Source organism: Campylobacter jejuni, assembly GCF_049221745.1.
Lineage (GTDB): Bacteria > Campylobacterota > Campylobacteria > Campylobacterales > Campylobacteraceae > Campylobacter_D > Campylobacter_D jejuni_E.
On record NZ_JBMJAO010000001.1, the window covers coordinates 173,014 to 403,699 of the forward strand.

Sequence of the window (230,686 nt, forward strand, 5' to 3'; positions counted from 1 at the left end):
AGACTTCAAAATTATCAAGATTTAGAATTTGAAAATTATTTTGATAAAGTTGTTTCGGTAGGTATGTTTGAACATGTGGGAAAAGAGAATTTAGGACTTTATTTCATGAAAGTAAAACAAGTGTTAAAACCTGGAGGTTCTATGCTTTTGCATTCTATTTTAGCCATGTTTGAAGGAAAAACAAATGCTTGGATAGATAAATATATTTTTCCAGGAGGATATTTACCTTCTTTAAGAGAGGTTGTAAGTGCTATGAGTGAATGGGATTTTCATCTTCTTTTAGCAGAAAGTTTAAGAATACACTATGCAAAAACTTTAGATTTATGGGATGAAAATTTTAACAAAGTATTGGACAAGGTAAGGGAAAAATATGATGAAGAATTTATAAGAATGTGGGATTTATACCTTCGTTCTTGTGCCTCTGCTTTTCGTGTTGGGAGCGTGGATTTATTTCAATTTTTAATCACAAAAGAAATCAATAATAATCTAAGCCTTACCAAGGACTACATATATAAGTAAAAACTAAACTTAAATTTGATAGAATCTTAGCTTCATTTCACACACATCAATCCTTTTTAGCTTGTGTAAATTAAGGGATGTGGAGGAATAAAGCTAAATTTATAAAGGAGAAACTCATGGTTAGTATGAGAGATTTATTAGAATGCGGTGTGCATTTTGGACACCAAACAAGACGCTGGAATCCAAAGATGAAAAAATTCATTTTTGGCGAGAGAAAAGGTATTTATGTAATTGATTTACAAAAAACTTTGAGATATTTTAGGTATACCTATAATATCGTTCGTGACGCTGCTGCCGAAGGAAAAACTATACTTTTTGTTGGAACAAAAAAACAAGCAGGTGGAGCGATTAAAGAATACGCTGAAAAATGTGGTATGCCTTATGTAAATCATAGATGGCTTGGTGGTATGATGACAAATTTTGGAACTATTCGCCAGTCAATTAGAAAATTAGAAGTAATTGAAAAAATGGAAGAAGATGGAAGTATTAAACTTTTAACTAAAAAAGAAGCTTTAATGCTTACAAGAAAAAAAGAAAAATTATTAGCTTATCTTGGTGGAATTCGTTACATGAAAACTCAACCTGATATGATTTTTGTTATTGACATAGTAAAAGAAAAAATTGCTGTTCAGGAGGCAAATAGATTAAAAATTCCTGTTGTAGCTCCATTAGATACAAATTGTGATCCTGATTTGGTAACTTATCCTATACCAGGAAATGATGATGCAATTCGTTCAGTGCAACTTTTCTGCCAAGAAATGGCTGAAGCGATTAATGAAGGAAAAGCTTTAAGAGAACAAGACAGCGAAGCTTTAGTAAATGAAGAAAAAGAGATTACCGATGAAGAGAAAAAAGAAGTTTTAGATGAAGCGATGAGCGAAGAAGACTTCGGTGAGGAGCAAGAATAATGGCTGAAATTACTGCTGCAATGGTAAAAGAACTCCGCGAAAGTACAGGTGCGGGGATGATGGATTGTAAAAATGCTTTGAGTGAAACTAATGGAGATTTTGATAAAGCAGTACAACTTTTAAGAGAAAAAGGTTTAGGTAAGGCTGCTAAAAAAGCAGATAGACTTGCTGCAGAAGGTTTAGTAAGCGTAAAAGTAAGTGATGATTTTACAAGTGCAACTGTAAGTGAGATTAATTCTGAAACAGATTTTGTGGCAAAAAATGATCAGTTTATCGCTTTAACGAAAGATACTACAGCTCATATTCAAAGCAATAGCTTGCAAAGTGTAGAAGAACTTCATTCAAGCACAATTAATGGTGTAAAATTTGAAGAATATTTAAAAAGTCAAATTGCAACTATAGGAGAAAACTTAGTTGTAAGAAGATTTGCAACTTTAAAAGCAGGTACTAACGGCGTTGTAAATGGTTATATCCATACAAATGGCCGTGTTGGTGTTGTGATTGCCGCAGCTTGTGATAGCGCCGAAGTGGCTTCAAAATCAAGAGATTTGTTAAGACAAATTTGTATGCATATTGCAGCAATGAGACCAAGTTATTTAAGTTATGAAGATTTGGATATGACTTTTGTTGAAAATGAATACAAAGCTTTGGTTGCTGAACTTGAAAAAGAAAATGAAGAAAGACGCAGACTTAAAGATCCAAATAAACCTGAACATAAAATTCCTCAATTTGCAAGTCGCAAACAATTAAGCGATACAATTTTAAAAGAAGCTGAAGAAAAAATCAAAGAAGAGCTTAAAGCTCAAGGTAAACCTGAAAAAATTTGGGACAATATTATCCCAGGTAAAATGAATAGCTTTATAGCAGATAATTCTCAACTCGATAGTAAACTTACTTTAATGGGTCAGTTTTATGTAATGGATGATAAAAAAACTGTAGAACAAGTAATTGCCGAAAAAGAAAAGGAATTTGGCGGAAAAATTAAAATTGTTGAATTTATTTGCTTTGAAGTTGGCGAAGGTTTAGAAAAGAAAACTGAAGATTTTGCGGCTGAAGTTGCTGCACAACTTTAAAAACGGTTAAAAATGGAACTCTTAAGAGCGGAAAATTTAAGCCATAGTTTTGATTATCCGCTTTTTGAGGGTTTAAATCTTATTTTAAATACCAAAGATTGCATTGCTATTCAAGGGAGTAGCGGTTGTGGTAAATCTACTCTTTTGCATATACTTTCTTCTTTGTTAATTCCAAAAAAAGGTGAAGTTTTTTTTAAAGGCTCTAGTCTTTATCAGATAAACGAAAATAAAAGATTAAAAATTCGCCGTTATGATTTTGGTATTATTTTTCAGACACATTATCTTTTTAAAGGTTTTTCAGCTTTAGAAAATATCGAACTTGCTAGTGTTTTATCGGGTCAAGATTTAGATGAGAAAATTTTAAAAAGATTAGGTATTGATACGCTTTTACATCAAAAAATAGGAAAACTTAGCGGCGGACAACAACAGCGTGTGAGTATTGCACGTGTGCTTTGTAAAAAACCAAAGATTATTTTTGCTGATGAAGCAACTGGAAATTTGGATTTTGATAATGCTAAAAATGTTATCGAACTTTTAATTTCCTATGTTAAAGAAAATGATGCAGCTTTATTTTTTGTAACTCACGATAGCAAGCTTGCAAGTTTTTGTGATAAAACTTATACTATAAACGCCAATGGAATTTGTTAATTATTTAGGCGATAAAAATGTTGTAACTTTTATGTTGCTTCTTGCTAGAATGAGTGGTCTTATAGTTTTTTTTCCTTTTTTTTCACATAATTCTATTCCTATGGTGATAAAAAGTACTATAGTTTTATTTTTGACTATGCATTTGTATCCTTTGGCTAGATTAGAATCTTTGCATTTAGATAGTTTTTTTGTTTTACAGCTTATTAGTGAAGTAATTTTTGGAATGATAGCAGGATTAATGCTTCAAATTATTTTTGCTATTATTATGATGGCAGGTGAGCAGATTGCTTTTACTATGGGATTTACTATGGCAAGTATATTAGATCCAAGTTCTGGAACGAGTATGCCTATTACGGCACAAATTTTAAATTTGCTTGCTTTGATGTTTTTTCTTGCTTTTGATGGACATCATTTAATGCTTTTATTTTTGAGCCATTCTTTAGGGTATATTAGTTTGGGAGGATTTTACCCACATGAGAATTTAATGCATTATTTAAATATGGGTATGTTTAATATTTTCGTCATAGGTTTTACTATGAGCTTTCCTATACTTGGAATTTCTCTTTTAGCTGATGTTATTTTTGGGCTTTTGATGAAAACGATGCCACAATTTAATCTTTTGGTTATTGGTTATCCTATAAAAATAGCCTTAAGTTTTGTAGTTTTAATTGCGATTTTACTTGTAATGATGCAATATTTTAAAAATTTAATTTTAGAAGTTTTTACTCATATGCAAACTCTTTTTTTTTCCTAAGGAAAGGATAAATGAAATTATCGTAAAATAGTGATTATTTTTTAAGGATTAAAGTGATGAAGATTTTACTTTTAAATGAGAACCCTGTAGTTTCAAGACTTATAAGTCTTAGTGCTAAAAAAATATCTTATGATTTTGAAGAACTCAATGCTTATAATGAAAATTTGGGTTATTATGATGTAATTATTGTAGATAGTGATACTCCAGCACCTTTGAAAATTCTTAAAGAAAAATGTGATAGATTGATTTTTTTAGCTCCACGTAATCAAAGTATAGATATAGATGCACAAATTTTACAAAAACCTTTTTTACCTACAGATTTTTTAAATTTACTCAATAATAAAGATGCCAATAAGCATGCAGCTATTGAACCATCAATTTCAAATGATGATAATCCTTATGCCAATATCGATTTAGATTTAGATAATTTAAATTTAGATGATTTACCTGATGAAAATTCTTTAGATATAAATTCAGAGGGAATGGAAGATTTGAGTTTTGATGATGATGCTCAAGATGATAATGCAAACAAAGCTTTAGAAACTCAAAATTTAGAAGATGAAAATTTAGAACAAGAAATAACTAAAGAACAGACTCAAGAAGATATTCAAACTGATTTAGATTTAACTTTAGAAGATAGCGAAAACGAAAAAGAAGACTCAAACCAAGAACATACAACTTTGGATATTGAGCCTAGTTTAGATGAGCTAGATGATAAAAATGATGAAGATTTGGAAATCAAAGAAGATAACAAAAATAAAGAAATAGAAAAGCAAGAATTATTAGATGATTCTAAAATAAATACATTAGAAATGCAAGAAGAGCTTAACGAACCTCAAGATGATAATGCAAACAAAGCTTTAGAAACTCAAAATTTAGAAGATGAAAATTTAGAACAAGAAATAACTAAAGAACAGACTCAAGAAGATATTCAAACTGATTTAGATTTAACTTTAGAAGATAGTGAAAACGAAAAAGAAGACTTAAACCAAGAACATACAACTTTGAATATTGAGCCTAGTTTAGATGAGCTAGATGATAAAAATGATGAAGATTTAGAAGATAATAAAGGATTACAAACTAATATAAGCGACTTTGATAATCCTCCTGTGGTCGAAGAGCAAGAAAGAAAAATGGATTTTGATGATCTTCCTGAGGATGCTGAATTTTTAGGCCAAACAAAAGATAATGAAGAATCAGAGGAAATTTTAGAGGAGTTTACTCCTGTTGTGGAAGAAGATGTTCAAGATGAAATGGATGATTTTACTTCAAATTTGAGCACTCAAGAACAAATCAAAGAAGAACTAGCTCAACTTGATGAGCTTGATTGTGGTATTGATAGTGACAATAGTAGCAAGGTTTTAGAAGATTTTAAAGATGGGCCAATTTTAGACGATAAAGAATTAGGAACAAATGAAGAGGAAGTGGCTGTGCCAAATTTAAATATAAGTGATTTTGATGCATTGAAAGAAAGTGATATACAAGAAGCTCTTGGAGAGGGAATCTTAGAAAAAAATAAAGAGCCTATAGTAAGTGATGCAACTAAAGATGATAATAGTGAAGAGATAGTTAATGAGCTTAGCCAAAGCATAGCAGGAGCTATTACTTCAAGTATTAAAGATAATACCTTAAAAGCTGCTCTTAAGGGTATGAATATGAATATAAATATAAACATTAGTTTTAAAGAGGATTAAAAATTGCAAGGTTTTATTTTGTTGATTTCAGGTCCTAGTGGAGCTGGAAAATCAACTCTTTTAAAAAAACTTTTTGATGAATTTGAAGATGAACTTTATTTTTCCATTTCTTCAACAACTCGCAAACCAAGAGAGGGTGAAAAAAATGGAATACATTATCATTTTATATCCCATGAAGAATTTCAAAAAGATATAGATAGTGATCATTTTTTGGAATGGGCCAAGGTTCATGAGAATTTTTATGGCACTTCTTTAAAACATACCCAAGATGCTTTAGATATTGGAAAAATAGTTATTTTTGATATTGATGTGCAAGGATTTAAAATAGCTAAAAAGAAGATGGCTGATAAAATTGTTTCTGTTTTTATTACTACAAAAAATAAAGATGAGTTAAAAAAAAGACTTATTAAGCGAAATACTGATACAATAATACAACTAGAAAAAAGATTACAAAACGCTAGTGATGAAATGAAAGAGCTTAGCGAGTATGATTATCTTATCATTAATGATGAGTTAAAGCAAAGTTATGAAGCATTGCGAGCGATTTTAATTGCTCATAAATTTAGAACTAAAGAGCAAAATCTAGGGCAAATTCAAAATATTTGGAATGAAGGAGAATAAAATGGGCGGTTGGTCAAGTCCAAGTCATTGGTTGATTATTTTATTGATTGTTGTATTGCTTTTTGGGGCAAAAAAAATTCCAGAACTTGCAAAGGGTTTAGGTAAAGGTATTAAAACTTTTAAAGATGAAATGAGTAATGATGATGAAGTGGTAAAAAATACTCAAAAAATTGAAGAAAAACAAAACACAGCCAATAATGCAAGTGTTGATGCAAATGTAGAAGAAACAAAAAAAGCTTAAGGTTTAATTTTGAAAAGTATTATTTTTAATGAGATTAAAAAGGTTTTAGAGTGTGATTTTATACTTGAAAACCCAAAAGATAAAAATTTAGCACATTTTGCTACTCCTTTAGCTTTTTCATTAGCCAAGGAGTTAAAAAAATCTCCTATACTGATCGCAAGTGATTTAGCGAGTAAATTTGAAAATCATGATTGTTTTGAAGCGGTTGAAGCTGTAAATGGATATTTAAATTTTAGAATTTCAAAAACTTTTTTAAATAATCTTGCCAGTAAAGCTTTAAAAAATCCAAATGATTTTGCTAAAGGAGAAAAAAAACAAGAAAGTTTTTTGCTTGAATATGTGAGTGCAAATCCTACAGGACCTTTGCATATAGGACATGCAAGAGGTGCTGTTTTTGGTGATACTTTAACAAGACTTGCAAGACATTTGGGTTATAAATTTGATACAGAATATTATGTTAATGATGCAGGTAATCAAATTTATTTATTGGGGCTTTCTATTTTGCTAAGTGTGAAAGAAAATATGCTTAATGAAGATGTTAAATATCCAGAGCAATATTACAAAGGTGAATATATAGCAGATCTTGCTAAAGAAGCTTTTGAAAAATTTGGTAAAGAATTTTTTAATGAAGATAATATCTCTAATTTAGCTGATTGGGCAAAAGATAAAATGCTTGTTTTGATTAAGCAAAATTTAGAGCAAGCAAAGATTAAAATTGATACTTATGTAAGCGAGAAATCATATTATGATTCTTTAAGTGCAACTTTAGAATCATTAAAAAAGCATAAAGGAATTTATGAACAAGAGGGTAAAATTTGGCTTGCCTCTTCGCAAAAAGGTGATGAAAAAGATCGTGTGATTATCCGTGAAGATGGGCGTGGAACTTACTTGGCAGCAGATATTGTTTATCATAAAGATAAAATGAGCCGTGGTTATGGAAAATGTATCAATATTTGGGGAGCAGATCATCATGGTTATATTTCTAGAATGAAAGCTGCAATGGAGTTTTTAGGCTTTAATTCTGATAAGCTTGAAATTATTTTAGCTCAAATGGTTTCCTTGCTTAAAGATGGAGAGCCTTATAAAATGAGTAAAAGAGCAGGAAATTTTATCTTGATGAGCGATGTGGTTGATGAGATAGGAAGTGATGCTTTGCGTTATATCTTTTTGAGTAAAAAATGCGATACTCATTTGGAATTTGATATTAGTGATTTGCAAAAAGAAGATAGTTCTAATCCTGTGTATTATATCAACTACGCACACGCTAGAATTTATCAAGTATTTGCTAAAGCTGGTAAAAAGATTGATGATGTGATAGAGGCTGATTTGCAAAGTTTAGGTCAAGACGGGATAAATTTACTTTTTGAAGCTTTAAATTTAAAAGCTATTTTAAATGACGCTTTTGAGGCTAGAGCTTTGCAAAAAATTCCCGACTATCTTAAAAATTTAGCTGCAAATTTTCATAAATTTTATAATGAAAACAAAGTTGTCGGTTCTGTAAATGAAAATGATTTACTTAAATTATTTTCTTTAGTTGCTCTTAGTATCAAAACTGCATTTTCTTTAATGGGCATTGAAGCAAAAGATAAAATGGAACATTAAAACAGTAAGATATTTTTGCTGTTTTAATAATTTAGCAAAAATACTGCTATTATTACGATAATGATGCCTAAAATTCCTATTTTGTTTAATTTTTCTTTATATAAAATCCATCCACCAAGACAAGTTCCTATGATGCCTATAGCACCCCAGGTTGAGTAAGCTATACTTAAAGGAACATATTTTAAAGAAAAAGAAAGTAGAAAAAAAGCAAGTATAGCATTGATAATCGCAGCCAAGCCCCAAATTTTATGCTTAAAACCATCTGATTTTTTTAGCAATAAATTTGCTACGATATCTAACAATGCCGATAAAACAATGATAAAAATATACATTATTCTTTAACCTCGCCTATATTAATCATGATAATTCCAACGATAGAAAGAACAATGCCTAGAATTTGAGTTAAGGTTAAACTCTCTTTAAAAACTATAAAAGAAACTAAAAGTATAAGAATAATCCCTAAAAGTTCCCATACAGCATAGGCTATGCCTACTTGAATTTTTTTAATCGCCTTACCCATAAAAAAATAAGAAAAAGCTATAAATAAAGCCATAAATATATAGCCTAAAATTTGATTTTCTATTTTTAAAAAACTAGTACCTAAAACTTCAAATACAATAGCAGCAATCAAGAAAAACCAAGCAACAAAAAGTTCTTTTTTTGCGATATTCAAAAACTTCTCCTAAAATAAATGGTAAAATCATACCATTTAAAGCTTTAATTAGCCTTTTTAGTTTATACTTTTAAGTTTAAAAATCTTTAAAGAAAGTGAGAATTTATGGGACGAGCATTTGAATACCGAAGAGCTTCTAAAGAGGCTAGATGGGATAAAATGAGTAAGCTTTTTCCTAAGCTTGCTAAAGCCATACAAGTAGCTGCTAAAGAAGGTGGCACTGATCCTGATATGAATCCAAAATTAAGAAGTGCTATAGCTACAGCAAAAGCAAATAATATGCCAAAAGATAATATAGATGCAGCTATTAAGCGTGCAAGTGGAAAAGATAGCGTAGATATTAAAAACATTCATTATGAAGGAAAAGCTGCGCATGGAGCTTTAGTTATAGTTGAATGTATGAGCGATAACCCTACACGCACCGTGGCCAATGTAAAAGCTATTTTTAGTAAAAATGGTGGAGAAGTTTTGCAAAATGGATCTTTAGGCTTTATGTTTACTAGAAAAGCGGTTTTTCATCTTGAAAAATTTTCAGGAGATTTGGAAGAATTGGAACTCGATTTAATCGATGCTGGTCTTGAGGAATTAGAGCAAAATGAAGAAGAATTAGTTATCAGTGGGGATTATACAGCATTTGGAGAATTAAGTTCAGCTATAGAGGCTAAGGGTTTAGTGCTTAAAAAAGCTGGGCTTGAATATATTGCTAATAATCCTTTGAATTTTAGCGAAGAACAACTCAATGATATAGAAAAACTTCTAGATAAGCTTGAAGAAGATGATGATGTTCAAGCTGTTTATACTAACATAGAATAAAGGAGGAAAAATGCTTAAACAAATCGATACCACTAATGCAGACAAATATAAATTTGCTTTAATTAAAACAGAAAAAGGCACAATGAAAGTTGAGCTTTTTGCCGATGAAGCTCCTCAAACGGTTTGTAATTTTGCTAATTTAGCTAATGAAGGATTTTACAAAGATTTAACTTTTCATAGAGTGATTCCAAATTTTGTTGTGCAAGGGGGCTGTCCTTATGGCAATGGTATAGGTGGGCCTGGATATGAAATTCCTTGCGAATGCGATAATCAACAGTATGAACATTTGCGTGGGACTTTATCAATGGCACATGCAGGAAGAGATACAGGTGGATCGCAATTTTTTATTTGTTTAAGTGCGCAACCTCATTTAAATGGAGTGCATACCATCTTTGGGCAAATTGATTTAAAAGATGAGCAAAGTTTGGAAGTACTTGACTCAATTCGCCAAGGTGATAAAATTTTAGATATTGAAATTCCTAGCGAAAAATGATTAATATAATCTAAATTAAAGCTTTTTATTCCTATAATAACTTCTTTACTTTAATGAAATATTTACAAGGAGTTATTATTATGAAAACTAAGTTTTCAATTATTTTGAGTGCTTGTATTTTTTCATCATCACTTTTTGCACAAACTGCAGATGATGAGATCACTAAGCTTCAAAAACAGCTTGCAAAAATTCAAGCTGAGTTAAAAGAAATCAGAAAAGAAAGAGAAGCTCAAGCTAAGCAAAACAAAGAAGTTAAAGAAGAGCTTGCTGATCTTAGCGATAGAGCAGATGATAACGAATTTCAAGCTGCTTTAAGTAAAGTGAAATTCGGACTTGAATTCTCAAATGCACTTTCAAATACAAACTATAAGCTTCCTAGCACAACTTATCATGCTAACAATAAGTGGATGATGGAACTTCACTTAAATATGAATGCAGATATTAACGATAAAACTAAATTCTATGGTCGTTTATCTATGGCTAAAAACTGGTCTCAAATGGGATGGAGTGGAATGCCTTATGACTTAGATGCAGGAAGAAACACTAGAACAAGTGGTCCTATCCTTTATGTAGATAGAGCTTATCTTGATTATTACATTACTCCTGAGTGGATTGCAACTATAGGAAGACAACCTGGAACAGATGGTCCTGGAACAAATCTTAGAAACAATGCCCTAAGACAATCAACCTATCCAGCTTTAGCAATCAACGCTTTAGGTGATGCTGCGGTTATTACTTATAAACCTGAAAGTTTGCAAGATTATAAAGTAGCTATCCGTGCTGCTTATGGTAAAACTTACCAATGGGATGAAGAAAGTGGTAAAGTAAGAGACTGGATGAGTGATCAACAAGATGCAGATGCAAATCTTTACTATGCAGCTGTAGAGGGAGAGCTTCCTTTAGGTAGCTTTGGAAATAACTTGATCATCTTTAATATAGCTCGTATGACTGATTTCTCTTTACCAGTTGATCTTGGCAATAGTATAATGAATGGATTAATCGGTGGAGCAGGTGTTAAAAATTTAGGTGATGCAACTATTGCAAATATCCATTTTGAAAACTACAATACTTTTGGAACAGACTTTAACTGGTTTACATCTTTAGGTTATTACAACGGAAGCAATGCAAATACTTGGTGGTCAGATAAAGCTAATAGTATGGCTAGTTCTTTAGCATTTAACGAAAAAGATGGTTATGCAGTGCATGTAGGTGGACGCTATGACTTTACAAGAGCTTTAAAAGTAGGTTATGAATTCTTCTGGGGTAGCAGATACTGGTATACTATGTCTCGTCCAAGCATCAATGATCCACTTAATATAAGAATGACTAGAGGTATAGCAAATGATGTTTATGTGATTTATCAACTTGATAGATATCAATTCTTACGCTTAAGTTACACTAATATCCAAAATAAATGGGGAAATCGTGGTTTACCTCTTGGTGGAGCTAAGAAAGAAAAATCAAGAGCTGATAATATCATGTTAATGTATAATGTAAAATTCTAAGGAGCAAAAGATGAGAAAAATACTTTTTGCAAGTTTATTACCTATCATTGCTTTGGCTGATTGTGCAAGTTTGATGGCAAAATACGAAGCTCCAGAGCCAGAGTCAAAAACAATGAAACAAGTTGAACGCTGGATTAGTAAAAAAGTTAGTGATCCAGCTGATGCTGCTGTTTTAAAAGAGTGCATGATCGCTCGTGCAGCGGACAATCCAAATCAAGTTTCAGTTGCAGGTAAATAAAAAAAGCGGTGTAAAACCGCTTTTTACTTTTAATCTTTTAAGCTACAACTTTAAAATTTCTTTCAAATAAGGCCAATATGCAAGAAATCATTTCTTTTATCGTTGAGATGGCTAGTGCTTGGGGATATTTAGGCATTATTATCTTAATGACTTTAGAAAGTTGTTTTATACCTTTTCCAAGTGAAGTTGTTATGATACCTGCTGGATATTTAGCACATAAAGGTGAACTTGATATCACTCTTTGTATACTTAGTGGGACTTTAGGTTCTGTTTTAGGGGCTTTGATTAATTATTATATTTGCTTTTTTTGGGGTAAAAATTTTGTATTAAAATGGGGCAAATATTTTGGCATAAACGAAGCCAAATTTGTCAAATTTGAAGAATTTTTTAACAAACACGGGGAATTTTCAACCTTTACTTGTCGTCTTTTACCAGGAATTCGTCAATACATTTCTATGCCCGCGGGTTTAGTAAAAATGAAGCTTGTAAATTTTATACTTTTTACCGCGTTTGGTAGTGTTATTTGGGTAGCTATACTTGTATTTTTAGGTTATTATATAGGACAAAATGAAGAATTGATTAAAACTTATTTAACTCAAATTTTAATTATTATAATTGTTTTTGTGATTTTAGCAAGTTTAATTTATATTAAAATCAAAAAGTCTTTTAAAAAATGATTACATATTGATAAGTATTTTTCTTCTTTTTATTTTCAAATTTGCTATAATTATAATAAATTCAATCAAAGATTATTAAAATATGGAAAAACCTGATATACAAAAATTAACTAATTTTTTAATTGTATATGCTAAAACTTTATTAGGTGCTGGAACTTATACAGCTAGAGTAGCAAAATGTGTGGGAAGGATAGCTGAGGTTTATGGTTATGAGATAAATATCAATTTCTTTTTTCATCATATTACTTTAAGTGTTGTAGATATGGATGATAATTCTATTCAAAGAACTTATGTTATACCTAATCACCATGCACATGTTAATTTTAAACTTATTTTTGATTTAAGTGCTTTAAGTTGGGCTATATATGATCATAAATATGACCTTGAAAAAGCAAAAGTTGTTTTTGAGCAAATTTCTCAGCAAAAAAAGCGTTCTTATTTGCCTAATCTTTTGTTTGTATCTATGGCAAATTCAGCTTTTTGTAGGCTTTTTGGCGGTGATTTTGGAGCTGGAAATTTAGTGTTTTTTGCAACTTTTATAGGGTTATTGTTAAGATATGTTTTAACTAAAGCAAAGATTGATTTAAGAATTCAATATATTCTTTGTTCTTTTATTTCTTCTTGGTTTGTGTTTTTTGGACTTGATTCGGGATATACAAATACTTCTGATGTGGCTTTGGGTTCAAGTATTTTATATCTTATACCTGGAGTATTTTTTATCAATTCTGTGATTGATATATTAAAAGATCATATTTTAATGGGAATTAGTCGTATTATTAGCGTAGCTATTTTGATTTGTTGTATAGCACTTGGAATTTATATGACGCTTAGTATTTCCAATTTTGGGATTTTAAGATGATAGAATTTATTTTAAAAGATATGTTTTTTGCTGCTGTGGCTGGATTTGGATTTGCTTATGCTTGTAATCCGCCTTTAAAAACTCTCATTTTATCCGCATTTTTAGCAGCTATTGCACATGGGCTTCGTTTTACTTTGGTTGAGTATTTTCATTTCCAAACTTTAGCAATTGCAACTTTTGTTGCTTCATTTTGCATAGGATGTTTAGGAATTATTTTAGCAAAAATCATCAAAACCCCTGCTGAAATTATCGCTTTTCCTGCTCTTATTCCTATGATACCTGGAATTTATGCTTATAAAGCGATTTTGTATCTTATTTCTTTTATACGCAGTGATGATTTAAAAGCTAAATCTGAATTCCTAGTTCAATTTTTTGATTATTTTTTTACAACTGTTTCTGTGACTTTGGCTCTAGCTATAGGAGTGAGTGTTACTTTACTTATATTTTTTGAGCAAAGTTTCATGATGACTAGACATATAAAAAAACATTAAGACTTTGCTATAAAAATTTCTTGGTGTTTTTTAATGATTTAAATTTAAATCAATAATTTAATTTTTACTAATAAAAATTTTATTAAAAACAAAATTGATTTTATAAAAAACAAAAATGTAACATTTAGATAAGTTTTTAGCTTTTAATTTTATAAAAATAACAAATATTTATATCCTTTTTAGCTTAATGTCTTAAAATATCTAAGTAGAAAGGATATAAAATGTATAAATTTTTATCACACGAGCCTTTAGCTAACAAATCTTGTCATCATAATCACGAAGAACATTCTCATGAACATTATCATTCCCATGCCGATGCAAGGAGTATGGATAAAAAGATTTTAAAAATTTCTCTTTTAATGACTTTTTCTATGATGCTTGTGCAATTTATTTATTCAATCCTTTCAAATTCTTTAGCACTTTTAAGTGATACTTTACATATGTTTTCTGATGTTTTTGCCTTAGCTCTTAGTTTTTTAGCCATCATAGCTGTAGAAAAATGGCAAGATCATCAAAAGACCTTTGGGTATTTTCGTCTTGAAGTTTTAGTGGCTTTTATCAATGCTTTAACTATTGTTTTATCAGCTTTATTTATTATCTATGAGGCTATAGAAAAATTTATCAATCCACAAGAAATTGATGCTAAAACTATGATAATTGTAGCTATTTTAGGTTTTTTAGTAAATGGGATTAACGCCTTGATGATGTTTAAAGGTGCGAATTTAGAAAATGTCAATATGAAATCCGCTTTTTTACATATGATGAGCGATTTATTGGGTTCTTTAGCAGTGATTATAGGTGGGATCGTGGTGTATTTTAGCGGTATTGTTTATATAGATACGATTTTAGCTATTGTATTATCAATCTTGCTTTTAAGATGGGCGATTATCTTGCTTAAACAAAGTGCTAATGTCTTGCTTGAAAGTTCTCCTGTGGATATAGAAAAAGTAAGACAAGTTTTGCTTTTAAATCCTAGTGTGGATGAGGTGGTGGATTTGCATATTACTCAAATTACTAATAAAATGCTAGTAGCTTCTATGCATTTAAAAGTGAGAGTTTGTGATCTAAAGGAATTTGAAAAATTATCTCAGGATTTATCCCATAAATTACTACATGAATTTGAAATCGGGCACATTACTATACAACCTATAAGGAGTGAAAATGAAATTTAAAGTAAAAAATGTTAATTGCATGAGTTGTGTAAATTTGATCAAAAATTCCCTTGAAGATGAATTTGGAGATATAGAAGTGGATTTGGAGCAAAAAATTTTAAGTTTAAATTTAGAAGAAAGTCAAGTATCAAATTTTACAAAAGAATTTCAAGATTTAGGTTTTGAGATCGTGAAGCGTTTATAATGGAAGAATTACGTATAAAAATAGGAAAAATGACTTGCGTTAATTGTTCTAATGCCATAGAAAGAGCTTGTAAAAAAATTGATGGTGTTAAAGATGCTAGCGTTTCTTATGTGAATTCTAGCGGGGTTTTTTTACTTGAAAATCAAGAAAAACGCAAAGATATTATCGCAAAAATTCAAAATTTAGGCTTTGAAATTTTAGAAGATGAGCAAAGCTTGATTGCATACAAGATAAAAAAACATTTAGAATTAAGAAAAAAATTGCTCTTAAGTATAGTTTTGAGTGTAATTATTATGTATTTTGAAATGTTTGTTAAAAGTTCTTTTTCGCAAAATATTCAAATGGCTTTGAGTTTTTTTGGGATATTTTATTGCGGGAGAGACTTTTTTTCTCATGCTTTTTTAGGACTTAAAAGCAAAAATTTAGATATGAATACCCTTGTAGCTTTGGGGACTTTGAGTGCTTTTGTGTATTCTTTTTTGGTGTATTTGCAAATTTTTAAAGAAGAAGATTTGTATTTTAGCGGCGCAATGATGATTATTTCTTTTGTGCTTTTAGGAAAATATCTTGAAAGTAAGGCTAAATTTAAGGCACAAGATTATCAAAGAATTTTGGAAAATATAGACACAAAAAAGACAAAAATTTTGCTTGAAGATGAAAGTATTAACGAAATTCCAAGTTCTTTTGTCAAGAGTGGCGATGTGCTTTTGGTAAAAGAAGGAGAAAGCATTGTTGCAGATGGAGTGGTGCTTTTAGGAAGTGCAGAGCTTGATATGAGTTTTTTAAATGGAGAGTTTTTGCCTGTTTTAAAAAAAGAAGGAGATGAAGTTCAAGCAGGAGCAGTAGTTTTAAATGGTGTTTTAAGGATCAAGGCAAATAAAAAGGCTATGGATAGTACTTTAGAACAAATCAAAAACCTAGTTTTTGAAGCAGGAAATATCAAAAGTCCTTTGGCAAATTTAGCAGATCAAATTTCTAAATACTTTGTAGGGGGTATTGTATTTTTTGCTTTTTTAGTTTTTATTTTTTGGACGGTAAAAGCGGATTTAGATACAGCTTTTTTACACGCTTGTGCTGTGCTTTTGATCTCTTGTCCTTGTGCTTTAGGGCTTGCAACACCTATAGCTTTGGTTGTGGCAAGTGCAAATGCGGCAAAAAATTTCATTCTTATTAAAAATCCTACTGCTTTGGAAAAATTAGCCTTAGTTAAGTATGCTTTTTTTGATAAAACAGGTACATTAACAAAGGAAAATTTGAGTATTTTTAAGCACAATCTTTCTAAAGATGATTTTGATAAATTATGTCAAATTGAAAGTTTAAGCTCTCATCCTATAGCTAAGGCTTTGCATAAAGATCAAATTTTTGATTTAAAGGGAGAGGGAAGAGTGATTGTGGGTTCTGGCATAAAATACAAAGAAGATAGTGATATTTATCTTGTAGGTAGTGCACAGTTTTTACACGAAAATGAAGTTGACACAAAAGAAAGTGATATTTTTTTTGATGCTTTTAAAGAATATGTTAGGGTGTATTTTGCTAAGAATAAAAAGTGTTTAGGCGGTGTTTTATTAAGTAATGCTTTAAAAGATGGAGCTAAAGAACTTGTGTCAAATTTAAAAGGGCAAAATCTTAAAACTTTTATTTTAAGCGGCGATCATGTAAAAAATGTAGAAAAAATAGCTAAAGAATTACACATAGATGAATTTCATGCTCAACTTAAGAGTGAAGAAAAACTACAAATCATTCAAAAATTTAAAAAAACTCTTTTTATAGGAGATGGGATCAATGATGCGGCGGCTTTATCTGCTGCAAGTGTGAGTATGAGTTTTTCAAAAGCAAATGAGCTTGCAAAAAAAACAGGGGATTTTATCTTGATAAAAGATGATTTATCAGCTATTTTTAAATGTTTTAAGCTTGCTAAAAAAACACGCAGTATTATTAAGCTAAATCTTTTTTGGGCTTTTATTTACAATGTGTTTTGCATTCCTATTGCGGCAGGATTTATACCTTTTATCACTTTAAGTCCTCATATAGCAGCCCTTGCAATGTGCTTTAGTTCTGTTACCGTGGTGCTTAATTCTTTAAGACTTAAAAGAATTTAAAATTTTAATTTTTTATTAAAAATATATTATTAGAATAGTATAAATGTAACAAAAATGTTTTTGCGTAAGCAAAATGATTAGATTTTCAAAAATTATTATTTTTGCTTACTATTGCATCGTTAGTAGGTATAGTGGTTTTTGGAAATGTGATAGATTGCAATTCTAATTTCTAATTTATTTTGCATGTGATGAGTATGGATACAAAGTTTGATTATTTAGGTATTGCTATAGTTTATAGGGCTATTACTTCTCCTGTGATTCATCATATAGGTTATATAGCAATTATTCTTTTTGAAACTTTTATTATCTTAACAGCTCTAAAAAGGTGCTTATGATATGCTTAAAGCTAGAAATTTAGATGCTCAAAGCTTTCATAATCTAAGATTTTGGGATTATTTCTTTAACTTGTTGTTGTATTTTATAGTTTTTTGCCTTCCAAGTAGTTACTGTAGAATGGTTTGGAATGTGGATAAGCAAGGTTTGGAATGGTTTGCCTGATGCTACAAGATTGGTAACTTATATGTTTTAGCTTTGATTTTCATCCCTTTTAAAAATGATGATTAATTTTCTATACTAGGTTCTCCAAAACAATCTTTAAGAGCTTCTTTAAGATCTTCTTGTGGGTCAAATTTTTTGGCCCCTTCTTTAAGCATATTAATAGAACTTTGAATATCTATGTTTTTGTTTTCATTGTTCGGTAATTCTTGAGTTAAGGATTGAAGCTTATTTTCATCAATTGTTAGTGCTTTTTGTACATTAATTTTTGCATTTTCTCCAAATTTAGCTTTAAAAAGTTCTTGTATGAGTTTAAAACCTTTATTGAGTGTATCGCGATTTTGTCCTTGTGCGTTTGAGCTTATATTTAAAGTATTATTTTCAAAACTAATAAATTTTGTACTTTGTTTAAAGCATTCTGCAAGATCAAAATCCCTATCATAAATACTATCAAGCAAGATTTCATAAGCATTTTTTTCTATTTTTTTCTCAAGATTAGGTATGATAGGAGAAGGTGTGATCTTAGGTGTAATATTTGTTGTATTTTCTTGTTTGATTTCTTGGATTTGTGTGTCAATTTCTTTTAAATAGCTTGCTTCCATCATCATAAAAGCCATAACACAAAGCGTAAAGCCATCATCATCGCAAAGCATATTTTTAGCTTTTGATAAAATACGGAAAAATCTTTCATAAATTAAAGTAGAAAATTCTGTACTTTTTGCAAAAAAACTTTCTTTTAAATAAAAAAGCATTTCATCAATCACGCTTGAGGCTTCATAGTCTTGCAATTCTTCTAGATACGCAAAAACTTTTTCTTTGTCTTTTGTTAAGATAGCCCGATAAAAGGCTTTGATTTTTTCAGGATCTAAAAATCCTAGCATATCTGTAATTTTACTAATACTGATTTCATTTTGACAAAAAATAATGGCTTGATCAAGTAAGGTTAAGGTATCTCTTAAAGATCCATTACCACTTCTTGCTATGAATTTTAAAGCTTCTTCTTCAAATTTAACATTTTCTTTAAGTAAAATTTCTTTAAGATGATTTAAAATTTCACTCTGTGGAATTTGTTTAAAGCGAAAATGTTGTGTTCTTGAAAGTACCGTTGCAGGAAGTTTTAAAGGATCTGTGGTTGCAAGTATAAATTTAACATAACTTGGGGGTTCTTCTAAGGTTTTTAAAAGCGCATTTGCAGCCTGTGGGGTAAGCATGTGTACTTCATCGATGATGAAAATTTTAAATCTTGCCATAGAAGGGGTGTATTTAGTTTGTTCGATTAAAGCTTGTATGTCTTCAAGTCCACGGTTGCTTGCAGCGTCCATTTCTATAATGTCTATATGTTTGCCTTCAAGTGCCGCAAGACAGTGTTTGCAAGTGCCACATGGAGTATCACTTGGCCCTTGTTCACAAACTAAAGCACGAGAAAAAATTCTAGCACTTGAAGTTTTTCCACTTCCTCTAAGTCCTGAAAAAAGATAAGCATGAGCTAAGCGATTATGATTTAGAGCGTATTTTAAACTTACGCTAACTGTTTTTTGTCCTATGAGTTCATCAAAGGTTTTAGGTCTATACTTAATCGCTAAAGCTTGAAGCATTTTTTACTCGTTCATTATAGATAAAAGTTCTACATTGTCTTTGGTTTTAAGCATTTTAGAATATAAAAATTTCAATGCCTCAACATCATCCATTTGAGAAATCGCTGAACGGATCGCCCAAATTTTTTGAAGATTCGCCACGCCTTGGAGTAATTCTTCTTTTCTTGTTCCTGATTTGATGATATTAATCGCAGGATAAATTCTTCTATCAGCGATATTTCTATCAAGAACTATTTCGCTATTTCCTGTGCCTTTAAATTCTTCAAAAATCACATCATCCATTCTTGAGCCTGTGTCAATTAAAGCTGTAGCAACTATGGTTAAAGAGCCTCCATTTTCTATATTTCTAGCTGCGCCAAAGAAGCGTTTTGGTTTGTGTAGGGCATTAGCATCCACCCCACCGCTTAGGACTTTTCCACTGCTTGGAGTTGCAGTATTGTAAGCACGTGCAAGTCTTGTGATACTATCAAGTAAGATGATAACATCTTTGCCTGTTTCTACCATTCTTTTGGCTTTTTCTATCACGAGCTCAGCTACACGCACATGATTATAGGCAGGCAAATCAAAAGTAGAACTAAAAACTTCGCCTTTTACACATCTTTGCATATCGGTAACTTCTTCAGGTCTTTCATCGACTAAAAGCACGATTAAATGCATTTCTGGATGATTTTTAGCAATAGCAGTAGCAAGTTCTTTCATAAGTTCTGTTTTACCTGTGCGTGGTGGAGCAACGATGAGCCCACGTTGTCCTTTTCCTATAGGAGTGAAAAGATCCAAAACACGACCCGTAAGCTTCATAGCATCGTATTCGAGTTTGATTTTTTCTGTTGGAAAAATAGGAGTTAGGTTGTCAAACAAAGGCCTTTCTTTAGCTTCTTGTAAAGGTAAATAGTTAATTGCTTCGATTTTTAAAAGAGCGTAATATTTTTCTTGATCTTTAGGTTCTCTAACTTGTCCTGTAACGATATCGCCTACACGCAAAGCAAATTTTCTAATTTGTGAATTTGAAACATAAGCGTCATTAACACTATCACTAAGATTGGAATCCATACCTCTTAGAAAGCCATAACCTTCAGAAGAAATTTCTAAAATTCCTGTAAAAAGTATAAAACCACCTTTTTTTGTTTGTGCTTTTAAAATTTCAAAAATAAGTTCTTGGCGGCGAAATTCTCTTGGGTTTTCGATTTCACATTCATTGGCGATTTTAACTAGATTTTCTAAATCTAATAATTTTAATTCTTCGATTTTATAACCTTCCACTGGAACGTGGGTTCTTTGATGTTGTTTTTTTTCTTTTTCCATAAGTCCTCGTAAGATTTAGCAGAATATTTTTTGCAAAATGTGATTTTAGTAAAAAAATGCACTTTTTGTCAAATTTGTTTATAATTATAAAAAATATTTTTTTAAAGAATGATTATGAAATGTGAACATTGTAAACTTGATTATAAACAAGCCCAAATGATAGAGTATAAGGGTAAATTTTTTTGTTGTAAGGGTTGTGAAAGTGTTTGGGAAATTTTGCATGAAAGTGGATTAGATGAGTTTTATGAAAAGCTTGGAAATCAAACTTTAAACCCTGTAAATTTTCAAAATGAAATGAAAAATTATGATGAGTTTGTCACTAAAACCAAAGAAGGATTTAGTGAAATTTATCTCATGATACACGGTATAGAATGTGCAGCTTGTGTGTGGCTTAATGAGAAAATTTTAACCAAGCAAGAAGGAATTTTAGAGCTTGATATCAATCACTTAAGCCATAAAGCACGCATTGTTTTTGACGAACAAAGTATTTCTTTGGTGCAAATTTTAAGACTTATTGAAAGTATAGGTTATAAAGCGAGTGCTTATGATGCAAGCAAGGCTTCAAAAAAAGCGGATTTATTAAAAAGGGAATTTTATTCTAAGCTTGTTGTGGCTATAGCTTGTGTGATGAATATCATGTGGATAGCGGTAGCAAAATACGCAGGATTTTTTAGCGGTATGGATAAGGATACTAAGGATATTTTAAATTTTGCTGAATTTATCCTTTGTTCTCCTGTGCTTTTTTATACGGGATCTCATTTTTATAAGAGTGCTTTAAAAGCTTTAAAAATACATAGTTTAAATATGGATATATTGGTTATTAGTGGAGCAAGTTTGGCTTATATTTATTCTTTATGGGCTATGTTTTTTAGAGTGGGAGAGGTGTATTTTGACTCTGTGGCCATGATAATTTGTTTTGTTTTTATAGGTAGATATCTTGAGATGTTTAGTAAAAAACGTGCTTTAGATACTATAGATGGACTTAATGATTTTTTGCAAAATGAAGTTTTGGTTTTTAATGGCAAGGAATTTGTTCCTAAAGAAGTGCAAAAGGTTTGTTTGGGTGATAGAATTTTACTTAAAACTGGAGATAAAATCTTAATCGATGGAATTTGTAAAAGTGGTGAAATGAGTGTAGATACCTCTTCTTTAAATGGAGAAAATACTCCAAAACTCATACAAAAAGAAGATGAAATTTTTTCGGCTTGTATAGTGCTTGATGGAAGTGTAGAGTATGAAGCAACAAAGCTTTATAAAGATTCAAAACTCAGTCAAATTATCCAGCTTTTAGAACTTGCAAGTTCTAAAAAGGCAAGGCTTGAAAGTTTAGTCAATAGTCTTTCGATTTATTTTTCCAGAACAGTTTTATTTATAGCTTTTGTTTGTTTTAATTTTTGGTTTCTTTGTAAAGAAGCAAGTTTTGAACTTTCTTTAGTCAATGCGATTTCTGTTTTGATTATTGCTTGTCCTTGTGCCTTGGCTTTAGCAACGCCCGTGAGTAATCTTGTAGCTTTAGGTAGAGCTTTGAAAAAACATATTTTATTTAAAAGTTCTAGCGTGATAGAAGATTTAAGTAAATGCGATTATATAGTATTTGATAAAACAGGTATTTTAACTAAAATCGAACTTGAGATTAAAGAAGTTTTTTTAGACAAGTCGCTTAATTTAGATGAAATTTATAATTTTGTTAAGCTTTCTAAGCATCCTATTTCTCAAAATATTGCGTCGTATTTAAAGCAAAAAGGAGCTAAGGATTTAAATTTGGATTTTAAAAAGCATTCAAGCATTCAAGCTAAAGGTTTAAGCGCTGAGTTAAATAAAGGGTTGCTTTTAGGCGGAAGTTCTAAATTTTTACAAGAAAAGGGTATTGCAACTAAAGAATTTGATAATACGCATTTTATTTTTGCCAAAGAGGGTAAAATTTTAGCTTTTTTTGAGTTTGATAGTGTTTTAAGAGAGGGTGCAAAAGAGCTTATCGCTTATCTTAAAAAAGAAAAAAAAGAATTAATGATACTAAGTGGCGATCATCAAAAAGCAGTGGAAAAAATCGCTAAAAAATTAGAAATTCAAAATTATCAAGCTTCTTGCTTACCTGAAGATAAGATGAAAGTTATAGAAAATTTGAGTAAAAATTACAAAGTTTTATTTGTAGGTGATGGGGTAAATGATGTATTAGCTTTAAAATACGCAAGTGTTTCGATGACTTTAAGAGAAGGAAGTGATTTAGCTATTGAAAGCAGTGATGTTTTGCTTTTAAAAAATGATTTATTTTCTTTAAAAAAAGCTATAAAATTATCTAAAAATACTTTTAAAATTATTAAGCAAAACCTTACTTTTTCTTTGTTCTATAATGCTTGTACTATACCTTTAGCTTTTTTAGGTATTATAAATCCTTTGTTTGCTGCTATTTCTATGTCTTTTAGTAGTATAGTAGTAATCTTAAATGCTTTAAGGATTAAAGAATGAATAGTATAATCATGATGATGATAGGAGTTTCTATCTTAGTGTTTTTTATCATTTTGACAACTTTGCTTTGGGGGATAAAAAATAAACAATTTGATGATGATTATAAATTTACTACTTTAAATGATGATGAGGATTCGTTACGTGATGCTATAGAATTAGAAAGGCGTAAAAAAGAAGCTTTGGATAAAAAAAGGCTTTCTTAAATAAGGAAAGCCTTTTTTAGAAATTATTTTAAAGTTTCAATATGAGCTTCGATAGCTTTAAAATCTTCTTCAGTTAAACCTTTAAGGTTAAGTTTCATGATCGCACCTTGACCATAAGCATTTCTTTTGCCTTCTGAGTATTCTTTCATGTATTGAAGTCTTTCAGCAGAAGAAAGAGTTTTTAAAGCTGGAACTTTGTTTAAGTAAACTTTGTCAGCATTTGCACCATGACATACTGCACACTTTTTAAAAAGTGTAGCACCATCTGCAGCAAAAGCAGAAACGCCAAGACATGCCAAAGCAGAAACTACTAATAATTTTTTCATTTGTTTTCTCCTTAGTAAAAATTAGATTACTAGGTATTATATATCTTTATTTTTATAAAAATCTTAAGAAATTAAAGATAATGTTTATTTTCTTTTTAAAAAAGCTATATTATAATGTTTTTATGAAAACAAAAGCATTATTTTTAGATAGAGACGGTGTGATTAATATAGATAAAAAATATGTCTATAAAATAGAAGATTTCGAATTTTGTGATGGAATTTTTGAGCTTTGTAGATATTTTTTAGCTAAAAATTATTTGCTTTTTATAGCGACAAATCAATCAGGCATAGCAAGAGGATATTATAAAGAAAGTGATTTTTTCAAACTTTGTGATTATATGCTTAAAGAATTTGCCAAACAAGATATAAAAATTAATAAAATTTACCATTGTCCGCATTTAGAAGGTTGTGGGTGTCGTAAACCTAAAGCAGGAATGCTTTTAAAAGCAAAAGATGAGTTTAAGCTAGATATGAAAAATTCTATCTTTATAGGTGATAATCTAAGCGATATGCAAGCGGGGTTAAATGCTAATATTGGTACTTTAATCTTAGTTAACGAGGAAAAAAAAGAGGGTAATTTTTTTAGACAATTTACAAATTTAAAAGAAATTTTGAGCTTTTTTAGAAAAAAGGAAAATTCATGAAAATAGTGATTACAGGTGGTGCAGGGTTTATAGGCTCGCAATTGGCTTTAAATTTACAAAAAAAACATGAAATTCTAATCATTGATAAAATGCGTAGCAGCTTGATTTTTGAAAATGGAAATTTGCAAAGTTTTGGTCATTTTAAAAATTTGCTTGAATTTGATGGAGAACTTTTTGTGGGCGATATAAATGATGAAAAAGTTTTGAAAAAAATTGAAGATTTTAAACCAGAGATTATTTTTCATCAAGCAGCGATTTCAGATACAACAGTTTTTGATCAAACTAAGATTTTACAAACTAATTTAAATACTTTTAAAGACTTGATAGAGTTAAGCATCAAACTTCATGCAAAACTTATTTATGCAAGTTCAGCTTCGGTTTATGGTGATGCAAAAAGTCCACAAACCGTCGGCAAAGATGAAGAACCTAAAAATCCTTATGCTTTTTCAAAATTGATGATGGATAAGTTAGCAAAAAAATACTACGATAAAGCCCATTTAGTAGGACTTAGATATTTTAATATTTATGGAAAAGGTGAATTTTATAAAAATAAAACCGCTTCTATGGTTTTGCAATTTGGTCATCAAATTTTAGCTGGGAAAAATCCACGCTTGTTTCAAGGAAGTGATCGAATTTATAGAGATTTTACCTATATTAAAGATGTTATTAGTGCCAATTTAATCGCCCTTGATTCAAAATGCGGGGTTTATAATGTAGGCAGTGGTAAGGCAAGGACTTTTCAAGATATAGTCGATATTTTACAAAAAGAACTAGATACTAATCTACCTTGTGAATATATCCCAAATCCTTATGTAAAATCTTATCAATTTCACACTGAAGCAAAGCTAGATCAAACTTGGGATTATAAGCCAAAATTCAGTCTTGAAGAGGGAATAAAAGATTATCTAGTAGAAATTAAAAGACTTTTTGAAAAGGAAGTAAATGCTTGAGTTTTTAAGCCAGCAAAAACCTAAAATTTTAATTATAGGTGATTTTATGGTGGATAATTACACTTGGTGTGATTGTTCGCGTGTGAGCCCTGAAGCTCCTGTTTTAGTAGCTAAAAATTTAAAAGAAGATAAAAGATTAGGCGGGGCTGCGAATGTTTATGCAAATTTAAAAAGCTTAGGAGCTGATGTTTTTGCGCTTGGTGTTATAGGCGATGATGAGAATGGAAAATTTTTAAAAGAAAATTTAAAAGGAGAATTCTTAATCCAAAAAGGACGTAAAACTCCTTTTAAAAACCGCATTATGGTACATAATCAACAAGTGTTAAGACTAGATAAAGAAGATACAAGTGTAATTTTGCTCGAAGATGAACTTATAAGTTTATTTGATGAAAAGATTAAAGAATTTAAAGCTGTGATTTTAAGTGATTATGCTAAAGGTATTTTAACACCTAAGGTTTGCAAGGCTTTGATAGAAAAAGCTAATGCTTTAAATATTCCTGTTTTAGTTGATCCTAAAGGCAGTGATTTTAGTAAATACAGCGGTGCAACTTTACTCACGCCTAATAAAAAAGAAGCTTTAGAAGCTTTGAAATTTGAAAATTTAGAGGGAGAAAATTTAAAAAAGGGTATTAAAAAATTAAAAGAAGACTTTTCTTTGCGTTATTCTATCATCACTCTTTCAGAAGCTGGAATTGCACTTTTTGATGAGAGTTTAAAAATAGCACCTGCTAAGGCTTTAGAGGTTTATGATGTAACAGGAGCAGGCGATAGTGTGATTGCGGTTTTAGCTTTTTGCTTGGCAAATAAGATTGAAATTTTTAAAGCTTGCGAGCTTGCTAATGAGGCTGCAGCCGTTGTGGTGAGTAAAATAGGTAGCGTGAGTGTAAGTTTTGATGAGATTAAGAGTTTTAAGCGTGTGGATTTTGAGAAAAAAATCAAAAGCAAAGAAGAACTTTTAACGCTTTTAAGACAAAATGATAAAAAGATCGTTTTTACAAATGGTTGTTTTGATATAGTGCATTTTGGGCATATAAAATATCTTGAAAAAGCTAAAAGATTGGGTGATATTTTAGTTGTAGGTTTAAATTCGGATGTGAGCGTGAAAAGACTCAAAGGCGAGAGTCGTCCTATAAATTCAGAGTTTCAAAGAGCTTGTATGTTGGCAGCTTTTTATTTTGTGGATTTTGTAGTGATTTTTGATGAAGATACGCCTTTGGAACTTATAAGTTTTTTAAAGCCTGATATTTTGGTTAAAGGGGCGGATTATAAAGATAAGCTTGTGGTGGGTGCGGATATTGTTTCAAAGGTCGAATTAATCGACTTTGAAGAGGGTTTTAGTACGAGTAAGATCATAGAAAAAATAAAGGATAAAAAATGATAAATTTAGTAGAAAAAGAATGGCAAGAACATCAAAAAATCGTTCAAGAAAGTGAAATTTTAAAAGGGCAAATTGCTAAAGTAGGCGAGCTTTTGTGCGAGTGTCTTAAAAAAGGTGGCAAGATTTTTATTTGTGGAAATGGTGGAAGTGCAGCTGATGCCCAGCATTTTGCAGCTGAGCTTAGTGGGCGTTATAAAAAAGAACGCAAAGCTTTGGCAGGTATAGCGCTTACAACAGATACTTCAGCACTTAGTGCTATAGGAAATGACTATGGCTTTGAGTTTGTTTTTTCAAGACAAGTGGAAGCTTTAGGAAATGAAAATGATGTTTTAATTGGTATTTCAACCAGTGGAAAAAGCCCTAATGTTTTAGAAGCTTTTAAAAAAGCAAAAGAGCTTAATATACTTTGTTTAGGACTTAGCGGAAAAGGCGGTGGAATGATGAATAAACTTTGCGATTATAATCTTGTTGTACCAAGCGATGATACGGCTAGAATTCAAGAAGTGCACATTTTGATTATACATACACTTTGTCAGATTATAGATGAGGGTTTTTAAGTAAATTTATTGCTTTTTCTATTACTTTTTCAGGTTTTAAATCTTTCATACATTTATGGTGTTTTAATGGGCAGGTTTTTTGCATACAAGGCATACAAGTTAGATCTAAATGTACTAATTTTGCGTTTTGATTTTGCCAAGGTGAAGTTTGGGTAAATTTTGTAGGGCCAAAAATAGCCACGGTTTTTATCTTATAAACTGCACTTATATGCATAGGACCACTGTCGTTTGTGATGAAAAGATCACAAAAAGCAATATTTTGACAAAGGGTTTTGACGGTGGTTTTATTGCAAAGATTTTTTACTTTTATGTTTTGTTCTTTTAAAATTTGATAAATTTCATTACAAAGTTCTTGTTCGGCTTTTCCGGCACCAAAGATTAAAATTTCATGACTTTGGCTGAAATTTAAAGCTACTTTAGCAAAATAACTCGCATCCCATCTTTTTGCACTTCCAAAGCTTGCTCCAGGATTTAATCCTAAAATTTTTTTACCATTTTTTAAAATAAGAGGGCCTTGAAATTTTAGCCTAAAAGGAAGTTTTAAGTCTTTAGAATGAGCTTTTATGTCAAGTGAGTTTTCTATAAAATAAAGGTATTTTAAAACTTGATGTTCTTCTTTGTACTTGTTTTTGTCAAAAAAATATCTTTGTTTTGTTTTAAGAATGCGTAAGATAATCTTAGAAGAAAGAGCAGATCTAAAAGCGATGCTAAGATCGATTTTGCCAAGTTCTTTGCGTAAGGATAGGGCTTGTTTGTAGCGTGATTGTTTATTTTCTATGATGATTTTAGAATTAGGAAATTCTTTAAAAAGTGCTGTAGAAACAAAAGAACCATAAAGGATAAACTTAGCATCTTTAAAATGTTCTTTTATAGTGTATAAGGCAGGTGAAGCCATTACTGCATCGCCTAGCCAAGTGGGAAGGTGTATAAAAATTTTCATAAATTTCCTAAATTTTGATAGAATTGTTTTTAATATTTTAACAAAATTTTAGGAAAAATATGCCACAACTTTCGATCATAATCCCGCTTTTTAATTCTTGCGATTTTATTTTAAGGGCTTTACAAAGTTGTATAAATCAGACTTTAAAAGATATTGAAATTTTGGTTGTTGATGATAGAAGTGAAGATGAAAGTTTAAATATAGTTTTAGAATTTGCTAAAAAAGATCCAAGGATAAAAATCTTTCAAAATGAAGAAAATTTAGGCACTTTTGCAAGTAGAAATTTAGGCATTTTGCATTCTAGCTCTGATTTTGTAATGTTTTTAGATAGTGATGATTTTTTAAGTTTAAATGCTTGTGAAATAGCTTTTAAAGAGATGAGAAAAGGTTTTGATTTACTTTGTTTTGATGCTTTTGTGCATAGGGTTAAAACTAAGCGATTTTATCGTTTTAAGCAAGATGAGGTTTTTAATCAAGGTCAGTTTTTAGAATTTTTAAGCAGGCAAAGGCATTTTTGCTGGTCGGTTTGGGCGAAGTGTTTTAAAAAAGATATAATCTTAAAAAGTTTTGAAAAAATTAAAATAGATGAGTGTTTAAGTTATGCTGAAGATGTGCTTTTTTGTTATTTTTATTTTATGTTTTGTGAGAAAATAGCTGTTTTTAAGACTTGTATTTATCACTATGAATTTAATCAAAATGGAAGATATGAAAACAAAAATAAAGAAATTCTATGGCAAAATTATAAAGATAAAAAGAAAAGCAATGAGCTTATAAAAAAGTTTTCTATGGATTTTAAAAATGATGATTTCCACCGAAAATTATTTGAGGTTTTGGAAAAAGAGGAAATAGATTTAAAAAAGAGAGTTTATGAAACAGAAAGTTAGTAGTTTTTGGTATACACCTAAAGGTTATAAGGGAATTGGTTTAATGGAGCTTTTATCTATAAAATCTTTTATAGATAATGGATATAAATTTATCTTATATACTTATAATCTTAATGATAAAATTTTTAGAAAATTAGATGAATTATTTGATGATTTTGAATTAAAAGATGCAAATGAAATTGTTTCTTTTAAAAATTATTTTAGAGATGATAGAGGAGCTGGAGTAGCTGCTTTTTCAGATTTTTTTAGATTTAATCTACTCTATCTCAGGGGGGGGGTATGGGTAGATCTTGATATGATATGTTTAAATCACATAGACTTAAATCAAGAATATATCTTTACGCAAGAAGTAGATGAGGATGATAAAAAACCAAGAATTACAACCTCTTTTTTAAAATTTCCTAAATATTCAGATTTTGGAAAGATTCTTATACGAGAATCAGAAAAAATTATTAATAAAAGAAAACAAATTTCATGGGGTGTTATAGGACCTTGGTTTTTGGCAGATCAAGTAAGAAAATGTGGATTAGAAAATTTTGCTTGGGATTATAAAAGAACTTGTCAGATTTCATGGTGTAATGTGAAATTTTTCTTAGATGATAATGTCTTTATGGATACTAATCAACCTTTTTTGCATTTGTTTTCAGAAATGTGGAGATTAAACAGTATGGAAAAAAATATTTTTCATCAAACAGGAATTTACGGACAACTTTTAAATAAACATCAATTAGAAAATTTATATAACCATATAAATACTTGTTTGGAAACATTACCTGATAATATATTTTCCTTTTTAACTAAATTCTTTATAAAAAAATCATAAAATGCTTATATTGTTAGCTTTTTTTAAATCTTCTATTGTATCTATATCCAAACTAGCTTTTTCATCCATTATATAGTAACTTGTTTTATCTTGCATAAAAGTTGGATTTTTTAAAAATAAATTCGTTTTTATTATATAAATAGCTCCATTACTCATATAAGTTTTTGGTAATTTTTGTCTAGGTATGAATGGATATTTATCGTTGCAAATTCCTTTTAAGCTGCCATTATTATCTATAAAAGCTTTTAAAATTTTATTATTACATTCATTTACGCTTATTAATGCATTCGAGTTTTCTTTTTTAAATTTTATAAAAGATTCGTCTATATGCACACTTGTCCTTAAAGGTGAAGTAGGTTGCAGCAAGATGATGTTTTCACAATCTTTATAAAAATTTAAAGTATGTAATACAACTTTATCACTAGTTGTATCATCTAGCGCGAGTTCTTTAGGTCTTTTTAGTACATCTATGTTTTGAGTTTTTCCATATTCTAGTATTTCATCACCATCGCTACTTAAAACAATTTTATCTATACATTTTGAGTCTTTTGCCGCATTAATAGTATAATATAACAAAGGCTTATTGTGTAAAAGAGCCAAATTTTTATTTTTTATACTTTTTGATCCAGATCTAGCTGGTATTATGGCTAAAGTCATTATTTATTACCCCTAATTAAATTTGCTTAATATTTCATAAATTGCTTTTTTATCAAGCATTGCATAATCTATTTTTTTTTTTTTTCTATGCTTGTAATGAATTTTTTTAAAATTTTCCAATGTTAAAATATCTAAATATTTTTGATAATCATTTCTACGATATTTTAAAGCAGGAAAATGCCATTGAAGTAATTCAGCTTGTAATATTTTTATATTTTTAGGTATAACTTGTTCTTCAGAATATAATTCTTTTGCAACTTGATTGGAATCAATCCACTGACTTTGTTTTGAAACCATTCTTTCTATAAATACACTATTGCATTTTTGAATTAGCAATTGGTCTCCTCCATCGATAAAACCATTTTTTCCTATATTTTGAACAAAAATTTCATTATTGAATATTAGAAAATTAATTCTTGGGAATCTTACTGCAGTATTTTTTGATGCCATATAAAAACTTTTGTATAATTTTTTAGCATCGTAGTAATGATCTACATCAATTTTTATAAACCACTCATCATCTGGTATAAAACTTGCAATATAATTATAATAGCTATGCAATTTATTTTCTTCACTTTGTGGATTTTCAATTTGTACTTCATAGGGATATTTTATCGGTATAAATGAAGGGTATTGTTTGCAAAAATTTAAAATAATCTCTTCACTTCCATCGGTGCAATCATTATATCCTATAACACCTCTTTGTATAGCAGCTAGCATGCTTTCAAGTGATGTTCTTAAGGTGATTGCTTCATTTTTTACTCTTATAAAAGCCCATGGATTTAATGGGGATTTTAAATCTTTTGCATTTGGATCAAAATCAAAAAATCCTTTATGCTTTTGATTGTAAATATTTTTATTTAAATTTAAAAAATATTCGTTATCAAATTTTAATTTTTTAGCAATTTTAAGTGTTCTTAAAGATGCTATAGTATTATGAAAGAAATTCATTGTTTATCCATAAATATCTTTTGCTTATTTATACTAAATAAGCTCTTATTTTTTAAAAGTTGATAAAATTCTTCAGAACTATTTAAAATTTCTAATTGTTTGTTTATAGGATTGTTGTGTATATTTAGATTTAAAATAGCTTCTAGTATATCTTCTTGATTTGCTTTTACTTTCGTTATTTTATCAATATCAGTTCTACCATCTTGTCTTGAACCAACTAAAATTCCATTTACACCAAGGTATAAAGCTTCTTTTATTATACAACTTGAATTTCCTATGATAAAATCAGCATTTTTTAGTAAGCTTATAAAATACTCAAATCTTAAAGAAGGGAAAATTCTAAACTTATCATTATTTTTAATTTTTTCATAATTTTGCAAAATCAATTCAAAACCTAAATCATTATTTGGGTAGATAACTATATAATTTTTTCCACTTTTAATAAGAGCGTTTACAAATTCTTCGCTTTGTTTATACAAAGAATTTATTTCAGTAGTAACTGGATGAAATATAGCTATAGCATAATTTTTAAATTTTATATCATAATATTTTTTTGCTTCATCTAAAGATATAGTATTGTTTAGTAATTCTAAATCTGGGGAACCTATGATAAAAATAGATTTCTTATCTTCTCCAAGCTGCGTTAAACGCCTTTTTGCAAACTTATCATTTACTAAATGAATATGAGCTAGTTTTGATATAGCATGACGCAAACTATCATCAATAGTGCCTGAAATTTCTCCGCCTTCAATATGTGCTACTAAAATATTATTCAAACTTCCAACTATCGCAGCAGCTAAAGGTTCTACTCTATCTCCATGTACTATTATTAAATCAGGTTCTACTTCATGTATAAATTTAGAAAATCCATCAATAGTAGATGATAATGCTTTATCCATTTGATAATATTTATCATGATTTATATATTTGTATATATTTTTAAAACCACATTTTTCTATTTCTATATAAGTAGAACCAAATTTTTTACTCATATGCATGCCAGTTACGAATATAAATAGCTCAAATTCATTTGAATTTTCTACTTTCATCATTAATGATTTTATCTTAGAAAAATCAGCCCTAGTTCCACTTACAAAAACTATTTTTTTCATTCAAAATCTTCCCAAGTAAGTTGTGTGTTATTTTTTATATCTTTTTTTGTTTTTTTGCCAAGTATATTTTCAAATTCTTTTGCACTTATTCCACCTTTTGAGGGTCTTTTTACCCAAATATTATCCATAGATAAAATTTCACCTTTTTTTATATCCTTTATACTTACTACACTTGCAAATGCAAAATCAATGGTTACTTGCTCTTCTTGTAAAGGATTTTTATTATTGTTGCCTCTTAAAAGAACCATTTCTTGAGTTTGATTTATGAGATCTTTTAGAGCATTTTCATCCATAGAGCAAATTATATCAGGACCTTCTCTATTCATAGTATCTGTAAAATGTCTTTCTAGTACACTTGCTCCAAGTGCTATAGCGCCTATGCATGCAAGGTTGTTTGTAGTATGATCGCTAAGTCCATAAAGACAACCAAATTCTTTATATAATTCTAACATAGCTTTTAATCTTACTAAGTGCGATGGAGTGGGATATAAATTTGTAGTATGAAGTAAAACAAATGGTATTTCAAAATCTTTAAGTATTTTAACTGTAGGTTTTATGCTTTCTATGCTATTCATTCCAGTGCTTACTATCATAGGCTTTTTAAATTGTGCTATGTGTTTTATTAAAGGGTAATTATTGCATTCGCCTGAACCTATCTTATAAGCATTCACACCCATATCTTCTAAACGATTTGCAGCAGCTCTGCTAAATGGAGTGCTAAGATATACTAAACCTTGTTTTTCTACATACTCTTTTAAGGCTAATTCATCTTTATAATCTAAAGCACATTTTTTCATAATTTCATAAATACTAATATTTGCGTTACCAGGCACGACTTTTTTAGCTTCTTGACACATTTCATCTTCAACTATATGAGTTTGATGTTTTATTATATTAGATCCAGCTCTTTTGGCTGCATCCACCATTAGTTTTGCTATTTCTAAACTACCATTATGATTTATGCCAATTTCAGGAATTATCAAAGGATTTTCTTGAGATATAATCAATTTATCAATTTCTATTTGCATATTTTTCCTTTAAGTAGTGTTTTATATCACTTGGAAGACTAATTAAATCTTTGATTAATTTATAATAAACATTTTCTTTTAATTTATTTTCTTTTTTATAGTACTTTTTCTGTGCATACTTGGCTGGCAATAATATATCGTTTATATATTTTTCTGGTTTATTATTTAGTGTAAAATTGTTTCCAATGTTTGGAGCTAGTTTAAAATATTTGTCTGAATTTAAACTATAAATATTTATATTATAATTTTTTATTAAATAATCTAGAGCTTGCAAGTCACAGGCCATTGAGTGATTGATAAATTTGCAATTTTTATTTTTAAATCCAACGCATATGCTTAATAAATTTTTCTTATTATTATCAAAAGCATATAAGTTGTTTGTATTTTGATAAAAGTCAATACCACATACATATATGTTTTTATATCCCAAAGCTACAGCTACAGCACACATATAAACTCCACTAGTAATTCTTTGGTTCTTATATATCTCATTATATTTAATAAAAGCAAAAAAATCTTTAAGTTTTTTTATAATTTCATGACCCAAAAAAGCATCACTAAAATATAATTTAAAATTTTCGATTAAATTTGGTCCATCTATATATGGTAAATCAAAAGAAGAACAAATAAGATTATCTATAATATATTCATTTTTTTGCACAAGTTGTTTTGCGGTATAATACTGTTCAAAAAATAAAAAGGGATTAAAAAAAGCATATTTTATTTTTTTACCCGTATAATATTTACTTTCAAAATAAAATTGATTACATCTAAACACATCGTAATTTACCGGCAGTCTTTTATAGTCTATATCTTGTAAACTAGGGCCATTGCCACATACTAAAGCGTTTATACTTGTATTCATTTTATTACCTTGTATTTTATAGTATAATTATAGCAAAAACAAAGAGTTAATATGAGTCAAATTTCTATTATATTGCCAACTTATAATGTAGAAAAGTATATTGCTAGAGCGTTAGATAGTTGCATTAATCAAAGTTTTCAAGACATAGAAATCATTGTAGTGGATGATTGTGGTAATGATAAAAGTATAGATATAGCCAAAGAATATGCTAGTAAAGATGATAGGATAAAAATTATACACAATGAAGAAAATTTAAAACTTTTAAGAGCGAGATATGAGGGGGTAAAAGTAGCAAGTTCACCTTATATAATGTTTTTAGATACTGATGATTGTTTAGAGCTTAATGCATGTGAAGAGTGTTTTAAAATTTTAGATATGGGGGGGGGTAAAATTGATTTATTGTTTTTTGATGCTTTTATTAATAATACAAAAAGAATAATAAAAAAATTAAATATAGAACAAAAACAATATAACAATAGAGATTTTATAACGCAAATAATAAAAACAAAAAATCCATTTTGGACTATGTGGGCTAAAATAGTCAAAAGAGATATTTACTTAGAAGCTTTTGCTATTTTAAATCTTAAAAAAGAAATTAAAATTAACATGGCAGAAGATGTGTTATTGTACTATCCTTTGATGATATTATCCAATGAAATATTTTATTTGGCAGAACCTTTATATACTCAATATGTGAATAATAATTCTATAACGAATAATACCAAATCCTTAGAAACTAATATTCAAGAGTATGAAATTGTGTTAAATATTTTAAAATCAATTAAAAATAAAAAAACACCTTTGTATTTTTTAATCACATATTTATTAAAAACTCAACTATTAAAATATAAACAAAAAAAACATCAAAAATTGTTTTTTTACAAGATTATTGTTTTATATCAAAAATATATATTTAAGTGGAAAAAATTTTTGTATATTTTAATTTATAATAAATCAAAAATCTTGTAATTTTATATCTTATTTTTGTAATTTTATAAGGTTTTAATAGTTGTAATTTTTCTTTAGCACATAAAGGATCTTTGTTAAATTTTTTAATTTTAAATGCATTCTTAATATAAAAATATAAAAAAGTATCTTTTAACAATGAAGAAATTTTTCTATCGTGATAATTTTCTATAAATCGAACCAACTCTAAACTAGTTTGTACCCAACTATAACATTTAAAATATTCTTTTGCTAAAGTTGCATTTTCATTAAAAGTAATGAATATATCATAAAAATACGGAAGAATATTGTCTTTAGTAATTTTTTTATTCTGATTTGTTAAAGAGTTTGTGCGAATTCTATAATAGTAAAATACTTTAGGATAAATATAAATATTCTTAGCTTGTGAAAAAAGTAAAATTCCAAACAAATGGTCTTCTGCAAAAATATAATTTTTAAATTTCAATTTTTTATCACTTATATAATTAAAATTTATCATACCACTCCATGCAAATGCAAAATCTTTATTTTTATTTTTTATTAGATATTTAAACCAATCAACCGGACTTATTTTGCATTCTTTTTTGATATATATATATTTCATGCGACTATGATGTTTTAAAAAACTTCTTTCTATATCATAATATTCAATATTATCAAACCAAACTATATCAACCCCATCCATTCTAGGAACACATTCTTCTATGCAGTTTAATTCCCAATAATCATCACTATCTAAAAAGATAATATAATCTATATTAGGATAAGTGAAATTGGTTAAATCTTTTTCATTATTAAAAGCTTTATAGCTTTTATATACTTTATAAATATTATAAGAATTATTGCCATCTAGTTCAAATTCTATCAAAGAATTTTCTTTGATTTGTGTAGTTATATTTTTAAGTTTATATTCTCCATTAAAATATTCTATACCTACATTTCTAGCACTACTCAATCCTCCATTTTCTTTATCAAAAAGAGTGATTCTTTGATCTTTTAAGGCATATTTTTTTGCGATTTCAAAAGAGTTTTTGTCAGTGCTTCCATCATTTACTAGTATGATTTCTAAGTTAGTATAAGTTTGATTGATTACACTATCTAGACATTCTTTTAAGTATTTTTCTACATTATATATGGGGATTACTACGCCTACTTTTTTCATGTATAGCCTTTATATTTTTATGGTATTATATCAAAAACTTTTTAGGAATATATATGCAAATACAACAAGATAATCCTTTATTTTATAATCATTTAACAAAAAAACTAAGCTCTTTTATACCCATAAAACCAATAAGAAGAAAAATAAAAAATCATATCCAATACAAACTAGAACACCCTAAAGTAGCCAATTATCTTTTAAATAACTATGTCAAACCTTTTTTAGAAGGAAAAATTTCCCATTTTTGCTTTGAAAAAAAACATCATTTTAAAGATGATAAAATCATCTGGCAGTTTTGGTACCAAGGTAAAGAACAAGCCCCAGTCATGATACATCAATGTTTTAACTCGGTACAAAAACAAATGAAAGATGAATACACGATTATTATTTTAGATAAAGATGATATAAAAGATTACCTTGATTTTCCACCATATATTTTAGAGAGGCTAGAAAATAATTTTTTTGGAGAAAAAACTATAACTTTTTTTTCAGATCTTTTAAGGGTATGCTTGCTTGCAACTTATGGTGGCATATGGTGTGATGCAAGTATATTTTTAAGTTCTAAGATACCCAATGAACTTTGCAATAAAAACTTTTTTGTCTTTGAAAGATCAAAAATGAAACCTAGTAAAGAAAAACTCAAAGAGTTTATCAAAAGTGGATATTTTTCTTATGGATATTTCAACTGGAATGATGATTTTAAAGTTAAAATGCTAAGTAGTTTTATAATAGCAAAATCAAATAATACTTTTATTCAAACTTTAAAAGATATTCTAATGAGTTATTGGAAAAAAGAACAATCTAAAAAAAATCACTATTATTTTATATTGCATATTATTTTTGAACTTTTAAAAGAACATGGCTTTATAAATGATACTTATAAAAACATGAGTGATATAGAATGCCATTTATTGCAATTTAATGCGAAAGAAAAATTTAATCCAACTCTTTGGGAGGATATTCAAAAACAAAGCTTTTTGCATAAACTCACACATTTTAAGTCTATAAAAAAAGATTCAATGATAGATAAGATTATCTTGCAAAGTTGATTTTATCTAAAAATACTTTTAACCTTTTGCCAAATTTTCCAGATATCATAAGGAATTCTTGTTTCAATATATGGCATTATAATAGGTAATTTTTCTTTTAAATTTAAAGGATCTTTTTTAAATTTTTTGATCATTAAAGCTTTTTTTACATAAAAAGGTAAAAATACTTCTTTAATTGCTTTATTGTTTTCATTTTCTTTAGAATTTTTAAAAAAATTAATAAGTTCTATAGCTGTTATTACTCTACTTATAGCTTTTAAATAATTTTTTGTCTCTTTGGTGTTATTAAAAGCTTTGTAAATATCTTTAAAATACTCTGATATATTTTCTTTTGTCACTTGTTTATCATGGTTTGATATACTGTTTGCTCTTAGGCGGCATAAGTATAATCTTTTTGGTAAAATGTAAATTTTCTTAGCATTGGCAAAAAGGATCATGCCAAAATGTATATCTTCATTGATAATTTTATTAATAAATTTAAGTCTTAAGTGTTTTAAAAATGTAAAATTTATCATACCACCCCAACTAAAGGAGATATCTCTAGATCCTATGTTTAACGCTTGATTAGCATAATCTTTTGGAGTGATAGTGCATTCTTGAGTGAAATTAAAAATATTCATTCTTGTTTTTTGACCTTTATCTTCTATACCATCATCATAAATACAAGTATGATTAAACCACAATACTTCTACATTTTGCATTCTTATAACACACTCTTTTATGCAATTTAGTTTCCAAGAATTATCAGAATCTAAAAAAATTAAGTAATCAATATTAGGGATTTTTAAAATTTTATCTTTACAAGCATTTTTTCTTTTGTAAATTTTATAAACATTTTGTGGATTTTCATTGACAATTATAAAAGTATAAAAATCATCTTTTTCGTCTGAAAACTCTAGTCTATATTCTTTGTAAAAATACTCAAGTCCCGTATTTCTAGCACTACTCAATCCTCCATTTTCTTTATCAAAAAGAGTGATTCTTTGATCTTTTAAGGCATATTTTTTTGCGATTTTAAAAGAGTTTTTGTCAGTGCTTCCATCATTTACTAGTATGATTTCTAAGTTAGTATAAGTTTGATTGATTACACTATCTAGACATTCTTTTAAGTATTTTTCTACATTATATATGGGGATTACTACGCCTACTTTTTTCATGCTTTATCTCCAAGTTGTTTTTTTGTTTTTTATGGTTTTAAGATAAATCTGATGATTGATTTCAAGCATATTTTTGCTATTTTCTTTGTGATAAATATGATAAGCTAAGGCATTAAATTTAAGTCTTTTAAGCACTCCATTGTTAAACAAAAATCTAGCCACAAACTCACTATCTTCCCTACCCCAACCAATAAATTTTTCATTAAAACCCTCAATAGATTCAAAATCACTTTTATAAAAACTCATATTACAAGTTTTGCTACCTTTGACAAGTTGTGATTTTTTAAAAAATTTCTTAGTTAGTTTTGAAAATTTATATACACATTTAGCTAAAAAAATATTTCTTTGATTTTTAAAACATTTTTTGTTAAATGCTAAATTAAAATTATTTTTGCTTAAAAGTTCCTTGCTTTCATTTTCATTTAAAATAATTCTTGAGCCTTGCAAGATAGTTTTAAAACTAGCAAATTTTAAATGATCGGCGATAAAATTTTTGTCTAAAATCATATCTCCATCGATTAAAATAATATATTCGCTATTAGAAGCATTGACAGCTTTATTGCGGCTTGTTGCAGCACGAAATCCCTTATCTTCTTGCCAAATATGTTTTAAAATACAAGGAAAATCTTTTTGATATTCTTTAATAAGTTTTGCCGTATCTTCTTTGCTGCCATCATCTGCAATTAAAACTTCGTTTGGTAAAAAAGATAGATTTTTAACGCTATCGAGTACAAGTTTAAGGCGTTCTTTTTGATTGTAAGTTGTAATAATTAAAGCACAAGTTTTTGGTTTTTGTTTTTGAAGTTCATATAATTTCATGTATTTAAAAAAAACTCCTAAGGCACTACAAATACTAATCATAAAACCTTTATATCCATATAAAAATCCATTTTTTAAAAAATAATTTTTAAAAAAAGTCCAAAAAGCCCTTAAATTTGCTTTTAAAATTCCACTTTTTTTGTGCATATTTTGTTTTGCCCAAAGACTTGAATAATGTTGCATTTTATCAATTAAGTGAGAAATATCTCTAAAAGCATAATGTCTTAATCCATTTTTAAGATGAATTTTTTTAGCATTACTTAGTAAAACAAGACTTTCATGAACTAAATTATCATTAAAATGAGTGAAATTTTTATTAAAAATTCTTAAAACATAATCAGGCCACCAACCACAAGCCTTTATCCATTCACCTTTATAGAGATTTTTACGACTAAGTGCAATGATATCTTCTTTTTTTAATTCTAAGTTTTTAAGTTCGATAATACATTCATTTTCAAGCACTTCATCTGCATCAATGTTTAAAATCCATTCATTTTTTGCATAGCTTAAAGCAAGATTTTTTAAAGCTCCAAAACCTATAAAAGCACTGTGATAAATGTGCAAATTAGCAAAATCTTTTTTAAATTCATTAGCGATTTTTAGGGTATTATCGCTGCTTTCATTATTGAGTAAAATAATTTCTCCAAAATCTTTTAAAGAATTTAAACACTCAAGCAAGGTTTGTTCTGCATTTTTTACTATGATAATAACGCTTATTTGTTTTAAATTCATTTTACATCCTTGTAAATTTCCTCATTATAACTTGCAAAGCGTCTATGGAAAAAAAAGTATTCCCAAGGTCTTTTTTTGATCATTTCTTCACAACTTTGTGCTTGATAAAGTGTTAGTTCCTCTAAACTTGCATTTTGAGAATCTTTTGCTTTAAAAAACTCTATGTAAAATTTACCATCTTCTTTATAGGCGTAAACAGGGATGATTAAAGCATTGCTTCTTTGTGCGATAAGGCTTGCCCCCATTTGATAGTTTACTTCTTTGTTGAAAAATTTCAATCTTAAGCCTTCTTTATCGGTGCAATCTTGATCGGTTAAAATTCCTAAAGTTCGTCCCTTTTTTAGAGCACTTAGCATTTGTCTTATACCGCCTTTTTTGTCGATAAGTTCTATGTTAAATTGGGTGCGACTTTGACTTAAGATTTTATACATAACTTCACTTTTTAACTTTTTTCCTACTATGGAAATCGCACCATATTTAGCTGCATAAGCAAGGCTTAAAATTTCCCAGTTTCCATAGTGTGCAGTTGTGAAGATAATAGGACGTTTTAAAGCTAGAGCATCTATAAGAAAATTTTCATTGATAAATTTTACTTTATCAAGTATTTTTTCTTTGGTGATATTTTGATTTTGCAAACAATCAATTCCAAATTGAGCAAAATTTTCATAAATTTTTAAAGATAATTTATTGCGTTCTTTTTGGGTATATTGAGGGAAGCAAATTTGTAAATTTATATCGATGATTTTGCGGTGTTTTTTGTTAAGATAAAAAGTAATTCTTGCTACAATTAAAGCTAAAACATGCAAAATACAATCAGGCATAAAATGAACAAAAAATTTTAAAATACAATAAAGACTAAGATATAATCTATCACTGTTTTTCATCAAGTAAGCCTTTAGCAAGTTTAAAAATATCTTCTTCTTCTATGCGTGTGATACAAAAATCGCTTTTATCGATATGTTTGGCATTTTGGATTTTTTTACCCGCATCAATGATTTTATTAATATGAGTTTGGAAAGTATTGCGGTAGCTTGGTGTTGCGCCAAAAATTGTGATAGAAGGCTTATTTAAAGCAAAGGCTAAATGTGTTGGACCACTATCGTTTCCTATGATTAAATTCATCATTTTTGTAAAAGCCATCAGTTCTTCAAGACTGAATTTTGGTGCTAATTCTATATGTGTTTCATCAATACCACTAAGATTTAAAACCTCTTTGGCAAATTCGTATTCTTTTACATTACCCCAAGCAAGCCAAATTTTTGCTTTTTGAAATTCATTGATTAAAAGTTTGCAAAGTATAGCAAGTTTGGTTTTAGGATAGATTTTATTTTTCATACTCGAACCTACATGTATAAGTATATTTTTTTCATTTTCATTCAGTTTAAGTTTATTGCTTAAGAGTTGTTTTAAATTTTCATCTACACTAAAAATATCTTGTTTAAAAGCTAAATCTTTAGCATCAAAATCACTATTTAACATAAAAGAGGTAAGATTTAAGTATCTTACAAATACATTTTCATTATAGTCTATGCTAAGTTTTTGATTGTAAAAATTATGAGCAAAACTTTCTTTAAGGCTGTTTTTATCAAAACCAAAATTATTTCTACTTAAAATTCGACTTACAATAGCAGATTTTATAAGCCCTTGTAGATCTATTACTGCATTATAGTTGTTTTTTCTAGTTTTTAAAAGTATTTTAAGACTTTTTAAAATTTTTTTGTCTTTTAAGGGTAGGGCATAGAGTTTGTCTATTAAAGGATGATTTTTGAGTATGCCTTCAAATTTTTCATCTACGAACCAATGAATTTCTATATCTTTTTTAAAATTTTTGATAAATTGCAAAACCACGGCACTTTGGATAATATCACCAAGTGCTGATAAACGAACAATTGCTATTTTCATTAAAAACCTAAACAATATTTTAAAATTTTTGTTATGATTTTAGCAAAATTATTTAAAAAAAGGTTAAAAATGGCAAAAAATGAAGGCTATATTTGTGTTTTTGATTGTGAGAGTGTGCCAGATGTTGAGCTTATTCGTAAAACTTTGGGTTTTGAAGGAAGCGATTTAGAAGTGAGTTTAAAAGCCCTTCAGTGGCAAAAGGAACAAAGCGGAAGTGAGTTTTTGCCTTTGCCTTATCATGGAATCATTAGTATTTGTGCGGTTTTAAGTGATAATTTTGGAAAATTTATCAAGGTAAATAAAATTGATGGTCATGATGAAAAAGAAATGATTGTTAATTTTTTTAATTTCATAGAAAATTACGAGCCAAAATTAGTCAGTTTTAATGGCAAAAATTTTGATATGCCCGTTCTTGTTTTAAGGGCTTTAAAATACAATATTAAAGCAGTAACTTATCTAGATACACAAAGTGACAAATGGAATAATTATAAAACAAGATTTTCAGAATTAAAGCATTGTGATTTATTAGAATCCTTAGGATCTAATGGGCGTGGAATAAAGCTTGATACGCTTTGTTCTATGGTAGGTTTGCCAGGAAAGTACGATGTGTGTGGTGATGAGGTAATGAAACTTTTTTATCAAAATGAACTTGAAAAAATTCATGAGTATTGCGAAAGTGATGTCTTAAACACCTATATGCTTTTTTTGAAATATGAACTGATTAAAGGTAATGTTAATGAAGAAGATTATGCTAATTTTCTTTCTTATATGAGAGATTTTTTACGCACAAAAAAAGCAAATCGTTCTTACACTGAGGTTTTTGCAAAAGCTTGCGAAAATGAAATTTTAAAAGTTCAGTCTTAAGTATTTAAGAAAATATATTAGAATTTACTTTTGACATTATTAAAAAAGGAATGATGATGAAAATTCTTATTAGCGGTGGTGCAGGTTATATAGGTTCTCATACTTTAAGACAATTTTTAAAAACAGATCATGAAATTTGCGTACTGGATAATCTTTCTAAAGGTTCCAAAGTCGCAATAGAAGATTTACAAAAAATAAGAGCTTTTAAATTTTTTGAACAAGATTTGAGTGATTTTCAAGGCGTAAAAGCATTGTTTGAGAGAGAAAAATTTGATGCTATTGTGCATTTTGCAGCGAGCATTGAAGTTTTTGAAAGTATGCAAAACCCTTTAAAATATTATATGAACAACACTGTTAATACGACAAATCTCATCAAAACTTGTTTGCAAACTGGAGTGAATAAATTTATATTTTCTTCAACCGCGGCTACTTATGGCGAACCACAAACTCCTGTTGTGAGCGAAACAAGCCCTTTAGTACCTATTAATCCTTATGGGCGTAGTAAGCTTATGAGTGAAGAGGTTTTGCGTGATGTAAGCATGACAAATCCTGAATTTAAGCATTGTATTTTAAGGTATTTCAACGTTGCAGGTGCTTGTATGGATTATACCTTAGGACAACGCTATCCAAAGGCGACTTTACTCATAAAAGTTGCAGCTGAATGTGCTGCAGGAAAAAGAGATAAACTTTTTATATTTGGCGATGATTATGATACAAAAGATGGTACTTGCATAAGAGATTTTATCCATGTGGATGATATTTCAAGTGCGCATTTAGCGGCTTTGGATTATTTGCAAGATAATCAAAGTAATGTTTTTAATGTAGGTTATGGATATGGTTTTAGCGTAAAAGAAGTGATTGAAGCGATGAAAAAAGTTAGCGGGGTCGATTTTAAAGTAGAACTTGCCCCACGCCGTGCAGGCGATCCTAGTGTGTTGATTTCTGATGCAAGTAAGATAAGAAGTCTTACTTCTTGGCAGCCTAAATATGATGATTTAGAGCTTATTTGTAAATCTGCTTTTGATTGGGAAAAGCAGTGTTAAAAAAACTTTTTTTTATTTTAAGTAAGGAAGATAAAAATTTTTTATTTTTCTTGCTTATTTTTTCGGTATTTGTCTCTTTTATAGAAACTTTTGCAATTTCTTTGGTGATGCCTTTTATTACTTTAGCTAGTGATTTTTCTTATTTTGATCGTAATAAATATTTAATCAGTTTAAAAGAATATTTAAATATTCCTGTTTTTGAAATCATTGTTTATTTTGGAGTAGGGCTTGTTATTTTTTATGTGTTTAGAGCTTTGCTTAATGCGTATTATTTTCATCTTTTAGCAAGATTTTCTAAAGGGCGTTATCATGCGATTGCTTATAAGGTTTTTTCTAAATTTTTAAATATTAATTATGAAAAATTTACTCAAAAAAATCAATCTGAAATTTTAAAATCTATCACAGGAGAAGTTTATAATCTAAGCACTATGATTTCATCGTTTTTACTTTTGATGAGTGAAATTTTTGTAGTGTTTTTGCTTTATGCTTTAATGCTTTTGATTAATTATAAAATCACTTTATTTTTAAGTATTTTTATGGCATTAAATGCTTTTATTTTGGTGAAAATTTTAAGTCCTATTATCAAAAAAGCAGGGCTTAGGCGCGAAGAAGCGATGAAAAATTTCTTTGAAATTTTAAATACGAATTTAAATAATTTCAAATTTATCAAACTTAAAACTAAAGAAGATGGAGTACTAAATCTTTTTAAGGTGCAAAGCGAAGCTTTTTCTAAGGCAAATATTACCAATGAAAGTGTGGTTGCGGTGCCTAGAATTTATCTTGAAGGTATAGGTTTTTGTGTGCTTATTTTTATCGTGGTATTTTTGGTTTTGAAAAATGAAAGTGATATTTCAGGTATTTTATCTACGATTTCCATTTTTGTTTTAGCGCTTTATCGTTTAATGCCAAGTGCAAATCGTATTATTACAAGTTATCATGATTTGCTTTATTATCATACTTCTTTGGATATTATTTATCAAAATTTAAAGCAAGAAGAAGAAAATTTAGGTGAGGAAAAACTAAGTTTTAAGCAAGAGCTTAAAATTTGTAATCTTAGCTTTGGTTATGAAGGAAAAAAATCTTTATTTGAAAATCTTAATTTAAACATTAAAAAAGGCGAAAAAATCGCTTTTATAGGAGAAAGTGGCTGTGGAAAAAGTACTTTAGTAGATCTTATCATAGGGCTTTTAAAACCAAAAGAAGGACAAATTTTAGTCGATAATGAACAACTAAATACAAACAATGTGAAAAATTATCGTCAAAAGATAGGCTACATTCCACAAAATATCTATCTTTTTAATGACAGCATAGCTAAAAATATCACTTTTGGAGACGCAATTGATGAAGAAAAACTCAGTAAAGTTATAAAACAAGCAAATTTAGAACATTTTATAAAAAATTTACCTTGTGGAGTGCAAACAAAAGTAGGTGATGGAGGAAGCAATTTAAGCGGTGGTCAAAAGCAACGTATAGCTATAGCAAGAGCTTTGTATTTAGAACCTGAAATTTTAGTGCTTGATGAGGCCACTTCAGCACTTGATACTCAAAGTGAAGCAAAAATCATGGATGAAATTTATAAAATTTCTAAAGATAAAACCATGATTATCATCGCACATCGCCTTTCTACTATAACACAATGTGATAAGGTTTATCGTTTAGAACATGGTAAGCTTAAAGAGGAGAAATGATGAAAATAAGCTTTATTATCGCTACTTTAAATTCGGGAGGTGCTGAGCGTGTTTTAGTGACTTTAGCTAATGCACTTTGTAAGGAGCATGAAGTAAGTATTATCAAATTTCATGCAGGAGAATCTTTTTATAAGCTTAAAAATGAAGTTAAAGTTATAACTTTAGAGCAATTTAGATTTGATACATTTTATCATAAAATTGCAAGTCGTTTTAAGAAATTTTTTGCCTTAAGAGGGACTTTAAAAGAAAGTAAGGCTGATGTTTTTATTTCTTTTTTGGATACAACTAATATTGCTTGTATTATTGCTAAAATAGGGCTTAAAACTCCACTCATCATTAGTGAGCATAGCAATGAGGCGTATTTAAAACCTAAAATTTGGCGTTTTTTAAGAAGGATAAGTTATCCTTTTTGTGATGCTTTAAGTGTGCTTGGAAGTAGTGATAAAATATATTATGAAAGATTTGTAAAAAGAGTTAAACTTTTGCTAAATCCTTGTCATTTTAGCGATGAAATTCCTTTTGATTCTAGTTTTGAAAAAGAAAATTTAGTCCTTTTCATAGGGCGTTTAGATCACAACAAAAACCCTGCAATGTTTTTAAAAGCTATAGCGCATTTGGATAGAAATTTGCAAGAAAAATATAAATTTGTTATAGCAGGAGATGGAGAATTAAGACAAGAGCTTGAATATAAAGTAAAATCTTTAGGAATAAAAGTTGATTTTTTAGGGCGAGTTGAAAATGTCAAGGCTCTTTATGAAAAAGCAAAAGTGCTTTGCCTTTGTTCTTTTGTGGAGGGCTTACCAACAGTTTTAATCGAAAGTTTATATTTTGAGGTTTGTAGAATTTCAAGTTCTTATTATAATGGCGCTAAGGATTTAATCAAAGATAATTATGATGGACTTTTAGTGGGTTGTGATGATGAAATAACTCTTGCTAAAAAACTTGAGCTTGTTTTAAAAGATGAAAATTTCAGAAAGAAGCTTACAAATAATGCAAAACAAAGATGCAAAGACTTTGAAATTTCTCATATCAAAGAAGAATGGCTCAAACTTATAGTTGAGGTTAAAAATGCCTAAACTTTCAGTTATAGTACCGACTTTTAATCGTAAATTTTTGCTAGAAAAGGCTATTAAAAGCATACAAAATCAAGATTTTAAAGATTTAGAGATTATTGTAAGTGATGATAATTCTAGTGATGATACTAAAAGTATAGTGCAAAATTTACAAAAAGATGATGAGCGTATTAAGTATTTTTTAAATCAAAATTACAAACAAGGTCCAAATGGCAATAAAAACAATGGTTTAGATCAAGCAAGTGGTGAGTTTGTAACTTTTTTAGACGATGATGATGAGCTTTTACCCGAGGCTTTAAGTATTTTAATGCAAAAAGCAAATGAGGGTTATGCTCATGTTTTTGGAAATTGTTTAATAGAAAAAGAGGGAATTTTAAGCAAGGAATTTAGTGGTAGGGGATTGGATAAAGATATTGAAATTTCTAAAAAAGATTTTTTAATGGCTAAATTTAGTGGAGAGTTTTTTTCTATTTTTAAAAAATCTTTACTTGAAAATAAGCGTTTTAATGAAGAATTTTATGGCAATGAAGCCACACTTTGGATGAATTTATACAAAGAAAAAAGTTTTTATATCCATAAGGCTTTTAGAATTTATAGAATTTTTAGACAAGATAGTGTAACTTTAGGAGCTAGTAAAAATGCTTATAGGGTGTATTTAGGGTATTTAGAACTTGCTAAAATTTTAGAAAATGAACTTAAGGTCAGTGGTGATAGAGATTATAAAAAAACTTGTGCAAATTATTATAAAATGGCAGCTTATTATGCAAAACTTGCAAAAAATTATAAAGCACTTTATAAGTGTTTATTTAAAAGCTTAAGTATAAAAATCAATACTCCTGCTTTGGTATTACTCATTTTAAGTATAATTCCAAGTAATATGGTGGAAAAATTATCAAAAATTCGGGTGGCTTTATGCAGAAATTAGGTATTTTTATTTATTCTTTAGGAAGTGGTGGTGCTGAAAGAGTTGTGGCAACTTTATTGCCTATTTTAAGTTTAAAATTTGAAGTGCATTTAATCTTGATGAATGATAAAATTTCTTATGAAATTCCAGAGTGTCAAATTCATCTTTTAGAATGCTCACAACCTAACGAAAATCCTATTTTGAAATTTTTAAAGTTACCTTTTTTGGCTTTAAAATACAAAAAACTTTGCAGAAATTTAGGCATTGATACAGAATTTGTTTTTTTAAATCGACCTAATTATATAGCTTTAATGGCAAAAGTGTTTGGGAATAAAACCCATCTTGTGATCAATGAATGCACTACACCAAGCGTAATGTATGCGAAAAATAATTTTAATTCTTTAGCAAATAAATTTTTGATTTCTTTACTTTATCCTAAGGCAGACTTAATTTTACCTAATTCTAAGGGAAATTTAGAAGATTTAGTAGAAAATTTTAATATAAATCCGAAAAAATGTGAAATTTTATACAATGCTATCGATTTAGAAAACATAGAGCAAAAAGCTCTTGAAGATATAGCTTTAAAAGATAAATTTATTTTAAGTGTAGGCAGGCTTGATAAAGGTAAAAATCATGCTTTATTAATTCGTGCTTATGCGAGATTAAAAACAGATTTAAAGCTTGTGATTTTGGGTGAAGGCATACTTAAAGATGAGCTTTTAGCTTTGATTAAAGAGTTAAATTTAGAAGAAAAGGTTTTGCTTTTAGGATTTGATAATAATCCTTATAAATACATGGCTAAATGTGAATTTTTTGCTTTTGCTTCTGTGTTTGAAGGTTTTTCAAATGTTTTAATTGAAAGCTTAGCTTGTTCTTGTGCGGTGGTTTGCACTGATCATAAAAGTGGCGCACGTGAGCTTTTTGGTGATGATGAATTTGGACTTTTAGTAGAAGTGGATAATGAAAATTCTATGTTTCAGGGTTTAAAGACTATGCTTGAAGATGATAAATTAAGAAAAGCGTATAAAAACAAAGCTAAAACTAGGGCTAAAGCCTTTGATAAAATAAAAATTGCACGTGATGCTTTAAAATATTTATTAGGATAGAAGATGTTGAAAAAAGAGTATTTAAAAAAACCTTATTTAGTTTTGTTTGCGATGATTATATTGGCTTATGTTTTTAGTGTATTTTGCAGGTTTTATTGGGTCTGGTGGGCAAGCGAGTTTAATGAGTATTTTTTCAATAATCAATTGATGATCATTTCAAATGATGGTTATGCTTTTGCTGAGGGTGCAAGAGATATGATAGCAGGTTTTCATCAGATTAATGATTTAAGTTATTATGGTTCTTCTTTATCTACGCTTACTTACTGGCTTTATAAAATCACACCTTTTTCTTTTGAAAGCATTATTTTATATATGAGTACTTTTTTGTCTTCTTTGGTGGTGATTCCTATTATTTTACTTGCCAATGAATACAAGCGTCCTTTAATGGGCTTTGTAGCTGCTCTTTTAGCAAGTATAGCAAACAGTTATTATAATCGCACTATGAGTGGGTATTATGATACAGATATGTTGGTGATTGTTTTACCTATGTTTATTTTATTTTTTATGGTAAGAATGATTTTAAAAAAAGACTTTTTTTCATTGATTGCTTTACCATTATTTATAGGAATTTATCTTTGGTGGTATCCTTCAAGCTATACTTTAAATGTAGCTTTAATTGGACTTTTTTTAATTTATACACTTATTTTTCATAGAAAAGAAAAGATTTTTTATATAGCTGTGATTTTGTCTTCTCTTACTCTTTCAAATATAACATGGTTTTATCAAAGTGCTATTGTGGTAATACTTTTTGCTTTATTTGCCTTAGAGCAAAAACGCTTAAATTTTATGATTATAGGAATTTTGGGTATTGCAACTTTAGTGTTTTTGATTTTAAGTGGTGGGGTTGATCCTATACTTTATCAGCTTAAATTTTATATTTTTAGAAGTGATGAGAGTGTGAATTTAACACAAGGTTTTATGTATTTTAATGTTAATCAAACCATACAAGAAGTTGAAAATGTAGATCTTAGTGAATTTATGCGAAGAATTAGTGGTAGTGAAATTGTATTCTTGTTTTCTTTGTTTGGTTTTGTGTGGCTTTTGAAAAAACATAAAAGTATGATTATAGCTTTACCTATATTAGTGCTTGGATTTTTAGCTTTAAAAGGAGGACTTAGATTTACTATCTATGCTGTGCCTGTAATGGCTTTAGGATTTGGTTTTTTATTGGGTGAGTTTAAAGCTATAATGATTAAAAAATATAGTCGATTGATTTCAAATGTTTTTATTGTTTTTGCAATCATTTTAACCTTGGCTCCAGTACTTGTTCATATTTATAATTATAAAGCCCCAACTGTTTTTTCTCAAAATGAAGCATCATTATTAAATCAATTAAAAAGCATAGCTAATCGAGAAGATTATGTGGTAACTTGGTGGGATTATGGTTATCCTGTGCGTTACTATAGTGATGTAAAAACCTTAGTAGATGGTGGAAAGCATTTAGGTAAGGATAATTTTTTTCCTTCTTTTGTTTTAAGTAAAGATGAGCAAGCTGCGGCTAATATGGCAAGACTTAGCGTAGAATACACAGAAAAAAGCTTTTATGCTCCGCAAAATGATATTTTAAAAACAGATATTTTACAAGCCATGATGAAAGATTATAATCAAAGCAATGTGGATTTGTTTCTAGCTTCATTATCAAAACCTGATTTTAAAATTGATACACCAAAAACTCGTGATATTTATATTTACATGCCTGCTAGGATGTCTTTGATTTTTTCTACAGTGGCTAGTTTTTCTTTTATCAATTTAGATACAGGAGTTTTGGACAAACCTTTTACTTTTAGTACAGCTTATCCACTTGATATTAAAAATGGAGAAATTTATCTTAGCAATGGAGTGGTTTTAAGCGATGATTTTAGAAGTTTTAAAATAGGTGATAATGTGGTTTCTGTAAATAGTATCGTAGAGATTAACTCTATTAAGCAAGGTGAATACAAAATCACTCCAATCGATGATAAGGCCCAGTTTTATATTTTTTATTTAAAGGATAGTGCTATTCCTTACGCACAATTTATTTTAATGGATAAAACTATGTTTAATAGTGCTTATGTGCAAATGTTTTTTTTAGGAAATTATGATAAAAATTTATTTGATTTAGTAATTAATTCTAGAGATGTTAAAGTTTTTAAGCTTAAAATTTAAAGGTTAAAAATGAGAATAGGATTTTTATCACATTCAGGAGCAAGTATTTATCATTTTAGAATGCCTATTATAAAAGTATTAAAAGATAGGAAAGATGAAGTTTTTGTTATAGTGCCGCAAGATGAATACACGCAAAAACTTAGAGATCTTGGCTTAAAAGTAATTGTTTACGAGCTTTCAAGATCTAGTTTAAATCCTTTTGTAGTTTTAAAGAATTTTTTTTATCTTGCTAGGGTTTTGAAAAATTTAAATCTTGATCTTATTCAAAGTGCGGCACACAAAAGCAATACTTTTGGAATTTTAGCAGCAAAATGGGCAAAAATTCCTTATCGTTTTGCTTTAGTAGAAGGTTTGGGATCTTTTTATATAGATCAAGGTTTTAAGGCAAATTTAGTGCGTTACATAATCAATAATCTTTATAAATTAAGTTTTAAATTTGCACACCAATTTATTTTTGTCAATGAAAGTAATGCTGAGTTTATGAGGAATTTGGGACTTAAGGAAAATAAAATTTGCGTGATAAAATCCGTAGGGATCAATTTAAAAAAATTTTTTCCTATTTATATAGAAACAGAAAAAAAAGCTCTTTTTTGGAAAAATTTAAATATAGATAAAAAACCAATTGTACTTATGATAGCAAGAGCTTTATGGCATAAAGGTGTAAAAGAATTTTATGAAAGTGCTGCTATGCTAAAAGATAAAGCAAATTTTGTTTTAGTTGGTGGAAGAGATGAAAATCCTTCTTGTGCGAGTTTGGAGTTTTTAAATTCGGGTGTGGTGCGTTATTTGGGTGCTAGAAGTGATATTGTAGATCTTTTGCAAAATTGTGATATTTTTGTTTTACCAAGCTATAAAGAAGGTTTTCCCGTAAGTGTTTTGGAGGCAAAAGCTTGTGGCAAGGCTATAGTAGTAAGTGACTGCGAAGGTTGCGTAGAGGCTATTTCTAATGCTTATGATGGGCTTTGGGTGAAAACAAAAGATGTTAAGGATTTAAGCGAAAAAATTTCACTTTTATTAGAAGATGAAAAATTAAGGCTAAATTTAGGTAAAAATGCCGCTCAAGATGCTTTACAATATGATGAAAATAATATCGCACAGCGTTATTTAAAACTTTATGATAGGGTAATTAAGAATGTATGAAAAAGTTTTTAAAAGAATTTTTGATTTTATTTTAGCTTTAGTGCTTTTAGTGCTTTTTTCTCCTGTGATTTTAATCACTGCTTTACTTTTAAAACTCACTCAAGGCAGTGTGATTTTTACCCAAAATCGCCCTGGATTAGATGAAAAAATTTTTAAAATTTATAAATTTAAAACCATGAGCGATGAAAGAGATGAAAAGGGTGATTTATTAAGCGATGAACTTCGCTTAAAAGCTTTTGGAAAAATTGTTAGAAGTTTAAGCTTGGATGAGCTTTTGCAACTCTTTAATGTTTTAAAAGGAGATATGAGTTTTGTAGGTCCAAGACCTCTTTTAGTAGAGTATTTATCCCTTTATAATCAAGAGCAAAAATTACGTCATAAAGTGCGTCCAGGTATAACTGGATGGGCACAGGTAAATGGTAGAAATGCAATTTCTTGGCAGAAAAAATTCGAACTTGATGTGTATTATGTAAAAAATGTTTCTTTTTTACTCGATTTAAAAATCATGTTTTTAACGGCTTTAAAGGTTTTAAAACGAAGCGGGGTAAGTAAAGAAGGGCATGTTACAACGGAGAAATTTAATGGCAAGAACTGACAAAATTTACATTTATGGTGCTAGTGGTCATGGACTTGTTTGTGAAGATGTAGCTAAAAATATGGGTTATAAAGAATGTATTTTTTTAGATGATTTTAAAGGAATGAAGTTTGAAAACACCTTGCCAAAATATGATATTTTTATAGCCATAGGAAATAATGAAATTCGAAAAAAGATTTATCAAAAAATTTCAGAAAATGGCTTTAAAATTGTTAATCTTATCCATAAAAGCGCACTTATAAGTCCTAGTGCAAGCATAGAAGAAAATGCAGGAATTTTAATCATGCCTTATGTAGTAGTTAACGCTAAAGCCAAAATAGAAAAAGGCGTGATTTTAAACACTTCAAGTGTAATTGAGCATGAATGTGTGGTGGGGGAATTTTCTCATGTGAGCGTGGGAGCTAAATGTGCAGGTAATGTAAAAATCGGTAAAAATTGTTTTTTGGGAGTTAATTCTTGTGTTTTACCCAATTTAAGTTTAGCTAATGATAGTATTTTAGGAGGTGGAGCAACTTTGGCTAAAAGTCAAGATGAAAAAGGTATTTTTGTGGGAGTACCTGCAAAAAGAAAAACATGAAAAAATTATAAAAATATTTTTATTTGATTCTTTGTAAATTTTTTTGGATAAAATATAATTTAATTTTTATAAAATTTTGTTTTATACAAAGGCTAAAACATGAGATTTTTTCTTTCTCCTCCGCATATGAGCGGTAATGAATTAAAATACATAGAAGAAGTTTTCAAAAGCAATTATATAGCACCTTTGGGTGAATTTGTAAATCGCTTTGAACAAAGTGTAAAAGATTATAGCAAAAGTGAAAATGCCTTAGCTTTAAATTCGGCCACAGCAGCTTTGCATTTAGCTTTAAGGGTAGCAGGAGTAAAGCAAGGTGATATTGTTTTGGCTTCTTCTTTTACTTTTATCGCTTCAGTAGCACCTATTTGTTATCTTAAAGCAAAACCTGTATTTATAGACTGTGATGAAACTTATAATATCGATGTGGATTTGTTAAAGCTTGCTATTAAAGAATGTGAAAAAAAGCCTAAAGTATTGATTTTAACTCATCTTTATGGCAATGCTGCAAAAATGGATGAGATTGTTAAAATTTGTAAAGAAAATGAAATTGTTTTAATCGAAGATGCTGCTGAAGCTTTAGGAAGTTTTTATAAGGATAAAGCTTTGGGAACTTTTGGAGAATTTGGGGTTTATTCTTATAATGGTAATAAAATCATCACTACTTCAGGTGGAGGTATGCTTATAGGAAAAAATAAAGAAAAAATCGAAAAAGCAAGATTTTATAGTACTCAAGCAAGGGAAAATTGTTTGCATTATGAGCATTTAGATTATGGTTATAATTACCGTTTGAGCAATGTTTTAGGAGCCATTGGCGTAGCACAAATGGAGGTTTTAGAACAAAGAGTGCTTAAAAAAAGAGAAATTTATGAGTGGTATAAAGAATTTTTAGGAGAGTATTTTAGCTTTTTAGATGAGTTAGAAAATTCAAGAAGTAATCGCTGGTTAAGTACGGCTTTGATTGATTTTGATAAAAATGAACTTAATGCTTGTCAAAAAGATATAAATATCAGTCAAAAAAATATTACTTTGCATCCAAAAATTTCAAAACTCATAGAAGATTTGAAAAATGAACAAATAGAAACAAGACCATTATGGAAAGCTATGCACACTCAAGAAGTATTTAAAGGAGCTAAGGCTTATCTTAATGGCAATAGTGAGTTATTTTTCCAAAAAGGAATTTGTTTGCCAAGTGGCACGGCGATGAGTAAAGATGATGTTTATGAAATTTCAAAACTGATCTTAAGGAGCATAAAGGCTTAAAATGATTTTTTATAAAAGCAAAAGATTAGCATTTTTTTTAACTTCGGATATTGTTTTAATTTTACTTAGCGTTTATCTGGCTTTTTCTTTGAGATTTAGTGGAGATATTCCGAGTATTTTTTATCATGGTATGATGGTTTCTGCTATTATTTTGCTTATTTTAAAGCTTTCATTTTTGTTTGTTTTTAGAATTTATAAAGTAGCTTGGAGATTTTTTTCTCTCAATGAAGCAAGAAAAATTTTTATTGCTTTGCTTTTAGCTGAGTTTTGTTTTTTTCTTATTTTTTATTTTTTTAGTGATTTTTTTAATCCTTTTCCAAGAAGTGCTATTGTGATAGATTTTGTTCTTTCTTATATGTTTATAGGTACTTTAAGAATTAGTAAAAGAATGCTTGTGGATTTTAAACCTTCTAAAATGAAAGAAGAAGAAACTCCTTGTATTGTAGTAGGGGCAACTTCTAAGGCTTTACATTTGTTAAAAGGTGCAAAAGAAGGTTCTTTAGGGCTTTTTCCTGTGGGTGTAGTTGATGCGAGAAAAGAGCTTATAGGGACTTATTGTGATAAATTTATTGTAGAAGAAAAAGAAAAAATAAAATCTTATGTAGAACAAGGGGTAAAAACTGCCATTATTGCTTTAAGGCTTGAACAAGAAGAGCTTAAAAAACTTTTTGAAGAACTTGTAACTTATGGTATTTGCGATGTAAAAATATTTTCTTTTACAAGAAATGAGGCAAGAGATATCAGTATAGAAGACTTGCTTGCTAGAAAACCAAAAGATTTAGATGATAGTGCCGTGGTAGCTTTTTTAAAAGACAAGGTAGTTTTGGTAAGTGGGGCAGGTGGAACTATAGGCAGTGAACTTTGTAAGCAATGTATTAAATTTGGTGCTAAGCATCTTATTATGGTTGATCATAGCGAGTATAATCTTTATAAGATTAATGATGATTTACATTTATATAAAGAAAAAATTACTCCTATTTTGCTGAGTATTTTAGATAAGCAAAGTCTAGATGAGGTATTAAAAACTTATAAACCTGAGCTTATTTTACATGCAGCTGCCTATAAACATGTGCCTCTTTGTGAACAAAATCCACATTCAGCGGTAATTAATAATATTTTAGGAACTAAAATTTTGTGCGATAGTGCTAAAGAAAATAAAGTAGCAAAATTTGTTATGATAAGTACAGATAAGGCAGTGCGACCAACAAATATTATGGGTTGTACTAAGAGAGTTTGTGAGCTTTATACTTTAAGCATGAGTGATGAAAATTTTGAAGTTGCTTGTGTGCGTTTTGGTAATGTTTTAGGTTCTAGTGGTAGCGTGATACCAAAATTTAAAGCACAAATTGCAAATAATGAGCCTTTAACTTTAACACACCCTGATATAGTGCGTTATTTTATGCTTGTGGCTGAGGCAGTGCAACTTGTTTTGCAAGCTGGAGCTATCGCAAAAGGGGGAGAACTTTTTGTTTTGGATATGGGTAAGCCTGTCAAAATCATAGATTTAGCTAAAAAAATGCTTTTACTTTCTAATCGCAATGATTTAGAAATTAAAATCACAGGCTTAAGAAAAGGTGAGAAGCTTTATGAAGAGCTTTTGATTGATGAAAATGATGCTAAAACGCAATATGAGAGTATTTTTGTAGCAAAGAATGAGAAGGTTGATCTTGATTGGCTTAATAAAGAGATAGAAAATTTACAAATATGTGAAGATATTTCAGAGGCTTTGTTGAAGATTGTGCCTGAATTTAAACACAATAAAGAAGGTGTATAATGTATATAAAAGATATACAAAGATTTGAAGATAATCGCTATCGTGCTAGAGCTTATATGAGTTATATTTTAACAAGAAATTTGCCTAATAAACTTCCTGACATTCATCTAGAAACTATTAAAACAGCTTTGGATAAAATAGCTCATGAAGTTGTTGTTTTTGATGCTTTGTATATCTTAGATATTTCAGGTATGCAAATAGAAAATGCGATTTCCTTAAATAAGGCTCATGAAATAGGGCAGGGTGAGGATAGAAGTACTCGTTCTTATTTTTATAGAGCTATAAAATTAAGACGATGTGTTTTGAGTGATCCTTATCCTTCGGTTTTAAACAACGAACTTTGCGTGACAGCTTCTATGCCAATTTACGATGATAAAAATAACTTGCTTTTTGTTGTTTGTATTGATATAAAACTTGAAGATATTTTAAAGATTATTCAAGCAGGAAAATTTGAGTTTGTTTTTACTCAGTTTAGTCGTTTAGTATATTTTTGTTTCGCACTGGTTTTATTTGTGATTACTTGTTTTTTATTTCAAAAAGGTTTTTTTAGTCTTTTTGATAATCAAGCTATAGGTATAGAACATATGTTTGAAAGCACTATTGCTATAACTTTAGCTTTAGCTATTTTTGATTTGGCAAAAACTTTAATCGAACAAGAAGTATTAGGAAGGACAAAAAAAGAAGAAGGTGGAATTCAAAAAACCATGGTTAGATTTTTGGGATCTATTATCATTGCTTTAGCTATAGAAGCTTTGATGTTGGTATTTAAACTTGCTATTGGTGATCTTTCTCAGATGATTTATGCGATTTATCTTATCGGTGGAGTGAGCTTACTTCTTTTGGGTTTAAGTGTATATTTATTTACGGTTAAGTATAAAAATAATAATATTTGAGTAAAAATTTAAGTAAAAGATGATATAATGCCATTTTTTAGAATTTTTTGGCTTGATTAATAAGGCTAAAAAGGGTAAAATAAAACTATAAAAACTTTGAAAGGACGAAATTGTGAAATTGTTAGTTGTTGATGACAGTTCTACTATGAGAAGGATTATTAAAAATACCCTAACAAGACTTGGACACGATGATGTTTTAGAAGCCGAGCATGGCATTGAAGCTTGGGATTTATTAACTAAAAATGAAGATGTAAAAGTTTTAATTACAGATTGGAATATGCCAGAAATGAATGGCTTGGAGTTGGTAAAAAAAGTAAGAGCAGAGAAAAAATATGAAGATATGCCTATTATCATGGTTACAACTGAGGGCGGAAAAGCTGAAGTGATTACTGCTTTAAAAGCTGGCGTAAATAACTATATTGTAAAACCTTTTACTCCACAAGTTTTAAAGGAAAAACTTGAAGATGTTTTAGGAACAGGAAGTGGAGAAGGTGGAGCTGAGTAAAGGCTGATTTTTAAAATTCTAAATGCAAAAAAAATATTACGAATTGTTCTTTATCGTAGAAGAACAGTATAAAAATTTATTTCTTGATTTTGCTTTTGATTTAGGTATAGAAGCCATAGAAGAGAAAGATAATGGTGTTTACATTAGATCCCATGAGAGTTTAGAAGAGCTTTCATGGGCACTTGAAATACTTGCTCAAAAACTTACAACTACTTTTAATTTAAATCATAAAATTATTTCTAATTTAAGTCTTGTAGAGAAAGAAAACAAGGACTGGATACAAGAATATAAAAAAGGTATAAAACCTATTTTAGTGGATAATGTTTACATCCATACCACTTGGCAAGAAGAAAAAAAGAATTGTATAAATATAAAGATTAATCCAGCCTTAGCCTTTGGCTCAGGACATCACGAAAGCACATATTCTTGTGTAAAATTTTTACAAAAATTTTCTAAAAGTAAATTAAGAGCCTTAGATCTTGGTTGCGGTAGTGGAATTTTGGGTATTATCATGGCAAAGTTTGGCTGCAATGTTGAAATTTGCGACACTGATGAGTTGGCTATTGATAGTTCTTTGGAAAATGCAAGATTAAATGGTGTCGATTTTCACAAGGCTTGGTGTGGATCTATAGATAAAGCAAATGGTTTATATAATCTAATTGTTGCAAATATCATTGCAGATGTGATTTTAATTTTGGAAAAAGATATTAAAAACCATTTAGAAGATAATGCTATACTTATTTTGTCAGGAATTTTAGATAAATATTCAACAAGAATTAAAGAAAAATTTCAAGATCTAGAACTTATTGATAAAATGCAAATCAATGAGTGGTGTAGTTTTGTATATAAAAATAATAAAAAGGATAAGTAATGAATAATAATACCCCAAATAATAAAGGTAATCCGCAGGGTAATAATTTTTTTAACAAAAATCCCATTTTTATTTTTGCGATTTTTGCAATTGTAATGATAATTATTTTTAAGGGATTTTTTGATGGCAATGGTTCTTTTGGCGGAGCATTGAATGGCAATGAAGTAAATAAAAATGTCCCTTATTCTGAGTTAAAAAAGCTTATTGAAAGTGGGCAAATCAATCAAGTTAGCATAGGACAAACAACAATCAAAGCGATTTCAAGCTCTCACAATACTGTTTATATAGCAAAAAAAGTTAATGATCCTGAGCTTGTGAGTTTACTAGATAGTAAAAATATTGCTTATGGTGCGTATTCTGAAACAAATTGGTTTACGGATATACTTTTTTCATGGGTTTTGCCAGTGTTTATTTTCTTTGGTATTTGGATGTTTTTGGCAAGTCGTATGCAAAAAAATATGGGGAGTTCTATATTGGGCATAGGAAGTTCTAAGAAGCTTGTAAATTCAGAAAAACCTAAAGTAAAATTTAGTGATGTAGCTGGTGTTGAAGAAGCCAAAGAAGAAGTAAAAGAAATTGTGGATTTTTTAAAGTATCCTGAAAGATATATTAAATTGGGGGCGAAAATTCCAAAAGGACTTTTACTTGTCGGTCCTCCAGGTACAGGAAAAACTTTGCTTGCAAAAGCAGTTGCAGGTGAAGCTGATGTACCGTTTTTTAGTGTTTCAGGTTCATCTTTTATAGAAATGTTTGTGGGTGTAGGTGCTTCTCGTGTGAGAGATTTGTTTGAAAATGCAAAAAAAGAAGCTCCTGCTATTGTTTTTATAGATGAAATAGATGCTATTGGTAAAAGTCGTGCAGCAAGTGGCATGATGGGTGGAAACGATGAAAGAGAACAAACTTTAAATCAGCTTTTGGCTGAAATGGATGGTTTTGGGACAGAAAGTTCCCCAGTTATTGTTTTAGCAGCAACAAATCGCCCAGAAGTTTTAGATGCAGCGCTTTTAAGACCAGGAAGGTTTGATAGACAAGTTTTAGTTGATAAACCTGATTTTAAAGGTAGGTGTGATATTTTAAAAGTGCACATGAAAGATGTCAAAATCTCCCCAAAAGTTAAAGTCGAAGATATAGCACGCTTAACCGCAGGGCTTGCAGGAGCTGATCTTGCAAATATTATTAATGAAGCAGCACTTTTAGCAGGTAGGGATTCTAAAAAATATGTAGAACAAAATGATTTAGTTGAAGCTGTTGAAAGAGCTATAGCAGGACTTGAGAAGAAATCACGTCGTATTAATGAAAAAGAAAAGAAAATTGTTACTTATCATGAATGCGGTCATGCCTTGATTGCTGAAACTACCAAAGGCGCAAAACGTGTAAGTAAAGTTTCTGTGATTCCGCGTGGTCTTGCGGCTTTAGGTTATACTTTAAATACTCCTGAGGAAAATAAATTTTTAATGCAAAAACATGAACTTATCGCTGAAGTAGATGTACTTTTGGGTGGTCGTGCGGCTGAAGAAGTGTTTATAGGTGAAATTTCAACGGGTGCAAGTAATGATTTAGAAAGAGCAACCGATATCATAAAAGCTATGATTTCTATGTATGGTATGAGTGAAATTGCAGGACTTATGGTGCTTGAAAAACAAAGAAATGCTTTCTTAAGTGGTGGGCAAACTATAAAAGATTATTCTGAAAAGATGGCAGAGTCTTTGGATGATTATGTAAAGAAAACCTTAGATGAACGCTATAAAGATGTTAAAGATACTTTAAATACTTATAAGGGAGCGATTGAGACTATGGTTACAGCCCTTTATGAAGAAGAAACTATTGAAGGTGCTAAAGTGCGTGAGATTATTAAAGAGTTTGAGGATCAAAATAATCTACCAACTCGTTTGCAAGATCTTGAAGAGTCTAAAATTGAAGTTAAAGTAGAAGAATGAAAGATTTTATTGCAAAAGATGGATATTTAAGTCTTATTATTTTAAGCTTGATTTTTATTTTTGTGTGGATTTTTTATTCTTTTTCCATCTTGTTATTAGCATTAATTGTAATTTGTATTTTTCTTTTTAGAATGCCCAAAAGAGAACTTGTTTGTAGTGATGAAAAAGCTATTTTTGCACCTATAGATGGTAGGGTTGCTAAAATAGAAAATATTCATCATAAAAATTTGGGTGAATGTGTTGAAATTACTATTAAAAATGCTCTTTATGATGCTGGGAATTTTAATGCACCTTTTGCAATGTCTATAATAGATATTCGTTTACGACATGGGCTTTTTTTGTGCAGTGAACTAAAATCTGCAAAAATGATGAATGAAAGAGTCTTTATTTTAGCAAAAGTTAAAGAGAATAAAATGATAGCCTTGCGAATCTATGCAGGTTCTTTTGATAGAAAATTAAAGCTCGATAATATTTCTCATGATTTGAAAGCAGGAGATAGAATGGGTTTTTTAATCAATGGATCTATAAGTTTACTTTTACCAAAAGATACTAGAATTCATATAGGCTTAAATGATGAAATTAAAGCAGGTTCATTGCTAGGCTATTTTGCGTAAGGAAAAATAATGAATAACAGACCGCAATTAATTTATATTTTACCCAATCTTTTTACAGCTGCTTCAGCTTTTTTAGGGGTTATTTCTATTATAGCTTCAATACACGGAAATTATTATACAGCTTTGATTTATATTATTTTATCTTTGATTTGCGATGGGCTTGACGGTCGTGTTGCAAGACTTACAAATTCTACTTCAAAATTTGGAGTTGAATTTGATTCTTTAGCTGATCTAGTAGCTTTTGGAGTTGCTCCAGCGGTTCTTTTTTATATGGCTATAGGTTATGATTTTGGAAAACTTGGATCTTTGATTACGGCTTTTTTTGTGGTTTTTGGAGCTATTCGTTTGGCGAGATTTAATGTTACTACAGGTACTTATGAACCTTCTGTTTTTATAGGTCTTCCTATACCTACTGCAGCAGTTGTGAGTGCTATATGGACTTATGCGTTTATCAGTTATGATTTTTTAAAGCCTTATGGTGTAGTTTTTTTGGTACTTCAAGCAATTTTAGGGCTTTTAATGGTAAGTAATATACGCTATCCTAGCTTTAAAAAGCTTGATTTTAATCGTTCTAGTGTTTTAAAAGTTTTGATTATTTTAATTATAATATTTTCATTTTTATATCTTTACCCTCTTGAAAGTTTAGTAATTTTAGCAAGCTTGTATGTACTTTATGGAATTATTCGGGTTTTATATACCATTATCGTTTCAAAATTTAAGATAAGAAATCAAGAGTAAAATTTTTCAATGACTTTGCATTCTTCTTGAGTGAAGCCAGCTTTGATTCTTGCTTGAATGTTAAGTTTTTTTCCTGCAAGAGAGAATTGTTTAAACGTTTTGCAAAGTTCAATAAAATCATACTTATTTTGATTTGAAAATTTCCACCAAGTATCTCCTTTTTTAACGTGTTTTATTTCATCATTAAGTATAATTTCAAGATATTCCATTAAAAGATTTTTAATGGAATGATTGGAACTTTGAAGTTTTTGAACAACAAAGGGGTTGGCATCAAGCCCTTTAGCTTCTAAACCTCTATGAACTACTCCCATTCTAAAGCTTAAAGAGTCTTTTGTAGCTTCTAGAGCAGATTCTAAATTATCATGCACTGGAAAATCTCCATATTTGTAACCAAGTTCTTCAAGTGCTGAATTTAAAAGTTTGAAATGTTTAATTTCCTCATCTGCCACCTCCAGCCAATCATAATAAAATTGCAAAGGTAGATTTTTAAAGCGATAACTTGCATCTAAAGCTAGGTTAATTGCATTAAATTCTATATGAGCGACTGAATGAATTATTTTAGCAAGCGCATGAGTTGAATTGACAAATTTAGGTCTTCTTATGCGCGTAGGATGAAGTAGGGTAATTTGTTGCGATATATTTTTTTTGAAAATACTTTGATGCTCGTGATTAAAAATAAATTTGTGGCTTTTAAAGTTTTCATAAAAATTTTGAAAAGAGTGAAATTTTATAGTTGTATTTTTTTCATATAAAATATTTTGAAGTTCTTGAAAAAATTCTTTTTGCATTTAAAACTTTCTTGAAAATTATAAAAATTTATCATTTAAAATTGAAATTTTAATTATATAATATAAAAATTATTTTACAAGGGTAGATCATGAAAGAATTAAATGAAGAAGAAAAAAAAGTAATTTTAAATAAAGAAACAGAAGCTCCTTTTAGTGGAAAATATAATGATTTTTATGAAAAAGGAATCTATCAATGCAAGCAATGTGGAGCTTCGCTTTATAAATCCGAAGATAAATTTAAATCAGGTTGTGGATGGCCTAGCTTTGATGATGAAATAAAAGGGGCTATTAAAAGAATTCCTGATAAAGATGGGATTAGAACCGAGATTGTATGTGCAAACTGCAATGGACATTTAGGTCATGTTTTTGAAGGAGAAGGATTTTCTGCTAAAAATGTAAGACATTGTGTAAATTCTATTTCTTTGGAATTTGTAAAAACTAAGGATGATAGTGTTTTCTAGTATGGGTTCTGAGCTTTATTTGATGTTTTTTGCTGCAATTACTTTACTTGCCATATTAAATCCTTTTGGCAATTTAACTCAATTTTTGGCTATGAGTGATGGATTGCCTTTAATGCTTCGAAAAAAACTTTTTAGAACTATTCTCTATACAGCTTTTACTATAGTTTTGGTATTTTTATTATCAGGACCTTTATTTATGAACTATATTTTTAGAGTTTCATTAGATGATTTAAGGGTTTCTGGTGGTTTGGTTCTTATTATAATGGCTATTAAAAATTTACTTTTTTCAACAAAAATTGCAACTAAGGATTTTAGTTCTTATCAGAATATGGATGATAAGGAAATTTTGAGACAGAGTTTAATACCTATGGCATTTCCTATGCTTGTTGGGCCTGGAACTTTAGCTAGTGTTATCGTTATAGCCGAAGATGGTGGGCTTGATGTTGCTCTTGGCGGAGTAATGATAGCTTTTATTTTTATGTTTATACTTTTTCATTTTGCAGCTACCATAGAAAAGATTGTTGGAAAATTAATTTTACATGTTTTTTCTCGTATAGCACAAGTATTCATTGCTGCTATGGGGTTTAAGATGATTATTGTAGGTTTAAAGGATATATTTAACTTATAAATTAATATAATTTATAAATATGATATAATTTTAAAATAATTTATTATTAAAAAGGTGAGTTTTATATTTGGTGCTAAGAAAAATAATACTGAAATAATTGAATAACTTGAAAAAAGTATAATGGTTTAGGAGATATTTTAAGATCTATTGGGAATACTATGGTGGTAATTGAATTTATCACTGATGGCGTTATTTTAGAGGCAAATCAAAATTTTTAACAACTATGAAATACTCCCTTTCAGAGATCAAGGGTAAGCATTATAGTATGTTTTGTTTGCCTGAAGTTGTTAATTCTTCAGCATATAGTGATTTTTGGGAAGATTTAAGAGAAGGTAAATTTCAATCAGGTAAATATATAAGATACGGAAGAAATAATAAAAAAAGTATACCTCGAAGTAAGTTATAATCCGGTTAAAAATGATGATGGAAAAATTTACAAGATTATTAAATTTGCTACAGATATAAGTGAGTAAGTTAAAAAAGATCAAGAAAAACTTCGCCTCATAAGCGAACTTGCAGAGAAAAATGATAATCTTACTCAAGATGGAGATCGTGTAATTGAAAGCACTGTTTCAAATGTTCAGAATATTCACGTGCTGGTGAACATGGTAGAGGTTTTGCTGTTGTTGCTGATGAAGTAAGAAATTTAGCTGAAAGAACAGGATATTCAGTTAATGAAATTACCGCTACGATTAATTTTATTCGCAATGTTACATTGCAAGTGGTTGAGAGTATTAAAAGCAGTTTAGAGGATGTTAATCAAAGTGTTGAACTTGCAAAAGAAGCAAGAGAATGTATGGAGAAAATTCGTGAAAGCTCTGCTGAAGTTGCTAAAGCAATGTCATAAGAGTGATTTTCACGCTTATTTTTTAAGTAATTAAATCTTTAAAATTTTTAAAACCACTTTCTTGATTGCATTTTTCTTTTAAAATATTTAAAAATTCTTTCCTAGAAATATTATGAGCACCCATAAATTCTAAATGTTGATTATAAACTTGACAATCTATGATAAAATCATAAGGTTTTAATAAATCACAAAGTTTAATCATGGCAACTTTAGATGCATTTTTTTTAATGCTTACCATGCTTTCACCAAAGAAAACCTTGCCTAAAATTAAACCATAAATTCCACCTATAAGTTCATTATTTTCATAAAGTTCAAGGCTATGCGCATAGCCTTGGGTAAATAACTTATAATAAGTGGTAATAAATTCATCATCTATCCAACTTTGAGAGCGTGTATCGCGACATAATGTAATTAATTTTAAAAAATCATAATCAAGTTTAATTTGATAGAGATTAATAAATTTTTTCATATTTTTTTGGATGTGAATTTGATTTGGAATTAAAACGCATCTAGGATCTGGACACCACCAAGTTACAGGTTTGCTTGTCCATGGGAATAGACCAAAAGTATAAGCTTTTACAATAAAATCAGCTTCTAAATTTTGACCTAAAAATACAGGAGCATTTTTAGGTGCATTGAGTAATTTAGAATATAAATTCGAGCTTTCCATTTTTACCAAGTTTGATTTTAGCTATACCGCCTTTTTTAAGCTTACCAAATAAAATTTCATCACTGATTTTTTCTCCTATCTCCTCAGAAATTATGCGTTTTAAAAGCCTTACTCCAAATTCTTTATTATAGGCTTTTTTAGCTAAATAAATTTTAGTTTTATCATCCACTGATAATTTTATATTATTTAAATTTTTAGAAATTTCGTCAAGTTCTTTTTCGATAATTTTAACAAGTATAGCATCATTTAAATCATTAAAATGTAAAATTTTATCAATACGATTAATAAATTCTGGAGCAAAAAAGTCTTTGATAGCACGATTACTTTTTTCTTTATTTTTACTTAAAAAACCAAGCTCATTGCTTTCTTTAAGTCCTAGATTAGATGTCATAATAATGATTGTATTTTTAAAATCTACTTTAAGACCGCTATTGTCAGTGAGTTTAGCATTGTCAAAAATCTGTAAAAAGGTATTGCTTAAATCAGGATGAGCCTTTTCTATTTCGTCAAAAAGAACAAGACTGAAAGGATTTTTGCGAATAGCATTGCTTAAAAGTCCACCCTCTTCAAAACCTATATATCCAGCTGGAGATCCTATTAGTTTACTTATGGCATGTTTTTCTGCATATTCACTCATATCAAAGCGTTCTAAATTTAAACCTAAAAATTCAGCTAAAGCTTTGCAAAGTTCTGTTTTTCCAACTCCACTTGATCCAGTAAACAAAAACACTCCGCGTGGTGTATTGGAATTTTTAAATCCTGCGAAACTTTGCTTAAGTGATGAAACAAGGCTATCTATAACTTCATCTTGGCCAAAAATTTTCGCTTTTAAATTTGTTTTTAAATTCATTAAAGCTTTATTTTGATCGAATTCAAACATTTTGTGATGGTGGGTCATTTTTGCTAAAACATTTTCTAAATCTTTTAAATTGGCATTTTTTTTAGCTTTTGGATTTAAAGCAAAAGAAGCGCCAAGTTCATCGATCAGATCTATAGCGCAATCAGGTAAAAATTTATCATTAAAAAATTTTTTACCCCAAATTACAGCATATTGAAGAATTTCATCGTTTAATTTTATATGATGAAATTCTTCATATTTGTTTTTTAATCCTTTAAGAATTTGCAAGCTTTCTTCTTGGCTTGGTTCATCTACATTTATTTTAGCAAAACGGCGACTTAGAGGTTTATTTTTATCAAAAGTATTTTTATATTCCATAAAAGTTGTTGCACCTATGCATTTTAAAGTTCCATTACTTAGAGCCGGTTTTAAAAGATTGGAAAAATCAGTATGGGATTCTCCTGTGCTTCCAGCTCCTACTATAGTGTGAATTTCATCAATAAATAAAATAGCATTTGGTATTTTCTCAAGTTCATTTAAAATTTCTTTAATTCGTTTCTCAAAATCTCCACGGTATTTTGTTCCCGCAAGTATACTAGCCATATCAAGACTAAAAATTTTTGCATTTTGTAAGTTTTTAGGCACCTTTTTTTCCGCAATAGCCAATGCTAATCCTTCTACAATGGCCGTTTTGCCAACTCCCGCTTCTCCCACTAAAATAGGATTATTTTTCTTGCGACGTGAAAGAATTTGCATCATTCTTTCAAGTTCAAATTTTCTTCCTATTAAAGGATCAATCTTGCCATTTTGAGCTAAAAGTGTTAAATCACTTGTGTGGTTGCTTAAATTTTGTATATTTTCATGATTTTGAAGTTCTTGAATTTTGTTAAGATTGATATTGTGTTTTTTTAAAAGATAACTAGAATAGTTTCTTGAATCTTGTATTAGCTTTTCTAAAAAATCTATAATTTTTATTTCATTATTTTTGTTTCTAGACGCAAGTAAGATTTCATCTAAAACAACAGATATTGTAGGTTCTATTTCTTGTTTAATAACTTGATTGTTTTGAGAAATGTAATTTTTTAATTCAGTTTCTAGAAGTTCAAGATCTCCATCTGAAAATTCTTCAAATATATCTTTAAAATCAGTGCTTAGTTTTAGTAATGTAAACAGTACATGCTCACAGGTAACAAATTCATGGTGGTTTATTAAGCTTAGATTTTTGGCATTATCAAGATATTTTTGTAAATTTTCTTGGTATTTCATTCTTCTTCTACCTTTGCTTGTAGCGGAAAATTAGCAAGTTTAGCCGCATCTATAACTTTTTTTTGTTTTGAAAGAGCTATTTCTTGGGTGTAAATGCCACAAATTCCAGAACCATTGTGATGAATTTCTAACATTGTTTGACTTGCTTTTTCAAGGTTTTGATGAAAAATATTCATCAAAATTTCTATAACAAAATCCATGGTTGTTATATCGTCATTTAAGAGTATAACTTTATACATTTTTGGTTCACTAAGTTTTGTTTGCTCTAGAGTTTGGGTTTTTGGCATTATTTTCCTTTGTAGATTTTATTTAAATCTTCTTGCATGAGTTCTGTTGGAATTTTACCAAGATAAAAATTTGTTGAGGCATTATTATTCCAGTAATCGCTTATTTTTTGATAAATTCCATTTTTTAAAACAACCTTAAAAGGAAGTTGCTCCATATTTTGATAGTCTATATCTTTTAAAATTTGAGCAATAATACGATCGTTAGAGCTGCCATTGCTTAGAAAATAGTAAGCACCATAATCATCCGCGAATTTTTTAACTGTTTCATCGCTAACATCTTCAAAATGTGTAAGTCCTATAATGATAAATTTGCTAGAATTATTTTTCCAAAGTTTGCTAAGATCTAAAGCTTCTTCTTTGCATGGGGTGCAAAAAGTGCCAAAAAAATCAAACATTAGAACTTTTCCTTCCTCTCCTTCTACCACAAAACCTTTATCTGTTCTTATTAAAGTTTTGCTTCCACCATTTACACTATTTAAGACTATTTTATCTCCTTTGTGATATTCTTCAAACATAAAATCATTTTGAATTTCTTCTTCTTTGGAGCAAGCATTAAGAAAAAATGCTAAACTTATTAAAAATAGGGCTAAAATTTTTTTCATTTAATTTCCTTTATTTATAATTTTTCATAGCAGCTCTAGCTTCTAAATCGGCTTGCTTTTTCTTTAAAGTTTCACGCTTGTCGTGCAAATTTTTCCCTTTAGCTAAAGCAAGGGTAGCTTTTACTTTATTTTTTGTGTTAAAATAAAGATCTAATGCAACGATAGTATATCCTTCTATACTTACTTTACCTAATAATTTATCAATTTGCTTTCTATGCATTAAAAGCTTTCTAGCGTCTCTTTCTTCGTGTTTATAGAAAGAATGTGTAGTATGAAGCAATGAAATATGAGAATTCAGTAAAAAAATCTCTCCTTTTATAATGCGAACAAAAGAGTCTTTAAGATTTGCTCTTCCTGCTCTTAAGGCTACAACTTCACTTCCTTTAAGGACAATTCCGGCTTCAAAGCGTTCTATGATGCTATAATCAAATAAAGCTTTTTTATTTCTCGCAATAATTTTCATCGATCAACCTTAAAAACGCTACTACCACTACCGCTTAGAAAGAAATCTTCTTGTAAGTAAGACTTCATTTTAGGATATAAAGTTACACAAGGAGTAAATAAATCATTTAATTCTTTGTTTTTAAAGTTTTGTAACAACTCTTTTGTGCTGAGTTTTTTGTAGATTTGCGCTTGATTATTGTTTTTTTGAAAGTCAAACATTTTTTTATCAAATTCATCATAAACAGCTTTAGTTTGGCAAGATATTTGTGGAAAAGTCCATTTTAAATTAGGTACGTCATCTTCAAATTCTTCTATAGTTTCACCACAGCCACTTACATTAGCAGAGTGAAATCCGCTTAAAAAAAAGGCAATATCACTTCCTAGTTGTATGCTTAAATTTATAAGTTCTTGCAAGCTTAATTTTAAATTTAGGGTTTCATTTATTAGTAGTAAAAAACTCGCACAATCGCTACTTCCACCACCAAGCCCAGCACATACTGGGATATTTTTTGTGAGTTTTAGGCTTTTTTTGCTAAATAATTCTTTTAATTCGTTATTATATCTTTTAGAAAGCAGCAAATAAGCCTTTTGAATAATATTATTTTCGCATTTAAAATTACTAATGATTTCAAATTCTTTTTTAGAATCTGATTCTTTATCAACAAGCTCAAGCTCATCAAAAACATCTTTTAAAAGTATGAATCGTGATTCTAAAAGATGATATTTTCTTGAGTCAAAACCGGTAAGTTTTAAAAAAATATTTGCTTTAGCGTAAGCTTTCATTTGATTAGTTTTTTGCTTAAGTCATCAAGTTTAATATCATTCTGAACAACAGAATGCAAATTTTCATCCTTTACTTGTTGAACAAGTTCTTTTCTTAGTATCATAAGAGATTTTGGAGCTTCTATGCCTATTTTGGCATATCCTTTCCCTGTTTGAACGACTTTGATTTCTATACCTTCTCCGATAATTATACTTTCATTTTCTTTTCTTGATAATATTAACATTTTTCAACCTTATTTAGAAGATATTTTACTGTATTTTCTTTAATATTAATTATGCTAAAATATTTTTCTGTTTCAATATAATAATCTCCTTCATCGTGAAATGTTAATTCTTCAATGGAAATTTTAGTACCATTTTCAAGTTTGTCTAAATCTTTAATAAAATTTGGTTTTAAATCGATATATTTTAACACATTTAAGCTTTTTTCATCATTATAAATAAACTTACCTTCTTTAATACGCTCTAAAGAGCTTAAAGTCGCATTAATACCTAGTTTTCTAGCAAAAAGCTCACAATAAGATCTTATATAAGCACCTTCACTGACTGTGATTTCGATATTTAAAAAAGGATGATTATAGCTTAAAATCTTGCAATCAAATACTTCCATTTGACAAGGTTTTAAATTTGCTTCTATACCTTTTTTTGCAAGTTCATAGGCGCGAGTTCCATTGATTCTTTTGGCGCTAAATTGCGGTGGTGTATAGGAGATAATTCCTTGCATTTGATCAATGATTTGTTTTAAGATTGCAAGATTAAATTCTTTTATATTTTGAATTTCTTTTATATTTTGATCATCAAGACTTAAGGAGTAAACTCCAAGCCATAAAGTAGCTTTGTAGGTTTTTGGAGTTTTTTTTAAAAAACGGAAAAGTTTTGTGTATTGTCCAAATGCAACGATTAAAACCCCTTTGGCGAAAGGATCAAGAGTGCCAGAATATCCTGCTTTTTTATTTTTATATTTTTTCTTTAAAGTACTTAAAAAGGCATTAGAACTTAAACCCCTTGGTTTAAAGGCTGCAAAGATCTTGTTCATACTGCTTTTTCCACAAAGCTTGCCATGATTACACGCATTATACCACCAAAATTAATATTAAGCTTTTCTTCTTTTCCACTTTTACTAACTTCAACAACCCTACCAATGCCAAAAATTTTATGTTTAACTAGATCTCCTTTGCAAAAACTAGTTTTTTGTATATTTTGATTTTTTGATTTTTCATTGATTAATTTACTTTCTTCCAAGAAGCGACTAGGAATGATGTTTGCTCTTGAACCATGATAAAAACGAGAATTTGCAACACTTATTGTGAGAAATTTCTTGGCACGAGTGATAGCAACATAAGCAAGACGGCGTTCTTCTTCAAGATTTTCTTCGCTATTTAAAGGAAAAAATCCTTCATCAAAGCCTATTATAAAAACATAATCAAATTCCAAACCTTTGCTAGCATGAATACTCATCAAGCAAACACATTCTTCATCTAAATTATCTTGATCGCTTAATAAAGAAATTTCACCAAGTAGATCTTCTAAAGAAGCTTCGGGATCTTCTTTGAGTTTTTCTCTTAGATTAGCATAAAACTCATCAAGATTTCTGATTCTTTCATCTCCATCATCTTGCTCTGAAAAATAATCTTTGATTTTAAATAATTCTTCTATATTATCAAAAACTTTTTTTGCATTATCGTAGCTTTTTAGAGTGTGAATATTTTGTATAAAAATATTTGCTTCATTTTGTGCTTTTTTTGTTGTTAAAATTCCTATACCACCATCGCTTTCGCATAGGGCATCAAAAAGTGAAATTTGACGTTTTTTTGCGTATTCTTCTAAATTTTTTAGAGCTTTTTCTCCTATGGATCTTTTAGGGCGATTGATAATACGTTTAAACGACAAATCATCATTTGGATTTAAGATAAGTCTAAGATACGAGATTAAATCTTTTATTTCTAATCTCTCATAAAAACGCATACCGCTAAGCAGTCTATAAGAAATTTTTTCCTTCATAAATGCTTCTTCTATTGCTCTTGATAGTGCATTAACTCGAAATAAAACGGCGATCTCTTTAGCTTCTACTCCAGAATTTAGCAATTTTTTTACTTCTTGAGCTATATGTAAACCTTCGTTTTTTTCGTTTTCGTTTTTTAATATTTTAATATTTTCACCAGTATCTTTAGTACAGATTAAAGTTTTTCCAAGCCGTTGCTCATTGTGAGATATGAGATTATTTGCTGCTTGTAAAATAGTCCCTACTGAACGATAGTTTTGTTCAAGTTTTACAAGTTTAACATTTTTAAAATCATTTTGAAAATTTAAAATATTTTCAATTTTTGCTCCACGCCAACTATAAATACTTTGATCATCATCACCAACAACTGTGATATTTTCATGCATACAACATAGATTTTTTAGAATTTTATATTGCAAGGTATTAGTATCTTGATACTCATCAACTGTAATGTAATTATAAAGTAAGCTTTGTTCTTTGGCAAAATTTATATCATTTTCTAAAATGAGATTGCTTAGTAATAAAAGATCATCAAAATCTACAAAATTTTGTTTTAATAAGTATTCTTCATAAGCACGGTAATAGTTGGCAAATTTGTATTCATTTTGATATTTTTCAAAATTATGTTCTTTTAGTAAATTTAAATCTTCAAAGACATTACTTACTCTTTTGCCTTCATTTTTACAATAAGATATGTATTTGATAATATCATAGACATTATCTTTGTTTTTATCATGGATTAAGTCTTTAATTATTTTTTTTGTATCATCTGTATCAATAACAATAAAGCTATTTTTACGCTCCAATCTTTCAAAATGGAGTTTTAAAAATAAAAGTCCAAATTTGTGAAAGGTGCAAAGCAAAGGATTGTGATTGCCTTGTAGAAAATTTAATGCCCTATGACGCATAATACTAGCTGCTTTATTTGTAAAAGTAAGAGTAAGAGTATTATGGGATGGAATACCCACTTCACCAATAAGATAAGCAAGTCGAGTAGTAATAGTTTTGGTTTTTCCACTACCTGCACCTGCTAAAATAAGCATAGCTCCATCAATGTGGCTTACTGCTTCTTTTTGACTATCATTTAAATCTTTAAATAGATTCATTTCTTAAAAATATCTTTATTTTTTGGATTTTTTAAAAATATATTTTTAGATTTTTGCAAATTTTTATTATCTTCACGTTTATAAAGGCTAAAATTAACAAATAAAATGCTATTTTCTATTTGAATTTGCGTGATAGCTCCTAAATCAACCTTTACAAAGCTGTCAAAATCATCATTTCCAAAGCCCGCGTGAAATTGAATGAAATCTTTGTTTAGTTCTATAGATTTAAAGGTATAACCTCCAAGAGCAAAAAGAGCGTAAGGATTTTGTTTAACATCAAGTTCTTTAGGAAGCTCAGGATCAAAATCTATAAAATTTGTATTAGCAATTATAGAAAATTCTACATTTTCTTCTATAAGATGCGAAATAACTTCATAGCAATGTTTTTGCATAGAGTGGATAAAATTTTCATTTTTTAAAATTTTTTCTAACATGATTGTAACTCCATAAATTCATTGATGAGTTTTTGAATTTCTTTTATGCCTATTTCCCAAAAATTTTCATTTTCTATATCAAATCCAAACATTCCTACTAGTTCTTTTGGACTAACACTTCCTCCTAGAGAAAGCATTTTGATATAAAGTTCTTTAAAATTTTCACATTTTTTACTTTTGTAAAGTCCATAAAGAGCTAAAACTAAAAGTTGTGCATAAGCATAAGCATAGCAGTAAAAAGGAGAATGGATAAAATGAGGAATATAACTCCACCAAGAAGCATAATTTTTTGTAAGTTTTACGCTGTCTTGAAACATCTTTTGAGATTCTTCCATCCAAATTTTATTGATTTCTTCAGTGCTAAGTTCATTTTCTTGAGCATGTAAGCGTCTTTCAAAACAAGTAAAATTAATTTGTCTATAAAAAGTTGCAAAAATATCTTCGATTTTATTTGCATATAAGGATAGGAGTTCTTCTTTTTTTAGCTTATCTTTAATAAAATCAAATACTAGCATTTCGGCAAAAACTGAAGCTGTTTCTGCAGTGGTTAAAGGCGTATTTTGATTTAAATAACTTACATTATAAGAAAGTTTTTGATGAATGGTGTGTCCTAATTCATGTGCAAGTGTAAAAAGATCGCGTCTTTTATTGGTGTAGTTTAATAAAACAAAAGGATGTGCATCAGAAGTTGCAGAATGTGAAAAAGCACCCCCTTGTTTATTTTCTTGCGGATAAACATCAATCCAACCTTGATCAAAAGCATTTTTTGCTATACCATAAAATTGAGGAGAAAAAGTTTGAAATGCCTCTAAAACAATATTTTTACTTGTTTTAAAATCAAAGCTTGCTTCTTTTCCTATGGGTGCATATCTGTCATAGTCTTTAAGCTCATCATAGCCTAAAATTTGTTTTTTTCTTTTATAAAATTGCGATACTAAGCTAAAATGTTTTTGCGCACTTGCTATCAAGGAATCAACGCTTTTTTGCGAAATTTGATTGCTGATATGTCTTGAAATTTCAGCATTTTCATAACCTCTTAATAAGCTTACATTTTTTCTTTCAGTTTTTATCATATTGATAATAAAACTTAAAAGTCTGCTATTTTTTTGCAAGACTTTACTGAATTTTTTAGCAGCTTTTTTGCGTATTTTTCTATCTTCATCATACATTTTGCTTAGAATTTCTTCTTCGCTAAGTTTTTTACCTTCAAAAGGGATTTTTAAAGCACTCATACTTTCATCAAAAAGTCTACTAAAGGCATTTGCACCTGTATTTGAAAGATAGAGTATGATGCGTTCTTCATTTTTGCTAAGATTATAGCGTTTGTTTTGCAGTAAATTAGAAAGATAAAAACTATAATCTTTGCAAAAAGTTGTAAATTCTTGACTTTTTTCAGGAGCCAACTCACAAAATTCAAGCTCGAAAAAGAGTAAATTTTCTTCTATTTTTTTGCACTCTTCTTCGTATTGTGCATAAAAAGAACCATTTTGAGTGTTTTTAGCAAAAAGCAAATAAGCATAAGTCATAATTTTGCCAAGAGCTTGATTTAAATTTTCATAATCTTTTAAAGCTTGCAAAAACTCGTTAGCATTTAATGTATAAAGTCGATTTTCATAGTTTTTTTTGAAATTTAAACTTTGTTGGATTTGATCTTGAGTAAAATTTTGCAATGCTTCTTTATCGTGAAATAAAGCACTTAAATCCCATTCTAACATTTTTTATCCTTCATTTTCTAGTATGAGTTTTTTAAGAACAGCCATTCTAATGGCCACTCCATTTTTAACTTGTTTTAAAACTAAAGTTCTTTCATCGCTCATCATTTCATCGCTTATGTCAATATTGCGATTAACAGGACCTGGATGTAGTAGAATAATTTTCTTATCTTTTAATATTTTTTTTTGAATACAAAAATCATTTGCATAGTCTTTAAGTGAAGCATAAACAGTTTTATTATGTCTTTCTGTTTGCGTTCTAAGACTCATGATGATATCTGAATTTGCTATGATATTCTCATCAAGTTTATAATGTTTTTTAAGATGGATATTAGGCATAAAATGTGGTGGAGCTACTAGAGTAATATCAAGATTAAATCTGCTTAAAAGTTCTATATTAGACGCTGCTACACGAGAGTTTTTAATATCACCTACGATGCAAATTTTTTTACCTTCGACATCGCCTTGAAAATGATTATAAATAGTGAATAAATCTAGCAAAGCTTGGGTAGGATGAGCGTGTTTTCCATCTCCTCCATTAACAACTGGACAATGCATATGCTTTGCTAATATCAAAGGAACTCCTGAGTTTGCGTGTCTTACAATGATAGCATTAGGACTCATGGTATCTAAATTAGCGGCAGTATCATAAAGAGTTTCTCCTTTGCTAGAGCTTGATCTTGAAACATCAAGGCGTAAAACTCTAGCGCCTAATCTTCTTGCAGCGCTTTCAAAAGATGAAAGGGTGCGTGTAGAGTTTTCAAAAAAAATTGTCGTGATGCTTTTTCCTTCAAGAAAAGTTCTAGGTTTTTCATCTAAGAAATCACCTGCTTCTTTAAAAAGCTCCATAATTTCGACTTTATTAAAATCCTTTGTAGTGATAAGATGACGCATGTTTTACCTTATTTGATATTGTAATTTAATTCATTTTTAGAACAAATTGCTGTAAAAAGAACATCTATAGAACTATTTAAAGCAGTTTCAACACTATCTTGAATAACCCTTATAATAAAACCTATGACAACTACCTTCATAGCAATATCATAGTCTATATTAAATAAAGAACAAGCCAAAGGTATAAGCAGTAAAGATCCGCCCGCAACTCCGCTAGCTCCGCAAGCTACAAAGGTAGCAATAATGCTTAATAAAAAGGCTTGCAAAAGACTGATTTCTATACCAACGGTATTGGCTGCAGTAAGACTTAAAATAGCTATAGTAACCGCTACTCTTGCCATATTGATAGTAGCTCCTAAAGGTATAGAAATGCCATAAAATTCTTTATCTATGCCAAGTTTGGCGCAAGGTGTCATATTTATAGGAATATTTGCTGCTAAACTTCTTGTGAAAAAAGCAAAAAATGCACTGTGCCTTAAGCAGATAAAAATCAAAGGAAAAGGATTTTTTCTTGTATAAAAAAAGACTATTAAGGCATTAATAACAAAAGTAACAAAAAGCATGGTAGCTACAAGTAAAAATAAAAGTTTTACATAGCTTAGTAAACCTTGCACTCCTGTTTGTGCTATAGAATTAGCTACAAGTCCAAAAATTCCAAAAGGAGCAAGTTTTACTACAAATTTAACAATTTTCAAAATCCCTTTATTAATATCTATAAAAACTTGTTTTGCTTCGTTAGAACAGTGTTTTAATGCTATACCTGCAGCTATTGCCCAAGTAAAAATTCCTAAATAATTTCCACTTGAAAGAGCATTTGTAGGATTATCGACAATTTTAAATAAAAGGTCTTTGAAAATCTCACTTATGTGGGTTAGAGATGAGTTTGTAGTAGTTTGAACTCCATCTAAAACAAGTTTTACAGGGAAGAAAAAATTAGCAAGAACCGTACAGGCTGAAACAAGAAAGGTGACTACTATATATAAAATGATAATATTTTTAATCTTAGCACCACTTTGAGAAAAATCTTTAGTACAAATTGAGGTTAAAATTAAAATAAAAACAAGTATAGGAGCGATAGCTTTTAGGGTACTTGTAAAAAGTATTCCGAGCAAATTTGCAATTTCAGATATTTCTTTAGAACCAATGCCCATAAGCATTCCTAGTACTATACCTACGCAAATTTGAATTATGAGATTGCCTTTAGTATAGCTTTGAATGATCTTAGAAAACATAAAAACCTTTTAAATATTTTTTATATCAGAAGTTGATTTTAACTAACTTTTGCTTAATTTTAGAGAATTTTTAATTTATCAAGCTTTGATAAGTTTATTTGGATACAATATGTAGTTCATTTTAAATGAAAGGACTTTTTATGTATCTATTCACTTCAGAAGTCGTAAGTGCAGGTCATCCAGACAAGTGCGCTGATATAATCGCTGATACGATAGTGGATATACTCTTGAAAAATGACAAAAATTCAAGAGTGGCGAGTGAGGTTTTTGTCGCAGGAAATAAGGTTGTGATAGGAGGCGAAGTTAAGTCAAATCACAAGCTTAGTAAAGCTGATTACGATAATTTGGTTAAAGATGTTTTAAAAAACATTGGTTATGATGGGGCAGGGCATTTTAGCAAAGAGCAGTGTTTACATCCTGATGAGGTTGATGTTATGGTGTTTTTAAATGAACAAAGCCCTGATATCAACCAAGGCGTCGATCAAGAAGACGGCGAAACAGGAGCAGGTGATCAAGGTATTATGTTTGGTTTTGCAAGTTGTGAAGCTGAGGAATATATGCCAGCAGCTATTAGTTATGCAAGAATGCTATGTGATAGAGTTTATGCTTATGCAAAAGCAAATCCACATGAGCTTGGTGTAGATATTAAAACTCAAGTAACTATTGATTATGGCACTAAGGCGAATTTTGAAAATTGTAAACCGCAAAGTATTCATACTATAGTAGTTTCTGCGCCTTGTGTTGAAAGTATGAAAATAGAAGATTTAAGATCTTTAGTGATGAAACTTATCTTAGATAGTAATTTACCAAAAGAACTTTTTGATCCTAATAAAACTAGAATTTTAATCAATCCAACAGGCAAATATGTCAATCATTCTTCTTTACATGATAGTGGTTTAACAGGAAGAAAACTTATAGTAGATAGTTTTGGAGGTTATTCTCCAATAGGTGGTGGTGCGCAATCGAGCAAAGATTATACTAAAGTTGATAGAAGTGGGCTTTATGCAGGTAGATGGCTAGCTAAAAACATAGTTGCAGCGGGACTTGCTAAAAAATGTATAGTTCAACTTAGCTATGCTATAGGCGTTGCAAAACCTACTTCGGTAAGCGTGGATTGTATGGGCACAAATACAAAAGTAAATGATGATGTTTTAAGTGATTTTGTAATGCAAAATTTCTCTTTAACGCCAAACTGGATCCGTGATAAATTTCATCTGGATAAACCAAGTAAAGAAACTTTTCTTTATGCGGATGTAGCAGCTCGTGGGCAAGTAGGACAAAAGGACTATCCTTGGGAAAAACTTGATGCTCTAGAGCAGTTTAAAAAGCTACTTTAAAAAATTAACAACATTATACAAGCTTAAATAAGGCTTGTATAATCATAAAGTATTAATGAAGTTATATTAATTTTTGACTTAGAGGGATATTTTTCAATATCCCCCATAAATATAAAAGTTAGGAAGGAAGCTAAAATAATTTAGCTTTGGGGTAAAAACCCCTCTAAGTCAAAATATTATTTGACAGAATTATAATATGAAATAACTTAAATTACTTTAAAATTAAAATTTTAATATTATTTTTTATCATTAAATATTTCTTTGGATAAATTTTTCCAATCTTTACTTAGAAGCTTTTTAGGGAGTATAACTATATTCTCTTTGCCATTTGTAACATGATAAACACTAACCCCATATTTACTTGCATAAAATTTCATTAAGAGTTGCTGGAGTTTGTATTCACTGCTATTATTAAACCAAGCATTGTTACTTAGGGCTATAATAATTTGTGAATTTTTATAGTTTTGCTCTTTGGTAGCTTCATAACAAATTGCATTTGTGATAATTTGATTATCTAATTTATATTTGCTTTGTGTAGGACCTTTAGAAAATTCTTCAATATTTTTAAGAAAATATTTTTTTATTAAGTCTTTAAAAAATGGAATTTCTTCACCAAAGGGAACTAAAAAATGCTTATTTAAAATATAGACATTGCCTTTTTTAAAGATATAAGTGCTATTGTAAGTGTGTTCTTTTTCAACATGAAATGCTCCCGTAATAATGGTAATTTTATAAGATAATTCTTTAAGTATAAGTCCATATTTGGTATTTTTTAAATCAAAGGCAAAAGCGGTTTCAGGTAAAATTACAAGTTCTTTTTTTTCATTTATAGCTTGAAGTATATCTTGAATTAAGATATCAGAATTTGATTTTAAATTTTCTTGTAAAAATTTTTGATCTTGAGGGATATTAGTATTGATGAGTTTGTAGTTTAAATTAAGAGTTTGAGCTTGTTTTTCATTATATTGAAATCCACTAAAGAATAAAATAAGAACAATCGCTATTTTATAATATCTTGATATATAACCCTCATAGATGAAATATGCTATTAAAAATATGCAAATAATGCCACGATAACTTGGGTCAAAAAAACCATAAACTGTAAAAATTCCCCAATTGAGCCAATCAAATCCTAAAGGATGGATAAAACTTATGCAAAAAATTCCACAAAGCCTTAAAAAATCAAATTTTAATAAATAACATAATCTAAAAAGTAGCCCATAAATAAAACCAATGATAATTGGTATAATTGGTACTAAATAGTTTAGATTAAAATAAATTGAAGATAAACCAATCCACCAAAACCAAAGAATCCCTACAAAAAAACCTATCCAAAAATATTGCTTAGAATTTTTACTTTTTAGGAGTAAAACTAACCCCCAAATAGCTAAAAATGGGCTAATGGTTTGTGTAAAAATATTTTCAAAAAATGATAGATAAATAGAATTTGAAAGTAAAATTGCAATAAAAAAGACTTTTATTATTTTAAAAATGATAGAATTAGTGTTTAATTTTTTTGGAATAAAGGAAAAATATGGCAGAAAATTCAATTTTAACTTCATTGTTACCTCTTGTAGTATTATTTGCAATTTTTTATTTCTTGGTAATCAGACCGCAACAAAAACAAGCAAAAGCACATAAACAAATGCTTGAGTCTTTGCAAAAAGGAGATAAAATCATCACTAATGGCGGACTTATTTGTGAAGTCGTAAAACCAGAGGAGGATTTTATCAAAGTTAAGCTTAATGAAGACAATGTTACTGCAAAAATTTCAAGAGAATTTATAGCAAAGAAAATTGATGCGTAATTCTAAATTCAATTATCGCTTGATTATTTTTATAGTGGTATTTATTTTTGGAGTGGCTTTTTCACTCCCTTCTTTTTTGCAGTCAGAACGTGGTGCGAAGATTAATTTAGGACTTGATTTGCAGGGTGGACTTTATATGCTTTTAGGCGTAGATAATGAAGAAGCTGTAAAGTCAAAAATAAAATCAATTGCATCCTCATTAAACTATTCTTTTAATAAAGAAAATATTTTAAATGATGGCTTAAATACCCATGATGATATTTTAGAATTTACTTTGCTTGATAATGCGGATATTATAAAAGTTGAAAATTTGCTTAAAGAAATAAAAGGAATTAATATACAAAGTGAAAATATGCACTATAAAATTTCTTTTACCTCAGAAGAAGTAAAAAATATAGAAAATTTTGCACTTTTGCAAGCAGTTGAAACCATAAGAAATAGGCTTGATCAGTTTGGTTTAGCAGAGCCAACAGTTGCTAAACAAGGTGATGATAAGATTTTGGTCGAGCTTGCGGGGATTAAAACTAAAGAAGATGAACTAAGAGCAAAAGAGCGTATTACAAAAGCAGCACATTTACAATTAATGGAGGTTGATGATTCTAAAATGAGTCAAGCTTCTGCTATGAGTGATACTGAAGCTGAAAGTTATGGATTGATTTTAGTACCTGATTCTAGAAACCCAAATTTAAAATATCCTTTAAAAAGCATACCTATTTTAGATGGTTCTATGCTTACTGATGCTAGAGTAGGGATTAGTGATAAGAGCAATTATCCCGTGATTAATTTTACTTTAAATGCCGAGGGTTCTAAAAAATTTGCTGATTATACAGGAGCAAATGTTGGAAAGCGTCTTGCTATTGTACTTGATAACAAAGTGTATTCTGCCCCATCTATCAATGAACGCATAGGTGGAGGTAGTGGGCAAATTAGTGGAGCTTTTACCCAAGAAGAAGCGCGTGATGTGGCGGTAGCTTTAAGAAGCGGGGCTTTGCTTGCGCCTGTAAAATTACTTGAACAAAGAAGTATAGGACCATCTTTAGGTGCTGATAGTATTAAAATGAGTATGATAGCCTTAATCGGTGCATCTGTTTTTATAATTATATTTATGATGATGTATTATGGTGTAGCAGGGATTTTTGCAAATATTGCAATGTTAGTTAATGTTTTAGTAGTAGTAGCAATTATGGCAATGTTTGGAGCAACTTTAACTTTACCAGGGATGGCAGGACTTGTTTTAACTGTGGGCATGGCAGTAGATGCAAATGTGATTATCAATGAGCGTATACGCGAACTCTTACGAGATGGAGTAAACATAAGAGCTAGTATAGAACAAGGTTATAAAAATGCTATGAGTGCGATTATAGATTCAAATATTACTTCTTTAGTTACTTCAGTAGCACTTTATGCTTATGGAACAGGAGCGGTTAAAGGTTTTGCTGTGACTTTGGGAATTGGTATTGTTGTTTCTATGATTACAGCTATTTTAGGGACACATGGAATGTTTGATTATTTTATGCAATGCATAGAAAAAAGTAATAATACAAGATTTTGGTTTGGTTATAGGAGAAGATAATGCAGTTTTTTAGCGAAAAGAAAATTTATGATTTTATGAGAATGCGTTTTGCTGCTATTTTTCTTTCTTTTATTTTGTTTTTTGGTTCTATTTATTTACTTTGGGATAGGGGTTTGCAATATGGTATTGATTTTAGCGGAGGAACTTTAGTTCAGCTTAAATATGAAAATGCAGCTCCTATAACACAAATTCGAGAAATTTTGGAAAAACAAGGAACTTTTCAAAATTTATCTGTAACTGAATTTGGAAGCAATGAGGAAGTAACCATACGTTTTTTAGGAAGTAATGATAATGTAAGCAATGATATAGGTGAGTATATAGGCACTCTTTTAAAGGACACAGGAAAATTTGAAGTACGTCGTGCTGATGTGGTAGGTCCAAAAGTAGGTGATGAACTTAGAAATAAAGGACTTATGGCTATAGCTGTATCTTTGATAGCAATTTTAATTTATATAGCGGTACGTTTTGAGTGGCGTTTTGCTCTTGCGGCTATAATTAGTGAAATTCATGATGTTGTGATTACTTTAGGGGCGATTTCTTTATTTAAAATTGATGTTAATTTAGATACTTTAGCTGCTGTTTTAACAGTGCTTGGATATTCTTTAAATGATACAATTATTATTTTTGATAGAATCAGAGAAGGTATTAAAACAAGTAAAAAAACCGAACTTGCACCTATCATCAATGAAAGTGTTTCAGCAACTTTATCAAGAACGGTTTTAACTTCAGGGTTAACTTTAGCAACCGTTGTGATACTTTATTTCTTTGGTGGGGAAATGATACAAGGATTTTCTTTGGCTTTAATTGTAGGTATTATAGCGGGAACTTTAAGCTCTATTTTTGTTGCAAGTCCGACATTATTATGGTTTAAATTTAGTGTGCTTGAGTTTAGAAATAAAGAAATTGAAAAAATAAAAAGAAAGCAAGATAAAGAGCGCAATCGTGCAATGTATGAAAGAGGAACGGTATAAGGAGAAATTATGGCTTATGAAGCAAGTTTAATAGAAAAAAAATGGCAAAAAATTTGGGATGAAAATGAATATTTTGAGCCAAAAGATAACTTAAATTTGCCTAAAAAATATATTTTATCAATGTTTCCTTATCCTAGTGGACGTATTCATATGGGTCATGTAAGAAATTATACTATAGGAGATGCTTTAGCAAGGTATTATCGCAAAATAGGATTTAATGTTTTACATCCCATAGGTTTTGACAGCTTTGGTATGCCCGCTGAAAATGCAGCTATTAAGCATAAAATTCACCCAAAATCATGGACTTATGAAAATATTGCTTATATGAAAAATGAGCTTTTTTCTTTAGGTTTTTCTTTTTCAAAAAGAAGAATGCTTGCAACTTCAGATCCACTTTATACAAGATTCGAGCAAGAATTTTTTATCAAAATGTTTGAAAAAGGTTTGATTTACACTAAAGAAGCCAATGTAAATTGGTGTGAGCAAGATCAAACTGTTTTGGCTAATGAACAAGTTGAAGATGGGAAATGTTGGCGTTGTGGTCATGAAGTAGTGCAAAAAAAAATGCCAGGTTATTATGTAAAAATCACTGCTTATGCTGAAGAACTTTTAAAAGATTTAGAAAGACTAAAAGATAAATGGCCTAATCAAGTTTTAACTATGCAAGAAAATTGGATTGGTAAAAGCGAAGGTTTGGAATTTTCTTTAAATTTAGACGAAGAAAGCAAACAAAAAACCAAAGAAAGTTCTTTAGAAGTTTTTACTACAAGAGCAGATACAATTTATGGAGTTTCGTATATCGCTTTAGCTCCAGAACATAAGATTGTTCAAAATTTGCTTTTGCAAAATTTATTAAATCAAGATGTATTAAATAAAATCAAAGCTATTCAAAATCAAAGCCCAAGAGAAAGACAAAGTTCTGAAAAAGAAGGTTATTTTTTAGGAATTTATGCCATTCATCCTTTAAGCGGAGAAAAAATTCCTTTATGGGTAGCTAATTTTGTTTTAGCTGATTATGGTAGTGGAGCGGTTATGGCTGTTCCAGCTCATGATGAAAGAGATTTTGAATTTGCGACAAAATATAATCTTGCCATCAAACAAGTCATTCAAACTCAAGAAACTTTACCTTATACACAAAAATTAGGAAAGTTAATCTGTAGTCAAGAATTTAATGGACTTGATTGCAATGAAGCAAGATTAAAAATTATTTCTCAGTTTGAAGCTAATAAGATTGGAAAAAGAGTTATAAATTTCAAAATTCGAGATTGGGGTGTTTCGCGTCAAAGATATTGGGGTGCACCTATTCCTATGATCAAATGTCAAAGCTGTGGTATAGTACCTCAAAAATTAGAAAATCTTCCAATTACCTTACCTGAAGATGTGCAAATTACAGGTGAGGGTAATCCACTTGATAAACATCCAACTTGGAAAAATTGTATCTGTCCAAAATGTGGCAAAGAGGCTCAAAAAGAAAGTGATACTTTAGATACTTTTTTTGAAAGTTCTTGGTATTTTGCACGTTTTGCAAGTGATGAGAAAACTTGGCAGGAAAAAGCTTTAGATGAAAAAAGTGTAAATTACTGGATGAGTGTGGATCAATATATAGGTGGTATTGAACATGCAATCTTACATTTACTTTATGCAAGATTTTTCCAAAAAGCTTTAAGAGATTTGGGTTATTTAACACAAAATGAACCTTTTGATAGACTTTTAACTCAGGGTATGGTGTTAAAAGATGGTGCTAAAATGTCAAAATCAAAAGGCAATGTTGTAGATCCTGATGAGATTATAGAAAAATATGGTGCTGATACTGCAAGACTTTTTATACTTTTTGCTGCGCCTCCAGCTAAAGAGCTTGAATGGAATGATGATGCAGTTGAAGGAGCTTATAGGTTTATTTGTAAACTTTATGATAGAGCGCAAAATGTAAAAAAAGGTGAGCTTTTAGAATTAAAACAAGAGAATTTAAATAAAGAAGAAAAATACGCAAGATTAAAAGTATATGAAGCTTTGAAAAAATCTGAAGAAGTTTATCATCAAAGTTTTGCTTTCAATACTTTGATTGCAGCTTGCATGGAAGCTTTAAATGCACTAGCACTTTGCAAAAATGAAGCTTTAAAACAAGAAGCATTTTATATTATTTTAAATATTTTGGAGCCTATTATCCCTCATACTTGTTTTGAACTTAGCAAAGAACTCTTTGATTGTAAAAATTTTAAAAAATTAGAACTTAAAGAAGAGGTTTTTATAAAAGATAGTTTAAATTTAGCTGTAAGTATTAATGGGAAAAAAAGGGCTGAATTTGAAGTTTTAAGTAGCGCAAGCAAAGAAGAAGTTTTAGCACTTGCGAAAAAAAATACTGCAAAATGGCTTGAAGGTAAAAGCATAGTTAAAGAAATTTATGTGGAAGGAAAGCTAGTTAATCTAGTGATTAAATGAAAAAAATTTTAATTTTTTGTATAGGTTTATTTTTAGGTGCTTGTGGGTATATTCCTACATCAAAAATTGCTAATAATATTTTCGATGAGAAAGTTTATGTTAATGTTGAATTAAGTCAACAAGACCCAAAAAATAGTATCTATGTTGCCGATACTTTAAAAGAAATGGTAATTTCAAAATTAGGGCGTAAACTTGCTTTAAAACACGAGGCAGATGATGTAATTAATGTTAAAATGAATAATTTAGAATTTATTCCTTTGGCTTATGATAAAAACGGCTATGTCATTAGTTATAAAGCTAAGTTAAATTTAGATTTTAATGTTGTTTTTAAAGATGGTTCAAGTCAGGTTTTTAGTACAAGCGGAAGTTATAATTTTGAAATTTCTCCAAATAGCATTATTAGTGATTCTGCAAGGTATGAGGCTATTCGAGCAGCTTCAAGCGAGGCATTTGATGAGTTTATTTCTGTAATTGCTATTAAAGGGCAAAAACGTGATTCCAAATACTAATGAAATAGCAAAGCAAACTTTAATTGCATTAAAAGAAAGAAAACTAAAACCAACTCCTGAAAATTATACGGAAATTTTTGAAGAATTATCTTTAAAATATGGTATTACAAGCTCAAATAAAGCTAAACTTGACAAATACAAAGCCTTGCTTTTACCGATTTATCAACAAGAATTAAATTCTAAAACTATAAGAAGTTTAGAAGAACTAATTAGTTTTTTAATTTCTGTTTTAAACAGACAAAGCGGAAAACAATTTAGCGAATTTTTTGATTTTTTATATACTATATCTAAAGCTTTGCAAATAAGTAAGGATAAAAAGATAAGAGATTTGGCTAAGGTGACTTCGATTAGAATTTCTAAAACTATGGATAGTGAAAGTATTTACTTGCTTACTAAAAAATGGAAAGAGCTTGAAAGAAATTACGATGAGAATGACTTAGAAGAACAAGCTCGTAAATATGGCATTAGCAAATATGATGATTATGATAGCGTGATTAAAAAACTCTTAGTTAAACTTGAAGAGCGTAGTTATGAGCACTTTAGTGAATTATTATGCTTGGGTTTAAATCCTTCATTGGTAGAAGATTTAAAAATTCAAGGTTTTATACAAAATTTAACACAAAAGCCTTTTGCAATAGGCGAAGAAAATTTTAAAAACGAACTAATGGAATTTATAAATCATCGTATAATGGTTGATAATATGTATGTCCAAAAAAATTTAAATTTTTTTAATGATAATCTAAAAAAAATCTATGAATTGCTTGTCTTGCTTAATAAATCGAATGAAAAAAATATGGATTTTATCAATACCTTAAAGCCAGATGAAAATGGGGAAGTAAAACTTAGTTTTGAGGATTTAAAACTAAAATTTAAACAACTTGGAGAAAAAATTACATCTTTAAATAATCAAATTGAATTCACGCAAAGCTTAGAGGAGAGAGAGGCTTGGAGTGTTCTTAAAGAACTTGATAAAATGGATGAAAATTTTAATAAGTATAAAGTTAATTATTCTTTAGCTTTATTTTCTATAGTAAATTACCGCTTCATTATGGAAAAATACGGTATGGGAAGTTTGAATGAAATTTTTGTTCGATTTAAAAAAATTTTAAAAGATTCTTGTAGTGAATTTGATGAACTGTGGATGATAGATGAAAAGAGTTATTTGATTGTTTCGCCAGGAAAAAGCAAAGATGAGATTGCACAGCTTGTAAATACAAACCTTAAAACTATAGAAAATTTTAGATTTATTTATAAGCAAGATATTATAACTCCTAAAATTCACGTGGCTTATCTTGATAAGCAAAGTAAGCCAAGTATTAATATTTTAGATGAGTTAATAAAGCAAATTGCAGCGGTTAATGAACAATATAATGAAAGTTGAGAATTTTTTAGCTCAAAAAAGTATAAATTACGATAAAATTGATCGTTTTTTGATGTTTAGAATGTATGAAAAATATAAGAAATATTTTAAAAATATTCCCATAATCCAACTTATAGGCACAAATGGTAAAGGTAGTACAGGTAGATATTTAACCCAACTTTTAGAAAATTTAAATTATAAAATGGGGCATTATACTAGCCCGCATATTTTTAGTTTTAATGAAAGATTTTATCTTGATGGTAAGATTGCAAATGATGAGGAATTAGAACAAGCTCATATAAGACTTGAAGAAATTTTTAAACAGGACTTGCAAAAATTAAGTTATTTTGAATATGCTACTTTTTTAGCCATGATTTTATTTCAAAAATGCGATTTCATTGTTTTAGAAGCAGGAGTGGGTGGAGAATATGATGCTACTTCTGTTTTTGAAAGAAGAATGAATATTTTTACAAGAATAGGATTTGATCATATGCAAATTTTAGGCAATTCTTTAGAAGATATTGCAAGAACCAAGCTTAAAATTATGGCACCTATAGCACTTATAAGCGATGAGCAAGAGCAAAATGTTTTAAATTTAGCAAAAAAAATTGCTTTTTTAAAAAAAGCTGATTTGCAAATTTCTTCCTTAAATCCTTTTTTGAAAGAAAATTTTGAGATTTATTGTAAAAAGTTTGTTTTACCTTGTTTTTTAAAGCATAATTTAAAGCTTGCATTAAAGGCTTGTGAAATTTTAACCTCGCAAGAAAAAACCTTAGAAGCTTTAAAAAAGTTACAAGAGTTAAATTTACAAGGAAGATGCCAAGAAATTTCTCCAAATTTTTTTGTTGATGTGGGTCATAATCCCATGGCTGCTAAGGCTATGCTTGATAAATTCCAAGGAGAAAAAATAAATCTTATTTATAATGCTTATTTGGATAAGGATAATTTTGAAATTTTAAATACATTAAAGCCTATTATTGATACAATACAAATATATAAATACAAAAGTGCGGAACGAAAGCTGGCTGATGATGAAATTTATAGTATTGCATCAAAGCTAGGTATACAATGCAAAGAATTTGTAAGATTAGAAGAAAATAAAAAAAATCTAGTTTTTGGTTCTTTTGTACTGGTAGAAAATTTTTTAAAGGAGTGGTGTGGTAAAAAATAAATTCACTATTACCATTACAGATATTAACGGTTCAAGACATTTTTATTTAAATCAAATCATTAAAAAAATAGTTTTTTATACTATTGCTTTTATTGCTTTATTTTTAGTTTTTAGTGGTTTTTATATCAAATATCTCGATAGCAAACTTAGTGATATCAGTGAAAAGCGTGAGGAGCTTTTGAAAAAAAGCAAAGAATTGGAATTATCTAATTCACAAATGCAAAAAAGCATAGAAGAAAAAACTCAGCAGTATGCAGCTATAGAAGATAAAATAGCTTCTTTTGAAGAGGCTTTGGGCTTAGAAGCAGAAAATAATCTTACAATTAGCGCAAGACTTGATAATCTTCAGCTTACCAATGAGCAGCAACTTGGAATTTTGGGACAAATTCCCAATGGATGGCCTATTGAAAATAAAGGTATTACAGGAAATTTTGGCTGGAGAGAGCATCCGCTTTTAAAAAGAAGGGAATTTCATCCTGGTATTGATTTAAGAGCAGAAATTGGTACTCCTATTTACGCACCAGCAAGTGGAGTAGTGGAATTTTCAGGTTATAGCGATAATGGCTATGGTTATAATGTAATTTTATTGCATAATTTTGGTTTTAAAACAGTATTTGCTCATATGATGCGCAAAGAAGTAGTCAAAGCAGGCCAATTTGTTAATAAAGGGCAGTTGATAGGTTATAGTGGTAACACTGGTCTTTCTACGGGGCCGCATTTGCATTATGAGGTAAGGTTTATTAATAAAACTTTAGAACCTTTGTATTTTTTAAATTTGCAAAGAAAAAATATGAATGATTTTTTTAATCAAGAAAGGAGAGTTCCATGGCAATCTTTAATAAAGGCGGTATCAGCCCAACATCCAGCTCTAGTTCAGAAACAACAGTAATTTCTTCAGGTGCTAGAATTGAGGGTAAATTTTATTTTGCTTCTATGCTTCATGTTGATGGAGAGTTAAGTGGTATTATTCATTCTGAAAGTATTGTAGTTATTGGAAAAAATGGAAATTTAAAAGGTGAATTGCAAGCAGATAAAATTGTAGTAAATGGGTATTTTGAAGGACAGCTTGAGGCTAATAGTTTAGAAATTTTAGCAGGCGGAGTTGTTAATGGCGATATTTCAACGCAAAAAATTTCTATAGAAAATGGCGGTCGCTTTAATGGAACTAGTAAAATTAAAGAAGATACTATCAAACTTATTGAAAATAACAACGAAGAATAATGCAAGCTTCATTTTATGAATACTTACAAAATCCAAAAATTTGTGAACTTTTACTTTGTAAAGATGAAAAACAAGCAGATTTACTTGCTCAAGTTTCACGATTTAAGGGGTTAAAAACCTTTGTTTTACCTGATTTTAGAGCACAGTTTGGAGATGATTTAAGGGCTTTTTCTAAAGAACTTTTTGATCTTTGTAAGATTTTAAATGCTTATCATAAAGAAGAAGAAAAAAAAATCCTTATTTCTCCTTTAAATACTGTTTTAAAAAAACTTCCTTCAAAAAAACATTTACAAAATTATCGTATCGATAAAAAACAAAATTTTGATTTGAAATGCTTTGAAGATGAAATTTCAAGATTGGGGTACGAATTTGTAGATATAGTTCAGGATAAAGGTGAAATTTCAATTCGTGCAGATATTATTGATATTTTTTGTATCAATGAAGAAAATCCTATTAGAGTTTTGCTTTTTGGTGAAGAGATTGAAAGTATAAGATATTTTGATTTGCAAAGTCAAAAATCTATTCCCAATGAATTAAGTCATTTTGAAATTTGTCCTTTTTTAAAATATTTTGATAAAGAAAGTTATAAAATTTTCAAAGAAAAATTAGAGGTTTTTCAAAGTGATGCTTTAATTCATGATATCAATTCTTTAGGATTTTGGTGTATTGATGATTTTTTTGATTATTTAGAACTTGATTTTTTAGCTTGCGAAAAATTTGATATTAACGAGTATGAAAAAGATATAAATTTTATAAATACAAAAATTTTACCTCAAGCTAAAAAATTTAAACAATTGCAAAGTTCTTATAATAAAGATTTTTTTGAATTTCATAAAAATAAAAAAATCACACTTTTAGCTAAAAACGAAGCCTTATTTAAAGCTTTAGATCTTGAAGATACTCAAAATATCCATTTTATAAAAAGTGATTTAAGACTTAATTTTATTAGTCCTGAAGAATTAATCATTTCTTTAAATCAAAAAGAAAAACAAAAGATAAGAAAAAAAGCTAGTTTGATTATAGATGAGCTTAAAAATGGGGATTATATAGTACACGAAGATTACGGAGTGGGCAAATTTTTAGGTCTTGAGATGATAGTGATAAGCGGGGCAAAAAAAGAGTTTGTTGCTATAGAGTATCAAAATTCTGATAAGCTTTTGTTGCCAGTGGAAAATCTTTATTTGATTGATAAATATTTGGGCGTGAGTGGATCTATTCCAAGTTTAGATAAACTAGGTAAAACAACTTTTATTAAGCTTAAAGAAAAATTAAAAAGTAAGCTTTTAGCTATCGCTTCGCAAATTATTATTATAGCTGCTAAAAGATCTTTAGTGAAAGCAAAAAAGATTGAAGTGGATCTAAGCAAGCAGACTAATTTTATGGCAAATGCAGGTTTTGTTTATACAAGCGATCAAGATAAGGCTTGTTATGAAATTTTAAAAGATTTTCAAAGTGGAAAAGTCATGGATAGACTTTTAAGTGGTGATGTGGGCTTTGGTAAAACTGAAGTGGCTATGAATGCCATTTATCCCGTGATTGAAAGCGGATTTTGCGCATTTTTATTTGCGCCCACAACTTTGCTTTCTCACCAGCATTATAAAACCTTAAAAAAGCGTTTTGATCCTTTTGATATAAAAGTTTTTAAACTCGATCGTTTTACAAGTAGCGCTGAAAAAAAACAAGTTTTACAAAATTTAAAAGAAAATAAAGCTTGTGTGGTTGTAGGAACTCATGCACTTTTAAACGTAGAATGTGAAAATTTAGCTCTTGTTATTATTGATGAGGAACATAAATTTGGAGTAAAACAAAAAGAAAAGCTTAAAGAAATCACTCAAAATTCACATATTTTATCTATGTCAGCTACTCCTATACCAAGAAGTTTAAATCAAGCTTTAAGTTCTATAAAATCTTATAGTGTTTTGCAAACTCCACCAGAAGATAGAATGGATGTAAGAACCTTTGTTAAAGAAAACGATGATGCGCTTTTAAAAGAAGCTATAGCAAGAGAGTTAAGACGTGGAGGGCAAATTTTTTATATTCATAATCATATTGCAAGTATAGAGCAGTGTAGAAAGCATTTATTAGAGCTTTTTTCTACTTTACGCATTTTAATTTTACATTCTAAAATTGATGCTAAGGTACAAGAAGAAGAAATGTTAAAATTTGAAAATAAAGAATATGATTTACTTTTAAGCACTTCTATCGTAGAAAGTGGGATTAATTTACCTAATGCAAATACCATTATAGTAGAAAAAAGTGATCGTTTTGGTATGGCAGATTTACACCAATTACGCGGGCGTGTGGGGAGAAGTGATAAGCAAGGTTATTGTTATTTTTTAATTGAAGATAAAAATGCTATTACAAAAGATGCTCTAAAGCGTCTTGTTTCTTTGGAAAGTAATTCTTTTTTAGGCGCAGGTTCTGTTCTAGCTTATCATGATCTTGAAATTCGTGGTGGTGGAAATTTATTAGGCGTGGATCAAAGTGGACATATCGAGCAAATTGGATATAGTTTATATCTTAAAATGTTAGAAGATGAACTTAATGCTTTAAGTAAAAATGAAGTGGATCAAAAAGAAAATAAACTTGATTTAAAACTCAATGTTAATGCCTTTTTAAACAGCGAACTTATCAGCGAAGATCGGCTAAGATTAGAACTTTATAGAAGACTTAGCAAGTGTGAGCAAGTTCATGAGGTTTATGAGATTGAGGGTGAAATTGAAGATCGCTTTGGAAAACTTGACGTTTATACTAAGCAATTTTTATCTTTGATTGTTATTAAAATTTTAGCTTTAAATAAATTTAAAAGTATTAGCAATTATGAGCAAAATATTCAATTTACTGCTTTAAATGATGAAAAAGAACTCATCAAAGCAAAAAGCAAAGACGATGATGATATTTTAGAGGCAATTTTAACGCATTTAAGAAAGGCTTAAAATGGATTGGAATAAAACTTATGCGGCAATTTATAGAGCAAGAAAAGACTATTTAAAGCCTGTTTTTGAAATCGATCCTATTGCTTTAAAAGATTTAGTAGGTATGGAAAGTCAAAAAAAAGCGCTTTATGAAAATACTTTAAATTTCATTCAAGACAAAGAGGCAAATCACGCGCTTTTATGGGGATCTAAGGGCACTGGAAAATCAAGTTTAATCAAGGCTATATTTAATGAATTTAAAGATCAGGGCTTAAGACTTATCGAATTAAATAAAGAAGATTTATTTGTCTTAGCAGATATCATCGATGAAATCAGATTAGAAAATTTTAAATTTATACTTTTTTGCGATGATTTTTCTTTTGAGAAGGGAGATGATAGTTATAAATTTTTAAAACCTTTACTTGAGGGAAGCATAGAAAAAGCCCCAAATAACGTAATTATTTATGCGAGTTCAAATCGTAACATTTATTAAGTGAAAGTATCGCTGATAATCTTGATACGCAAATTGCACATATAGAACTTCATTTAAGCGATGCTGCTGAAGAAAGATTAAGTTTGAGTGATAGATTTGGTTTGTGGTTAAGTTTTTATCAGGGAAATTTAGAAGAGTATTTAAAGATGATAGATTTTTATTTTAAAGATTATTCTTGTGATAAAGAGCTTTTACACGCTAAAGCTAAAGAATTTGCTACTTTAAGAGCAAGCAGAAGTGGTCGTACTGCAAAGCAATTTTATTTAGCTTTTAAGGAGAATTTTAAATGACTGGAGCACAAATTTTTATTAAGCTTTTAAATTTGGATTTAAATTATCATGATTTTGATTGGCTTGAAAATAAAGGATTGAGTGAATTTGAGCTTTTAATTTCTGTGATTTTAACTCAAAATACAAATTGGAAAAATGTCTTAAAAGCTTTAGAAAATTTAAAAAAGGAAAATATTGCAAGTTTAGAACAAATCAATACTTTATCCAATTTAGAACTTGCAAATTTAATTAAGCCTAGCGGATTTTATAATACCAAAGCCAAGCGTTTAAAAGGCTTAGCAGAAAGTATCATAAACACTTATGAAAATTTAAAAAATTTTAAAACAAATGTAAATAGAGAATGGCTTTTAAATATTAAGGGCTTAGGTTTTGAAAGTGTTGATGCGATATTAAATTATCTTTGCAAAAGAGAAATTTTGGTTGTAGATAATTATAGTTTGCGTTTGGCTTTTTACTTAGGTTATGAGTTTGAAAATTATGAAGAATTAAGAGAATTTTTTCAAAGTGGCATAGAGAGTGAGCAAGAAAATTTGTGTAAAATTTTAGGAAAAAAATGTGAACTTTACGAACTTTATCAAAATTTTCACGCTTTGATTGTAGCTTTTGCAAAACAGAGTTTTAAAGGACAAAAATTAAGCCCTAAGGGTGAAGAATGGATCAAAATTTTAAAGGAAGATTTATGAAAGCAAAAGGAAGCGAACTTATACCTGTTTTAACTATAGCAGGGAGTGATTGTAGTGGCGGAGCAGGGATACAAGCCGATCTTAAAACCTTTAGTGCACACAATCTTTTTGGTATGAGTGTGGTTTTAAGTGTGGTAGCTGAAAATACCGCAAGGGTGATTTCTGTATACGATATACCTACTCAAAGCGTTGACGAGCAAATGCTTGCCGTGTTTGAAGATATAGTGCCAAAGGCAACTAAAATCGGAATGATAGGATCTTGTGAATTAATGGACTGTGTAGCTAAAAATTTAAGCGAGTTTAAACCTCAAAATGTAGTAATTGATCCTGTAATGTTTGCTAAAAATGGTTATGCTTTAATGCCACAAGAAAATTGTGATTTTTTCAAACAAACTATAGTAAAATTTGCAGACATTCTTACGCCTAATATTCCTGAAGCAGAGTTTTTATGCGGTTTTAAGATCGCTAATGAAGAGCAGATGATAAAAGCAGCTAAGCATTTATGCAGCTTGGGGGCTAAGGCAGTTTTACTTAAAGGCGGACATAGTGAAAGAAATGCAAATGATATACTTTTTGATGGTGAAGATATTCATATTTTAAAAGGCGAACGTATAGAAACTAAAAATACTCATGGTACAGGTTGTACGCTTTCTTCTGCTATAGCTAGTAATTTAGCTAAAGGCAAGGATTTGTTTCATGCTGTTAGTGAAGCTAAAGAATATGTAAGAAATGCTATTTATTATTCACTCAATCTTGGAAAAGGCTGTGGTCCTACAAATCATTTTTTTAAGTTTTTAGATGAAAAATAAATTAGATCTTAGTCTTTATCTAGTTGCCACTAAGGGAAATAAAAGCGAGGAGTGTTTTTTAAATACTTTAGAAAATGCTATAAAAGGCGGAGTAAGTATCATACAACTTCGTGAAAAAGATCTTAATGCAAGAGAATTTTATAAACTAGGTTTAAAGGTGCAAAAACTTTGCAAGGCTTATAAAATACCTTTTTTGATTAATGATAGAGTGGACATAGCTTTAGCCTTAAATGCTGATGGGGTGCATTTAGGGCAGGAAGATTTAGAAGTAAAGATAGCTAGAAAGCTTTTAGGAGATGAAAAAATTATAGGCTTAAGTCTTAAAAAGCTAGAACAACTTGAGTTTATACAAGGAGCAAATTACTTAGGTTGTGGAGCTATTAAGGCAACACCTACTAAAGAAAGTTCGCTTTTAAGCCTTGATATTTTAGCTCAAATTTGTGATAAAAGTCCTATAGGAGTTGTAGCCATAGGAGGGGTTGATAAAGAAGTGCTTGATGAATTAAGAGGTATAAATTTAAGCGGCGTGGCTGTGGTTAGGGCGATCATGGATGCTAAAGATACTTTTTTGGCAGCTAAAGAGCTAAAGTGTAAAATCTATGAAAATTTACCTCTTAAATGAAATTCCTTTTGAAGGGGTGGAAAATCTTATTTTAAATGAGATTGTTTTTTATGATTTTAGTGTGGATTTGAGTTTATATGATGCTTTAATCTGCACTTCAAAAAATGCTTTAAAAGCTTTACAACATGCAAAAATCATTTTAAATTTTAAACTTAATTTATACACTGTGGGACAAAGTACAGCTCAATATGCTAAAGATTTAGGTTTTAAAAAGGTTAAATTTCCATCAAAGGCTTATGGAAAAGATCTTTTTCTTGAATTTAAAGAGGAGTTAAAAACGCAAAAATGTTTGTATTTAAGAGCTAAGAATATTGTTTCAACTTTAAATTTGGATCTTAAAAATACAGGTGTGGATTTAGATGAAATTATTGTTTATGAAAATATTTTTAAAAAAGGTGACAAAAAACTTACTCATCCTGCTATTTTTATATTTACTTCTCCTTTAAGTGTAGAAAATTTTTTAAAATTTTATAGCTTAAAAGAAGAAGATAAGGTTGTAGTTATAGGGCAAAGCACAGCAAAGAAGTTTTTAAATTTTAAAAATCTTTATATATGTGAAAATCAAAGTCTTTTAGAGTGTGTTAAGCTCGCCAAGACTTTGGTTTAATTTTTTAAATTCCAAAAATTTTCTTTGGGATGAATAATAATGCTTTTTGTGAGTAAAATTTCATCATTGACGTTTTTATCACGATTTAAAGCAATACTAATGTGGGCTATAATAACACCATCTTTGTTTAAATTTGCATCGGGATTGAAGTTAGAAAATTTAAAATTAACATATTGTGCAATAGGATAAAAATATTTTATTTTAATCAAAGCTTTTGTGTAATTAAAATATATATCATCTAAACATTCTTTATTTTCTTGCTTTGCTTGGTATAAAAAATATTTAGAAAATTGTGTTGCATTGTGACTTAAAATTTGAGCTTGAAGGTAGTAATAACTATCTTGGATTATTTTTGGAGTATAGCTGGATATGTTTAAGGTTAAACTCATCCATAGACTTATTAGTAGTATTAAAAAAATTGTCCAAATTAAAACATAAGCTTTTTTCATAGTAAAATTCTTTTTTCAAGACAATATTTTGTTTGTCTTTTTAGACAAATTTTTAATTTATCGTTTTGCAGGTTAAATAAGCTTATGTTTTTAGAAATTAATCCTTGTTGGCTTAATTGTTCATTAAATTTTGGCTTTATTTTATATACAAGTTCTTCATTTTGCAATTTGATAACTAATTGAGCTTGCAAAGGAATAAAACTACCTGTAAAATTTGCAGATATACCATTTTCCAAGATGGATATTTTTTCAATCTTATTAATTTTATAAGCATAGCCAATATGCTCATTGTCATTATATAAATCTTTTCTATTTTGGAGTTGTGTTTTAAAATCAGAATGAGGTGAATAAAGTGTATGATTATTTTCTAAAATAAGAGCAGAATTAATAAGATAAAGTTTATTATCTTTTAGGCTAATTAACTCATCTTTTAAAAGACATTTTAATGTGTTTTGTGAAAATGTAATATTAATACAATTTTGTATTAAGTTTTCTATTTTAAGCAAGTTTAAATGTACTTGAGTGATAAGATTATTTGTATGTAAAGCAGTGAAATTTAAATGATAAAAATCTATTAAAGGTTTTGAAAGTAAGCTAGTTATAAAAGTAAAAAGTATTAGTGATACTATAAGTTCAAAAAGTGTAAAAGCTTTGCTCATTCTTTAAAATAAACGCTATAATTTTGATCTTGAAAGTATAATTTTTGAAATTGAAATATACCATCATTAACAAACTGTTCTTGTAAAACTATAGGTTTTAAGGCTGAAGTTTGAAGTATGATGGTTTTAAAAATAGGCTTTTCATATAATTCTTCTTGAAGTTTATAGAGTCTTTCAAAAATATTTAAATTTTCATAGTTTTTGTAAAGTTGAGTATAGTAATAAAAAATGCCAATGAAAATTAAAGATATGACCATTATAGCACTAATGCTTTCTATAAGTATGAAAGCCTTTTTTCATTTAGCACTGCTAGCATTTATGGCTTCAAAAAAACTTCCACGAATTCCTTTTTGTTCGAGTATTTTTATGCCTTTTATTGTAACTCCGCTAGGAGAGCAAATATTTTCTTTGATAATAGCTGGATGTTCATGTTCTAGTAAAGCACTAGAGCTTTTAAATAAAGAGCGCGTAAGATTAAGACTAAGTTCTTTTGACAAACCTTCATGAACTCCAGCATTAGCAATACTTTCTGCTATAAGTGCTAAAAAAGCAGGAGCGCAGCCGCTAATCGCCATAGCTGCATTCATTTGTATTTCATTATCTAATTTATAAGCCGAGCCAAAAGTTTTTAAAATGTCTAAAATTTCATTTTCAAAACGAGAGTTTTTAAGTATATATGGTGTGGTTGAAGCCTTGTATTTAGCTGCTGTATTGGGCATTATTCTAACATAATTTTGAGCTTTGATGGTTTGTAGTTTTTCAAAATCAACATTGGCTAAAACAGAGATTAAGATACGTGCTTGCCCTTTTAGCATTTGAGCAATATTTTCTAAAGCATAGGGTTTAAATGCTAAAATAACATCTTTACCTTCTATGTTAAAATCTTTGTAAAGTAAGGTTTTAAAGCCTTCTTTGGTGAGGGCTTGAAGTTTTTCTATACTTCTTCCTACTATACAAATTTCATAATCATCTTTTAATCCATAGGCTAAGGCTGTTGCCATAGCTCCATTTGCAAGTATATAGAGCATTATTTTTTAATATAATTAGCAATTTGATCAGCTTGAAAAAAGTCCGGATAATTAACTGTATCTAGTATCACTTGTACCATAGTATTATTATCAAGATTAATGACTACTGGGGCTAAAAAATTCACTGTAGATTCTTCAATACTTTTTGCTATGGCTACTATATTAAAAATTTTCATATTAGATTCAGGTGTTAAAGAAAGAAGCTCTTGATAATAAGTTGGTATATCAAATTCATAATCAGGTCTAATCAAATAAGGATTAATTAAAACAAAAGAAAAGTCTTTACCATCAAGACTTTTAAGTCTTACAAATACTTCATCAATAGTTGAAAATTCCATATTTTTGGTTTCTTCAAAACCTAAGATAGGGCATTTAACAGCTAGGGTCATGTTTTCTCCTCAAGTTATAATGTTTAATATTTTAACATAAAATAAGCAATAATCATTCCAAAATTTTAAATTATTTAATTAATTTTATTATAATTTTAGAAGAACATAATTATAAAATCGTTAGAATATAGATTTTTGAGAATATAAATCAAGGTGAAGTATGAAAAAAGGTATTTTTTTATTGGTTTTTTTAAGTGTTTTTTTTAATGCGTGTAGTACGAAAAATGATGAAGGTTTATACAATCTTAGTGCTAGTGAGTGGTATAAGCAAATTATTAAAGATTTACAGGACAAGGATTTGGAAAAAGCTGATGATCATTATAATGGTATGGCAAGTGAGCACGTTGCCGATCCTTTATTGGAAACTACTTTAATTATTCTAGCACAAGCACATATGGATGAAGAAGAATATAAGTTAGCTGAATTTTATTTAGATGAATATAATAAAAAATTTGGAAATTCACGCAATGCTGATTATATTCGTTATCTTAAAATTAAAGCAAAATTCGATGCATTTGCAGTGCCAAATCGTAATCAGGCTTTAATGCTTGAAAGCCAAAAAGAAATAGATACTTTTTTAAAAGATTATCCTTATACAGAATATGAACCTTTGGTTCAAACAATGCTTACAAAATTTAATTTAGCGGTTTTTTATCTTAATAGTACTATAGAAAATCTATACCAGCGTATAGGACATGATGAAAGTGCGCAAATTTATAAACAAAGGCTTCAAGAAAGTGAATTTTATCAGCAAAGTATTATCAAACCTGAGCTTCCTTGGTATAGAAGTATATTTGAAAGATTTTAATAAACAAGGAAAATAAATGCAGATTGAAGAGATACAAAATTATCCAGCAAATTTACCAGTATTGGTTGAAGATGAATTATTTTTATATCCTTTTATGATAACTCCTATTTTTATTAACGATTTATCCAATATGAAAGCTTTAGATCTTGCGATTAAAAATGATAGTATGCTTTTTGTTGCGCCTTCAAAGTTGGAAAATGGAAGAAATTTTGATGAAATTTATAATTGTGGAGTGATTGGGACTATCATGCGAAAAGTTCCTTTACCTGATGGAAGGGTGAAAATACTTTTTCAAGGATATGCTAAGGGTAAAATTATAGAGCAAATTTCTAATAAACCTTTAGAAGCCAAGATAGAACTTATAAAAGAAGACTTTTTAGAAGGAACTAAAAAAGAAGCGCTTCTTGAAGTTTTAAAAGAGAAGGTAAAAAATTTGGCAAATATTAGTCATTATTTTTCTCCGGATCTTTTAAGAACAATTGAAGAAGGTTTTGATGCGTCTAGGATTTGTGATTTGATTTTAAATACTGTGCGTATTAAAAAACAAGTTGCTTATGAGTTTTTTGTTTTAACAGATCTTGAGCAAAAATTAGTAAAATTAATAGATTTAATTGCCCAAGAAATAGAAGCCAATAAAATTCAAAAAGAAATTAAAAATAAAGTACATTCTCGTATTGATAAGGTAAATAAAGAATATTTTTTAAAAGAACAATTAAGACAAATTCAAAAAGAGCTTGGTTCTGACACACAAAAAGAAGATGAGGTTAGAGAGTATCAAAAGCGTCTGGAGTTAAAGAAGAAATTTATGCACGAAGACGCTTATAAAGAAATCAAAAAACAAATTGAAAAATTCGAACGCATTCATCAAGATAATTCCGAAGCATCAATGATTCAAACTTACATAGAAACAGCATTAGATATTCCTTTTGAAAAAATTTCTAAGAAAAAACTTGATATTAAAGAAGTTTCAAAACAGCTCAACCATGATCATTATGCATTAAATAAACCAAAAGAACGCATAGAAGAATATTTTGCAGTTAGGGAACTTTTAGAAAAAAGAAAAATAGCAGAAAAAGATGGTGCTAAAGTTATACTTTGTCTTTATGGACCTCCTGGCGTGGGTAAAACTTCACTGGCAAATTCTGTTTCAAAAGCTTTAAAAAGAGAGCTTATTCGCATAGCCTTAGGCGGACTTGAAGATGTTAATGAGCTACGTGGTCATCGTAGAACTTATATAGGCGCTATGCCTGGACGTATTACCCAAGGACTCATAGAGGCAAAACAAATTAATCCTGTAATTGTATTGGATGAAATTGATAAATTAAATCGCAGTTTTAGAGGCGATCCAAGTGCGGTGCTTTTAGAAATTTTAGATCCAGAGCAAAATTCTAAATTTAGGGATTATTATTTAAATTTTAATATTGATTTAAGTAAAGTCATTTTTATAGCAACGGCAAATGATATTAGCAATATTCCTGCACCTTTAAGAGATAGAATGGAATTTATAGAACTTAGCTCTTATACTCCAAGTGAAAAATTTCATATAATGAAAAAATATTTAATTCCAGATGAGCTTAAAAAACATGGCTTAAAATCCAATGAATTATCTATTGATGATGAAACTATAGAGTTAATCATTAGTGATTATACTCGTGAATCAGGAGTTAGAAATTTGCGTCGCAAAGTGGCAGAGTTGTGTCGTAAGAGTGCTAAAAAACTACTTTTAGAAAATATTAAAAAAGTCATTATTAATACAAAAAATTTGAATGAATTTTTAGATAAAAAAGTTTTTGAAATAGAAAAAAATAATGGAGAAAATCAAGTAGGTCAGGTTAATGGTTTGGCTTGGACAAGTGTAGGTGGAGATGTTTTAAAAGTAGAGGCTGTAAAAATTAAAGGTAAAGGAGAATTAACGCTCACGGGAAGTTTGGGTGATGTAATGAAAGAATCAGCTAGAATTGCTTTTAGCATGATAAAAGTTTTAATTGATGAAGGAAAAATAAAAATACCTAAAAAAATAATTATTGATCCTAAAGTTAATGTTTATGATAGTTATAATATTCATATACATGTGCCAGATGGAGCTACTCCAAAAGATGGTCCAAGTGCAGGTATTACGATAAGCACAGCTATTGCTTCTATTTTTAGTGATAAAAAGGTTAAAGCAGATGTTGCAATGACAGGTGAAATAGATTTAAAAGGAAAAGTTTTACCAATAGGTGGATTAAAAGAAAAATTAATTGCAGCTTATAAAGCAGATATAAAAACAGCTTTAATCCCAAGAAAAAATTACGAAAGGGATTTAAAAGATATTCCTAGTGAGGTTAGAGATAATATGGAAATCATTGCTGTTGATACTTTTAGTGATGTTTTAGAATATGCTTTGGTTTAATTTTATTTTGAGAATAAATGTATAAGAAAGCAAACTTTTTACAAGTTTGCTTTTAAAAGATTATAGTCCTTCAAAAGGATTATTGATTACTTCTTTTCTATCCACTATATAAGGGATAAGAGCTACATGTCTTGCACGTTTGATTGCAACTTCTACCATTTCTTGGTATTTTTTGCTTGTACCTGTTAAACGGCGTGGCATGATTTTAAATCTTTCAGATAAAGCATGTTTTAACATTGCTGTATCTTTATAATCAATAAATTCAACTTTTGCTTCAGTGTATTTGCAATATTTGCGAGAGTATTTTCTTTTTTCTGCCATAGTTTATCCTTTAAAATGGTAAATTAGTATCATCGCTATCATAAGCATCGATATCAATTTCTTTTAATTTTTCTTCGTGTTGTGGGTTTTGGTTTCTTTGTGGAGCAGGGTTTGCTTTTGCTTTATTAAAATTTTGATTTTCACTCATATAAGGATCATAGCTTTGATTTTCATAGTTTCCACTATAATTGTTGTTTGAAAAGCTATTATTGCCAAAATTTCCGCCTTGTTGTGGAGTATTGGAATTGCCAAGCATTTCCATATTTTCAACTTGAATGCTATGTTTAGATCGATTTTGTCCATTTTGATCACTCCATTGTTCAAATCTCAAACGTCCTTCTATGAGTACTTTTGAACCTTTTGCAAGGTATTGGTTTGCAACTTCTGCGGTGCGACCATAAAAGCTTATATCAATAAAGCAAGTTTCTTCTCTTTTTTCTCCATTTGTGGTAAATCTTCTTGTTACCGCTATAGCAGAAGCTCCAATAGCAGTACCGCTTTGTGCATAACGCATTTCTATATCACGTGTAAGATTTCCAACCAAAACAACTTTGTTAAACATTTTTTTCCTTATTGAATTTCAGGAGCATCTAAAGGTTTGATTTCTTTTTTAGATTGCTTAACCCCGTGGCTTAGTTTTTCCCAAGCTGCAATTTCTTTTTTATTTTCATATTTTACGATTAAAAATCTTATTACTTCCTCAGTGATTCTTAACACCCTTTCAAGCTCAGCGATCAAGTTTGTAGGAGCTTTGAAATAAATCACAAAATAAGTTCCTCTTTCGTATTTTTTAATTTTATATGCTAGTTTTCTAGCGCCCATTGGAACAACAGTTTCAATTTCTGCACCATTTTTGGTTAGGACTTCTTTAACGAATTCCAACTTCGCATTCACTTCCTCTTCGGTAAGTGTTGGTTTTAAGATAAATAAAACCTCATAATGTTTCATCTTTTCTCCTTGTGGATTTAAAGCCCATTTTCATGAGCAAGGATTTTGCATAAAGCAAGACTAAATTATATCAAAATATACTTAATTTATACTTCAATGAGTGTTGTAACTTTTCGTAATTACCTGTTTATAATTTAAAGGTGAAATTTTAACCTTTTATCTTAATCCGTGATATAATTAATTTAAGTTGTAAATTACATTTAGATTAAGGAGAGTGGTATGAATAGTGCAAAACCTATTCGTTGGTTTACTTTTATTGTTTTAGTTATTGGTGGGGGGGGGACTGTTTTTAAACTTTCTTCTTTATAAAGATGCTTTTTATGTACCTATGCAAGAATTTATGAATCTTAGCAATACGCAGATTGGACTTGCTCTTTCGGTTTATGGCATAGTGCAAACTATTGGGAATTTTGCATCAATTTATATAGCGGATAGATTTTCTAAAAAAATACTTATTCCATTTTCTTTAATTTGTGTAGGTTTGGTTGGATTTTATATTTCAACTTTCCCTTCTTTATTATGGCATTTTAATTGCTTGGGGTTTGCTTTCTTTGTTTGGAGAGGTGATTTATTGGCCTGTTTTGCTTAAAGCTATTCGTTTGCTTGGTGATTCTACTCAACAAGGAAGGCTTTTTGGATTTTTAGAAGCAGGCAGAGGTGTTATTGATACTATAGTTGCTTTTAGTGCTTTGGGAATTTTTCTACTTTTAGGTTCTGGTGCAGGTGGGCTTAAAGCTGCTATATTATTTTATAGTGCTTGTGTTATTATTGCAGGTATTTTAGCATATTTTTTACTTGAAGATGATAAAATCAATACCCAAGATGAACAAGGGAATGAAATCAGTAAAAATAAAGTTGCTTGGAATGGAGTGATTAAGGCTGTTAAAACTCCTGAAATTTGGGTAGTATCTTTAACTATCTTTACTATTTATTCTGTATATTGTGGTTTAACTTATTTTATTCCATTTTTAAAAGATATTTATGGAATGCCTGTAGCTTTAGTGGGTGCTTATGGGATTATTAATCAATATACTTTAAAGTTGGTAGGTGGTCCAATTGGAGGATATTTGGCGGATAAAACTTTTAAATCTTCAACAAAATATTTACGCTTTGCTTTGCTTTTAGCAACTTTGGCAATATTAATTTTTATTTTTATGCCTCATGAAAAATTAAATATTTATTTTGGAATGAGTTTAACCTTAGGTTTTGCTGCTCTTGTTTTTACAATGCGTGCGACATTTTTTGCTCCTGTGGATGAAATAGAAATACCAAGAGAAATTAGTGGAGCTGCTATGAGTATAGCTTGTATTTTTGGATATTCCCCACAACTTTTTTGCTTTGCATTTTATGGTTTTATTATTGATCGCTTTAAAGGTTTATTAGGCTATCAGTTTGTTTTTGCTCTAATGGGAATTTTTGCAATTTGTGGTGTAGTTATAACTACTATTTTGCTTAAGATGATAGCTAAGAAAAAAATATTATTGAAGGAGTAATATAATGAAAATAGGTTTAGAAACAGAAAGTATGCATCTTTGGTTTCAAAATGGTAGGATGGATATTTTCTTATATCGATTTTGCTAAGGATTTAGGGTGTGAGGGTGTGATTATAAATATCATTAAAGACTTTGGTTTAGATGAAGAATGGGGATACTTAGGAAGCGATGACGAAAATCATCTTAAAAAAATTAAAGCCAAATTGGATGAATACAATATGTATTGTGAGATTGACTCTAAGGGTTTTAATAGGGATAAATTTGAAAAAATTGCTCAAGTAGCTCATGTTTTAGAGGCCAAGATTATACGCTCTTATGTGCCTTTAACCGATAAAAATAAACAGGCTAAAAATGCTAGTGATGGGGCTTATGATGATTCTAAAATCACTGCTAAATTTAATAAAGAAGATTTTTTAATGGAAGCTAAAGAGATTAAGACTTTAATACCGCTTTTAGAACGCTATGATTTGAAATTAGCTATAGAAAATCATGAATATCAAACTTCTGAGGAATTGCTTGATTTGTTAAAATTGATTGATCATCCTAGGATAGGATTTTTATATGATTTTGGAAATTCTATGATGGCTTATGAAGACCCTATAAAAGCTTGTGAAAATATGGCTAAATATACTTTTAGTACCCATTGTAAGGATCATATTGTTTTTGTTGAAGATGGTACAGAATATGTTTGTGGTGTTCCTTTAGGGGAAGGAAATTTAGATATTAAAACTTGTATTGAAATTCTTAAAAAAGAAGGGCTTGATCGTATTAATATAGAGCAATGTTATCCTTATTGTGCGACTTTTAAAAGAGAAAAAGGTACAGGTGGAGTAAAAGAGCTAGGTAAAGGATCTTTTAAGATAGAAAAACCTTTGTTTAAAGATTTAAAAGCCATGCAGTATTATTATCCTCAAGAAGTATCTCAAGAATGCTTAGAGAGGCTTTTAAAACTTCAAAAAGAAGGCTGTGAAAAAAGTGTAGAATATTTAAAAAGTATTATTTAGATAAAATTTGGAATAAATTTTGTTTAATATTTTCAAGCATAGCAAAACGTTTTTTATACATGGAGCGTTTTTGCGAAGGGATTTCTTCTAGGTTTTTTTGCGAGTGGTGGAGTTTGTAGTATTTGTGTTTATCGATTTTTATTAATTCTCCGCCATTTTCTAGCCAAATTTTTTGATAATCTACAAAATAGCCTTTTTCTTTTCCTTTTTGAGAACGGATTTGATTTTTTTCATGTACGCCTAAAGTAGCTTGAAGTTGTAAAATTTCACAAAGCATCTTAGAGCATTCTACAAGTAAAGCAACAGGACGCAAACCATAGCATTTTTTAGTTAAAATTTTATTAATTTCTAAAATATTAAAATCTTTGTATTTATATCCTTGTATACAAGAAAGTAGAAGATTATTTTCTAAAGTAAAGCAAAAATTACATTGTGAGATAGTGTACTTTTTAAATTTTAAAGAAAAAGCCCAAAAACCTTCTTCGTAAACATTATGGTTATATCCTAAAGAAAGCTCAAAATCTTCATCAAAAGAAAAAATCATTTGTTCTTCGGGAAGAAATTTAAAACAAGTAAGTCCCTTATCAACATCATAAATAAGTGTTTTAACGCGTTCATTTGCTTTAAAACTTTTATCGCAAAATCTCCTTGTAGCATTGTAGCAAGCATAAGGTCTTTGAGAGAAAAAGTCTTTTAAATGTTTATTTTTTTCTTCATTAAGTGTTTTTTCTAGAAATCTTACTTGAGGAAAATATAAAATTTTTCTTGCTTGAAAACGCAAATAGCGCCAAAAGATGATACTTTTTCTTCTATCAGTAAAATTTGGAATAGGGTAGGAAAATTTTTTATTCACCTATAATCCTTGATATATCATTATAAGTTGCAAAGAGCATTAAACTTAAAAGTATTGCCATACCTGTATAACTTAAATATTCAAAAGCACGCTGTGGAACTTTACGTCTAAAAATCATTTCATAAATATTAAAAAGTATATGTCCTCCATCAAGCATAGGAATAGGCAAAAGATTTAGAATGCCTAAATTTATAGAAATTAAAGCAGTGATAAATAAAAGTAAGGTAAAGCTATTTTGTGCAGCCTTTGAAGTGATTTCAGTCATAGTGATAATACCGCCTAAATTTTTTGCTTCAACTTCACCACTTATGAGTTTTACTATACCCTTGATGATGAGTGTAGAAGCTTGAAAACTTTCTTGTGTGGCATATTTAAAACTTTCTAAACCTTGATGTTTTACAAGAGTGCTTGTACCATTTGGACTGACTCCAAGTTGAGGTTTTTCAATGATTTGCCCAAAGTCATTATATCCTTGTCCTATTTTTGGAGTTAGGATAAATTCTAATTTTTTTCCTTCTCTATTGATCAATATTTTCAAAGGCTCTAAACTCAAATGCTTTGAAATTTCATCAAAGCTTTGAATTCTTATACCGTTAATTTCTAAGATAGTATCATTTTTTTGAAGTCCTATGTCTTGTGCAGCGGAGTTTGGAGCTATGTTTCCTATTTGTGGAGCAAGTTTTTCTAAGCCTAAATTTCCTATGATAATATAAAGAAAAAAAGCTAAAATCAGATTAAAAAATGGTCCAGCAAAAAGAATATAAATCTTTTTTAAAGGACTTAAAATACTATAGCTATCTTTGTCTAGATTTTCAAAACCAGGACGCATATCATCTTGTCCTTTAAGTTTAACATATCCTCCAAGTGGCAAAGCACTTAAGCGATAGTTCGTGCCTTTAAATTCACGTTCTATAAGACTTTTTCCAAATCCTATGCTAAAGACTTCAACTTTTACACCTAAAGATCTTGCAGCTAAAAAATGTCCTAATTCGTGAAAGAAAATTAAAAATGAGATGACTAAAACAGTTGCTAAAAATTCAATAGAATAAAATTTAACTCCCAAAATCAAAATAACAATTAAAAATAATAAAGATCTCATTTTTCTCCTTTTTTTTGAGCTTTTATATAAGTATAGATGTATTCAAATCCAGAATAAAGAGTTAAAATCAAAGCTATGTAAAGTAGAATTTCTCCGCCTATCCACTCCATGATTAAAAATCCTATTGCAGTCATTTGAAATGCGGTTTTAAGTTTTCCAGCAAAAGAAGCACTAACATCTAAATTTTCACTTATCATTACAACGCGAAAACCTGTAATGAAAAATTCTCTTACTAAAATAATATAAATTGCCCATTCATTAGCTTTTCCTGTAAGTAAAAGCCCTAAAAAAGCTGCTAAAACAAGCATTTTATCAGCTAATGGATCTAAGATTCCACCCAGTTTTGTAGTTTGTTTCCAAGTTCTTGCGATGTATCCATCAAAAAAATCACTTAAAGCCGCTAATGAAAAAGTTAAGGCAGCGAAATAGTTAATCCAACTTTGATGAATATTTTCAAAATGATGAATTAATAAAAAAAATAGCAAAGGTGCTAAAACCATTCTAAAAATCGCTAAGATATTGGGTAAATTCATAACAAGCCTTGTGAAATTAAATGTAAAATTATAATCAAAATTGTATAAAATTTAAGCAAAGACTTAGTAAAAATACAAAAAAAAGAATCAGTTTATTTTTATTTAAATTTTGCTTTTAAGCAAAATTTAAATAAATTTTACAATCTCATCAAAACTAAAACGATTTTTTTGAGGATTTTTTTCATCGTTGCAATATCCTAAAGCCACCACTAAACTTGATCTTTCTTTTTGAATATCAAGTGATAAATAAGAATCAAGCTTTTCTTTATCAAAACCACCTATAGTACAGCTTGCTATATTTAAAGCATTAGCACTGTAAAGTATGCTAGCTAGAGCTATATGAGCTTGTTCTCTTGCATAAGATATTTTTTGTTCTTGATTTAGAGATTTTAAAAAAGGCATGTAAGTATCTAAGCGTTTTTGAATTTCTGCTTCACTCATATCTCTTTTTCTAAGTTTTTCTTCAAAATAATCCAAAAAATCAAGTCTTGAAATGATGATAATTAATGCAGCACAATCTTTTACATGTTTTTGTTGGTTGCAAATTTTAGAAAGTTCTTCTTTTCTTTTCTCATCTTGCACTACTATAAATTTCCAAGGTTCCAGTCCTAAGGAGCTAGGGCTTAATCTTGCTATTTCTAAAATAGAATTTAAATCCTCTTTTTTGAGTTTTTCATTTTTAAAATTTCTACAAGAATATCTTGTGCTAAAAATTTCAAGTTCTTTTTTCATTATTTTTCCTTGTAAAATTCGACGACTTCATTAAAATTTAAGCGTTGAGTAGAATATTTTGGTTCGTGGGCTTTATATCCTAAGGATAAAATTACAGCAGTTTCAAAAGGATAAGTTAAATTAAGAAAATCATCAACCTTAGCTTTTTCAAAGCCGCCTATCATACAAGAATCAATACCTAAGCTGATTGCAGCTAGTGACATTTGCATCATAGCAAGATAGCATTGAAGTTGTGCATAATGATAGAGTTCATTATTATTCATTGCATTGGTTTTACGGGTGTAAATTTCTAAAATTTTTTGAAAATTTTCTTCGCTAGAACCTGAGAAGCGACGCACTTGTTTTTGTGCAAATTCATCTTTGCTTTGAAGATCTTTTCTTGCTAAAAAAATGATATTATGACTCGCACTTGCTACATTTTGTTGATTGTAACATAGAGTTGAGAGTTTAAGATTGTGTTCTTTTTGTTCTAATACTACAAATTTCCAAGGCTCAAATCCATGCGAGCTTGGGGCTAATACTCCGCTTTCTAGGATAAAATGCAAATCCTTTTCATTGATTTTTTTATCATTGAAAAGTTTACAAGCTCTACGTTTTGAAATTAGTTCTTTAAAATTCATTTTGTTCCTTAAAATCAAAAAATAAATAATATTAATTATAAAATGCAAAGCTTAATCAAAAAATATTGTAGTTTGATATTTTTCTTAAAAACAAAACCGGATTTTTCAAAATCCATTTTTTGGATATAAAATTCATGAGTTAGAATTTGTCTAAAAAATCTTTCAAAGATAAATTTTTTCCAAGTCTCTTAATTTCTTTCATATTTAAATCCCTTAAATTTCAAAAATCTCAGGTTTTAATTTTAAAAGTAGGCAAAAAGTTGCCAAAACAGCTTGTTCTTGCATAAATTCACGATCTCCATCTAAATAAAGCATTTCTTGGATAAAAGTTCCATCTCTAAACATTGCACCTATATAAATAGTGCCTGATTTTATCCCCACTTTATCTTTTTCGCCAACTACTCCGCTAATAGCTAAGGCAAAATCAGGATTAGCCGTTTTAAAGATACCTTTTAGCATAAAATAAACACAACGTTCACTGTATTCGCCATTATTTTCTAAGACGCTTTCGCTAATTCCAAGCCATTCGTGTTTGATGCGGTTGGAATAACTTACAATAGAACCTTCAAAAATTTCACTTACACCTGAAATTTTGGTTAAGGTACTTGCACAAAGTCCGCCTGTGCAACTTTCAGCAAAAGAAATTTTTAATTTTTTTTCTAAAAGTTTAGAAATTATGAAATGTATAGGATCTTTTCCTAAAAATACTTTTTGACCAAAAAGATTTTTTACGCTATTTAAAAAACCATCAAGTTTTCCAAAATTAGCACAAGTGGCCTTAATAAGCACAAGATTATCCAAAAGCTTGGTTGATTTTATACTTATCTCGTAAGATTTTGTTAGGGTTTGTAGTAGTAATATAGCGCTTTCATCATCCATGCCAAAAATGCAAAAATATGCAAAATTTAATTTTATATGCCCAAGAAGATTGGGTAATTTTTCGCTTGGATTTATTTTAACGACATTGATTTTTGAATTTGAAAAATTACACACAAAGCTATTTTTACTAAATTCTGCCTTATCTGGAACCAAGGTATCATCTTTTAAGATAAGATTATCATCATTTAAGGTTGCTAAAATTTTAGCAACAGTTGCATAATGCAAAGGGCTTGTAAAAAGTGTGATAAAATCATACTGATTTAAGAGATTTTCAAGTAAAAAAGGTAAATCTTTATCGGTTTTATTTTGTATGCGAATTTCGTTAATTTCTTTAAATTTTTCTTCATAGGTTCTATAAATATAATTTTTGAATTTTTCGTTTATAGTAAGCTCATCTCCTATAAGATAAAGCAAATGTTTCATAAATTTTCCTTTTTTTCTTATAATTATAGCCAAAAACAAAGTAGAAATTAAAGCTAATTTGAGTAGAATTTAAGATTATTAAAAATTAGGTGGAAAAAATGGATTACAAAGAAACTCTACTTTTGCCCAACACTACTTTTGCCATGCGGGCGAATTTAGCGGAACTTGAACCGCAAAGATTTAAAAAATGGTTTGAGCAAAATTATGCTTATAAGAAAATGAAAGAAAATCGTAAAAATGCAAAAAAAAGTTTTACCTTACACGATGGTCCCCCTTATGCTAACGGACATATCCATATAGGACATGCTTTAAATAAAATTTTAAAAGAAACTATTATTAAAACACATTATTTTAAAGGTGAGAGTGTGCGTTTTACTCCAGGATGGGATTGCCATGGTTTGCCTATAGAGCAACAAGTTGAGGTAAAACTTGGAGAAAAGAAAAAAAACTTAAGTAAGAAAGAAATTCGTGAATTTTGTAGGCAGCATGCGAGTGAATTTGTAGATATCCAAAGAGAAGAATTTAAAAATTTAGGTATTATTGCAGATTGGGATAAGCCTTATTTAACTATGAAATTTGAGTTTGAAGCAGCTATTTATAGGACTTTATGCGAGATTGCTAAAAAAGGCTTACTTTGTGAGCGTTCTAAACCTGTTTTTTGGAGTTGGGCGGCTAAATCAGCCTTAGCAGAAGCTGAAGTAGAGTATCAAGATAAAGAAGATTATTCTATTTTTGTGGCTTTTGATTTAGATGCAAATGCTTGTAAAAAATTAGATGTTTCAAAAGCAAGTGCAGTGATATGGACAACAACTCCTTGGACTTTGCTTGCTAATCAAGCTATAGCTTTAAATCCTAATGAAAATTATGTGATCACTAAAGAAGGTTTTATTTTTGCAAGTGCTTTACTTAAAAGTATGGTAGAAAAAGGGCTTACAAGTGGTGAAATTCAAAAAGAATTAAATGCTAAAGATTTTGAAAAACTTGAAGCAATTAATCCTTTAAATTTAAGAAAATCCATTTTAATCATGGGCGAGCATGTTTTAATGGATGGTGGAAGTGGACTTGTGCATACAGCACCAGGACATGGAGAGGATGATTATTATGCTTGTTTAAAATATGATATTGAAGTTTTAATGCCTGTAGATGATAGTGGATGTTATGATGAGACTTTAAGAACTAAAGGACTTTTACCTTCGCATTTGCTTGAAGAATTTATAGGACTTCATATTTTCAAAGCCAATGAGAGAATTTTGGAACTTTTAGGCTCTCAGCTTTTACATTCTTCTAAATTTATACATTCTTATCCATTTTGCTGGAGAACTCATAAACCTGTAATTTATAGAGCTACTAAACAATGGTTTATTTTAATGGATGAGCCAAAAATTCAAGGAAAAACTTTAAGAGAGTGTGCCAAAGAACAACTTTTAAAAACAACCTTTTACCCACGAAGTGGGATAAAAAGAATAAGTTCTATGGTAGAAAATCGTCCAGATTGGTGTATTTCAAGACAAAGAGATTGGGGAACGCCTATAGCCTTTTTTAGAGATAAAAATACTAAAGAAGTGATTTTTGATGATGAACTTTTTGACTTTGTAGCAGCTATTTTTGAAAAACAGGGTGCTGATGTTTGGTGGGAATATGAAATTAAAGATTTAATCCCTGCAAATTCAAAATACAAAGCTGAAAATTTAGAAAAAGTTTATGATATTTTAGATGTTTGGTTTGATAGCGGAAGTACTTTTAATGCGGTTTTAAATAGCGGACTTTATGATGCGGGAGAGAAAAAAGCTAGTATGTATCTAGAAGGAAGCGACCAGCATCGTGGTTGGTTTCAAAGCTCTTTACTTGTGGGCGTAGCCACTAATGAAAGTGCACCTTATGAAAGCATTTTAACTCATGGTTTTACTACGGATGAAAAAGGACAAAAAATGTCTAAATCTAAAGGCAATGTGATCGCTCCTGAATATGTAGCTAAAACCTATGGAGTTGAAATTTTAAGACTTTGGATACTTTTAAGTGATTATTCAAGTGATTTAAAAATTTCAGATAATATTTTAAAGCAAGTTAGTGAACAATACCGTAAAATAAGAAACACTATAAGATTTTTACTTGCTAATACCAATGATTTAAAAGATTTAGAAGTTAAAGAATTTAGTTTTATTGATAAATGGATATTAAGTCGTGCAACCAAAGTTTTTAAAGCAAGTAAAGAAGCATTTTTTGCTTATGAATTTGCTAAAGGTTTTAGTTTGCTTTTAAATTTTTTAAGTGCAGATTTAAGTGGGATTTATCTTGATATCAGTAAAGATAGGCTTTATTGCGATAGTGAAAATGCTCAAAGAAGAAAATCCGCTCAAGTGGCTATGGCTTTGATAGCAAAAGAGCTTTTAAATTTACTTGCTCCAAATTTAAGCTATAGTGTAGATGAGGCTTTAGAACATGCTAATATTTTAATCAAAGGTGATGCAAAAGATGTATTTGATCTGAGTTTAACTCATGATTTTGATTATGATTTTGGTATAGATGATACATTTTTAATGAGTGCTAGAGAGAAATTTTTTGAACAAATTGATATGCTTAAAAAAGATAAAATCATTAAATCTACTTTGGAATTAAATTTAAATATCAGTTTTGATAAATTCTCAAATGAGGAATTAGCCGATTGGTTTATGGTAAGTCAAATCAGTAATGAAAATGAAGAAATTTTAGCTGAATTCGAAGCGGAGAATGAGAAATTTAAAATCACCAAAGCTTCGCTTTGTAAATGCCCAAGATGTTGGAAACTTCAAAGTAAAAATGAAGAAACACTTTGTTTAAGATGTGAAGAAGTTTTAAAAGGGGTTAAATGCTAGAAAATCCGATTCCAAATAGTATTATCATTGCAACTATAGTGGTGGTTTTAGCTTTTAGTGCTTTAGCAGTATTTTTGATCAAAAAAACAAAGGAAAATAAATGATAACTTTAAAAGAAGCTTTAAAATACTCCAAAGAAGAACTTGAAAATTTGAAAAAAGAACTCAATGAAAAAGCAAAAAAAGAAAAAAAGTTAGGTGCTTATATTGAGCAGTTTTTAGATAAAGATTTAAGCGTTTCAGGTGAAGGTGTACCTGTGGCTATAAAAGATAATATTAGTGTAAAAGGTTGGGAGCTTACAAGTGCGAGTAAAATTTTACAAGGTTATATTGCCCCTTATGATGCAAGTGCGATTGTCAATTTAAGAGCCAATGGTTTTGCGCCTTTTGGACGTTGTAATATGGATGAATTTGCCATGGGAAGTTCAACAGCGAGTTCTTGTTATGGTAGAACTTTAAATCCTTTAAATTTTGAGCGTGTTCCAGGAGGATCTAGTGGAGGGAGTGCGGCTGCAGTAGCTAGTGGTTTAGCTTTGGCAAGTTTAGGATCTGATACAGGTGGATCTGTACGCCAGCCTGCGGCTTTTTGTGGTTGTGTAGGATTTAAACCAAGTTATGGAAGAGTGAGTCGCTATGGTTTGGCTTCTTATTCTTCGAGTTTGGATCAAATTGGAGTTTTAACGCAAAATGTAGAAGATGCAGCTATTTTATATGATGCAATCGCAGGATATGATAAGATGGATAGTACAAGTGCAAATATTGAGTTTATTAAAACAGCTCCAAAATTAAATGCTAATAGGAAATTAAAAATCGCAGTGATTGAAAATTATATCAATGATGCAGATACTGAAGTAAAAAATGCACTTTTAAGAACCATAGATATGTTAAAAGCTAATGGACATGAGATTGTATATAAAAATTTGCTTGACTCTAAGTTTGATATCGCAGCGTATTATATTATCGCAACAGCTGAAGCAAGTGCAAATTTAAGTCGTTATGATGGAGTGCGTTATGGCAAGCGTTCTGAAAATATCCAAAATTTAAAAGATATGTATGTAAATACACGTAGTGAAGGTTTTGGAGAAGAAGTAAAAAAAAGAATTTTGTTAGGAACTTTTGTTTTAAGTAGTGGATATTATGATGCGTATTATATCAAAGCACAAAAAGCTAGAGCTTTTATCAAGGCAAAATATGAAGAAATTTTAAAAGATTGTGATCTTATTTTTATGCCAGTAACTCCTACAACAGCTTTTAAATTTGATACTCAAAAAAGTCCTATGCAAAATTATTTAGAAGATGTTTATACTATCTCTGTAAATTTAGCAGGGCTTGGAGGTATTAGTGTACCTATAGCACAAGATAAAGAAGGGCTTAATATATCAGCACAACTGATTTGCAAAGCTTATGATGAACAAACCTTGTTAGACGGGGCTTTAAGTTTAGAACAAATGATTAAAAATTAAGGATGGAAGATGAAAATTGTAAAAAGAGCTTTAACTTTCGAAGATGTATTGTTGCGACCTGGGTATTCTGAAGTTTTACCTAAAGAAGTAAAAATTCATACCAAGCTGACAAAAAATATTGCTTTAAATATGCCTTTAATTTCTGCTGCTATGGATACAGTAACTGAACACAGAGCTGCTATTATGATGGCAAGACTTGGGGGACTTGGAGTGATTCATAAAAATATGGATATAGCTTCTCAAGTTAGAGAAGTAAAAAGAGTGAAAAAAAGTGAAAGTGGAGTGATTATTGATCCTATTTTTGTAAGTCCTAAAGCAAGTGTTTTAGAAGCTTTAGAAATTATGGCTGAATATAGAATTTCAGGTGTTCCTGTAGTAGATGAGGATAAAAAACTTATAGGAATTCTTACTAATCGTGATTTAAGATTTGAGAACAATTTTTCAAATTTGGTTGAAAATGTTATGACTAAAATGCCTTTAATCACAGCTCCAAAAGGTTGTACTTTAGATGATGCAGAAAAAATTTTTAATACAAATAAAGTAGAAAAACTTCCTATAGTAAATGAACAAGGACATTTAGAAGGACTTATTACCATAAAAGATCTTAAAAAACGCAAAGAATATCCTGATGCAAATAAAGATAGTTTTGGAAGATTACGTGTAGGTGCAGCTATAGGAGTAGGGCAAATGGATCGTGTTGATGCTTTGGTTGAAGCAGGTGTTGATGTTGTTGTGCTTGATTCTGCACATGGACATTCTAAAGGTATTATTGATACAGTAAAGGCAATTAAAACTAAATATCCAAATTTAGACCTTATTGCGGGAAATATTGCTACAGCAGCTGCAGCAAAAGCACTTTGTGAGGCAGGTGTTGATGCGGTTAAAGTAGGTATTGGGCCAGGAAGTATTTGTACTACACGCATTGTTTCAGGTGTAGGCGTACCTCAAATTTCAGCTATTGATGAGTGTGTTGAAGAAGCAAATAAATTTGGTGTTCCTGTGATAGCTGATGGGGGGATTAAATATTCAGGCGATATTGCAAAAGCCTTAGCTGTAGGTGCAAGTTCTGTTATGATAGGATCGCTTTTAGCAGGAACAGATGAAAGTCCAGGAGAGCTTTTTACTTATCAAGGAAGGCAATATAAATCTTATCGCGGTATGGGTTCACTTGGAGCTATGCAAAAGGGGAGTTCGGATAGATATTTTCAACAAGGCACAGCCCAAGATAAACTCGTTCCTGAAGGTATAGAAGGGCGTGTTCCTTATGTGGGAAGTATAAAAAATGTGGTGCATCAACTTTTAGGAGGTTTACGTTCTTCTATGGGTTATGTAGGGGCTAAAGATATAGAGGATTTTCAAAAAATGGCTGAATTTGTTGAGATTACTACTGCAGGGCTTAAAGAAAGTCATGTGCATGATGTTACTATTACCCATGAAGCACCAAATTATAAGGTTAATCATCAATGAGTTTTGAGGAAAATTTAAAAAATGCTAATGAAGCTTTAGAAAAGTTAAACAATCAAGATCTTGCTTTAGATGAAAGTGTAAAAATTTACAAAGAAGGTTTAGAGAGTATCAAAAAAGCAAGACTTGAGCTTGAAAAAGCAAAATTAGAAGTGGAGCAAATCGATGAGTAAAATAGCGGCTTTACAGTTTCCAACTTTAGCTTTAAGTGAATCAAGACTTGATTATTATCTCAAAGCTTCAAAAGACAATGGGGCAAATTTAGTGGTTTTAGGTGAATACGTGATCAATAGTTTTTTTACAGAACTTTTGCATATGCCAAAAAATATGATAAAAGAACAAAGTGAAGCTAAAAAAGAAAGCTTGATTAAACTTGCTAAAAAATACGAATTAGAAATCATCGCTCCTTATGTAAGCGTTGAAGCTAAAAGTTATAAAAAACTTTGCTTAAAAGTTGCTCCAAATAGTATTAAAAGTTATGAACAACAAATTTTAATGCCTTACGAGCATTGGAATGAAGAAAAATTTTTCAGTAATAAAACCCAAGTAGAATTAAAAATTTTTACCTTTAATTATGAAAAATTAAAATGTGCTTTGCTTTTTGGTTTTGAAACACATTTTGATATTTTTTGGCAGCAGATTATGACAAAAAAAATTGATTTGGTTATCGTTCCTAGTGCTTGTACTTTTGAAAGCAAACAAAGATGGGAAGAGCTTTTAAAAACAAGAGCTTTTTTAAATTCTACAAGCATTTTAAGAGTTAATCGTATAGGCAAGACAAAAGATGAGTGGAGCTTTTACGGCGATACTCTGTTTATCAATGCTTTTGGTGAAATAGAAAGTAAGCTAGGTTCTGAAGAAGAAATGCTTATCATAGAGCCTAAAAAAAGTGATGAAGCAAGAAAAATTTGGGCTTTTGATAAAATTCTTAAGAATTTTTAAAGGGGGCAAATGTGAGAAAAATTTTGCTTCAAATTTTAATTTTTAGTTTTTTGTTTATAGCAATTTTTTCCATTAATCGTATTCTGATGCAAAATGATTTTATTTTGAGGGGGGTATCTGCTGAAAAAAATGAAATTATTTTGATGTATCTTTTAGGTATTTTTCATGATATAAGATTTTTAAGTGCAGTATTTTTGCCACTTTTGCTTTGTGGTTTTTTAAGTTTAATTTTTTCTAATATTAAAAACAATAAACTGGTAGCGTATGGTAAAAAAATTTATTTGATTTTTTCAAGTATTTATATAATTATTATTTCTTGTCTTTGCATAGGATTTTCTTATGCGAAATACTATTATTACGAAATTTACAAGACCAAATTTGATATTTTTATGTTTACCTTAAAAGATGATAATGCAAAAATAATTTTAAGTATTATTTATCATGATTATCCGATTTTAAAAATTCTAGTTTTAATGTTAATTTTTGGAATTTTTTGTATTTTTTTAAATTTGAAAATATTAAATTTAAAATTAAAACCTATAAATTTGAGATTTCTTACCTTGGTAGTTTTAAATTTGATATTAATTGTTGTTTATATTGTAGCTTTAAGAGGACCTTTTAAGCATGTAGCTATAAATGTACAAAATTATTCTTTTAGTGAGTATGGTGTTGTAAATGATACAATGTTAAACCCTATTATGGCATTTTCTTGGGCTTTAAAACAATATAAAGAAGCAGCAGCTTTGAAGGTTATCACGCCTTTGAAAGCACAAGAACTTAAAGAAAAACTTTTTGATTATTTGTATCAAAGTCCTATAAATCTAAAAGCTGAAAAGAATCATCCTAGCGTATTTGTTAACTTAATGGAAAGTTTTGGGCTTAATTTGGCTGATTTTACAAATGCAGAACATAATTTTTTAGGTGCATTAGACAAACATTTTAAGCAAGATTTTTTATTTAAACGCTTTTTAAGTTCTAGTAATGGAACTATACCAAGTTTTGCAAACTTATTTTTTATAAGTCCATTTTCTAATATTTCTACAAGTAAATTTCAAAAAACTTATTTGGATTTAACGCCTGTTGCTGTTTATAAAAAAGCAGGATATAAAGTGATTTTTGTGAGTGCAGGTAATGGATCTTGGCAAAATATCAAAAATTATCTTAGTATTTTAGGTGTAGATGAGATTATAGATGAAAATACCTTAATGAAAGAATACAGTGGAGCAAAAGATAGTGAAAATGGTTATGGAGTGGCTGATGAATTTTTATATAAAAAAGTTTATGAATTACTTGAAAAAAATCCATACAATACTTTTATAATTGCTCTTACGATATCCAATCATCCACCTTATAAAATTCCACAAAATGATTTGCCAAAATTAGAAAACATTCCACAAGCTTTACTTGATATGCTTCCTTATGAAAAAAACAAACAAGACAACATTATCAAAGCTTATACTTATGCAAATAATGAATTTGGAAAATTTCTAGATAAAGTAAAACAGAGTTCTTTTAAAGATAGTGTCATTATAGCAGCAACTGGAGATCATAGGGTGCGTGAAATGAATATAAATTTAAATTCGCAAAAAGCTTTTGCTTATAGTGTGCCTTTTTATCTTTATGTTCCCAAGGATTTGCAAGATGGTATTTACTATGATAAAAATCGCATAGGATCACATAAAGATATTTTTCCAACTCTTTATGCTTTAAGCTTAAGCAATGTTAAGTATTTAAGTATGGGCGGAAGAAATATGTTAGCAAAACCAAGCGATGAGAAGTTGGAATTTGGGATTAATGATGCAGTATGGATAGATAAAAAAGGTGTTTATAGTGGTGATAAAGGATATTATTTTAAAAACAATGATACTCTAAAAGATACAAATCAAGCTTTTGAGCTTGATGAATATCATAAGAATTTTGCTAAATTTTACAAAGACTTAAATTTATATCAATTAGCCAAGCGTTTAGGGTCGGTGAATTAGAGTTTATATTTTATTTTTAGTAAAAAAGTGCTAAAATTTAGCCTTTAAAATACAAAGGTTAAAATAATGCAAAATATCCATTTTATCGGTATAGGTGGTATAGGAATTTCTGCTTTAGCAAGATTTTTAAGAGAAAAAGGTTTTAAGATTAGTGGAAGCGATCTTAAGGAAAGCAAAATCACTAAAGAACTTGAAAAAGAAGGAGTAAAAGTAAGTATTCCTCATCATAAGGAAAATGTATCAGGTAAAGATTTAGTAATTTACTCTGCTGCTATCAAAGAAGAAAATCCAGAATTTAAATACGCTAAAGAATTAGGCATTAAATGTCTTTCACGCAAGGAATCTTTACCTCTTATTTTAGAAGATAAACGCGTTTTTGCAGTGGCAGGAGCACATGGGAAAAGTACTACTTCAAGTATTTTAGCTTCTTTGGTTAATGATGCTTCTGTGATTATTGGGGCGATTTTAAAAGAATTTGGTTCTAATATGATTTATAAAGAAAGTCAAAATCTTATATTTGAAGCCGATGAGAGTGATAGTTCTTTTTTAAATTCAAATCCTTATTTAGCCATAGTTACCAATGCAGAAGCAGAACATTTAGATCATTATGGCAATGAAGTTTCAAAACTTCATAATGCTTATATAGAGTTTTTAGATATAGCTAAAATTCGTGTGATTAATGCTGAAGATGAGTTTTTAAAAAATTATCAAAACCAAGCGATTAAACTTTATCCAAGCAAAGATATCAAAAACTGTAGCATGTGTATAGAAAATTTCAAGCCATTTACAAGTTTTGAACTAAAGGATTGGGGAGAATTTAGAGTTTTTGGTATGGGATATCATTTAGCACTTGATGCGTCTTTGGCGATTTTAGCAGCTTTAAATTTTTTAGATATAGAAACGATAAGGACTAGGCTTAAAAACTATCAAGGTATTAAAAAGCGTTTTGATATTTTACATGCAGATCAAAATTTAGTTTTAATCGATGATTATGCCCATCATCCAACCGAAATAAAAGCAACTTTAAGCGCAGCGCAAGAATATGCAAGATTAGGTGGATATAAGAAAATCACTGCTATTTTTGAGCCTCATCGTTATACTCGTTTGGCTACAAATTTATATGAATTTGCAAAGGCTTTTGAAAGTGTTGATGAGCTTGTAATTTTACCTGTTTATGCCGCAGGTGAAGAGCCTATAGAACTTGATTTAAAAGCAGTTTTTCCTAAGGCTTTATTTGTAGAGGATATTAAAAGAGAAGGTAAATTTTTAGTAGCTTCTAAGGGGCAGGTTTTTGAAGAAGGGCTTATTATAGGTTTTGGTGCAGGAGATATCAGCAATAAATTAAGGCAAAAAAATGAGTAGGTTTTTTTTATATCTTTTAATCATCTTAATTTTAGCCTTAATTGCTTTTGCTTTACGTGAAAAATTGGGTAAAAAAACTAAGTCTTTTTTTGGTATTTTATTTATAATCTATATTATTTTGGTGGTATTTTTTGAATTTGAAAATACGAAAAAAAGTCATTTAAGAACAGATATTATCGTTGCTTTTAATCAAAATAAAAATATTTTATGTAAAAATGTTAATGTATCTAAGGCATATTTTAATTATGAATTTGGCACAGGAAGTTTTATTTCAAAGGATAATAATCGAAGTTTTAATTCTTTAATTATAGATATTAAAGATTGCAGGTTAAATGATGAATGATACTAAAGAAGAATTGATCTCAAAGCTTGATTTAAATGGCTATTTGGAGGAGTTTAAAACTCTTTTTGCAAGAGATAAGGAGATTTTTTTGCAAGGAGATTCTAGTCTTCATTTTAAACGCGTACATGAGCTTTGCGAGGTGGAATTTCCTAGTATGCCAAAACTTAGCAACCTTGATAAAGCTTTAGTACATTTAAGCAAACAAGGAATTTTGCATTTAGATGAAATTTTTGAATTTGTGAAAATTTTTCGTTATTTTGAAAAGTTAAAAAAGTTAAAATTAGGGGCAAATTTGGATTCTTGGTTGCAAAAGATAGAATTTGTTAGTGGGGCTTTAGAACTTTGTTTAAATTTTGATGAAAAGGGCGAATTAAAAGAAAGCTTAGATGAAAGACTTATAAATTTAAATACAGCTTTAAGATTTAAAAATGAAACTATAAAGGCTGAGTTTAAAAAACTTATTTATACTAAATTACTTAGTCCTTATTTGATCGATACACAAATTCATCTTATAAATAACTTTGAAGCTTTGCTTGTAAGGGGTGGATTTAATCATGTTATCCAAGCAAAAATCATAGGTAGAAGTAGTGGTGGTGGCTTTTATATCGTGCCTTTAAGTGTTGAAAATTTACAAAATGATATAGAAAAAATCAAAAATCAAAAAGAAGAGATTTATTATGAATATGCTAAAAATTTTTCTATTTTTTTAGCTAAAAATTTACCTTTTTTAAAATTTATTAATAGTGCTTTTGATTTATTTGATCATTATAGTGCTAGGGTTTTGCTTGCTAAAAAGAAGGATTATGAATTTATTTTATGTGAAAACTCAAATGAAATTATACTTAAAGATTTTGCTCATCCTGCCTTAAAAAATCCAAAAAGTGTAAGTTTGGAATTTAAAAAACAAGTTTTAATCATCACAGGGGTTAATGCAGGTGGAAAATCCATGCTTTTAAAATCCATATTAAGTGCGGCATTTTTAGCTAAACATCTTTTGCCTATGCATATAAAAGCAAGCGAAAGTAAAATTGGAACTTTTAAAGAATTTGATGCCATTATAGAAGATCCGCAAAATGTCAAAAATGATATTTCAACTTTTGCAGGAAGAATGCTAAATTTTTCTAAGCTTTTTTCTAAAAAAAAATTGCTTTTAGGTATCGATGAAATAGAACTTGGAACGGATTTTGAAGAAGCGGCTTGTTTGTATAGCATTTTGATTTTAAAACTTATAGCTAATGATCTTAAAATCATCATCACCACGCATCATAAACGCCTTGCTATGCTTTTAGCAAAAAATGAGCAAGTTGAGCTTATCGCTGCTTTGTATGATGAAGAGCTTTCACGCCCAAAATATGAGTTTTTAAAAGGAACTATAGGGAAATCTTATGCCTTTGAAACCGCTTTGCGTTATCAGATTCCGCCGAATTTAGTTAGCGAGGCTAGAAAACTTTATGGCGAGGATAAAGAAAATTTAGAAGAGCTTGTAGGTAAAAATATTAATCTTGAATTAGAACTTAAAGCCAAGCTTGAAAATGTTAAGAAAAAAGAGCAAAAAGTCGATGAAATTTTACTTTCTTTAAAAGATCAAAAAGAAAAAAATGAACAAGAATTTCGTGTGAATTTGAGAAATTTGGAATTTAAATTTCACAAAGCTATAGAAGAAGCCAAGAAAACTATACAACTTAAAGACACAAAAGACAAACAAAGAAGTCTTAATAAAGCCAATGAACTTAAAAAAGAAATCATCTTGCCAAGTATGGAACAAAATGAAGAATTGCGTGTGGGGGATTTTGTAAAATATGAAAAGATTAAGGGTAGAATCATAGGTATTTCTAAAAATGATGCTATGATTGAAAGTGATGGAATTAAACTTCGTGTGCCTTTAAAACTGCTTAAAAAAAGTGGTGCGATGCCAAAAAAAGTAGTAAAAACAAGTATAAGCGTAAGCAAACCAAGCAATCTAAGCGTAACTTTGGATTTACACGGGCTTAGAAGTGATGAGGCTATTTTGAGGCTTGATAAATTTATTTCAGATGCTTTGCTTGCAGGCTTTGATGAAGTTTTAGTATATCATGGTATAGGAACAGGAAAACTTGCCTTTGCGGTAAGAGAGTTTTTAAAAACACATAAAAGCGTAAAAAGTTTTAGCGATGCACCTATTAATCAAGGTGGCTTTGGTGTTAAGGTAGTGAGATTATGAAAAACATTATGATATTAAGCGGAGCGGGTTTGTCCGCTCCAAGTGGGCTTAAAACTTTTAGAGATAATGACGGGCTTTGGGAAGAATACGATGTGATGGAGGTTTGCTCCGCAACAGGCTTTAGAAAAAATCCTAAAAAAGTGCTTGATTTTTACGATGCAAGAAGAGTGCAACTTCAAGACGTAAAGCCAAATTATGCCCATGAAAAAATCGCACAATTAAAAGAAAAATGGGGTAAAAATCTTTTTGTTATCACGCAAAATGTAGATGATTTGCTAGAGCGTGCAGGTTGTAAAGATGTGATTCATTTGCACGGCTTTTTACCCCAACTTCGCTGTTTAAAATGCGAAGAAATTTTTAATATAGGCTATGAAAAAATCATAGATAAACAATGCCCAAAATGTAAAAGTAGGGATTTAAGACATAATATAGTCATGTTTGAAGAGCAAGCTCCTGCTTATGCTACACTTTATTCTTTACTTAATCAAACTTCATTGTTTATTAGCATAGGCACAAGTGGAGCTGTTTTGCCTGTGGGTGAGTATGCATCAATGTGCGAAAAAAGTATTTTAAATATCTATGAAAAAGATAAAAAATTAGAACGATATTTTGATAAAATTTATATAGAAAATATTATAAGCGCTATTGATAAAATTGCACTTGATATAGAAAATTTTATGAAAGATAATAATGTTTGATTCTTTGTTAAATGGGATGATTTTGGGTTTTGGGGTAAGTGTTCCTTTTGGACCTGTAAATATTTTGATCTTAACTTATGCGCTAAAAGCTTTTAAAAATTCTATAGCTGTAGGACTTGGAGCATTTAGTATAGATATGTTTTATCTTTTTTTGCTTCAATTTGGGCTTTTAAATTTCTTAGATAATATTATTTTTATGCGTTCTTTGGCGGTTTTTGGTTTTTGTTTTTTAACTTATATGGCGTATTTAATGCTAAGAAAAAAGAAAGAAAGTTTAAATTTGGAGCATAAAGAATTTAAAGAAAGTCTTTTTAAAAGTTATATTAAAGGAGCTTTTTTAAATGGTTCAAATCCTTTTGTAATAGGTTTTTGGCTTAGTACTGCAAGTATAGTTTTAAGCAGCGATCATGCTTATTTGATGACTTTAGGGCTTATTGTGGCTATACTTTTTTGGGTAAGTGCTTTAGCCTTTGTAGTGGCAAGATATAGTCATGTTTTTAGTGCAAAAGTTGTTTTTGTAATCAATATAATTTCAGCTATAATTATAGAGTATTTTGCTCTTAATTTATTATATAAAACTTTCTTAGGATAAAAAATGAATGCAAAAGAATTTTTAATCGAACTTTTAAAATTTAAATCCGTTACGCCAAAGGATGATGGAGCTTTAAATTTCATCGCTATGGAACTGAGTGATTTTGAAGCTTTTTTTATAGAAAAAGAAGGAATTAAAAACCTTTTGCTCACTAAAAAATTTAAAGACAAAGGTGAACATTTAGCTTTTGGTGGGCATGTAGATGTAGTGCCTGCAGGTGAGGGTTGGAGTAGTGATGCCTTTGCACCTGTGGAAAAAGAAGGCTTTATTTATGCAAGAGGTGCTCAAGACATGAAAAGCGGAGTAGCAGCTTTTGTAGATGCAGTAAAGAATGCGAATTTTAAAGGTGCAAGACTTAGTCTTATTTTAACAAGCGATGAGGAAGGCGAGGCTAAATGTGGAACAAAAGCCGTTTTAGAATGGATGCAAGAAAAAAATATACTACCCGATTATGCTGTGGTTGCAGAGCCAACCTGTGTTAAAAAAATCGGCGATAGTATTAAAATAGGACGTCGCGGTTCTATCAATGGAAAACTTTTAATCCGTGGGAAACAAGGACACGTTGCTTATCCTGAAAAATGTATTAACCCTGTGCATGATTTTGCACCGGTTTTAAAACTTTTAGCAGGTTTTGATCTTGATCCTGGAAGTGCAGAGTTTAGCCCTTCAAAAATCGTTATAACCGATATTCGCGGGGGTATGGGAGTGTGCAATGTTACGCCAAATGATTTAAAACTTATGTTTAATGTACGCAATTCCCCTGATACAAGCTTAGAAGATGTGAAAAGCTATGTAGAAAAAATTTGCCATGGTTTAAACTATGAGTTAGAGCTAAAACAATCAAGCGAAGCTTTTTTGACAAATATCGACAATAAAATCGTTCAAAAAATGAATGAAAGCATTCAAAAGATTACTCATGAGGTGCCAGAGTTTAATACAAGAGGTGGCACAAGCGATGCAAGGTATTTCGCAAAATATGGCGTAAAGGTAGTTGAATTTGGGGTTTGCAATGATAGAATTCATGCTATTGATGAAAGAGTAAATATAGAAGAATTTGAAAAACTTTGCCTTGTTTTTAGGGATTTGGTGGAGAATTTTTGATTGAGAAAATAAGAAAATTTAAAGTAGCTTCTCATTTAGGAGTACCTTGTAGTTATGGGCAAGTCAACTCTTTAAATTGTTAAAATTATAGCATTATTTTATGAACAGTGTTTGATTGTAAATTATTTTTTTAAGCAAAAATATTAGATAATGTAAAAATAAAATTACAAGGAATTACATGATTATTAACGGAGAAAAACTCGATTTTAAAGAGCTTAAATTTATGGATTTTATCAAAGAAAAAGGCTTAAAAATTGAGCTTATCGCTTTAGAATTAAATGGAAGAATAGTGCCAAAAAGTGAATTTGAAAATTTGATTTTAAAAGAAAACGATAAAGCTGAAATCGTAAGCTTTGTAGGAGGCGGATGATGAGAGTAAAATTTAATGGCAAAGAGCTTGATACAGATTTTAAAACGAGCTTGGAATTTTTTGAAAATATCAGCAAAAATGAAAATGATGTATGGATTATCAATGGTTTTGCAACAAAAGAGAATATTGCTTTAAACGAAAATGATGAGCTTTTTTGTATAGAAAGAAATGCCTTACCCCCAAAAGATGCACTTGATGCTATGATGAGAGCAAGACACACTCCAAAGCTCCATGATAAACTTAAAAAAGCAAGTGTGGCGGTGTGTGGTTTGGGCGGACTTGGATCACATATTGCGATAAATTTGGCAAGAAGTGGAGTGGGGTATTTAAAGCTTATTGATTTTGATGTGATTGAACCTAGTAATTTGAATCGTCAAGCTTACCGTGTGAGTGATTTGGGTAAATTTAAAACCGAAGCTTTAAAAGAGCAAATTAGCGAGATTAATCCTTATATCAGCGTTGAAATTTGCACTTTAAAAATCGATGAGAATAATTTAAAGTCTTTGTTTGAAGATATAGATATAGTTTGTGAAGCCTTCGATAGTGCCACAGCAAAAGCGATGATGGCGCAAAATTTTCATAGATTTTACAAAGATAGCGTTTTAATCTGTGCTTCAGGACTTGCGGGCTATGGTGATAGCAACAGCATACAAACAAGAAAAATTGCTAAAAATTTCTATGTGTGTGGGGATTTGGTAAATGGTGCTAAAGTAGGAAATGGACTTATGGCACCACGCGTGAATATTTGCGCAGGACATCAAAGCAATCTTGTTTTAGAGCTTTTAGCAAATAAGGAGTAAAAATGCAAGAAAATTTAAAAAATGATAAATTAAAAATAGGCAAATATGAATTTGATTCAAGATTTATTTTAGGTTCTGGAAAATATTCGCTAGAGCTTATAAAATCAGCTATAGAAGAAGCCAAAGCAGAAATCATCACTTTAGCCTTACGTCGTGCAAATACAGGTGAAATTGCTAATATACTTGATTATATCCCTAAAAATATCACACTTTTACCTAACACTTCAGGTGCAAGAAATGCTGATGAGGCTTTACGCATTGCAAGGCTTTCAAGAGAGCTTGGTTGTGGAGAACTTATCAAGATAGAAGTGATAAGCGATAGTAGGTATTTGTTGCCTGATAATTATGAAACGATTAAAGCTTGTGAGCTTTTAGCTAAAGAGGGTTTTACACCTCTACCTTACATGCATGCCGATCTTTACGCAGCTAGAGCTATGCGTGATGCAGGAGCTGCGGCTATCATGCCTTTGGCAGCACCTATTGGGAGTAATAAGGGCTTATGTGCTAAGGAATTTATACAAATTTTGCTTAATGAAATTGATTTGCCTATTATCGTAGATGCAGGTATTGGAAGTCCTGCACAAGCTTGCGAAGCTATGCAAATGGGAGTAAGTGCGGTGATGGTAAATACAGCCATAGCTGAAGCTGAAGATATAACCTTAATGGCTAGAGCTTTTTCCTTTGCGGTAAATGCAGGAAGAGCGGCTTTTTTAGCAGGTTTAGCAAGTGTGAATGAAGCTAAAGCAAGTTCTCCATTAACAGGCTTTTTAAGGGATTGATTATGCAAGATTATATGCAGCATTTACCTCATATGCAGGAAATAAAAAGTGAAATTTTAAACAAGGTTTTAACTCAAGTTCAAAGCTATGATGAGAGTCAATTTAGCGCTAAAGATGTTAAAAATGCTTTAAATCAAACGCATTTAAGTATAGAGTATTTAAAAGCCTTGCTTTCAAGTGCGGCTGAAGATTTTATAGAAGAATTAGCTTTTAAGTCGGCCAAAACCAAGCAAAAATATTTTGGAAATTCTATCTCGCTTTTTACTCCGCTTTATTTGTCAAATTATTGTAATTCTAAATGTGTTTATTGTGGTTTTCAAAAAGGAAATAAAATCGCAAGAGCTAAGCTAAGTGAAGCTGAAATTCACGAAGAAATGCAAGCTATTGCTAAAAGTGGTTTAGAAGAAATTTTAATGCTAACAGGTGAGGGTAGGGAGTTTGCAAGTGTAGAATATATAGCAAATGCTTGTAAGATAGCTAGAGAGTATTTTAAAGTTGTAGGCGTTGAAATTTATCCTATGAATGAAGATGAATATAAAATCTTGCATGAAAAGGGTTGTGATTATGTAACCGTTTTTCAAGAAACTTATAATCCTTTAAAATATTCTAAAATTCATTTAGCTGGTGAAAAACGCATTTTCCCTTATCGTTTTAATGCTCAAGAAAGAGCTTTAAAAGCAGGTATGCGTGGAGTAGCATTTGGAGCACTTTTAGGTATAGATGATTTTAGAAAAGATGCACTTGCTACGGCACTTCATGCGCATTTTTTACAACAAGCTTATCCTCATGCTGAAATTTCTATTTCGGTACCTCGTTTAAGACCTATTATCAATAATGCTAAAATTCATCCTAAGGATGTGAGTGAAAAACGCCTTTTGCAAGTACTTTGTGTTTATAGACTTTTTTTGCCTTTTGCGGGCATTACTATTTCAAGTCGTGAACGAGTGGGCTTTAGAGACGAGGTTATCAAGCTTGGTGCTACTAAAATGAGTGCAGGAGTTAGCGTAGGCATAGGTGAGCATAAGGGCGAGAAAAAGGGCGATGATCAGTTTGAAATTTCAGATGATAGGAGCGTGGATGAAATTTTAGCTATGCTTAAAAGATCAAATTTACAAGCTGTGATGAGTGATAGTATCTATGTGGGATAAAAAAATCATTGCCATAAGCGATAGAAAATGTGTAGAGATAGATTTTTTGAAGCAGATCGAAAAACTTGCTAAGGCTAAGGTAGATGCTATAGTTTTAAGAGAAAAAGATTTGAGCGAATTTGAGTATTATGGCTTAGCAAAAGAAGTTTTAAGCATTTGCGTAAAGCAAAAAGTGACTTGTTTTTTGCATTCTTTTGATAAGGTTTGTTTAAAGTTAGGACACTGTTATTTTCACGCACCGCTTTCTTTGCTAAGAAAAGAGCCTAAATTAACAAAATATTTTCATGTACTTGGTACTTCAGTCCATAGCAAAGAAGAGCTTTTAGAGGCGATGAGCTATAAGGTAAATTATGCTTTTGTAGGGCATATTTTTGAAAGTTCTTGCAAGGCGGGTTTAGAGCCCAAGGGGCTTGATTTTTTAAAGTCCTTGCTTAAATTTAGTCAAATTCCTCTTTATGCTATAGGTGGAGTAAAACTACAAAATATTGCAAATTTTAAAGATCTAAATGTAGCAGGAGTTTGCATGCGTGAGATTTTAATGCATGAAAAAGATCTTAAAAAGTATCTTTTAGAATGTAGGCAAAATTTACGATGAATAAAATTCTTTCTTTACCAGAAGATTTAAAGCAATTAAAAGGTGTTAATTATAAAAAATTTAAATCTTGCACTTTTGCTAAATATACACAAACAGATACTTCTTATTCTACTTTTGTTAATGTGGGAAGTCATCTCTTAACTTTTGTTCGAAAAGGATATAAAATTTTACATACTGCATCAAAAGATTATAAGATTAATTCTTATGAAACTTTGTTTTTAAAAGCAGGAAGCTATACCCTAAGCAATGTAGGACTTAGCAAAGGAGTTTATGAAGCTTATTTATTTTTCTTTGATAATGCATTTTTAATTGATCTTATTTACAAGTATAAAGATTTTTTTAAGCTGGATCAAAAGTTTCAAAACCATGAAATTTTTTGGGTAAAAAATGATAAGATTTTGCAAGGAATTTTGGAAAGTTTTTCACCGCATTTTGAAGAAAATACACAGATTTTAGATCCTATAGTGAGTTTGAAATTTGAAGAAATTTTTTTGCATTTGCTTTTAAATAAAAATCTTTATTTTATTAGTTTTTTATCAGGAATTTTAAAAGAATTTCGTCTCGATCTTTCTCAACTTTTTGAGTATTGTGGTAGAGAATTTTTAAGTGTAAATGAAATGTCTAGTTTTGCGAAATTAGATTTAGCAACTTTTTCTAAAGAATTTAAGAAATGTTTTGGACAAAGTCCTAAAAAATGGCTAGATGAAAAAAGGTTGCAAAAAGCAAAGATTTTACTTAAATTTTCTAAAAAAAATATCAATGAAATAGCTAATGAGTGTGCTTTTTCTTCAGTGGCTTGGTTTATCGAAAGATTTAAAGAAAAATATGAGCAAACTCCTAAGCAATATCAAAAATCAAAAAACTTGTATTTTTTATCAAAAAACTAGCACATTTTTTTTATTTAAATAAATATAATTCAATGAAAATATTTTTAAATAAAGGAGAAAATATGAAAAAATATGTTTTAAGTTTAGCACTTCTTGGAAGTTTGCTTGGTGCAAGTGAATTAAAATATCAAGAATTTGATAATTTTAAAAATCCTGAAAGTATTTTTGTAGATAAAAACTATGTTTATGTATCTAATGTAGGAGAGAAATTTGAACCTTTGGCGAAAGATAATGATGGATTTATTTCTAAGCTTGATAAAAATGGCAAAGTACTAGAATATAAATTTTTAACCCATCTTAATGCACCAAAAGGTATGATGGAAATTGGCAAAACTCTTTATGTAGTAGATATCGATGTTTTACGCGGTTTTGATCTTAAAACTAAAAAAGAAATTTTTAATTTGCCTATCAAAGGTGCAATCTTTTTAAATGACATAGAAAAATTAGATGACAATACGCTTTTGGTTAGCGATACTGGCACAGGGCTTATTTTAAAAGTTAATTTAAAAACTAAGCAATATGATGAACTTTTAAAACTTGATTTAGAAAAATTTGGTGGTCCAAATGGATTGTATCTTGATAAGAAAGAACATAAACTTTTTATAGCTGGATATCATCCTAATGGTACAAGTGGTGGTGTTGTGTTAAGCTATGACTTAAATAAAAAGGAGCTTAATATAATCAGAAATGAAAAAGAATCTTATGATGGAATAGTTCCTTATAAAGATGGTTTATTGGTAAGCTCTTGGGGTAATAATCTAAATGGACTTGTTTATGACTTAGAAAATGGTAAAGTCACAAAACTTGATCTTCCTTCTATGAAAGGTCCTGCAGATATATTTATTGAAAATAATATTTTATGGATTCCTAAGATGGTAGAAGGTAAAATACTTAAAGTGGAACTCTAAAATTAAGGCTTTTATGACTTTTTTTAAAAAAGTTTTTTGGATTAATGTTGCTATTGTTATTATTATAGCTTTTAATCTTAGAGCCCCAATTACTGCAGTGGGGCCTATAATTGATACTATTAAAAATGAGTATTATTTAAATTCAACCTTAGCAGGAGTGCTTACAAGTCTTCCTTTGATAGCTTTTGGAAGTATTTCTTTTGTTGTAGGTTGTTTTTCTCCTATTCGTGCTATTATTTTTGGAATTTTTTTGATTTTTATAGGTGAAATTGTTCGTTCTTATTTAGGTACATATGGTTTATTTTTAGGAATGTTAGCAATGGGTTGTGGCATAGCAATTGCTAATGTTTTACTTCCTAGTTTTATTAAAGAAAAATTTCCTAAAAAAATAGCAAGTATGATGGGAGTTTATAGTCTTATTTTAAGTCTTTCTTCGATACTAGGTATTGCTTTGGCTATACCTTTGCTTAGTATGTTTAAATTAGCAGGTGCTATGTTTTTCTGGGCTATTTTTTCTTTTGTAGCTTTAGTAGTTTACTATCCTCAAGCTAAAAATGGTAGATTTTTTCGTGCTAAGAAAAAGAACTCTAAAAAAATTAATCTTTTTGCAAATTTAACAACTTGGAAAATTACTCTTTTTATGGGATTTCAAAGTTTTTTGGCTTATTCTTTATTTTTTTGGTATGTTCAAATTGTTATGGAAAAAGGTTTTGATAAAGAATTTGCTACAAATATGGTTTTATTTGCTCAACTTGTTGCAGCTCCAGTGTCTCTTTTTGGCCCTTTACTTTTAGGAAGATTAAAGCAAAATTTACATACTTTTTACATAGCAGGTTTGTGCAGTATGTATGTGATCGCTTTTGGTATGCTCTTTATTTTTGATAGTAAAGCTTCTATTATCATCAGTGCTTTTGTCATGGGTTTTCCATGGGGTGGAGTTTTTGGTATTGCGTTGCTTTTTATTGCACAAAAAAGTTCTAATACTCAAGTAGCAGCAAAACTTTCTGCTTTAGCTCAGGGTTTTGGATATTTAATCGCAGCACAAGGACAATGGATCATAGGTTTTTTGCATGATATATTTAAAAATTTTTCACTTGCTATTTTAATGTTGATTTTTGTTGGAATTTTAGTAAATATCTTTGGATATTTATCTTATAAAAGTCAAATTATCAAATAAAGCTTTTTGGATTAGCATATCTGCACCATTTTTTTGGGTTATATTTTGCAATCTTGTAGAAATATTTTCTAGATTTAGTTTTAATATAGCTTTGAAAAATTCATCAAGTTTGATGGAATCTTGCATAAAAATTTGACATAAAGCTTGATCTTGTAAAAATTTGGCATTAAAGTATTGATGATTTTTAGTTGCATAAGGATAAGGGATGAAAATAGTAGGTAAGGTATTAGCACAAAGCTCAAAAAGAGTGCTTGCACCTGCTCTTGATATAGCTAGATCTGCATTTTTCATTTTTTCTTCCAAATTTGAACTAAAGTCAAAAATATCAGCCTGAATATTTAAATTTTGATAATGTTTTTTACACTTTTCAAAATCACTTTTTCCGCATTGATGAATGATTTTAATACCTTGTTTTTCAAGCTTTGGTGCTAGGTTTAAAGCTAGATCATTGATAAATTGAGCTCCTTGTGATCCTCCTAGAAAAATAATATTTTTTAATTCTTTACGGATTCTTGAGTTATTAAAAAATTTATCTGCTACAGGATAAGGGATAAATTCTTTTTCAAAAGCACTAAAAAATTTTGTAGCAAAAGGTTTTAAAAGCATATTTAAAGAGCCACTTTTTGAATTTTGTTCATGTATAAAAAGGGGTAATCGCGAGAATAAAGCTGCAAAGGATGCTGGAGCTGCACTATATCCACCTACACTAAAAATAGCTTTGATTTGATATTTTTTAAAAATTTCTTTACAATCTTTAGAAAGTTTTAAAATATGAAATAAAGAGTTGATTTTATTAAATTTGCTTTGATTAACTACTCCTTTGGAATTCAGGAAAAATTTTGCCTTAAAGCGTATTTCATTTTCAAACCAAGCTTTATCTTGACCGTTTTGACTACCTATATATATACAATTTATATTTTTTTTAATCGCACTTTCTAGTAAGCAACGCACTATAGCTAAATGTCCACCAGTTCCACCACCTGTTAAAGCTATTGTCATAATTTAACCTTTTTTGAAATCATTAAAACATATCCTATGCCTATGCAAATTGCCCACATTGAACTTCCTCCATAACTTAAAAGTGGGACAGCTACACCTTTTAGTGGGGTAAGAGAAATAATACCAAAAGCATTCATAAAAAAGGAAAAAAGTAAGAGCAAAGCTATACCTGAGCAAAAAATAAAATCTTGTTTAGCTTCGCATCTTCCTGCAATCCTAAAAATTCTTAAAATCATCCAAAGATAAATAAAGCAAATAATTCCAAGACCTAAGAGTCCTATTTCTTCAGTAATTCCTGAAAGAACAAAATCAGTATGCACTTCGCTTAAAAAGCCTAGTTTAAAAGTTCCAAGTCCTAGACCTTCACCAAACATTCCTCCATGAGCTATAGCATTTAAAGAGTGTGAAATTTGATAAGGCTCGTTATTGCTACTTACTCTTAAAGCATTTGCTAGCCAATTAGGAAGCATGGGTAAAAAAGCATCTTGTATATTTCCCCACCAAGAAGCTATTCTTTGAATTCTTCTTTGATTGCTAAAAATTACCATTATACCTATCATCATAATGATTAAAGTTCCAAAAGCAAAAAGCCTTTTACTAGCTCCTGCAAAAAAAGCTAATGCTAGAATCAAAAAGAAAGAAATTACGCTTTGTCCTAAGTCGTTTTGAGTGATATAAATATATCCTATAACTATAGAAGCTAAAATACAATAAGGCAAAAGAATTAAAGCTTCATGTTTAATTGCTTTTTTGCTATCATCAATACGCCTTGTATAGCTCCATGCTAAAAAATAAATCAGTCCTATTTTGAAAAATTCCACAGGAGAGATAGAGAGTGGACCTAAGCGTATCCAGCGTTTAGCTCCCCCGCTAGCTGTTGCTAATGCAGAAGGTAAAAATGGCAAAATGATGATAAAGATAAAAGAAATAATCAAAATAGCTAAAATAATTTTTTTAGAAAGTGCTTTATCGGGATCTAATCGAGAAATAAAAAACATTATAAGTATGCCGCTAATTCCAAAAAAAAGCTGACGAATAAAAAAATGAAACTCGCTATAGTCAAGAAAAAGAACAGTAAAAGCTGTAAGAGAGTATGAAAATACTATTCCTATGGTGATTAAAATACAACTTAAATAAAATAATCTTTTATCAGCAACCATTAAATTATAACTTTTCTTTCTTTAGAATCAAAATTTAAAAAAGTTTTATTATAACTAAAATAAATTAAATTTTTTGCTAAGTTTTTGTAAGGAAAATTTGCTAAAATTAACAATAAAAATACAATAAAAAGGCAAATTATGAATCAAATCCATAAAATTCTTATAGCAAATAGAGCTGAAATAGCTGTTCGTGTGATCCGTGCTTGTAGAGATTTGCATATTAAAAGCGTCGCAGTTTTTACAGAGCCTGATCGTGAATGTTTGCATGTAAAAATCGCAGATGAGGCTTATCGCATAGGAACGGATGCGATAAGGGGTTATTTGGATGTTGCTCGTATTGTTGAGATTGCTAAAGCTTGTGGTGCTGATGCAATTCATCCTGGATATGGATTTTTAAGTGAAAATTATGAATTTGCCAAGGCTTGTGAAGATGCTGGAATTATTTTTATAGGTCCAAAATCTGAAATAATTTACAAAATGGGAAATAAAAATATTGCCCGTAAACTAATGGCTGAAAATGGTATACCTATTGTTCCAGGGACTGAAAAATTAAATTCCTATAGCATGGAAGAAATTAAAATTTTTGCTGAGAAAATAGGTTATCCTGTTATTTTGAAAGCTTCAGGCGGTGGTGGCGGACGCGGAATTCGCGTTGCTCATAAAGAGCAAGATCTTGAAAATGCTTTTGAATCTTGCAAAAGAGAAGCTTTAACATACTTTCATAATGATGAAGTATTTATGGAAAAATATATAGTTAATCCTCGTCATATAGAATTTCAAATTTTAGGAGATAACTACGGAAATATTATCCATCTTTGTGAAAGGGATTGTTCTATCCAAAGAAGACATCAAAAGGTAATTGAGATAGCACCTTGTCCTGGAATTTCGGATAATCTTAGAAAAACCATGGGTGTTACAGCTGTGGCAGCTGCTAAGGCTGTAGGTTATACAAATGCTGGAACTATAGAGTTTTTGCTTGATGATTATAATCGCTTTTATTTTATGGAAATGAATACAAGAATTCAAGTTGAGCATCCAATTACTGAAGAAATTACAGGTATTGATCTTATTGTAAGACAAATTCGAATTGCAGCTGGAGAAATTTTGGACTTAGAACAAAGCGATATTAAACCTAGGGGTTTTGCTATTGAAGCTAGAATTACTGCTGAAAATGTATGGAAAAATTTTATTCCAAGTCCTGGAAAAATAGGAGAATACTACCCAGCTCTTGGACCATCTGTTAGGGTTGATAGTCATATTTATAAAGACTATACTGTGCCACCTTATTATGATTCCATGCTTGCAAAGCTTATTATTAAAGCAACAAGTTATGATTTAGCTGTTAATAAACTTGAGCGTGCTTTGAAGGAATTTGTGATTGATGATATTAGAACAACGATACCATTTTTAATCGCCATTACAAAAACAAGAGAATTTAGAAGAGGGTATTTAGACACCTCTTTCATAGAAACACATATGCAAGAATTATTAGAAAAAACAGAAGATCGTCATCAAGAAAATAAAGAAGAAGTTATAGCTGTAATAGCTGCTACGCTTAAAAAAATACGAGAAAGTAGAGAATAATAGATGGATTTTTTAGATAGTCTTAAAAGTATTAAAAAAGAAATGCAAGCTAACACCAATACTCCAAAATTAGCGAAGAAATCAAGCAAGAGTGGTGCAAGTGTAAAAAATTTAGAAAAACTAGCTAAAGATATTTGCGAAAAAAATCAAGAAACAAACATAGATAAGGAAATGCAAGAAATTTTCTTAAAGCAAGAAAAACTACAGGATGAATTTTCCGAATTTATCAAAAATGCAGATATTAAGAAAATTTAATGCTTGAGATTGGTTTTTGTACTCTTGAAGATCAGTGTCCTTACTTAAAAGATAAACGCTCAAGAATAGAGTATAAATACATTGAAAATTGCCCTAAAGAAATCAATAATGAGCTAATAAAACGAGGTTGGCGTCGTTTTGGTAGGTATTTTTCACGCCCTATTTGTAAAGATTGTGATGAATGTTTAAGTCTTAGAATTTTAGTTAATGAATATAATTTTTCAAGAAGTGAAAGAAGGGTTATAAATAAAAATATTAATACCAAAGTTATACTTAGAACACCCAATTTAAGCAATGAACATTTGTTTTTATATGATAAATACCATCGTTTTATGGAAGAAAAAAAGAACTGGAAGCGTTATGATTTAAGCTTTAAACAGTATTATAATCTTTATGTCGATGGTTTTATGAATTTTGGATATGAGCTTGCATTTTATATAGAAGATAAGCTTGTTTGTGTTGATTTGATTGATATTTTAGAGGATGGAATTTCAAGTATTTATTGTTTTTATGATCCTGATTTTTCATATTTTTCTTTGGGTAAATTTTCTTTGCTCAATGAAATACAAATAGCTAAAAAAATGAACTTAGATTATATTTATCTTGGGTATTTTGTAAAAAAGTGTCAATCTTTATCTTATAAAGCCGATTATACACCCAATGAAATTTTAAAAGGCGCTAAAGAGCTTTTTGAAAATGAGGTTTTATGGGAGAAATAGATGCAAATCGTGCAAACTTTAGAAACTATCAATGTTAATACAGATGATATTAACGTATTTCAGTATTTTAAAGACCTGATTACCAAAAATTTCACAAAAGTCATAGGACGAAAAAATAAAATTTTTTCTTTTTTTGAAGAAAATGAAATTCCACAGCGTCGTTATTTCTTAAAAGTTTTAGATCAAAAATATCGCAAAAGCACAAATGAAAGTATAGAGAATTTACAAGATGCTCATTTTAAAACTTTTAGATTAAATTTTGAGCAAAATAATATGCTTAAACCTATGTTGTTTATCAAGATTGATTTTGCTGCGGGTAGAATTTTGATGAAGTTAAGCTCTAATGAAAAATTATTTGTTACTTATATAAGAAATTATTTTCAAGATCATAATATAGAATATAATGAAATGACAAATATTCTAATTTTAGAATATAAAAATGAGAATACTCTTGAACTTTTCGAAGCTTTTGCAGATGAGAGCGAGCATTTAAAATATTGCGTGAATTTTGAAGTTGATCGTGAAGAGTATAAAAAATTTCGCCAAAATATTCACAATAAAGAAAATATGAAATGGAAATTTAATGCTTTGGCTAAGCTTTTTAGTAATTATTTTAATACTTTAGAATGCACTCCGCAAAATGATTTTAGTGAAGTCAGACAAAAATATTTGATTTTGGTAAAACTTTATCATCCTGATTTTCATCAAGGAAAAAGTGCAATAGAAAAAGCTTACGCAAGAGAGCAGTTTGAAAAAATACAAATCGCTTATGATAATTTAAAAGCACTTTATAAGAATAATACTTAAAAAATTAGATTAATCATTTTGGTTAATTTAATTTTTCTCTCTCATAAATTTTTCTTAATTTACTATCTAGTTTAAAACAAAATTTAAAAAGTGCAGGTACTACGAGTAAGGTAAGCATAGTCGAACTTATAAGTCCAAAGATAATGGCTATTGCCATAGGAGAATTGGCTTCATAGCCCGCACCCCTTGAAACAGCAAGCGGGAGCATAGCAAAAATCATAGCAAAAGTTGTCATTAGTATTGCTCTAAAGCGTAACTTTCCAGCGATTAAAAGAGCTTTATCAGGATCTAAACCTTCATGGCATTTTTTATTAGCTACATCTACGAGTAAAATAGCATTTTTCCCTACCATACCAAAAAGTAAGATGATGGCAATAAGTACAAAAAGCGAAAAATTATGCCCTGTGATAAAAAGCCCTATAGAAGCTCCGCCAAAGGCTAAAGGCATGGTTATCATGATGATTAAAGGCAGAATAAAACTTTCATAAAGTGCAGCTAAAACAAGATAAATTAAAACAAAAGCAAGCACTACTGCCATAGCAAAACCTTGCACGGTTTCACCTAAAAGATTGATAAAGCCTGAAAAAGCATAGCTAAGATTTGTATTGTTATTTAAAATTTTATCCATATTATCTAGTAAAAGTTTTTGCACCGCTCCTAAGGAAAGATCATTCACTCCAGCTGTGATTTTCACAGAGCGGTTTTTATTGTAACGATTGATGGTTTTTAAATTTTTGCTGTATATAAAATCCACCACGCTTGAAAGTTCTAAATTTACACCTTGATTGTTTTTAATACTAATGCGTTTTAAAGCTTCTATGTCTTTTTTAAATTGCGGAGCAAAACTTAGGATAATATCATCTTTTGAATTGCCTCTATCCATACTTCCTACACTAAGTTGCGAAAAAGAATACCCTAAAACCCTAGCGATATATTCAGGATTAACATCTAAAAGTTTGGCTTTTTCTTTGTTAATGTGTAAGGCTACTTCATCTTTTGTAGCATTAGCATTATCACTTATATCTACAATGCGTGCATTAGTGCCTAAAATTTCTTTTGTCCGAGAAGCAGCTTCTTTTAGTGTGTTTAAATCATCTCCTAAGATTAAAAATTGCACTGGATCATCAATACCCGCACCCTCTATCTTTGGAAGTTCTAAAATCTTGATTTTTAAACTTTCATCTTGAAATTTTTGACGATACAGGCTTACTATGGCACTTTGTCTTAAATTTCTTTCGTCTAAATTTTTAAGTTTAACATAAATTTTAGCCTTTGTAGCATCTTTGGCATCATCATAGCCTACAAGTAAAAAAGCATATTTGACATTGCTATCATTTTTGATTTTTTCAAGCAAATTTAAACTTTTTTCTTTCATGGCTTCTAAACTTAAATCCTTTTTGCTTTCAAGCAAAACTTGAATTTCGCTATCATCTTCCATAGGTAAAAAATCAAGTCCTATACGAGTAGCTAAAGCAAAAGAAAGTCCTACAAAAACAAGGGTAGCTAGGATAAATTTTGCTTTATTTTGTAAAATTTTATAAAGTAAATTTTCGTACTTTTGCTCTATTTTTTCAAAAAAAGCTTCTGTTTTTTCATAAAACTTGCTTTCTTTTGGATTTAAAAATCTTGCCCCAACACTAGGTATCAAAAATACAGAAACCAAAAAGCTTATAACTATCCCACTTGCAACGCTTATGCCTAAGGCATTGAAAAAAAGCCCTGGTATAGAGTTCATATAAGAAATAGGGATAAAAACACAAAGTAAAACTATACTGATACTTAAAACACTAAAACCTATTTCATTGATACCTAAAAAAGCAGCTTGTAAAGGCGGGTAAGTTTTTAGTTTTTTAGCAATATTTTCAATCACTACTATAGCATCATCGATAAAAATTCCTATGCTTAAGGTTAAAGCTATGAAAGTTAAGCGGTTTAAATCGTAGCCTAAAAGATCAATAATAAAAAAAGTTGAAATGATGGAAGTAGGTATAGCTATGCAAGCAATGAGAGTTGCACTTAAATTTCTTAAAAATAAAAACACGATAACAAGGGTTAGAAAAATCCCCAAAACCATATCAAAAATCACTTGAGAAAGGTGCTTGTGGATATTTAAGCTTTTATCGTAAAGTACATTAATGCTTATGTCTTTTGGAATTTGTTTTTCTAAAATAGGCAAGGCATTTTTGATATTTTTAATCATTTTAAGGGTATTATAATTTGTGATTTTTCCGAGTTCTAAAAGCACCCCTTCTTTACCTTCGTATAAAGCACTTTGTTTTTCATCTTCATAAAGGCTTGAAATATTAGCAATATCGCTTAAAAATACTCCTGCTTTTATGCGAAGATTACTAAGTTCTTCTAAATTTATGGCTTCAAAATAGCCTTTGATGATATAATTATCTTGATTGTTGTTAAGTTCGCCTAGGGCTTGTTTGAAATTTTGACTTTTGATAATATTTGCTACATCAAGAGCGTTAAGATTGTATTTCCTAAGTTCGTTTGGTTTTAATTCTATGCGAATTTGGGGTTCTAAAAACCCTTTAGCTTCGATTTTACCTACTCCTTCAACTCTTTGCAAAAAAGGTTTTATTTTATCATCGATTTCACGCATGAGTTGTAATTTATCTTTAGAATATAAAAAAAGCGAAATAGCAGAACCAGAATCTGAACTGATTTTTTCAATTTCGGGCTTAGAAGGTAGGCTTAAAGTTCCTATTTTATCACGCACATCATTGGCAGCTACTTCAAGATTTTTGCCCAGTTTAAACTCGACTACACTCACGCTAAAATTATCATATGCAGTTGAGGTTATAGTCTTTACTCCATCGATTTCACTTAGAGCATTTTCTATTTCTTTGGTGACTTTTGATTCTACGAAATTTAAATCCCCATTTACCTTGCTTGTGATTTTTATAAGAGGTATGGAAACATTAGGAAATAAATTTACACTCATACTAAAAGCAGAGATTAGCCCAAAAATCATAAGAGCCAAGAAAAACATTAGCACGGTAATAGGTCGGTTTATAGCTAGTTTAAACATTTTTAATCTTTAGTGATGATCCTACCTTCGCCAAAAAGTCCCGGTGTTAGATTTGTACTTTGCACTTCAGCATAAATTTTTCTTGTTTTTACTTCTATACTTGGATAAATAAGGCTGATTTTTCCTTTAAATTCTGTACCATTTTGATCGATTTTATAAAAGAAATCATCACCTAGTTTAACTTTATCTTTGTATTTTTCATCAAAGCTTAAAATCAGTTTGCTTTGTGGATAGGAAAAAATTTCTATTAAAGGTTGAGCTACTCCTCCTACTCCTTCACCCACTTGTACAAATTTGTTTGCGATAATAGCATCATAAGGTGCGTGCAATTCTTTTTTTGCCATGATATTTTTATAATAAGCTATATTGATTTTTGCTTTGATTAAATTTAAGTTGGCTGCTTCAAATTTAGCTTTCATATCTTCATAGCTTTGTTTGTCTATAACATTTTCTACGGCTTTAATTTTTTGCATTTTGCTTTTGGTATTTTCGTATTCTATAAGAGCAAGTTGATAAGAATTTTGGGCATTTTGAAGAGCTATTTTTTCACTTTCTTGATCAAGAGCAAGTAAAAGTTCTCCTTTGTTGACTTTTTGCCCAATTTCTACAGGAATTTTTTGAACTAAACCTATGCTTTCAAGGGCAAGTTTGCTTTGTTTTGATGCTTCTACATTGAAGCTTGCATAAATTTCTTCGCCAAAGGCGCAATTAAAAGCAAGAAGTAAAAATAGAATTTTTTTCATTCTTTAACCTTTGAATTAAGATCTATACCCGCATTAAAATAATAATTTGCTTTAGTAATTTCAAATTCATTTTTAGCAAGCTCTAAATCACTTTGTGCTTTAAATTTGGCCTCTAAAGCTTGAAGATATTCCACATAAGAAACAAGTCCTGCTTGGTATTTTTTATCTACACTTTCAAAAGCCAAATTTGCAGCATTTAAGCTAAGATTAAGAGCTGAAATTTGTTCTTGTAAAACTTTTAAACTTTTGTCTAAATAATTTAATTCTTCTTTATTTTTTCTCTCACTAAATCTTGTGTTTGCATTGGCTATTTGAACGTTTAAACGCTCTTTTTCAACTTCTTTAGCCCTTGTGTTAAAATCAAAAATTTTCCATTCCATACCTAAAATAAACTGATTACCTTGAGAATATTTTTCTAAGAATTGATCTGCTAAGTTTACAAAAGGAGCTGGAACCTTTGGATTATAATTGTTTTTATAAAAGTTAAAATTATCTTGAATATAAATTTTTGGAAAATATTCAGCTTTTGCTAAATTTACTCTTTCTTTAGCAAGATTGATTTGTTCTTTAGCTATCATTACTTCATAGTTTTTATTTTTTTCTTGTTGCGGATTTTCTAAAAAAGCATTCCCTTGCACTTTAAAATCTGTATCACTTAAAATTTTAATTTCTTTTTGTATATTAGCAAGCTTTAATTCATTTTGACTGAGCTCTAATAAGCTTAAATGGTATTTAGCTTTAATGCTTTCAAGTTCATCTTTAGGACTAAGTCCTGCATCGTAAAATTTTTGCAATCTTTCAAAAGTTGATTTTAAAAAAGCTATTTTTTGTTGATTGGCTAGTAAAATTTTTTCAAGACTTAAGGTGTTAAAATAAAGTGTGATTGCATTTAGGGCAAGGTAATTTTTATTTTGTTCTTTGTCTAAAAGGCTTAATTTTTCTCTGCTTTCTAAAGCTCTTAAGTTGGCTTCTCTAGCACCTCCATCAAAAAGTAAAAAATTAAGAGAGACTCTAGCAAATAAACTTTCTTGTGGATCGATAATGAAGCGATCTTTATTGTTGGCTACATAAGCTGAGTTTAGACTAAGAGAGGGTAGGTAATTTCTAAAAGCTTGTTCTTTGTCCAAATTTGCTTGTTTGTTTTGCATTTGCTTAATGAGATAGGATTCATTATTTTGACTTAGCACTATAAATTCGTGCAAATTAGAAGCTAACATTGCTAAGGGATAAAGAGCTAAAAATATAGCTGATTTTAAATATTTTTCAAACATTCGATATTTTAATATGCTTTATATAAATTTCAATTGAAGTTTTTTATATAAAATAAAATTTATTTGTTTTAAACATAAATTTTGTTAAAATCCTAGCTTTAAAATTTTATATTTAGGATGAAATTTTGTCGGTAAAAAATATTAGAAATTTTTCTATTATAGCTCATATAGATCATGGAAAATCTACTCTTGCAGATAGGATTATTAGCGAGTGTGGTGCTATTAGCGATAGGCAAATGAGTTCACAAGTTATGGATACTATGGATATAGAAAAAGAGCGTGGTATCACCATAAAAGCACAATCAGTGCGTTTAAATTATAAATTTAATAATGAAAATTTTGTTTTAAATCTTATTGATACTCCTGGCCATGTGGATTTTTCTTATGAAGTGAGTCGTTCTTTGGCAAGTTGTGAAGGGGCTTTGCTTGTAGTAGATGCTTCTCAAGGTGTTGAAGCACAGACTATAGCTAATGTTTATATAGCGCTTGAAAATAATCTTGAAATCATTCCTGTAATTAATAAAATTGATTTACCTAATGCTGATGTTGAAAAAGTAAAACATGAAATCGAGCATATTATAGGTATAGATTGCAAAGATGCAATTTGCGTGAGCGCAAAAACAGGAGTGGGCATAAAAGAGCTTATAGAAACAATTATCACTAAAATCCCTGCACCAAAAACAGATGATGAAGCTCCTACTAAGGCTTTAATTTATGATTCTTGGTTTGATAATTATTTGGGTGCTTTGGCTTTAGTTAGGATTTATGAAGGAAGTATTGCTAAAAATGATGAAGTTTTAGTCATGAGTACAGATAAAAAACATATAGTTCAAGATCTTTTTTATCCTCATCCTTTAAGTCCAATTAAAACTCAATCTTTACAATCAGGTGAAGTAGGCGTGGTGGTTTTAGGGCTTAAAACCGTAGGTGATGTACAAGTAGGCGATACCATCACTTTGGTAAAAAATAAAGCCAAAGAAGCCATAGGCGGTTTTGAAAAGGCTAAAGCCTTTGTGTTTGCAGGACTTTATCCTATAGAAACGGATAAATTTGAAGATTTAAGAGATGCTTTGGATAAGTTAAAACTTAACGATAGTTCTATTACTTATGAACCTGAAACTTCTTTGGCTTTAGGCTTTGGCTTTAGGGTAGGGTTTTTAGGGCTTTTACACATGGAAGTTATCAAAGAAAGGCTTGAGAGAGAATTTAATCTTGATTTGATTGCTACAGCTCCAACTGTGACTTATGAAATTTATCAAACTGATGGAGAACTTGTTAAAATTCAAAATCCTAGCGAACTTCCTCCTGTTAATAAAATCGATCATATAAAAGAGCCTTATGTTAAAGCCACTATCATTACTCCAAGCGAATTTTTAGGGAATTTAATCACTCTTTTAAATCGCAAAAGAGGAGTACAGGTTAAAATGGACTATATCACACCTGAGCGTGTTTTGCTAGAATATGATGTACCTTTAAATGAGATTGTGATGGATTTTTATGATAAATTAAAGTCCTTAACAAAAGGTTATGCGAGTTTTGATTATGAACCTATAGAATTTAGAGTAGGGGATTTGGTAAAACTTGATATTAAGGTAGCGAGTGAGAATGTTGATGCTTTAAGCATTATTGTGCCTAATGAAAAAGCACAAAGTAAAGGAAGAGAACTTGTTAGTGCTATGAAAGAAATAGTTCCTAGACAGCTTTTTGAAGTAGCAATTCAAGCAAGTATAGGAAATAAAATCATCGCAAGAGAAACCGTTAAATCCATGGGTAAAAATGTGACAGCAAAATGTTATGGCGGGGATATTACTAGAAAAAGAAAGCTTTTAGAAAAGCAAAAAGAAGGTAAAAAAAGAATGAAAGCTATAGGTAAGGTAAATTTACCTCAAGAAGCTTTTTTAAGCGTATTGAAAATAGATTGATGCTTGGTTTTAAAATTTGGCTTGAAATTTGCTTGTATTTTTAATACAATTTTAAAATAATTTTCTAAGGAGAAAAAATGTTTAAAAAATTTTTGATTTTTATAGTGCCTATTTTATTTTTGAGTGCTTGTGCAACTAAACAAGATACTTTTGCTCAAGTTAATCAAATTTCTAAAAATTCTCAATGCAGTTCTTGTGAAAGCCCTGATGGTTTTGAAGCAAAGATTAAAGGGCTTTTATACATTAGCGATGTTGGAATTCAATGTTGCGCCAATAAACGCACTTTAGACACTGGTATTGCTTTAAAAAAGGTTTATTTGCATAGATTTTATGATTTAAAAGAAGGGCAAAAAGTTTTAAATGCTAAAGGGAAAAAGTTATTTGTTGATGTGAATTTTAATGTGGTATTTTATGCCTATTTAAAACAAGAACTTAAAGCTAGAGGAATAGTTGTGCTTGATAACAATGATCAAAATTCACCTTATATAAGTAAAATTGATTTAGAATTTATATCTTATGGAGCAACTCAAGATGCTATAGGATTACATTCAAAACTAGTAGGAGTTTTACAAGTTAGCGATATAAACAAAAATAAGAAATTTACAATCCGTACCAAGCAAGATGTACAAGGTTTTGATGATCTAAAAGAAACAACTTTTTATACTCATTTGTTAATAAAACAAATGGCAAATAAAGCAGCTAGTTTAATCTCTGAACTTTGAGGTGTATAAATTGCGGAGCTTTTGCTCTGCTCTGCTTTTGTGATTTATGTGAGCTAGAGCTTTCTGAATTTTTCTTAAATGTAAGAAAACTTGATAATAATTTCAAAGTCTATTCTTTTTATAAATATCATGAAATACAACACTTGCTTCACTCTAAACATTATTTTTATGGTTATTTCGTTTATAAAATGCTTGCTAAATTAAGTTTCGCAAAATTTAAAGATTTTTTTGATCCAAGAATGACAATTAATGTTATAGCTTTAGATGATCGAGTTGAAAATATGCTTTATTCGCATTCTGCTATTTTAGCTAGATATCTTAAAACAAAATTTGTAAAACCTGTTTTTAATGTTTTAAAAGCACAAAATCATATTAAATATTCTGGAAAAAGTTTAGAATTTCGTCAAAAACATAAAAGAAATTACAAACTCTTAAAAACCATTCACGAACCTGTAATTTTAGTAGATGATATAATAACGACTGGTTCTAGCCTTTTGGAAGCTAAAAAAGTTTTAGAAGAAAATAAAATTTCTGTACTTTTTGCTCTTGTTTTAGCTGATGCAAAAGTTTAATATGCTATAATCAAGACTTTGAACTAATAGAAGGATTTTTATGGAGAATATTTTTAGCAAAGATTCTGATATTGAACTTATAGATATAGAAAATTCTATAAAAAGTAGTTATTTAGACTATTCTATGAGTGTTATTATAGGTCGTGCTTTGCCTGACGCAAGAGATGGTTTAAAGCCTGTTCATAGAAGAATTTTATATGCTATGCAAAATGATGAGGCAAAAAGTAGAACAGATTTTGTCAAATCAGCCCGTATAGTAGGTGCTGTGATAGGTCGTTATCACCCACATGGAGATACAGCAGTTTATGATGCTTTGGTTAGAATGGCACAAGATTTTTCTATGAGATATCCAAGTATTACAGGGCAAGGTAACTTTGGATCTATAGATGGCGATAGCGCTGCTGCGATGCGTTATACTGAAGCAAAAATGAGTAAACTTTCTCATGAGCTTTTAAAAGATATAGATAAAGATACGGTTGATTTTGTTCCAAATTATGATGGTTCAGAAAGTGAACCTGATGTTTTACCTTCTAGGGTTCCAAATTTATTATTAAATGGTTCAAGCGGTATAGCTGTAGGTATGGCGACAAATATCCCACCTCATAGTTTAAATGAGCTGATAGATGGACTTTTATATTTGCTTGATAATAAAGATGCAAGCTTAGAAGAGATTATGCAGTTTATCAAAGGTCCAGATTTTCCAACAGGTGGAATAATTTATGGTAAAAAAGGTATTATAGAAGCTTATCGCACAGGGCGTGGTCGCGTGAAAGTGCGCGCTAAAACTCATATTGAAAAAAAGACAAATAAAGATGTTATTGTTATAGATGAGCTTCCTTATCAAACCAATAAAGCTAGGCTTATAGAGCAGATTGCAGAGCTTGTTAAAGAAAAGCAAATTGAAGGAATATCTGAAGTAAGAGATGAGAGTAATAAAGAAGGAATCCGTGTTGTTATAGAGCTTAAACGTGAGGCTATGAGTGAAATTGTTTTAAATAATCTATTTAAATCTACCACTATGGAAAGTACTTTTGGTGTGATTATGTTGGCAATTCACAATAAAGAACCTAAAATTTTCTCTTTGTTAGAACTTTTAAATCTTTTTTTAACCCATAGAAAAACAGTTATTATTAGAAGAACGATTTTTGAACTTCAAAAGGCAAGAGCAAGAGCTCATATTTTAGAAGGTCTTAAAATTGCACTTGATAACATAGATGAAGTGATTGCTTTAATTAAAAATAGTTCTGATAATAATACCGCAAGAGATTCTTTAGTAGCTAAATTTGGTCTTAGTGAGCTTCAAGCCAATGCTATTTTAGATATGAAACTTGGTCGTTTAACAGGACTTGAAAGAGAAAAAATCGAAAATGAACTTGCAGAATTAATGAAAGAAATTGCAAGACTTGAAGAAATTTTAAAAAGTGAAACTTTGCTTGAAAATTTAATTCGCGATGAATTAAAAGAAATTAGAAGTAAATTTGATGTGCCACGTATTACTCAAATTGAAGATGATTATGATGATATTGATATTGAAGATTTGATTCCTAATGAAAATATGGTTGTAACTATTACGCATCGTGGTTATATTAAGCGTGTACCTAGTAAACAATATGAAAAGCAAAAACGAGGCGGAAAAGGAAAATTAGCCGTTACGACTTATGATGATGATTTTATAGAAAGTTTCTTTACGGCAAATACACATGACACGCTTATGTTTGTAACAGATCGTGGACAGCTTTATTGGCTTAAAGTTTATAAAATTCCTGAAGGCTCAAGAACGGCTAAAGGAAAAGCAGTGGTAAATCTTATCAATTTACAAGCTGAAGAAAAAATCATGGCTATTATTCCAACTACGGATTTTGATGAGAGCAAATCCTTATGTTTCTTTACTAAAAATGGTATAATAAAACGTACAAATTTAAGTGAATATCAAAATATTAGAAGTGTAGGAGTTAGAGCGATCAACTTAGATGAAAATGATGAATTGGTAACTGCTATTATTGTTCAAAGAGATGAAGATGAAATTTTTGACAGTAGTGGTGAAGAAAAATTAGAAAATCAAGAAATTGAAAATTTAGATGATGAAAATCTTGAAAATGAAGAAAGTGTAAGCACACAAGGTAAAATGCTCTTTGCAGTAACCAAAAAAGGTATGTGTATCAAATTTCCGCTTGCTAAAGTGCGTGAAATCGGTCGTGTAAGTCGTGGAGTGACGGCTATTAAGTTTAAAGAGAAAAATGACGAATTAGTAGGTGCAGTTGTTATAGAAAATGATGATCAAGAAATTTTAAGCATAAGTGCAAAAGGTATAGGAAAGCGTACCAATGCTGGAGAATATAGATTGCAAAGTAGAGGTGGTAAGGGTGTAATTTGTATGAAACTTACAGAAAAAACCAAAGATCTTATTAGCGTAGTTATAGTAGATGAAACTATGGATTTGATGGCTCTTACAAGTTCAGGCAAGATGATACGTGTTGATATGCAAAGCATTAGAAAAGCAGGGCGCAATACGAGTGGTGTCATTGTAGTTAATGTGGAAAATGACGAGGTGGTTAGCATCGCTAAGTGTCCTAAAGAGGAAAATGACGAGGATGAGTTAAGCGATGAAAACTTTGGTTTAGATTTGTAATAAGTTTAAAGTTGGAACGCTTATTGCTTTTTATTTTACTAATTACAATATTTTGAAGGTGTAAAAATGAAAAAAATTTATTTTATGCTAGTAATAGCAGGATTTTTTGCTGGTTGTGTACCAAGTGCAAACAGTGCAACCAAAAATTCAAGTGCAAATAGTACTCCTCCATCTCAAGATGTTATCGTGCAAAAAGTCGATAAAGATGATGTGCGTGATATTATCAGAGAAGAGAAAATGTTAGCTCCAGATGCTAGCGAAACGGAACTCAGTTTTACAGCAGTTGGCGAAGGGATTGCTCCAATGAATACAGTTTCTACTGCTCAAGCTCTAGCTTTAGCAAAAAGAGCAGCGATTACAGATGCTTACAGACAACTTGCAAGTAAGCTTTATGGTGTGAAAGTGAATGGTAAGGATACTGTAAAAGATGCAATGCTTAGAAGTTCAACTATTACTGCGCAAGTAAATGGTTTGATTAAGAATGCAAGTATCATTGATGAGAATTTTAATCAAGGGCTTTATAGAGTAAACTTAGAACTTAAAATCGATGCAGACAAGTGGAAAGAATTGTTTGCTTATTAATCTTTCTTAGCTTTAAGCTTTTTGCCCAAGATGAATTCATTTTTTGGGCAGAGCTTTCTAGTAAAAATTTTATTCTCTTTCATCAAAATCAAAATTTATCCTTAGCAATGACGCAAAGCGAAAATACTGAAGAACAATGGGTATGTGAAATTTCTTATAGCGATCAAGATTTAAAAGTTTTACCTCGGACTTCTTTAGGGTTGATTGATGATAATATGCCAAAAACAACTAAATTTAATTTTTTAAATTCTCATAAAGATGAGCTAAGCGATTGCTTTATAGGAGCTAGAATCAGTGTTAAGGATATTGTAAATACTGACCTTTTACATGCCCAAAGTGAAACTTATGTCAAAATTTTACCCTTGCGTTTTACCGTGGAATTTGGCGAACAAAATGCGATAATTTATTATCTTAAAAAAAAGTAAATTCAAAATTAAGCGCAAATTGGATACTATAGCAGAAATTTTTTAAAAGGCTTAGGATGAATTTAGTCATAGTAGAAGATGATATTAATATGCGCAAATCCTTAGAAATTGCATTAGCAGAGTATGAAGAATTTAATATTAAATCTTATAAATCTGCCACTGAAGCTTTAAAAAAAATAGATGAGAATACAGATTTGATTATTACAGATATTAATATGCCAGGAATTGATGGCATAGAATTTGTTAAAGCCTGTGAAAATAAATATGATTTTATTATTATGACAGGAAATGCTACACTAAATCGTGCTATAGAAGCGGTTCGTTTGGGAGTAAAAGATTTCCTAACCAAGCCTTTTGATGTTGATACTTTAGTCGAGGCTATTAAGCGTGCTAAAATCATAAGAGAAAAAACAGCCGATAAAAAAAGCAAAAAAAATGAAAAAAAGGAAGAAAATAAAGATTTTTTTTCAACTTCTCCTAATTTAGAAAAAACATTAAATTTAAGTCAAAAAGCGGCTAAAACTGATGCCTCTGTAATGTTTTTTGGAGAGAGTGGAGTAGGAAAAGAGGTATTTTCTCGTTATATTCACACTCATTCTAAACGCTCTAATAAGCCTTTTGTTGCTATTAATATGGCAGCCATTCCTGCAAATTTGATTGAAAGTGAGCTTTTTGGTTTTGAAAAAGGTGCTTTTACTGATGCTAATGCAACTAAAATAGGGCTTTTTGAAATGGCCAATGAGGGCACTTTGTTTTTAGATGAAATTGGCGAAATGCCTTATGAAATTCAAGCTAAACTTTTAAGAGCTTTGCAAGAAAAAGAAATTACGCGACTTGGAAGTACAAAAAGTATCAAAATAGATGTAAGAATTATTAGTGCAACTAATGCAAATTTAGATGAAAAAATAAAAAATGGCGAATTTCGTTCAGATTTATATTATCGTTTAAACACTGTTCCTATTAATATTCCGCCTTTAAGAGAGCGTAAAGAAGAAATTTTAGGTATAGCTCAAAAGGTTTTAGAAGATACTTGTAAAGAATATGATTTTAAGGAAAAACAGCTCAGCCAAGAAGCTAAAAATGCTTTACTTGAATATGATTTTCCTGGTAATATTAGAGAATTAATATCCGTCGTGCAAAGAGCTTGTATTTTAAGTGAAAATGATGAAATTTCAAGCGAAGATTTGTTCTTAGAAGCTAGAAGTATAAAAAAAGATGTAAAGAATTTAGAAAAGGAATTGATTTGTGAAGTTCTTTTAAGTGTAGATTATGACAAGGAACAAGCTTCTCAAATTTTAGGTATGGATATAAAAATTTTGAATGAAAAAATTAAAAAATATCAAATAAAGGATAGGTAATGTCAAAAAAACAAAAAATAGCCATTGTGGGTGCTACTGGTGCGGTTGGAGAAGAGCTTTTAAATGTTTTAGATGAATTTAATTTTCCAGTAGAAAGTATTTTACCTTTAGCAAGTGCAAAAAGTGTAGGTAGTGAAGTAGAATTTAAAGGTAAAGCTTATAAAGTCAAAGAACTTACTGAAAATGTATTTAAAGAAAATCCTATTGATATTGCTTTTTTTAGCGCAGGTGGAAGTGTGAGTGAAAAATATACTAAATTTGCAGTAGAATCTGGTGCTGTTGTTATTGATAATACAAGTCATTTTAGAATGGAAAAAGATGTTCCTTTGGTGGTTCCTGAATGCAATCCTGAGGATATTAAAGATTGGAAAAAAACAGGAATTATTGCAAATCCTAATTGTTCTACCATACAAATGGTGCAAGTTTTAAAACCTTTAAATGATGTATTTAGTTTAAAACGTGTTGATGTAAGTACCTATCAGGCTGCAAGTGGAGCAGGAAAAGAAGGAATGCAAGAATTGGTTGAAGCCATGCAAAGTTTTTTTGCTTTTAAACTTGATGAGTTTAAATCTCAAACTTTTCCTTATACTTTGGCACTTAATCTTATTCCACAAATTGATGTTTTTATGGATAATGATTACACTAAAGAAGAACTTAAAATGGTTAATGAAACTCAAAAAATTTTACATAAAAATTTAGAAGTTTCAGCAACTTGTGTAAGAGTGCCTGTTTTAAGAAGTCATAGCGAAGCCATTACTATGCATTTTGAAAAAGAAATAGATGTAAAAAAAGCTAAAGAAATTTTAGAAAAAGCACCAAGCGTTGTTGTCATAGATGATCCTAAAAATAAAAAATACCCTATGCCTTTAATGACTAGTGATACTAATGAAACTTATGTAGGAAGAATTCGTGCTGATGTATATGATAAAAAAATACTTCATCTTTGGTGTGTAGCAGATCAAATTCGCGTAGGTGCCGCAACAAATGCTGTGCGTATTGCGCAAAAATGGTTAGAATTAAAAAATAAATAAGGAAAAAAATGTTAGAGAAAATATTTGAATCTTTGCTTGTTAGAAGTCGTATTGTTACAATTTTACCCGTAATTTTTGGTTTAATTGGAGCTTTTGTATTGTTTTTTATTGCAAGTTATGATGTTTTAAAGGTTATATTTTATACTTATAATTATTTTTTTGATGCAGGTTCTAATGTGGATTTGCATGAGGATGTGGTGGCTTTAATTATAGGAGCTGTTGATCTTTATCTTATGGCTTTAGTTTTGTTTATTTTTTCTTTTGGAGTCTATGAACTTTTCATTAGTGAAATAGAAGAATTTAAACAAACAAAACAAAGCAAGGTTTTAGAGGTGCATAGCTTAGATCAATTAAAAGACAAGCTTGCAAAAGTTATCATTATGGTCTTAGTGGTAAATTTCTTCCAAAGGGTTTTGCAAATGAAATTTGCTACTCCTGTGGATATGGCTTTTCTTGCTGGATCGATTTTAGCTCTTTGTGTAGGACTTTATTTTTTGCATAAAGGTGGTCATTAACAAGGATTATCTTTTTTTGATATAATCGTTTTTTGTGTTTAAAGAATAAAAATGAAAAAAATATTTTTAATTGGTATAATTTTAAATCATTTTGTTTTTGCAGCTTCGTTAGATGAAGTCTTTAAAGATATAGAAGTTTCGGGGACTGTTCGTTATCGCTATGATATTAAAAAAGAAAAAAAATACAACAAAAAAACACATAAATATCAAAATAAAATACAAACGGAAATTACAATAAAATAAGGAAAATCATGATTGTACGCTGGTTGTTTATTAGTTCAATATTTGTTGTTGCGCTTTTTGGTATTAACTTGAAATCATTTTTTACTTATACCTTTGATGCGAATAAACAATATGATATGGAAAAAGCGAAGGCTTTGTATTTTCAAAATAAATGCAATACTTGTCATGGAGATAATGCTGAAAAGAGTGTTATAGGATCTAGAATTTTAAAAGATATGTCTCCTGAGGATATTAAAGGAGCTTTGATAGGTTATACTCTTGATAGTAGCAGTTCTACAACAGCTTCTCAAATGGCTTTTTATGCTAGAAATTTAAGCCATGAGGATATAGATAATATTATTGCTTATATTAAAGGTGGAAATTTTGCGCTTGATTTGCAAGTAAAAGACCTTCTTGAAGAAGAACCTGCGCAAAAAACAAAACATAATATATTTTTAAAATAAAATGTAAAAACTATAATTAAAAGGAATACTATGAAAAAACTAACTTTAACTTTAAGTGTTTTAACTATGGTAAATTGCTTATATGCTAAGGATATTAATATAGGAGTAGTTTTACCTTTAACTGGAACTGTGGCAGCTTATGGGCAAGATGTTTTTAACGGAATTGAACTGGCTAATAAGCTACAGCCAAAACTTTCAAATGGAGATATTATTAAACTTATCACAATAGATACAAAAGGAGATAAGCTTGAAACTTCAAACGGAGTTAATCGTTTAATAGCAACAGATAAAGTCCTTGGGATTATTGGTGAAGCTACAACTCCAAATACTATTCAAGCTATTTCTATAGCAGAAGAGAAAAAAATTCCTCTAATAGCTCCGGTGGCATCTGGAGATAAATTACTAGATAAAAAGAAATATGCAAGTAGAGTTTGTTTTAAAGATAGTTTTCAAGGAGATAAATTTGCTACTTATGTATCTAAGGATTTAGGACTTAAAAATGCTGTTATCATCATAGATCAAAGCAATGTTTATTCTTTAGGTTTGGCAAGAGCCTTTGAAAATTCTTTTAAGAATAATGGTGGAAAGATTATAAAAAAACTTGTTATTAATTCAGGAGATAAAGATTTTAGAGCTGTGGTTTCTCAACTTAAGAGTTTAAATCCTGATTTTGTTTATATGCCTATTTATCATCCTGAAGCTGCGTTAATTGCGAGACAAGCAAGACAAATTGGTTTTGATAAACTTTTAGCAGCAGGAGATGGTGTTAATAATCAAACTTTTATAGATCTTGGCGGAAGTGCTGTCAATGGAGTAATTTTCACTGATAGTTTTGATTATAACAATCCATCTACACAATTAGGAAGAGATTTTGTTGCGGCTTATGAGAAAGTTAAAGGAACAAAAGAACTTCCAGCGTTTTCGGCTATGGGTGCTGATGCGTATTTTGTAATGTTAAATGCTATGAATGCTTGTGTTGATAATCTTAGCAGTGAATGTATTAATAACAAAATTCATCAAACTAAAGATTTTCAAGCTGTTGGTGGTGTGATTAGCATAGATGAAAGCGGTAATGCCATTCGTTCTGTTGTGATTAAAGAAATTCAAAATCAAAAACAAAATTATAAAACAATTATAAATCCATAATTACTAAAATAAAGGTAGAGAATGAAAAAAAGTTTAATTTTAGCAAGTATTCTAAGTTTAAGTTTAAGTGCTTCAGAAGTCAAAATAGGAGTTGTTTTACCGCTTAGCGGAGCTACTGCAGCATATGGACAAAGTGCACTAGAAGGGATTAAACTTGCAAATTCAATGCAATCAACTTTAAGTAATGGAGATAAGGTTTCTCTTGCTATTATTGATACTAAGGGTGATAAATTAGAATCTTCAAGTGGAGCAAATCGTTTAGTTTCTCAAGATAAAGTTATAGGCCTTATAGGAGAAATGGTTACTGCTAATACATTGCAAGTTATGCGCGTAGCAGAAGATAATAAAATTCCATTGATTGCTCCTGCTGCAACTGGTGATAGATTACTTGATAAAAAAATGTATTCTTCTCGAGTATGTTTTATGGATAGTTTTCAAGGTTCATCTTTAGCAAAATATGTTTTTTCAAAACTTAATTATAAAAGTGCTGTTATTGTCGTAGATCAAAGCACTGACTATTCCTTAGGTTTAGCAAAAGCTTTTGAAAAACAGTATAAGTCTAATGGTGGCCAAATTCTTAGAATTTTTAGAGTTAATTCAGGCGATAAAGATTTTAGAGCTATTGTAGCTCAAGTTAAAAGTTTAAATCCAGAGTTTATTTTTTTACCGCTTTATTATGGCGAAGCTTCTTTATTTGCAAGACAATCAAAACTCGCAGGTTTAAATATTCCTATGGGTTCTGCAGATGGAGTTGCCGATCAAACTTTTATTAGTTTGGCTGGAGATGCAAGTGAGGATTATATTTTCACAGATAGTTTTGATGCTAATAATCCAACTACAAAATTAAGCAAAGAATTTATCAGCGTTTATGAAAAAGCTAAAGGAACAAAAGAAGTTCCAAATTTTTCAGCTATGGGTGCTGATGCGTATTTTGTAATGCTAAATGCTATGAATGCTTGTGTTGATAATCTTACTAGTAAGTGTGTCAATGAAAAAATTCACCAAACTAAAAATTATCAAGGTGTTTCTGGTGTTATCAGCATTGATCAAATGGGAAATGCAACCCGTTCTGTAGTGGTTAAAGAAATTAAAAATCAAAAGCAAAATTATAAAGATATTATCAATCCTTAAAGGAAAAATAGAAAGATTATGGATTCTACTTTATTTTTACAACAACTTGTTAATGGACTTAGTTTGGGCAGTATGTATGCCCTTATTGCTGTTGGCTATACTATGGTTTATGGTGTGTTAAGACTTATTAATTTTGCTCACGGCGATATTATGATGGTTGGTGCTTATGCAGCTCTTTTTTGCATGACTAATCTGAATGTTCCTTTTCTAGGAGCTTTGTCTTTAGCAATGATTTTTGCTGCCTGTGTTGGAATAGCTACAGATAAAATCGCCTATAAACCTTTAAGACAGGCTCCTAGAATTTCATTGTTAATTACAGCAATTGGTATTAGCTTTTTCTTGCAAAATCTTTTTAATATGCTTTTTACTTCAACACCTAGAACTTTTACACCGCCAAGTTATTTTGAGGAAAGTGTTAATTTTGGTGGAGTGATAACAACCTATGGTTCTTTAATGGTTCCTGCTCTTACATTTGTTATTTTAATAGCAGTGTTATGGATTTTGTATAAAAGCAAATATGGCATAGCTATTCGTGCTTTGGCATTTGATATACAAACAGTAAATTTAATGGGTATAGATGCAAATCGTATTATTGCTATAGTTTTTGCTCTAGGCTCAGCTTTGGCAGCAGTTGGGGGTATTTTTTGGGCTGCAAATTATTACTCTGTTGAACCTACTATGGGAACTTTAATAGGTTTAAAAGCTTTTGCTGCTGCAGTTTTAGGAGGTATAGGTTCTGTAGTAGGTGCAGTTTTGGGTGGGCTTATTATAGGATTTACTGAAGTTGTTGTTGTGGCTTTTTTCCCAGATTTATCAGGCTTTAAAGATGCATTTGCTTTTATTTTTTTGGTGTTTATATTGTTATTTAGGCCTACGGGAATTTTAGGTATAAATTTTGAAAAGAGTAGGTTTTGATGATGGTTAAAATTAAGGTTTCACATTTAATCTTTTTAATTGCTTCAATTATTTTTATTTTTATTTCTCCTTATATTTTTGGGGACTATGGATTAAACATTGTTAATCAAATTGCTATTTTTATTATTTTGGCTGTGAGTTACAACCTTATTAATGGTGTAACTGGACAATTTTCACTAGAACCCAATGGATTTGTTGCAATTGGAGCTTATGCGGCTGCTTTAGTTCTTTTAAGTGCTGATGCAAAAAATGAACAGTTTTTTTTAGATGGTCCTAGTTCTTTTATTTTAGCCATCCATTCAAATTCTTTTATTCTAGCTTTAATTGTAGCTGGAATTTGTTCATCTTTGCTTGCCCTGATTTTAGCTTTTGCTGTATTTCGCGTGAGAGGAGATTATTTAGCTATTGTAACTTTAGGCTTTGGGATAATTATTAAAATAGCTGCTATTAATTTTCCTTCTATTACTAATGGATCAAGAGGACTGGTAGATATTCCACAATTTTCCACGATCTATTGGACAGGTGGTATTGCTATTGTAGCAGTTATTTTAATTTTAAATATAGTTTATTCTAAATATGGCCGTGCAATGAAAGCTATAAGAGATGATGAAGATGCTGCAAGCGCTATGGGAATAAATACTTTTTGGATAAAAACTTTAGCTTTTAGCACTTCAGCATTTTTAGAAGGTGTAGGTGGCGGACTTTTAGCTTGTCTGTTAACTACCGTATCTCCAACTCAATTTGATTTTTTACTTACTTTTCAGCTTTTGATTATTATTGTTTTGGGTGGACTTGGTTCTACTACAGGTGCTATTATAGGCGCGATATTGGTTATTGGTGGAAGCGAGTGGCTTAGATTTTTAGATGAGTTAAATATAAAAATAGATTCTTTAAATCTTGACATCCAATCAACACCAGGGCTTAGAATGGTTGTTTTTTCTATTGTTCTGATTTTAGTAATGCTTTTTGCAAGAAAAGGTATAATGGGTTATTACGAGTTGAGTGATGTGATTAGAGGGATTAAAAAGCGTTTTAAAAGGAGTGAAAAATGATTTTGGAATTAAAACAAATTTCAAAAAGTTTTGGTAGTGTTAAGGCTATTAATGAAACTTCTTTTAAAATCAATGAGGGTGAAATTTTTGCTTTAATTGGACCTAATGGAGCTGGTAAAACAACTCTTTTTAATATTATAACAGGTAACTATAAACCTAGTTCAGGTTCGGTTGAATTTCTAGGAGAAAGGATTGATCACTTAAAACCTCATAAAATTGTGCATTTAGGAATAGCTAGAACATTTCAAAATATTAGACTTTTTTCAAGCATGAATGTGCTTGAAAATGTTCTTATTGGTTTTAATAAACAAATGAAATATAATATTTTTGAAGCCTTTTTGCATTTAGGGCGTTTTGGAAAAATAGAACAAGTATTTAAAGAGAAAGCTTATGCAATATTAGAAGAACTTGGTATTGCAGAATTTGCTCATGAAAAGGCTACTAGCTTGAGTTATGGACAACAAAGAAAAGTTGAGATTGCAAGAGCAATGGCTACTCAGCCAAGATTATTATTGCTTGATGAGCCAGCCGCTGGGATGAATAACTCTGAGAGCGATGAACTTGCTGAGCTCATTTTTAAATTACGAAAAAATTATAAAATTAGTGTTTTGCTTATAGAGCATGATATGAAATTTGTAAATAAATTGTGTGATCGCGTATTGGTGCTTGATTATGGAAAAACAATTTTTGAAGGTAAGCTTTGCGATGCTGTAAATCATAAAGAAGTAATTGCTGCGTATTTAGGGGATTTTGATGCTAATAGTTAAAGATTTACATGTTTATTATGGATTAATTGAAGCTGTTAAAGGAATTGATTTTAAAGTGGAAACAGGTCATATTGTTTCTCTTATAGGTTCAAATGGAGCAGGTAAAACTTCAACTTTAAATGCGCTTTTAAACTCAGTTAAAAGAACTGGTGAGGTTAATTTCTTAGGTTATGATACTAAAAGGCATTTAACTCATACTTTAGTTCAAAAAGGCATAGCTTTAGTTCCTGAAGGAAGGCGTGTTTTTATTAATTTAAGCGTAGAGGAAAATTTAAAAATAGGCGCTTTTAATAATGCTGAAAATTATGAGCATTTAAGAGAGCAAATGTATAAACTTTTTCCAAGACTTGCAAGTAAAAAGCATGCTTTAGCTGGAACATTGAGTGGAGGGGAAGCACAAATGCTTGCGATTTCAAGGGCTTTAATGAGTGAACCAAAACTTTTGATGTTGGATGAGCCTTCTTTGGGACTTGCTCCAAAGATTGTGGGTGAAGTTTTTGATATTATTGTGCGTTTAAAAGAAGAGGGTATAACTATTCTTTTGGTAGAGCAAAATGCTTATTCTGCATTAAAAATAAGTGATTATGCTTATGTTTTGGAAAATGGTCGCATTGTAATGGAAAACGAGGCTAAAAATTTAATAGGTGATGATGAGATTAGAAAGAAATATTTAGGGCTTTAAAATTTTAAAGGAAAAAGAATGAAAAATATAATAAAAAGCATAGGGGATTTAAGAGTTTCGGTTGTATTGTTTTTGCTTTTTGCGCTTTTTTGTGCTTTGGCAACTTTTATTGAAAGTGCCTATGGAACTCCTACGGCTTGGGCAATGGTTTATGATACTTTTTGGTTTGAATATATACAACTTTTGCTTGGTATTAATTTACTATGCGGGATGTTTCGTTATAAAATGTTTGGACTTAAAAAATTACCTTTAATGATTTTTCATATTTCTTTTTTATTTATTTTAGTGGGTTCTGCAATGACAAGATATGCTGGGTTTGAAGGTATTTTGGCTATTAGAGAGCATACTCAAAATTCACTTATAGAAAGTTCTAAGACTTCTTTGCGTATTTCTGCTATAAAAGATGGAGAACGCTATAGCGCGGTTAATGATCGTTATATAGGAAATTTGCCTTTTGCTAATTCTTTTAAACTAAAACTTAATTTAGGTGATGATCAAGCTGTATTAAAATATAAAGATTTAATCTTAAATGCTCGTTATACTTATAAAGAAAATAATAATTCTGGTCCTTTATTGGTTTTGATGCTTTCTCAAAAAGGATCTCAAGGTGTTGATGTTAAATTTGAAAAAGGTGAAGTTAAGAATATAGAAGGGGTTAACTTTGCTTTTATGAATGATAATGTTAAAGCACCTTTTGTAAAAATTGATGAAAATTTAACTTTAAGTTCAAGTGAAAACTTACATTTTCTAAGTATGCTAGATGGACAAAATTTAGAGCTTAAAATTGGAGAAAAGGCAAATGCTAAGGAAAGAAGGCTTTATGAAATTAATGATATTAGTTTTGTAGTTAAAGCTGCTTCTTTGCACGTGCAAGAAGCTTTAGAAGGTTCCAATAGACCTCAAGATGAAAGTTTTTGGTTATGGTTTAAATCTGCTTGGTTAGAAGTGGGTAGAACTATGTTGATTTCTACTTTTGGTGAGCCTCAAAATTGGAAAAATTCTTTATTATTGCATTTTAAAGATTTTGCTTTAAGCAATGAGAATAAAAACTTAGAATTAACTGGCTCCAATGCTTTAAAATTAGAATTAAGCTATAAAAATGAAAGTAAAGAATTTTATATTTTTGAATATAATAAACCTATTATGATAGAACTTGCAGGTCAAAAATTCTTTATTTCTTGGGCGCTTTCTTATGAACAATTGCCTTTTGATATTTATTTAAGAGATTTTATATTAGATCGTTATCCAGGTTCTATGTCTCCAGCTTCTTATGCAAGTGAAATTACCGTAAAAAATAATAATGAAAATTTTGATTATAGAATTTTTATGAATAATGTTTTAGATTATGATGGCTATAGATTTTATCAAAGTTCTTATGATCAAGATGAAAAAGGGACTGTTTTATCTGTAAATAAAGATCCAGGCAAAATACCAACTTATATAGGTTATTTTTTGCTTTGTCTTGGAATGTTTTTGAATTTTTTAAATCCACATTCTAGATTTAGAACTTTGGCAAGATTGATTAATAAAGACACTTTAAAACATACAAGTGTGATTATTTTTATTTTATTGCTATCTTTTAGTTCTGAAAAGACTTTTGCTCAAGATTTAAATTCGACCTTGCCTGTGGTAAATACTAATCATGCTAAAGCTCTTGCTACTTTAATAGTTCAAAAATCAGCAGATGGAAGAATGGTGCCTTTTGATACGCTATCAAGAGAAATTTTAGAAAAAATTCATCAAAGTGATAGCTATAAGGGTCAAAATTCTAATGCTGTTATGCTTTCCATGCTCGTTGATGTAGATAAATGGCAAAAGGAGTCTTTTATTTTAATGCCACAAAATCAAGCAGTTCGTGATGCCATTGCAAATATTTTAGAAATTCCTAGTGCTAAATATATTTCTTATAAAGATTTTTTTGATGAGAATAACCGCTATAAACTTCAAAAATATGTTGAAAATGCAAATCGTAAAAACCCAAATGCAAGAGGAGTTTTTGACAAAGAGATTATAAAACTAGATGAAAGAGCCAATGTTGTAAATTTAGTTTTTAGTGGTGAATTATTTAAATTTATTCCTGTTCAAAATAATCCAAATAATGTTTGGCTTGCACCTTTTTCTGCTGTAACTACTCTTAAGGGAGATGAAGGGCATATTGTTTTGGCTTTAATACAGAATTATTTTAGTGCCGTGGAAAATGCTTTTAAAGATGGTAATTGGACTAGAGCTGATGAAGGCTTGAAATTTATCAAAGAATATCAAGAAAAAATAGGATATAAAGTTATGCCTAGTAAAACCAAGATTGAAATGGAAATTTTTTCCAATAAGGCTGAAATTTTCGTTAAACTTGCTCCTATATATTTGATTGCAGGTTTTTTACTTTTGATTCTTGTTTTTTCTAAAATGATTGTGCCGAATTTAAAAATTTCTTTTATATTTAAAGCAATATATGTTTTAAATATTTTAGCTTTTGTAGTTCATACAATAGGTCTTGGACTTCGTGCTTATTTATCAGGTCATGCTCCATGGAGTAATGGCTATGAAAGTATGGTATATATAGCTTGGGCATTGTCTTTGTCGGGTATATTTTTCTCTAGAAAAAGTCCTATAGCCTTGTCATTGACTTCTATTTTATCCGGTGTTGTATTAATGGTTGCACATTTAAGCGAAATGAATCCGCAAATTACAAATCTTGTTCCTGTGCTTAATTCTTATTGGCTTAGTATTCATGTATCTGTTATTACTGCTAGTTATGGATTTTTAGGACTTTGCACCTTGCTTGGTATCTTTACATTGTTCTTAATGTGTTTTCTTAAGAAAGATGGAAAATATAATCTTAATATTTTGAGAAATATTACAGAGGCTACAAGAATTAATGAAATGGCAATGATTTTTGGACTTTGTTTACTTACTGTAGGAAATTTTTTAGGTGCAATTTGGGCAAATGAAAGTTGGGGAAGGTATTGGAGTTGGGATTCTAAGGAAACTTGGGCTTTGGTTAGTATTTTGGTTTATGCGGCAATTTTGCATCTTAGAATGATTCCAAAATATTGTAATCAATTTGTGTTTGCTTTATGGAGTATGTTTGCTTATTGGGTTATTATTATGACTTATTTTGGAGTAAATTACTTTTTAACAGGACTTCATTCTTACGCCGCAGGCGAAGCGGCTCAAATTCCTAATTATGTTTATTGGGGATTTGCGTTGATGGTAGTTTTAGCTCTTTTTGCAAGAAGGAAGCGAAATTTTGTGGGCAAACTTTAAATGGGCCATATTTTTTTGGTTATTTTTTGTGCTGCTTTAGCGCTTTTATTGTTTTTAGGCATGGTTGCTTATCTTATTACAAGCGATGGCAAAAAACCAATTAAAAAGCAAAAAACTAGCCAAAAGCAGCATATAGGCGAAAAGACTAAAAAATTTGATACAGACTTAGATAAAATGATAATTGCTGCTTCCGATGTTAAGCTAACAGATATTGAATTAAAAGAACTTGCCAAACTTTATGTGCAGACACATAAACTTGGTTCAAAAACTTCTAAAGAATTAGATGAAGCAACAAAAAAGAAACTAGAATTTGTTTCTGCTTTGGCTGCAAATATTAATGCAAGTGCACAAACAGTAAGTTACTTAAATAAAGAACTTAAGAAAATTTCTGGATCCTACAAAAAAGAGATTGATGCTTATGAGCATATGGGATTAGCTAAAAGAAAAATTAAAGAAGATAAATAATGGTGCGCTCAAGAGGATTCGAACCTCTGGCCTTTTGAACCGCAATCAAATGCTCTATCCAGCTGAGCTATGAGCGCAAAAATAAGTTAAAATTATATATAAATATTCTTAAAATAAGCAAAATTTTACTTATTTTGTTTGTTTTTTAGCTTTTCTACTTTCATCTAAATCAAATTCTTTAGTCTTTTTTGAATGGTAAAATATAAAACCTACAATCAAAATACAGCAAATCAAAGAAAAAATATAAAGTGTACCATAAGGACTATCTTTAAAAAAAAGATTGTTGGTATTCATTCCAAAAAATCCTACAATCAAATTTAAAGGTAAGAAAATAGAAGAAAGTATACTTAAAAGATAAATACTTTTATTCATTTTTTCATTTTTAATCGCGCTTGTTAATGTATAAAGAGTATCAACTCTTGCTAGATGTTCTTTGGTATTTTTACTTAAGATAGTGATGGATAAATTTAGAATTTTTAAATGTTTTTTGTATTGTACTTGTTCGCTAAGCAAAAGATTAAAAGCTTCGCTTAGAAGATTAATTTGCTTTAGATTTTTGTTGATTTTTTGTCTTAAAACAAAGGATTTTTTGTAAAAATTTTTAACAAAACCACCTTTTAAGATAATACCTTCTTTGTGCTCTAAAAGGCTTTGAAAATGAGTATTTTGCACTTTAAAATCTTCTAAAATAGATTTAATAAAATTTGAAAATTCTTCTATGCTAGAAAGCTTAAATTCTTCATCTTGAAGTTTATAAATTTTTTCATCATTAAAAAGCCAAGTTTCCAAATTCAATCCCACATAAACAAAAATTTTTTGTCCATAAATTTCACTATAGAAAGTTTCTAAATTCTTTGCTTGTAGGATTTTTTTTAAATTTTCATGTAGCTCTAGCATTTTATTTGTCTCTTAAGTGATAAAAATTTCTTTTAAATTGTGTAAAAGAATTATTCAAAATTGCTTCACGCATCTCTTTTGCAAGTTCAAGATAATAATGTAGATTGTGCAAACTTGCCAAGCGAAAAAAAGTAAGTTCTTTAGCTTTAAAAAGATGGTTTAAATAGCCCCTTGAAAAATTACGACAAGTATAGCATGAGCAAGCAGGATCTATGGCCTCATGATCGTTGATAAATTCTGCTTTTTTAATATTAAATTTTCCAAAACTTGTGAAAAATGTTCCATTTCTTGCATTTCTAGTCGGCATCACGCAGTCAAACATATCTACCCCTCGATCAACGTTTTCTACTAAATCTTCAGGGGTGCCAACTCCCATTAAATATCTTGGACGATTTTCATCTAGATAAGGGTTTAAGTTTTGCACTGTTTCATACATCAAGGCGTTTTCTTCGCCCACGCTAAGCCCACCTATAGCTAAACCATCAAATGACATTTCGTTTAAACTTAAAGCACAACGCTTTCTTTCTTCATAATCTGTACCACCTTGAATAATGCCAAAAATATTTTGCCCTATGCCTATACCTTTATTTTGCATATTTTTATGATAATCAATGGCTTCTTTTGCCCAAAGTATAGTACGATCAACAGAAATTTTAACTCTTTCTTTGGTTGCAGGCAGGGCTACTAAATCATCTAAGATCATCATAATATCAGAGTTAAAATCATATTGAGTATCTAAAACATTTTTTGGAGTAAAAAGATGACGACTCCCATCGATGTGACTTTTAAATTCTATACCTTCATTAAAATGTTTGGAATTTTTACTTAAAGAAAAAGCCTGAAAACCACCACTATCGGTTAAAAAACTTCTATCAAATTTCGTAAATCCATGTAAACCTCCAAAATCTTTTACCACTTTAGAAGTTGGGCGTAAGTACATGTGATAGGTATTTGCTAAAATAATTTTTGCATCAAGCTCGTTTTTCATATCATTGGCATCAAGACTTTTAACTGCCCCTACTGTGCCAACAGGCATAAAAACAGGGGTTAAAAAAGTGCTGTGTGTGGTAGTGATTTCACAAACTCTTGCCATGCCATCTTTATGCTTTAATTTAAATTCCATTTGTTATAATTTCCTTTTTGGAGTTTAAAATGAATAATATTTTAATTATAATAGATGGTATTTTAGCAAAGCATTTCTTAGAAAGGCTTTGTTTTGAAAAAGGTTTAGGTTACTTTTTTACAGTAGTGTGTCAAAATAGTGAAAAAAATAACTTAAATATTTCTAGTGAGTATATTGACTTGCATTGTTTTGATCCTACAAGCACAGCGCGCCTTGAAAATATTATGAGCAAAGATTTTAAGCAGGCTTTTATTTATATGCAAGACGAATTTGAAACTAAAAAAAGTTACGAGGCTTTGCGCTCTTTAAATCCAAATTTAGAAATAGAAATAATGGATTTTTGGGGTTTGAGTATTAATGATACTCATGTAAATTTAGCTGATGCTAGAATGACTTTGAGTCGTAGATTTATGGACTTTTTACCAGATATTGCTTTAACGGCTCAGTATATAGGGCTTGGCGTTGGAGAAATTATGGAAATAAAAATTCCAGCAGGATCTATTTTTGCTTATAGACATATAAGCTCAATACAACAAAAAAGGTGGCGTATAGTCCTTATTTATAGAAATTCTAAGATTTATTTTGTAAAACCTTCTTTTGTTTTAGAGCCAAACGATAGTATTTTAATTGCTGGAGATCCTGTTGTTTTGCAAAGTGTTTTTCATAATATAAGAGGTAAGGCAGGTCAATTTCCTATGCCTTTTGGAAGTAATGTTTTTGCTTTAATTGATATGAAAAATATGAATCAAAATATGCAAGAAAGAGTGCTTGATACTACTTTAAAATTAACTCAAAAAAGCAATGCAAAAAGATTTTTTATACATGTTATCAATCCTAAATTAGGAGCAATGTATGAAAAATTAAAAAAACTTTCCGAGGATAAAGAAGGTGTGTTTTTTGATTATTTCAACACGGATTTTAAACAAATTTCCATGTGGTTGCAAAATAATGATATAGGATTAGTTGTAACCGATATAAAAAATTTTGAGAAAGAAAAACAAGCTTTTTTTGATTTAAAAATTCCTATTATGAAGGTGGGTGAAGCTTCTTTTGACGAGCTTAAAGAAGCGATTATTTTAAGTGCTGATGAGAGTGAACTTGAAAACAATGCAAATGTCATTACTGATTTAAGCAAACAGCTTGATTTTGGAGTTATTTTATATTATTATAATCCAAATTCTCAAAATACTACAGATATGGAGGAGTATTTTAGAAGTTTATCTAAGCTTTATGATAAAAATATACAAATTATTAATAAAAATGATGAAAACCCTCTTTTAAATTTGCAATATCGCGAAGATTTGTTACAATTTGTGAGTTTTCAAAAAGAATTACTAAATAGAAATTTTGGTAGAAATTTAAGTACAAATTTAAATAGGCATTATTATAAAATGAGACAAAATTACCAACTTTTCATACCAGTAGAATAAATAATTAACCAAATGTGATAGAATAAACGCAAAAAGAGTGGTTCAATGCAAGTAGAAGTTAAGTTAAAAGAAAATGTTTATAAGGTTTATATTGATGAACTTGAAGAATTAGAATTTGATACTAAGGTTTTTATACTCTCAAATCCTAAAATTTCAGGTCTTCATTTGAAAACATTACTTTCTAAAATTAAGGCAAAAGAAATTTTTATTGCTACTATTAAAGATGGTGAAGAGTATAAAAATTTAAGCACTATGGAAGAAATTTTAAACCAAATGTTTAATTCTAAATTGGATAGAAAAAGCGTGCTTATAAGTTTTGGTGGTGGTGTGATTAGTGATATGGGTGGATTTGCTGCTAGTATTTATCAAAGAGGTATTGATTTTATAAATATTCCTACTACACTTTTAGCTTGCGTTGATGCAGCAGTAGGTGGAAAAACAGGCGTTAATAATAATTTTGGTAAAAATCTTATTGGCACTTTTTATCAACCTAAAGCTGTATATTGTGAAAGTGCTTTTTTAAAGACTTTAGGCTCTAGAGAGCTTGCTGCAGGTATGGCTGAATTTATTAAAATGGCGGCAATGTTTGATGATAGTATGCTTGATTTTATAGAAAAAATTGATGAAAAAAGTTTCTTAAATGCTACTTGCGAAAATGAAATTTTTACTAAAATTATAGCAAAAAGCATAGAACTTAAAGCAAGGGTTGTTGAGCAAGATGAAAAAGAATCAGGGCTTAGAATGCTTTTAAATTACGGTCATACTTTTGCTCATGTTATAGAAAATTTTACAGATTATAAGCTTTATTTACACGGAGAAGCAGTGGCTATAGGTATGGTTATGGCAAATCAATTAGCTTTAAATTTAGGGCTTTTGGATAAAATGCAAAGTCAAAGAATAAAAGATATTTTACTTAAATTTAAGTTACCAATATCATATAAAATCAGCAATATAGATGAATTTTATGAAGCTTTTTTCATGGATAAAAAAAGCTCTAATAAAAAAATCAATTTTGTTCTTGCTAGTCCTTTGGGCAAGGGTTTGATAAAAGGTGATATTTCTAAAGAAGATATAATTGCAACTTTAAGAGAATTTCAATGAAAAAAATTATTATTTTAACCTTTTTTGTTGTTTTTGCTTTTGGTGATGTAAATCGGACTATTATTAATAATATAAATGAGAAAATTAATACTTTAAATACTGTAATCAGTGCCAGTATTTGGAATATACGTTATGAAAATTTTATAAAATATCAAGATATAAATGATGAATTAATCATTTTAAATCTTAATTTAAAAAAGACTTCCGATATCCACCAACAAGAAGAACTTAAACGTAAGATAGCAAATTTAGAAGAGCAATTGAGCTTGCTTAAAGAATATAAAGATTTAAATTTTGCACAAAGTCTTAGTGCTCCTGATAATATAGAAACTTTATCTAAGCTTACTAATCCTTTAGCTATTATAGGGACTTTTTCTCATATTAAGAAAATAAAAGGAGAAAAGGAAGAGTATATATTTAAATTTAATGATTTTAAAAACTTAGTTGATAAAATTAGAGAAAAAAACTCAGAACTTAAAGAATTAGTTGAGCTTAAACCAAGTGTTGAGAATATAGAAGCTTTAAAAGCTTCGGATAAAAAGTTGGAAGAATTTGAGCAAGCTTTAAATTTTGCTAGTGTTTCTTATTCTGTTTATGAGAAAAAAATTGATGAAGAGCTTTCTCGAGTAAGTGCTGAGATTAAAGTTCAAAGCTTAAGGGCTGTAAATATACTTGTTGCTATTATTATTGTTATAGCTATAGCTTTTATGTTGAAATTTATTGCTAAAAAATACATTAAAGATAGTGAAAAATATTATACTGCTACCAAGATTATTAATTTTATTAATATAAATATTATTTTTCTTATTTTGCTCTTTGCTTATATAGAAAATATTACTTATCTTGTAACTATACTTGGTTTTGCTTCTGCAGGCTTAGCTATTGCTATGAAAGATATGTTTATGTCTATGCTTGGATGGTGTGTGATTATTTTTGGTGGAAGTTTTAGAGTAGGGGATCGTGTAAAGGTTTTTCAAAATGATACTACCTATATAGGAGATATTATAGATATTTCTTTTTTGCGTATTACTCTTTATGAAGAGCTTACGCTTGAAACTTATAGTAAAAATCGTCGTAGCGGGCGTATTATATTTATTCCTAATAACTATGTTTTTACAAATTTGCTTGCTAATTATACTCATCATGGTATGAAAACCGTGCTTGATGGCATTGATATAAGTATTACTTTTGATAGCAATCTTGACAAGGTACAAGAAATTGTAGAAAATATTGTTATACGCCATGCCAAAGGTTATACTGAGCTTGCTAGAAAAAATATAGTTCGTTTACAACATGAATATAGTATTAAAAATCCTAAAGTGGAGCCAAGGTTTTTCATGTTTTTTGAACATTGGGGAATGCGAATTTCTGCATGGTATATGACTAATGCTTATGCAGCTTTGGTATTAAGAAGTACGATTAGCAAAGAGATTATAAAAGAATTTAATAAGCATAAAGATATAAAAATCGCTTATCCATCGCAAAATTTATATTTAGGAAATTTAAATCAAAATCATTTTGAACAATATCATGAAAATACGCATTTTCATGCAAGGAATAAAGATTGAAAGAAAAAGTTTTTTTTAAAACCTTTGGGTGTCGCACAAATATTTATGATACAGAGCTTTTAAAAAGTTATGTAAAAGATTATGAAATTATAAATGATGAGAATAAAGCACAAATTATCGTTGTAAATTCTTGCACGGTTACAAATGGAGCTGATAGTGGGATAAAGTCTTATGTAAATACCATGCAAAAAAAAGGTATTAAAGTTATACTTACAGGTTGTGGTGCTGTAAGCAAAGGCAAGGAGCTTTTAGATAAAAAGCAAGTTTTTGGAGTGCTTGGATCATCAAATAAAGATAAAATCAATGAATTTTTAGGAGCAAAGACAAGTTTTTATGAACTTGGAAATTTAAATTTTATTGATAAAGATATAGTTTGCGAGTATGAAAATCATACCAAAGCTTTTGTGAAAATTCAAGAAGGTTGTGATTTTGCTTGTTCTTATTGTATCATTCCTAGTGTACGGGGAAAATCAAGAAGCGTGGATGAAAAAGCTCTTTTAAAACAGGTTGAAATTTTAGGAGCTAATGGCTATAGTGAAATTGTTTTAACAGGGACTAATATAGGTTCATATGGGCTTAAAAATGGCATAACCCTAGGTAAGCTTTTGCAAAAAATGGGACAAATTTCAGGTATAAAACGCATAAGGTTAGGTAGTTTAGAACCTGCACAGCTTGATGAAAGTTTTTTAGAAATCTTAGATGAAACTTGGCTTGAAAGGCATTTACATATTGCCTTACAACATACAAGTGAAAAAATGCTTCGTATAATGAGAAGAAGATCACATACGGATAATGATTTAAAGCTTTTTAATACTATAGCAAGTAAAGGATATGCTTTAGGGACGGATTTTATAGTAGCTCATCCAGGTGAGAGTGAAGAGCTATGGCAAGAAGCTTTGAAAAAATTTAAAGAATTTCCACTCACTCATATTCATGCTTTTATTTTTAGTCCTAGAAATAACACGCATTCTGCTACCATGAAAGATGTGATAAATGGAACTTTAGCCAAAGAAAGGTTAAACACTCTAAAATCCATAATAGAAAAAAATAATTATGAATTTAGGAAAAAAAATCAAGTTTCACTTGAAGTTTTGGTAGAAAATCAAAAAGATGGTTTTTTTGAAGGTTATGATCAGTTTTTTAACAAGATCAAAATTAAAAGTGATAAAGATATAACTAAAGAATGGATCGTTATATCTGAATATGAAGCGCAAGAAAAGTCTAACTTTGCAAATTTAAAAGGCTAGATAAATGAAAAATAAAAAGATAATTTTAGCATCTTTTATGGTTTTATGTATGCTTTTGGGAATTTTATATTTTAAAAATGAACCTAAATATATAGATGAAAATCTTTATCAAAGTCTATTAAGCCAAAATTTAATCCAAAAAGCTGTGATTGATAAAGACGAAATTTGGCTTAAGGCAGAAGGTGAAAATTATGTAATTATAAAAGATGGCATAGATACAAAAACACTTTTAGCAAAAGTTCCTGTAGAGGTTAAAAAAGATAACACGCTTTGGGTGTTTTTTATTTTACTTGTTTTTATTATCGCACTTTTTATAAGTCTTAGTTATTTTGCTCGTAAAAAAGAGTTAGCTAAATATCCAATATCAAATAAAAATCAAAATCACACTCAAGCTCAAAATTCAAATATAAATTTAGAAAGTTCTCATATAAAACCTGTGATTTCAAATATTACTTTTAATGATGTAGCAGGCGTTGATGAAGTTAAAATGGAGTTAAGCGAACTTGTGGATTTTTTACAAAATCCTAAAAAATATAAAGAATTTGGTGTAAAAATGCCAAAAGGTGTTTTAATGGTAGGTCCACCAGGTGTAGGAAAAACATTAATAGCGAAAGCGGTTGCAGGAGAAGCAGGGGTGCCGTTTTTTTATCAAAGTGGTTCAAGCTTTGTTGAAATTTATGTAGGTATGGGTGCAAAAAGAGTTAGAGAGCTTTTTTCAAAAGCTAAAATGATGGCTCCTAGTATAGTTTTTATCGATGAAATAGATGCTGTAGGTAAGGCAAGAGGAGAAATGTCAAATGTTGAAAGAGATAGTACTTTAAATCAACTTTTAACCCAAATGGATGGTTTTGAGGACAATAGCGGGGTTATCGTTATAGCTGCAACAAATAAAATCGAACTTATGGATCCTGCTTTATTGCGTTCAGGGCGTTTTGATAGGAGAATTTTTTTATCTTTGCCTGATTTTAAAGATAGGCTTAAAATTTTAGAAATTTATATGAAAGATAAAAATAATAATGTCAATTTAAATAAAATTGCCAAAGCAAGCGTAGGTTTTAGTGGAGCAGGGCTTGAAACTTTGGTCAATGAAGCAGCAATTAATGCTTTAAGAAGAAATAGTGCTTTAGTTGAGGAAAGTGATTTTTATGCTGTATTAAATAAAGTTCTTTTAGGCAAGAAAAAGATTTTAAGTTTTAATAATGAAGAGAAGAAAATTCAAGCCACTTATCAAGCTGCAAAAGCTTTGAGTGCGTATTATTTTGACATAGGATTTGATAAAATAACCCTCATTGAAGATCGTTTTAAAGAATATGAGCATAATATAAGATCAAAATCAGAGCTTATCAATCGTATAAAAGTTTATTTGGCTGGTTCTAGAGCTATGAAATTAATCTACAATGAAAGTTATACTAACTCGCAAGATGATTTTTTAAAGATTAAAGAATTGCTTGATTATATGTTGAGTTTTGATATGTTAGAAGAGTCAAATTTAAGTGAACAAAAAAAAGAAATGGATGAATTTTTAAGTTCTATGAAGGATAAAATTTTAAAATTATCAGAATTTTTGCTTGAAAAAGAGAAGATAGGACATGATGATGTTAAAAATATAATGCAGGTTTGATTATATTTTAATCATCAATTTCTTTGTGTAAGATAGTTCCATTAAAATCTATAAGAATTTTTATATCGTTATCAAGCTTAATCTTGTAATGGTTGATTTTTCTTTCGATTTCTCTAACTTTTGTATTCGGAAATTCGTTTTTAATGATATTGACTAAATTTTGAGGTAAAAAATCTAGTTCAAAAGGAAAGGCTTTATTTTCAATTTCCTTCCAAGCTCCATCTATGTCAAATTCAAGTTCTGTTCCATCGCTAAGATAGACTTCGTAAGAATTTTTATCCTTTTGTACTATTCCTATTGGAGCTTTAAAATTATGCTGTAAAAATTCTTTAGAAACACTTGGCAAATTATCAGCAGAAATTATTATATCAGCATTTAAAGATAAACTTAAAATAGTAATAATGCTTAAAAATTTAATTTTCAATATTTTTCCTAATTATTTTTTAGTAAAATTGTAAAGAATTTATGTGAATTTTATGTGAATTTTAAGACAATATTATAAAAAATAGAGGTTTTATACTTTGCTTACAATTTTTTTAATTTTTTTAAATATTTTATGTTACTTTTTGATTTCTTATGATTATTACAATATCCTTGGTTTGAATATTTTATTTTTTAATGGAGCTTATTGGCAGCTTTTAAGTTCAATGTTTTTACATGGAAATTTAACTCATCTTATATTAAATATGATAGTTTTGTTTCAATTTGGGCGTATATTAGAAGCTTATTTGGGTGCTTTGCGTTTTATTTTTATTTATTTTGTTGGCGGATTGTTATGTTCGCTTTTAAATGTTTTTTATGTGTATTTTGATTTTAAATATTTTGGAGAAAATATAAATGTCATAGGTGCTAGTGGTGCAATTTGTGTTTTAATGGGCTTTTATGCTGTTCTTGATAAAAATAGCACAAAAGGACTTATAGTGGCAATTTTACTTATGAGTTTTGCGCCATTGCTTATGGGGGTAAATGTTGCTTGGTATGGTCATATTTTCGGGTTTATGTGTGGTTATATTTTAGCTAAAATAAAAGAGGTAAAATGAAAAAAATTTATATTATAAGACATGCAAAAGCAAGTAAGAGTAAGGATATCGATGATTTTGAAAGAAAACTTACTAAGAGTGGAAAGGAGGATTTAAAAAAACTTTTTAAAAATCTTGCTTCGCATGAAATTCATCCTGATTTGGTGCTATCAAGTCCTGCTGCTAGAACCGCTAAAACAGCGAAAAAAATAGCCAAATTTTATAATTTTGATAAAAATAAAATTTGTTTTGATGAAAGATTGTATTTTTGCAATGTTGAAAATTTGCTAAAAATTCTGCAAGATATTGATGATGAGTTTAATGAAGTATTTTTAGTGGGCCATAATCCTGGTTTAATGGAGCTTGGAGAGTTATTAAGCTCGCTATGTTTAGCTTCTTTTCCAACTTCTTCTATCTTGTGTTTAGAATTTGATATTAAGGAATTTAAAAAATTAAAAAAACATAGCGGAAAATTAGTTTTTTTTGAACATGTACGCAAGTTAAAAGAAGAAAAAGATTTGGGTTTTTAGTAAGAGATTGACTCTTACTTCCAACCTTCTATATAATTTTTTAGTTTTCTTCCTACTTTAGGGTGTTTAAGTTTTTTTATAGCTGAGCTTTCTATTTGTCTCACTCTTTCTCGAGTGACATTAAGTTCTTTTCCAATTTCCTCTAAAGTTCTATCACTTTCATCATCCATTAAACCAAAACGCATACGAATTACCGCTTTTTCCCTATCGTTTAATTGATCCAAAACTTCATCAATTTGTTCTTTTAAATCATCCTTTAAGATATGATCCATTGGAGAAAGTGAATTTCTATCTTCAACAAAATCTCCAAATTTACCATCATCTTCATTTCCTATTGGAGCTTCAAGAGAAATTGGTTCTTTTGTGATTTTAATAACTTGTTTAACTTTATCTACGCTTAAACCTACTTCTTTAGCTATAATACTAACATCAGGTTCTTTTCCATCTTTTTGTAGATGTTCGCGGATAATTTTGTTAATTTGATTGATGGTTTCTATCATGTGGATTGGAATTCTTATAGTTCTTGCTTGATCAGCTATAGCTCTTGAAATAGCTTGTCTGATCCACCAAGTTGCATAAGTGGAAAATTTATAACCCCTTTTGTATTCAAATTTATCCACAGCTTTCATTAAACCTATATTTCCTTCTTGAATAAGATCTAAGAAAGGCAGACCACGATTTGTGTAGCGTTTAGCTATGCTTACAACAAGACGCAAGTTTGATTTTGCCATTCTTCCTTTTGCTTCATCAGAGATTTTTTTACCGCGTTTAATTTGCTCTAAAATTTCTTTTAAACGTGATTTTTCAAGATCAAAGCTTTTTTCACTGGCTTCTTTGGTTTGAAATAATTTTTTAATTTCCATATAAGTGCTTACCATGGTTGTTTCTAAAGCTCGCTCTGTGATTTCTTCTTTGCTCAATTTTGTAATATCTTTTAAAATAACTGCATGGCGTTTTTTAAGTTCATCAGAAAACATAGGTAAGCGGTATTCTAAACGCTTAAGTTCTTTGTCAAATTCTTCATCACTTTTTAGTGCAGTTTCCATTGATTTTACGATTTCACTAATAAGTTTTGAAGTAGGGCCTAGATCCATTAATTTTTCTTTTAAAATATTTTTTTTGAATGCAATACTTAATTTATCTAAAAGCTCATCTTCGCTTTCTTTGTCTTTGGATGTTTTTAGCCAATCTTTTTTAGCTTTTTCTAGAGCTTTAAATTTTTCTATAACTTTTAAAGTTCTTTCATCTTCTTTTTTACTATTTTTTTTAGTATTTTCTTCATCTGTTTCTAATTCTGTCTCGTTTTCTTCATCTTCATCTATATCAAGTTCATCAAGTTTATCATCATTTTTTTCTTCATCGTCAAAGCTTTTAAATAGTTCTTTTACCCTTCTTTCTCTGTTTATTAAAGGTTCTTTATAATCTAAAATAAAATCTATCAAATAAGGTACAGAACAAAAAGCATCGATGATAATATCTTCGCCAAGTTCTATTTTTTTAGAAATTTCAATTTCTTCATCTTTGTTTAATAAAGCAATTTGTCCCATTTCTCTTAAATACATACGAACAGGAGAGTCTGATCTGCTCCATTCTAATAAATCGTTTTCATTGGCTAAATCAAATTCGTTCTCAAGGCTTGTATCTTGGAGTTTTTGTTTTTCTTCTTGAAGTCTTTTTGCATCTTCTATGTTTTTCATTTGTGCAATTTCAGCTGCTGAAAAAAGTTGCACTTTGTGTTTTTTCATTAATGCTTGCACTTTTTTAGTGGTTGATGTATTTGGTTGTTTTGTAAGATATTTTACTAATTTTTCATATGTGATATAATCTTTTGCATTTTCTTGAAATAATTCTTCTAATTCAGCTTCTTGAGTTTTGGCGTTCATTGATTATCCTTGAAATTTATATAATCTTTGGATTTTATCTAAAAATTGCTTAACTTTCTATATAAATCGGTTATTATGCTTATGATTTGAATATTTTTTCAAATTTTTCTAAAGCTCTATTAAAATTATAATTTTTTCTTTTTAAGGTGTAAAATTTACGCTTTAGGTTGATATTTTTTAATTTAATTTCATAAAGTGTTGAATTTTTTAATTCTTTTTCTATGCTTTTTTTAGGAAAAATAGAAATCGCTTTTTTTTGTAAAACAAGTTCTTTAATCGCAGCCATTCTATCAAGTTCAAGAAAAATATTAAGTTTTTTTGAGCTTGCACCAATTTCGTTTAAAAATTTATCCCTTAAGCCTGAGCCTACTTCTCTTAAAATCCACTTTTGTTCCAAAAGTTCATCGATATAAAATTCTTTTCCATTGAGTTTTTTATCACTTGTGGCTACTATAAGTTCATCATCTTGCCAAAAATTTATTTCTAAATTTTCATACTCCACTAAAGCTGGATCAAGTTCTGCTTCAATGATTGCAAATTCTATATTTCCGTTTTTTAGTAAATTCAAACATTCTTTTGAATTTTGTGTTTGAGAGCGAATTTCTATGTTTTTAAATTCTGCCTTAAAATCAAATAAAATAGGAGCTAAAAAATATTCAGAAATGCTTTGAGTTGAGGCTATTTTTATTTCCCCTAAGAGCATGCTTTCATCGTTTAATTTTTCTAAGCTTTGATAGTAGGCTTGTATAATTTTTAACCAATTTTTTCCTAGTTCTAAAGCTTTTGGTGTAGGTAAGAGTTTTTTTCCAAGTCTTTCAAATAAAATGCCATCAAATTTATTTTCTAAATTTTTAATTACTATTGAAACATTAGGTTGAGTTATGGAAAAATTGTTGGCTGTATGAGTTGGACTTTGAGTGTTTAAAAGATCTAAAAATATTTCCATATCTTTGATTTTCATAAGTGATTCCTTTATTTAATAAAAAAAATTTATTATAAAAATTAAAATAATATATTTTTATAATTTTAATAAAAAAAATATAATAACACAAAATTTACAAAAAAGGAAAATATATGAAAACAAGTTTTTTAGCACATAGCGTAGCTATAGTGCGTTCAAATTTTAAGGGTTTACTTTTTACTGCTTGTATAGTGATTTTTGCTATGTATCTTTCTAGTGTTCAAAGTATCAAAGATACTACTCATTTGGCAGCGACTGCTTTTGCTATCATCATAGGAGTATTGCTTTCTCCTTGGTTTTTTAAATACCAACATCATTTTCAAGCTGGAGTGCATTTTAGCGCGAAAAAGCTTTTAAGACTTGGTATTGTTTTATATGGTTTTAATATTACTTTAACTGAGCTTTTAAGTGTAGGGTTGAAAGGGTTTTTACTTTCTGCTATAGTGATATTTTTTGTTTTTATTATTGCTTTATTTGTAGGAATGAAAATTTTTAAACTCGATAAAGAAACTTCTATGCTTGTTGGAGCCGGAAGTGCGATTTGCGGTGCGGCAGCGGTTTTAGCACTAGAGTCAAGTTTGAAAAGTGATCCTTTTAAGGGAATTTTAGCTGTAGGTACGGTGGTGATTTTTGGACTTGTGTTTATGTTTTTATATCCCATAGCCTTTTCTTTAAATCTTTTTCCTTTTTTTGATCAAAATGCTATGGGTGTTTTTATGGGGGCTACTTTACATGAGGTGGCAAATGTTGCAGGTGCTGCTGAAATGGCAAAAGATATGGCAGGATTTGAGCAAGGTGCTTCTAATGTTGCGGTGATTATAAAAATGATGAGAGTGATTTTACTTGTGCCTTTTTTGCTTATAGTGACTTATTTTTTCGCTAAAAACCAGCATTCAAGTAGTGGAAAAACTGCAAAAAGTATCACTATACCTTATTTTGCTTTTGCATTTTTAGGTATGATAGTTTTAAATACTTATTTAGCAAACAAAGAAAGTATTTTAGGTATTGCTACGAGTGATATTATTTCTTTAGGTAAAACACTTTGTACTTTATGTATCGTTTTTGCTATGGCAGCTTTAGGCTTGCAAATTGACTTTAAAAAATTTTTAAAAAGTGGTTCTAGGGTATTTGGCTTAGCTTTTATTTTGGGGCTTGTTTTGATTTTTGGAGGATATTTTTTAACCTTAGCTTTTAAAGGTATACTTTGGTAATAAAAATTACTTTTTAGAAAATTTTATTTTATTAATCAACTAAGAATATAATTTAATTCATTAATTAAATTTATTAAAAAGGAATAAAGATGAAAAAAATTCTTGTAAGTGTTTTAAGTTCTTGCTTGTTGGCTTCGGCTTTAAGTGCTGTATCTTTTAAAGAAGATAGCTTAAAGGTTTCTTTTGAAGGATATAAAACTAAAGATATGATAGGAGTAGAAGGTGAATTTAAGAATGTAGAATATAAATTTTCTAAAAATACAAAGGGTTTAGCAAGTTATCTTAAAGGCGCTAAAGCTACTATAAAGCCAAGCAATGCTTTTATGGGTGAAGGCAATGATATTATAACCAATAATGTCACAAAAGTATTTTTCCCTGCTTTATTGGGAAATACGGATATTAAAGTTGTTTTTCAAGATGTGATTGCGGGTGAAAATAAAGGCGTTATTTCAGCAAAAATTACTATGGATAAAAAAAGTACTATTGTGCCTTTAACTTATACCATCAAAGATAATAAGTTTGAAGCTAAAGGACAACTTGATTTGCATACTTTTAAAAATGGTTCTAAAGCATTAAAAGCATTAAGCGATGCTGCTCCAGGACATGGTGGAATTTCTTGGCCTTTGGTGGATATCAGTTTTAGTGCTGACTTAGCAGAATAAAAAGTAGCCTTAGGGCTGCTTTAAAATACAATATTTTCTTAAATCATTTTCAAAAATTTCATAATCTTTTATATTTTCAAGTTCTTGATAAATTTTACTACCTTTCCATAAAATAAAAACCGTATTGTCATCTTTTAAATTTTTACAAATTTTAAGTAAAGGTTTGACATCCATTAAGGCTCTTGAGGTGATGATATCAGCTTTAAAGGTATTCTTATATTCTTGAACTTTTTCTTTGTAAATATGTAAATTTGGAAGTTTGCATTCTATTTTTAGTGTCCGCAAAAAGGCAGCTTTTTTGGGATTGGGTTCGAAAAGATGAAAATTACTTTGCAGTAAAAAGGCTAAAAATATAGCTGGAAATCCTGCGCCACTTCCTATATCGGCGATATTTTTTGCTTTAGAAAAATCATAAAAATCTAAAATTTTAATACTATCAAAGATATTTTCATCTATATTTTTTAAATGAGTAAGATTGTGAATGCGGTTAAATTTAGATAATAATTCTTTATAAATTTTTACCTTTTCTTCAAAGTTTTTTAAATCATAGTTTTGTAAAAAATCATAATTTTTAAAAATCATTTATTTAAGATGTCCCATTTGAGTTTGTTTTATGCTTAAATACTCTGCATTAAAACGATTAGGTTCTATTAAAATCGGTACGCGTGTGATGATTTTTTCTTTAATAGAATCTAGTTTTTCAGGGTTATTTGTGAGTAAATTAACCTTAGAAATTTCATAGTGTTTGAGTATAAATTCTACGATTTCATAAGTTCTCTCATCGGCTTTAAAGCCAAGTTGATGATTTGCTTTAATCGTATCAAAACCTTTATCTTGCAAAGCATAAGCATTAACTTTATTAAAAAGCCCTATGCCTCTTCCTTCTTGCCTAAGATAAATCACCATTCCGTCATTCTTTTCTATATATTTTAGCGAAAATTCAAGCTGTTCTCCGCAATCACATTTTAAACTTCCTAAAGCATCTCCTGTTAAGCACTCTGAATGAATTCTTAGATTGAGTGTATCTTTTGGAGTATTTTTAAATATACATAAATGTTCTTTATCATTTTCTTTGAAACTTTGTATTTGGAAATTTCCCCATTTGCTAGGTAAATTCGCAATTTCTGAAATTTTTATTTTCATTTACTACTTTCTATAATCAAATTTATGTTAAGATTCTAGCAAAAAAAGGACAAAAAAATGTTTAAAAGATTTAGAAGATTAAGGCTTAATGAAAACTTAAGAGCTATGGTAAGGGAAAATTCTTTAAGTGTAAATGATTTGATTTATCCACTTTTTGTGGTTAATGGAACGAAGATAAAAAAAGAAATTTCTTCTATGCCTGATGTGTTTCAAATGAGTTTAGATGAAATTTTAAAAGAGTGTCAAAATGTAGTCAATTTAGGCATTAAAGCCATTATACTTTTTGGCGTTTTAGAAAATGAGAAAAAAGACAGTTGTGGAAGTGATGCTTTAGATGATGAAGGGCTTGTTGCAAGAAGTATAAGAGAGATTAAGAAAAATTTTCCAGATCTTTTTATAATCAGTGATCTTTGTTTTTGTGAATACACAGATCACGGGCATTGTGGGATTATCGATCCAAAAACAAAAAGTGTGGATAATGATGCCACTTTAGAAATTTCAGCCAAACAAGCTTTAGTTCACGCAAGAGCAGGGGTAGATATGATAGCACCTAGTGGAATGATGGATGGTATTATCACTACTTTGCGCAAAGCTTTAGATAAAGAAGGTTTTGAAAATTTACCTATAATGGCATATTCTACTAAATTTGCTTCAAGTTATTATGGTCCATTTCGAGATGTAGCAGAGTCAACCCCAAGTTATGGAGATAGAAAAAGCTATCAAATGGATTTTGCTAATGGTAAAGAAGCTTTAGAAGAAAGCTTAGAAGATGAAGCGCAAGGAGCTGATGTTTTGATGGTAAAACCCGTTCTTGCTTATCTTGATGTGGTAAAAGAAATATCTCTTCATTCTAACTTGCCTTTGTGTGTTTATAATGTAAGCGGAGAATATGCTATGTTAAAAGCAGCTAAAAATGCAGGAGTGATTGATTATGAAAAAATCTTATATGAAACTATGATAGCTTTTAAAAGAGCAGGGGCAAAGCTTATTATCACTTATCATGCCAAAGAATTAGCTAAAATGTTAAAAGGAGAAAAATGAAACATTTTTTAACTTTAAGAGATTTTTCCAAGGAAGAAATTTTAAGCCTTGTAAACCATGCTAGCGAGCTTAAAAAAGAGCCTAAAAAACTTTTGCAAGATAAAACTTTGGCAATGATTTTTGAAAAAAACTCCACAAGAACAAGAATGGCCTTTGAACTCGCAATAACAGAGCTTGGTGGAAAGGCTTTATTTTTAAGCAGTAATGATTTGCAACTTAGTCGTGGCGAGCCTGTAAAAGATACAGCTAGAGTGATAGGGGCGATGGTTGATTTTGTGATGATGAGAGTCAATAAACATGAAACTTTACTCGAATTTGCAAGATATTCCAAAGCACCTGTGATTAATGCTTTAAGCGAACTTTATCATCCTACTCAGGTTTTAGGGGATTTACTTACTATCAAAGAATGGAATAAGATGCAAAATAATGGTATAGCAAAAGTTGCTTTTATTGGGGATAGTAATAATATGTGTAATTCTTGGCTCATTGCAGCTGCGATTTTGGGCTTTGAATTTAGCATGGCTATACCAAAAAACTATAAAATTAGCCTTGAAATTTGGGAATTTGCTATGAAACAGGCTTTGATTTCAGGAGCTAAAATTTCTTTAAGCCATGATAAATTTGAAGCTTTAAAGGATAAAGATGTGATCATTACTGATACTTGGGTTTCTATGGGAGAAGAGAACGAAAAAGAACGCAAGATTAGAGAATTTAAAGGATTTATGATCGATGAGAAGGCTATGAGCGTTGCCAATAAAGACGCTATATTGCTTCATTGTTTGCCTGCTTATAGGGGGTATGAAGTGAGTGAAGAAATTTTTGAAAAATATGCAGATGTGATTTTTGAAGAAGCAAGGAATCGCCTTTATGTGGTAAAAGCCTTGCTTTGCTTTTTGAATAATCAGAGAGGAAGAGAATGAAAGAGCTAGAAAAGTATAGCACTTGCTTAAAGCGCATTGATGAATTTAGTCAAAATCTAGGAATAAAGAAAAAAGATAGAACGATTTTTAAAATGAAGCAAAGCGAGAATGAAAATGAAAAATGTTTAGTTCTTGAAAATGGGAGTTTTGATTCTCCTGAACCTTGGTTCGTGATAGATGAAAACGATGAAATTCACACTTTACTTTCTTTGCAAAGTCTTAAGAATATACTTGAAAGTTTAAAACAAAGTCAAAAAGAGAATTTTGAATTGCGTTTAGAAAAGGCGATTTATCAACAAATTCCTGTAGATTTTAATGATGTTTGGACGGTTGCCATGGATGAGATCAAGCAAAAGGCACAAAATGGTACTATGGAAGTTAGTATTGATCTTGAAAAATTAATTTCTAAAATCAAACAAGAGCATCCAAATTTATTTGTAGATATGCAAGCGATGATAGAAAGGGTAAACCAAAATGAGAGATTATAAAGCTTTTGTAAAATACTCTAAAGCAGGACCGCGCTATACTTCTTATCCTACAGCAGTAGAGTTTAATACAAATTTCAAATACGAAGAATATATAGAAATTTTAAAAAAGCAAGATAGATCTTTATCGCTTTATTTTCATTTACCATTTTGTAGGAGTGCCTGTTATTTTTGTGGTTGTAATGTCATCTATACTGCAAAAGAAGAGAGTAAAGAAAGGTATTTAACTTATATTTTTAAAGAGCTTGATATTTTAAGTACCATTTTAGATACCAAGCGTGAAGTCGTGCAAATGCACTTTGGGGGCGGAACTCCAACTTTTTTCAGTGCTAAACAACTTCAAAGTTTGATTTTAAAAATCAGAACTATTTTTGGAAATTTTTCCGAAGATGCAGAGATTAGCTGTGAGATCGATCCGCGTTTTTTAAATGAGGAGCAAGCCACAGTTTTAACGCAAAATGGCTTTAATCGCATCAGCTTTGGAGTGCAGGATTTTGATGAAAAAGTTCAAAAAGAAATTCATCGTATCCAGCCTTTTGAATTAACACAAAATGCTTTAAATCTTGTAAGAAGTAAAGGTATAAAGTCTGTAAATATGGATTTAATTTATGGTTTGCCTTATCAAAATTTGCAAAGCTTTACACAAACTTTAGAAAAAGTTATGCTTTTAAATCCTGACCGTTTGGCGATTTTTAATTATGCTCATGTGCCTTGGCTTAAGAAAAATATGAGAAAATTTGATGAAAATACCTTGCCAAGTCCTGATGTTAAGCTTGAAATTTTAGAATTTTGTGAGAAATTTTTAAGCAAAAATGGCTATAAAATGATAGGAATGGATCATTTTGCAAAAGAAAATGATGAGCTTTTTAAAGCTTTAGAAAATGGAACTTTACATAGAAATTTCCAAGGTTATACCACTAAAGGTGGTGCTGATTTAGTCGGTGTTGGGCTTACAAGTATAGGCGAAGGACAAAGACATTATGCACAAAATTTTAAAGATATGTCAAGTTATGAAGCTGCATTAAATAGAGGAGTTTTGCCTTTTGAAAGAGGTGTGGCTTTAAACGATGATGATGAGCTTAGAAAAGCAGTGATTATGGAATTAATGGCAAATTTTAAGCTTGATATCAAATCAATAGAAAAAGAATTTTCCATTGATTTTCAGGAGTATTTTAAAGAGGATTTAAAAGCTTTAGAAGAATACAAAGATTTTATTAATTTTGATGAAAATTTTATCAAAGTCAATGAAACAGGCGTTTTACTTATAAGAAATATTGCTATGTGTTTTGATGCTTATATGAAAAACATTAGTGAAGATAAAAAAGTATTCTCAAAAACGGTGTAAGATGAAATTTAGTCAAATAAGTGATGCTTGTGTTAAATGTGGTAAATGTATACCTGTGTGTACTATACATGAAGAAAATCGCGATGAAATTACTAGTCCAAGAGGATTTTTAGATCTTTTAGCTGCTTATAAAGAGGGAGGTCTAGAACTTGATAAAGAAGCTAAGAAAGTTTTTGAATCTTGTTTTTTATGCACTAATTGTGTTGAGGTATGTCCAAGTAAATTAAGAGTAGATAATGCCATAGAAGAAGTTCGTTATGATATAGCTAAAAAATTTGGTATAGCTTGGTATAAAAAACTTATTTTTTTCTTTTTAAGAAGACGCAAAATTTTAGATTTGGTAGCTAAGCTTGGCTATGTGTTTCAAAGTTGTGCGTTTAAAATTCAAAATGAGAATGAAAATACAGGTATGAAGGCAAGATTTTCCATGCCTTTTGTTAAAAAGGGAAGATTGCTTACAAGTTTTAATAAAAAAAGTTTCTTAAATTCTAATCCAAAATTTATCAATAATGATGGAGAAAAAACAATAGGTTTTTTTGTAGGTTGTTTGGCGAATTATTTTTACATAGATACGGCTAATGCATTGCTTAAAATCGCCAAGGAATTAAAAATTAATGTGGATTTGATGAAAAAACAAGTGTGTTGTGGAGCGCCACAATTTTTTACGGGTGATTTTAAAAGTGTTGAAATTTTGGCTAAAAAAAATATTGAGTATTTTGAAAAAAAATTAGAAAAATTAGATGTTATTATAGTTCCTGAGGCCACTTGTTCGGCTATGTTAAAGATAGATTATGAACATTTTTTTATAATGCAAAATGATTTAGACTGGGCAAAACGCGCAAAATGTGTGTCACCTAAGATATATATGGCTAGCGAGTATTTTTATAAATTTACTTTTTTGGAAGAAATTTTAAAAACAAAAAATAAATTTAATTATAGCATTACCTATCACGATCCTTGCCATGCAAGAAAAATGCAAGGGGTTTTTAAAGAGCCAAGGGAGCTTTTAAAAACAAATTATCATTTTGTAGAAATGAGTAATTCTAATACTTGTTGCGGTTTTGGCGGAGTGAGTATGCAAACGGATTATTATGATAGAGCTTTAAGTGTAGGACTTAAAAAAGCACAAATGATCGATGAAAGTAAAGCCGGTGTGGTAAGTTCCGAGTGTTCAGCTTGTAGAATGCAAATTTCAAATGCATTAGAACAAAATTCAAGCAAGGTTGTTTTTGCTAGTCCTTTAGAACTTATAGCAAAAGCTTTATGATTATGAAGATTGTGTTTAAAGGTAAAAGTTCTGAATATGAAATCCAAAAATCATCTTTTTGTGCCGATGCTTTTGTGATTAAAGATAAGATTGAAGAACGAGATGGTGTTGATTTTATCACTTCAAATGTAGAGTTTTTGGAATTTAGTGATGACAGTTTTACTTTTGAAGAAATTGTAAAACATTTTAATATTTGTGATAGCGAAGATATAATTATCATTGAAGATTTTGACATGAAATTAAACAAAGATAATCAAAACCAAGAAGATAATATAGAACATGACATCTTAAAATCCGAAAAAATAATACATGAAAACACAAAACAAACAAGTATGCAATTTAAAAATTTAAAATTTTTTTCAAGAATTTTTAAAAATGAAAATTTTCTTTCTGATTTTAAAGAAAGTAAGCAAGAAGTTGTTATTATCAAAAAACATGAAAAACTTGAAATTTTTAAAAATTTATCTCAAGAAGATCAAGAAATTAGCTTTGTTAAAATTGAAATTTTAAATTATGATAGCAATGAAGATAGTTTAAGTTTTAATCTTGATATATTTCCAAGCGGTATGAGCTATAAGTATGGAATTTTAAAAGGTTCTATGCATATTATTTTACAAGGTAAAACTTCTAGTATGATGCTTTTTCCGTTTTTAAAAAGTATGATTTATAAAAATAAAAGTGAAAATTCAAGTGAAAAAATTTTTACTTTAATAATAAATCAGAAAAAATACTATAAGCTTATCACAAATTTTTCTTAGTTTTATTTTATTATATTTTCTATATTAGAGCGATTTTTTTCAATTAAAGAGCGATTTTTTTGAGCTGTTTCTTTAAGATCGGCTATATCTTCTTTTATATTTTGTATGTTTTGGTTGAGTAATTTTATCTTTTTTTCATAACGAGTAACGATGATAAAGACTACAAATAAAAATATAATAATCAAAAAAATAAATGCTAAAAATTCCATATTTTTCCTTTTTAAAACTAGATTTTGAAATATATCATTTAAATACTTCAAAAAACTTTTACAGGTTTTTTATTTTGTATTTTAGTTTTTTTATCTTTAAACTTATATATAAATTTTCAAAAAGTAATAAAAAAATATATAAAAAAATAATTAAATTAAAAAAATAATTAAATATAATAAATATCTTATTTTTTTATGTTATATTTTAATAAATATCTAAAAAGGATTTTAATATGGAAAAATCACTTTTATTTCATTTTAGACGCATTGGAGTTGAATTTATCATTTTTAGTGTTTATGCTGTTTTTAGCATCTCTTGGGCAGCGACAGGGTCTTTAATGCCTTTGATTTCAAATGATCTTGCCCTAAATACTCAGCAAGCTACTTTAATCACTAGCATGATAGTAGTTGCGAAAATTTTTGGCGCTTCATTTACTGCTTTTTTGGTTTATAAATTCGGATTAAAAAAGGGATATTTTTTAGGCTGTATTTTAATGAGTTCGGGTATATTTTTAAGTTTTGTAGATAGTTATAGTGGTATTTTGATTATAAGATTTTTAACAGGGCTTGGTTCAGCTTGTGCCTTAGTTTGCTTAGTACCCATTGCACAACAATGGTTTGAGAAAAAAGCTTTACATTTTGTAATTAGTTTTAATATAACTTCAAATTTAGTAGGTATTACCCTAGGACTTGTTTTAGCTGAAAGCATCTCAAATTATTTTGGAAATTGGAGAGATTCTTTATCATTTTATGCTTGGATTAATTTGATTTTATTGATTTTGTGGCTTTTTGTAGGTAAAGATGAGAATAAAAAAAGAAGAAAAAAGAATAATGCAAAAGATCTTGTTTATGCTCTAAAATCTCGTGTTACTTGGGGTATGATTATTTTTTACATAGGGCCTATTTTATTTTTAACTTCTCTTTTTACTTTTTTGCCAACTTTTTATGCGCAATATGCGGGTTTTAGTAAAGAATTAGCTGATTTTGCTAAAAAAGAAATTCCAGCCTTGGTTAATTTTGCTATTATTTTTGGTCCTTATCTTGGATTATTTTTTAAAAGAAAAAATATTTCTTTTAAAATAATGCTATTGTCTGGAGGAGCGTGTATTTTTATATGTGGATTTTGTATGTTGTTTTTACAAAATTTAGTATTGATACAGATTTTTGCTGTGTTATCAGGTATTTTTTATTCTATGTGGTTTCCATTTTTCTTTAATCTACCTTCAGAACTAAAAAATTCCAATCCAAATAAAACTGCTTATATTATGAGTGCTTTTTGGAGTATTACTTTTATTATACTATCATTTAACCTATGGGTAGTATCTTGGAGTGTTGATAAAACTCATAGTTTTACTTTGGGTTTTGTTTATATTTTTGCTTTGATTTTTATTTCAGCGATCTTGGCGCAATTTGTTTTGCCTAGAAGAGAAAATTTTATACAAGGAGAAAAATAATGAATTTAATTCCGGAAATACTAGACTTACAAGGCGAATTTGAAAAAATTCGTCATCAAATTCATGAAAATCCTGAGCTTGGTTTTGATGAATTATGCACTGCAAAATTAGTAGTGCAAAAATTAAAAGAATTTGGTTATGATGTTTATGAAGAAATAGGAAAAACAGGCGTTGTGGGGGTTTTAAAAAAGGGAAATAGTGATAAAAAAATAGGACTTCGTGCAGATATGGATGCTTTGCCTTTGCAAGAATGCACAAATTTGCCTTATAAAAGCAAAAAAGAAAATGTAATGCACGCTTGTGGTCATGATGGACATACTACTTCTTTATTGCTTGTTGCAAAATATTTAGCAAATCAGAATTTTAATGGCACGCTAAATCTTTATTTTCAACCTGCTGAAGAGGGTTTAGGTGGTGCTAAGGCGATGATAGAAGATGGATTGTTTGAAAAATTTGATAGTGATTATGTTTTTGGATGGCACAATATGCCTTTTGGCAGCGATAAGAAATTTTATCTTAAAAAAGGTGCAATGATGGCTTCTTCGGATAGTTATAGCATTGAAGTTATTGGAAGAGGTGGTCATGGAAGTGCTCCAGAAAAAGCAAAAGATCCTATTTATGCTGCTTCTTTACTTGTTGTAGCTTTACAAAGTATAGTATCTCGCAATGTTGATCCTCAAAATTCAGCAGTTGTAAGCATAGGATCTTTTAATGCAGGACATGCTTTTAATATCATTCCAGATATTGCAACGATTAAAATGAGTGTTAGAGCATTAGATAATGAAACTAGAAAGCTAACTGAAGAAAAAATTTATAAAATTTGTAAAGGTATTGCGCAGGCCAATGATATAGAAATTAAAATCAATAAAAATGTTATTGCACCAGTGACTATGAATAACGATGAAGCTGTGGATTTTGCTAGTGAGGTTGCAAAAGAATTATTTGGTGAAAAAAATTGTGAATTTAATCATCGTCCTTTAATGGCAAGTGAGGATTTTAGATTTTTTTGCGAAATGAAAAAATGTGCTTATGCTTTTTTAGAAAATGAAAACGACGTTTATTTACATAATTCTAGTTATGTTTTTAATGATAAGCTTTTAGCTAGGGCTGCAAGTTATTATGCGAAGCTAGCTTTAAAATACTTAAAATAAAAACTAATCTAGAATTTCAAGCACAATTTCTTCCTTTAAACCTTTGATTTGAATTTCTTTGAGTTTTAGGTTTGAAGGAAGTTTTGCTAAAAGCTCTTTATTATTTTTTACTTGGTTTTTTGCACTTATGGAGAGTAAAATTCCCCTATAAGCTTTAGCAAAATGACTGATGACTTTATCATTTTTTACAAATTTATAGGTATAAAATTTCTTTTTTGGGGTATAGAATTTATCATAAAATCCTGCTCTAAGATCAAGTATTTCTTCATTTTCCAAGTACTCATCTAAAGCTTTACTAAAATGTTCTTTGTAAAATTTCTCTATGGCAAAATTTCCTATTTTGGCCCCTTGCTTGAATTTATAAAAGGGTAGGGTATCATTAGCTCTTACAACCCCAAAAAGATTAGAAAATATAAGAGTGTTTTCTAAAATGTAAGTTTGACTTTTTTTATCTAAGGCTTTAAAATTAAGATATTCATAACTTACCCCAGTATAAAGCATTATAGCTTCTTGAGTGGGAGCTTGTTTTAAGTCGTGTTTAAATTTATCAATTTCATTTTCGTTTTTAATGCCAAAAAGTTCTTGTAAATTCTGTAAACTTGCGTTTTTGATAAATTCTTCATAATGCTTTAAAGCTTCCATTCTATAAGGAAACAATTCTTTAAATATAAATGAGTTTTTATTGATGGGATTTTTTGCGCAATTTATATTTTTGCTTTCACTAGGGGAGAATAAAATTTTCATTTTAGCCTTTTTTGTCAATGTTATGAAAACATTAAGAGCAAAGAATTTAATCTTGCTTTTAATGTTTTTGAAGTTTTTATCATTTTAAAATTTAAAATGACGCTCCGCCCATTAACATAGAAAACATGATAAATGGAAGTATAATTTTTAACGCTTCTGTGGCGTCTTGATTGTTGATGCTTAGTTTTTCTATGCTATCGATTCCTTGTGTGCTATAGTCACTAACAGGGATGTTTTTAAATTTTAAATCAAGATTGAGTTTATAATCATCATTTTGAGTAATACTATTTAAAATAGCTAAAGCTTTATCAAAGATTAATGCTTGTTCTTCATTTTGACTTTGAGCTTTTAAGGTTTGTAAATTTTCCTTAGCAGTTGTTATATAATTACTAAATACGCTTTCGGTTTTAAGAGTTGAATCAATTTTAAAATTATTTAAGATGATGTATTTTTGGATTGTATTGCTAAAATCTGAAGTTTGTTCGTAGTTTGCTATATTAAGAAGTTCATTGATAGCTTGTTCATCCATAGCTAAAGTTTGAGTGTTAAATTTTATGCCCTTAGAATCAAGGTAATTAAGCAAACCTTCTTTTAGATTTATATTTAGATTTGTATTGAAATTTAATTTTGCGTTATAAAATTTTATATCAAGATTATCTAGATAATTGTTTTCTTGTTTGTTTATGGAGTTATCAAATGATAAAGTATAAGAATCCGAGCTTAATTTATTGATAAAAGATCTGATTTTTGGATCTTGTTGAAATAAGCTTGCATTGATCTCACTAACAACTTTTTCTCCAAGTTTAAAATTTTCAAAAACCAAATTTGATTGTATGCTTTTTTGGTTTTTAAAAAGATTGTTGTAATATTCTTTAATGCTAATTGATGCATTTGCTTCGCCTTTGTAAATTTCATTTGAGCGAATTTTGATATTTTTTGCTTGAAATAGTTCTTGATACTCATCGTTATTATCTTTTGCAAGAGTTTTGAAATTTGGACTTAAACACGTTATAAAATCACCATCTGCATTGCATTTAAAATCCGAGAATTCAATCTTTATTCCAGAATCCTGAGAAATGCTTGCAATTTCTTGTTTAACTGTTTGATTTAGTTGATTTTCATATTTTTTAACTGTTTTTTCATCTATGGAATTTCCGCAAGCTGCAAACAAAACAGCTATTCCAATAGAGAGAAAAATACCTTTTTTCATAGTTTTCTCCTTAAAAATTTTAAAAAAAGATTATATCTTTTTTTACTTAAAATTTAAACAATGCTAAAAGAGAGTGTGAGATTAATTACATTTTTACACATAGAAAAATCTTTTTGGTTTATTTCAAATGCATTATTTATAATTTTAAGTATAATTAACTTTGCAATTATTATATATTTTTGCAATGACTTAAAACTTATTTTAAAAAAGGAAATACATGAAAAAAATACTTCTAAATGTTTTAATAACTTTTGTTGCAGTAGTATTGGCTGCTTGTGGAGGGAATTCTGACTCTAAAACTTTAAATTCTCTTGACAAAATAAAACAAAATGGAATTATCAGAATTGGAGTATTTGGCGATAAACCACCTTTTGGTTATATAGATGAAAAAGGAAATAACCAAGGTTATGATATAGTTTTAGCTAAACGCATAGCAAAAGAACTTTTTGGAGATGAAAATAAGGTGCAATTTGTTCTTGTTGAAGCTGCAAATAGGGTTGAGTTTTTAAAATCAAATAAAGTGGATATTATTTTAGCTAATTTTACTCAAACTCCACAAAGAGCAGAGCAGGTTGATTTTTGCTTGCCTTATATGAAAGTGGCTCTAGGTATGGCTGTACCAAAGGATAGTAATATAACTAGCGTAGAAGATTTAAAAGATAAAACTTTACTTTTAAACAAGGGTACAACAGCAGATGCATATTTTACACAAAATTATCCTGATATAAAAACTTTAAAATACGATCAAAATACTGAAACTTTTGCTGCTTTGATGGATAAAAGAGGCGATGCTTTAAGTCATGATAATACCTTGCTTTTTGCTTGGGTAAAAGATCATCCTGATTTTAAAATGGGTATTAAAGAATTGGGCAATAAAGATGTTATTGCACCAGCAGTTAAAAAAGGCGATAAAGAACTTAAAGAATTTATCGATAATTTGATCGTCAAACTAGGTCAAGAGCAGTTTTTCCATAAGGCTTATGATGAAACTTTAAAAGCTCATTTTGGGGATGATGTTAAGGCTGATGATGTAGTGATTGAAGGTGGAAAAATTTAATAAAGGGCTTTTTGTCCTTTTTAATTTTTAGGATAAAATATGCAAAAAAAATATAAAAATATTATTTATGCTTCTTTGGGTGGAATTTTAGAATTTTATGATTTTGTACTTTTTGCCTTTTTTTTGGATATTTTTGCTAAGATATTTTTTCCACAAAATGATACCTTTTGGATGCAGATAAATGTTTATATAGCCTTTGGTGCTGCTTATTTGGCACGTCCTTTTGGTTCTATTGCGATGGCACATTTTGCTGATAGATATGGAAGAAAGAATATTTTTTATATTTCTATGCTTTTGATGGTTTTGCCTAGTTTTACTTTGGCTTTTTTACCAAGTTATGAAAGTATAGGTGTATTTGCTACTTTAATTTTATTTACTATTCGTATTTTGCAAGGTTTAGCCGTTGGAACTGAAGTGAGTGGAGCTTGGATTTATGTGAGTGAATTTGTCAAAGGGTGTCAAATTCCTTTAGCTCTTGGTTTTATTTCAGCAACTTTAACCATAGGTTTATTACTAGGAAATATTGCTACTTTAGGTATAAGGACTTATTTTTCTCCGGAAGAAGTTCAAAATTATGCTTGGAGAATCCCTTTTATTATAGGAGGGTTTTTTGGAATTTTAGCTTTGTTTTTAAGAAATAAACTCAGTGAAACTCCAGAATTTATAAAAGTTCAAAATGAAAAGAAAATTTTAAATTTTCCATTGTTTGAAGCTTTAAAAACTCATAAAATGAGTATGCTTATTTGTTTTTTAATGACCATGGTTTTAACAAGCGGTGTAGCAACTTTGATGATTTTACCTAAGTATTTTGAAAGTCTTTTAGCTATGAGTAAAACTTCTGTTTTATGGGTGCAAAATTTTGCTATTTTAGCGGTGATTTTTGGAGCTTTATTTCAAGGTTTTTTAGCAAGCAAATGGGGAAGCTATAGGATTTGTTTTATTTTTAGCATAGCTTTTATTATCTTCGGTATGCTTTTTAGTTTTTATGATGAGAATTTTTTATTTTATTTTTTACTGGCTTGTTTTGCACAAGGTATTATTACTTTCGCACCTGTTTTTATGACGCAGATTTTTAAAAGCGAACTTAAATTTAGTGGGCTTAGTTTTGCTTATAATATTTCTTATGCGATTTTAGGTTTTTTAACCCCTTTTATAGTTAATGCTTTTTATAAAGAGTATTTAGGTATTTATCTTGCTATAGTGGGGTCTTGCTCCTTGCTTTGCGTGTTTTTGTTAAAACGCGTTTTTGCAAGAAGCAAGATTAAAGAATTAAGTATTGTCTTTTAAAACTTCAAAAACAACCTTAGATATTTTTTCAACTGAAGCGATTTCGCAATGCTCATCAGTTGAATGAGGATTATGGATATTTGGGCCTATAGAAGCGCATAAAAGCTCTTGTTTTTTCTCTATAATGCCACACTCAAGCCCTGCATGGATAGCTGAAACTTTGGCATTAGGCGATACTTTTTTCAGTGCTTTAAAAACCATGTCGCTAAGTGCGTTTGGTTTGCCTTCCCAAGGTGGATAGAAATTAAAACTTCTTACTTTAAAACCAAAAGCCTTGAAAAATTCTAAAGTTTCAAATTCTACTTGCTTAAGCCCATCAAGTATATTAGATCTTGCAAAAAGTGCGAATTTGATTTGTTTATCTTGCATTCTTAAAGTAGCTAGATTAATGCTTGTTTGAACTATACCTAGATTTTCATCATAGGCTCTAACTCCATGAGTAAAAGAATTTATAAGGCTTAAAAGTTTTTTACTTTGATCACAAATTTCAAATTCACCTTCTTCTTTAAATTCGCATTTTATCCAGTTATTGCTCTTTGCTTCATCTTTAAAATGCACTAAAGCTTTGGCGTGTTTAGGTATGGAATTGATTCTTTCTCCACCTTCAAAAGAAATGATTTTTCCTTCATTTTCTTGTATGAATTTAGCCATTTCTTTGATAGAGCTTTTTTCGTTGCGTACGATATTTATGCCTGAGTGTCCGCCTTTAAAATTTTGTGCGTAAAGCTCATAAATTTTACCCTTTTTTCTAAGGGTATTAAAAGGCAGGCTAGCTTCTATATCTACTCCACCTGCACAGCCTATCATGATCTCATCATCGCTTTCATGATCTAAATTTAAAAGCATTTTAGATTCTAAAGTGTGTTCGAGTGAATTCACTCCCATGAGTCCTACTTCTTCATCGTTTGTAAAAAGACACTCTAAATTTTCAAATTTAGCCATAGCGCTCATCATGATGGCTATACCTATACCATTATCCGCGCCAAGACTTGAATTTTTGGCTCTTAAAAAGCCATTTTCTTCATAAACTTCTAAGTTTGGTGCATCGCCCATACAGACCATATCATAATGGCTTTGTAAGCAAATTTTTGGCTTACCTTTTATGGCATGGATATTTCCTGCTTTATCTACATTCACTTTAAAGCCTTTATCTTTAGCATAAGAGCTTAAAAATTCTTTCATTTGTTCTGTTTCATAACTGCAATGAGGAATTTTGCATAATTGTTTAAAATTTTCTATAACATTTTGCATTTTATCTCCTTGTTTTGATAAAATTATGGCATATTTTTTAAAATTTAAAGGTAAAATGATTAAAAAATGAGAATAAATTATAAAAAATTATTTAATCTAAGAAAATTATTAAGCGATCCAAAAAAACTTTTTTCTGTATTAATCTTCACTCTTGTAGTTATTTTTATCCAAAACCATATTGCCCAAAATTCTAGTTTTGAAGGAAAAGTAATTAGAATTATTGATGGAGATACTATAGAAGTTAATCATGAAAACAAACTTGCTAGAATAAGATTTTTTGGTATAGATGCACCAGAACTTAAACAAAGTTTTGGAAAGCAATCAAAAGAAGCTTTAAGTAGAATTTTAAGTGGCACAAAAGTTGAAATTATTTATAAAAATAAAGATACTTATGGTAGAATTGTTGCTATTGTAAAGCTTAATGATGTTGATATTAATCGATTTTTAGTAAGCAAAGGCTATGCTTGGGCTGATACTTACTATAGTAACGCTTATATCAAAGAACAAGAAAATGCTAAGAAAAATCATTTAGGTCTTTGGAAAGAGAGTAATCCTATAGAGCCTTATAAATGGAGAAAACACAATAAATTCTAAGGAAAAATATGAAAAAATATACTTTAATGATACTATTAGCTTTAGGAATTTCTGGATGTTTTGTAAATGAAAGAGGGATTTCAAATCGTTTTTATGATGATTGTAAAGAGTATTATGATGGAAGCGGAACTTATCATAAGGATTGCCCAAAAAATTGGGTGGATATTAAAATGACCCCTTGATTATTTTCCACCCACAGAAGCCATTAGTGCAGCTGCTACGGCTTCTGGATTGTTGATTTTGGTATCTTGTTCTTGGTTTTCTGTAGGTTTAACAGTGTTAAGTGGCGGACGCTTGAGTTTAAATATATGTTCATCAGTGCTAACAACTTGTATCGTTCCTTCAAACATTTTAATTTCTTTAACATGCCCAACCACTTTTACGTCTCTTTTTTTGGAGGTTTCGTCAAAAAGTGCATGAGCTTCAAGTTCTAAAACATCGCCTAATTTAAGCGGAGCGTAAAAAAAACATTTTGATCCAATAATCACTGAAAATTCTTTATTGATAGAGGCTTGTGCTACATAGTTTGCCGCAGCGAAAATAAAGGCATCAAAAATCAATCCTTGAACATCTGCTACCATTTCACTTGTGGTTATTAAAATTGATTTGGCATAGTTTTTATCAATTTCGATAATGGTTCCAGCAAGCGAGGTGTTTAATTCAGGACAAGTGAGTAATTCTGCTCTAACGCGAGATATATCTTCTGCAGATGCGTATTCTTCAAGTTGTGCATATTCTTCAAAATTATCTTTTTTTGCCATATCTAACCTTTAAATTCTACTTATCTACTTCAAAATATCTAAATTTCAATATCGGTAAAAAATAAAAAGAATTTATATCTTAATGCGTACATAAACTCTTTTAGGCGCTTCATAGCCTTCAATGGTAAGATTTTTATCCTTTGGATCTAAGAAATTTTCCAACGAAAAAGAGTCTATCCATTCTGTTTTTCTTTGTTCGTTTTCATCGGTTTTTTTTGTAGCCAAAACTTCAAATTCTTTAAATCCTGCTCTTTCACACCAGTTTTTTAATGCACTAATGCTTGGTACAAAATAAATATTTGGAATTTTAGAATAAGTTTTATTGGGCACAAGAGCGATTTCTCTTTCATCTTCTATATACATGGTATCTAAAAAAACAACTCCATTTTTATTAAGTCCTGCTTTTAAATCTTTTAGCATTTTTATAGGATCGCTTCTATGGTAAATCACCCCAAGACAGAAAATCACATCAAATTTTAAGTCATAGCTTGGAAGATCTTCTACTCCTAAAAGTTCGTATTTTATAGGAGTTTTAGCCAAAGCGTTAATGAGTTCAAATTGCAAACGGTATTTGATAGAAGGATCAAAACCTATGAGTTTTGATGGATTAAATTCAAACATTTTAAACATATAATAACCATTATTACACCCTATATCAGCAACGCATTTTTGAGAAATTTCGTTCATAAAGGGTTTTAGAATATTAAATTTAATAAAACTTTGCCATTCTGTATCTATGAAAAGATCGTCTATTTTAAAAGGACCTTTTCTCCATGGTTTGAGTTCTTTTGTTATAGCTAAGATTTCATCTTTGGCTTGAGAATTTGTAGATAAATTTACACTATTATCTAAAGAAAAATTACAAGCAAGATTAAGAGCTTTAAGTTCTTGAATTTTAGCATATAAAGGGTGATTTAGAAATTGTTTTTCGAGTAAATTTTCTCGCATTTTTATCCTTGACATTTGCTTTTAATGCTAAATTATAGCATTAAAAGCTTTTATGGCAATATAAATCTCATATGCATTAAATATTTGATCAAAAATAAATTTTTAAAACTCAAAAAATACTTCCCAAAGCTTACATAAACTTTAGATCTATAATCATCATCTAGTTTATACTTCTTTAAAACAAGCTTAACATAAAAATTTCCTGTTTTATTATAAAGCAGTTGTAAACCATAAGCATCCATATAGTTTGTTCCACTTGCTCTGTATAGTTTAGAATCATTCTCATATCCAAGAATAACCTATATCATAAAAAGGAGTGATATAAAAATCTTTTAAAGGAGTAGCCATTCTAAGTCCAAAGCTAGCCACTACAGCATTATTTCCATTATTATAAGCCCTTACTCCATAAGGACCTCCTAAAGATATGGTTTTACTGCTACCTAATGTAGATCCATTGATAACTTGTTGATAATTTAAACTAAAAAGATGAGTAAAGGTATCATTAAAGAAATAAGCATTGTTAAGATGACATTTAACTTAGCAAATTTTCCAAATTCTACTCCACCTACTTTGTTTAATCCTATACCTACTATAGTCATACCTTCATCTTTAACATTACCATAGCTTACATTAGCACTATAAGAAAAACTATCATTACTAATGCCATTATAAACCTCTTCTATACCAAAGCTTATCGTATCAGAGCTTTTATCAAAGGTTAAAATATCAAATTTAGAATCACTAAACTTTTTATGATAATAACTCGAGGTTAAATAAAAAGAATTATAAGTAGTAATCCACAAAGGATATTTTAAATCTATGCCTAGATTTTCAGAAGTTCCTATAAAGTCAAATTCTCTCCAAATTCCCCTAAAGCATAGTTTCTTTTAGAATAACTTGGAGTGATTTTTAAATTCTCTAAGAAAGTAGTATAGCTTATACCATAGTTAGTTTGTGCTTCATCGCTTCTTTGTAAATAAGCATTAAGACTATCTCCTTGATGAGCTATATTATTAAAACTCATACTAGCACCTCTATATCTGCCTGATTCTTTTATACCGTAATTATCCCCATAAAACAATACAGAAACAAAGCTATCACTAGGGGCAGTGTCTATCACTACATCTGTTTCACCTAGATTATCTCCTGCTTTTAAAGAGGCAAGGGTTTGTATGTCATACATTTTATTGACTTTATAAACTGCATCTTCTACTAATTTAGTAGTGATGATTTCACCTTTATGATTAGGTAATTTACTTTCTATAGTATAATCTCTTAACTAGAATTGTTTTGAACCACATATTTACCTAAAACTCCTAAGGTGATATTAATTTGAATTTGATCTTTTAGTTCTTGTTGTGTGGGATATAAGCTGTAGCAGCAGAATAACCACTAACTTGAACATAATAAGAAATGATATGGCTATATCTTGTAAGTTTTGAACTGAAATACTTTCTTTTTTTGTAATCGTTTAAGGCTTCTTGTAAAACTTGTTCATCTAAACCTAGATCTTTAAAGTTTATGTTTTTGAAAGCTAAAGCTAACTGATTCTTCTTTAGAAGTATTTTTTAAAGAAGGAGCGTTCGAATTTGGGGTTTTAGTTTTTAAAGTATTATCATTAGACAAGTTAGGTTGATTTTTTTGAGTGTTGTTATTATCTTTTTGAGTGTTTTTCTTTGTGTTGATGGTTTTTGAATTATTATCATCACTAGTATTAAGAATGATCTATGATAATCACTCCATCTTTTACTTTTAAAGTGTTTTGTAGTTTTTAAGTTAGCATCTTCTTTATAAGGAGATTGTTTTAACATCTGTATGGTTTTTTATTATCTTTAGTATCACTAGCATAAAGGCTTAAGATAGCTAAACTGCTTGTCTTTATTCGGTTTTCCACTCCAAAAATCAGCAAATAAAACAGAATTATAAGTAGAGGTTGTTTATCATGGTTCATACACATATCAAGATTAAAACCATCTATGTTTAAAGATTGTTACTGGCTTGAAAGTTTTTATCTGTTCTACTATCTTATAACCTGCGCTAATATGAGCAGCAGCTGAACTAGCATAAGCTTTGCTTGGGCCACGGATAATCATATTAGCATCTTTGATAAAGATTTTATTGTTTTTTACATTACCTTGATAAGCTAAACCACCTACAAGGTGAGTGATTCTTCCATCAAAGGTATTATTACCATTTTTATCTTTTTTAGGCAAGGAAGTAAAAAACTCTACACTACTACCTGCTTCTATATTTAAACTATTATTTGTAGAATCTCCGTAAGTGGCTATAGTTCCGATTAAATAAAGAGCACCATTTAAGGCTAAATCATAAGTGTTCTCAACTCCCATGCTAATATGGGCATCTTTTTGAAGTATGGTTTGGTTATAGCTTGCATTACTATAATGAATAAAGGTAGAACTCATTAAGAAATTCATGGGTTGATCACTTTTAGAATTACTAGGGTTTTTATATGAGTATCTTTAGGTTTAAGATAAAAAACTGAACTAAACTCTCCTTGTTCTAATACAAGTTTATTATAACTTGCATTAGCATGATCGGTTTTTGCTGTGATTAAAAAAGAAAGCACTCTAACTGTTTTTATAGTATTAACACTATATCTTGTTTTAAAAGAAAGAACTTCATCTTCTCTCATATCAGGAGTGAGTAAATAATGTTTAAAATTTAAATTGTTTATATTTGTAATATTTGATTTAGGATTGTTATAAATTAAAGTAATATTGTTAATATCTTATTTAGAACTCTTAGCATAATAATTTATACCTTGGAGTTTTTTATAACCATAAAGTTCGTTATCATTAAAATAATGCTCTGGAATATTGAAATTTAGATTGTCTGTAGTATTTGCTTAAGTGACCAAAAAAGCGTTGATACTTAAAAAGGTAACAATAGAAAGTTTAAAACAAAAATTTTCTCTATACCCCGCCCCGTGAAGTTAAAAAACTTAATAACTGGCTTAGATGTCCTTGAATATTGATTATTATATTTTAACTATTTAACAATATCTGTAAATATTATTAAAAGTAAGCGTAATTATAATTATAATATTCTTAAATATATTAATTATAAATAAAATATTTAAATAATATTAATAATAAAAAAAGTTATTTTTTAATTTTATTTTTATAACATATATTTAATATTATTAAAAAGCTTTATTAAATTAAGTTTGGACGGAAATTTTTAATATAAACTAAAAAGCGATATCAAAGAATTTCCGTTGTATAATCTAATGTTTTTTAAATGTAAAATATTTTTTAAGGTAAAGCGATGAAAATACGTGTGTATTATGAAGATACTGATGCGGGTGGAGTGGTGTATCATAGTAATTATTTAAAATTTTGTGAGAGAGCAAGAAGTGAAATTTTTTTTAATAAAAAAGTAGATATTTTTGATGCGTCTAAGGGGCATTTTTTACTTGTAAAAGCAAATTGCAATTTCTTAAAACCTGCAAAACTTGGAGATATGATAGAGATTAAAACAAAAATTTTAGAAGTCAAAAATGCTTCTGTGGAAATTTTGCAAGAAATTTATAAAGGTGAAATTTTGCTTTTTAAAATGGAATTAACTTTAGCTTTTATTAAAAACGAAAAACCAGCTAGAATGGATATGCAGTTAAAAAAGTTCTTTGAAGAATTATTTTAATTCCTCAAAGCTTGCTTGTTTGCCTTGCATAAGACGTATTTTATAATCAACTTGAGAATTTTTGATTTTCTCATCAAATAAGCTATCGCTTTTTTTATTTAAGAATTCAGTATAAAAGTAATCAACTCCTATACTAGTAGCATAAGCAATCCAGTTATAATCTATACTTTGATTAAAAATTTCATTAAGATAGACTAAGTTATCATCGTGGTTATTGATAGAATTAGCAATGATGAAATTTTCTCTATCTCCTTGTTGTGTTAAACTTAAAAATGTTGGATTATAGTTGATTTGAGTAGATAAAAGTACATAAGGATGAATGTTATAAATTCTTAGTTGAGAACTTGCTAGAGCTGTTTTAATTAATGGAGTGTTAAAAAATATTGAGGCATTATTAACTCCACCTTGCGATCTTAAAAGCCTGCTAAAATCAAGCTTCTCGCCTTCTATGGTATATATTCTAGCATTATTATTTTGAGCAAGAATTCTTGAATTTAGATTGCTTGATAAGGCAGAGCCATCACTAAATATTGCGATATTAGCGTTTGATTTGCTTAAAAGTGTGGCAATTTGAGCATCATAGTCAATACTTCCAAAGATAATATTTTGATTTGAAATTTGTATGTTATTTTTATGGATAGTCGGTATAAAAATTTTCATATTTCCTGAGTAATTTTTCAACTCATTAACACCTTTTAGGGTAAATCCAGCTATGGCATACTGATATCCTTGAGCTTGTGCTGCATCAAGTGCGGCTCGAATTTTATCACTATCTTCTGTACCGGTTAAAAAAACTTTTACTTTGATTTCAGCTCTTTGTCTTAAAAGATAGGCTATGCTTGAATTTATTATAGTATTTGAGTAACTTTTTATGGTTTTTTCTGGGATAATTATCGCAAGTTTAACAGAAGTAATTTTTTGAACATTCTTTTCAAAATCGGTAATGGAATTTAATAATTTTGCATAAACATTAGATAAAAATTGATCGTTTTGATCTGAAAATTCACTTAAAAAGCTAAGATACAATCTTGATTCTAAAAGATCAAAAAGACAGTTTGTGTTGCATTCTTGAACGCTTAATTTAGGATAAAAATTTTCAACAGGTTTTACATCGACTAATTTTTGCTCTTTTGCATTAAGCAAAAAGCAAGATAAGAAAAATATTAAAAATATTTTTTTCATAAAAATCCTTTAATTTTTTTTAAATCTTGTATGAAATTTTTTTCATAACTTGGATTTTTTTCTATAAAATCTAAATCATAACTTGGCATTATGAAAAAATTTTTATAAGCAAAAACTTCACCTTTTAAAATGTGATAATCTTTAAATCCCAAGCTTTTAAATGTGTATTCTCCTAGACAAAGTAAAAAATCAGGTTGAATCAGTTTTAGTTCGTTCCAGAAAAATGGTAAGCAAGATTGTAGCGAAAAATCATCAAATTTTCCATTACAAAAACATTTAAATAAATAAGAAAAATAAAAATCTTCATCGCAAAGCTCTAAAATTTGATAAATATAGTGTTTTAATTTTTCACCTTTTTTTGAATTAAGTAAAATTCCACTTTCATTTTCACTCTTTTGCCCAAAAACATCAAGAATTAGCAATTTGGCATTTTTTATCTTAGGTTCCATAAGACTAAATTTTCTTGTTTTGGAAAATTGGCATAAGGTGCAAGATGAAACAAGTTGTTTTAATTCTTGAAAATTTTGCGCTTGTTTAAAGTGGTTTATATGTGTATCAACAAAGTTAAACCCCATAGCTTTTAAATAATAAAGACTTCTTATCATAAATCACACAATTTTTCTAAATTTTCTCCACTTAGACGATAATTTCTCCATTGTTTAAGATGTTTAGCGTTTAAACTTTCATAAAAATTAATACCTAAAATATTATCATTTAAGCAAACCCAGTCGAGTCTTTTTAAATTTTCTTTTTTGCAAATTTCTCCTAAAAATTTAAAAACAGCCTTTCCATAACCTTTTTTACGAAAATCTTCTCGTATATAAATATCTTCAAGATAAATTCCACCGCTGCCCCAAAAAGATGAAAAAGTATAAAAATAAATCATATAGCCTATAGTTTTTTCATTTTCTTTTAACAAAAATGCACGAGCAAATTTATTTTTTAATAAAGAATGTTCCAGTTTTTCTTTCGTGCATTGAAGAAAATCTAACATATCTTCGTATTTTGCAAATTCTATGATCATTTCTTGTAGAATGTCTAAATCTTCTTGTCTTAAATCAATAATTTTAAATTCTGGCATTTTTAACCTTTTAAAAATAATTTCAAAATTTATCAAAAGAATTTAAAAATTACTCTTAATCAAAAGCAATTTATAAGTAAGATTAAGATAAAATACAAGTTTATTTTATAATTTTTTAAGGAAAAATCAAATGAAAAGAACTTATCAGCCGCATGGCACTCCAAGAAAACGCACTCATGGTTTCCGTGTTCGTATGAAAACTAAAAATGGTCGTAAGGTGATCAATGCAAGACGCGCTAAAGGTAGAAAAAGACTTGCTGTGTGAAAAATTTTGATAAATTTAGCACAAACGAGGAATTTTTATCTGTATATAAAGTAGGTAAAAAATGGCATTGCGAAGGTGTGATCATTTTTTATCTGAATAGTTATGAAAAAAAAATAGCAGTTGTTGCTAGCAAAAAAGTTGGAAAAGCAGTGGTTAGAAATCGTTCAAAACGAATTTTAAGGGCTTTGTTTGCTAAGTTTGAAAGATGTCTTCAAAACGGCAAATATATTTTTGTAGCTAAAAATGAAATCACTGAACTTTCTTTTTCTAGGTTAGAAAAAAATCTAAAATGGGGATTGAAAAAACTAGAATGTTTCAAATGATATGCCTAAAAATACTCCGTTTTTATCAGAAATTCTTAAGCCCTTTAAAACCCGCTGCTTGTAGGTATTATCCTAGTTGTTCTGAGTATGCGCTTTGGCAGTTTCAAAAAAAGAATTTTTTTCTAGCTTTTTTTTCTACTTTTTTTAGAATTTTAAGATGTAACCCTTTTTTTAAAGGGGGATTTGATTATCCTAGGATTTCTAAAAATTTTTATCCTATGAATTTATGTTTTAAGCCTATATTTTTAGCAAAAAAACAACTTTGTTTTTTATATATACCTTATAAAAATAAAAGTTTTTATCTTATAAAAATCATCTTTAAAAGGACAAATCAGTGAATAATTCAAATAATATTTTTCAGCAAAAGCGTATACTTTTGGCTGTTGTGATTTCTTTTTTATTTTTTGTTGTTTATGATTATTTTTTCATTCCAAAGCAACCTTTAAAAATAGAACAAAATATTACACAACAAAATCAACAAAACACAAGCATAAATAGCACTCCTAATATACAAAATACCACCACAAATACTCCAAGTGCGGCTTTAGTTTCGCAAGATAGTGTGATATCTAAGGTTCAAAGCAAACATTTTGAAGCGCAAATTGACTCTTTTGGTAGAATTTCTGCTTTTTATTTGAAAGATAAAAAATACCAAAATGAGAAAGGGGAATTTATAAATCTTGTTAGCAAGGAAAATAGTCCTTATCCTTTAGAAATGCGTTTTAGTGATCCAAGTATTAACTCAGAGGCTTTTAAATTTCCTTATGTCGCTAATGCTAGCAATCTTTTTGTTGATGAAAATGGAAGTCAAGTTTTAAAACTCACCCAAAATCTTTCTGGATTGAAAATTGAAAAAGATATTACTTTTTATCCAAAAGGAAATTATGAGATAGAAGTTAAACTCAGCAAGAATGCAAATTATTTTATAAGTCCAGGATATCGTCCTAATATTGCCGTAGATAGTTATACAGTTCATGGCGCCTTGGTAATGGACAATAAAGAAACCATCGAGACTTATAAAGATGGAGATATAGAAAAGGATGAAAGTGCTAATAGTGTCGTAATGACTTCGGCTTTTGATAGATACTATGCAACTTTCTTTTATAATTTTGATAAACTTTTAAATGTAGCAATCAGTAAGGATGCTAATAAAAACCCTATAGTTTTTGCTTATAGTGATAATGAATTTAAAGCAGGGGGCTATATAGGTTCTAAAGAACATGTGATTTTAAGAAGTATAGATCCACGCCTTGAAGCAGTTGTTGAATATGGTTGGTTTACTTTTATTGCTAAGCCTATGTTTGAGTTTTTAAATTTCTTGCATCAGTATATAGGAAATTGGGGTTGGGCTATCGTTATGATGACTTTAATTGTGCGCATTATTTTATTTCCACTAACTTATAAGTCTATGATTTCCATGAATAAACTTAAAGATCTTGCTCCTAAAATGAAAGATATTAGAGAGCGTTACAAAGGCGATCCGCAAAAAATGAATATGCACATGATGGAGCTTTATAAAAAACATGGTGCAAATCCTATGAGCGGTTGTTTACCTATACTTTTACAAATTCCTATTTTCTTTGCTATTTATCGTGTCTTGCTTAATGCTATTGAGCTAAAAGCAGCTCCTTGGGCGTTTTGGGTACATGATTTATCGGTAATGGATCCGTATTTTATTTTACCTATTTTAATGGGTGTAACGATGTTTTTACAACAGCTTATTACACCTATGACTATACAAGATCCTATGCAAGCTAAGATTATGAAATTTTTACCAGTGATTTTTACTTTTTTCTTTATCACTTTCCCAGCAGGACTTACGCTTTATTGGTTTGTAAATAACCTTTGTTCTTTGGTTCAACAATGGGTTATCAATAAAATATTTGCTAAAGAACATCACAAAAAACAAGCGGAGCATGAAAAATGAAAATCGAAGCCATCGATCTTCAAAGTGCTTTAACAGAAGCTTCAAGAAGTTTAGAATGTTCTGTGATGGACTTAGAATATGAGATTATTCAGCATCCAAGAAAAGGCTTTTTTGGACTTGGAAGAAAAAAGGCAATTATAGAGGCTAAAACAAAAAAAAGGTTTTTGAAAAAAAAACCTAAAAAAGAATTTACAAGTTCAAAAAATCACAAACCAGAAACACATGAGCCAAAACAAGAAAACAAGATTAAAATAAAAAATGAAAAAAATAAAAGCCAAAAAGAAAAATATACAGTAAAAAGTGATGAAATTTTTGATAGTTTTTACCGAGAAAGCAAGGAAGCGTGCAATACTCAGGATATTTTAGATGAGATTCGTATTCAACTTATAAAACTTTTAGAAAGCTCTCAGTTTAAAATAGAGCTTAGTGAACTTAGAATGTATGATGAAGATTGTGTTTTGATCCGATTGGATGGGGAGGATGCTGCTTTGATGATAGGTAAAGAAGCACATCGTTATAAGGCTATTTCTTATCTTTTGCATAATTGGATCAATTTAAAATATAATCTTTTAGTGCGTCTTGAAATCGCTCAATTTTTAGAAAATCAAATTCAAGGTATGCAGCTTTATTTACAAAGCGTGATTGAAAAAATTAAAATTCATGGACGCGGACAAACTAAACCTTTAGATGGGGTTTTGATAAAAATTGCTTTAGAGCAGTTAAGAGCTGAATTTCCAGATAAGTATGTAGGAATTAAGCAAAATAATGATCAAAGATTTGTTGTAATAAACGACTTTTTCAAAAAAGATGAGTGATACTATAGCGGCTATTGCCACAGCTCATGGTGTGGGTTCGATTTCTATTGTAAGATTAAGCGGTGAAAGGGCTTTAGAATTTGCCTTAAGGCTTAGCCACAAAACCAAACTCATCCCCCGCCATGCTACTTTTACAAAACTTTTTAATCAAAACAATGAAATCATTGATGAGGCTATAATGATATATTTTAAAGCCCCTTATAGTTTTACTGGCGAAGATATAGTAGAGTTTCAAACTCATGGGGGATTTAGCGTGAGTGAAGTTTTACTCGAAGAACTTGTGAGTTTTGGGGCAAGACTTGCTTTAGCAGGGGAATTTAGCAAAAGAGCGTGTTTAAATGGCAAAATAACTCCTTTAAAAGCCTTAAATATACAAGATCTCATATTTTCAAAATCTGCTCTTGCTGCCAAAATCATAGCACGCAACATGCAAGGAAACTTAGGAGAACTTTTAGAAAAAATTCGCACAGATTTGGTTAAAACCTTAGCTTTTGTAGAGACTAGCATTGATTATGCTGATGATGATTTACCTTCTAATTTATTAGAACAAATTTCTACCATGTGTGAGGAAAATTCTAAAATTTTAAAAGAAATTTATACACTTTCTCAAAGCAAAAAAGGACTTATAGAAGGTTTTAAAATCGCTATTGTAGGTAAGCCAAATGTAGGCAAATCTTCGCTTTTAAATGCCTTACTTTCTTATGAAAGAGCTATTGTTTCAGATATAGCAGGTACCACTCGTGATACTATAGAAGAGAGTTTTAAACTAGGAACGCATTTATTGCGCATTATAGATACAGCGGGTATTAGAGAAAGTAAAGATACTATAGAACAAATTGGTATAGCCTTAAGTAAAAAAAGTTTAGAAGATGCGGATATTATTTTGGCGGTCTTTGATGCTTCAAGAGCGCAAGATAAAGAAGATGAGAAAATTTTTGAATTGTTGGCAAATACTGATAAAAAAATCTTTTGGATTTTAAATAAGAGTGATTTGGAAAATGTTTTTAAAAATACTCAAAATAAAAATTTTATCAAGCTTAGTGCTCAAAAAGATATCACTTTGTTAAAAGAAGAATTGCAAAATTATCTTAATTCTTTTGATAGTGAAGGTATTATGGTGAGTTCTTTAGATCTTATCAATGCTTGTAAAATTTCAAGTGAAGCGATTTTTAGAGCCAAAGGGCTTTTAGAGGAAAGTTCTTTAGAACTTTTTGCTTTTGAACTTAATTTAGCAATTAATGAACTTGCAAGATTTACCAAAGATTTTCAAAGAGATGAAATTTTAGATGAAATGTTTGGTAATTTTTGTTTGGGAAAATGAAAGGATAAAAATGGATAAAGAAACCATAAAAGCACATAAAATCAGCGATGAAGAATATGCACAAATTTTGGAAATTTTAGGACGCGAACCAAATTTGCTAGAACTTGGGGTTATTTCTGCGATGTGGAGTGAGCATTGCTCTTATAAATCCAGTAAAAAATATCTTAATGGTTTTCCAACTAAAGCACCTTGGGTGATTCAAGGCCCAGGAGAAAACGCAGGAGTTATTGATATTGGGCAAGGCATGGCAGCAGTTTTTAAAGTAGAAAGTCACAATCATCCTAGCTTTATCGAACCTTTTGCAGGTGCGGCTACAGGAGTAGGGGGAATTTTGCGTGATGTTTTTACTATGGGTGCAAGAGTGGTTGCAGGGCTAAATTCTTTAAAATTTGGCGACATTCATGATGAAAAATGCGGCAAACATCAAAAATACCTTATTAAAGGCGTGGTAAATGGAATTTCTCATTATGGAAACTGCATGGGTGTGCCAACTATAGGTGGAGAATGTGCTTTTGATGAGTGTTTTAATGGAAATATCTTAGTTAATGCCTTTGCTTTAGGGGTTTGTAAAAGTGAAGATATCTTTTATGCTAAGGCTGAAGGTGTAGGAAATCCTGTGATTTATGTGGGTTCAAAAACAGGGCGTGATGGACTCGGTGGAGCAGTTATGGCAAGTGATAGCTTTAATGAAGAAAGCAAATCTTTGCGTCCTACAGTGCAAATTGGCGATCCTTTTAGTGAAAAACTTCTTATGGAGGCTTGTTTAGAGCTTTTTAAAACTGATTACATTGTGGGTATTCAAGATATGGGTGCTGCAGGGCTTACTTCAAGTTCTTTTGAAATGGCAGGAAGAAGTGGTAGCGGTATGAAACTTTACTTAGATAAAACTCCTATGCGTGAAAGCGGTATGACTCCTTATGAGTTAATGCTTAGCGAGTCTCAAGAAAGAATGCTTATTTGTGCGAAAAAAGACTATGAAGATAAGATTATAGAAATTTTCAAAAAATGGGATTTAGATGCTGTGGTTATAGGTGAAGTTACCAATACAGGAAAAATGGAGCTTTTTTGGCATGATGATCTTGTAGGACTTATTCCTATCGAGCCTTTAAGTGAAAAAGCGCCGATTTTAAGTCGTCCTATAAGTGAGCCAAGGTATTTAAGTGAAATTAAAGACTATAAATTTGAGTTAAAATCAAGTATTCAAGAGCTTTTTATACAAATGCTTCAAAATGAAAATATAAATAATAAAGCTTTTATTTATGATCAGTTTGATTCAAGTGTGCAAACCAATACTATAAAAGCTGATGGGAAATTAGGCGCAAGTGTTATTCGTATCAAAGAAAATGGCGCAAGTGTAGCTATGGCTATAGAATGTAATTCACGCTTAAATTATATAAATCCTAAAATAGGAGCAGCTTTAGCAGTAGCATCTGCAGGAAGAAAAGTTGCTTGCACAGGGGCTAAGCCTTTGGCAATAAGTGATTGTTTAAATTATGGGAATCCGCAAAATCCTGAAGTGATGTGGCAATTCGCACAAGGTTGCGAAGGCATTAAAGAAGCTTGTAAAGAGTTAAATACTCCAGTAGTAAGCGGCAATGTTTCGCTTTATAATGAAACTGAAGGCGTAAGTATTTATCCAAGTCCTACTATAGTAAGCGTAGGGGTTTTAAAAGATGCAAACAAAACCTTAAAAGCTAGTTTTGAAAAAGAAAATTTAAGCGTTTATCTTTTGGGTGAAAGTTTGGGAGAATTTGGTGGATCTATGGTAATGAAAATCCAAGATAAAAAAGTATCAGGAAGTCTTAAAGAGCTTGATTATAAAGCTGAACTTGCACTTTGGGATTTGCTTTATAAAGCCAATCAAAATTCTTTACTTGAGTGTGCCAATAGTGTAGGAATAGGGGGTATTGCTATGACTTTGGCAAAAATGTTTGCTATTTCTAGCGTAGGTGCAAATTTAACAAGTGGTTTTGATGATGAAAAAATGATTTTTGATGAGAGTGCAAGTCGTGCTATAGTAGGGCTTAGTAAAGAAAATGAAGAAGCTTTTTTAAATTTAGCTAAAGAATTTGGAGTAAAAGCTTATAAATTAGGCGTGAGTACAAGCCAAAAACATTTTAAACTTGATAGCATTGAGTTAAGCAAAGCTGAACTTGATAAGCTTTATTTTGAAAGTTTTAAAGAGCAAATCCAATGACTTTAGTTTTAATTATACTCGTTGTTTTGGTGTTTTACTGGTATTATAAAACTTGGGGAAAACAGGATTTTTTAAACTCAGCCACAAGAGGAGCCAAAGGCTTTGCTAAGGGTTTTGCTTGTGGGGTTATGGAAGAAAGAATGGATGAGTTTAAAAGGCGTATGAATTACTATGTTATCGCACTTTTAGCAAAAATTGCAAAAAGCGATGGTAGAGTAAGTGAAAATGAAGCTGAAATGATTAAAGATCTTTTAGATGCAAATGCCAAAGATGAGAAAGAAAGAGCTTTTTTAAAAGCAAGTTTTAATGAACATAAAGAAAATTTAAGCGATGCTTTTTATGTAGCAAAAGATTTTTTAAAAGAAGTGCCTTTACCTAAAAATGAGCGTTTTAATGTCTTGCGTGTGCTTGTTTTTATGGCTTTAATCGATGCAGATTTTAATGCTAAAAAGCGTGAAATTTTAGAGCAAATTGCTAAAGCCTTTGATATAGCAAAAAGCGAACTCGATAGTTTTATTGCAAGTCTTTCAAATTTAAAAAGTACTAAAAAAGAATTAAGCCTTGATGAAGCTTTTGCTATTTTAGAACTTCCAAATAATGCGGATTTAAATGCGGTAAAAAAACAATACCGCAATTTAGCGAAAAAATATCATCCTGATATTTTAAACGCAAACAATGTCAGCGAAGAAGAACTTAAAATCGGCGTAGAGAAATTTCAAAAAATCAACGAAGCTTATGAAAAAGTTAAAAAATATTTAGAAAGGTAAAAATGAGAGCATTGCTTAGTGTGAGTGATAAAGAAGGCATAGTAGAATTTGGTAAAGAGCTTGAAAATTTAGGATTTGAGATTCTTTCAACAGGTGGGACTTTTAAGCTTTTAAAAGAAAATGGAGTAAAAGTTATAGAAGTGAGTGATTTTACAAAAAGCCCTGAGCTTTTTGAAGGACGCGTAAAGACTTTACACCCTAAGATTCACGGTGGGATTTTGCACAAAAGAAACGATGAAAATCATATCAAACAAGCAAAAGAAAATGAAATTTTAGGCATTGATTTAGTTTGTGCGAATTTATATCCTTTTAAAAAAACCACTATCATGAGTGATGATTTTGATGAAATTATTGAAAATATTGACATAGGCGGGCCTGCGATGATAAGAAGTGCGGCAAAGAACTATAAAGATGTGATGGTGCTTTGCGATCCGCTTGATTATGAAAAAGTCATTGAGACTTTAAAAAAGGGTCAAAATGATGAGAATTTTCGTTTAAATTTGATGATAAAAGCTTATGAGCATACGGCAAATTACGATGCTTATATTGCAAATTATATGAATGAACGCTTTAACGGAGGTTTTGGAGCGAGTAAATTTATAGTAGGACAAAAAGTATTTGATACAAAATATGGAGAAAATCCACACCAAAAAGGGGCTTTATATGAGTTTGATGCCTTTTTTGGTTCAAATTTCAAAGCCCTTAAAGGCGAAGCAAGTTTTAATAATCTAACCGATATTAACGCAGCTTTAAATTTAGCTAGTAGCTTTGATAAAGCTCCAACTATTGCTATAGTAAAACATGGAAATCCTTGCGGTTTTGCCATAAAAGAAAATTTAGTACAAAGCTATATATATGCTTTAAAATGCGATAGCGTCAGTGCTTATGGAGGAGTAGTTGCAATCAATGGAACTCTTGATGAGGCTTTAGCAAATAAAATCAATGAAATTTATGTAGAAGTAATTATAGCAGCCAATGTGGATGAAAAAGCTTTAGCTGTGTTTGAAGGTAAAAAACGCATTAAAATTTTCACTCAAGAAAGTCCGTTTTTAATCCGCAGTTTTGATAAATATGATTTTAAACATATTGATGGGGGTTTTGTGTATCAAAACAGCGATGAAGTGGACGAAGATGAACTTAAAAATGCAAAGCTTATGAGTCAAAGAGAGGCAAGTAAGGAGGAATTAAAAGATCTTGAAATCGCTATGAAAATAGCAGCATTTACCAAATCAAACAATGTTGTTTATGTAAAAAATGGTGCTATGGTGGCTATAGGTATGGGTATGACAAGCAGAATCGATGCAGCAAAGGCAGCTACTCTTAAAGCCAAAGAAATGGGGCTTGATTTACAAGGTTGCGTTTTAGCAAGTGAAGCCTTTTTTCCATTTAGAGATAGTATAGATGAAGCAAGTAAAGTAGGGGTTAAAGCTATAGTAGAACCTGGTGGAAGCATAAGGGATGATGAAGTGGTAAAGGCGGCTGATGAGTATGGTATGGCGCTTTATTTCACAGGAGTAAGACATTTCTTACATTAAGTTTAACGGAATGTTATATTTTTTACACATAATTTAATAAAAATTAAATAAATTATGTGTAAAATATTTCCGAAGAATTTTATTTTTAGGAAACTGTGATGTTTAAAACTATAGGATTTAAGGTTTCTGCTGCAATTTTTGTGGTGTTATTTATAAGTTTCATTGTAATGCAAGTGATTTTAAATTTGGACTTTAAAAATACTGCTAATAAAATGAGCAGGGCAAATTTAGATACCGTAAGTACTTCTGTTTTTCAAACAATGAGAATGGCTATGAATTTAGGAGATCCTGAAAAAATTAAAGAAGCCATTGAAGATGCAAAAAGTATAGAGGGTATTAGTGATATTAAAATTTATCCTTCGAAAGATACTATAGATCTTTTTGAGATGAAAGCTCCTCAAATTTCAAATGATAAGCGTATTATAGAACAATTTTCAAATCCTAAAATTCAAGCTTTGGAAGAAAATATAAATGGTGTTGTGCATTTAAGATTGATACGCCCTTTGATTGCAGATGAAAGTTGTGTTGCTTGTCATGCGAATGCTAATATAGGGAGTGTGATTGGGGTTATGGATATATCACATTCTTTAGAAGGTGTTCAAAAAGATATAAGCAAAACCAGTCAATCTTATATTATAATATTTGCTATTGCTTTGATTTTTACCCTTTGCGTGGTTCTTTTAATGCTTAAAATTGTTGTTGGAAAGCCTGTTTTAGAGCTTTTAAATCATGCTAAAGAATTAGCCCAAGGGAGTGGCAATTTAAAAGCTCGTATTTCAGTTAAAGGTCAAGATGAAATTGCTTTAGCTTGTGGATATATCAATCAATTTATTGAAAAAACTCACAAGGCAGTTAGCGGTGCAAGTCATAATTCAAAAAATGTAGAAAAACAAAGCAATCTTTTAAATTCAAATGCTATTTCTTTAAGTGATATTAGTTCACAAAGTCATAAACAAATAGATCAAAGTTTTAAACTTGGTGCAAATGTTGGCAATGAACTTGGAGAACTTGCTAGTTTGTCAAATAAGGCAAATAGTGCCAATGAAAAATCCTTTTTATTATTAGAGCAAATGCTTAAATCTTTGTTTAATGTTGCTAATAAAGTATCAACAGTATCCCAAAATGAAAATGAATTGGCTAAAAAAGTTGAAAACATGGTCAATCAAGCAGGTAATATACAAAAAGCAACTCAAATGATGGATGAGATTGCAGATAAAACAAATTTGCTATCTCTAAATGCTGGTATAGAAGCAGCTAGGGCTGGTGCATTTGGACGAGGTTTTTCTGTAATTGCTGAGGATGTTAGACAGTTGGCTCAGAACAGTGAAGAATTTTTGGGAAATGTAGCTCAAATTACAAAAGAGCTTTTGCAAAGTATTAATGAGGTTAGCGCAGAATTAAAGAAAAATGCTCAAAGTGTACAAGCTTTAAATGATGACACCGCTTTATTGGTTGATGATGCTAATGAGGTTAAATTATGTAACGAAGATGCTAGGGCTTTGGTAACTCAATGTACTGAAAAAATAAAAATTTCCCAAGAGAATATACAAAATTTACTTTCTCGTATGCAAGAAAATGTTGAAGTAAGTGAAAAGAATGAAGAAATTTCTAAAATTCTACTTCAAGTTGCAGATGAGTTAAAAATAGTGTGTCATAATCTCGAAAACGAACTTAACCAATTTCAAATTTAAAGGAATAAAATGAAAAAAACGCTTCAAATTGCTTTAGCTGCGACTTTTTTTGCAGGTTGTGCTAGTACTTCTGTTACTTCATCTGCTTCTAAAGGTAATAATGAACTTGTACAAAATCAGCTTTTCAAAATAGAAAAAATTATAGTAAATGGTAAAACTTTTGATCCAAAAAACGCAGAGGAAAGTCCAAATATTAGTTTTGAAAATAATAAATTTTATGGTTATTCAGGATGTAATCGTTTTTTTGGCTCTTACCAAACTAAGGCGGATACTTTGCAAATCGAAGGTGATCGCGTAGCTTCAACTCAAATGCTTTGTCACCCAACGGATGTAATGGATTTTGAAAATTCTTTCCTTTCAAATTTCAAAGGAACTTTTAAAATTTCAAATGAAAATGGAAAACTTGTTTTAAGCAATGATGAAATGAAAATCTTTTTTAAATAATACCCTAAAGCCTTGAAATATCGAGGCAATCTTCTTAAATTTGACAAAAGTCTAAAAAATGATACAATTATAATTTTATTATCAAAAAAGGTAGTTAAATGATAAAATCAATTCCTGAATGGAGTGAGCAAGAATACCTCATGCTTTCTTTACCCCATGAAAAAAGTGATTGGAATCCCTACTTAGAGGAAATTTTGCAAAGTTATAAAGAATTTGTAAAAGCAGTGAGTGAATTTCAAAAAGTTTTACTTATAGCTCCTAAACAGAGTGATTTTGAAAATTTTAAAGATATAAAAAATGTAGAGTATTTTAAATGTGATACCAATGATACTTGGATACGCGATTTTGGAGCTATAGATATAGTAGAAAATGGTCGCTTAAAGGCTCTTGATTTTACTTTTAATGCTTGGGGAAATAAATTTCAAAGTGAGCTTGATAATGCTGTAAATTCTAAGCTTTTTAAAGAAAAATTTAAAGAGGAGCTTAAAAAAGTAGATTTTGTTTTAGAAGGAGGAAGCATTGACTTTAATGGAGAGGGTGTGATGCTTACAAGCTCTCATTGTCTTTTAAATGAAAATAGAAATTCTCATCTAAACAAAACTCAAATTGATACAAAATTAAAAGAAATTTTTGGTTTAAAACAAATTATTTGGCTAGAAAATGGTTTCATAAAAGGCGATGATACAGATCATCATATCGATACCTTAGCAAGATTTATAGATAAAAATACAATAGCGCATTGTATTTGTGAAGATGAAGAGGATGAGCATTATTTGCCTTTACAAAAAATGAAAGAAGAGCTTGAAAAAACAGGCTTTGATTTAGTAGAACTTCCTATACCTAAGCCTTTATACTACGAAGAAAGAAGATTGGGCGCAACTTATGCGAATTTTGTTTTTATAAATAATGCTTTAATTGTGCCTTTTTATAAGGATAAAAATGATGAAATCATAGTTAAAAGACTTTCTAAAGCTTTACCTAGTCATAAAATTATAGGAGTAGATGCAAGAGTGTTTTTACGACAAAATGGTTCTTTGCATTGTTCTTGTCAAAATCGTTTCAAAGGTTTAAGATGAGTTTGCAAAAAAAAGCAACTCTTGCAGCAAGTTTATGTGCTATTGTTTTAGCCTTAGTTAAATTTATAGTAGGCTTAACAAGTGGTTCTGTTGCAGTGCTTTCAAGTGCGATTGATTCTTTGATGGATTTTGCTATTTCTGCTTTTAATTTTTTAGCCCTTAAAAAAAGCTCACAAAAGGCGAATGAAAATTATAATTTTGGTTTTTCCAAAATCGAAGCTTTAATGGGTTTGTTAGAAGGTGTTTTTATAGTTGGTGTGGGGGTTTTTATTTTTTATGAGAGCATTTTAAAGATTTATTATAAAGAAGAAATTAAAGATTTAAGCTCAAGCATCTATGTGATGATTTTTGCTTTAATTATGACTTTTTTTCTTGTGCTTTTTTTAAATTATGTAGCTAAAAAAACCAAAAGTTTGATTATAGAAAGTGATGCTTTGCATTACAAAACAGATTGCTTAACGAATGCTTGCACTTTAGGAGCTTTAGCATTGATTTATTTTACAAATTTACATATTATTGATGCTATTTTTGGGATAGTTATTAGTCTTTATACGGCATTTTCTGCTTTTAAAATCATTAAAAAAGCTTTGGCTTTTTTAATGGATGAGGCTTTACCTAGGGAGCAAGTAGATAAAATTTGTACTTTGATTTCTAATAATCCTGAAATAATTTCCTATCATGAATTAAAGACGCGTAAAACTCCAAGTTGTAATTATTTAAGCGTGCATTTGGTTTTTTGCCCTATAATTTCACTTTTAAATGCGCATAAAATTGCAGATGAGATAGAAGAGAGTGTGCGTAAGATATTTGAAACTGAAAAATGGGATATACAAATTCATTTAGATCCTTATGATGATGCAGAGCAAGAAAGGCAAAGACAATGAAAATTGCTTTAATACAACAAAAATTTCATTCAAATAAAGAACAAACTATAAAAAAAACTTGCGAATTTATAGAAGAAGTCTCTAAACAAGGAGCTGAGCTTGTTTGTTTAGGAGAACTTCATCAAAGTGAGTATTTTTGTCAAAGTGAAAATGTGGATTTTTTTGACTATGCTAATGATTATGAAAAAGATGTGAAATTTTGGGCAAATATAGCTAGAAAAAATCAAATAGTGCTTATTACTTCACTATTTGAAAAACGAAGTGCCGGACTTTATCATAATACCGCAGTGGTTTTTGAAAAAGATGGCTCTATAGCGGGCAAATATCGCAAAATGCACATACCTGATGATCCTTGTTTTTATGAAAAATTTTATTTTACTCCTGGAGATTTGGGTTTTGAACCTATAAATACAAGTTTAGGCAAGCTTGGAGTGCTTATTTGTTGGGATCAGTGGTATCCTGAAGCAGCAAGAATTATGGCTTTAAAAGGAGCTGAGATTCTTATTTATCCTACGGCAATTGGTTGGTTTGATAAGGATGAAGATGAAGAAAAACAAAGACAGCTCAATGCTTGGCTTGGTGTACAAAAAGGACATGCTATAGCTAATGGTTTATATGTAGTAGCTATCAATAGAGTAGGTTTTGAAAAAGATGTAAGTAGGGTAGAAGAGGGTATTAGATTTTGGGGAAATTCTTTTGTTTTTGGCCCTCAAGGTGAAGAACTTTGTCTTTTAGATTCTCAAAACGAATGTGTAAAAATCATAGAAATAGATAAAAAAAGAAGTGAAAATGTGCGTCGTTGGTGGCCTTTTTTGCGAGATAGACGCATAGAATATTTTGCAGATTTAACTAAAAGATTTATTGATTAAAACAATAAATCTTATTTGTTTTGCATATTTTTAAGATAGCTTTTTATTTGCTCTTTTTCCTGTTCGTTTAAATTTATAAAACTTATTTCTTTAAGTCTTGATAAAAGCAAATTATCTTCTAAAATTTCATTTTTTCCTATTTCTAAAGAAGTGATAACACTAGAACTTATGAGAAGTCTTTGGGTTGTATCTTTTCTTAAGCCCCATATATTATGTATGGCAATATTATTATCTGCAATTTGTCCTGCATAAAGCATAATATGTCCAGGTAAATAAAGTAAGCTAAGATAAGCTTTCCCAAAGCGATTTAGAAAATCTTTTTTTTGAGAATTGCTAAGAGTGCTTATATCAAAATGATTAAAAGAGTTTTTTTGTGCAGCTGAATTTCTTGGCAAGTAAAGTCCAAAAGCTGAAAAGATATCACGAGTTAGTAAAGAACAATCTCTTTCAAAATTATAACCGCCCCAACCATAAGGTAAATTTAAAACTTGTGAAAGTTGATTTTTTAAATTTTTATCATTGAATTGTAAAGGAAATTTAGATACATCTTTTTTAGAAATTTTATATTTTTTAGAACCTATTTTTCCATAAAAATAGTTTTTATCTTCTTTGTAGTAAGGATAAATAGCGCCAATTCTACTTTCAAAGAAAAATTTACCATCTTCGCTATAGATAGGAAATTTTTCTTTTAGTGGTGTGATAAAGTTAAGATTTTCATAGATTTTCGCTCTATCGTTTGAGAAAAATTCCAAATTTTTACTTTCAATAAATCCAAATCCAGTTTCACTTAAAACAAAAGCATAACGCTTATCTTTACTAAAATGTGAAATTAAGACAGGGGTTCCAGCATTTAAAATGCCATCGCTTGCATAGTCAAAAGGAAGTCCTTCATTTTCAAAAAAAGGATTTTTTAAGATAGATCTTTGGGTTGGAAGATTTTTAATGATTGTATTTTGGATAATCAAAGCTTTTTGATTAAGTTTGCCGAATTCTTGGATATTTGCGTTATTTATAGCATTTTTAAACCATGAAAGTGGAATAATTTGTTTATTAAAAAAATAATAAGTATTTTTTGAATTTAAATATAAAGGAAAGGACCAAAAAATATTTTGTCCTTTGTAGTTTTTAAATGAATCATGCCAAGGATTAAAGAAATATTTTTTATATCGTTTTGCTTCAAAATTAATATCGTAAGCAAATTGTGGCAAAATGCTTACATTTTGTTCGTATTCAAGTTTTGCATAATGTTGATCTTTATTTTTTTGTTCTAAATTTTCATAATGAAGTGAAGTTAAATTTTTTGTTGAACAAGCTGTTAAAAATAGCACTATAAAAGTAAAATATAAACAAGATTTCATAATTAACCTTTTAGAAAAAATAGTTATAATTAAAGCCAAGGAAATATAATGCTTGATAAACTAGAAAAAATTTTAGCTTATGATAATGTTTTTTTAAGCGGTGGTGCTGGAGTTGGTAAAAGCTTTTTGACAAATGAGCTTATCAAATCTTATAGAAAACAAAAAAAATTAGCCATAGCTCTTGGTTCTAGTGCTCTATCGGCGTTTAATATAGGCGGTGTTACTTTACACAGCTTTTTTTGTTTAGGGTATTGTGATGATATGATGAAATTAAGTGCATTAGATCGCAATCAAAAACAAAAAGAAAAATTAACAAAACTTAAAGAGCTTTTAAAAACGACTGAACTTATTATTATCGACGAAATTTCCATGGTTAGCGCAAGTGTTTTTGAAATGATAGGCTTTAGACTTAAAAATTCTCAATTTAATGGAAAAATTTTAGTTGTTGGAGATTTTTTTCAACTGCCTCCTGTGATTAAAGAAAAAAAAGAAACTTTATTTAACCATTCTTATTATGCTTTTTCTTCATTTTTTTGGCAAGACTTAAATTTTAAGAATATTAAACTTTCTCAACCTAAAAGAACGCAAAATGTGGAATTTTATAACCATTTATCTTTGATTAGACAAGGTTTTTTAGATGAAAAAATTTTAAGCTTTTTTGAATCTTTGCGAATTGATTATAAAGAATTAGAAAATTTAGAAGATGATTATACTTTACTTTGTGGTATCAATAAAAAAGTAAACAATATCAATCAAGAAAAATTAAGCAAACTTGAGACCCTACTTGTATGCTTTAAGGCTCAGGTTAAAAAAGAAGATAAGAGAATAAAAGATGAAGAACTTGATTCTTGGATTGGAAGCTTAAATATATTGGAAGAATTAAATATTAAAATAGGCGCTCGTATTATTTTTTGTGTAAATAATTGGGATAAGAATTATTATAATGGAGAGCAAGGCATTATAGAAGATATTCTTTATGAAGAGGAGAAAATTTATATTAGCATTATTAAAAATAATGGGATGAAAATTTTACTTGAACCTTATACTTTTTTCATGGAAGAACTTGAGCAATCAGGTAAAGATTTTGTTGTTAATATTCTCGCAAGTGTTACACAGTTTCCTATTAAATTAGCTTATGCTATCACTATACACAAATCACAAGGCATGAGTATTGAAAAATTAGTGTGTGATATTGATCATATTTTTGAAAATGGACAGCTTTATGTCGCTCTTTCTCGCGCTACAAATCCAAATACTTTAAAAATTTATTCTACAAAAAAGATAAATTTTCGATTTTATTTTGCTAATATTTTAAAAATAGATTCTAATGTGATCGAATTTTATAAAAAACATAATTTTTTAGATCTTGAAATACAAGAACAAATCATTTAAAGGCATTAAATGAAAAAAATATTTTTAAGTGTTTTTTTGGTTTTGAGTTTAAATGCTCAAAATCTTGAAATAGATAAAATAAGAACAGATTTGTATTCTAAAAGCGGGGCAAATGTTCTTAAAAAAGTTGAAATTTCTTTGGAATTTGATGGGAATAATTTAAAAGAAAATGAAAATAAGTTAATTGATGCTGTAAATACAGTAATTTCAGGGTTTTTTTACGAAGATATTTTTACAGAAATTGGAAAAAATAATTTTAAAAAAACTTTAGAAAAATTTTTAGATAAGAAATATAAGATTAAATTAGGTGATATATATATCATATCTTTAAGCGGAGTCGAGAAATTTGATTTAGAGGAGTTTAAACGCTTTTTAGAAAGCACTGAGGCTAAAGAGAAGGGTATAGGTAGCGAGGTAAAAAAAGCACTTGAAAATTTAGAAGTTCCTAAAACCCAAGCTCCTAGTGTTGAAAAGATCTCAACTCCTGGTGTTCCAAATTTAGAAGCCAAGCAAGCTGAACAGCTTTTCAAAGATCCAGATGAAGAAAATAAAAATGACAATGGAGAAATTAATATAGATAATTTAAATACACCTAAAATGACTCCAGATATAGAAGAAAAAATTAAAAGAGATTTAATCGCCAATCCTCCACAAATATTTAAAGAAAATAATGCAAGCAAACCTTATCATTTGCCACAAACAGGCTATGATATAAAGCTTGATGAAAATTCAACGCAAAATTAGCGAACTATATCATAATTTTGCGGAATTTTTGCCTTAAAAACATCGAAATTAATTTTTGGATTTTTAGTTTGATTGTTTAGATTGATTATAACATCATTTTCAAATTCATCTTTATAGGATATGCTTTGAATTTGCTCTTGATCAAGCTTAATTGTATAGCTTATATTATCATATTTTGCTACAAGTTTATCTTTATCCATAAGACTTGCTTTTTTGAAAATTTCATTAAGATTTGGAATGTTATCAAGATGAGAGAAAATGACTTGCTCTAGATCGTGCTCTACTATGGTTACTTGATTTTTGTTAATATAAATCTCTTTTTTACTAGGAGTATCATAACTCCAATATGCTTGATCTTTACCCAGTATAAAATGTCCAGAATAGGAAAGTGTAGAGTTTTTGGATTTTACTATTTGGATAAAATCGCTTGAAAAGGTATTAAAATTAAGATCAAGGGCAAAAAGTTGTCCTATAAAAATAAAAAATATCAAGAATGTTTTTTTCATTTATTTTCCTTAAAAAATTATATTTTTTATATCATTCTAGCTAATTTTAATTAAATAATCGTTATAATGATAGTTTGAAAAATTTATAAAGGTTTAAAAATGTTTTTAAATACCTTAAAAGCTGTTTTTGGAACAAAAAACGATCGTGAAGTTAAAAAATACTTCAAGCGTGTAGCACAAATCAATGCTTTAGAAAGTAAGTATCGAAATTTAAGCGACGATGAATTAAAAGCCGAATTTGCGAAATTTAAAGAGCAAATTTTAAGCGGAGAAAAAAACGAGAATGATATCTTAAATGATGTTTTTGCTATAGTTAGAGAGACAGGTAAGAGAACTTTAAATATGCGTCATTTTGATGTGCAGTTAATCGGTGGTATGGTTTTGCACGATGGAAAAATCGCAGAAATGAAAACAGGGGAGGGTAAAACTCTTGTGGCGACCTTGCCTGTTGTTTTAAATGCCATGAGTGGAAAAGGCGTACATGTCGTTACAGTAAATGATTATTTAGCTAAAAGAGATGCTGAGCAAATGAGTGCGATTTATAACTTTTTAGGTTTTAGTGTAGGTGTGGTACTTTCTTCTCAAAATAGTGATTTAGAACACAAACAAGCTTATGATTGTGATATTACTTATGGAACAAATAATGAGTTTGGTTTTGACTACTTGCGTGATAATATGAAATTTTCAAAAGCTGAAAAAGTCCAAAGAGAGCATAATTTTGTTATTGTAGATGAAGTAGATAGTATTTTAATTGATGAGGCAAGAACTCCGCTTATTATCAGCGGTCCAACAAATCGCACTTTAGATGGTTATATTAAAGCCAACGAAGTAGCTAAGCAAATGCAAAAAGGTGAAGCAGTTTTACCTCCTGCAAAACCTGAGGGTGATTTTGTGGTAGATGAGAAAAATCGTAGTGTTTTGATTACCGAAGCAGGTATTGCTAAGGCTGAAAAACTTTTTGGTGTAGAAAATTTATACAGTCTTGATAATGCTATCTTAGCACATCAGCTTGATCAAGCTTTAAAGGCGCATAATCTTTTTGAAAAAGATGTGCATTACGTTTTAAGAAATAAAGAAGTTATTATCGTTGATGAATTTACAGGGCGTTTAAGTGAAGGACGTCGTTTTAGTGAGGGACTTCATCAAGCTTTAGAAGCTAAAGAAAATGTAAAAATTCAAGAAGAAAGTCAAACTTTAGCAGATATCACTTTTCAAAATTATTTTAGAATGTATAACAAACTTGCAGGCATGACAGGAACTGCACAAACTGAAGCGACGGAATTTTCGCAAATTTATAGTTTAGATGTTATTTCTATACCAACAAATATTCCTATTAAAAGACAAGATAAGGATGATCTTATCTATAAAACTCAAAATGAAAAATTTAAAGCTGTGATTGAAGAGATTAAAAAAGCTAATGCTAAAGGTCAGCCGGTACTTGTAGGGACTGCAAGCATAGAACGCAGTGAAGTTTTTCATAATATGCTTGTAAAAGAGAAAATCCCCCATCATGTTTTAAATGCAAAAAATCATGAACAAGAAGCTTTGATTATCCAAGATGCTGGTAAAAAGGGTGCTGTAACTATTGCTACAAATATGGCGGGTCGCGGTGTAGATATTAAAATCGATGATGAAATTAGAGCTTTAGGCGGACTTTATATCATAGGTACAGAAAGACATGAAAGCCGCCGTATTGACAATCAGCTTCGTGGTCGTGCAGGAAGACAAGGTGATCCTGGTATAAGTCGTTTTTATTTGAGTTTAGAAGATAATCTTTTAAGAATTTTTGGTGGAGATCGTATTAAAAGCATTATGGATCGCTTAGGTATAGAAGAGGGTGAGAGTATAGAATCAAGAATTGTTACAAGAGCGGTTGAAAATGCACAAAAAAAAGTAGAAAGTTTACATTTTGAAAGTAGAAAACATTTGTTAGAATACGATGATGTGGCAAATGAACAAAGAAAAACCATTTATCGCTATCGTAATGAGCTTTTAGATGAAAACTATGATATTAGAGCTAAAATTTCTCAAAATATCGCTGAATATAGTGCAAATGTAATGAATGATTATATGCTTGATGAAAGCGGTTCTAATGTAAATTTTGAAAATTTGAAAGCAAAAATTTTATATGAATGTTCAACTCAGATTAGTGAAAAAGATTTTGAGAATTTAAGCGTCATTGAAATGCAAGATAAGCTAAGTCAAATTCTTGAAAATTCTTATAATGAAAAGATGTCAAGACTTGAGGTTAAAGAACTACGTAATATAGAGCGTATTTTATATTTGCAAGTTTTAGATAATGCTTGGAGAGAGCATTTGTATCAAATGGATATTTTAAAAACAGGAATAGGGCTTCGTGGATACAATCAAAAAGATCCTCTTGTGGAATATAAGAAAGAAAGTTATAATCTTTTCTTGGAGTTAGTCAATCGTATTAAATTTGATAGTATTAAACTACTTTTTAGCGTGCAATTTAATCAAGAAGAGGCGCAAAATTTAGAAAATAAAGCCAATGAAGAAAATGAAAAGCTACTTCAAAGCTCAGTAGAAATGGGTGCAAGCGAAGATAATCTTGGCGAAGCTGAATTTAAAAAAGTTCCACGCAATGCTCCTTGTCCTTGCGGAAGTGGAAAAAAATTTAAAGAATGCCATGGAAAAAGTGGTCCTAAGCAAGGAATTTTAGCTTGAATAAAAGCGTTTTAAAATATTTACTTTTTAAATATTTAAGATTTGATAAAGAACAACCCTTTATCAATCTTTCTATGCTTTTGGCCTTTTTAGGAGTTTGTGTAGGACTTTGTGTTTTGCTTGTAGCTATGGCAATTATGAATGGTTTTGATAAAGAATTTGAAAAACGCTTTTTTGTGATGAATTATCCTATTACTATTTTGCCTAAATTCTACGCTCCTATAAATGATGAATTTATAAATGAGTTAAGAAAAACTTTTCCAAATTTGTTATTTAGCCCTTATATAAGCACTCAAGTTGTTGCAAAGGGAGATAATCGTTTTGAAGGTGGTGTGCTTTTTGGCGTTAATTTTAATGATGAAAAAAAAATAAATGAAGTGGTTGCTAAAGCTTTAAAAGATAAGAATTTAAGTGGTTTTGATATACTTGTAGGATCAGCATTTACTGATGAATTTGGTTTGCATAAAAATGACAAACTTTCACTTATTTTTTCAAATCTTAATCCTAGTGGATTTTCTTTAGTACCGCAAACTAAACGTTTTGATGTTAAAGCGCGTTTTACTTCAGGGCTTGCATTTTATGATAAGGCTTATATGTACACAGATGTTGATGCATTGAAAAAAGTACTTGGAATGTCTAAAAATCCAAATTATGATGGAATTCATGTATATAGCGATAATGCTTTTAAGGATGTTGAAAAAATTAAATCTTATTTAAAAGATGATTATGCTGTAGTAGGTTGGTGGGAACAAAATAAAAATTTCTTTTCAGCCTTAGAACTTGAAAAAAGAGCGCTTTTTATAGTATTAATGCTTATTATTTTGGTTGCAAGTTTAAATATAGTAAGTTCTTTATTGATGATAGTAATGAATCGTCGCAGTGAAATAGCACTTTTACTTGCTCTAGGTGCAAGCAAAAATGAGGTAAAAAAGAGTTTTTTTGCCTTAGGTATGCTTATTGGTGGTGGCGGTATGATAGTGGGCGTGGCACTTGCATTTTTTGCTTTATGGCTTTTAGGAAATTTTGATATTGTAACTTTGCCTGCTGATGTTTATGGAACCAGTAAATTACCACTTGATTTGTCTTTAATGGATTTTTCTTTAACTATTGTGGGTGCTTTAATAATCATAGCTTTATCATCTTTTTATCCTGCAAAAAAAGCAACTCAAATTAATATTTTAGATACTTTAAGAAACGAATAAATTGTAATGTTGGAGATTTTTATTGTCTTTGTTTATTCAAAAAAATAAGAATTTTAAACCTTTAAAACCTCTATCAAAGTCAAAAATAATCACTAATTTAATTCTTTTGATTTTATTTTTAACATTGTTTTGTTATTGCAGTTTTAGTATAAGTGCTTATCATTTTGATTTTAGTGCAATTACGACCTATAAAGAAAAATTTCTTCAAGGTTTTTTAAATACTTTAATAATTAGTTTTTTTTCTTTATTGTTGAGTATAATTTTGGGTGGAGTTTTTTGTGCTTTTTCTTTAAGTTCAATTGTTTTTTTAAGATTTTTATCTACATTTTACATAGAGCTTATCAGAGGAACCCCTTTACTGGTGCAGGTATTATTGATATATTATATCATTGCAAATAATTTAGGACTTGATAATCGATATGTGGCTGGAGTTATTATTTTATCATGTTTTTCTGCTGCTTACTTAGCTGAAATATTTAGAGCTGGAATTTTAAGTATTTCTATATCTCAGCTTGAGAGCGCTAGGGCTTTAGGGTTAAAAGAGATGCAAGTTTTTGCATATGTAATTTTTCCTCAAGCTTTAAAAAATATTTTAGCACCACTGAGTGGACAATTTGCAAATTTAATTAAAGATAGCTCCTTATTAAGCGTTATTGCTGTAAATGAATTAACCCAAAGTGCACAAGAGATAAATTCTTATACTTTTGCTACTCTTGAAGCTTATGTAATTTTGGCTATTACATATCTTGTTTTGACTTTACCTATAAGTATATTTTATCGTTATTTGGAGAGAAAATGCCAAAAATGATTTAAAAAAGCTTGACAAATAGAGCTAATTTTGGCATAATCACATTTTTATTTCAGAAAGTGTCTCGTTAGCTCAGCCGGTAGAGCATCTCCCTTTTAAGGAGGGGGCCGTTGGTTCGAATCCAACACGGGACACCATTATAAAGGTCGCTTAGCTCAGTTGGTAGAGCGCCACCCTTACAAGGTGGATGTCATAAGTTCGAGTCTTATAGTGACCACCATTTTATAAAATCATAAATAGGTTTTATAATCTCTACTTCTTTACTTTGGATGCAGCGGTAGTTCAGCTGGTTAGAATGCCGCCCTGTCACGGCGGAGGTCGCGGGTTCGAGCCCCGTCCGCTGCGCCATCTTGTCTCGTTAGCTCAGCCGGTAGAGCATCTCCCTTTTAAGGAGGGGGCCGTTGGTTCGAATCCAACACGGGACACCATTTTTATTGTTAGGGTTATGACCCTTTCGTCTAGTGGCCCAGGACAACACTCTCTCTGTGTGGAAACAGAGGTTCAAATCCTCTAGGGGTCGCCATCCATAGGTCGCTTAGCTCAGTTGGTAGAGCGCCACCCTTACAAGGTGGATGTCATAAGTTCGAGTCTTATAGTGACCACCATTTTATAAAATCATAAATAGGTTTTATAATCTCTACTTCTTTACTTTGGATGCAGCGGTAGTTCAGCTGGTTAGAATGCCGCCCTGTCACGGCGGAGGTCGCGGGTTCGAGCCCCGTCCGCTGCGCCATCTTGCTTAGTAACAATTTTATAAGTATAATTTGCAAAATAATAAAAAATAGAGCTAAGGAAAAAAATGCTTATTATTGGACATAAATTATTAAAAAATTTAGATTTTTCTTTTATTGAAAGTATTGAAGAAGTTAAAGATAATAAAGTTTATTGTATTGTTTATGATGAAAAATTGATTTCTTATTTAAGTCAAAATGATTTTGAATTTGCTATTTTAGTGCAAAATAAAGACGAGATATTTTTAGCCAATGCTTTAGGAGCTAAGTTTTTGCTTTGTAATGATAAAAAACTTGCAAAATTTGCTAGCAAGGTCGCAGAATTTTATGTTTTTGATAGTAGGGTTTTAATGATTGTTGATAAATTAGAGAATTTTAAAAAATTTTATAAATTAAAAATCGATGGAATTATTTTAAAAGATAATATAGATAATTTTCCTAAAAACTGATAAATTTTTTATTTTGTAAAATAAGTGCTAATTGACGAGGTTTAAATAATGCAAAAAAAATCTTTTTTGAAAATTTTCGGATTGATTCCTTTTTTACTCATGGTATTCATTAATGTTTTTGTAGATTTAGGACATAAGATTATTATTCAAAATACTATTTATAAAGCCTATGAAGGAAGTGAGCAATTATTTTTAAATGCTATAGTTAATGCTTTGATTTTACTTCCTTTTATTCTCATGCTTTCTCCTTCAGGTTTTTTAGCGGATAAATATCCAAAAAATATTGTAATGAAAATTTCAGCAATTTGTAATGTTGTACTCACTTTAATAATTTGCATTTGTTACTATAGTGGTGCTTTTTGGATGGCTTTTGTTTTTATTTTTATAATGGGATTACAAGCAGCGATTTATTCACCAAGCAAATACGGTTTTATCAAAGAACTCGTAGGAAAAGACTTTCTTGCTATGGGTAATGGTGTAATTAATGCAGTAAGCATTATGGCAATCTTAACAGGAATGGCTTTATTTTCTTTAAGTTTTGAAAGTCTTTATAGTTCTACATATAATCAAACAGATGAAATTTTAAAAGAAGTAGCGCCTTTAGGAATTGTGTTAATTTTATTTTCTTGTATCGAAGTATTTTTTGCATGGCGTTTGCCTAAACTCAAACAAACAAATAAAGATTTAGTTTTTAACAAAAAAGATTATATTCGTGGAAAACTTCTAGTAAATAATCTTAAGCTTGTTTTTAAAAATAAAACCATTCGGCTTTGCATAATTGGAATTTCATTTTATTGTGCTATATCTCAACTTTATCTTATCAGCTTTCCCGTCTTTGCTAAAAATGAACTTTTCATAGAAAATACTTTTTATGTGCAAATTTCACTCGCTTTTTCTGGTATAGGAGTGATTTTAGGCTCTTTAGTAGCTGGTAAATTTTCAAAAAATTATATAGAACTTGGACTTATTCCACTTGGTGTATTGGGTATGTTTTTAATGGCTTTTTTAATGCCTTATTTTATAAGTTTATTAAGTTATAGTTTTTTATTTTTCTTTTTTGGATTTTGCGGAGCTCTTTTTATCATTCCTTTAAATACTTTAATCCAATTTCATGCCAAAGAAAATGAATTAGGGCAAATTCTTGCAGGAAATATTTTTTTTCAAAATATTGCCATGTTGGGATTTTTATTTTTGGCAACTTTATTTGCAAAATTTGAAATCAATGCGATTTATTTGTTTTATTTTGTTACTTTAGTAACCTTTATAGGAAGTTTTTACATACTTTTAAAACTTCCCTTTTCTTTAGTACGTATACTTTTAAGCATAGCTTTTTTACAACGATACCGTTTGCTTGTAGAAGGTTTTGAAAATATACCAGAAAAAGGTGGAGCTTTACTTTTGGGTAATCATATTTCTTTTATTGATTGGGCTGTTGTGCAAATGGCGATTCCGAGAAAAATTTATTTTGTTATGGAAAGAAGTATTTATTCTAAATGGTATATTAAAATTTTTCTTGATAAATTTGGTATTATTCCCGTATCAAGCACGGGAAGTAAGACAAGTTTAGAACTGATAGCAAAGTATATCAAAGAAGGTAATTTAGTTTGCTTATTTCCTGAAGGTACGCTTTCGCGATATGGACAATTAAATGAATTTAAAGCAGGATTTGAATTAGCTTGTGAATGTTTAAGCGAAGATGATGGAAAAATTATTCCTTTTTATATACGAGGGCTTTGGGGTAGCGCTTTTTCAAGAAGCGATGAAGAATTTTCAGCAAGAAACCGCACTTTAAATAAAAGAAAAATTGCTATAGCTTTTGGTAAAGCTATGTCTTTGCATTCTAAAAAAGATGAAGTTAAAGCTAAAGTTTTTGAACTTTCTTTTATGGCTTGGAAATCACAATGCGAAGCTATGCATACCATAGCAAGATCTTGGATAGATATAGCTAAAAAAAATCTAAATCAAATAGCTATTATAGATACACTAGCTGGAGATATTTCTTATAGAAAAATGTTGACTCTTAGTTTATTTCTTAATTTTTTTATTAGAAGAAAATCCAAAGAATTAAACATTAATCCTCAGCGTGGAAGTTACGCTCCCAAAGAGGAAGCTATAGGAATTTTACTACCCGCTTCTTTTGCAAGCTCTTTAACCAATCTATCTGTTTTAATCGCAGAAAAAATTGCAGTAAATCTTAATTTCACTGCTGGAGAAAAAGCTCTAAAAGCAGCTATAAAAAATGCGCAAATTTCACAAATTTATACTTCTAAAACTTTTTTAGAAAAACTAGCAAATAAAGGTATAAATCTAAATTTCGATACAAATATACATTTAATTTATTTTGAAGATATTATAGAAGATTTTAAAATGCAAAAAACTAAAATTTTTAGCATGATGTTAGCAGTTAGTGTCATGCCTAGTTTTATACTCAAAACCATCTTCACTCCTTCAAAAAACAATCTTGCCGTCGCAGCTATTTTATTTAGTAGCGGAAGCGAAGGTTCTCCAAAAGGTGTTATGCTCAATAACCGTAATATTCTAAGCAATATAGCGCAAATTTCTGATGTGCTTTGCACAAGAAACAATGATGTTATTCTTTCATCTTTACCACCTTTTCATGCTTTTGGACTTACAGTAACTACGTTTTTACCTTTACTTGAAGGTATTAAAAGTATCACTTTTGCAGATCCAACTGATGCTTTGGGTGTTGCTAAGGTAGTTGCTAAAAACAATGTTACTATAATGTGTGGAACTTCAACTTTTTTAGGAATTTATGCAAGAAATAAAAAACTTGATGCTTTAATGTTTGAAAGTTTAAGAATAGTTGTATCGGGTGCCGAAAAACTAAAAAATGAGATAAGAACTGCTTTTGAAATGAAGTTTAAAAAAAGCATTTTTGAAGGTTATGGAGCTACAGAAACCACACCTGTAGTGAGTGTAAATTTGCCGAATCGTTTCGATGCGGATTATTGGCTTATGCATCGTGCCAATAAAGAAGGAAGCGTAGGAATGCCTCTACCTGGAACTGCGGTGCGTATTGTTGATCCAAATAATTATGAAAATCTAAAAACAAATGAAGATGGACTCATACTTATAGGCGGTCATCAAGTTATGGTAGGTTATCTTAATGATAAAGAAAAAACCGATGAAGTTATTAAAGAAATTGATGGTATAAGATGGTACAACACGGGAGATAAAGGGCATTTAGATGAAGATGGTTTTTTATATATTGTCGATCGTTATTCTCGCTTTGCAAAAATTGGTGGAGAGATGATTTCTTTAGGTGCAATAGAAGAAGAAATTGCCAAATTTATAGATATTGAAGTGGTTAAATTTTGTGCCACATCTTTAGAAGATGAGAAAAAAGGGGAACAAATTGTTTTACTCATAGAATGTAATAATGAATTTTTTGAAGGAGTATGTGAGGCTATAAAAAATTCTAATATACCTACACTTTTTAAACCTAGATATTATTTTCAAATAGAAAAAATTCCTATCCTAGGTTCAGGAAAAGTTGATCTTAAAAAAGTTAAAGAATTAGCTAAAAATTTAGCCTTATAATTTGATCTTATAGCAAAGCCCAAATTAAAATTGGCATAGAAATAAAAGCAAAAAGAACTCCAAAGGCTACAGCACTTACGGCTAAATTGCTATCTAGCTTAGCTTTCATTACCATAGCTCCTGCTAGGTCATAGTAGAAGCTGCACTTTCTATAATAGCAACGATGATAGAATTTTTTAACTCTAAATTAAATATTTTTAAACAAAATACAAAAAATAAAGGAGCTAAAATCATTTTAGCAAAGATGACAACTATTGTATTGTAGGTTTGTAAGAGGTTTTAATTGCCCTAAACCTATAGCAAAAAACACAATAGGGGTTGCAGAGGTACCAAAAAACGAATAGGATAGAATAAATTCAGGTAAAGTAATTAATTTGCACAAAAAATCAAAAAGCAAAGCTAAAAAAGGTGTAAAACTAAGAATTTTTTAATATTAGCAAGCAAACTGACTTTTTCTCCATTTCCTAAAGAAAGTATAAAAGGTCTAAAAAGTGATATAGGTAAAGTTGTGGCTAAAGCATCATAAAATATAACTTCAGAGCTAAATTGTGGGTCATTAAATACACCAGCAACAATAGGCATACCTATTTCCAAAACAAGAAAGCAAAAACATACTGACTAAAGTTACTTTAGAAAAATGAAAAACTTTTTCAATAAAAATAGCAAAAAAGGCTGCTAATATACAGCTAAACAATCCAATAAAAATAATCAATGAAAAATCAAATTTTAAATGATATGCTTTATCAAAAATTAAATAAGGTAAAGTAAAAGTAATAGCAAAATCTAAAAAAGTCCTAGCTTATTTTTGCTTTAAAACACCAATTCTTTTGGTAAAATATTCACCTGCAAGTAAAAAAATGTAAATATGGTATAAAAACAAACATTGAATAATCCTTTTTAAGGGATAGTTTTTGAAAACGGATAGAATTATACTCTTTATACTTAAAAAATCTTAATATTTTTTTATTTTTTGTAACTTTAAGAAATTGTAAGTTGAAATTTGATCTTGAACAGTTAGTATTTCAAGTTGAATGATTATAATTTTAAATAATGGTGCGGTTAGCGAGATTTGAACTCGCACACGCGGAGCGCACCACCCCCTCAAGATGGCGTGTCTACCAATTCCACCATAACCGCATGGAAAAAAGCCCAAAAAGGGCTTTGAAAGTTTTATTGTAAAACTATAAAAGGATTTGCATAAAGTGCTATTAGCGCGATAACAAGAGCATAGATAACTTGTGCTTCAATCATCGCCAAAGCGATAAACATAGTTGTCATTAATTTTGGCCCAAGACCAGGGTTTCTAGCTGTTCCTGCAATTGTTGCCGCTGCAGTATTACCCATACCGATAGCACCACCAAGTGCTGCAACACCAAGACCTAAACCTGCTGCAAGAACTGAAAATGCTTTAATCCATACATTAATAGCTTCTTGCTCTACTGGAGCATTAGTTTCAGCCGCAAAAGCTACTGCTGCACATGCTAATAATAAAAAAAGAACTTTTTTCATTAATTTTAACCTTTCTATAAAAAATATTTTTAAATTTTTAAATCAGTTCGGCTTGCGTATCCCTACTTAAGACTTAAAAATAAAGCCGAATTATAACCAAAAGTATCTTTATTTTTATTGAAATTTACAAAAATTCACATTTTTGATTTAAATTTGATTGTTTTCAATAAAGCTTAAAAGTTTTTTTGCTTTAATAATATTTTAAAATAATTTTTAAGTTAAGGTTGTAACATTGAGTTCTAAATTTTCAAAAATAGGTTTCATTTTAGCGGTAGCAGGTTCAGCAGTGGGTTTGGGTAATGCTTGGAAATTTCCAACACTAGTAGGTCAAAGTGGAGGATCTGCCTTTATC

General features: G+C 29.7%; 225 protein-coding genes, 9 tRNA genes and 8 pseudogenes (2 of these 242 running past the window's edge). 167 read left to right on the plus strand and 75 right to left on the minus strand.

All coding sequences use genetic code 11. The features are described 5' to 3' along the window. From cfa to argS, 9 genes are all read left to right on the plus strand, one after another. Positions 1–519: the 3' end of a class I SAM-dependent methyltransferase gene (cfa, locus tag ACOTU8_RS00855; protein ID WP_422341374.1), read on the plus strand. The gene continues 645 nt to the left of window position 1, outside the view; the window shows 519 of its 1,164 coding nt (coding positions 646–1,164); its start codon lies beyond the left edge, outside the window; the stop codon is at positions 517–519. A 116-nt stretch (positions 520–635) separates the two neighbouring features. Beyond that, on the plus strand, positions 636–1,427 hold the full coding sequence (gene rpsB / locus ACOTU8_RS00860; RefSeq protein ID WP_422341375.1) for a 30S ribosomal protein S2: 792 nt from the start codon (positions 636–638) through the stop codon (positions 1,425–1,427). Continuing rightward, positions 1,427–2,500, plus strand: coding sequence for a translation elongation factor Ts (tsf, locus tag ACOTU8_RS00865; protein WP_422341376.1), 1,074 nt, complete (start codon positions 1,427–1,429; stop codon positions 2,498–2,500). The genes rpsB and tsf overlap by 1 nt, the downstream gene beginning before the upstream one ends. Positions 2,501–2,512: 12 nt before the next feature. Next, complete coding sequence (locus tag ACOTU8_RS00870; protein ID WP_422341377.1) at positions 2,513–3,148, plus strand: ABC transporter ATP-binding protein; 636 nt, start codon at positions 2,513–2,515, stop codon at positions 3,146–3,148. Then, positions 3,135–3,902 carry a flagellar biosynthetic protein FliR gene (fliR, locus tag ACOTU8_RS00875; protein WP_422341378.1) on the plus strand — a complete coding sequence of 256 codons (768 nt, stop codon included), beginning with the start codon at positions 3,135–3,137 and terminating at the stop codon, positions 3,900–3,902. Before ACOTU8_RS00870 ends, fliR begins: the two co-directional genes overlap by 14 nt. Before the next feature lie 56 nt (positions 3,903–3,958). Continuing rightward, positions 3,959–5,596 (plus strand): highly acidic protein, encoded by a 1,638-nt coding sequence (locus ACOTU8_RS00880; protein ID WP_422341659.1) that lies wholly within the window; start codon positions 3,959–3,961, stop codon positions 5,594–5,596. 3 nt (positions 5,597–5,599) lie between these two features. Further along, positions 5,600–6,217: a guanylate kinase gene (gene gmk, locus ACOTU8_RS00885; RefSeq protein WP_422341379.1), complete on the plus strand. Its 618-nt coding sequence runs from the start codon at positions 5,600–5,602 to the stop codon at positions 6,215–6,217. 1 nt (position 6,218) lies between these two features. After that, positions 6,219–6,458 (plus strand): Sec-independent protein translocase subunit TatA/TatB, encoded by a 240-nt coding sequence (gene tatA / locus ACOTU8_RS00890; protein WP_422341380.1) that lies wholly within the window; start codon positions 6,219–6,221, stop codon positions 6,456–6,458. A gap of 9 nt (positions 6,459–6,467) precedes the next feature. Next, positions 6,468–8,060 (plus strand): arginine--tRNA ligase, encoded by a 1,593-nt coding sequence (gene argS / locus ACOTU8_RS00895; RefSeq protein WP_422341381.1) that lies wholly within the window; start codon positions 6,468–6,470, stop codon positions 8,058–8,060. Between the two features lie 23 nt (positions 8,061–8,083). On the opposite strand, the gene ACOTU8_RS00900 is transcribed toward argS, so the two are convergent. Beyond that, positions 8,084–8,392 (minus strand): DMT family transporter, encoded by a 309-nt coding sequence (locus tag ACOTU8_RS00900; protein WP_002896692.1) that lies wholly within the window; start codon positions 8,390–8,392, stop codon positions 8,084–8,086. Beyond that, positions 8,392–8,733, minus strand: a complete 342-nt coding sequence (locus ACOTU8_RS00905; RefSeq protein WP_422341382.1) for a DMT family transporter — start codon at positions 8,731–8,733, stop codon at positions 8,392–8,394. The genes ACOTU8_RS00900 and ACOTU8_RS00905 overlap by 1 nt, the downstream gene beginning before the upstream one ends. A gap of 105 nt (positions 8,734–8,838) precedes the next feature. On the opposite strand from ACOTU8_RS00905, the gene ACOTU8_RS00910 reads away from it, so the two are divergent. The 12 genes from ACOTU8_RS00910 (at position 8,839) to ACOTU8_RS00965 (ending at position 17,793) form a co-directional block, all read left to right on the plus strand. Further along, complete coding sequence (locus ACOTU8_RS00910; RefSeq protein ID WP_422341383.1) at positions 8,839–9,546, plus strand: YebC/PmpR family DNA-binding transcriptional regulator; 708 nt, start codon at positions 8,839–8,841, stop codon at positions 9,544–9,546. 10 nt (positions 9,547–9,556) lie between these two features. Then, positions 9,557–10,039: a peptidylprolyl isomerase gene (locus tag ACOTU8_RS00915; protein ID WP_422341384.1), complete on the plus strand. Its 483-nt coding sequence runs from the start codon at positions 9,557–9,559 to the stop codon at positions 10,037–10,039. Positions 10,040–10,119: 80 nt separating this feature from the next. Further along, entirely contained in the window at positions 10,120–11,544 is a 1,425-nt protein-coding gene (locus ACOTU8_RS00920; protein WP_422341385.1) for a DUF3373 family protein, read from the plus strand. Positions 11,545–11,554: 10 nt separating this feature from the next. Further along, positions 11,555–11,782 (plus strand): hypothetical protein, encoded by a 228-nt coding sequence (locus ACOTU8_RS00925; RefSeq protein WP_002861881.1) that lies wholly within the window; start codon positions 11,555–11,557, stop codon positions 11,780–11,782. A 77-nt stretch (positions 11,783–11,859) separates the two neighbouring features. Continuing rightward, the gene (locus ACOTU8_RS00930) at positions 11,860–12,459 is read left to right on the plus strand and encodes a DedA family protein (protein WP_422341386.1); all 600 of its coding nucleotides are present in this window, start codon (positions 11,860–11,862) and stop codon (positions 12,457–12,459) included. Between the two features lie 82 nt (positions 12,460–12,541). Continuing rightward, complete coding sequence (locus ACOTU8_RS00935) at positions 12,542–13,318, plus strand: threonine/serine exporter family protein (RefSeq protein ID WP_422341387.1); 777 nt, start codon at positions 12,542–12,544, stop codon at positions 13,316–13,318. Further along, complete coding sequence (locus tag ACOTU8_RS00940) at positions 13,315–13,809, plus strand: threonine/serine exporter family protein (protein ID WP_422341388.1); 495 nt, start codon at positions 13,315–13,317, stop codon at positions 13,807–13,809. The genes ACOTU8_RS00935 and ACOTU8_RS00940 overlap by 4 nt, the downstream gene beginning before the upstream one ends. 221 nt (positions 13,810–14,030) lie before the next feature. Further along, the gene (czcD, locus tag ACOTU8_RS00945) at positions 14,031–14,981 is read left to right on the plus strand and encodes a CDF family cation-efflux transporter CzcD (RefSeq protein ID WP_422341389.1); all 951 of its coding nucleotides are present in this window, start codon (positions 14,031–14,033) and stop codon (positions 14,979–14,981) included. Beyond that, positions 14,971–15,165: a heavy-metal-associated domain-containing protein gene (locus ACOTU8_RS00950; protein ID WP_422341390.1), complete on the plus strand. Its 195-nt coding sequence runs from the start codon at positions 14,971–14,973 to the stop codon at positions 15,163–15,165. The genes czcD and ACOTU8_RS00950 overlap by 11 nt, the downstream gene beginning before the upstream one ends. Then, a complete protein-coding gene (gene copA, locus ACOTU8_RS00955; RefSeq protein WP_422341391.1) occupies positions 15,165–17,264 on the plus strand; it encodes a copper-translocating P-type ATPase CopA in 2,100 nt (699 codons plus the stop codon). The genes ACOTU8_RS00950 and copA overlap by 1 nt, the downstream gene beginning before the upstream one ends. A 185-nt stretch (positions 17,265–17,449) precedes the next feature. Beyond that, positions 17,450–17,599 carry a DUF2165 family protein gene (locus ACOTU8_RS00960; protein WP_422341392.1) on the plus strand — a complete coding sequence of 50 codons (150 nt, stop codon included), beginning with the start codon at positions 17,450–17,452 and terminating at the stop codon, positions 17,597–17,599. 128 nt (positions 17,600–17,727) lie between these two features. Next, entirely contained in the window at positions 17,728–17,793 is a 66-nt protein-coding gene (locus tag ACOTU8_RS00965) for a hypothetical protein (RefSeq protein WP_422341660.1), read from the plus strand. Positions 17,794–17,824: 31 nt separating this feature from the next. On the opposite strand, the gene dnaX is transcribed toward ACOTU8_RS00965, so the two are convergent. Together dnaX and rho are read right to left on the minus strand one after the other, a co-directional pair. Further along, complete coding sequence (gene dnaX / locus ACOTU8_RS00970; protein ID WP_422341393.1) at positions 17,825–19,354, minus strand: DNA polymerase III subunit gamma/tau; 1,530 nt, start codon at positions 19,352–19,354, stop codon at positions 17,825–17,827. A 3-nt stretch (positions 19,355–19,357) separates the two neighbouring features. After that, positions 19,358–20,656, minus strand: a complete 1,299-nt coding sequence (gene rho / locus ACOTU8_RS00975; RefSeq protein WP_002853705.1) for a transcription termination factor Rho — start codon at positions 20,654–20,656, stop codon at positions 19,358–19,360. A 108-nt stretch (positions 20,657–20,764) separates the two neighbouring features. Here rho and ACOTU8_RS00980 point away from each other — a divergent pair, with 108 nt between their 5' ends. After that, a complete protein-coding gene (locus ACOTU8_RS00980; RefSeq protein ID WP_422341394.1) occupies positions 20,765–23,122 on the plus strand; it encodes a heavy metal translocating P-type ATPase in 2,358 nt (785 codons plus the stop codon). After that, positions 23,119–23,325: a cbb3-type cytochrome oxidase assembly protein CcoS gene (gene ccoS / locus ACOTU8_RS00985; RefSeq protein WP_422341395.1), complete on the plus strand. Its 207-nt coding sequence runs from the start codon at positions 23,119–23,121 to the stop codon at positions 23,323–23,325. Before ACOTU8_RS00980 ends, ccoS begins: the two co-directional genes overlap by 4 nt. Positions 23,326–23,348: 23 nt before the next feature. Here the strand turns inward: ccoS and ACOTU8_RS00990 are convergent, their stop codons facing one another. Further along, positions 23,349–23,651 carry a c-type cytochrome gene (locus ACOTU8_RS00990; RefSeq protein WP_002852762.1) on the minus strand — a complete coding sequence of 101 codons (303 nt, stop codon included), beginning with the start codon at positions 23,649–23,651 and terminating at the stop codon, positions 23,349–23,351. Between the two features lie 80 nt (positions 23,652–23,731). Between ACOTU8_RS00990 and gmhB the strand changes: the two genes are divergently transcribed. From gmhB to gmhA, 4 genes are read left to right on the plus strand one after another with little or no spacing between them, the layout of a single operon-like run. Continuing rightward, positions 23,732–24,295, plus strand: a complete 564-nt coding sequence (gene gmhB, locus ACOTU8_RS00995; RefSeq protein WP_422341396.1) for a D-glycero-alpha-D-manno-heptose-1,7-bisphosphate 7-phosphatase — start codon at positions 23,732–23,734, stop codon at positions 24,293–24,295. After that, positions 24,292–25,245, plus strand: coding sequence for an ADP-glyceromanno-heptose 6-epimerase (gene rfaD / locus ACOTU8_RS01000; RefSeq protein WP_422341397.1), 954 nt, complete (start codon positions 24,292–24,294; stop codon positions 25,243–25,245). The genes gmhB and rfaD overlap by 4 nt, the downstream gene beginning before the upstream one ends. After that, positions 25,238–26,623, plus strand: coding sequence for a D-glycero-beta-D-manno-heptose-7-phosphate kinase (gene rfaE1 / locus ACOTU8_RS01005; protein WP_422341398.1), 1,386 nt, complete (start codon positions 25,238–25,240; stop codon positions 26,621–26,623). The genes rfaD and rfaE1 overlap by 8 nt, the downstream gene beginning before the upstream one ends. Then, positions 26,620–27,180 (plus strand): D-sedoheptulose 7-phosphate isomerase, encoded by a 561-nt coding sequence (gmhA, locus tag ACOTU8_RS01010; RefSeq protein ID WP_422341399.1) that lies wholly within the window; start codon positions 26,620–26,622, stop codon positions 27,178–27,180. The genes rfaE1 and gmhA overlap by 4 nt, the downstream gene beginning before the upstream one ends. On the opposite strand, the gene waaF is transcribed toward gmhA, so the two are convergent. After that, positions 27,161–28,120 (minus strand): lipopolysaccharide heptosyltransferase II, encoded by a 960-nt coding sequence (waaF, locus tag ACOTU8_RS01015; RefSeq protein WP_422341400.1) that lies wholly within the window; start codon positions 28,118–28,120, stop codon positions 27,161–27,163. The two genes, gmhA and waaF, sit on opposite strands and share 20 nt — an antisense overlap. Positions 28,121–28,179: 59 nt before the next feature. Here waaF and ACOTU8_RS01020 point away from each other — a divergent pair, with 59 nt between their 5' ends. Further along, positions 28,180–29,004 carry a glycosyltransferase family 2 protein gene (locus tag ACOTU8_RS01020; protein WP_422341401.1) on the plus strand — a complete coding sequence of 275 codons (825 nt, stop codon included), beginning with the start codon at positions 28,180–28,182 and terminating at the stop codon, positions 29,002–29,004. Continuing rightward, positions 28,988–29,827 carry a glycosyltransferase gene (locus ACOTU8_RS01025; RefSeq protein ID WP_422341402.1) on the plus strand — a complete coding sequence of 280 codons (840 nt, stop codon included), beginning with the start codon at positions 28,988–28,990 and terminating at the stop codon, positions 29,825–29,827. Before ACOTU8_RS01020 ends, ACOTU8_RS01025 begins: the two co-directional genes overlap by 17 nt. On the opposite strand, the gene ACOTU8_RS01030 is transcribed toward ACOTU8_RS01025, so the two are convergent. Genes ACOTU8_RS01030 through ACOTU8_RS01050 form a run of 5 tightly spaced genes read right to left on the minus strand, consistent with a single transcriptional unit; the run spans position 29,822 to position 34,440 of the window. Beyond that, entirely contained in the window at positions 29,822–30,484 is a 663-nt protein-coding gene (locus ACOTU8_RS01030; RefSeq protein WP_422341403.1) for a cytidylyltransferase domain-containing protein, read from the minus strand. The two genes, ACOTU8_RS01025 and ACOTU8_RS01030, sit on opposite strands and share 6 nt — an antisense overlap. A 12-nt stretch (positions 30,485–30,496) precedes the next feature. After that, a complete protein-coding gene (locus tag ACOTU8_RS01035) occupies positions 30,497–31,435 on the minus strand; it encodes a beta-1,4-N-acetylgalactosaminyltransferase (protein ID WP_422341404.1) in 939 nt (312 codons plus the stop codon). Continuing rightward, positions 31,432–32,547 carry a UDP-N-acetylglucosamine 2-epimerase gene (neuC, locus tag ACOTU8_RS01040; RefSeq protein ID WP_422341405.1) on the minus strand — a complete coding sequence of 372 codons (1,116 nt, stop codon included), beginning with the start codon at positions 32,545–32,547 and terminating at the stop codon, positions 31,432–31,434. The genes ACOTU8_RS01035 and neuC overlap by 4 nt, the downstream gene beginning before the upstream one ends. After that, positions 32,544–33,575, minus strand: coding sequence for an N-acetylneuraminate synthase family protein (locus ACOTU8_RS01045; RefSeq protein ID WP_422341406.1), 1,032 nt, complete (start codon positions 33,573–33,575; stop codon positions 32,544–32,546). The genes neuC and ACOTU8_RS01045 overlap by 4 nt, the downstream gene beginning before the upstream one ends. Next, positions 33,559–34,440 carry an alpha-2,3-sialyltransferase gene (locus ACOTU8_RS01050; protein WP_422341407.1) on the minus strand — a complete coding sequence of 294 codons (882 nt, stop codon included), beginning with the start codon at positions 34,438–34,440 and terminating at the stop codon, positions 33,559–33,561. Before ACOTU8_RS01050 ends, ACOTU8_RS01045 begins: the two co-directional genes overlap by 17 nt. Positions 34,441–34,491: 51 nt before the next feature. Between ACOTU8_RS01050 and ACOTU8_RS01055 the strand changes: the two genes are divergently transcribed. Further along, positions 34,492–35,409, plus strand: coding sequence for a glycosyltransferase family 2 protein (locus ACOTU8_RS01055; RefSeq protein ID WP_422341408.1), 918 nt, complete (start codon positions 34,492–34,494; stop codon positions 35,407–35,409). On the opposite strand, the gene ACOTU8_RS01060 is transcribed toward ACOTU8_RS01055, so the two are convergent. After that, on the minus strand, positions 35,354–36,547 hold the full coding sequence (locus ACOTU8_RS01060) for a glycosyltransferase family 2 protein (protein ID WP_422341409.1): 1,194 nt from the start codon (positions 36,545–36,547) through the stop codon (positions 35,354–35,356). The genes ACOTU8_RS01055 and ACOTU8_RS01060 overlap by 56 nt on opposite strands. A 53-nt stretch (positions 36,548–36,600) precedes the next feature. Between ACOTU8_RS01060 and ACOTU8_RS01065 the strand changes: the two genes are divergently transcribed. After that, complete coding sequence (locus ACOTU8_RS01065) at positions 36,601–37,596, plus strand: capsular polysaccharide synthesis protein (protein WP_422341410.1); 996 nt, start codon at positions 36,601–36,603, stop codon at positions 37,594–37,596. Here the strand turns inward: ACOTU8_RS01065 and ACOTU8_RS01070 are convergent. From ACOTU8_RS01070 to waaC, 4 genes and pseudogenes are all read right to left on the minus strand, one after another. Then, positions 37,580–38,753, minus strand: a pseudogene (locus tag ACOTU8_RS01070) (glycosyltransferase family 2 protein). The gene ACOTU8_RS01065 and the pseudogene ACOTU8_RS01070 sit on opposite strands and share 17 nt — an antisense overlap. Before the next feature lie 3 nt (positions 38,754–38,756). After that, the gene (locus ACOTU8_RS01075; RefSeq protein WP_422341411.1) at positions 38,757–40,304 is read right to left on the minus strand and encodes a glycosyltransferase family 2 protein; all 1,548 of its coding nucleotides are present in this window, start codon (positions 40,302–40,304) and stop codon (positions 38,757–38,759) included. After that, entirely contained in the window at positions 40,301–41,188 is an 888-nt protein-coding gene (gene htrB / locus ACOTU8_RS01080) for a lipid A biosynthesis lauroyl acyltransferase (RefSeq protein WP_422341412.1), read from the minus strand. Before htrB ends, ACOTU8_RS01075 begins: the two co-directional genes overlap by 4 nt. Further along, a complete protein-coding gene (gene waaC, locus ACOTU8_RS01085; RefSeq protein ID WP_422341413.1) occupies positions 41,175–42,206 on the minus strand; it encodes a lipopolysaccharide heptosyltransferase I in 1,032 nt (343 codons plus the stop codon). Before waaC ends, htrB begins: the two co-directional genes overlap by 14 nt. 69 nt (positions 42,207–42,275) lie before the next feature. On the opposite strand from waaC, the gene ACOTU8_RS01090 reads away from it, so the two are divergent. From ACOTU8_RS01090 to pssA, 18 genes are all read left to right on the plus strand, one after another. Beyond that, positions 42,276–43,070 (plus strand): 3'-5' exonuclease, encoded by a 795-nt coding sequence (locus ACOTU8_RS01090; protein WP_422341414.1) that lies wholly within the window; start codon positions 42,276–42,278, stop codon positions 43,068–43,070. 56 nt (positions 43,071–43,126) lie between these two features. Continuing rightward, positions 43,127–44,113 (plus strand): UDP-glucose 4-epimerase GalE, encoded by a 987-nt coding sequence (galE, locus tag ACOTU8_RS01095; protein ID WP_422341415.1) that lies wholly within the window; start codon positions 43,127–43,129, stop codon positions 44,111–44,113. After that, entirely contained in the window at positions 44,107–45,801 is a 1,695-nt protein-coding gene (gene pglK, locus ACOTU8_RS01100) for an ABC-type lipopolysaccharide transporter PglK (RefSeq protein ID WP_422341416.1), read from the plus strand. The genes galE and pglK overlap by 7 nt, the downstream gene beginning before the upstream one ends. Beyond that, entirely contained in the window at positions 45,798–46,877 is a 1,080-nt protein-coding gene (pglH, locus tag ACOTU8_RS01105) for a glycosyltransferase (protein ID WP_422341417.1), read from the plus strand. Before pglK ends, pglH begins: the two co-directional genes overlap by 4 nt. Continuing rightward, the gene (gene pglI / locus ACOTU8_RS01110; protein ID WP_422341418.1) at positions 46,870–47,799 is read left to right on the plus strand and encodes a glycosyltransferase family 2 protein; all 930 of its coding nucleotides are present in this window, start codon (positions 46,870–46,872) and stop codon (positions 47,797–47,799) included. The genes pglH and pglI overlap by 8 nt, the downstream gene beginning before the upstream one ends. Then, positions 47,787–48,884, plus strand: a complete 1,098-nt coding sequence (gene pglJ, locus ACOTU8_RS01115) for an N-acetylgalactosamine-N,N'-diacetylbacillosaminyl-diphospho-undecaprenol 4-alpha-N-acetylgalactosaminyltransferase (protein ID WP_422341419.1) — start codon at positions 47,787–47,789, stop codon at positions 48,882–48,884. The genes pglI and pglJ overlap by 13 nt, the downstream gene beginning before the upstream one ends. A 3-nt stretch (positions 48,885–48,887) precedes the next feature. After that, positions 48,888–51,029: an undecaprenyl-diphosphooligosaccharide--protein glycotransferase gene (gene pglB / locus ACOTU8_RS01120; protein WP_422341420.1), complete on the plus strand. Its 2,142-nt coding sequence runs from the start codon at positions 48,888–48,890 to the stop codon at positions 51,027–51,029. Between the two features lie 9 nt (positions 51,030–51,038). Continuing rightward, on the plus strand, positions 51,039–52,169 hold the full coding sequence (gene pglA, locus ACOTU8_RS01125; RefSeq protein WP_422341421.1) for a N,N'-diacetylbacillosaminyl-diphospho-undecaprenol alpha-1,3-N-acetylgalactosaminyltransferase: 1,131 nt from the start codon (positions 51,039–51,041) through the stop codon (positions 52,167–52,169). Next, positions 52,162–52,764, plus strand: coding sequence for an undecaprenyl phosphate N,N'-diacetylbacillosamine 1-phosphate transferase (pglC, locus tag ACOTU8_RS01130; protein ID WP_422341422.1), 603 nt, complete (start codon positions 52,162–52,164; stop codon positions 52,762–52,764). The genes pglA and pglC overlap by 8 nt, the downstream gene beginning before the upstream one ends. Continuing rightward, positions 52,751–53,341 carry a UDP-N-acetylbacillosamine N-acetyltransferase gene (gene pglD, locus ACOTU8_RS01135; protein ID WP_422341423.1) on the plus strand — a complete coding sequence of 197 codons (591 nt, stop codon included), beginning with the start codon at positions 52,751–52,753 and terminating at the stop codon, positions 53,339–53,341. Before pglC ends, pglD begins: the two co-directional genes overlap by 14 nt. Before the next feature lie 99 nt (positions 53,342–53,440). Beyond that, positions 53,441–54,601, plus strand: a complete 1,161-nt coding sequence (gene pglE, locus ACOTU8_RS01140) for a UDP-N-acetylbacillosamine transaminase (protein WP_422341424.1) — start codon at positions 53,441–53,443, stop codon at positions 54,599–54,601. A 1-nt stretch (position 54,602) separates the two neighbouring features. Next, positions 54,603–56,375 carry a UDP-N-acetylglucosamine 4,6-dehydratase (configuration-retaining) gene (gene pglF, locus ACOTU8_RS01145; RefSeq protein WP_422341425.1) on the plus strand — a complete coding sequence of 591 codons (1,773 nt, stop codon included), beginning with the start codon at positions 54,603–54,605 and terminating at the stop codon, positions 56,373–56,375. Continuing rightward, positions 56,375–57,268, plus strand: coding sequence for a PDC sensor domain-containing protein (gene pglG, locus ACOTU8_RS01150; RefSeq protein WP_422341426.1), 894 nt, complete (start codon positions 56,375–56,377; stop codon positions 57,266–57,268). Before pglF ends, pglG begins: the two co-directional genes overlap by 1 nt. Positions 57,269–57,380: 112 nt before the next feature. Then, the gene (gene cheY / locus ACOTU8_RS01155) at positions 57,381–57,773 is read left to right on the plus strand and encodes a chemotaxis response regulator CheY (protein WP_422341427.1); all 393 of its coding nucleotides are present in this window, start codon (positions 57,381–57,383) and stop codon (positions 57,771–57,773) included. Positions 57,774–57,795: 22 nt separating this feature from the next. After that, positions 57,796–58,644: a 50S ribosomal protein L11 methyltransferase gene (gene prmA, locus ACOTU8_RS01160; RefSeq protein WP_422341428.1), complete on the plus strand. Its 849-nt coding sequence runs from the start codon at positions 57,796–57,798 to the stop codon at positions 58,642–58,644. Further along, positions 58,644–60,581, plus strand: coding sequence for an ATP-dependent zinc metalloprotease FtsH (gene ftsH / locus ACOTU8_RS01165; protein WP_422341429.1), 1,938 nt, complete (start codon positions 58,644–58,646; stop codon positions 60,579–60,581). Before prmA ends, ftsH begins: the two co-directional genes overlap by 1 nt. Next, positions 60,578–61,195 (plus strand): phosphatidylserine decarboxylase, encoded by a 618-nt coding sequence (locus tag ACOTU8_RS01170; RefSeq protein ID WP_422341430.1) that lies wholly within the window; start codon positions 60,578–60,580, stop codon positions 61,193–61,195. The genes ftsH and ACOTU8_RS01170 overlap by 4 nt, the downstream gene beginning before the upstream one ends. Before the next feature lie 9 nt (positions 61,196–61,204). After that, on the plus strand, positions 61,205–61,933 hold the full coding sequence (gene pssA, locus ACOTU8_RS01175; RefSeq protein WP_002859122.1) for a CDP-diacylglycerol--serine O-phosphatidyltransferase: 729 nt from the start codon (positions 61,205–61,207) through the stop codon (positions 61,931–61,933). Here pssA and ACOTU8_RS01180 read toward each other — a convergent pair. Continuing rightward, positions 61,924–62,721 (minus strand): ferritin-like domain-containing protein, encoded by a 798-nt coding sequence (locus ACOTU8_RS01180; RefSeq protein WP_422341431.1) that lies wholly within the window; start codon positions 62,719–62,721, stop codon positions 61,924–61,926. The two genes, pssA and ACOTU8_RS01180, sit on opposite strands and share 10 nt — an antisense overlap. Positions 62,722–62,810: 89 nt before the next feature. Between ACOTU8_RS01180 and ACOTU8_RS01185 the strand changes: the two genes are divergently transcribed. The 3 genes and pseudogenes from ACOTU8_RS01185 to ACOTU8_RS01195 all read left to right on the plus strand — a co-directional run. Then, complete coding sequence (locus ACOTU8_RS01185) at positions 62,811–63,182, plus strand: methionine-R-sulfoxide reductase (RefSeq protein WP_422341432.1); 372 nt, start codon at positions 62,811–62,813, stop codon at positions 63,180–63,182. Between the two features lies 1 nt (position 63,183). After that, complete coding sequence (locus tag ACOTU8_RS01190; protein WP_422341661.1) at positions 63,184–63,810, plus strand: MarC family protein; 627 nt, start codon at positions 63,184–63,186, stop codon at positions 63,808–63,810. Positions 63,811–64,393: 583 nt separating this feature from the next. Continuing rightward, positions 64,394–64,657, plus strand: a pseudogene (locus ACOTU8_RS01195) (methyl-accepting chemotaxis protein); the annotation flags it as partial. Between the two features lie 22 nt (positions 64,658–64,679). Here the strand turns inward: ACOTU8_RS01195 and aat are convergent. From aat to sstT, 13 genes are read right to left on the minus strand one after another with little or no spacing between them, the layout of a single operon-like run. Further along, positions 64,680–65,327: a leucyl/phenylalanyl-tRNA--protein transferase gene (aat, locus tag ACOTU8_RS01200; RefSeq protein WP_422341433.1), complete on the minus strand. Its 648-nt coding sequence runs from the start codon at positions 65,325–65,327 to the stop codon at positions 64,680–64,682. Next, on the minus strand, positions 65,302–67,431 hold the full coding sequence (gene clpA / locus ACOTU8_RS01205; protein ID WP_422341434.1) for an AAA family ATPase: 2,130 nt from the start codon (positions 67,429–67,431) through the stop codon (positions 65,302–65,304). The genes aat and clpA overlap by 26 nt, the downstream gene beginning before the upstream one ends. Continuing rightward, the gene (gene clpS / locus ACOTU8_RS01210) at positions 67,428–67,718 is read right to left on the minus strand and encodes an ATP-dependent Clp protease adaptor ClpS (protein WP_412689850.1); all 291 of its coding nucleotides are present in this window, start codon (positions 67,716–67,718) and stop codon (positions 67,428–67,430) included. Before clpS ends, clpA begins: the two co-directional genes overlap by 4 nt. Continuing rightward, on the minus strand, positions 67,718–68,320 hold the full coding sequence (locus tag ACOTU8_RS01215) for a TlpA disulfide reductase family protein (RefSeq protein ID WP_422341435.1): 603 nt from the start codon (positions 68,318–68,320) through the stop codon (positions 67,718–67,720). The genes clpS and ACOTU8_RS01215 overlap by 1 nt, the downstream gene beginning before the upstream one ends. Before the next feature lie 10 nt (positions 68,321–68,330). After that, positions 68,331–68,783 carry an SsrA-binding protein SmpB gene (gene smpB / locus ACOTU8_RS01220; protein WP_422341436.1) on the minus strand — a complete coding sequence of 151 codons (453 nt, stop codon included), beginning with the start codon at positions 68,781–68,783 and terminating at the stop codon, positions 68,331–68,333. Next, positions 68,780–69,547, minus strand: coding sequence for a 4-(cytidine 5'-diphospho)-2-C-methyl-D-erythritol kinase (gene ispE / locus ACOTU8_RS01225; RefSeq protein ID WP_422341437.1), 768 nt, complete (start codon positions 69,545–69,547; stop codon positions 68,780–68,782). The genes smpB and ispE overlap by 4 nt, the downstream gene beginning before the upstream one ends. Beyond that, positions 69,544–69,771, minus strand: a complete 228-nt coding sequence (gene csrA, locus ACOTU8_RS01230) for a carbon storage regulator CsrA (protein WP_002852854.1) — start codon at positions 69,769–69,771, stop codon at positions 69,544–69,546. Before csrA ends, ispE begins: the two co-directional genes overlap by 4 nt. After that, on the minus strand, positions 69,765–70,583 hold the full coding sequence (gene truB / locus ACOTU8_RS01235) for a tRNA pseudouridine(55) synthase TruB (protein WP_422341438.1): 819 nt from the start codon (positions 70,581–70,583) through the stop codon (positions 69,765–69,767). Before truB ends, csrA begins: the two co-directional genes overlap by 7 nt. Next, complete coding sequence (locus ACOTU8_RS01240; protein ID WP_422341439.1) at positions 70,580–72,655, minus strand: ATP-dependent helicase; 2,076 nt, start codon at positions 72,653–72,655, stop codon at positions 70,580–70,582. The genes truB and ACOTU8_RS01240 overlap by 4 nt, the downstream gene beginning before the upstream one ends. Continuing rightward, positions 72,652–73,089: a hypothetical protein gene (locus tag ACOTU8_RS01245; RefSeq protein ID WP_422341440.1), complete on the minus strand. Its 438-nt coding sequence runs from the start codon at positions 73,087–73,089 to the stop codon at positions 72,652–72,654. The genes ACOTU8_RS01240 and ACOTU8_RS01245 overlap by 4 nt, the downstream gene beginning before the upstream one ends. Further along, positions 73,083–74,804, minus strand: a complete 1,722-nt coding sequence (locus ACOTU8_RS01250; protein WP_422341441.1) for a M3 family oligoendopeptidase — start codon at positions 74,802–74,804, stop codon at positions 73,083–73,085. Before ACOTU8_RS01250 ends, ACOTU8_RS01245 begins: the two co-directional genes overlap by 7 nt. Before the next feature lie 3 nt (positions 74,805–74,807). Then, positions 74,808–75,695, minus strand: a complete 888-nt coding sequence (pyrB, locus tag ACOTU8_RS01255; protein ID WP_422341442.1) for an aspartate carbamoyltransferase catalytic subunit — start codon at positions 75,693–75,695, stop codon at positions 74,808–74,810. 8 nt (positions 75,696–75,703) lie between these two features. Then, on the minus strand, positions 75,704–76,927 hold the full coding sequence (gene sstT / locus ACOTU8_RS01260; protein WP_422341443.1) for a serine/threonine transporter SstT: 1,224 nt from the start codon (positions 76,925–76,927) through the stop codon (positions 75,704–75,706). 140 nt (positions 76,928–77,067) lie between these two features. On the opposite strand from sstT, the gene metK reads away from it, so the two are divergent. Further along, a complete protein-coding gene (gene metK, locus ACOTU8_RS01265; protein ID WP_422341444.1) occupies positions 77,068–78,264 on the plus strand; it encodes a methionine adenosyltransferase in 1,197 nt (398 codons plus the stop codon). 236 nt (positions 78,265–78,500) lie between these two features. Here the strand turns inward: metK and lnt are convergent, their stop codons facing one another. After that, the gene (gene lnt / locus ACOTU8_RS01270) at positions 78,501–79,826 is read right to left on the minus strand and encodes an apolipoprotein N-acyltransferase (RefSeq protein ID WP_422341445.1); all 1,326 of its coding nucleotides are present in this window, start codon (positions 79,824–79,826) and stop codon (positions 78,501–78,503) included. On the opposite strand from lnt, the gene yajC reads away from it, so the two are divergent. The 15 genes and pseudogenes from yajC to hemD all read left to right on the plus strand — a co-directional run bounded on the left by yajC (position 79,799) and on the right by hemD (position 95,734). Beyond that, the gene (gene yajC / locus ACOTU8_RS01275) at positions 79,799–80,071 is read left to right on the plus strand and encodes a preprotein translocase subunit YajC (protein ID WP_002786346.1); all 273 of its coding nucleotides are present in this window, start codon (positions 79,799–79,801) and stop codon (positions 80,069–80,071) included. The two genes, lnt and yajC, sit on opposite strands and share 28 nt — an antisense overlap. Further along, a complete protein-coding gene (gene secD, locus ACOTU8_RS01280; protein WP_422341446.1) occupies positions 80,064–81,644 on the plus strand; it encodes a protein translocase subunit SecD in 1,581 nt (526 codons plus the stop codon). The genes yajC and secD overlap by 8 nt, the downstream gene beginning before the upstream one ends. Beyond that, positions 81,644–82,615, plus strand: a complete 972-nt coding sequence (gene secF / locus ACOTU8_RS01285; protein WP_422341447.1) for a protein translocase subunit SecF — start codon at positions 81,644–81,646, stop codon at positions 82,613–82,615. The genes secD and secF overlap by 1 nt, the downstream gene beginning before the upstream one ends. A gap of 9 nt (positions 82,616–82,624) precedes the next feature. Beyond that, a complete protein-coding gene (gene leuS, locus ACOTU8_RS01290) occupies positions 82,625–85,054 on the plus strand; it encodes a leucine--tRNA ligase (RefSeq protein ID WP_422341448.1) in 2,430 nt (809 codons plus the stop codon). Continuing rightward, complete coding sequence (gene lptE / locus ACOTU8_RS01295; RefSeq protein WP_422341449.1) at positions 85,051–85,563, plus strand: LPS assembly lipoprotein LptE; 513 nt, start codon at positions 85,051–85,053, stop codon at positions 85,561–85,563. The genes leuS and lptE overlap by 4 nt, the downstream gene beginning before the upstream one ends. Then, positions 85,547–86,944: a hypothetical protein gene (locus ACOTU8_RS01300; protein WP_422341450.1), complete on the plus strand. Its 1,398-nt coding sequence runs from the start codon at positions 85,547–85,549 to the stop codon at positions 86,942–86,944. The genes lptE and ACOTU8_RS01300 overlap by 17 nt, the downstream gene beginning before the upstream one ends. Next, on the plus strand, positions 86,910–88,094 hold the full coding sequence (folC, locus tag ACOTU8_RS01305; RefSeq protein WP_422341451.1) for a folylpolyglutamate synthase/dihydrofolate synthase family protein: 1,185 nt from the start codon (positions 86,910–86,912) through the stop codon (positions 88,092–88,094). The genes ACOTU8_RS01300 and folC overlap by 35 nt, the downstream gene beginning before the upstream one ends. Then, the gene (locus tag ACOTU8_RS01310) at positions 88,081–88,983 is read left to right on the plus strand and encodes a M23 family metallopeptidase (RefSeq protein WP_422341452.1); all 903 of its coding nucleotides are present in this window, start codon (positions 88,081–88,083) and stop codon (positions 88,981–88,983) included. Before folC ends, ACOTU8_RS01310 begins: the two co-directional genes overlap by 14 nt. After that, a complete protein-coding gene (locus ACOTU8_RS01315) occupies positions 88,920–89,315 on the plus strand; it encodes a bactofilin family protein (protein ID WP_002868630.1) in 396 nt (131 codons plus the stop codon). The genes ACOTU8_RS01310 and ACOTU8_RS01315 overlap by 64 nt, the downstream gene beginning before the upstream one ends. After that, the gene (gene mfd, locus ACOTU8_RS01320) at positions 89,315–92,251 is read left to right on the plus strand and encodes a DEAD/DEAH box helicase (protein WP_422341453.1); all 2,937 of its coding nucleotides are present in this window, start codon (positions 89,315–89,317) and stop codon (positions 92,249–92,251) included. Before ACOTU8_RS01315 ends, mfd begins: the two co-directional genes overlap by 1 nt. A 1-nt stretch (position 92,252) precedes the next feature. Further along, a pseudogene (locus ACOTU8_RS01325) lies at positions 92,253–93,013 on the plus strand (ATP-binding protein). After that, positions 93,010–93,696 carry an endonuclease III domain-containing protein gene (locus tag ACOTU8_RS01330; RefSeq protein WP_422341454.1) on the plus strand — a complete coding sequence of 229 codons (687 nt, stop codon included), beginning with the start codon at positions 93,010–93,012 and terminating at the stop codon, positions 93,694–93,696. Before ACOTU8_RS01325 ends, ACOTU8_RS01330 begins: the two are co-directional and overlap by 4 nt. Then, positions 93,693–94,505 (plus strand): bifunctional hydroxymethylpyrimidine kinase/phosphomethylpyrimidine kinase, encoded by an 813-nt coding sequence (gene thiD, locus ACOTU8_RS01335; RefSeq protein ID WP_422341455.1) that lies wholly within the window; start codon positions 93,693–93,695, stop codon positions 94,503–94,505. The genes ACOTU8_RS01330 and thiD overlap by 4 nt, the downstream gene beginning before the upstream one ends. Beyond that, on the plus strand, positions 94,495–95,127 hold the full coding sequence (gene thiE / locus ACOTU8_RS01340) for a thiamine phosphate synthase (protein WP_422341456.1): 633 nt from the start codon (positions 94,495–94,497) through the stop codon (positions 95,125–95,127). The genes thiD and thiE overlap by 11 nt, the downstream gene beginning before the upstream one ends. Beyond that, positions 95,105–95,734, plus strand: coding sequence for a uroporphyrinogen-III synthase (hemD, locus tag ACOTU8_RS01345; RefSeq protein ID WP_422341457.1), 630 nt, complete (start codon positions 95,105–95,107; stop codon positions 95,732–95,734). Before thiE ends, hemD begins: the two co-directional genes overlap by 23 nt. Here the strand turns inward: hemD and ACOTU8_RS01350 are convergent. The 5 genes from ACOTU8_RS01350 to fliW are packed head-to-tail and all read right to left on the minus strand — an operon-like array spanning position 95,731 to position 98,259. Further along, a complete protein-coding gene (locus ACOTU8_RS01350) occupies positions 95,731–96,183 on the minus strand; it encodes a hypothetical protein (RefSeq protein ID WP_422341458.1) in 453 nt (150 codons plus the stop codon). The genes hemD and ACOTU8_RS01350 overlap by 4 nt on opposite strands. Beyond that, entirely contained in the window at positions 96,180–96,842 is a 663-nt protein-coding gene (locus tag ACOTU8_RS01355) for a hypothetical protein (RefSeq protein WP_422341459.1), read from the minus strand. Before ACOTU8_RS01355 ends, ACOTU8_RS01350 begins: the two co-directional genes overlap by 4 nt. Continuing rightward, positions 96,839–97,099: a hypothetical protein gene (locus ACOTU8_RS01360; RefSeq protein ID WP_422341460.1), complete on the minus strand. Its 261-nt coding sequence runs from the start codon at positions 97,097–97,099 to the stop codon at positions 96,839–96,841. Before ACOTU8_RS01360 ends, ACOTU8_RS01355 begins: the two co-directional genes overlap by 4 nt. A 39-nt stretch (positions 97,100–97,138) precedes the next feature. Beyond that, positions 97,139–97,870: a pyrroline-5-carboxylate reductase gene (gene proC, locus ACOTU8_RS01365; RefSeq protein WP_422341461.1), complete on the minus strand. Its 732-nt coding sequence runs from the start codon at positions 97,868–97,870 to the stop codon at positions 97,139–97,141. Further along, entirely contained in the window at positions 97,870–98,259 is a 390-nt protein-coding gene (fliW, locus tag ACOTU8_RS01370) for a flagellar assembly protein FliW (RefSeq protein WP_002852982.1), read from the minus strand. Before fliW ends, proC begins: the two co-directional genes overlap by 1 nt. Positions 98,260–98,419: 160 nt before the next feature. Between fliW and bamD the strand changes: the two genes are divergently transcribed. Beyond that, positions 98,420–99,067: an outer membrane protein assembly factor BamD gene (bamD, locus tag ACOTU8_RS01375; RefSeq protein WP_002877748.1), complete on the plus strand. Its 648-nt coding sequence runs from the start codon at positions 98,420–98,422 to the stop codon at positions 99,065–99,067. Positions 99,068–99,083: 16 nt separating this feature from the next. Next, on the plus strand, positions 99,084–101,459 hold the full coding sequence (gene lon / locus ACOTU8_RS01380; RefSeq protein ID WP_422341462.1) for an endopeptidase La: 2,376 nt from the start codon (positions 99,084–99,086) through the stop codon (positions 101,457–101,459). A 60-nt stretch (positions 101,460–101,519) separates the two neighbouring features. Here the strand turns inward: lon and rpsR are convergent, their stop codons facing one another. From rpsR to rpsF, 3 genes are read right to left on the minus strand one after another with little or no spacing between them, the layout of a single operon-like run. Beyond that, the gene (gene rpsR, locus ACOTU8_RS01385; RefSeq protein WP_002853032.1) at positions 101,520–101,780 is read right to left on the minus strand and encodes a 30S ribosomal protein S18; all 261 of its coding nucleotides are present in this window, start codon (positions 101,778–101,780) and stop codon (positions 101,520–101,522) included. A 10-nt stretch (positions 101,781–101,790) separates the two neighbouring features. Next, positions 101,791–102,342 (minus strand): single-stranded DNA-binding protein, encoded by a 552-nt coding sequence (ssb, locus tag ACOTU8_RS01390; protein WP_422341463.1) that lies wholly within the window; start codon positions 102,340–102,342, stop codon positions 101,791–101,793. Between the two features lie 8 nt (positions 102,343–102,350). Continuing rightward, complete coding sequence (gene rpsF / locus ACOTU8_RS01395) at positions 102,351–102,728, minus strand: 30S ribosomal protein S6 (protein WP_422341464.1); 378 nt, start codon at positions 102,726–102,728, stop codon at positions 102,351–102,353. Positions 102,729–102,947: 219 nt separating this feature from the next. Between rpsF and ACOTU8_RS01400 the strand changes: the two are divergent. Beyond that, positions 102,948–104,221: pseudogene (locus tag ACOTU8_RS01400) on the plus strand (MFS transporter). Between the two features lie 50 nt (positions 104,222–104,271). Next, a complete protein-coding gene (locus tag ACOTU8_RS01405; protein WP_422341465.1) occupies positions 104,272–105,225 on the plus strand; it encodes a sugar phosphate isomerase/epimerase family protein in 954 nt (317 codons plus the stop codon). Here ACOTU8_RS01405 and ACOTU8_RS01410 read toward each other — a convergent pair. The 7 genes and pseudogenes from ACOTU8_RS01410 to ACOTU8_RS01440 all read right to left on the minus strand — a co-directional run bounded on the left by ACOTU8_RS01410 (position 105,218) and on the right by ACOTU8_RS01440 (position 110,364). Continuing rightward, complete coding sequence (locus ACOTU8_RS01410; protein ID WP_422341466.1) at positions 105,218–106,078, minus strand: VirK family antimicrobial peptide resistance protein; 861 nt, start codon at positions 106,076–106,078, stop codon at positions 105,218–105,220. The genes ACOTU8_RS01405 and ACOTU8_RS01410 overlap by 8 nt on opposite strands. Next, complete coding sequence (rseP, locus tag ACOTU8_RS01415; RefSeq protein WP_422341467.1) at positions 106,071–107,177, minus strand: RIP metalloprotease RseP; 1,107 nt, start codon at positions 107,175–107,177, stop codon at positions 106,071–106,073. The genes ACOTU8_RS01410 and rseP overlap by 8 nt, the downstream gene beginning before the upstream one ends. Next, positions 107,174–107,710: a CDP-diacylglycerol--glycerol-3-phosphate 3-phosphatidyltransferase gene (gene pgsA, locus ACOTU8_RS01420; protein WP_422341468.1), complete on the minus strand. Its 537-nt coding sequence runs from the start codon at positions 107,708–107,710 to the stop codon at positions 107,174–107,176. Before pgsA ends, rseP begins: the two co-directional genes overlap by 4 nt. 126 nt (positions 107,711–107,836) lie before the next feature. Next, positions 107,837–108,442: an NAD(P)H-dependent oxidoreductase gene (gene rdxA, locus ACOTU8_RS01425; protein ID WP_422341469.1), complete on the minus strand. Its 606-nt coding sequence runs from the start codon at positions 108,440–108,442 to the stop codon at positions 107,837–107,839. After that, a complete protein-coding gene (locus ACOTU8_RS01430) occupies positions 108,442–109,062 on the minus strand; it encodes an NAD(P)H-dependent oxidoreductase (RefSeq protein WP_422341470.1) in 621 nt (206 codons plus the stop codon). The genes rdxA and ACOTU8_RS01430 overlap by 1 nt, the downstream gene beginning before the upstream one ends. Before the next feature lie 35 nt (positions 109,063–109,097). Continuing rightward, positions 109,098–109,220, minus strand: a pseudogene (locus tag ACOTU8_RS01435) (hypothetical protein); the annotation flags it as partial. A 55-nt stretch (positions 109,221–109,275) separates the two neighbouring features. Next, positions 109,276–110,364 carry a CinA family protein gene (locus ACOTU8_RS01440; RefSeq protein ID WP_422341471.1) on the minus strand — a complete coding sequence of 363 codons (1,089 nt, stop codon included), beginning with the start codon at positions 110,362–110,364 and terminating at the stop codon, positions 109,276–109,278. A 98-nt stretch (positions 110,365–110,462) separates the two neighbouring features. On the opposite strand from ACOTU8_RS01440, the gene ileS reads away from it, so the two are divergent. The 21 genes from ileS to ACOTU8_RS01545 all read left to right on the plus strand — a co-directional run bounded on the left by ileS (position 110,463) and on the right by ACOTU8_RS01545 (position 132,026). Next, complete coding sequence (gene ileS / locus ACOTU8_RS01445) at positions 110,463–113,216, plus strand: isoleucine--tRNA ligase (RefSeq protein ID WP_422341472.1); 2,754 nt, start codon at positions 110,463–110,465, stop codon at positions 113,214–113,216. After that, on the plus strand, positions 113,210–113,320 hold the full coding sequence (locus ACOTU8_RS01450; protein ID WP_422341473.1) for a hypothetical protein: 111 nt from the start codon (positions 113,210–113,212) through the stop codon (positions 113,318–113,320). Before ileS ends, ACOTU8_RS01450 begins: the two co-directional genes overlap by 7 nt. After that, entirely contained in the window at positions 113,317–114,678 is a 1,362-nt protein-coding gene (gene gatA, locus ACOTU8_RS01455) for an Asp-tRNA(Asn)/Glu-tRNA(Gln) amidotransferase subunit GatA (RefSeq protein WP_422341474.1), read from the plus strand. The genes ACOTU8_RS01450 and gatA overlap by 4 nt, the downstream gene beginning before the upstream one ends. A 9-nt stretch (positions 114,679–114,687) precedes the next feature. After that, positions 114,688–116,145 (plus strand): IMP dehydrogenase, encoded by a 1,458-nt coding sequence (guaB, locus tag ACOTU8_RS01460; RefSeq protein ID WP_422341475.1) that lies wholly within the window; start codon positions 114,688–114,690, stop codon positions 116,143–116,145. Next, entirely contained in the window at positions 116,142–116,315 is a 174-nt protein-coding gene (gene xseB / locus ACOTU8_RS01465) for an exodeoxyribonuclease VII small subunit (RefSeq protein ID WP_422341476.1), read from the plus strand. The genes guaB and xseB overlap by 4 nt, the downstream gene beginning before the upstream one ends. Then, positions 116,308–117,084, plus strand: coding sequence for a carbon-nitrogen hydrolase family protein (locus tag ACOTU8_RS01470; protein WP_422341477.1), 777 nt, complete (start codon positions 116,308–116,310; stop codon positions 117,082–117,084). The genes xseB and ACOTU8_RS01470 overlap by 8 nt, the downstream gene beginning before the upstream one ends. Before the next feature lie 11 nt (positions 117,085–117,095). Then, positions 117,096–119,066 carry an LTA synthase family protein gene (locus ACOTU8_RS01475; RefSeq protein ID WP_422341478.1) on the plus strand — a complete coding sequence of 657 codons (1,971 nt, stop codon included), beginning with the start codon at positions 117,096–117,098 and terminating at the stop codon, positions 119,064–119,066. Between the two features lie 63 nt (positions 119,067–119,129). Then, complete coding sequence (gene murC / locus ACOTU8_RS01480; RefSeq protein WP_422341662.1) at positions 119,130–120,428, plus strand: UDP-N-acetylmuramate--L-alanine ligase; 1,299 nt, start codon at positions 119,130–119,132, stop codon at positions 120,426–120,428. Beyond that, positions 120,421–120,771 (plus strand): hypothetical protein, encoded by a 351-nt coding sequence (locus ACOTU8_RS01485; protein WP_422341479.1) that lies wholly within the window; start codon positions 120,421–120,423, stop codon positions 120,769–120,771. The genes murC and ACOTU8_RS01485 overlap by 8 nt, the downstream gene beginning before the upstream one ends. Further along, positions 120,761–122,971 (plus strand): endonuclease MutS2, encoded by a 2,211-nt coding sequence (gene mutS, locus ACOTU8_RS01490; RefSeq protein ID WP_422341480.1) that lies wholly within the window; start codon positions 120,761–120,763, stop codon positions 122,969–122,971. Before ACOTU8_RS01485 ends, mutS begins: the two co-directional genes overlap by 11 nt. Beyond that, complete coding sequence (npdA, locus tag ACOTU8_RS01495; RefSeq protein WP_422341481.1) at positions 122,968–123,669, plus strand: SIR2 family NAD-dependent protein deacylase; 702 nt, start codon at positions 122,968–122,970, stop codon at positions 123,667–123,669. The genes mutS and npdA overlap by 4 nt, the downstream gene beginning before the upstream one ends. Then, a complete protein-coding gene (locus tag ACOTU8_RS01500; RefSeq protein ID WP_422341482.1) occupies positions 123,662–124,261 on the plus strand; it encodes a LysE family translocator in 600 nt (199 codons plus the stop codon). Before npdA ends, ACOTU8_RS01500 begins: the two co-directional genes overlap by 8 nt. 3 nt (positions 124,262–124,264) lie before the next feature. Next, the gene (dapE, locus tag ACOTU8_RS01505) at positions 124,265–125,362 is read left to right on the plus strand and encodes a succinyl-diaminopimelate desuccinylase (protein WP_422341483.1); all 1,098 of its coding nucleotides are present in this window, start codon (positions 124,265–124,267) and stop codon (positions 125,360–125,362) included. 178 nt (positions 125,363–125,540) lie between these two features. After that, entirely contained in the window at positions 125,541–125,732 is a 192-nt protein-coding gene (gene thiS, locus ACOTU8_RS01510; protein WP_422341484.1) for a sulfur carrier protein ThiS, read from the plus strand. Then, on the plus strand, positions 125,729–126,532 hold the full coding sequence (gene thiF, locus ACOTU8_RS01515) for a thiamine biosynthesis protein ThiF (RefSeq protein WP_422341485.1): 804 nt from the start codon (positions 125,729–125,731) through the stop codon (positions 126,530–126,532). The genes thiS and thiF overlap by 4 nt, the downstream gene beginning before the upstream one ends. A 2-nt stretch (positions 126,533–126,534) precedes the next feature. After that, positions 126,535–127,311, plus strand: a complete 777-nt coding sequence (gene thiG, locus ACOTU8_RS01520) for a thiazole synthase (RefSeq protein ID WP_422341486.1) — start codon at positions 126,535–126,537, stop codon at positions 127,309–127,311. Positions 127,312–127,313: 2 nt separating this feature from the next. Beyond that, positions 127,314–128,459, plus strand: coding sequence for a 2-iminoacetate synthase ThiH (gene thiH / locus ACOTU8_RS01525; RefSeq protein ID WP_422341487.1), 1,146 nt, complete (start codon positions 127,314–127,316; stop codon positions 128,457–128,459). Then, complete coding sequence (locus ACOTU8_RS01530) at positions 128,449–129,054, plus strand: thiamine phosphate synthase (RefSeq protein WP_422341663.1); 606 nt, start codon at positions 128,449–128,451, stop codon at positions 129,052–129,054. The genes thiH and ACOTU8_RS01530 overlap by 11 nt, the downstream gene beginning before the upstream one ends. Next, the gene (locus ACOTU8_RS01535; RefSeq protein ID WP_422341488.1) at positions 129,051–129,941 is read left to right on the plus strand and encodes a helix-turn-helix domain-containing protein; all 891 of its coding nucleotides are present in this window, start codon (positions 129,051–129,053) and stop codon (positions 129,939–129,941) included. Before ACOTU8_RS01530 ends, ACOTU8_RS01535 begins: the two co-directional genes overlap by 4 nt. A 62-nt stretch (positions 129,942–130,003) precedes the next feature. Next, a complete protein-coding gene (locus ACOTU8_RS01540) occupies positions 130,004–130,849 on the plus strand; it encodes a YncE family protein (RefSeq protein ID WP_422341489.1) in 846 nt (281 codons plus the stop codon). Between the two features lie 13 nt (positions 130,850–130,862). Beyond that, complete coding sequence (locus ACOTU8_RS01545; RefSeq protein ID WP_422341490.1) at positions 130,863–132,026, plus strand: MFS transporter; 1,164 nt, start codon at positions 130,863–130,865, stop codon at positions 132,024–132,026. Here the strand turns inward: ACOTU8_RS01545 and murG are convergent. Together murG and ftsW are read right to left on the minus strand one after the other, a co-directional pair. After that, a complete protein-coding gene (gene murG, locus ACOTU8_RS01550) occupies positions 131,997–133,025 on the minus strand; it encodes an undecaprenyldiphospho-muramoylpentapeptide beta-N-acetylglucosaminyltransferase (protein ID WP_422341491.1) in 1,029 nt (342 codons plus the stop codon). The genes ACOTU8_RS01545 and murG overlap by 30 nt on opposite strands. Then, positions 133,022–134,185, minus strand: coding sequence for a putative lipid II flippase FtsW (ftsW, locus tag ACOTU8_RS01555; protein ID WP_422341492.1), 1,164 nt, complete (start codon positions 134,183–134,185; stop codon positions 133,022–133,024). The genes murG and ftsW overlap by 4 nt, the downstream gene beginning before the upstream one ends. Positions 134,186–134,323: 138 nt before the next feature. Here ftsW and pycA point away from each other — a divergent pair, with 138 nt between their 5' ends. From pycA to ACOTU8_RS01575, 4 genes are read left to right on the plus strand one after another with little or no spacing between them, the layout of a single operon-like run. Then, on the plus strand, positions 134,324–135,769 hold the full coding sequence (gene pycA, locus ACOTU8_RS01560; RefSeq protein ID WP_422341493.1) for an acetyl-CoA carboxylase subunit A: 1,446 nt from the start codon (positions 134,324–134,326) through the stop codon (positions 135,767–135,769). A gap of 3 nt (positions 135,770–135,772) precedes the next feature. Then, a complete protein-coding gene (locus ACOTU8_RS01565; protein WP_317676732.1) occupies positions 135,773–136,024 on the plus strand; it encodes a hypothetical protein in 252 nt (83 codons plus the stop codon). Then, positions 136,024–136,743, plus strand: a complete 720-nt coding sequence (ate, locus tag ACOTU8_RS01570; RefSeq protein ID WP_088303538.1) for an arginyltransferase — start codon at positions 136,024–136,026, stop codon at positions 136,741–136,743. The genes ACOTU8_RS01565 and ate overlap by 1 nt, the downstream gene beginning before the upstream one ends. Next, entirely contained in the window at positions 136,744–137,550 is an 807-nt protein-coding gene (locus tag ACOTU8_RS01575; RefSeq protein ID WP_422341494.1) for an adenylosuccinate lyase, read from the plus strand. A 22-nt stretch (positions 137,551–137,572) separates the two neighbouring features. On the opposite strand, the gene cmeF is transcribed toward ACOTU8_RS01575, so the two are convergent. From cmeF to cmeD, 3 genes are read right to left on the minus strand one after another with little or no spacing between them, the layout of a single operon-like run. After that, positions 137,573–140,590 carry a multidrug efflux RND transporter permease subunit CmeF gene (gene cmeF, locus ACOTU8_RS01580; protein WP_422341495.1) on the minus strand — a complete coding sequence of 1,006 codons (3,018 nt, stop codon included), beginning with the start codon at positions 140,588–140,590 and terminating at the stop codon, positions 137,573–137,575. A 2-nt stretch (positions 140,591–140,592) separates the two neighbouring features. Then, positions 140,593–141,333 (minus strand): multidrug efflux RND transporter periplasmic adaptor subunit CmeE, encoded by a 741-nt coding sequence (gene cmeE, locus ACOTU8_RS01585; protein ID WP_422341496.1) that lies wholly within the window; start codon positions 141,331–141,333, stop codon positions 140,593–140,595. Then, positions 141,330–142,604, minus strand: a complete 1,275-nt coding sequence (cmeD, locus tag ACOTU8_RS01590; RefSeq protein WP_422341497.1) for a multidrug efflux RND transporter outer membrane subunit CmeD — start codon at positions 142,602–142,604, stop codon at positions 141,330–141,332. Before cmeD ends, cmeE begins: the two co-directional genes overlap by 4 nt. Positions 142,605–142,729: 125 nt before the next feature. Between cmeD and lepA the strand changes: the two genes are divergently transcribed. The 19 genes from lepA to ACOTU8_RS01685 all read left to right on the plus strand — a co-directional run bounded on the left by lepA (position 142,730) and on the right by ACOTU8_RS01685 (position 162,468). After that, a complete protein-coding gene (lepA, locus tag ACOTU8_RS01595) occupies positions 142,730–144,526 on the plus strand; it encodes a translation elongation factor 4 (protein WP_422341498.1) in 1,797 nt (598 codons plus the stop codon). Positions 144,527–144,603: 77 nt separating this feature from the next. Then, positions 144,604–145,248, plus strand: coding sequence for an outer membrane lipoprotein MapA (gene mapA, locus ACOTU8_RS01600; RefSeq protein ID WP_422341499.1), 645 nt, complete (start codon positions 144,604–144,606; stop codon positions 145,246–145,248). Continuing rightward, positions 145,245–145,820, plus strand: a complete 576-nt coding sequence (locus tag ACOTU8_RS01605) for a ComF family protein (protein WP_422341500.1) — start codon at positions 145,245–145,247, stop codon at positions 145,818–145,820. Before mapA ends, ACOTU8_RS01605 begins: the two co-directional genes overlap by 4 nt. 40 nt (positions 145,821–145,860) lie before the next feature. Further along, positions 145,861–148,449, plus strand: coding sequence for a DNA topoisomerase (ATP-hydrolyzing) subunit A (gene gyrA / locus ACOTU8_RS01610; RefSeq protein WP_422341501.1), 2,589 nt, complete (start codon positions 145,861–145,863; stop codon positions 148,447–148,449). A gap of 66 nt (positions 148,450–148,515) precedes the next feature. Further along, positions 148,516–149,031, plus strand: coding sequence for a flagellar assembly lipoprotein FlgP (gene flgP, locus ACOTU8_RS01615; protein ID WP_422341502.1), 516 nt, complete (start codon positions 148,516–148,518; stop codon positions 149,029–149,031). After that, positions 149,007–149,456 carry a flagellar assembly protein FlgQ gene (flgQ, locus tag ACOTU8_RS01620; RefSeq protein ID WP_422341503.1) on the plus strand — a complete coding sequence of 150 codons (450 nt, stop codon included), beginning with the start codon at positions 149,007–149,009 and terminating at the stop codon, positions 149,454–149,456. The genes flgP and flgQ overlap by 25 nt, the downstream gene beginning before the upstream one ends. 56 nt (positions 149,457–149,512) lie before the next feature. Next, on the plus strand, positions 149,513–150,814 hold the full coding sequence (gene flgR / locus ACOTU8_RS01625) for a sigma-54-dependent transcriptional regulator (RefSeq protein ID WP_422341504.1): 1,302 nt from the start codon (positions 149,513–149,515) through the stop codon (positions 150,812–150,814). Beyond that, the gene (gene asd, locus ACOTU8_RS01630) at positions 150,814–151,845 is read left to right on the plus strand and encodes an aspartate-semialdehyde dehydrogenase (RefSeq protein ID WP_422341505.1); all 1,032 of its coding nucleotides are present in this window, start codon (positions 150,814–150,816) and stop codon (positions 151,843–151,845) included. The genes flgR and asd overlap by 1 nt, the downstream gene beginning before the upstream one ends. 8 nt (positions 151,846–151,853) lie before the next feature. Next, a complete protein-coding gene (locus ACOTU8_RS01635) occupies positions 151,854–152,360 on the plus strand; it encodes a YqhA family protein (protein WP_002852919.1) in 507 nt (168 codons plus the stop codon). A gap of 51 nt (positions 152,361–152,411) precedes the next feature. Next, on the plus strand, positions 152,412–152,603 hold the full coding sequence (locus ACOTU8_RS01640; protein WP_422341506.1) for a mini-MOMP protein: 192 nt from the start codon (positions 152,412–152,414) through the stop codon (positions 152,601–152,603). Positions 152,604–152,611: 8 nt separating this feature from the next. After that, positions 152,612–153,046 (plus strand): c-type cytochrome, encoded by a 435-nt coding sequence (locus ACOTU8_RS01645; RefSeq protein WP_002936574.1) that lies wholly within the window; start codon positions 152,612–152,614, stop codon positions 153,044–153,046. A 30-nt stretch (positions 153,047–153,076) separates the two neighbouring features. Beyond that, positions 153,077–154,192 carry an ABC transporter substrate-binding protein gene (gene livJ, locus ACOTU8_RS01650; RefSeq protein WP_422341507.1) on the plus strand — a complete coding sequence of 372 codons (1,116 nt, stop codon included), beginning with the start codon at positions 153,077–153,079 and terminating at the stop codon, positions 154,190–154,192. A gap of 21 nt (positions 154,193–154,213) precedes the next feature. Then, on the plus strand, positions 154,214–155,323 hold the full coding sequence (livK, locus tag ACOTU8_RS01655) for an ABC transporter substrate-binding protein (protein ID WP_422341508.1): 1,110 nt from the start codon (positions 154,214–154,216) through the stop codon (positions 155,321–155,323). Between the two features lie 18 nt (positions 155,324–155,341). Then, positions 155,342–156,238: a branched-chain amino acid ABC transporter permease gene (gene livH / locus ACOTU8_RS01660; RefSeq protein WP_422341509.1), complete on the plus strand. Its 897-nt coding sequence runs from the start codon at positions 155,342–155,344 to the stop codon at positions 156,236–156,238. Next, positions 156,238–157,290 carry a branched-chain amino acid ABC transporter permease gene (gene livM, locus ACOTU8_RS01665; protein ID WP_422341510.1) on the plus strand — a complete coding sequence of 351 codons (1,053 nt, stop codon included), beginning with the start codon at positions 156,238–156,240 and terminating at the stop codon, positions 157,288–157,290. Before livH ends, livM begins: the two co-directional genes overlap by 1 nt. Further along, positions 157,287–158,057: an ABC transporter ATP-binding protein gene (gene livG / locus ACOTU8_RS01670; RefSeq protein ID WP_422341511.1), complete on the plus strand. Its 771-nt coding sequence runs from the start codon at positions 157,287–157,289 to the stop codon at positions 158,055–158,057. Before livM ends, livG begins: the two co-directional genes overlap by 4 nt. Continuing rightward, positions 158,044–158,739, plus strand: a complete 696-nt coding sequence (gene livF, locus ACOTU8_RS01675) for an ABC transporter ATP-binding protein (protein WP_002852965.1) — start codon at positions 158,044–158,046, stop codon at positions 158,737–158,739. Before livG ends, livF begins: the two co-directional genes overlap by 14 nt. Positions 158,740–158,757: 18 nt before the next feature. After that, positions 158,758–162,003: a cytochrome c biogenesis protein CcsA gene (gene ccsA / locus ACOTU8_RS01680; RefSeq protein ID WP_422341512.1), complete on the plus strand. Its 3,246-nt coding sequence runs from the start codon at positions 158,758–158,760 to the stop codon at positions 162,001–162,003. Positions 162,004–162,018: 15 nt separating this feature from the next. Then, positions 162,019–162,468, plus strand: a complete 450-nt coding sequence (locus ACOTU8_RS01685; protein WP_422341664.1) for a hypothetical protein — start codon at positions 162,019–162,021, stop codon at positions 162,466–162,468. Here ACOTU8_RS01685 and ACOTU8_RS01690 read toward each other — a convergent pair. The 3 genes from ACOTU8_RS01690 to tgt form a co-directional block, all read right to left on the minus strand. After that, positions 162,469–162,545: transfer RNA gene (locus ACOTU8_RS01690), tRNA-Arg, on the minus strand. It abuts the gene before it with no gap. A gap of 52 nt (positions 162,546–162,597) precedes the next feature. Beyond that, complete coding sequence (locus tag ACOTU8_RS01695) at positions 162,598–163,365, minus strand: CorA family divalent cation transporter (RefSeq protein WP_422341513.1); 768 nt, start codon at positions 163,363–163,365, stop codon at positions 162,598–162,600. Position 163,366: 1 nt separating this feature from the next. Further along, the gene (tgt, locus tag ACOTU8_RS01700; RefSeq protein ID WP_422341514.1) at positions 163,367–164,488 is read right to left on the minus strand and encodes a tRNA guanosine(34) transglycosylase Tgt; all 1,122 of its coding nucleotides are present in this window, start codon (positions 164,486–164,488) and stop codon (positions 163,367–163,369) included. 29 nt (positions 164,489–164,517) lie between these two features. Between tgt and ACOTU8_RS01705 the strand changes: the two genes are divergently transcribed. Genes ACOTU8_RS01705 through ACOTU8_RS01725 form a run of 5 tightly spaced genes read left to right on the plus strand, consistent with a single transcriptional unit; the run spans position 164,518 to position 171,455 of the window. Next, on the plus strand, positions 164,518–165,918 hold the full coding sequence (locus ACOTU8_RS01705) for a COG3400 family protein (protein ID WP_422341515.1): 1,401 nt from the start codon (positions 164,518–164,520) through the stop codon (positions 165,916–165,918). A gap of 45 nt (positions 165,919–165,963) precedes the next feature. Beyond that, complete coding sequence (gene aroB / locus ACOTU8_RS01710; protein ID WP_422341516.1) at positions 165,964–167,019, plus strand: 3-dehydroquinate synthase; 1,056 nt, start codon at positions 165,964–165,966, stop codon at positions 167,017–167,019. Then, on the plus strand, positions 167,016–168,587 hold the full coding sequence (locus ACOTU8_RS01715) for a mechanosensitive ion channel domain-containing protein (protein ID WP_422341517.1): 1,572 nt from the start codon (positions 167,016–167,018) through the stop codon (positions 168,585–168,587). Before aroB ends, ACOTU8_RS01715 begins: the two co-directional genes overlap by 4 nt. After that, positions 168,584–169,834: a tRNA (N(6)-L-threonylcarbamoyladenosine(37)-C(2))-methylthiotransferase MtaB gene (gene mtaB, locus ACOTU8_RS01720; RefSeq protein ID WP_422341518.1), complete on the plus strand. Its 1,251-nt coding sequence runs from the start codon at positions 168,584–168,586 to the stop codon at positions 169,832–169,834. The genes ACOTU8_RS01715 and mtaB overlap by 4 nt, the downstream gene beginning before the upstream one ends. Before the next feature lie 4 nt (positions 169,835–169,838). Beyond that, positions 169,839–171,455: an AAA family ATPase gene (locus ACOTU8_RS01725; RefSeq protein WP_422341519.1), complete on the plus strand. Its 1,617-nt coding sequence runs from the start codon at positions 169,839–169,841 to the stop codon at positions 171,453–171,455. A gap of 7 nt (positions 171,456–171,462) precedes the next feature. On the opposite strand, the gene ACOTU8_RS01730 is transcribed toward ACOTU8_RS01725, so the two are convergent. Then, a complete protein-coding gene (locus ACOTU8_RS01730; RefSeq protein ID WP_422341520.1) occupies positions 171,463–171,879 on the minus strand; it encodes a PepSY-like domain-containing protein in 417 nt (138 codons plus the stop codon). Between the two features lie 97 nt (positions 171,880–171,976). On the opposite strand from ACOTU8_RS01730, the gene ACOTU8_RS01735 reads away from it, so the two are divergent. Together ACOTU8_RS01735 and ACOTU8_RS01740 are read left to right on the plus strand one after the other, a co-directional pair. Then, positions 171,977–172,495, plus strand: a complete 519-nt coding sequence (locus ACOTU8_RS01735) for a rhomboid family intramembrane serine protease (protein WP_422341521.1) — start codon at positions 171,977–171,979, stop codon at positions 172,493–172,495. Then, a complete protein-coding gene (locus ACOTU8_RS01740; protein WP_422341522.1) occupies positions 172,492–173,004 on the plus strand; it encodes a SixA phosphatase family protein in 513 nt (170 codons plus the stop codon). Before ACOTU8_RS01735 ends, ACOTU8_RS01740 begins: the two co-directional genes overlap by 4 nt. Positions 173,005–173,018: 14 nt before the next feature. Here the strand turns inward: ACOTU8_RS01740 and rpoD are convergent, their stop codons facing one another. Both rpoD and ACOTU8_RS01750 read right to left on the minus strand, forming a co-directional pair. Then, positions 173,019–174,887, minus strand: a complete 1,869-nt coding sequence (gene rpoD / locus ACOTU8_RS01745) for an RNA polymerase sigma factor RpoD (RefSeq protein ID WP_422341523.1) — start codon at positions 174,885–174,887, stop codon at positions 173,019–173,021. 79 nt (positions 174,888–174,966) lie between these two features. Next, complete coding sequence (locus ACOTU8_RS01750) at positions 174,967–175,848, minus strand: LysR family transcriptional regulator (protein ID WP_422341524.1); 882 nt, start codon at positions 175,846–175,848, stop codon at positions 174,967–174,969. A gap of 113 nt (positions 175,849–175,961) precedes the next feature. On the opposite strand from ACOTU8_RS01750, the gene ACOTU8_RS01755 reads away from it, so the two are divergent. Together ACOTU8_RS01755 and ACOTU8_RS01760 are read left to right on the plus strand one after the other, a co-directional pair. Then, positions 175,962–177,059 carry a YeiH family protein gene (locus ACOTU8_RS01755; RefSeq protein ID WP_422341525.1) on the plus strand — a complete coding sequence of 366 codons (1,098 nt, stop codon included), beginning with the start codon at positions 175,962–175,964 and terminating at the stop codon, positions 177,057–177,059. A gap of 89 nt (positions 177,060–177,148) precedes the next feature. After that, the gene (locus ACOTU8_RS01760; RefSeq protein WP_422341526.1) at positions 177,149–177,721 is read left to right on the plus strand and encodes a hypothetical protein; all 573 of its coding nucleotides are present in this window, start codon (positions 177,149–177,151) and stop codon (positions 177,719–177,721) included. Positions 177,722–177,730: 9 nt separating this feature from the next. Here the strand turns inward: ACOTU8_RS01760 and rsmG are convergent, their stop codons facing one another. Beyond that, positions 177,731–178,303 (minus strand): 16S rRNA (guanine(527)-N(7))-methyltransferase RsmG, encoded by a 573-nt coding sequence (rsmG, locus tag ACOTU8_RS01765; protein ID WP_422341527.1) that lies wholly within the window; start codon positions 178,301–178,303, stop codon positions 177,731–177,733. After that, on the minus strand, positions 178,304–178,864 hold the full coding sequence (ribA, locus tag ACOTU8_RS01770; RefSeq protein ID WP_422341528.1) for a GTP cyclohydrolase II: 561 nt from the start codon (positions 178,862–178,864) through the stop codon (positions 178,304–178,306). Between the two features lie 57 nt (positions 178,865–178,921). Between ribA and hemB the strand changes: the two genes are divergently transcribed. Genes hemB through ACOTU8_RS01800 form a run of 6 tightly spaced genes read left to right on the plus strand, consistent with a single transcriptional unit; the run spans position 178,922 to position 184,680 of the window. Next, a complete protein-coding gene (gene hemB / locus ACOTU8_RS01775) occupies positions 178,922–179,905 on the plus strand; it encodes a porphobilinogen synthase (protein ID WP_422341529.1) in 984 nt (327 codons plus the stop codon). Then, the gene (argF, locus tag ACOTU8_RS01780; RefSeq protein ID WP_422341530.1) at positions 179,902–180,825 is read left to right on the plus strand and encodes an ornithine carbamoyltransferase; all 924 of its coding nucleotides are present in this window, start codon (positions 179,902–179,904) and stop codon (positions 180,823–180,825) included. The genes hemB and argF overlap by 4 nt, the downstream gene beginning before the upstream one ends. After that, entirely contained in the window at positions 180,822–181,313 is a 492-nt protein-coding gene (locus ACOTU8_RS01785; protein WP_002853412.1) for a DUF2603 domain-containing protein, read from the plus strand. Before argF ends, ACOTU8_RS01785 begins: the two co-directional genes overlap by 4 nt. Then, positions 181,300–182,655, plus strand: a complete 1,356-nt coding sequence (gene hemN / locus ACOTU8_RS01790; protein ID WP_422341531.1) for an oxygen-independent coproporphyrinogen III oxidase — start codon at positions 181,300–181,302, stop codon at positions 182,653–182,655. Before ACOTU8_RS01785 ends, hemN begins: the two co-directional genes overlap by 14 nt. A gap of 1 nt (position 182,656) precedes the next feature. Beyond that, positions 182,657–183,922: a (Fe-S)-binding protein gene (locus ACOTU8_RS01795; protein ID WP_422341532.1), complete on the plus strand. Its 1,266-nt coding sequence runs from the start codon at positions 182,657–182,659 to the stop codon at positions 183,920–183,922. Then, complete coding sequence (locus ACOTU8_RS01800) at positions 183,919–184,680, plus strand: DUF5416 family protein (RefSeq protein ID WP_422341533.1); 762 nt, start codon at positions 183,919–183,921, stop codon at positions 184,678–184,680. The genes ACOTU8_RS01795 and ACOTU8_RS01800 overlap by 4 nt, the downstream gene beginning before the upstream one ends. Positions 184,681–184,682: 2 nt before the next feature. Here the strand turns inward: ACOTU8_RS01800 and ACOTU8_RS01805 are convergent, their stop codons facing one another. Then, the gene (locus ACOTU8_RS01805) at positions 184,683–184,889 is read right to left on the minus strand and encodes a hypothetical protein (RefSeq protein ID WP_422341534.1); all 207 of its coding nucleotides are present in this window, start codon (positions 184,887–184,889) and stop codon (positions 184,683–184,685) included. Between the two features lie 233 nt (positions 184,890–185,122). Between ACOTU8_RS01805 and ACOTU8_RS01810 the strand changes: the two genes are divergently transcribed. Together ACOTU8_RS01810 and hipO are read left to right on the plus strand one after the other, a co-directional pair. Beyond that, complete coding sequence (locus ACOTU8_RS01810) at positions 185,123–186,343, plus strand: CynX/NimT family MFS transporter (protein WP_422341535.1); 1,221 nt, start codon at positions 185,123–185,125, stop codon at positions 186,341–186,343. Then, complete coding sequence (hipO, locus tag ACOTU8_RS01815) at positions 186,343–187,494, plus strand: M20 aminoacylase family protein (RefSeq protein ID WP_422341536.1); 1,152 nt, start codon at positions 186,343–186,345, stop codon at positions 187,492–187,494. Before ACOTU8_RS01810 ends, hipO begins: the two co-directional genes overlap by 1 nt. Before the next feature lie 3 nt (positions 187,495–187,497). Here hipO and ACOTU8_RS01820 read toward each other — a convergent pair whose 3' ends face one another. Both ACOTU8_RS01820 and jlpA read right to left on the minus strand, forming a co-directional pair. Then, positions 187,498–188,238: a YaaA family protein gene (locus ACOTU8_RS01820; protein ID WP_422341537.1), complete on the minus strand. Its 741-nt coding sequence runs from the start codon at positions 188,236–188,238 to the stop codon at positions 187,498–187,500. Positions 188,239–188,329: 91 nt separating this feature from the next. Beyond that, positions 188,330–189,448 carry a lipoprotein adhesin JlpA gene (gene jlpA / locus ACOTU8_RS01825; RefSeq protein ID WP_422341538.1) on the minus strand — a complete coding sequence of 373 codons (1,119 nt, stop codon included), beginning with the start codon at positions 189,446–189,448 and terminating at the stop codon, positions 188,330–188,332. Positions 189,449–189,665: 217 nt separating this feature from the next. Between jlpA and cjaA the strand changes: the two genes are divergently transcribed. Both cjaA and cjaB read left to right on the plus strand, forming a co-directional pair. Continuing rightward, positions 189,666–190,505 carry a cysteine ABC transporter substrate-binding protein gene (cjaA, locus tag ACOTU8_RS01830; RefSeq protein WP_422341539.1) on the plus strand — a complete coding sequence of 280 codons (840 nt, stop codon included), beginning with the start codon at positions 189,666–189,668 and terminating at the stop codon, positions 190,503–190,505. Between the two features lie 39 nt (positions 190,506–190,544). After that, positions 190,545–191,792, plus strand: a complete 1,248-nt coding sequence (cjaB, locus tag ACOTU8_RS01835; RefSeq protein ID WP_422341540.1) for an MFS transporter — start codon at positions 190,545–190,547, stop codon at positions 191,790–191,792. Here cjaB and ACOTU8_RS01840 read toward each other — a convergent pair. Next, on the minus strand, positions 191,775–193,043 hold the full coding sequence (locus ACOTU8_RS01840; protein ID WP_422341541.1) for a M20/M25/M40 family metallo-hydrolase: 1,269 nt from the start codon (positions 193,041–193,043) through the stop codon (positions 191,775–191,777). The two genes, cjaB and ACOTU8_RS01840, sit on opposite strands and share 18 nt — an antisense overlap. Before the next feature lie 66 nt (positions 193,044–193,109). Between ACOTU8_RS01840 and ACOTU8_RS01845 the strand changes: the two genes are divergently transcribed. After that, entirely contained in the window at positions 193,110–193,637 is a 528-nt protein-coding gene (locus ACOTU8_RS01845; protein ID WP_422341542.1) for a thermonuclease family protein, read from the plus strand. A gap of 8 nt (positions 193,638–193,645) precedes the next feature. Next, positions 193,646–193,819 (plus strand): hypothetical protein, encoded by a 174-nt coding sequence (locus ACOTU8_RS01850; protein WP_002855981.1) that lies wholly within the window; start codon positions 193,646–193,648, stop codon positions 193,817–193,819. On the opposite strand, the gene ACOTU8_RS01855 is transcribed toward ACOTU8_RS01850, so the two are convergent. The 4 genes and pseudogenes from ACOTU8_RS01855 to ACOTU8_RS01870 all read right to left on the minus strand — a co-directional run. Further along, the gene (locus tag ACOTU8_RS01855; RefSeq protein WP_422341543.1) at positions 193,820–194,398 is read right to left on the minus strand and encodes a hypothetical protein; all 579 of its coding nucleotides are present in this window, start codon (positions 194,396–194,398) and stop codon (positions 193,820–193,822) included. Between the two features lie 72 nt (positions 194,399–194,470). Beyond that, positions 194,471–195,361 (minus strand): tRNA 5-methoxyuridine(34)/uridine 5-oxyacetic acid(34) synthase CmoB, encoded by an 891-nt coding sequence (gene cmoB / locus ACOTU8_RS01860; protein ID WP_422341544.1) that lies wholly within the window; start codon positions 195,359–195,361, stop codon positions 194,471–194,473. Between the two features lie 98 nt (positions 195,362–195,459). Continuing rightward, positions 195,460–197,157 (minus strand): annotated as a pseudogene (locus tag ACOTU8_RS01865) (ShlB/FhaC/HecB family hemolysin secretion/activation protein); the annotation flags it as partial. Positions 197,158–197,232: 75 nt separating this feature from the next. Then, positions 197,233–198,254 (minus strand): annotated as a pseudogene (locus ACOTU8_RS01870) (hypothetical protein); the annotation flags it as partial. A 380-nt stretch (positions 198,255–198,634) separates the two neighbouring features. Here ACOTU8_RS01870 and ACOTU8_RS01875 point away from each other — a divergent pair. Beyond that, positions 198,635–199,009, plus strand: a complete 375-nt coding sequence (locus tag ACOTU8_RS01875; RefSeq protein ID WP_422341545.1) for a YbgC/FadM family acyl-CoA thioesterase — start codon at positions 198,635–198,637, stop codon at positions 199,007–199,009. Here the strand turns inward: ACOTU8_RS01875 and ACOTU8_RS01880 are convergent. The 3 genes from ACOTU8_RS01880 to ACOTU8_RS01890 are packed head-to-tail and all read right to left on the minus strand — an operon-like array spanning position 199,001 to position 201,272. Next, a complete protein-coding gene (locus ACOTU8_RS01880; protein ID WP_422341546.1) occupies positions 199,001–200,191 on the minus strand; it encodes a hypothetical protein in 1,191 nt (396 codons plus the stop codon). The genes ACOTU8_RS01875 and ACOTU8_RS01880 overlap by 9 nt on opposite strands. Continuing rightward, entirely contained in the window at positions 200,188–200,796 is a 609-nt protein-coding gene (locus ACOTU8_RS01885; RefSeq protein ID WP_422341547.1) for a uracil-DNA glycosylase family protein, read from the minus strand. Before ACOTU8_RS01885 ends, ACOTU8_RS01880 begins: the two co-directional genes overlap by 4 nt. After that, the gene (locus ACOTU8_RS01890; protein WP_422341548.1) at positions 200,793–201,272 is read right to left on the minus strand and encodes a GNAT family N-acetyltransferase; all 480 of its coding nucleotides are present in this window, start codon (positions 201,270–201,272) and stop codon (positions 200,793–200,795) included. Before ACOTU8_RS01890 ends, ACOTU8_RS01885 begins: the two co-directional genes overlap by 4 nt. A gap of 130 nt (positions 201,273–201,402) precedes the next feature. On the opposite strand from ACOTU8_RS01890, the gene rpmH reads away from it, so the two are divergent. The 14 genes from rpmH to ACOTU8_RS01960 all read left to right on the plus strand — a co-directional run bounded on the left by rpmH (position 201,403) and on the right by ACOTU8_RS01960 (position 215,386). Then, positions 201,403–201,537 (plus strand): 50S ribosomal protein L34, encoded by a 135-nt coding sequence (gene rpmH, locus ACOTU8_RS01895; RefSeq protein WP_002776864.1) that lies wholly within the window; start codon positions 201,403–201,405, stop codon positions 201,535–201,537. Continuing rightward, positions 201,534–201,860, plus strand: coding sequence for a ribonuclease P protein component (gene rnpA / locus ACOTU8_RS01900; protein ID WP_422341549.1), 327 nt, complete (start codon positions 201,534–201,536; stop codon positions 201,858–201,860). The genes rpmH and rnpA overlap by 4 nt, the downstream gene beginning before the upstream one ends. Then, positions 201,857–202,198 (plus strand): membrane protein insertion efficiency factor YidD, encoded by a 342-nt coding sequence (gene yidD / locus ACOTU8_RS01905; RefSeq protein WP_422341550.1) that lies wholly within the window; start codon positions 201,857–201,859, stop codon positions 202,196–202,198. The genes rnpA and yidD overlap by 4 nt, the downstream gene beginning before the upstream one ends. Beyond that, positions 202,195–203,787, plus strand: a complete 1,593-nt coding sequence (gene yidC / locus ACOTU8_RS01910; protein ID WP_422341551.1) for a membrane protein insertase YidC — start codon at positions 202,195–202,197, stop codon at positions 203,785–203,787. Before yidD ends, yidC begins: the two co-directional genes overlap by 4 nt. Further along, positions 203,784–204,602: a Jag N-terminal domain-containing protein gene (locus tag ACOTU8_RS01915; protein ID WP_422341552.1), complete on the plus strand. Its 819-nt coding sequence runs from the start codon at positions 203,784–203,786 to the stop codon at positions 204,600–204,602. Before yidC ends, ACOTU8_RS01915 begins: the two co-directional genes overlap by 4 nt. Beyond that, on the plus strand, positions 204,595–205,923 hold the full coding sequence (gene mnmE / locus ACOTU8_RS01920) for a tRNA uridine-5-carboxymethylaminomethyl(34) synthesis GTPase MnmE (protein WP_422341553.1): 1,329 nt from the start codon (positions 204,595–204,597) through the stop codon (positions 205,921–205,923). Before ACOTU8_RS01915 ends, mnmE begins: the two co-directional genes overlap by 8 nt. Positions 205,924–205,933: 10 nt before the next feature. After that, on the plus strand, positions 205,934–208,120 hold the full coding sequence (gene purL / locus ACOTU8_RS01925) for a phosphoribosylformylglycinamidine synthase subunit PurL (protein WP_422341554.1): 2,187 nt from the start codon (positions 205,934–205,936) through the stop codon (positions 208,118–208,120). Next, positions 208,117–208,887, plus strand: coding sequence for a DnaJ domain-containing protein (locus ACOTU8_RS01930; RefSeq protein ID WP_422341555.1), 771 nt, complete (start codon positions 208,117–208,119; stop codon positions 208,885–208,887). The genes purL and ACOTU8_RS01930 overlap by 4 nt, the downstream gene beginning before the upstream one ends. 2 nt (positions 208,888–208,889) lie before the next feature. Beyond that, positions 208,890–210,422, plus strand: a complete 1,533-nt coding sequence (purH, locus tag ACOTU8_RS01935; protein WP_422341556.1) for a bifunctional phosphoribosylaminoimidazolecarboxamide formyltransferase/IMP cyclohydrolase — start codon at positions 208,890–208,892, stop codon at positions 210,420–210,422. A 98-nt stretch (positions 210,423–210,520) separates the two neighbouring features. Continuing rightward, a complete protein-coding gene (locus ACOTU8_RS01940) occupies positions 210,521–212,113 on the plus strand; it encodes a methyl-accepting chemotaxis protein (protein ID WP_422341557.1) in 1,593 nt (530 codons plus the stop codon). A gap of 9 nt (positions 212,114–212,122) precedes the next feature. Beyond that, positions 212,123–212,557 carry an META domain-containing protein gene (locus tag ACOTU8_RS01945; protein ID WP_422341558.1) on the plus strand — a complete coding sequence of 145 codons (435 nt, stop codon included), beginning with the start codon at positions 212,123–212,125 and terminating at the stop codon, positions 212,555–212,557. Between the two features lie 98 nt (positions 212,558–212,655). Then, positions 212,656–213,633, plus strand: coding sequence for an agmatine deiminase family protein (locus tag ACOTU8_RS01950; protein WP_422341559.1), 978 nt, complete (start codon positions 212,656–212,658; stop codon positions 213,631–213,633). Further along, positions 213,630–214,517 (plus strand): cation diffusion facilitator family transporter, encoded by an 888-nt coding sequence (locus tag ACOTU8_RS01955; protein WP_422341560.1) that lies wholly within the window; start codon positions 213,630–213,632, stop codon positions 214,515–214,517. The genes ACOTU8_RS01950 and ACOTU8_RS01955 overlap by 4 nt, the downstream gene beginning before the upstream one ends. After that, entirely contained in the window at positions 214,514–215,386 is an 873-nt protein-coding gene (locus ACOTU8_RS01960) for an N-carbamoylputrescine amidohydrolase (protein WP_422341561.1), read from the plus strand. Before ACOTU8_RS01955 ends, ACOTU8_RS01960 begins: the two co-directional genes overlap by 4 nt. Before the next feature lie 11 nt (positions 215,387–215,397). Here the strand turns inward: ACOTU8_RS01960 and ACOTU8_RS01965 are convergent, their stop codons facing one another. Continuing rightward, positions 215,398–216,744 (minus strand): SH3 domain-containing protein, encoded by a 1,347-nt coding sequence (locus ACOTU8_RS01965; RefSeq protein ID WP_422341562.1) that lies wholly within the window; start codon positions 216,742–216,744, stop codon positions 215,398–215,400. Between the two features lie 48 nt (positions 216,745–216,792). Here ACOTU8_RS01965 and pif1 point away from each other — a divergent pair, with 48 nt between their 5' ends. Both pif1 and ACOTU8_RS01975 read left to right on the plus strand, forming a co-directional pair. Next, positions 216,793–218,136, plus strand: coding sequence for an ATP-dependent DNA helicase Pif1 (gene pif1, locus ACOTU8_RS01970; RefSeq protein ID WP_422341563.1), 1,344 nt, complete (start codon positions 216,793–216,795; stop codon positions 218,134–218,136). A gap of 9 nt (positions 218,137–218,145) precedes the next feature. Beyond that, entirely contained in the window at positions 218,146–218,880 is a 735-nt protein-coding gene (locus ACOTU8_RS01975; RefSeq protein WP_422341564.1) for a hypothetical protein, read from the plus strand. Here ACOTU8_RS01975 and lolA read toward each other — a convergent pair. Beyond that, entirely contained in the window at positions 218,877–219,386 is a 510-nt protein-coding gene (gene lolA / locus ACOTU8_RS01980; protein WP_422341565.1) for a LolA-like outer membrane lipoprotein chaperone, read from the minus strand. The genes ACOTU8_RS01975 and lolA overlap by 4 nt on opposite strands. A gap of 99 nt (positions 219,387–219,485) precedes the next feature. On the opposite strand from lolA, the gene secA reads away from it, so the two are divergent. The 12 genes from secA to aas all read left to right on the plus strand — a co-directional run bounded on the left by secA (position 219,486) and on the right by aas (position 228,825). Beyond that, positions 219,486–222,074, plus strand: a complete 2,589-nt coding sequence (gene secA / locus ACOTU8_RS01985; protein ID WP_422341566.1) for a preprotein translocase subunit SecA — start codon at positions 219,486–219,488, stop codon at positions 222,072–222,074. After that, complete coding sequence (locus ACOTU8_RS01990; protein ID WP_422341567.1) at positions 222,071–223,276, plus strand: ABC transporter permease; 1,206 nt, start codon at positions 222,071–222,073, stop codon at positions 223,274–223,276. The genes secA and ACOTU8_RS01990 overlap by 4 nt, the downstream gene beginning before the upstream one ends. A gap of 22 nt (positions 223,277–223,298) precedes the next feature. After that, a complete protein-coding gene (gene glnP / locus ACOTU8_RS01995) occupies positions 223,299–224,084 on the plus strand; it encodes an amino acid ABC transporter permease (RefSeq protein WP_422341568.1) in 786 nt (261 codons plus the stop codon). A gap of 61 nt (positions 224,085–224,145) precedes the next feature. Further along, positions 224,146–224,221: transfer RNA gene (locus ACOTU8_RS02000), tRNA-Lys, on the plus strand. Between the two features lie 7 nt (positions 224,222–224,228). Beyond that, a tRNA-Val gene (locus ACOTU8_RS02005) sits at positions 224,229–224,304 on the plus strand. 51 nt (positions 224,305–224,355) lie between these two features. After that, a tRNA-Asp gene (locus ACOTU8_RS02010) sits at positions 224,356–224,432 on the plus strand. Between the two features lie 4 nt (positions 224,433–224,436). After that, positions 224,437–224,512: transfer RNA gene (locus ACOTU8_RS02015), tRNA-Lys, on the plus strand. A 19-nt stretch (positions 224,513–224,531) separates the two neighbouring features. After that, positions 224,532–224,607 (plus strand) — tRNA-Arg (locus ACOTU8_RS02020). A gap of 6 nt (positions 224,608–224,613) precedes the next feature. Next, positions 224,614–224,689: transfer RNA gene (locus ACOTU8_RS02025), tRNA-Val, on the plus strand. 51 nt (positions 224,690–224,740) lie between these two features. Beyond that, a tRNA-Asp gene (locus tag ACOTU8_RS02030) sits at positions 224,741–224,817 on the plus strand. 66 nt (positions 224,818–224,883) lie between these two features. Then, complete coding sequence (locus ACOTU8_RS02035; protein ID WP_422341569.1) at positions 224,884–225,264, plus strand: hypothetical protein; 381 nt, start codon at positions 224,884–224,886, stop codon at positions 225,262–225,264. Between the two features lie 48 nt (positions 225,265–225,312). Further along, a complete protein-coding gene (gene aas / locus ACOTU8_RS02040) occupies positions 225,313–228,825 on the plus strand; it encodes an acyl-[ACP]--phospholipid O-acyltransferase (RefSeq protein WP_422341570.1) in 3,513 nt (1,170 codons plus the stop codon). A 7-nt stretch (positions 228,826–228,832) separates the two neighbouring features. Here the strand turns inward: aas and ACOTU8_RS02045 are convergent. The 3 genes and pseudogenes from ACOTU8_RS02045 to atpE form a co-directional block, all read right to left on the minus strand. Beyond that, a pseudogene (locus ACOTU8_RS02045) lies at positions 228,833–229,709 on the minus strand (AEC family transporter). A 167-nt stretch (positions 229,710–229,876) separates the two neighbouring features. Further along, positions 229,877–229,962: transfer RNA gene (locus tag ACOTU8_RS02050), tRNA-Leu, on the minus strand. A 33-nt stretch (positions 229,963–229,995) separates the two neighbouring features. Continuing rightward, entirely contained in the window at positions 229,996–230,334 is a 339-nt protein-coding gene (gene atpE / locus ACOTU8_RS02055) for a F0F1 ATP synthase subunit C (RefSeq protein WP_002853683.1), read from the minus strand. A gap of 232 nt (positions 230,335–230,566) precedes the next feature. Here atpE and ACOTU8_RS02060 point away from each other — a divergent pair, with 232 nt between their 5' ends. After that, positions 230,567–230,686: the start of a sodium-dependent transporter gene (locus ACOTU8_RS02060; RefSeq protein WP_422341571.1), read on the plus strand. 1,215 nt of this gene lie beyond the right edge of the window; the window shows 120 of its 1,335 coding nt (coding positions 1–120); the start codon lies at positions 230,567–230,569; its stop codon lies beyond the right edge, outside the window.

What these genes read in the sequence shown, in the direction of transcription:
- rpsB (WP_422341375.1), top strand. Translation starts at nt 636, where the DNA reads ATGGTTAGTATGAGAGATTTATTAGAATGCGGTGTGCATTTTGGACAC.
- tsf (WP_422341376.1), top strand. Translation starts at nt 1,427, where the DNA reads ATGGCTGAAATTACTGCTGCAATGGTAAAAGAACTCCGCGAAAGTACA.
- ACOTU8_RS00870 (WP_422341377.1), top strand. Translation starts at nt 2,513, where the DNA reads ATGGAACTCTTAAGAGCGGAAAATTTAAGCCATAGTTTTGATTATCCG.
- fliR (WP_422341378.1), top strand. Translation starts at nt 3,135, where the DNA reads ATGGAATTTGTTAATTATTTAGGCGATAAAAATGTTGTAACTTTTATG.
- ACOTU8_RS00880 (WP_422341659.1), top strand. Translation starts at nt 3,959, where the DNA reads ATGAAGATTTTACTTTTAAATGAGAACCCTGTAGTTTCAAGACTTATA.
- tatA (WP_422341380.1), top strand. Translation starts at nt 6,219, where the DNA reads ATGGGCGGTTGGTCAAGTCCAAGTCATTGGTTGATTATTTTATTGATT.
- ACOTU8_RS00900 (WP_002896692.1), bottom strand. Translation starts at nt 8,392, where the DNA reads ATGTATATTTTTATCATTGTTTTATCGGCATTGTTAGATATCGTAGCA.
- ACOTU8_RS00910 (WP_422341383.1), top strand. Translation starts at nt 8,839, where the DNA reads ATGGGACGAGCATTTGAATACCGAAGAGCTTCTAAAGAGGCTAGATGG.
- ACOTU8_RS00915 (WP_422341384.1), top strand. Translation starts at nt 9,557, where the DNA reads ATGCTTAAACAAATCGATACCACTAATGCAGACAAATATAAATTTGCT.
- ACOTU8_RS00920 (WP_422341385.1), top strand. Translation starts at nt 10,120, where the DNA reads ATGAAAACTAAGTTTTCAATTATTTTGAGTGCTTGTATTTTTTCATCA.
- ACOTU8_RS00925 (WP_002861881.1), top strand. Translation starts at nt 11,555, where the DNA reads ATGAGAAAAATACTTTTTGCAAGTTTATTACCTATCATTGCTTTGGCT.
- ACOTU8_RS00930 (WP_422341386.1), top strand. Translation starts at nt 11,860, where the DNA reads ATGCAAGAAATCATTTCTTTTATCGTTGAGATGGCTAGTGCTTGGGGA.
- ACOTU8_RS00935 (WP_422341387.1), top strand. Translation starts at nt 12,542, where the DNA reads ATGGAAAAACCTGATATACAAAAATTAACTAATTTTTTAATTGTATAT.
- ACOTU8_RS00940 (WP_422341388.1), top strand. Translation starts at nt 13,315, where the DNA reads ATGATAGAATTTATTTTAAAAGATATGTTTTTTGCTGCTGTGGCTGGA.
- czcD (WP_422341389.1), top strand. Translation starts at nt 14,031, where the DNA reads ATGTATAAATTTTTATCACACGAGCCTTTAGCTAACAAATCTTGTCAT.
- ACOTU8_RS00950 (WP_422341390.1), top strand. Translation starts at nt 14,971, where the DNA reads ATGAAATTTAAAGTAAAAAATGTTAATTGCATGAGTTGTGTAAATTTG.
- copA (WP_422341391.1), top strand. Translation starts at nt 15,165, where the DNA reads ATGGAAGAATTACGTATAAAAATAGGAAAAATGACTTGCGTTAATTGT.
- dnaX (WP_422341393.1), bottom strand. Translation starts at nt 19,354, where the DNA reads ATGCTTCAAGCTTTAGCGATTAAGTATAGACCTAAAACCTTTGATGAA.
- rho (WP_002853705.1), bottom strand. Translation starts at nt 20,656, where the DNA reads ATGGAAAAAGAAAAAAAACAACATCAAAGAACCCACGTTCCAGTGGAA.
- ACOTU8_RS00980 (WP_422341394.1), top strand. Translation starts at nt 20,765, where the DNA reads ATGATTATGAAATGTGAACATTGTAAACTTGATTATAAACAAGCCCAA.
- ccoS (WP_422341395.1), top strand. Translation starts at nt 23,119, where the DNA reads ATGAATAGTATAATCATGATGATGATAGGAGTTTCTATCTTAGTGTTT.
- ACOTU8_RS00990 (WP_002852762.1), bottom strand. Translation starts at nt 23,651, where the DNA reads ATGAAAAAATTATTAGTAGTTTCTGCTTTGGCATGTCTTGGCGTTTCT.
- gmhB (WP_422341396.1), top strand. Translation starts at nt 23,732, where the DNA reads ATGTTTATTTTCTTTTTAAAAAAGCTATATTATAATGTTTTTATGAAA.
- rfaD (WP_422341397.1), top strand. Translation starts at nt 24,292, where the DNA reads ATGAAAATAGTGATTACAGGTGGTGCAGGGTTTATAGGCTCGCAATTG.
- rfaE1 (WP_422341398.1), top strand. Translation starts at nt 25,238, where the DNA reads ATGCTTGAGTTTTTAAGCCAGCAAAAACCTAAAATTTTAATTATAGGT.
- gmhA (WP_422341399.1), top strand. Translation starts at nt 26,620, where the DNA reads ATGATAAATTTAGTAGAAAAAGAATGGCAAGAACATCAAAAAATCGTT.
- waaF (WP_422341400.1), bottom strand. Translation starts at nt 28,120, where the DNA reads ATGAAAATTTTTATACACCTTCCCACTTGGCTAGGCGATGCAGTAATG.
- ACOTU8_RS01020 (WP_422341401.1), top strand. Translation starts at nt 28,180, where the DNA reads ATGCCACAACTTTCGATCATAATCCCGCTTTTTAATTCTTGCGATTTT.
- ACOTU8_RS01025 (WP_422341402.1), top strand. Translation starts at nt 28,988, where the DNA reads ATGAAACAGAAAGTTAGTAGTTTTTGGTATACACCTAAAGGTTATAAG.
- ACOTU8_RS01030 (WP_422341403.1), bottom strand. Translation starts at nt 30,484, where the DNA reads ATGACTTTAGCCATAATACCAGCTAGATCTGGATCAAAAAGTATAAAA.
- ACOTU8_RS01035 (WP_422341404.1), bottom strand. Translation starts at nt 31,435, where the DNA reads ATGAATTTCTTTCATAATACTATAGCATCTTTAAGAACACTTAAAATT.
- neuC (WP_422341405.1), bottom strand. Translation starts at nt 32,547, where the DNA reads ATGAAAAAAATAGTTTTTGTAAGTGGAACTAGGGCTGATTTTTCTAAG.
- ACOTU8_RS01045 (WP_422341406.1), bottom strand. Translation starts at nt 33,575, where the DNA reads ATGCAAATAGAAATTGATAAATTGATTATATCTCAAGAAAATCCTTTG.
- ACOTU8_RS01050 (WP_422341407.1), bottom strand. Translation starts at nt 34,440, where the DNA reads ATGAATACAAGTATAAACGCTTTAGTATGTGGCAATGGCCCTAGTTTA.
- ACOTU8_RS01055 (WP_422341408.1), top strand. Translation starts at nt 34,492, where the DNA reads ATGAGTCAAATTTCTATTATATTGCCAACTTATAATGTAGAAAAGTAT.
- ACOTU8_RS01060 (WP_422341409.1), bottom strand. Translation starts at nt 36,547, where the DNA reads ATGAAAAAAGTAGGCGTAGTAATCCCCATATATAATGTAGAAAAATAC.
- ACOTU8_RS01065 (WP_422341410.1), top strand. Translation starts at nt 36,601, where the DNA reads ATGCAAATACAACAAGATAATCCTTTATTTTATAATCATTTAACAAAA.
- ACOTU8_RS01075 (WP_422341411.1), bottom strand. Translation starts at nt 40,304, where the DNA reads ATGAATTTAAAACAAATAAGCGTTATTATCATAGTAAAAAATGCAGAA.
- htrB (WP_422341412.1), bottom strand. Translation starts at nt 41,188, where the DNA reads ATGAAAAACAGTGATAGATTATATCTTAGTCTTTATTGTATTTTAAAA.
- waaC (WP_422341413.1), bottom strand. Translation starts at nt 42,206, where the DNA reads ATGAAAATAGCAATTGTTCGTTTATCAGCACTTGGTGATATTATCCAA.
- ACOTU8_RS01090 (WP_422341414.1), top strand. Translation starts at nt 42,276, where the DNA reads ATGGCAAAAAATGAAGGCTATATTTGTGTTTTTGATTGTGAGAGTGTG.
- galE (WP_422341415.1), top strand. Translation starts at nt 43,127, where the DNA reads ATGAAAATTCTTATTAGCGGTGGTGCAGGTTATATAGGTTCTCATACT.
- pglH (WP_422341417.1), top strand. Translation starts at nt 45,798, where the DNA reads ATGATGAAAATAAGCTTTATTATCGCTACTTTAAATTCGGGAGGTGCT.
- pglI (WP_422341418.1), top strand. Translation starts at nt 46,870, where the DNA reads ATGCCTAAACTTTCAGTTATAGTACCGACTTTTAATCGTAAATTTTTG.
- pglJ (WP_422341419.1), top strand. Translation starts at nt 47,787, where the DNA reads ATGCAGAAATTAGGTATTTTTATTTATTCTTTAGGAAGTGGTGGTGCT.
- pglB (WP_422341420.1), top strand. Translation starts at nt 48,888, where the DNA reads ATGTTGAAAAAAGAGTATTTAAAAAAACCTTATTTAGTTTTGTTTGCG.
- pglA (WP_422341421.1), top strand. Translation starts at nt 51,039, where the DNA reads ATGAGAATAGGATTTTTATCACATTCAGGAGCAAGTATTTATCATTTT.
- pglC (WP_422341422.1), top strand. Translation starts at nt 52,162, where the DNA reads ATGTATGAAAAAGTTTTTAAAAGAATTTTTGATTTTATTTTAGCTTTA.
- pglD (WP_422341423.1), top strand. Translation starts at nt 52,751, where the DNA reads ATGGCAAGAACTGACAAAATTTACATTTATGGTGCTAGTGGTCATGGA.
- pglE (WP_422341424.1), top strand. Translation starts at nt 53,441, where the DNA reads ATGAGATTTTTTCTTTCTCCTCCGCATATGAGCGGTAATGAATTAAAA.
- pglF (WP_422341425.1), top strand. Translation starts at nt 54,603, where the DNA reads ATGATTTTTTATAAAAGCAAAAGATTAGCATTTTTTTTAACTTCGGAT.
- pglG (WP_422341426.1), top strand. Translation starts at nt 56,375, where the DNA reads ATGTATATAAAAGATATACAAAGATTTGAAGATAATCGCTATCGTGCT.
- prmA (WP_422341428.1), top strand. Translation starts at nt 57,796, where the DNA reads ATGCAAAAAAAATATTACGAATTGTTCTTTATCGTAGAAGAACAGTAT.
- ftsH (WP_422341429.1), top strand. Translation starts at nt 58,644, where the DNA reads ATGAATAATAATACCCCAAATAATAAAGGTAATCCGCAGGGTAATAAT.
- ACOTU8_RS01170 (WP_422341430.1), top strand. Translation starts at nt 60,578, where the DNA reads ATGAAAGATTTTATTGCAAAAGATGGATATTTAAGTCTTATTATTTTA.
- pssA (WP_002859122.1), top strand. Translation starts at nt 61,205, where the DNA reads ATGAATAACAGACCGCAATTAATTTATATTTTACCCAATCTTTTTACA.
- ACOTU8_RS01180 (WP_422341431.1), bottom strand. Translation starts at nt 62,721, where the DNA reads ATGCAAAAAGAATTTTTTCAAGAACTTCAAAATATTTTATATGAAAAA.
- ACOTU8_RS01185 (WP_422341432.1), top strand. Translation starts at nt 62,811, where the DNA reads ATGAAAGAATTAAATGAAGAAGAAAAAAAAGTAATTTTAAATAAAGAA.
- ACOTU8_RS01190 (WP_422341661.1), top strand. Translation starts at nt 63,184, where the DNA reads ATGGGTTCTGAGCTTTATTTGATGTTTTTTGCTGCAATTACTTTACTT.
- aat (WP_422341433.1), bottom strand. Translation starts at nt 65,327, where the DNA reads ATGGAAAGCTCGAATTTATATTCTAAATTACTCAATGCACCTAAAAAT.
- clpA (WP_422341434.1), bottom strand. Translation starts at nt 67,431, where the DNA reads ATGAAATACCAAGAAAATTTACAAAAATATCTTGATAATGCCAAAAAT.
- clpS (WP_412689850.1), bottom strand. Translation starts at nt 67,718, where the DNA reads ATGCCAAAAACCCAAACTCTAGAGCAAACAAAACTTAGTGAACCAAAA.
- ACOTU8_RS01215 (WP_422341435.1), bottom strand. Translation starts at nt 68,320, where the DNA reads ATGAAAAAAATTTTAGCCCTATTTTTAATAAGTTTAGCATTTTTTCTT.
- smpB (WP_422341436.1), bottom strand. Translation starts at nt 68,783, where the DNA reads ATGAAAATTATTGCGAGAAATAAAAAAGCTTTATTTGATTATAGCATC.
- ispE (WP_422341437.1), bottom strand. Translation starts at nt 69,547, where the DNA reads ATGAAAGCTTACGCTAAAGCAAATATTTTTTTAAAACTTACCGGTTTT.
- csrA (WP_002852854.1), bottom strand. Translation starts at nt 69,771, where the DNA reads ATGTTAATATTATCAAGAAAAGAAAATGAAAGTATAATTATCGGAGAA.
- truB (WP_422341438.1), bottom strand. Translation starts at nt 70,583, where the DNA reads ATGAACAAGATCTTTGCAGCCTTTAAACCAAGGGGTTTAAGTTCTAAT.
- ACOTU8_RS01240 (WP_422341439.1), bottom strand. Translation starts at nt 72,655, where the DNA reads ATGAATCTATTTAAAGATTTAAATGATAGTCAAAAAGAAGCAGTAAGC.
- ACOTU8_RS01245 (WP_422341440.1), bottom strand. Translation starts at nt 73,089, where the DNA reads ATGTTAGAAAAAATTTTAAAAAATGAAAATTTTATCCACTCTATGCAA.
- ACOTU8_RS01250 (WP_422341441.1), bottom strand. Translation starts at nt 74,804, where the DNA reads ATGTTAGAATGGGATTTAAGTGCTTTATTTCACGATAAAGAAGCATTG.
- pyrB (WP_422341442.1), bottom strand. Translation starts at nt 75,695, where the DNA reads ATGCGTCATCTTATCACTACAAAGGATTTTAATAAAGTCGAAATTATG.
- sstT (WP_422341443.1), bottom strand. Translation starts at nt 76,927, where the DNA reads ATGTTTTCTAAGATCATTCAAAGCTATACTAAAGGCAATCTCATAATT.
- metK (WP_422341444.1), top strand. Translation starts at nt 77,068, where the DNA reads ATGTATCTATTCACTTCAGAAGTCGTAAGTGCAGGTCATCCAGACAAG.
- yajC (WP_002786346.1), top strand. Translation starts at nt 79,799, where the DNA reads ATGGCAGAAAATTCAATTTTAACTTCATTGTTACCTCTTGTAGTATTA.
- lnt (WP_422341445.1), bottom strand. Translation starts at nt 79,826, where the DNA reads ATGAAGTTAAAATTGAATTTTCTGCCATATTTTTCCTTTATTCCAAAA.
- secD (WP_422341446.1), top strand. Translation starts at nt 80,064, where the DNA reads ATGCGTAATTCTAAATTCAATTATCGCTTGATTATTTTTATAGTGGTA.
- secF (WP_422341447.1), top strand. Translation starts at nt 81,644, where the DNA reads ATGCAGTTTTTTAGCGAAAAGAAAATTTATGATTTTATGAGAATGCGT.
- leuS (WP_422341448.1), top strand. Translation starts at nt 82,625, where the DNA reads ATGGCTTATGAAGCAAGTTTAATAGAAAAAAAATGGCAAAAAATTTGG.
- lptE (WP_422341449.1), top strand. Translation starts at nt 85,051, where the DNA reads ATGAAAAAAATTTTAATTTTTTGTATAGGTTTATTTTTAGGTGCTTGT.
- ACOTU8_RS01315 (WP_002868630.1), top strand. Translation starts at nt 88,920, where the DNA reads ATGGCAATCTTTAATAAAGGCGGTATCAGCCCAACATCCAGCTCTAGT.
- mfd (WP_422341453.1), top strand. Translation starts at nt 89,315, where the DNA reads ATGCAAGCTTCATTTTATGAATACTTACAAAATCCAAAAATTTGTGAA.
- ACOTU8_RS01330 (WP_422341454.1), top strand. Translation starts at nt 93,010, where the DNA reads ATGACTGGAGCACAAATTTTTATTAAGCTTTTAAATTTGGATTTAAAT.
- thiD (WP_422341455.1), top strand. Translation starts at nt 93,693, where the DNA reads ATGAAAGCAAAAGGAAGCGAACTTATACCTGTTTTAACTATAGCAGGG.
- thiE (WP_422341456.1), top strand. Translation starts at nt 94,495, where the DNA reads ATGAAAAATAAATTAGATCTTAGTCTTTATCTAGTTGCCACTAAGGGA.
- hemD (WP_422341457.1), top strand. Translation starts at nt 95,105, where the DNA reads ATGAAAATTTACCTCTTAAATGAAATTCCTTTTGAAGGGGTGGAAAAT.
- ACOTU8_RS01350 (WP_422341458.1), bottom strand. Translation starts at nt 96,183, where the DNA reads ATGAAAAAAGCTTATGTTTTAATTTGGACAATTTTTTTAATACTACTA.
- ACOTU8_RS01355 (WP_422341459.1), bottom strand. Translation starts at nt 96,842, where the DNA reads ATGAGCAAAGCTTTTACACTTTTTGAACTTATAGTATCACTAATACTT.
- ACOTU8_RS01360 (WP_422341460.1), bottom strand. Translation starts at nt 97,099, where the DNA reads ATGGTCATATCTTTAATTTTCATTGGCATTTTTTATTACTATACTCAA.
- proC (WP_422341461.1), bottom strand. Translation starts at nt 97,870, where the DNA reads ATGCTCTATATACTTGCAAATGGAGCTATGGCAACAGCCTTAGCCTAT.
- fliW (WP_002852982.1), bottom strand. Translation starts at nt 98,259, where the DNA reads ATGACCCTAGCTGTTAAATGCCCTATCTTAGGTTTTGAAGAAACCAAA.
- bamD (WP_002877748.1), top strand. Translation starts at nt 98,420, where the DNA reads ATGAAAAAAGGTATTTTTTTATTGGTTTTTTTAAGTGTTTTTTTTAAT.
- lon (WP_422341462.1), top strand. Translation starts at nt 99,084, where the DNA reads ATGCAGATTGAAGAGATACAAAATTATCCAGCAAATTTACCAGTATTG.
- rpsR (WP_002853032.1), bottom strand. Translation starts at nt 101,780, where the DNA reads ATGGCAGAAAAAAGAAAATACTCTCGCAAATATTGCAAATACACTGAA.
- ssb (WP_422341463.1), bottom strand. Translation starts at nt 102,342, where the DNA reads ATGTTTAACAAAGTTGTTTTGGTTGGAAATCTTACACGTGATATAGAA.
- rpsF (WP_422341464.1), bottom strand. Translation starts at nt 102,728, where the DNA reads ATGAAACATTATGAGGTTTTATTTATCTTAAAACCAACACTTACCGAA.
- ACOTU8_RS01405 (WP_422341465.1), top strand. Translation starts at nt 104,272, where the DNA reads ATGGTAGGATGGATATTTTCTTATATCGATTTTGCTAAGGATTTAGGG.
- rseP (WP_422341467.1), bottom strand. Translation starts at nt 107,177, where the DNA reads ATGAGATCTTTATTATTTTTAATTGTTATTTTGATTTTGGGAGTTAAA.
- pgsA (WP_422341468.1), bottom strand. Translation starts at nt 107,710, where the DNA reads ATGAATTTACCCAATATCTTAGCGATTTTTAGAATGGTTTTAGCACCT.
- rdxA (WP_422341469.1), bottom strand. Translation starts at nt 108,442, where the DNA reads ATGAAAAAAGAACTTGAAATTTTTAGCACAAGATATTCTTGTAGAAAT.
- ACOTU8_RS01430 (WP_422341470.1), bottom strand. Translation starts at nt 109,062, where the DNA reads ATGAATTTTAAAGAACTAATTTCAAAACGTAGAGCTTGTAAACTTTTC.
- ACOTU8_RS01440 (WP_422341471.1), bottom strand. Translation starts at nt 110,364, where the DNA reads ATGAAACATTTGCTTTATCTTATAGGAGATGAGCTTACTATAAACGAA.
- ileS (WP_422341472.1), top strand. Translation starts at nt 110,463, where the DNA reads ATGGATTACAAAGAAACTCTACTTTTGCCCAACACTACTTTTGCCATG.
- ACOTU8_RS01450 (WP_422341473.1), top strand. Translation starts at nt 113,210, where the DNA reads ATGCTAGAAAATCCGATTCCAAATAGTATTATCATTGCAACTATAGTG.
- gatA (WP_422341474.1), top strand. Translation starts at nt 113,317, where the DNA reads ATGATAACTTTAAAAGAAGCTTTAAAATACTCCAAAGAAGAACTTGAA.
- guaB (WP_422341475.1), top strand. Translation starts at nt 114,688, where the DNA reads ATGAAAATTGTAAAAAGAGCTTTAACTTTCGAAGATGTATTGTTGCGA.
- xseB (WP_422341476.1), top strand. Translation starts at nt 116,142, where the DNA reads ATGAGTTTTGAGGAAAATTTAAAAAATGCTAATGAAGCTTTAGAAAAG.
- ACOTU8_RS01470 (WP_422341477.1), top strand. Translation starts at nt 116,308, where the DNA reads ATGAGTAAAATAGCGGCTTTACAGTTTCCAACTTTAGCTTTAAGTGAA.
- ACOTU8_RS01485 (WP_422341479.1), top strand. Translation starts at nt 120,421, where the DNA reads ATGAGTAGGTTTTTTTTATATCTTTTAATCATCTTAATTTTAGCCTTA.
- mutS (WP_422341480.1), top strand. Translation starts at nt 120,761, where the DNA reads ATGATGAATGATACTAAAGAAGAATTGATCTCAAAGCTTGATTTAAAT.
- npdA (WP_422341481.1), top strand. Translation starts at nt 122,968, where the DNA reads ATGAAAAACATTATGATATTAAGCGGAGCGGGTTTGTCCGCTCCAAGT.
- ACOTU8_RS01500 (WP_422341482.1), top strand. Translation starts at nt 123,662, where the DNA reads ATGTTTGATTCTTTGTTAAATGGGATGATTTTGGGTTTTGGGGTAAGT.
- dapE (WP_422341483.1), top strand. Translation starts at nt 124,265, where the DNA reads ATGAATGCAAAAGAATTTTTAATCGAACTTTTAAAATTTAAATCCGTT.
- thiS (WP_422341484.1), top strand. Translation starts at nt 125,541, where the DNA reads ATGATTATTAACGGAGAAAAACTCGATTTTAAAGAGCTTAAATTTATG.
- thiF (WP_422341485.1), top strand. Translation starts at nt 125,729, where the DNA reads ATGATGAGAGTAAAATTTAATGGCAAAGAGCTTGATACAGATTTTAAA.
- thiG (WP_422341486.1), top strand. Translation starts at nt 126,535, where the DNA reads ATGCAAGAAAATTTAAAAAATGATAAATTAAAAATAGGCAAATATGAA.
- thiH (WP_422341487.1), top strand. Translation starts at nt 127,314, where the DNA reads ATGCAAGATTATATGCAGCATTTACCTCATATGCAGGAAATAAAAAGT.
- ACOTU8_RS01530 (WP_422341663.1), top strand. Translation starts at nt 128,449, where the DNA reads ATGTGGGATAAAAAAATCATTGCCATAAGCGATAGAAAATGTGTAGAG.
- ACOTU8_RS01535 (WP_422341488.1), top strand. Translation starts at nt 129,051, where the DNA reads ATGAATAAAATTCTTTCTTTACCAGAAGATTTAAAGCAATTAAAAGGT.
- ACOTU8_RS01540 (WP_422341489.1), top strand. Translation starts at nt 130,004, where the DNA reads ATGAAAAAATATGTTTTAAGTTTAGCACTTCTTGGAAGTTTGCTTGGT.
- ACOTU8_RS01545 (WP_422341490.1), top strand. Translation starts at nt 130,863, where the DNA reads ATGACTTTTTTTAAAAAAGTTTTTTGGATTAATGTTGCTATTGTTATT.
- murG (WP_422341491.1), bottom strand. Translation starts at nt 133,025, where the DNA reads ATGACAATAGCTTTAACAGGTGGTGGAACTGGTGGACATTTAGCTATA.
- ftsW (WP_422341492.1), bottom strand. Translation starts at nt 134,185, where the DNA reads ATGGTTGCTGATAAAAGATTATTTTATTTAAGTTGTATTTTAATCACC.
- pycA (WP_422341493.1), top strand. Translation starts at nt 134,324, where the DNA reads ATGAATCAAATCCATAAAATTCTTATAGCAAATAGAGCTGAAATAGCT.
- ACOTU8_RS01565 (WP_317676732.1), top strand. Translation starts at nt 135,773, where the DNA reads ATGGATTTTTTAGATAGTCTTAAAAGTATTAAAAAAGAAATGCAAGCT.
- ate (WP_088303538.1), top strand. Translation starts at nt 136,024, where the DNA reads ATGCTTGAGATTGGTTTTTGTACTCTTGAAGATCAGTGTCCTTACTTA.
- ACOTU8_RS01575 (WP_422341494.1), top strand. Translation starts at nt 136,744, where the DNA reads ATGCAAATCGTGCAAACTTTAGAAACTATCAATGTTAATACAGATGAT.
- cmeF (WP_422341495.1), bottom strand. Translation starts at nt 140,590, where the DNA reads ATGTTTAAACTAGCTATAAACCGACCTATTACCGTGCTAATGTTTTTC.
- cmeE (WP_422341496.1), bottom strand. Translation starts at nt 141,333, where the DNA reads ATGAAAAAAATTCTATTTTTACTTCTTGCTTTTAATTGCGCCTTTGGC.
- cmeD (WP_422341497.1), bottom strand. Translation starts at nt 142,604, where the DNA reads ATGTTTGAAAAATATTTAAAATCAGCTATATTTTTAGCTCTTTATCCC.
- mapA (WP_422341499.1), top strand. Translation starts at nt 144,604, where the DNA reads ATGTTTAAAAAATTTTTGATTTTTATAGTGCCTATTTTATTTTTGAGT.
- gyrA (WP_422341501.1), top strand. Translation starts at nt 145,861, where the DNA reads ATGGAGAATATTTTTAGCAAAGATTCTGATATTGAACTTATAGATATA.
- flgP (WP_422341502.1), top strand. Translation starts at nt 148,516, where the DNA reads ATGAAAAAAATTTATTTTATGCTAGTAATAGCAGGATTTTTTGCTGGT.
- flgR (WP_422341504.1), top strand. Translation starts at nt 149,513, where the DNA reads ATGAATTTAGTCATAGTAGAAGATGATATTAATATGCGCAAATCCTTA.
- asd (WP_422341505.1), top strand. Translation starts at nt 150,814, where the DNA reads ATGTCAAAAAAACAAAAAATAGCCATTGTGGGTGCTACTGGTGCGGTT.
- ACOTU8_RS01635 (WP_002852919.1), top strand. Translation starts at nt 151,854, where the DNA reads ATGTTAGAGAAAATATTTGAATCTTTGCTTGTTAGAAGTCGTATTGTT.
- ACOTU8_RS01640 (WP_422341506.1), top strand. Translation starts at nt 152,412, where the DNA reads ATGAAAAAAATATTTTTAATTGGTATAATTTTAAATCATTTTGTTTTT.
- ACOTU8_RS01645 (WP_002936574.1), top strand. Translation starts at nt 152,612, where the DNA reads ATGATTGTACGCTGGTTGTTTATTAGTTCAATATTTGTTGTTGCGCTT.
- livJ (WP_422341507.1), top strand. Translation starts at nt 153,077, where the DNA reads ATGAAAAAACTAACTTTAACTTTAAGTGTTTTAACTATGGTAAATTGC.
- livK (WP_422341508.1), top strand. Translation starts at nt 154,214, where the DNA reads ATGAAAAAAAGTTTAATTTTAGCAAGTATTCTAAGTTTAAGTTTAAGT.
- livH (WP_422341509.1), top strand. Translation starts at nt 155,342, where the DNA reads ATGGATTCTACTTTATTTTTACAACAACTTGTTAATGGACTTAGTTTG.
- livM (WP_422341510.1), top strand. Translation starts at nt 156,238, where the DNA reads ATGATGGTTAAAATTAAGGTTTCACATTTAATCTTTTTAATTGCTTCA.
- livG (WP_422341511.1), top strand. Translation starts at nt 157,287, where the DNA reads ATGATTTTGGAATTAAAACAAATTTCAAAAAGTTTTGGTAGTGTTAAG.
- livF (WP_002852965.1), top strand. Translation starts at nt 158,044, where the DNA reads ATGCTAATAGTTAAAGATTTACATGTTTATTATGGATTAATTGAAGCT.
- ccsA (WP_422341512.1), top strand. Translation starts at nt 158,758, where the DNA reads ATGAAAAATATAATAAAAAGCATAGGGGATTTAAGAGTTTCGGTTGTA.
- ACOTU8_RS01695 (WP_422341513.1), bottom strand. Translation starts at nt 163,365, where the DNA reads ATGCTAGAGCTACATGAAAATTTAAAAAAAATCCTACAAGCAAAGAAT.
- tgt (WP_422341514.1), bottom strand. Translation starts at nt 164,488, where the DNA reads ATGGAATTTAAATTAAAGCATAAAGATGGCATGGCAAGAGTTTGTGAA.
- ACOTU8_RS01705 (WP_422341515.1), top strand. Translation starts at nt 164,518, where the DNA reads ATGAATAATATTTTAATTATAATAGATGGTATTTTAGCAAAGCATTTC.
- aroB (WP_422341516.1), top strand. Translation starts at nt 165,964, where the DNA reads ATGCAAGTAGAAGTTAAGTTAAAAGAAAATGTTTATAAGGTTTATATT.
- ACOTU8_RS01715 (WP_422341517.1), top strand. Translation starts at nt 167,016, where the DNA reads ATGAAAAAAATTATTATTTTAACCTTTTTTGTTGTTTTTGCTTTTGGT.
- ACOTU8_RS01725 (WP_422341519.1), top strand. Translation starts at nt 169,839, where the DNA reads ATGAAAAATAAAAAGATAATTTTAGCATCTTTTATGGTTTTATGTATG.
- ACOTU8_RS01740 (WP_422341522.1), top strand. Translation starts at nt 172,492, where the DNA reads ATGAAAAAAATTTATATTATAAGACATGCAAAAGCAAGTAAGAGTAAG.
- rpoD (WP_422341523.1), bottom strand. Translation starts at nt 174,887, where the DNA reads ATGAACGCCAAAACTCAAGAAGCTGAATTAGAAGAATTATTTCAAGAA.
- ACOTU8_RS01750 (WP_422341524.1), bottom strand. Translation starts at nt 175,848, where the DNA reads ATGAAAATCAAAGATATGGAAATATTTTTAGATCTTTTAAACACTCAA.
- ACOTU8_RS01755 (WP_422341525.1), top strand. Translation starts at nt 175,962, where the DNA reads ATGAAAACAAGTTTTTTAGCACATAGCGTAGCTATAGTGCGTTCAAAT.
- ACOTU8_RS01760 (WP_422341526.1), top strand. Translation starts at nt 177,149, where the DNA reads ATGAAAAAAATTCTTGTAAGTGTTTTAAGTTCTTGCTTGTTGGCTTCG.
- rsmG (WP_422341527.1), bottom strand. Translation starts at nt 178,303, where the DNA reads ATGATTTTTAAAAATTATGATTTTTTACAAAACTATGATTTAAAAAAC.
- ribA (WP_422341528.1), bottom strand. Translation starts at nt 178,864, where the DNA reads ATGAAAATAAAAATTTCAGAAATTGCGAATTTACCTAGCAAATGGGGA.
- hemB (WP_422341529.1), top strand. Translation starts at nt 178,922, where the DNA reads ATGTTTAAAAGATTTAGAAGATTAAGGCTTAATGAAAACTTAAGAGCT.
- argF (WP_422341530.1), top strand. Translation starts at nt 179,902, where the DNA reads ATGAAACATTTTTTAACTTTAAGAGATTTTTCCAAGGAAGAAATTTTA.
- ACOTU8_RS01785 (WP_002853412.1), top strand. Translation starts at nt 180,822, where the DNA reads ATGAAAGAGCTAGAAAAGTATAGCACTTGCTTAAAGCGCATTGATGAA.
- hemN (WP_422341531.1), top strand. Translation starts at nt 181,300, where the DNA reads ATGAGAGATTATAAAGCTTTTGTAAAATACTCTAAAGCAGGACCGCGC.
- ACOTU8_RS01795 (WP_422341532.1), top strand. Translation starts at nt 182,657, where the DNA reads ATGAAATTTAGTCAAATAAGTGATGCTTGTGTTAAATGTGGTAAATGT.
- ACOTU8_RS01800 (WP_422341533.1), top strand. Translation starts at nt 183,919, where the DNA reads ATGATTATGAAGATTGTGTTTAAAGGTAAAAGTTCTGAATATGAAATC.
- ACOTU8_RS01805 (WP_422341534.1), bottom strand. Translation starts at nt 184,889, where the DNA reads ATGGAATTTTTAGCATTTATTTTTTTGATTATTATATTTTTATTTGTA.
- ACOTU8_RS01810 (WP_422341535.1), top strand. Translation starts at nt 185,123, where the DNA reads ATGGAAAAATCACTTTTATTTCATTTTAGACGCATTGGAGTTGAATTT.
- hipO (WP_422341536.1), top strand. Translation starts at nt 186,343, where the DNA reads ATGAATTTAATTCCGGAAATACTAGACTTACAAGGCGAATTTGAAAAA.
- ACOTU8_RS01820 (WP_422341537.1), bottom strand. Translation starts at nt 188,238, where the DNA reads ATGAAAATTTTATTCTCCCCTAGTGAAAGCAAAAATATAAATTGCGCA.
- jlpA (WP_422341538.1), bottom strand. Translation starts at nt 189,448, where the DNA reads ATGAAAAAAGGTATTTTTCTCTCTATTGGAATAGCTGTTTTGTTTGCA.
- cjaA (WP_422341539.1), top strand. Translation starts at nt 189,666, where the DNA reads ATGAAAAAAATACTTCTAAATGTTTTAATAACTTTTGTTGCAGTAGTA.
- cjaB (WP_422341540.1), top strand. Translation starts at nt 190,545, where the DNA reads ATGCAAAAAAAATATAAAAATATTATTTATGCTTCTTTGGGTGGAATT.
- ACOTU8_RS01840 (WP_422341541.1), bottom strand. Translation starts at nt 193,043, where the DNA reads ATGCAAAATGTTATAGAAAATTTTAAACAATTATGCAAAATTCCTCAT.
- ACOTU8_RS01845 (WP_422341542.1), top strand. Translation starts at nt 193,110, where the DNA reads ATGAGAATAAATTATAAAAAATTATTTAATCTAAGAAAATTATTAAGC.
- ACOTU8_RS01850 (WP_002855981.1), top strand. Translation starts at nt 193,646, where the DNA reads ATGAAAAAATATACTTTAATGATACTATTAGCTTTAGGAATTTCTGGA.
- ACOTU8_RS01855 (WP_422341543.1), bottom strand. Translation starts at nt 194,398, where the DNA reads ATGGCAAAAAAAGATAATTTTGAAGAATATGCACAACTTGAAGAATAC.
- cmoB (WP_422341544.1), bottom strand. Translation starts at nt 195,361, where the DNA reads ATGTCAAGGATAAAAATGCGAGAAAATTTACTCGAAAAACAATTTCTA.
- ACOTU8_RS01875 (WP_422341545.1), top strand. Translation starts at nt 198,635, where the DNA reads ATGAAAATACGTGTGTATTATGAAGATACTGATGCGGGTGGAGTGGTG.
- ACOTU8_RS01880 (WP_422341546.1), bottom strand. Translation starts at nt 200,191, where the DNA reads ATGAAAAAAATATTTTTAATATTTTTCTTATCTTGCTTTTTGCTTAAT.
- ACOTU8_RS01885 (WP_422341547.1), bottom strand. Translation starts at nt 200,796, where the DNA reads ATGATAAGAAGTCTTTATTATTTAAAAGCTATGGGGTTTAACTTTGTT.
- ACOTU8_RS01890 (WP_422341548.1), bottom strand. Translation starts at nt 201,272, where the DNA reads ATGCCAGAATTTAAAATTATTGATTTAAGACAAGAAGATTTAGACATT.
- rpmH (WP_002776864.1), top strand. Translation starts at nt 201,403, where the DNA reads ATGAAAAGAACTTATCAGCCGCATGGCACTCCAAGAAAACGCACTCAT.
- yidD (WP_422341550.1), top strand. Translation starts at nt 201,857, where the DNA reads ATGATATGCCTAAAAATACTCCGTTTTTATCAGAAATTCTTAAGCCCT.
- ACOTU8_RS01915 (WP_422341552.1), top strand. Translation starts at nt 203,784, where the DNA reads ATGAAAATCGAAGCCATCGATCTTCAAAGTGCTTTAACAGAAGCTTCA.
- mnmE (WP_422341553.1), top strand. Translation starts at nt 204,595, where the DNA reads ATGAGTGATACTATAGCGGCTATTGCCACAGCTCATGGTGTGGGTTCG.
- purL (WP_422341554.1), top strand. Translation starts at nt 205,934, where the DNA reads ATGGATAAAGAAACCATAAAAGCACATAAAATCAGCGATGAAGAATAT.
- ACOTU8_RS01930 (WP_422341555.1), top strand. Translation starts at nt 208,117, where the DNA reads ATGACTTTAGTTTTAATTATACTCGTTGTTTTGGTGTTTTACTGGTAT.
- purH (WP_422341556.1), top strand. Translation starts at nt 208,890, where the DNA reads ATGAGAGCATTGCTTAGTGTGAGTGATAAAGAAGGCATAGTAGAATTT.
- ACOTU8_RS01940 (WP_422341557.1), top strand. Translation starts at nt 210,521, where the DNA reads ATGTTTAAAACTATAGGATTTAAGGTTTCTGCTGCAATTTTTGTGGTG.
- ACOTU8_RS01945 (WP_422341558.1), top strand. Translation starts at nt 212,123, where the DNA reads ATGAAAAAAACGCTTCAAATTGCTTTAGCTGCGACTTTTTTTGCAGGT.
- ACOTU8_RS01950 (WP_422341559.1), top strand. Translation starts at nt 212,656, where the DNA reads ATGATAAAATCAATTCCTGAATGGAGTGAGCAAGAATACCTCATGCTT.
- ACOTU8_RS01955 (WP_422341560.1), top strand. Translation starts at nt 213,630, where the DNA reads ATGAGTTTGCAAAAAAAAGCAACTCTTGCAGCAAGTTTATGTGCTATT.
- ACOTU8_RS01960 (WP_422341561.1), top strand. Translation starts at nt 214,514, where the DNA reads ATGAAAATTGCTTTAATACAACAAAAATTTCATTCAAATAAAGAACAA.
- ACOTU8_RS01965 (WP_422341562.1), bottom strand. Translation starts at nt 216,744, where the DNA reads ATGAAATCTTGTTTATATTTTACTTTTATAGTGCTATTTTTAACAGCT.
- pif1 (WP_422341563.1), top strand. Translation starts at nt 216,793, where the DNA reads ATGCTTGATAAACTAGAAAAAATTTTAGCTTATGATAATGTTTTTTTA.
- ACOTU8_RS01975 (WP_422341564.1), top strand. Translation starts at nt 218,146, where the DNA reads ATGAAAAAAATATTTTTAAGTGTTTTTTTGGTTTTGAGTTTAAATGCT.
- lolA (WP_422341565.1), bottom strand. Translation starts at nt 219,386, where the DNA reads ATGAAAAAAACATTCTTGATATTTTTTATTTTTATAGGACAACTTTTT.
- secA (WP_422341566.1), top strand. Translation starts at nt 219,486, where the DNA reads ATGTTTTTAAATACCTTAAAAGCTGTTTTTGGAACAAAAAACGATCGT.
- ACOTU8_RS02035 (WP_422341569.1), top strand. Translation starts at nt 224,884, where the DNA reads ATGCTTATTATTGGACATAAATTATTAAAAAATTTAGATTTTTCTTTT.
- aas (WP_422341570.1), top strand. Translation starts at nt 225,313, where the DNA reads ATGCAAAAAAAATCTTTTTTGAAAATTTTCGGATTGATTCCTTTTTTA.
- atpE (WP_002853683.1), bottom strand. Translation starts at nt 230,334, where the DNA reads ATGAAAAAAGTTCTTTTTTTATTATTAGCATGTGCAGCAGTAGCTTTT.